The following is a 226,302-nucleotide window of genomic DNA, read 5'->3' as shown; positions in this document are numbered from 1 at the left end:
ATCGGTCTGATGGAAGCCGTTCGGGACGGACTTGGTGACGACTGCCTCGTCGGCCCGGGGGGCGACCGAGGCGTGGAGCGCGCCCGGCTCGGTGTCGACGCCGTAGCCTCCGTCCCGGACGTGGACGACGGGAGTGCCGGCCTCGCGGGCCCGGGCGAGGAGCCGGGAGGCGCAGGCCAGTGCCGGTTCCCAGCCGTCGAGTTCCATGACGCCGCCGGTGTAGGTGTTCTGGTAGTCGACCAGGACCAGGACCGCGTCCTCGAAGGTCGCGGGGGTCTCGTCGAAGCCGTTGAGCTGACGCAGGGTGGTGGTAGCCATAAGGGTGCCGTTCTCACGAGGGTGGGGGTGGCGCAGCCGACGCGGAGGCCACACCGACAACGCTAGGACGCGGCCCACGCGCGGGCAATGACGGCTGAACCGCAGATCCGGACATCGATCCGCGCAGGCCGGGGCCGGTGCGCGGGGTGTCGGCGCCGGCCCGGCCGGTCGTGTTCCGCACGGGCGTTTTTCAGACGCGTGGCGATCGTGTGACAGCAGGGGCCATGGACATGACGTGGGGTACCGGGCGTGAATACGGTCGAACGGAAGCCACTCCCCTACCCCTTGGAGTTCACGGTGCACCGCAAAGTCATCGCCCCGAGCGTGCTCGCCGCCTCCCTCCTGCTGGTGATCCCGGCGTCGGCGGCGAGTTCCGTTCCGGGCGCACCGGGTATCGGCGATCCCTACTACCCGGCCAGCGGAAACGGCGGATACGAGGTCTCCCACTACGACCTGCGCCTCCGGTACCAGCCGAAGACCGACCTGCTGGAGGGCACCGCCACCCTGCTCACCACCGCGAAGCAGGACCTGTCCCGCTTCAACCTCGACTTCGGTCTGGACGTCAGCGAGATCCGGGTCAACGGCGTCAGGGCGAAGTTCGCCAAGTCCGGCGTCTCGGAGCTGGAGGTCACCCCGGCCTCGCCGCTCCAGCGGGGCCGGCAGTCGAGCGTGGTCGTCAAGTACGCGGGCAAGCCCTCGGAGTTCAAGGTCGACGGCTGGTCGGCCTGGCAGCGCACCCCGGACGGTGGCGTCGCCGCGCAGGAGCCCGACGTGGCGGCCTGGTGGTTCCCGAGCAACGACCACCCCCTCGACAAGGCCACCTTCGACATCTCGGTGAACGTGCCCGACGGCACGCAGGCCATCAGCAACGGCGTGCTGCAGTCGCAGAGTTCGCGCCTGGGCTGGACCCGGTACAACTGGCGCTCGAACAAGCCGCAGGCCACGTACCTCGCCACCCTGGCCGTCGGCAAGTTCGACATCACCACCGACAAGACCGCGAGCGGGCTGCCGATCCTGAACGCCTACAGCCAGGACCTCGGCGACAACGCGGGCGCGGCGCGCGCCAGCGTGGAGCGGACCGGCGAGGTCACGGAGTGGCTGGAGGGGGTCTTCGGTCCGTACCCCTTCAACGCGCTCGGCGGGTACGTGCCCAACGTGCCCAGCGGGTTCGCGCTGGAGACGCAGACCCGGCCGTTCTACAGCCCCCGGCAGTTCGCGAACGGCGCGAACGTGTCCGTGGTCGTGCACGAGCTGGCCCACCAGTGGTACGGGGACAGCGTGTCCGTCGACGGCTGGAAGGACATCTGGATCAACGAGGGGTTCGCCCGTTACAGCCAGTGGCTGTGGTCGGAGAAGGAGGGCGAGGGCACCGCGCAGGAGCTCGCCGACTGGGCGTACGGGCTGCGGCCTGCCGAGGACCCGTTCTGGCAGGTCAAGCCGGGTGACCCGGGTCCGGAGAACCAGTTCCACGGAGCCGTCTACGACCGTGGGGCGATCGCCCTCCAGGCGCTGCGCAACCAGATCGGCGACGAGAAGTTCTTCCGGATCCTGAAGGGCTGGCCGACCGAGCGGGCCTACGGCAACGCCAAGGTCGGCGACTTCGTCGGCTACGCGGAGAAGGTCTCCGGCCAGCCGCTCGCGCAGCTCTTCGAGACCTGGCTGTACACCCCGGGCAAGCCGGCCGCCTCGGCGCTGAACCCGGTGTCGGCGGCGACCCTTCCGGGCGCCCGCACCCTGCGCGCGCCGGCCGCGAAGCCGGCGGGGGAGCCGAAGTCCTGGAAGAAGATCGCGGAGACGAACACGGTGCACGACCACTGACCCGGCGCCCTACGAAGCTGCGTGCCGTCGCCCCTCAGCGGGCGGCGGCCCGTACGCGCGCCCGGGCCGCGCGGGCGATCGGGAGGTAGCGCAGGCGCTCCGGCAGGAGGGGCACGAGGAGGCGTACGGCCGTGCTGAAACGGCGCAGGCGGCGCTCCTGGGCCGCGGTCCACTCCAGGCCGATGGCGGCGCGCGCCTCGGGCGGCATGTAGCCGGCGGTGACGAAGGCCCGGAAGTGCAGGAAGGCGGCCCGCAGGACGGGCCAGGTCAGGTGCAGCAGGAGCCGGACCGGCAGCGGGCCTCCGGCGGGGCGGGGCAGGGGCGCGTCGGTGGCGAGGAGTTCGCGGGCGACCTTGGTGGGCTCGATCTCCTCGGCCAGCATCCGGTGGTAGTACGGCCAGTACTCCTCGATGCTCTGCGGCATGTCCCGGTCGTGCAGACCGAGGATGCGGCCCACCTGGAGCCACTCCCGGTACAGCTGACGCTCCTGGGCCGGGGTGAAGGGGCGCAGCAGGTAGCGCCCGGCGTACAGGTAGACCGGGAAGCCGGTGGCGTGCACCCAGGCGTAGCAGGCCGGGTCGAGGGAGTGGTAGCGGCGCCCCCGGGTGTCGGTGCCCTGGATCTCCTTGTGCAGGCGGCGCACCCGGCGCCCCTCGGCCGCGGCGTCCGCCCCGCCGTACACCCACAGCTGGACGGAGCGCAGGGAGCGCTCGCCCCGGCCCCAGGGGTCGGTGCGGAAGACGGAGTGCTCGTCGACTCCGGCGCCGATGGCGGGGTGGGCGACCTGCATGGTGAAGGCGGCGGGCAGCATGAGCAGCGCGCGGACGTCTCCGGCGATGGTCCAGAGCACTCCCCCGGGCGGCGGGGGCTCGGGGTCGTTCCGCGTGCCGGCGGTGCGGCGCGCCGGCCCCGCCGGTGTCGCGGCCGGTGTCCGCGCCGGCGCCCCGTCCGATGTCCCCGACAGGGGGTGCTCCGTCGTGCCCATCCGTGTGCCCCCAGGGTGTCGAAACTGCCGTTCTCCCAGTATGCAGCGGGTTCGGCGGCTTCCGCCGGACCCTGTGGACGGTGCATCCTGCGGCCATGAACCTGTCCCCCTCGGCCGTGCTGGAGACCCTGGCCCCCTGGATGCTGGCCGGCACTGCCGTGACGCTGGCGCTGGTCTTCGCGGTGCTCGTGGCACTGTTCGCGGTGCCGTACTTCCTCCTGCGGTTCCGCCGGCATCGGGAGGACGCCCCCGGCGCCTCGGACACCTCCGGCGCCTCGGAGGCGGACGGTCTCGGCGGCTTCACCTGGACCTCCGCGCAGGACGACGACCCCCGGGCCGGCTGAGGACCCGGGCCCGGAACATCGAAGAAGTACGCCTGTGTCCAGAAACCCGTGTCACAGGTGTTACCGCGAAGTAACCCTGGCTGCTTGGATGGCGGAGCCGATCTTCCCCCACAGGAACGAGGGAGACCTCCATGCCCCAGATCCAGCCCCGCAGGACCCGTGCCGCCGCAGCGGCCGTCGCCGCGATCGCCGTCGGATCGCTCGCCCTGACGACGCTTCCGGCCGCCACCGCCGCCGAGAGCACCGCCGCGCCGCGGCTCAGCGTCCTGTCGTACAACGCGTTCCTGATGAGCAAGAGCCTGTACCCCAACTGGGGCCAGGACCACCGGGCCGCGGAGATCCCCAAGGCCTCCTGGTACAAGGGCCACGACGTGGTCGTGCTCCAGGAAGCCTTCGACAACGGCGCCTCGGACGCGCTGAAGGCCAACTCCGCGGCGCAGTACCCGTACCAGACCCCCGTCGTGGGCCGCAGCAAGAGCGGCTGGGACGCCACGGGCGGCGCGTACTCCTCCACCACCCCGGAGGACGGCGGCGTCACGATCGTCAGCAAGTGGCCGATCGTGCGCAAGGAGCAGGTGGTCTTCAAGGACGCCTGCGGCGCGGACTGGTGGTCCAACAAGGGCTTCGCCTACGTCGTGCTGGACGTGAACGGCGCCAAGGTCCACGTGGTCGGCACGCACGCCCAGTCCACCGACCCGGGCTGCGGCGCGGGCGAGGCGGCCGAGATGCGCGCCCGCCAGTTCCGGAACATCGACGCGTTCCTGGACGGCAAGAACATCCCGGCCAGCGAGCAGGTCATCGTGGCGGGCGACCTGAACGTCGACTCGCGCACCCCGGAGCTGGCCACCATGCTGGCCAATGCCGACCTGGCCGGCTCCGACACCCGCACGGGCCACACGTACTCCTTCGACACCGCGCTGAACTCGATAGCGAAGTACCGCTACCCGACGGACCCGCGCGAGGACCTGGACTACGTGCTCTACCGCAAGGGCAACGCCCGCCCGGCGAACTGGGAGAACAACGTGGTCCTGGAGCAGTCGGCGCCCTGGACGGTCTCCAGCTGGGGCACGTCCTACACCTACAACAACCTCAGCGACCACTACCCGCTGATCGGCCGCTGACCCGCCGGCGCTGATCCGCCACGCCGAAAGGGGGGTACCCGCCGCGATCCGGCGGGTACCCCCCTTTCCTCGGGCCTCAGCGGTCAAGCCGTCAGCCGTTCGCCTTCGACCGCTCCCACTCGCTCGCGTAGTCGTTGAAGATCGCCCGCAGGTGGTGGCCGATCTTCAGGTAGTCCAGGTCGTCGAGGTTCGCCAGGGAGACGCGCACCGACCACTGGGGGCCGTCGAAGCCGCCGCCGTTGAGGAGGACCACCGAGGTCTGCTCGGCGAGCCGGAACAGCGGGTCGACCGGCTCGTAGTTCTTCTCCAGGAAGTCCGCGAAGTCCTTGCCGTGGACCCGTTCCGCCTCGGCCAGCAGGTCGAGTTCGATGTAGTACCCGGCCCGCTTGTCGTCCTCGGAGATCTTCATCTGGGCGCCCTCCAGCAGCAGGTCGAGCCTGCGGTGGACGATCTGGCGGATGCGCTCCTTGTACGCCTGCCCCTCGTCCAGCATGTCGAAGAGCGAGAAGAGCACCATCATCGTCTGCTGCGGCAGCGAGAGGCCGGCCGTGTGGTTGAGGGCCACCGAGCGGGAGTCCGCGACGAGCCGGTCGATGAAGCGGATCTTCTCCGGCTCCAGGCTGAGGGTGCCGTACCGCTTGGCCAGGCGGTCCTTCTGGTCCTGGGGGAAGCCCGCGACCATCTCGTCGATGACGTTGTCGTCGTGCAGCCCGATGACGCCGAGCCGCCAGCCGGTGCAGCCGTAGTGCTTGGAGTACGAGTACACGAGCAGGGTGTTGCGGGGCAGGTCGGCGGCGATCGAGCGGAAGCCGGGCACGAAGGTGCCGTACACGTCGTCCGTGACGATCAGCAGGTTCGGGTTGGTGGTGGCGACGATGTCCTTGATCTGGTTCGCCACCCGGTCGCTCAGTGCGAGCGAGGGCGGGTTGGACGGGTTGACCAGGCAGACGAGCTTCACCGAGGCGTCGGCCAGCTTGGCGACCTCCTCCTGCGGGTAGCGCCATTGGCGCACGCCGGTCTCGGCGAAGAGGCTCGCGGAGACGTTGACCACCTCGAACTCGAAGGTGTCGAGCTCGGGGATCTCGATGTACGGGGTGAACACCGGGGTCATCAGGGCGATCTTGTCGCCCTTCTTCAGGATCCCGTTCTTCATCAGGGAGTCGAAGATGTAGCACATGGCGGCGGTGCCGCCCTCGGTCGCGAACAGCGACAGGTTGTTGCCCTCGGGCGGCTTCTTGCCGAACATCTCGTCGGCGACGTAGCCGCGCACGATCTGCTCCGCGTGGGTCAGCATCCGGTCCGGTACCGGGTAGTTGTCGCCGGTGATGGAGTCGGTCAGCTCGTGGACGAAGGCGTCCTTGTCGAACGGCCAGCGCGCGAGGGCGTACTGGACGCAGGCGGACAGCATCTCCACGCCCGGCAGGTCCGGGTGGCGCCGGGCCCAGGACTCGAACCGGTCCCCGATGCCCTTCTTCTCCGGCATCCCGCCGAGGTTGTCGGCGGTCCACACCCGCCGGGACTCCTCCAGCGCGAAGTAGCCCAGCGCGTAGAAGGCCTCGCGCGGCCCGGTGGCGATCCAGTTCGGGTTGCCGCGGCCCGCGTTGAGCATGGCGCGGGCGGTGGTGTCCTTCTGGCCCGGCTTGTCGGCCTGGGCGGCCGTGGCGAGCTGGATGAACTTGTCCTTCAGCTCGAACGGGCTGAGCTGCGCGAAGGACTGGATCTCCTCGCGGCTGAAGGTGGTCTCCGGCACGGTGGTTTCCTTAGGTTCGAGGGGGCTTTGCGTCGAGGGGTCGTTCAGAGCGGTCGTTCAGAGCCGTCGTTCAGAGCGGTCGTTCAGAGCGGTCGTTCAGTGGTTCAAGATGACGATGACGGCGCCCCAGATGGTCAGCAGCACGTTGCCGATCGCGTAGGGGATCGTGTAACCGAGCGTCGGCACCTGCGATTTGGACTGTTCGTTGACCGCGCCGATCGCCGCCGTGGTGGTCTGGCCGCCGGCCAGGACGCCCATCAGGATCGGGAAGCGGATCTTCTGGACGTGGTGGCCGACGAGGAAGCCGACCAGGAGCGGGATCAGCGTGGCGACGGCTCCGAAGAGCAGCAGTCCCCAGCCGGCGGTGGCCAGTCCGCTGGTGAAGCTGGGCCCGGCGTTGATGCCGACGACCGCGATGAACAGGCAGAGCCCGAGGGTGTCCATGAACCACTGCGCGCCGGGCGGGACGTTGCCGTACGTCGGGTACTTGCCGCGGATCCAGCCGAAGACCAGGCCCATGATGAGCGCGCCGCCCGAGGTGGACAGCGAGATCGGGACCCCGCCCGCGGTGAGCGCCGGGATGCCCAGGCAGCCGCCGAGGAAGATGCCCAGGCCCACCCAGATCATGTCGGTGGCGAAGCTGGTGGGCACCGGCTTGCCGATGGCCTTGCCGGCCGGGTCGACCAGCCGCTTCGGGCCGGACAGGATCAGGGTGTCGCCGCGCTCCAGCTGGGTGGCGAGCCGGTAGGGGAACTCCGTTCCCGAGCGGAAGAGCTTGTCGATGTAGACCCCGACCATGAAGGGCTCCGCGCGCAGTTCCGCGATGGTCTTGCCGAGCTGCTCCTTCTCCGAGGCGACCACGTGCAGCGTCTCGGTCTGGTAGCCGAGGAGTTCGACGTCGTCGGTCTCGGGGCCGATGTGAGTGCGGGCGTCGAAGTCGACCAGGGATCCGCGCAGCGCGCTGACGGCGACGACGTCGCCTTCGAGCAGCGTGGTCTGCTGGGTGTGGTCGAGGATCTTCCCGTCCCGGCGGACCCGGGTGAGGTAGATGCGGTGGCCCAGCGCCTTCTGCTGGTTCTCGAAGTCGTCGATGGTCCGCCCGACGAGATCGGGCCGCTGGATGGTGTAGGCCCGCAGGACGATCTCGTAATAGCCCTCGTGCAGGTCGGGGTTGTCGCTGGGTGCGTCCATCTCCTTGGCGATCTGGGCGCTCTCGGCCGCCAGGTTGCGCCGGTAGAGCCGGGGCAGGACGTTGGCCAGGAGCATCGCGCAGAGGATGGTGCCGAGCGGGTAGGTGACGGCGTAGCCGACGGCGACGAAGTCCTGCTGCTCCTTGATCTGATCGGGCGAGAGGCCCGGCAGGTTCCCGATGGCGTCCTGGGCCACGCCGATGACGGCGGACTGGGTGAGCGCGCCGCCCAGCAGACCGGCGCTGAGCCCCGGCCCGTAGCCGAGCATGACGACGAACCCCCAGGACACCAGCAGGCCCGTGACACAGACGATGACCGCGTTGAGGACCTGCGGCAGGCCGTCCTTCTTCAGACCGCGGAAGAACTGCGGGCCGACCTTGTAACCGAGCGCGAACAGGAACATCGTGAAGAAGAGGTTCTTCACGGTCCCGTCGATGGTGATCTTGAACTGGGCGCCGAAGACGAGTCCGACGATGAGGCAGCCGGTGACGGCGCCCAGCCCGATGGCCTTCCAGCGCAGCTTCCCGACGAGGAAGCCGAGCGCGACGGTGATGAAGACCAGCAGTTCGGGGTGTGGCTGGAAGACGTTCCTGTTCAGGAAATCGATCATGTGGGCGCCGTCCGGGTGGGGTTGGGGCGTGCGGAGGATGCCATCAGGCGCCGAGGATCCCGACGAGGATCGGTCCGGTGAGGGGGAGCAGGAAGTTGGACAGCGCGTAGGTGATCGTGTAGCCGAGCATCGGCACCGAGCTCTGCGCCACCTGCGTGACCGAGGTGATGGCCGGCGTGGAGCACTGCTGTCCGGCGATGGCGCCGATCAGCACCGGCTTCTCGATCTTCAGGAGCTTGCACCCGACGACCAGCGAGATCGTGGCCGGCACGAGGACCATGGCGATCCCGGCGAACGGCAGCAGGGCCCCGTACTCCTTGAGCAGCGGCCAGGCCTGCGGGCCCGAGGTCAGACCGGTGCAGGCGATGAAGACCGCGAGCCCCATGTCCTTGATGGTGGTGGCGGCTTGCGGCGGGAAGGCGCCGAAGGTCTGCCGGCGGGAGCGGAACCAGCCGAAGAGCAGACCCGAGATCAGGCAGCCGCCGCCGGTGCCGAGCGAGAGCGGGACCCCGCCGAAGCGGACCACGATCTGGCCGATGAGCGAGCCGACCGCGATGCCCAGACCGAGGTAGATGAAGTCGGTGGCGTCGTTCTTGGCCACCGTGCCGATCTTGTCCACGATCCGGTTCAGGCCCGAGCGGGCGCCCACGAGGGTGACGACGTCACCGCGCTGGACGACGGTGTCCGGGTTGGCGGGCAGGTGCTGCTCGCCGCGGAGCACGTCGGTCACGTACACGCCGCTGCGCGCGAACTCCGCGTGGGCGGCCCGGAGCTCGCCCAGCGATTTGCCGGAGGCCGACGGATCGGTCATGGCGACCTGCCGGGTGGCCAGCGGGGTGTCCACCCCCGGAATGCCGGGGGTCTCCGGGCCGATGGCCCGGCCCGCCGCGATGGCCTCGGAGCGCCGGCCGACGACGAGGACGAGGTCGGAGAGGACGAGTTCGAGGTCCGGGGCGGGCGTGAGGTCCTTGGAGCCGCGCCGGACGGCCTCCACGGTGACCCCGCCGCCGAAGGCCGCCTCCAGGTTCCCGACGGTGCGGCCGTCGGCGAGGGTGACCAGGTGGGTGCGCCCGACGAGGCCGGGCAGCGCCTCGCGCTCGTCGCTCTCCAGGCCGCCGGAGCCGCCGCCGCGCATCTTCTCCCACAGCGCGCGCGAGGCGTCCGCCAGGTTGATCCGGAGCAGCATCGGCATGATCTGGCTGGTGTAGATGACGATGGTGACCAGGCCGAAGAGGTAGCAGACCGTGTACGCGGTGGCCACGTGGCCCTGGTACGTGGAGATCTGCTCCGCGGTCAGGTCGGGGAGCTTGCCGATCGCCTCGGTGGCGGTGCCGACCACGGCGGATTCGGTGGCAGCGCCGGCGAGGATTCCGGAGGCGGTGCCGACGTCGAGGTCGAAGGCCTTGGCCAGCAGGTAGGCGAGGCCGAGCACGCTGACGAGCTCGATGAGGCAGAGCGCGAAGAAGCGCATGCTCTTGCGGTTGAGGTTGGCGAAGAACTGCGGTCCGGCCATGTAGCCGAGGGCGAAGATGAAGAGCGCGAAGAAGACCGTCTTCACGTCGGCGTCGATCTCGATCTGGGCCCAGGCGCCGAGCAGCAGCGACACGATCAGCGTGCCGCAGATGCCGCCGAGGGTGATCGGGCCGACGCGCAGCTTGCCGAGGAGGTAGCCGGCCGCGAGGCAGAGGAACAGGGCGAGTTCGGGGTGGTCTTGCAGCACACCCACGGGCGATCAGCCGCCCTTGCCGGGCGGAGTGGCGAATTCAGGGCATATGCACATTCCCTCACCCTTGCCCGGTAAACGATCTTCCGCTCACCGGGCAGGGCCGTTCGTGTGACGGACCTTTCTACGAAGCTTCGTACGGCTCCGAGTTCGGCTCCTCGGGCGCCTCCTCGTGCGCCTCCTCGTGCGGCTCCGCGTACAGCCCCTCGATCAGTTCCGCGTACTTCTCCCGGATCACCCGGCGGCGCAGCTTCAGCGACGGGGTCAGCTCCCCCGACTCCGGACCCCACTCCTCGGTCAGCAGCCGGTAGCGCTTGATCTGCTCGGTGCGGTTCAGCCGGGCGTTGGCCGCTTCGACGGCCCGGTCGATCTCCTCCCGTACGGCCGGGTGCGCGGCGAGCTCCGCCGGCGTGTCGGCCTCGATGCCGTGGGCCTCGGCCCACGCCGGGGCGAGTTCGGGGTCCAGGACGAGGAGGGCGACGAGGTAGGAGTGGCCGTCTCCGTGCACCAGCGCCTGCCCGATCAGCGGGTGTTCCTTGACGGTGTTCTCCACCAGGGCGGGCGAGACGTTCTTCCCGTTCGAGGTGATGATCAGTTCCTTCTTGCGGTCGGTCAGCCAGAGGAACCCCGCCTCGTCGAGCCGCCCGATGTCCCCCGTCGGGAACCAGCCCGCCCCGTCGCAGGCGCTCTCCACCGAGCCGTCCGGGAGGAGGTACCCGCCGAAGACCGTCTCCCCGCGCGTGAAGATCTCCCCGTCCTCGGCGATCCGCAGCTCCAGCCCCTGGATCGGGCGGCCGACGGAGCCCAGCCGGAAGCCGTCCGGGGTGTTGACCGTGCACACGCCGGAGGTCTCGGTGAGCCCCCACGCGTCCATGATCGTGATCCCCCAGCCCGCCCAGAAGCGCACCACGTCGATCGGCATCGGCGCGGTAGCACTGGCCGTCCAGACGAGGCGGTCCATCCCGGCCAGCTTCAGCAGCGGGTCCAGCACCCGTTCCTTGGCCCCGGCGTACGAGGCTTCGAGCCCGGCCGGGACCTCCTCGCCGCGCTCCCGGTGGCCCGCACGCTCCCGCGCCAGGTCGCCCGCGGCTTCGATGGCGCGGCGCTGCTCCTCGGGCAGCCGCCCGAGCACCGCCCGTACGGAGGCGGCCAGCTTCTCCCAGACCCGGGGCACCCCGAAGAACTGCACCGGATGCAGCTCGCGCACCGCGGCCGACACGGCGGCCGGGTCGGCGCACAGCCGGACGTGCGCGGCCCGCAGGAGCGGGAGGTAGATGCCGAGGATCCGCTCGGCGATGTGCGCGAAGGGCAGGTAGCACAGGTGCTCGGCGTGCTCGGGCAGCTCGATGTGCCGGTCGAGGCGGACGGACTGGAGCACGATGTTGCGGTGGGTCAGGCGGACCCCCTTGGGGTCGCCGGTGGTGCCCGAGGTGTAGACGACGGTGAGCGGGTCCTCGGGTCGGGACTCCCGCCAGGCCTTCTCGAAGGCTTCGGAGCGGTGCAGCCGGGCGCCGCCGGCGTACACCGACCCGTACGTCGAGTGCGGGCCCGCTTCGGGGGCCTCGGCCACGACGAGCCGTTCCAGCGGGGTCCCCGGGTCGGTCAGCAGCGGCTCCCACCGGGCCAGCTCCCGGGCCCCCTCGACGACGGCGAGCCGGGCCCGGCTGTGGCGGGCTATGTGGGCGATCTGCTCGGGCGCGGAGGTCCCGTACACGGTGACGGGGACGGCGCCGAGGTGGACCAGGGCGAGGTCGCTGAGCCAGTGCTCGGGGCGGTTGCCCATCATCAGCAGGACGTGTTCGCCGCGTTCGACGCCCAGGGAGGCGTAACCGGCGGCGAGGACGGCCACCTTGCGGCGGACGTCCGACCAGCTGAGGGTGGTCCAGCCGTCGCCCTCGCGCCAGGAGAGGGCGGGGAGGTCGCCGTGCTCGGCGGCGTTGCGCGCCAGCAGGGCGGGCAGGGTGAGCTCGTCGGGAGGTGCGGGAAGTCGCAGTTTCGTGGGCATGGGCAGCTCCTGGCCGTTTCACATCGTTGGTGCGACAGCAATACTGTTGAACACGAACGGTGGCGATGAGAACTGTGCCGTCCGGAGACGTGCTGATCAGAGAACGAGGCGGAGAGCCCATGACCACCCAAGCACCGGAGCCGGTGTCGCTGACCGTCGACGAACTGGCGGCCAGGGCGGGTGTGACCGTCCGCACCGTACGGTTCTACAGCACCCGCGGGCTTTTGCCCCCTCCCGTGATCGGACCCCGTCGCGTGGGCCGCTACGGCCCGGAGCACCTGTCCCGCCTGGCGCTCATCGAGGAGTTGCAGCACCAGGGCATGACCCTCTCCGCCATCGAGCGCTACCTCGACGCCCTGCCCGACGATCTGAGCGCGCACGATCTGGCCATCCACCGCGCCCTGGTGGCGACCTGGGCCCCGGACGCCGCGCTGGACTCCTCGCGCGCGGAGCTGGAGAAGCGGGCCGGGCGGAGCCTGACGGAGACCGACATCCGGCGGCTGACGGCCATGAACGTGCTGACGCCGACTCCGGAGGGCTTCCGGGTGGACGTGGGGCTGCTGCGGCTCGGGGTCGCGCTGCTCGACGTACCGATCGCCCACGAGACGATCCTGGTCGCGCGCGAGGTGCTGCTCGGGCACGCCCGGACGGCGGCGCACCAGCTGACCGCGCTGTTCCGGGACGAGGTGTGGGGGCCGTTCACGGAGGGCGAGAGCGATCCGGAGCGGGTGGAGTCGATGAAGGCGCTGTCCGCGCACATGCAGCCGATGGTGGTGCAGGCCCTGGTGACCGCCTTCCAGCGCTCGCTGAAGGAGGAATTGCGGGCGGCCTTCGTCTCGGAGCCGGTAGGTTCGGGCCATGGCGATGATCTACAAGACCACCATGAAGCCCGGTAAGACGGAGCTTCTGACTGCGTGGCTTCCGACGCGGCCGTGGTACGCGTCCACGGGACGCGCCCCCGAGCTCGACCGCTCGGGCGGGTTCCGGCTCGACGACCCGCAGGGTGAGGTCGGCATCGAGTTCATGGTGCTCACCGACCACTCGGGCGGCCGGGAAACCTCCTACCTCGTGCCGCTGACCTACCGCGGCGCCCCGCTCGACGGCGCCGGAGCCGCCCTGGTGGGCACCTCCGAGCACGGGGTGCTCGGCACCCGGTGGATCTACGACGGCGCCCACGACCCGGTGCTCGTGGGCCAGTTGCTCGCCCTCATCCAGGGCCGCGCCGTGGCGCAGGATCAGAGCGAGAGCGGTGTGAGCGACCCTTCGGTCACCGCCTGGTACGAGGGCCCCGAGCTCCCGGCGGTCCTCCCGCAGACCTGGCCGGAAGCCACCGACACCGCGCGGGGCACGGAGGTGCGCCTGCCGGACGGCACCCCGGTGCTCGGCCTGACGCGCGTCCTGCGCCCCGGGGATGCCGGGCCGGCGGACGCCTCCGGGGCCGTGGGCCGGCTCACCGCCGGCTGGACCACACTGGACGGCGCCTCGTACCGGGGCGTGTTCGCGCAGCTGCGTACCACCGGGCAGACCACCGCCCGTTCACGTGCGAAGAAAGGGACGTCGGCCCGCTGAACGAGGTTTCCTCGGGCTGGACGATCATCGAAGGCGGCGTCTGAGCCCGTAGCCGGCTACCGCACCACGCCACCGGGCGGACCACCGCCTGCGTGCGGTTCCGGGACGGGTCGCCCCGGAACCGCACGCAGCCGTTCGAACAGGTCAGTCCGTTCAGTCGGCGTACGTCTCTCCCCGCCCGGCCTTCTCCACCAGGGAGGCGGGCGGGGTGAAGCGCTCGCCGTACTTCTCGGCCAGCTCGCGGGCGCGGGCCACGAAGCCCGCCAGGCCGCCCTCGTAGCCGTTGATGTACTGGATCACGCCGCCGGTCCAGGCCGGGAAGCCGATGCCCATGATGGAACCGATGTTGGCGTCGGCGTACGAGGTCAGGACCCCCTCGTCGAAGCAGCGGACGGTGTCCAGCGCCTCGGAGAAGAGCATCCGCTCCTTCATGTCCTCAAAGGGCACGGTCTCGGACGGGATCTCCCCGCCGGGCTTCCCGAAGTGCTCCCGCAGCCCCGGCCAGATCCCGGCGCGCTTGCCGCTCTCGTCGTACGCGTAGAACCCGCCGCCGCCGCTACGCCCGGGGCGCCCGAACTCGTCGACCATCCGGTCGATGACGATGTCGGCCGGGTGCTGCGGCCAGTCCCGGCCCTCGGCCTCGAAGGCCTTGCGGGTCTCGTTGCGGATCTTGCGGGGCAGCGTGAGGGTCAGCTCGTCCATCAGGGACAGCACCTTGGCCGGGTACCCGGCCTGGGCCGCGGCCTGCTCGATGGAGGCGGGCTCGATGCCCTCGCCGACCATGGCGACGCCCTCGTTGATGAACTGGCCGATGACCCGCGAAGTGAAGAACCCGCGCGAGTCGTTGACCACGATCGGGGTCTTGTTGATCTGCCGTACGAGGTCGAAGGCGCGGGCGACGGCCTCGTCGCCGGTGCGCTCGCCCTTGATGATCTCGACCAGCGGCATCTTGTCCACGGGCGAGAAGAAGTGCAGTCCGATGAAGTCGGCGGGCCGCGAAACCCCTTCCGCGAGGCCCGTGATGGGCAGCGTGGAGGTGTTGGAGCAGAGCAGCGCGTCGGGCGTGAGGAACTCCTGGATCTCCTGGAACACCTTGTGCTTCAGGGCGGTGTCCTCGAAGACGGCCTCGATGACGGCGTCGCAGCCCGCAAGGTCGGCGGGCTCGGCCGTCGGGGTGATCCGGGCGAGCAGCTCGGCGCGCTTGGCCTCGGTCGTACGGCCCCGGGAGAGTGCCTTGTCGAGCAGCTTCTCGGAGTACGCCTTGCCCTTGGCGGCGGCCTCGGGGGTGACGTCCTTCAGCACCACCTCGATGCCGGCGCGGGCGCAGGAGTAGGCGATGCCCGCGCCCATCATGCCGGCGCCGAGGACGGCCACCTTGGTCACCTTGCGGGGCGCCACGTCCTGCGGGCGGCTGCGGCCGGCGTTGACGGCCTGGAGGTCGAAGAAGAACGCCTGGATCATGTTCTTGGCGGTCTGTCCGGTGACCAGCTCGGTGAAGTAGCGGGCCTCGATGGTCAGGGCCGTCTCGAAGTCCACCTGGGCGCCTTCGACGGCGCAGGCCAGGATGTTGCGCGGGGCCGGGTACGGGGCCCCGTTCAGCTGCTTCTTCACGTTGGCCGGGAAGGCCGGGAGGTTGGCGGCGAACCGCGGGTTGGACGGGGTACCGCCCGGAATCTTGTAGCCGGGGACGTCCCAGGGCTGCTTCGACTCCGGGTTCGCGTCGATGAAGGCGTGCGCCCTGGCGAGCATCTCCTCGGGCGTGGCGGCCAGTTCGTGCACCAGGCCGTTGTCCAGCGCGCGCTGGGGGCTGTACTGGGTCCCCTGGAGCAGCACCTTCAGCAGCGCGTCGGCGATGCCCATGAGGCGGACGGTGCGGGTGACGCCGCCGCCGGCCGGGAGCAGGCCGAGGGTGACCTCGGGCAGGCCGATCTTGGAGCCGGGGGCGTCGAGGGCCACGCGGTGGTGGGAGGCCAGGCAGATCTCGTAACCGCCGCCGAGGGCCGTGCCGTTGATGGCGGCGACCACGGGCTTGCCGAGGGTCTCGATGCGGCGCAGCGAGGCCTTGATGGCGGTGCCGGTGTCGAAGGCCAGCTGCGCGTGCTCGGGGCGGAGCCGGATCATGTCCTTGAGGTCGCCGCCCGCGAAGAAGGTCTTCTTGGCGGAGGTGAAGATGATGCCCCGGATGGAGTCCTTCTCGGCCTCGGCGCGCTCCGCGATCGCCGCGATCGAGTCCTTGAAGGCCTGGTTCATCGTGTTGGCGGACTGGTCGGGGTCGTCGAGGACCAGGGTGACGACGCCGGTCTCGTCCTGTTCCCAGCGGATCGTGGTGGACTCGCTCATGTTCGCAACTTCCGTGTCAGGGGTGGGATCAGGGATCAGGGATCAGGACGGGTTTCAGAGCCGCTCGACGATGGTGGCGACGCCCATGCCGCCGCCGACACAGAGGGTGACGAGGCCGTAGCGCTTGTCCTGGCGCTCCAGTTCGTCGACGACGGTGCCCAGGATCATCGCGCCGGTGGCGCCGAGCGGGTGGCCCAGCGCGATGGCGCCGCCGTTGACGTTGACCTTGTCCAGGGAGACGCCCATGTCCTTGACGAAGCGGAGCACGACGCCGGCGAAGGCCTCGTTGATCTCGATCAGGTCGATGTCGTCGATGGTCAGGCCGGCCTTGGCGAGGGCCTTGCGGGTGGCCGGGGCGGGGCCGGTGAGCATGATGGTGGGCTCGGAGCCGGAGACGGCGGCCGAGACGATCCGGGCCCGGGGCGTGAGGCCGTTTCGCTCCCCCGCCTCGCGGGAGCCGATCGCGACGAGGGAGGCACCGTCGACGATGCCGGAGGAGTTGCCCGCGTGGTGGACGTGGTCGATCTTCTCGACCCAGTGGTACTTCTGCAGCGCGACGGCGTCGAAGCCGCCGAGTTCGCCGATGTCCGCGAAGGAGGGCTTCAGCCGGGCGAGGGTGTCGGCGGTGGTGCCGGGGCGGACGAACTCGTCGTGGTCCAGGACCACCAGGCCGTTGCGGTCGGTGACCGGGACGACCGACTTGGCGAAGCGGCCGTCCTTGATGGCGGCGGCGGCCCGCTCCTGGGACAGGGCCGCGTATTCGTCCACGTCACGCCGGGAGAATCCCTCGATCGTGGCGATCAGGTCGGCGCCGATGCCCTGCGGGACGAAGTTGACGTCCCAGTTGGTCATAGGGTCGTTGAACCAGGCGCCGCCGTCCGAAGCCATCGGGACGCGGGACATCGACTCGACGCCGCCCGCGAGGACCAGGTCCTCCCAGCCGGAGCGGACCTTGGCGGCGGCCATGTTGACGGCTTCCAGGCCGGAGGCGCAGAAGCGGTTCTCCTGTACGCCGGCCACGGTGTCCGGGAGTCCGGCCGCGATGGCCGCGATCCGTGCGATGTCGGATCCCTGGTCGCCGACCGGGCCGACGACGCCGAGCACGATGTCGTCGATGGTGGCGGGGTCCAGGCCGGGGTTGCGCTCGCGCAGGGCGTGGATGAGGCCGACGACCAGGTCGATCGGCTTGGTGCCGTGCAGGGAGCCATTGGCCTTGCCGCGGCCGCGCGGCGTGCGGATCGCGTCGTATACGTACGCTTCGGTGCTCACTGGTCAAGCCTTTCGGGGGTGCGGAGGCAGGGGGAAGTCTGTGGGGGTCAGCCCAGCAGGGAACGGCCGATGATCTCCTTCATGATCTCGGTCGTACCGCCGTAGATGGTCTGGATGCGGCCGTCGACGAAGGCCCGCGCGACCCGGTACTCGGTCATGTATCCGTATCCGCCGTGCAGTTGCAGGCAGCGGTCGGCGACCCGCTTCTGGAGTTCGGTGGCCCACCACTTCGCCATCGAGGCGTGGACGTGGTCCAGTTCCCCGTTGGAGTGGTCGGTGATGCAGCGGTCGAGGAAGGTACGGGTGACCGCGCACTCGGTGGCCATCTCCGCGATCTCGAAGCGGATGTGCTGGAGCTTGGAGAGCGGCCGCCCGAAGGCCTCGCGCTCCTTCACGTACTGCGTGGTGATCTCCAGCAGGTACTCGGCGGCGGCGATGCCGGCCATCGCGATGCCCATCCGCTCCTGCGCGAGGTTGGTCATCAGGTGGACGAAGGCGCCGTTCAGCTCGCCGAGGAGGTTCTCCTTGGGGACGCGCACGTCGTTGAAGAAGAGCTCGGCGGTGTCCTGCGCCTTCTGGCCGATCTTGTCGAGGTTGCGGCCGCGCTCGAAGCCCTCGGTGCCGCGCTCCACGACGAGCAGCGACATCCCGTGCGCCCCGCCCTCGGGGGTGGTCTTGGCGACCACGATCACCAGGTCGGCGAGGATGCCGTTGGAGATGAAGGTCTTGGATCCGTTGAGCACCCAGTGGTCGCCCGCGTCCTCGGCGGTGGTCCGGATGCCCTGGAGGTCGGAGCCCGCGCCCGGCTCGGTCATCGCGATGGCGGTGATGATCTCGCCTGAGCAGAAGCCGGGCAGCCAGCGGCGCTTCTGCTCCTCGGTGGCCAGGGAGGTCAGGTAGGGCCCGATGATGTCGTTGTGCAGGCCGATGGCCAGTCCGGCGGCGCCCGCCCGGGTGAACTCCTCGGCGATCACGGCCGCGTAGCGGAAGTCGGTGTTCCCGCCGCCCCCGTACTCCTCCGGGACGGCCAGGCCCAGCAGCCCCTGCCGGCCGGCGGCCCGCCAGGCCTCGCGGCTGACGATCCCGTCCTTCTCCCACTGCTCGTAGTGCGGCAGCACCTCCTTGGCGAGGAAGGTGCGGACGGTCTCGCGGAACGCCTCGTGGTCGGCGTCGAAGAGCTGGCGTTTCATTTCAGGGGCCCCCTAGAGCCGATCTTTGCGGTTTCGACGAGCCGGGCCGGCCTGGATCTTCCGGGCCTCCTCGTCGTATCCGTAGGCGACGGCCAGGTCGTTGGAGAAGTTCTTGCCGACCGCGCCCATGCCGCCGACGTACAGGGCGATCTGCGGCTCAGCCCGGCCGTCTCCAGCTCCGCCGCCGCGTCGGCGGCGCGGCGCGGGTCAGCGGAGTGGTCGAGCATCATCGAGAGGTCCATCAGGCTTCGGACTCCTTGCCGAGCAGCGCCGGTACGCCCCAGTCGGCCGCCACGGACTCGGTGTGCGCGCCCGGCAGCGCGGGGCCGCTCACGGCGGCGGCCGGGGTCGCGGAGAAGCGGGGCGCGGGGGCCGGCTGGGTGATCCCGGCGGCCTCGACGAAGGTGCCGCGGGCCGCCAGGTGCGGGTGGTGCGGGGCCTCGCGCAGCGAGAGCACGGGCGCCACGCAGGCGTCGGTTCCCTCGAAGACGGCCGTCCACTCCTCACGGGTACGGGTCTTGAAGCGCGCGGCGACGGCCTCGCGGAGCTCGCCCCAGCGGGCCAGGTCCTTGCGGGCGGGGGCCTGGTCCTTGATGCCGAGGAGCTCCACGAAGGTGTCGTAGAACTGCTGCTCCAGCGCGCCGACCGCCATGTACCCGCCGTCGGAGGTCTCGTAGCTGCCGTAGAAGGGGCAGCCGCCGTCGAGCAGGTTGGCGCCGCGCCGGTCCTGCCAGCCGCCGGCCGCCATCATCCCGTGGATCATGGCGGTGAGGTGGGCGGTGCCGTCGACGATGGCCGCGTCGACGACCTGGCCCGTACCACCGGGGGTGCGGGCGTGCTGGAGGGCGGCGAGGACGCCGATGACGAGGTAGAGCGAGCCGCCCGCGTAGTCACCGACCAGGTTGGCGGGGACGGCCGGGGGTTCGCCCGGGTTGCCGATCATGCCGAGGGCGCCGGTGACGGCGATGTACGCGATGTCGTGCCCGGCGGTGTGGGCGAGCGGGCCGTCCTGGCCCCAGCCGGTCATCCGGCCGTAGACGAGCCGGGGGTTGCGGGCGTGGCAGTCGGCGGGGCCCACGCCGAGCCGTTCGGCGACTCCGGGACGGAGGCCCTCGATGAGCACGTCGGCACGCTCGACCAGGTCCAGCACGCGGGCCGGGCCGTCGGCGGACTTCAGGTCGACCAGGACGGAGCGCTTGTTCCGGTTGGTGATGTCGTAGGCCGGGTTCACGGCCAGCCCGCCGCCGCCGGGCCGGTCCACCCGCACCACGTCGGCGCCCAGGTCGGCGAGGACCATGGCGGCGAACGGGCCCGGCCCGATGCCCGCCAGCTCGACGACGCGCACGCCCGCGAGCGGGCCCGCGCCGCTCCCGGGCGCGCTCCCCGTCACGTTCCCTGTCACTGCCATCGAGCCCCCAGCATCCGGTGGCACCACTTCCGCCACTGTGTGACACAACTGATGTAACACCAGTGATGCTAGGAACCTGTTCCACTCAGCACAAGAGCAAGCGCTTAGCCGGTTCGCTCGTCGAGCTCCTTGAGGTCCCGCTTCAGCGCGACGGTCCGGTAGCTCTCCTCCACCCATTCGCACAGCACCTCGGCGGAGGGCGCCCCCTTCTCCCCCAGCGGCACGGAGACCCAGCCGGCCTTCCCCAGCCCGTATCCGGTCGGCTCCGCGCCGGGCGCGGTCATGGCGTGACCGTGCAGCGCCTCGTCCTTGAGCTTCACAGAGATCCCGGGCGACGGGCCGTCGGTGTTCCCGAGGAAGACGAAGATCTTCTTGTTGACCTTCACGACACAGTCCTCAGGACCCCAGGGGAACTCCTCCCGCGCCTGCGGCAGCCCCAGGGCGAACTCCCGGACCGCCTCCCACGTGCGCACCCCAGCCTTCACGCGAACCTCCACTCATCGCGGGCCGCACCCGCGCGCGCGGACCGTCCCTCCCCACGCTAGGCCGTCCCCTACGGATCCTGCCCGGCCCGCGCCGGTGCCGGGACGAGGGCCGTTACCGGGGTGCCGTCCACCGAGCGGCTGACACCCGCTAGCCTCAGCCACCACCGACACCGTCTGGGAGGCTCCCGATGAACGCAACTGTCCGCCGCGAACCGCGCACCGCGGAACGGGAGTACGACCTCGTGCTCTTCGGCGCGACCGGGTTCGTGGGGGCGCTGACCGCCGAGTACCTCGCGGCGCACGCCCCCGCGGACTGCCGCTGGGCCCTCGCCGGACGCGACCTCGCGAAGCTGGAGCGGCTGCGCGAGCGGCTGACGGCCCTCGACGCGCGCTGCGCGGACCTGCCGCTGCTGCGCGCGGACGCCCAGGACGCCGCGGCGACGCGCGAACTGGCCGCCTCCACCCGGGTGCTGGCCACGACCGTGGGGCCGTACGTCTGGTACGGGGCCCCGCTGGTGGCGGCCTGCGCCGCAGCGGGCACCGACTACCTGGACCTGACCGGCGAGCCGGAGTTCGTGGACCGGATGTACGTCGAGCACGACGCGCGGGCCCGCGAGAGCGGCGCCCGGATCGTGCACGCCTGCGGCTTCGACTCCATCCCGGCCGACCTCGGGGCGTACTTCACGGTCGGACAGCTGCCGGCCGGGGTCCCGCTGACCGTGGACGCGTTCCTGCGCTCCAACGCCCTCTTCTCGGGCGGCACCTTCACCACGGTGCTCACCGCGCTGGGCCGCGGCCCGCAGAACCTGGCCGCCGCCCGCGCGCGCCGGATGCACGAGCCCCGGCTGCTGGGCCGGCGGGTACGGGTCCCCCTGGGCGCACCGCGCTTCAGCCGGGAGACCGGCACCTGGGCCCTGCCGCTGCCCGTCCTGGACGTCCAGGTCGTGGCCCGTTCGGCCGCGGCGCTGGCGCGGTACGGCCCGGACTTCCGCTACCGGCACTACGCCTCCGTACGGCACCTGCCCGTCGCGGTGGGCGGTACGGCGGCGGTCGGCACGGTGGCCGCCCTCGCGCAGATCCCGCCGGTGCGCCAGTGGCTCGCGGACCGCTGGGAGCCGGGCCAGGGCCCGGACGCGGAGCGGCGGGCGCGCAGCTGGTTCAGCGTGCGGTTCGTGGGCGAGGGCGGCGGCCGCCGGGTCTTCACCGAGGTCTCGGGCGGCGACCCGGGGTACGGGGAGACCGCGAAGATGTTCGCGGAGTCCGCGCTCTGCCTCGCCTACGACGCCCTGCCCGAGCTCTCCGGCCAGCTGACCACCGCCGTGGCGATGGGCGACGCCCTGCTGGACCGGCTCCGGAAGGCGGGCATCCGCTTCCGGGTGGCGGCCTGCGACTGAGGCGTCGGCGCAGGCAGCCGCGGACCGCCGAGGCGGCCCTACGCGGTGGCTTCGCGCAGGGCCCGCCGGCACAGGGAGTCGGCGCGGCGGGTGGTCTCCGGGATTCGGAAGCGGGGGCTCAGGGCCAGGGCGTGCGCGCAGGCGTTGTCCAGGGAGACCCGGTGGCCCACCGATACGTACACGGGCTTGATCCCGTCCTGCGTGCGCAGCGCCCGCCCGACGATCTCGCCGTCGGGTGCGCGGAGCGGGGAGAGGTCCCCGCGCCGGGCGCCCGGTTCCTCGTAGGTGAAGGTGAACGGGTTCTTCGCGACCCCGATGGCGGGCAGCCCGGTGACCACCCCGAGGTGGCAGGCGAGCCCGAAGCGGCGCGGGTGGGCCAGCCCGTAGCCGTCGCAGACGACCAGGCCGGGCGTGACCGTCAGTGCCTCCAGCGCGGCGAGCACGGTGGGCAGTTCACGGAAGGCGAGCAGGCCGGGTACGTAGGGGAAGCTGACGCGGCCGACGGAGGTGGCCTCCTCGACGACCCGCAGGGTGGCGGCGTCGAGGACGACGGCCGCGGCCGCCACGAGGTCGCGTTCGTCGTCGTAGGCCACGTCCACACCTGCGATCAGCCCTTCGCCGGGCGGGGGTCCGGTTTCGGCCAGGACGACCCGGTCGCGCAGTTCGTCCTGTATCGCCTTGGCCTCGGCCTCGTCGGCGGGGCTCTTCGCACTCGTCATAGTGGTGCGAGAGTAGCCTGGCGATCATGTTCGTCATGGAGCTCACCTACACCGCGCCCGTCGAAGCCGTCGAAGAGGAGATGGACGCGCACATCGCCTGGCTGGACGGCTACTACGCCGCCGGCATCTTCCTCGCCTCGGGCCGCAAGGTCCCGCGCGACGGGGGCGTGATCCTGGCCGGCGGGATCTCCCGCGCGGAGATCGAGAAGATCGCGGCCGAGGACCCCTTCACGATGGCGGGCGTCTGCGCCTACCGCATCACCGAGTTCATCGCGACGAAGACGTCCGCGGACCTGGCGACGGTACGGGAGAGCCCGGCGGTGTAGCGGGGCGCGGACGGGTCGCCGGCGGGTGGTCCGAAGCGCGCTTTGGGCCTGTGGAGTGAGCGGGAACCGGCCGTACTGCGAGCGCTCCGGGACCTGCGGACAGGTCCCGGATGCCCGCGCCGCCCGTCACCCTGTGCGATCACACAGGCGTGTTCAGGCCATTCGGTGACACAGCTCACTCCAGGTCGCGTGCACGGATTCGCCGATTCGCGCGTCTATCCCGTTGCCGGGCCCCCACCCCGCGGTCCGGCACGAGATCCGCCGCAAGGGAGCGAGCCTTGATCACTGTCATCGAGCAGGCCGTGCAGGCCCGACTGGTCGCCACCGCGCCGAAGGTCGACACCGTACCGGTCACGTTCTGCTACGACCGGTCGGATCCCTTCGCCGTCCGGATGGCCTTCCCCGCTCCCGCGACGCTGGAGGGCATCGAGGTCTCGTGGACGTTCTCCCGCGAGCTGCTGGAGTCCGGGCTGCGCCGCCCCTCCGGCTGCGGGGACGTGCGCGTGCGCCCGTACGACGCCGAGCGGACCACCGTGGAGTTCCACGCCCCCGAGGGGGTCGCGATCGTGCTGATGGTGACGGCGGAGCTGCAGCGCTTCCTGGAGCGGGCCTCCACGATCGTGCCGCCCGGCCTGGAACACCTGTACCTCGACATGGACCAGAGCCTCGCCGAGCTGATGCGCGGCTCCCGCTGACCCGCTTAATTCGTTTGCCGGCGGCTCCGGCCGCCCCGTAGCTTCGTAGACGCCCCATCGCCGTCGAAACGGAGCAGGACGTTGTTCCTCTGAGGTCCGAGACACCGACCACCGCCCTCACCCGCGGTTCCCCGTGTCTCCCCCGCGTTGCACTCACCACTCACGCAACCTGGAGGCCTCCATGAGTCCTGCTCCCACTTTCATCACCTGCTCCGACCTGTCCTTCGACTGGCCCGACGGGACACCCGTCTTCGAGGGGTTCCAGTTGACCGTCGGCCCCGGCCGTACCGGCCTGATCGGGCGCAACGGCTGCGGGAAGTCCACCCTGCTGAAGCTCATCTCAGGAGAACTGACCCCGCGCGACGGCCAGTTGGCCGTATCCGGCACGGTCGGCCAGCTCCCGCAGACCGTCACCTTCGACACCGCCCTACGGGTCGACGAGGCCCTCGGCGTCCACACCGCACGGGCCGCCCTGCACGCCATCGAGGCGGGCGAGGCGACCGAGGCGAACTTCACGGCGGTCGGCGACGACTGGGACGTGGAGGAGCGGGCCCTCGCCACGCTCGACCAGCTCGGGCTCGGCCGTATCGGCCTGGACCGCACCATCGGCGAACTGTCGGGCGGGGAGTGCGTGTTGCTCCGGCTGGCGGCTCTGCTGCTGAGCCGTCCGGACGTCCTGCTGCTGGACGAGCCCACCAACAACCTCGACCTGCGGGCCCGGCGCCGGCTGTACGCGGCCGTCGAATCCTGGTCCGGGGTGATGCTCCTGGTCAGCCACGACCGGGAACTGCTGGACCGGGTCGACCAGATCGCCGACCTGCGCGAAGGCGAAATCCGCTGGTACGGCGGCAACTTCACGGACTACGAGGAGATGCTTGCGGCCGAGCAGGAGGCGGCCGAGCGGATGGTCCGGGTCGCGGAGGGCGACGTACAGCGCCAGAAGCGCGAGCTGGCACAGGCGCACGCCAAACTGGCCCGGCGCAAGCGGTACGGCCAGAAGATGTTCGACACCAAGCGCGAGCCGAAGATCGTCATGGGTGCCCGCAAGCGTGCGGCGCAGGAGTCGGCGGGCAAGCACCGCATCATGCACACCGAGAAGCTGGCGGAGGCCGAGGAACGCCTCGACCAGGCGGAGCTGGCGGTACGCGAAGACGCCGAGATCCGGATCAAACTGCCCGCCACCCAGGTCCCGCCGGGCCGCCGCGTGTTCACCCTGAGCGGGTTGCACCCGGCGCACGGCGCCGCGATCCCGGGCGAGTGGGAGCTTCGCGGTCCGGAGCGGATCGCACTGGTGGGGGCCAACGGCTCGGGCAAGACCACCCTGCTGCGCACGATCGCGGGGGAACTGGCCCCTTTGTCGGGGGAGTCGGTGACCCATGTCCCGGCCCGGTTCCTGCCGCAGCGGCTCGACGTACTGGACGACGAGCGCTCGGTCGTGGAGAACGTGGCGCGGTTCGCCCCGCACGCGACGAACAACCTGATCCGGGCGCGGCTCGCACACTTCCTGTTCCGGGGTGCGCGGGCGGACCGGCCGGCCGGCACGCTGTCGGGCGGCGAGCGGTTCCGGGCGACGCTGGCGGCGCTGCTGCTCGCGGAGCCGGCCCCGCAGCTGCTCATGCTGGACGAGCCGACGAACAACCTGGACCTGGGATCCGTACGGCAGTTGACCGATGCCCTGGATTCCTACGAAGGGGCGCTCGTGGTGGCGAGCCATGACGTGCCGTTCCTGGAATCGATCGGCGTCACGCGGTGGCTGCTGCTCGACGACGGGCTGCGGCCGACGACGGCCGAGGAGGTCCACCGGTCGCTGTGGACGGGTGACGAGTGACGGGCTACGAGTGACGGGGGACGCGCACGGGCGTCGGGCCCGGGCGGTCCGAACGGGCGGTCTGAACGGGTGGTCCGAAAGGGTGGTCCGAACGGAGGGCGTGCGCTAACGCGGCATGGGCAGTAACGCCCAGGACTTGGTGCCCCCCATCGGGGTGAGCACCGGGGTGAGCCCCCAGTCCCCGCCGCAGGATTCCACCACCGCCGCGAGCAGCCACATCCCGCGGCTGCGCCGGCGCCGGCACTCCTCGCTCGCCTCGGGCGAGGAGTGCGCCGGGTGCTGGTCGAAGACGACGATCCGCAGCGCGTCGAACTGCCAGCGGACTTTGAGCACCATCTCCTTGTCGGGCGTGAACCGGTGGGCGCAGGCCACGAGTTCGGAGGCGGCGAGGGCCGCGGTGTCGCACAGGTCGGCCAGTCCGTGCCGGTCGAGCAGGGACCGCAGGGCGCCACGGGCGCTGCCCGCACAGTGGGCGCCGCCCGGCAGGCCTATGGAGTAGCTCAGTTTCTCCGCCGCCGGCGGGGCCTGGCGGAACTCGTGGACCGACCGCAGGCCACGGAGAGTGCCCGTCATCGTGCTGCTCCAAGGTTCTGAGGTGCTGAATGCGTGGATGGCCGTGTGGTCATACAAGAGCTGGTGGTCGCCCCGTGTGAGACTTGCGCTACCGACCGTAGCGCAACGCGGTGCACAGTGCTACTACTTGTACGACCACTTGATGCTTTCTCATGGTATTTCCGGACTCGCGAGGCACTCCCGCATGCCCCCGACCGGAGGAGAGGGGACCCGTGCCACCGAGGAGTACGCCGACCGCGCGCCAGCAGCGCCTGGGCTCCGAGCTGCGCAAACTCCGCGAGCAGTCGGGCATGTCGGTTCAGCAGGCGGCGGCGCTCATGGGGGTGGACCGCACCCGGATCCCCAACATCGAATCCGGCCGGATCGCGATCGGCGCCGAGCGTGTCCGCACCCTCGCCTTCAACTACGACTGCCCCGACACGGGGCTGGTCGACCTGCTCGCCTCGATGGCCCAGGAGCGCGACAAGGGGTGGTGGGAGCAGCACCGGGGAATGCTGCCGCCCGCCCTCCTGGACATCTGCGAACTGGAGCACCACTCCGTCGCGTTGCACACCGCCGTGACCACGCACATACCGGGGCTGCTGCAGACCGAAGCGCACGCGCGGGCCGTCTTCGACACCGCCGACCCGCCCCTGCCCGAACCGGACCTGCAGGCGCGGCTCGCCCTGCGGATGCACCGCCAGCAGGTGTTCGCGCGCGAGGCACCGCCGTTGTACGAGGCGGTCGTGCACGAGGCGGCCCTGCGCATGCAGTTCGGCGGTCCGAAGGTGGCACGGGCGCAACTCGAACACATCCTGGAGCAGTCGGAGCGCGCGCGTACGACCGTGCGCGTGATTCCGTTCACCGCCGGCGGGTTCCCCGGCGCCGGCCAGTCCTTCACGTACGCGGCCGCCACGATCAGCGAGCTGGACACCGTACAGCTGGACAGTTCGCACGGCTCGATGTTGCTGGATTCGCAGATGAAGCTGCTCCGCTACCGGGGTCTGCTGGAGCGGCTGCGCTCCCTGGCGCTGCCGGCCCGCGACTCCCGCGATTTCATCCGCGCCATCGCACAGACCCTCTGACCGGGCCGAACGGCCGACCGGCTGACTGACCACCGAGCCGGATCCGACGAGGAGACGAGAGAACGACATGGGCACGACGACCACGACCGCGGCCACACCGGCGACCCCGTCGGCAACGGCCGGCATCGCCTGGGACGAGGCATTCTGCAGCGAGGGAGCGAACTGTTTCCGCTTCGGGCGGGACGCCGAGGGGAAGGCGTACATCGGAACCACCGAGTCCGCCGCCTACGTCACCGACTCGATCGACGCGCTCCGTGCGCTGATCTCGGCCGTCAAGGCGGGAGCCGCGGACCACCTACTCGCGTGACTTTGGCCCCTTCAAGCCACGCCACGCCCCCTTCAAACTGCGTAAATAACGGGATGTAACCGGACAGAGGTATCCCTGGGGCTTGGCTGGTCTTGATGTCGCGCTTAACCTACGACTCCGTAGGCTACGGAACCGTAGGTAATTCGCTTTGCACTCAGGAGTACCCGTGACGATCACCTCTCCCCACCTCGGCAGCTCGGAGGCGTGGACGGACGCCAAGCTGCTGTTCGCGCTGGAAGAGGTGGTCGAGAAGGAACTCAACCGCCATCTGACGGTCACCAAGGACTGGATGCCCCACGAGTACGTCCCGTGGAGCGACGGCCGGAACTTCCCCGGTTTCTTCGAGGACGGCGAAGCCTGGGACCCGGCGCAGTCGAAGGTCACCGAGATCGGCAAGATCGCGCTCGTCGTGAACCTGCTGACCGAGGACAACCTCCCCAGCTACCACCACGAGATCGCCTCCCTTTTCGGCCGCAACGGCGCCTGGGGCACGTGGGTGCACCGCTGGACCGCCGAGGAGGGCCGCCACGGCATCGTGATGCGCGACTACCTGCTGGCCTCGCGCGCCGTGGACCCGGACAAGCTCGAAGCATTCCGGATGCAGCACATGTCGGAGGGGTTCGAGTCCGACAACCGCCACTCGATGCTGCACTCCGTGGCGTACGTGGCCTTCCAGGAGCTCGCGACCCGCATCTCGCACCGCAACACCGGCCACCAGTCCGGTGACCCGGTCTGCGACCGCATGCTGGCCCGCATCGCGCAGGACGAGAACCTGCACATGATCTTCTACCGCAACCTGCTGGGCGCGGCCTTCGAGCTCGCCCCGGACCTGACGATGCAGGCCGTACGGGACGTCGTGGTCGACTTCCGGATGCCGGGACACGGCATGCCCGGCTTCGAGCGGATGGCCGCGCAGATGGCGATCGGCGGGGTCTACAACCTGCGGATCCACCACGACGACGTACTGAGCCCCGTGATCCGCTTCCTGAAGATCATGGACATCGACGGTCTCGGCCCGGACGGGCAGAAGGCCCAGGAGGAGCTCGGTCTCTTCATGAACGGCCTGGACTCCGAGGCCCGCAAGTTCGACGAGCGGCTGGCCGCGCGCGCGGCGCGCATCGCGGCCCGCAAGGCCTGATCCGGCCCCTGCGCCACGACCTGACCTGTTTCCGCTCGCTCGGGCGGGTGACGACGATTGCCCTGGCAGAGCCCCGCTCTGCCAGGGTTTCGCGTCATGACCGCCATGACGCCGCTCCAGGTCGAGATCGACCAGCTGGCCCGCCTCACCAACGCCCTGGACACCTCGCTGACCGCCCTGCGCGAGGCCCGGCGGGAGCTGGACCACGTACGGGCCGACCAGTTGGGCACGGCGGACCTCGACGCGGCGTGCGACGGCTTCCAGGAGAGATGGGGCCACGGCACCAAGGAGCTCGCCGGGCGGATCAAGGCCGTACGCGAAGGCGTGCGCCGTAGCGCCGCCGGGTACGCGGAGCTCGACGAGGCCATCCGCGCGGCCTTCCGGCAGGCGGCGACCGCCCGTGGCTGACTCCCCGGCCGCCGATTACTCCGCGCTCGGCTTCGACCCGGCCCCGGGGAGCCCGCCCGCGGTCCTGGCCCTGGCGAAGAAGCTCCGCTCCTCGGCGGACAGCCTCGCCGAGACCTCCCGCGTCGTCGACGCCCTGGTCTCCCACAGCTCGGCCTGGCAGGGCGAGGCCGCCACCGCCTTCCGCGCCTCGCTGTCGCGGGAGCTCCCCCGCCATCTGCACGCGGCCCACACCTCGCTGGCGGAGGCCGCGCGCCGGCTGGCCGACTGGCACGACACCCTGGCCGCCCACCGCGCCCTGGCCTCCCGCTACGCCTCCCAGGCCGCCGCGGCCACCACCGACGCGGCCCTCACCGACGCCCGCCGGATGGCCGGTGAGCTGGCCTCGGAGCACTCTGCGGCGGCCCGCCGGGTGGCGGACACGCTGACCGCGACGGCCGAGCGGCTGGCGCCGAAGGAGCCCGGGGTGCTGGAGTCGGTCTGGAACAAGATCGTCGACAATCCGGCGGACGCCCTCTCGAACGCGGCGGCCATTTTGGGAGCCGCCGGTGCGGCCGTCGCCCTCTTCTTCCCGCCGGCCGGGATGGCGGTCATGCTGGTCGCCGGCGGGCTCTCGCTGGCCGCCCTGACCGCGCACCTCGCGGATCCCGGCTTCCGCAAGCCGCTGGCCGAGGGTTTCACCCGGGGCAAGTTCGACGCCGCGTTCTGGAAGAACAGCGTGACGCTGCTCGGCGACGGCCTCGGCGCCGTCCCGGGCGTGGCCGCCGTCGCCTCGGGCGCGAGGGCCGGTACGGTCGCCGCCCGCGCGGCCATGGCGGTCCCGGAGGCCGGCGCCCTGGCGGGCGTCTCACCGGGCGCGGGGGCGTTCGCCCGCACGACGTGGAACACGGCGGACGAACTGCGGAAGGTGGAGAGCCCGCTCGCCTCGTGGGCCCTGCGGTCGTCGACTCCCGAGGTCAGGGAGCGGGTGGGGGTGGCCGTGGCCGGCACCGGAGCGGCCACGGCCGCCGCCGACTACACCGGCGACGACGAGACCGTCGACCGCGGGTCCACGGCGGTGGACGGCGCCCGTGTCGCCGTGGAGGACGGTCCGTCCACGGTCGCGAGGTCGGCCCGGCTCTGGACGCTGGTGCAGCCGTGACGAACCACTGCGTCCCACCGGTCTGGTTCCGGCTGCCGCCCGGGTTCCACGACATCGGCCCCGAGGACCGGGACGCCCTGGAGGAGGTCGCCGAAGCCCTGGGGAGCCTGGGCTCCAGCGACGGCGACAGGGACGGTGCGGGTGCGTCTGCCGGAACCGGAACCGGCGCGGGGTCGCAGCTCGGCCGGCTGATGGACTGCCTCGACGAACTCGCCGGTCAGCCCGGACTGCACCTGGTCCACACCTCGGTCGGCCTCCACCCCGAGGGTCCGGAGACGGTGTCCACCTCGCTGTTCTCCCTCGCCGTCCGGCGCACCGAAGACGCCGGCGCCGGGGCCGGCGTGGCACGGGTGGCCCTGGCCCTGGCCCGGTCCGCCTTCGGGAGCGGCGGGGCGCGCCGGTTCCTCGACCTGGCCTCGGGCCTCTCGTGCGCCCTGGTCTCCGGGCTCCTCCCCGTCTCCGGCACCGAACCGGGGCTGTTCCAGGCCAGGGCCGTCACGACGCATCCCGACGGACGCCACCTGCTGCTGCTCGACCTCACCAGCGCGGCCACCGAGCACGCCGATGCCTACACCGCCATCCTGGAGGCGGTCGCGCACACCATCGCCTTCGCCGATCCCGGGCCCCGGCCGCCCGGGCCGCCGGGTGGCGGCGCCGGGACCTCGCGGATCCTGGAGCTGCTGGGGTGACGCCGCCGCCCGGCCGGGGGCCGCGCGGGAAGGCCGACGGGCGGTCAGGGTCAGGGGCGTCGGCGCAGCGCCTGGCGTTCGGCTTCGGACAGGCCGCCCCAGACGCCGAAGCGTTCGTCGTTGGCCATGGCGTAGTCCAGGCAGGGCTTGCGGCCCTCGCAGGCCCCGCACAGCCGCTTCGCGTCGCGCAGTGAGGAGCCGGGCTCCGGGAAGAAGAAGCCCGGGCCCGTCTGCGCGCAGAGGGCGAGCTCGTACCAGGCCGGGACGGCGGTGACGGTATCGGTATCGGTGGTGTTCATCGACATGCCGCAGAGCCTGTCCGGGGGCGATGGACGTCCGATCAACGCCTGATCAACAGCCACAGAGTGAACGATCGTGCGTGCGATGACTTCGGTACCATGGCGGCATGGCAGACGGACGCGTGGAGCGCGGGAACCAGACGCGGCGGACGGTCCTGGAACGGACGATGAGCATCGCCTCGGTGGACGGCCTGGAAGGGCTGTCCCTGGGAAAGATCGCCACGGATCTGGGGCTGAGCAAGAGCGGCGTGTTCGCCCTCTTCGGTTCCAAGGAGGAGCTGCAGCTCGCCACCGTGCAGGCCGCCCGGTCCGTCTTCGTCGAGCAGGTCGTGCGGCCCGTACGGGACGAGCCCGCCGGGCTCGCCAAGGTGTGGCGGCTGTGCGAGAGCTGGCTCGACTACTCCGGCCGCCGCGTCTTCCCCGGCGGCTGCTTCTTCTACTCCGCCTCCGCCGAGTTCGATTCGCGTCCGGGGCCCGTCCACGACGAGATCGCCAAGATCCGCGGCGACTGGACGCGCTACATCGAGCGGCTGCTCGACGAGGCCCGGCTGACGGGCGGGTTCCGCGAGCCGGCCGGCGCCGAGGACGTGGAGCAGCTCGCCTTCGAGATCATGGCGATGATGGAGCTGGCCAACGCGCACTCCGTGCTGCACGAGGACACCACGGCCTACGACCGGGCCGCACGGGGCATCCTCTCCCGGCTGCGCGCGGCGACGGCCGCCCCGGAGGAACTCCCGGAGCGGCCGCCCGTATGCGCGTTCCCGGTCGCCGGCTTCTCCGCCGACGACGCCCCGGCCGTCAGCCTCCCGGCCGCGTCGGCTTCGCCGGACCGCTGAGCCACATCGAGCCGCCCACGACGGCCGCGCCCAGCGCGGCGACCGCGGTCAGCAGGAAGACTCCGCGCCAGTGGTCCCCCGTACCGGACCCGGTGAGCAGGGCCGCCGTGCCGGCGACGCCGAGCGCACCGCCGAGTTGGCGGGCCGTCATCAGCAGGCCGGTACCGGCCGCGAAGCGCTGCGGCGGGAGGCCGGCCGAGGCCGTCGTGGACAGCGCGGTCACCACGACCCCGATGCCGAGGCCGCCGAGGAGGCCTGCGGGCAGGAAGATCTGGGCGTACGAGGTGGACTCCCCGGCCCAGCCCCACAGCAGCAGGGCGTTGGCGGCGAAGAGCAGCGATCCGACGGTGACGGCGGCCCCTTGGAGGCGGGCGGGGACCCGGCGGCCGACGAAGAGTGCACCGGCCATGGCGAGGACGGCGCCCGGTGTGACGCCGAAGCCCGCTTGCAGGACGGAGTAGTTCCAGCGCTCGATGAGGTAGGACGGCCCGGTCAGCAGCCACGCGTACATGGCGGCGCCGAAGAGCAGGGCTCCGATGTTGGCGCGGGCGAACAGCGGGTCGCGCCACAGGTCCCGGTCGACGGCCGGGGCGGGATGGCTGCGCGAGCGGCGCAGGGCGAGGGTGCCCGCCAGGGCGCCGCCGATGACCAGGGCGAGCACCTTCGGGTCGGTCCAGCCCCACTCCGCGCCCTGGGAGAGCCCGGCCACCACTCCTGCGATGCCGAGGGCGAGGGCCGTCGTACCGACGGGGTCGGGGAGCCGGCGTCCGGTGCGGGGCTCGCGGGGGATGACGCGGGCGGCGGCCCAGCAGACGGCCAGGCCGAGCGGGACGTTGATGAGGAAGATCGCACGCCAGTCCCACCACTCGACGAGCACTCCGCCGATGCTCGGGCCGACGGCGGCGGCCAGTCCGCCCGCCGCCGACCAGGCGCCGAGGGCGGCGGCGCGGCGGGCGGGCGGCGTGTGGGCGAGTACGAGTCCCAGCGCGGCGGGGATCATCCCGGCGGCGGCCGCTCCCTGGAGGGCGCGGGCCAGGATGAGCAGCTCGGCGGTGGGGGCCGCGCTGGCGGCGAGCGAGGTCAGGGTGAAGGCGAGGGCCGAGCCGAGGAACAGGGCGCGGCGGCCCAGAGTGTCCGCGAGCCGGCCGGCCGCGGCGAGCAGGGCGGCGAACAGTACGGCGTAGGCGCTGACGACCCAGGTCAGGCGGGCCAGCGACACCTCGGGGAAGGCCCGGCGCAGGTCGGGGAAGGCGACGTTCACGACGGTGGCGTCGAGGAAGGCGAGGAAGGTGACGGCACTGGCCAGTGCAAGCACCCGCCCAGCCCCGGGTCCGCCCTCGGCCCGTTGCCACCCGGAATCGGGCGCGGCGGCTGGCTCGGGCACGGTGACCGGCTCTGGCACGGTGACCGGCTCGGGATGGGTGGAGGTCATCGGGTGGCTCCCATGGTCTCGGCCGGGCTCGCCGCACGGGTCTGCGACGGGGTCGTGCTCAGGAACTCGACGGTGGTCGCGATGACGTGTGGGTCGAGGAGGATGCGGCGGTGGCCCAGTCCGCTCGTCTCGATCAGACGGGCCCGCTCCCCGTAGGCCGCCGCGAGGGCGCGGGACTGGCCGGGCGCCGCGGTGTCATCGTCCACGTCGTGCACGAGCAGGATCTGCGAGGGGATCTCCTCGGGGTGGCGCCGCGCGTCGAAGCGGGGCCAGATGTCGGGCTCGGCCGGGAAGAGCCGCCGCTGGATGTGGCGCCGCAGGGCGTCCTCGACGGCCTGGTTCAGGCCCAGCATCGCGCGGAACCGCGCGGCGAGGAAGTCGAAGTCGGCGATGGCGCCGATGCCGACGATCCGGTCGGCCCGGATCCCGTCCCGCAGCGCGAAGAAGGTGGCCACCACCCCGAAGGAGTGGGCCAGGACGTCCGAGAACTCCCCGTACTGTGCGTGCAGTCGGCGGATGATCTCGCGCTGCCGCAGGATGGTGGTGGCCCGGCCGCCGGACGCGCCGTGACCGGGCGCGTCGAAGGAGACCACGGTCCGGCCCTCGGCCAGCAGTGCCTCGACGAACCCGGCGAAGCGCGAGGCCCGCGAGGTCCAGCCGTGCACGATGAGAACCGGCCGGTCGCCGTCGCCCCAGCGGTACGTGGTCACGGGTATCCCGTCCACGACGAGCCGGCCCGTCACGGCCCGGGCCATGACCTCCGCTTCGCCGGGTTTCACCTTCGGCCGGCCGAGCGGCCGCACGAACAGCGCGAACGCCACCCGCCCGACCGGGCCCGGGGCGATCCGGGCGGTGATGTTGAGGGTCGTGCTGAGGAGTGAAGCCATGGGGTGCATGCCCGGTTCTCCGGATCTCCTCAGAGTGGCCAGACTGCGCTGGCGGGTCAGGATGTTGAGGAGATATTAGCACGATCGTTCGTGTTTTTATTGGGAGAGAGGGCGTCGTCGGCGGAGAGGCCGGCGCGTCAGTCCTCGTGCTTCGCGCGGCTCGGCTGCACCCGCTTGGGCTCGCCCGGCATCTTCGGATAGTCCGGCGGGTACGGCATGTCGCCGAGGCCGTGGTCGTGTTCGTGACGGTCCGCCAGTTCCAGCGCCGCGTCCAGGGCGAAGGCGTGCTCGTCCATGTCCGCGTGCAGATCGCCCAGTTCCGCGAAGCGGGCCGGCATCGTCACGATGTCGAAGTCACGCGGCTCCGCTTGGTCCAGCTCGTCCCAGCGCAGCGGAGCGGAGACCGGGGCGTGCGGGCGCGGACGGATGGAGTAGGCCGAGGCGATGGTGCGATCACGCGCCGTCTGGTTGTAGTCGACGAAGATCCGCTCGCCGCGCTCCTCCTTCCACCAGGCGGTGGTGACCTTCCCCGGCATCCGGCGCTCCAGGTCCCGGCCGATCGCGATGGCGCACCGGCGGACCTCCGTGAAGGTCCAGCGCGGCGCGATCGGCACGAACACGTGCAGGCCCCGGCCGCCCGAGGTCTTGGGCCAGCCGCGCAGGCCCAACTCCTCCAGCAGTCCGCGCAGTTCGTGGGCGACCGCGACCGCGTGGTGGTAGTCGGTGCCCGGCTGCGGGTCCAGGTCGATGCGCAGCTCGTCGGGACGGTCGGTGTCGTCCCGACGGACCGGCCAGGGGTGGAAGGTGAGGCAGCCCAGGTTGGCGGCCCACAGGACGGCGGCCGGCTCGGTCGGGCAGATCTCGTCGGCGGTGCGGCCGCTCGGGAAGGCGATGTGGGCGGTGGGGATCCAGTCGGGCAGGTTCTTCGGGGCCCGCTTCTGAAAGAAGGACTCGCCCTCCACCCCGTCCGGGAACCGCTCCAGGGTCGTGGGCCGGTTGCGCAGGGCGCGGGTGATCCCGTCCGCCACCGCGAGGTAGTAGGCGGCCACGTCCCCCTTGGTGAGGCCGCGCTCCGGGAAGTACACCTTGTCCGGGCTGGACAGCCGGACGACCCGGCCGCCCGCCTCCAGCTCGATCGCTTTGCCCGCTGCACCCATGTGCGCCACGGTAGGCGGACCCGCGCGGCCCCGCACACCGAGCGCGCCCGGGCGTACCACCCCAGAATCGGAGACATGGATCTGCCGGTCATGCCACCCGTGAAGCCGATGCTCGCCAAATCCGTGTCCACGATCCCACCGGGCATGCAGTACGAGGCCAAGTGGGACGGCTTCCGCGCGATCGTCCACCGCGACGGGGACGAGATCGAGCTCGGCAGTCGCACTGGCAAGAGCCTGACCAGATACTTCCCCGAGCTGGTGGAGGCGCTGAAGGCCAATCTGCCCGACCGCTGCGTGGTCGACGGTGAGATCGTCCTCATCCAGGGCAGGCGGCTCGATTTCGACCGGCTCAGCGAGCGGATCCATCCCGCCGCCTCCCGCGTGAAACTGCTCGCCGAGACGACCCCGGCCTCGTTCGTGGCCTTCGATCTGCTCGCGCTGGGCGACGAGGCCCTCCTCGACACACCGCTCGCGGACCGCCGCGCCGCCCTGACCCGCATGCTCTCCACCGCTCGGCCCCCCGTCCACCTCGCGCCCGCGACCACCGACCCCGCACTCGCACGGGAGTGGTTCGAACGATTCGAAGGCGCCGGGCTCGACGGGGTCGTCGCCAAACCCCTCGATCTCCCCTACCGGCCCGATGCCCGCCTCATGTTCAAGATCAAGCACGAGCGTACGGCCGACGTCGTCATCGCGGGTTTCCGTTTCCACAAGAGCGGTCCGATTGTCGGATCGCTGCTCCTGGGGCTGTACGACTCCCACGGCACGCTCCAACACGTGGGCGTCTGCGCCGCCTTCCCGATGAAGCGCCGCGCCGAGCTGATCGACGAACTGGAACCACTCCGGATGCCCGACCCCGAGGGGCACCCGTGGGCCGCCTGGGCCGAGGAGTCCGCCCACGAGAGCGCCCGGCTGCCCGGGGCGCAGAGCCGCTGGACCGGAAAGAAGGACCTGTCCTGGGTACCGTTGCGCCCCGAGTGGGTCTGCGAGGTGGCGTACGACCACATGGAGGGCGACCGGTTCCGGCACACCGCGCAGTTCCGCCGCATGCGGCCGGACCGGGAACCGCGGAGCTGTACGTACGCCCAGCTGGAGGAGGTCGTCGGCTACGACCTCGCCGAGGTGCTGAGCACCAAGGACGTCTAGACACGGCTGGACACGGCCGGCTGACACCGCGTCGGCTATGCCGATGAAGTAGTCGTCCCAGCTGGACCGTTCAGTGCTGGATCTTCAATCTCGCCACTTACCCGATCTCAACGAGTACTCCGTGTGCAACTACGGGGGCACGGCCTAGCGTTCGCGCTCGCGTTGGCCGCGAAGGTCTACACCTTCCGCAAGGTCATCCGCGACACGCCGCCGGGCGACCGTGCGGCCATCATGGAGGCCCACAAGAACATGTGGCAGGTGCGGCGGCGCCGCTGACGCGGTTGGCCGGCCGGCCTGTTCCTCGGTGAACGGGTCGGCCGTTCACACCTCTGCTCGCCCTTGATGACGCGGTGGCCTCCCCTCCCAGGAGGGGAGGGACTTGGAAGCCGGGATCGAAGATCCACCTGATCTGCGATCAGAACGGGCTGCCGCTGTTCCTGGGCATCTCCGGCGCGTGGACAGCATCAGGCAGCAGACTCACCGAATGCCCAGGTGAGCGACCCAGTTCGACGGACGATTCGAGCGGGACATGAGGCGCGGATCTACGCTTCAGGCTCTTGCTCGGCCGTAGGTACCGACCCCAGATCTGGGCCTTGCGGTAGGGGCCGGCCCCGTCGCAGTCGTACTGCGGTGCGTCGAAGGTCACCCAGTACAGCAGCTCGCCGCTGAGCGACTGGGCATGTTCGTTGGGTTCGGGTGCACCCATGGCATCGATCGTTCCCGCAAACTCGACCGACCAAGGACCGTCCCAGTCCTGGTCGCGAACGACCGTGACCCGACTGCCCGGCGCCAGCGCACCCGTCGGCCATGCCTGGTTCAAGGGACGACCGGAGATGTGCTCTATCGCCTGGCGGTCGTCTACGTCCGCAGGAACAGGGCCGGAACTGACTGTCATGCCGCCCACTCTGCCCGCACCACTTCAGGAGTGCCAGAAGATAAAGAACAAGCTTAGAGGTTGTCTCGCGTGGCAGTTTCGCGAGCTTCTTGTATCAGGTTGGGGCGGCGGCCATGGCCGGGCCTCGGCTCTGCCCGTCGTTGCGGACCGTGTACGGGATCTTGAGACCACGAGCAGCCCATGGCAGGCTCATGCCGCATGATCGATGAATTCGCGAAAGCCAGCCTGCACGGGAGGCTGCGGCGGGACCGCAAGGCGCTGCTCTGGAAACTCGACGGCTTGTCCGAATACGACGCCCGCCGGCCTTTGACAGCGACCGGGACCAACCTCCTCGGCCTCGTCAAACACGTGGCCACCGTCGAGGCCAGGTACTTCGGAGAGGTCTTCGACCGCCCTTCCCCGGAAGCGCTGCCCCGGTGGCAGGACTCCAACGGCAGCGATCTGTGGGCGACCGAGGACGAGACCCGCGATCAGATCATCGGGTTCTACCGGCGCACGTGGGAACACTCGGACGCGACGATCAACGAGCTTCCCCTCGACGCCCCCGGCCACGTGCCGTGGTGGGCGGAGGACACGAACCTGTTCGCCATCATGGTCCATGTCCTCGGCGAGTCCATCCGGCATACCGGGCACGCCGATGTCCTGCGCGAGGGCCTCGACGGCCGGACCGGGTTGCGCGCCGAACTCGAGAAGCAGATCGACGAGGAAGCCCGTGCAGCCTACTGCGCGAAGATCGAGCAGGCCGCCAGGTCGGCCGCACCAATCAAGGCTTAGAGGTCTGTGACGAGCGGGCCGTGTTCACGGCAGTGGTGTACGCGCTGACCAGTGGCTATGCCTGGCGGCATCTGCCGACTCCGGTTCCGGCACGCCGCGCGGTTCCGCCGCATGCGGCCGGACCGGGAGCCGTGGAGCTATACGTACGCATAGTTGGAGGAGGGCGTCGGCTACGTCCTCGCCGAGGTGCCGGCGCCGGGGCCGGGGCCGGGGCCGGCCGGCTGATCCGCAGTCCGGGGCCGGACCGCGAGAAGCCCGCGTGGGAGGCCCCGGCCGAAACGCGTGCGGCCGTCCTGGACGTAAGGTCGCAGCCGGGCCGCACCCCGATCCACCAAAGGACGCTCATGAGTACAGGACCCGGCGAAAGCACCGGACGCGCCGTCCCCCGCCCCCACGCCGTCGTCGGAGTCGGTGTGGTCGTGGTCGGCCACGACGGCCGCGTGCTGCTCGGCCAGGCGCACGACGGGCGTTGGGAACTGCCCGGCGGCAAGGTCGACCCCGGGGAGGGCTTCGAGCAGGCCGCCGCCCGCGAACTGGCCGAGGAGACCGCGCTGCGGGCCGCCCCCGAGGACATCCGGATCGTTTCCATCCTGCTCGACGCCGACTCGGGCCTGACCCAGCTGACGGCCGCGGCCGTCACCTCGGCAGCCGAGGGCACCGCCACGGTCACCGAGCCGCACAAGATCGCCCGCTGGTCCTGGTTCGTCCCGGCCGAGATCCCGGCGGCCCTCTACGCCCCGTCCGCGGCGGCCCTGCGCGCCTGGCGGCCCGAACTCACCCGGGCCCTCCCGCACGTGTCCTCGTACGACTACCCCACGCACAGGCTCTAGGCGACCGTCGCCGCCGTTGCCGCGGTGACGGCGACCATCGCCAGCCGCATGTCGCGGATCGCGGTGCGGATGCTCTCGGCCGCCCACTGCCCGTCGGCCAACTCCGCCGTGCGCGCCACTATCTCCTTGCGCGGGGCTCCCGGGAAGGCCAGGGCCTGCAGGCCCGCCGCGTGGATCACCGCGACGAGGCTCGCGGTGCGCTCGTCCGGCTCCGCGCCGTCCTGGACCGCGGAGGCGAGCCGTTCGCGCAGTTCGCGCTCGACCGTGCCGTCGGCCTCCGGGTAGCGCCGCACCGGGAACACCCCGAGCGCCTTGCGCCGCTCCTCCACGACCACGCCGCGCCCGCTCAGCCGCTCCACGGCCGCGCCGATGGCCTTGGCCTGGTCCTTCGTCAGCCACTCGGTGACCCGGCGCCTGCTGCGGCCGCCCATCCAGGCCCGTATCGACTCGGCCCGGCCGTCGAGCAGTTCCTCCCCGGTGGGCGAGGTGTCCACCAGTTCCAGGTACTTGCCCGAGACCCGTACCCGCTCCGCGAGGACCAGTTCGAGCAGGAGGGCGCCCGCCACGGCCCAGCCGACCGACTGCCGCTGCTTCACCGACCCGGATTCGTCGTCCAGCGACAGCAGAGTGATCTCCTCCGCCAGTGTGATCCGCATGCCCGGCACCCCCGCACCCATAGAAATCGTGGAACCCGTCGAACCCTTCTCCCGGACAGACGTCCACGCCCGACCGGAAGTTCCCGGGCGCGCCCGCCCGCCCGCCCTACGGCCGCCCCGCCATCGCCCGCGGCGCGAAGTTCCCGTCGCCCAGGTCCTCCGCCAGCAGCCGTTTCGCGATCGCGTCCGCCGCGGCCCGCAGCTCCGCGCTGCGCGGACGGCCCCGGTCCTTCTCCAGCTGGTCGCCGAGCCACTGGGCCCACGCGGCCGAGATGACGCCCGCCTCCCGCTCCCCCGCCGGGGTCTGCGTGTAGAAGCCGTTCTGCCGCGTCATGTAGCCCTCGTCCACCATCCGTTCGAAGACCGGCAGCAGCACCTCCGGGGGCAGGTGCCGGCGCGAGGCGATGAGCCCCAGGCTCGCGTAGCCGACCGTGCGGGTCATCAGGTCCACCTGCATCACCGCCCACGCACCGGCCATGTCCAGCCGGGTGTCCGAGGAGTTCACGATCCCGCGGGCCGTCTCCGGCCCCATGCTCCGCACCAGCTTGCCGACCGCCAGTTCCAGCAGCTTCGCCGAGTCCCCGGAGGCCGTGGCGGGCGAGCCGAAGCCGTCGCCCATGTCCGTGGAGCCGGCCCGCGCACTGTCGCGCAGCTTGACCTGCTTGAGGAACAGCGCGACGACGAACCCGACCACCGCCACCGGCACGGTCCACAGGAACACCGTGTGCAGGGTCTCCGCGTACGCGTCGATGATCGGCCCGGCCGCTGCCGGATCGAGCCCGTGCACGCCCTGCGGGCTCTGCGCCGCGACGCCCAGCTGCTGCGGGTCCTGCCCGGTGGCGCGCGCCGCCTCCTCCACCCCCTTCGCCAGCGCGGGCTTCAGGGTGTTGGCGTAGATCGTGCCGAAGACGGCGGTCCCGAAGGCGCTGCCGAGGGTACGGAAGAAGGTGACGCCCGAGGTCGCGGTGCCGAGGTCGGCGTAGTCCACGGTGTTCTGTACGGCGATGGTCAGCACTTGCATGCACAGGCCGATGCCGGCGCCGAGGACGAACATGTAGAGGGATTCCAGCCAGGCGTTGGACTGCGGCCCCATCCGCGACAGCAGGTAGAGCCCGACGCCCATCACGGCGCAGCCGACGATCGGGAAGATCCGGTACTGCCCGGTCTTGCTCGTGACGTTGCCGCTGAAGACCGACGCGATCAGCAGGCCGATGACCAGCGGCAGCGTTCGTACTCCGGAGACGGTGGCCGAGTCCCCGTCCACGTACTGCAGGTACGTCGGCAGGAAGATCATCGCGCCGAGCATGGCGAAGCCGACGACGAAGCTGAGGACGGAGCAGACCGAGAAGACGGGGTTGCGGAACAGCCGCATCGGCAGCATCGGCTGCGCGGCACGCATCTCCACCAGGCAGAACAGCGCCAGCGCGACGACGCCGCCCACGAAGAGCCCGACGATGAGCGGCGAGCTCCAGGCGTACTCGTTCCCGCCCAGGCTCGTGGCCAGGATCAGCGCGCTCGCGCCGATCGCGACCATCGCGATGCCCAGGTAGTCGATGACGGGCTTGCCGACCGCGCGCACGGAGGGGATCGTCTTCGCCGCCGCCACCACGACCAGGATGGCGATCGGCACATTGACGTAGAACGCCCAGCGCCAGGTCAGGTGGTCGGTGAAGAGTCCGCCGAGCAGCGGGCCGATCACCGTCGCGACGCCGAAGACGGCGCCGATCGCGCCCTGGTACTTCCCGCGTTCGCGCAGCGGGACCACATCGGCGATGAGGGCCATCGCGGTGACCATCAGCCCGCCGGCGCCGATGCCCTGGAGGCCCCGCCACACGATGAGCAGGGTCATGTTGCTCGCGAGGCCGCACAGGAACGAACCGGTGATGAAGACGATGGCGGAGACCTGGAAGACCAGTTTCCGGCCGAAGAGGTCGCCGAACTTGCCGACGAGCACGGTCGCGACCGTCTCGGTGAGCAGGTACGAGGTCACGACCCAGGACATGTGGTCCCCGCCGCCGAGGTCCGCCACGATCGTGGGCAGCGCCGTGCCCACGATCGTCTGGTCCAGGGCCGCCAGCAGCACGCCGAGCATGATCGTGCCGAACACGATGTTGCGCGAGCGCCGGTCGAGGACCAGGGGTGCCGCGGCGGATATGGCGGGAGCTGCACCTTCGGCTGTGGTCACACCTCGCACTCTCACAGCGCCCCCGCCCGGCCGCATGCGGCGTTAGCCCATCCGGGCCGGGGCGCGACCGCCGTCCGCGCAGGTGGACGGGGTGTCGGACGCGAGGGAACGGGGCGCCGGGAGCAGGGGAACGGCGTGCCGGACGCAGGCGGACGGAGTGCCGGACGCAGCAGAACGGGCCCTCAGCGCAGGTAGCCCAGCCCCGGATGCTCCGCCGCGTACCCGGCCACCAGCCGCCGGGCCACCCCGACCGAGTCCACCAGCGGATGCAGCGCGAAGGCCTTGACGGCGTCCGCCCGCGATCCGCTCGCCGCCGCGGCGAGGACCTCCCGCTCGGCGGCCTTGACCGAGGTCACCAGGCCCACGGCGTGCAGCGGCAGCGGATCGACGGCGACCGGGTGGGCCCCGTTGGCGTCGACCAGGCAGGGCACCTCGATGACGGCCTCGGCGTCGAGCACCGACAGGGTCCCGCGGTTCTGGACATTCAGGATCAGGGTGGCGCGCTCGTCCCGGGCGATGGCGCGCATCAGGGCGAGGGCCACCTTCTCGTACCCGCCCGACTCCAGGTCGCTCTCCTCGCGCGCGCCGACGCCCGCGACCTCGCGGTTCTCGGCCATGTACGTGGCTTCGCGCTCGGCCCTGGTGCGGTCCCAGGCGGCCAGCGCCGCCCCGGGCGCCTGATCCGGCCGCCCGGCCTCGGCGTAGAAGCCCCGCTGCTGGTCGCGCAGGAACGCCCCGCGCGTCTGCTTGGCCTCCTGGTAGGCCCGTACCGTGTCGCGGTTGAAGTAGTAGTAGTGCAGGTACTCGTTCGGGATCGCCCCGAGCGAGCGCAGCCACTCGGCCCCGAACAGCCGGCCCTCCTCGAAGGATTCCAGCGCCTGCGCGTCGGCCAGCAGCCGCGGCAGTTCGTCGCGCCCGCCGATCCGCAGCCCGCGCACCCAGCCCAGGTGGTTGAGGCCGACGTAGTCGATCCAGGCGTCCTCGGGCCGGGCGCCGAGCAGCCGGGCGATCCGCCGCCCGAGCCCGACCGGCGAATCGCAGATGCCGATGACCCGGTCCCCGAGCTCCTCGGCCATGGCCTCCGTGACCACCCCGGCCGGATTGGTGAAGTTGATCACCCACGCCCCGGGGGCGGTACGGGCCACCCTGCGCGCGATCTCACGGGCCACCGGCACCGTCCGCAGGCCGTAGGCGATACCGCCCGCGCCCACCGTCTCCTGGCCCAGCACTCCCTCGGCCAGGGCGATCCGCTCGTCGGCGGCCCGCCCTTCGAGCCCTCCGACGCGAATGGCCGAAAACACGAAGTCGGCGCCGCGCAGGGCCTCGTCGAGATCGGTGGTGGCCGTCACGGCCGGGGCGTCCGCGATTCCGTCGGCCTGGTCCGCGAGCACCCGTGCCATGGCACGGAGCCGGCCGGAGTCCTCGTCGTACAGGGTCACGTGCGACACCCTGCCCTCGGCGTGATCGCCGAGCAGGGCTCCGTAGACGAGCGGTACCCGGAATCCGCCCCCGCCGAGGATCGTCAGCCGCACGCCCTTACCGCCTTTCGCAGTGCCACGTTTCGTGGCACCAGTCTCCCCCGCGGGATCACTCCACCGGCGACGGCACGGCCCTCAGCCGCGGCGGCTGGTGCTGCTGCGCCCCGGAACCGCCCGGCAGCGGACCCGTCGCCGCGCCCTGCGGCGTGGAGAGGACCAGCGTCATCCGGGTCAGCCCCATGCCGTCGAGCATCGGGCCGGATTCCGCCACCATCCGGCAGCGCACCACGCCCCAGCCCGGGTCCGGGTGGCGCACGGTGCGCACGGCACCGTCCTGCTCCGCGGCCTCGGCCCCGTGGGTCGTCAGCCAGTGCGGAACTCCGTACCGGTAGGCGGCCTCCATGAACGGGTCACGGGCCACCTCCTGACGGATGCTGCGCAGCCCCTCGTCGTCGGGGGCGGCGGCCAGCGCGGTCGCGAACCGGGCAAGCAGCGGTACGCACCAGGCCGGTTCGTGGTCCTCCAGCACGGCCGCGGCGTCCGGGTGGAACAGCACGAAGCGCAGGAAGTTGTCGTCTGGCAGTGCGGTCGGGTGCGGGCGCACCGACTGGAAGAGCCGGTCGAACGCCGAGTTGGTCAGGGCCACGTCCCAGCGGTGGTCCACGAGGAAACTCGGGTAGGGCACGGCTTCCATGAGGGCCGCGTAGTCACACAGGTAGTCGCGCTGCGCCGGATCGTCGGGCAGCCGGTTGTCCTCGGCCGCGCGCCAGGTGGGCGGCGGGTCCCGGTCGACCATGATCCGGAAGAGCCAGAAGCACTGCCGCTCGCTCATTTCCAGGGCTTCCGCCAGGGCGAGCAGTTTGCGGTCCGTCCACTCCTTGACCAGGCCGCGCTCCCAGTTCCCGTACGCGCGCACGCTGATGCGCAAACGCGCCGCCAGGTCCTCCTGGCTCAGCCCCAGTTCCTCCCGGCGCTGGCGCAAAATCTCCTTGCGTCGCTCCGACCGCACGGCGCCGCGTGCGGACTCCTCGCCCGCGGGGCGCTCCCCACCGATGTGGGCGAGCCCTTCGGACGGGCCCACCGCTGCGAGATGTGGCACCGAGAGCTCCCCCCATCTTTATTACGGTCTGGATCTTCATTTCCGTGTGGCGATCCTGCTACCGACTTCATTCGAGTGTCAACTATTGTGGCAATTCCAGCCTCCGGGCAGCTCGATCCCGCCACAGATGTGGCACGTTCTAGCCGTACGGACAGAGACCGGATAGATTCCTGGAGCCGACCACGTGCCCGTACCCCGACCTCGCGCGATCTAGGAGAACCACTGGTGACAGACGGCTTCCCGGCTCCCGTCGCGGTGGCCAACACGCTCCTGGCAGCCACCGTCACGCGAGTCGCAGAACTCGCGGGCAAGCTGGGCCGCGACCTGAACCAGGTCTTCGACCTGCGCCGCCTCTCCGAGGCTTCGGGCGTACCCGCGGACGTGGTGCGGAGCCTGCTGGACGGCAGGCCCGCCGGTGAGCCCGATCTCCAGACCCGGTTCCTCCAGCGCCTCGACCTGCTGCGGCGCACCCGCGTCAAGCCCAACGGCCGCCGCTACACGCAGCAGGAGATCGCCGACGGCGCCGCCATGTCGCGCCAGCAGGCCGGGGCCCTGATCAACGGGGACAGACGGCCGACCATGGAACACTGTGACGCGATCCAGCGGTTCTTCGGGGTGCACGCCGGATTCCTCACCGCCCACGACGCAGACGCGCTCACGGACGCCCTCCAGCGCACCGAGCAACAGCTGCTTCAGGACTTCGCGGGCCGCGCACGGGAAACCGCACCCGCCCCGGCCGCTTCGGCGGGGGATCCGCTGGCAAGACTTCTCCAGAACCACGGCGTACGGGGCATCGCCTGGAGAGCCGCCCAACTGCCCAGCGACAAGCACCGGGACAAGGTGACCGAATGGCTGGACATGCTTCTCGAAAGCGTCAAACCGAACGAATCCTGACCCAGTCGAAAGTCTGGGTCTGATCCTTGAGTCCTGATCCGGATCCGCGCCGACGGGGAGAACGGTGAGCATAGGCAGAGAGCAGCGGCGGTTGTGCGGGGAGCTGGTGGCAGGCATCAACCTGACCGCGCCCGTGGAGCCCGTGGACCTCTACGCCGCCCTCTGCGAGGGCATGAGCAAGCACCGCGGCCGCCGGGTGGAGTTCCGGATGGCCTCGTTCCCGCCGGGGACGGCCAGCGGCCTGTGGCTCGACATGGCGGACCGCGATCTGGTGGTCATCGAGGAACGCACCGCACCCGACCACCAACTGGTGATCCTCGGGCACGAGTTGTGGCACATGAAGGCCGGTCACTGCAGCCACCACGTCGACGGCGCCGCCGTCGCCGCGCGGCTGTTGTCGGACGAGGCCGACATCGGTGAGACCGTGCGCCGCGTCGCCGCGCGCACCCGCGCCGACGTCCAGGAGGAGACCGAAGCGGAGACCTTCGGCCTGCTGCTGGGCAGCCGGTGCCGCACCTGGCTGGCCGGATCGGCCAGCCACCGCGCACCGGCACAGCGGGACCAGCTGGCCGGCCGCATCGAGGCCGCGCTCGGATACCGGGGGCACAGGAACGACCAATGAAAGGCCAGGACTACTACACACCGGCAGCCGCGATGGCGATCGCACTCGCCTTCAAGCTGCCGACCTTGCGCAACAATTGGCGTGATCCGCTCCTGCGGTCGGTCTGTGCCCTGCTCACCCTGGCCAGCGCCGTGTTCACCTTCGCCGCCCCGCCCACGATCGCGGCGGTCAACCGCTGGACCGGCATACCCAACTTCTCCGCCCCGTTCGTCTACTGCCTGATCACCGCCTTCAGTGCCGCCTGCCTCGTGCTGATCGTCAACTGGCGCGGTGGTCCACCGGAGGAGACCCGGCGGGTCTCGCGCGCCTGGATCCTCGGCTACTCCGCCGTGATCGTGATGCTGATGGTGCTGTTCGCCCTCGGTGACAGCCCGGTCGAGCGGCTGCGGGACTTCGACACCTACTACGCCAACACCCCCTTCATCCGGGAGATGATCGCCCTCTACCTGGTGGCCCACAACGTGGCCGCCTTCGTGATGGTCGCGATGTGCTGGCGCTGGTCCCTGCAGGTGCGCGGCTGGCTCCGCGCCGGCCTCGTGATCATCGTCATCGGGTACGTCTTCAACCTCTGCTACGACGCCACCAAGATGACCGCAGTCGTGGCCCGCTGGACCGGCCACGACCTGGACTGGCTGAGCACCTCCGTGGCACCGCCCGTCGCCTCCATCGGAGCCAACGTCAGCGCCATCGGCTTCGTGCTCCCGCTGGTGTTCCAGCGGCTGTCCGACAGCTGGCAGTACTGGTCCACGTACCGGCGGCTGGGCACGCTCTGGCGCGAGGTGCGCAGCTGCGGCCCGCAGCCGGTCCCCGGCGTGCGGATGGCCTGGTGGTCCGCCGCGGAGTTGCGGATGATGCAACGGGAGTCGGACATCCACGACGGCTTCCTGCACCTCGGCCCGTACTTCAACCAGCGCCACCGGGACGACGCCCTCGAGCGGGCCCTCGGGACCGGCGCCGACGAGGACACCGCGCGGGCCGTCGCCGACGCGGCCATGGTCGCGGCCGCCGTGCGCGCCCGGGCGGCCGACCCCGAGGGGCGGGTCATCGGGGCCAGCGACGAGGGGGCCCCGCCGCCCGCCGACGGTCCCCGCGACCTCGTACGGATCTCGTGCGCACTGCGCAACTCCCGGGTGGTGGCCGAATGCCGACGGCAGTCGTCCCTGTCGGGGCGCTGATCAGCGGCGGCCCGGGCCGGTGATCAGCGCCCGGCGGCCAGGGGCAGGGACGGGAACAGGTCCTGGAACGGCGCCGCCGAGTCGATACCGTCCCGCCCGAAGGGCGCGTCGAAGCTCCACACCATGAAGAGCAGGAACACGATCAGCGCGCTGAACAGCCCCGCCAGCAGCAGCTCCCGCCCCGAACGCCGGATCTGCAGGGTGAAGATCAGCCCGACGGTGACCAGCCCGCCCGCGACCAGCCCCAGCCAGACCACCCCCGGCAGCGTGGACTCGTCGGTCTGCGTCCGCTCGTGGCGGGCGTCGTCGGCGGCCGCGATGTGGTCCAGCAGCGGCTGGTAGGCCTGCGCCTGCAGTTCGTTGCCCGGGCTCTGGTGGGTGACGCCGCTGCGCAGCTTGCCGAGCAGTTCGCCGCCCTCCGGCGACACCGGCGCCCCGGAGGTCAGCCGCGGCCAGTCCACGCTGACGGTGTGGGACACGTACGCGTTGACCTCGCCGCGGATCCGGTCGCGGACGGCGGCCGGGTAGACGTCGGCCCGCTGGGTGACCTCGTACAGGGACTGGGCCTCGCGGCGCACGCTGTCCTCGGCGGCGCCGCGCGCCTCCCAGACGCCCGCGATGGCCAGGCCGAGCACGATCGCGTAGACCACACCGACCATCATCACCATGTACTCGAGGACGTCGGGGGTTTCGCTGGTGTCCTCGTCGTCGGCGACCCGGCGGTGCCGGATCGCGGTGAAGGCGAGGACGAGGGCGCAGACGAGCGCCATGGCGATGGCCAGGACCAGCCATTCGGACACGAGGGTTCTCCGTAGGTCGAAACGAGCGGACTGAGCGGACTGAAGGTGGGGCGTGGCTAGCCGCGGCTCCTGGAACGGGGCCGCAGCGCGACGGCCGCGAGCACCGCCGGGGTCGTGACGACGACCATGAGCATCAGGGTGGACATGCCGTCCGGGCCGCGCCGCGCCAGGGCCGAGGAGTGGTACGGGCGCACGTGGAAGCGCCCCGCCGCCCCGGCCCCCGCTGCGACCCGGTGCGGAGCCACCGCTCCGCCCGGAGCCGCCTGCGTGACCCCGGGCGCCTGCGCCGCGGCCGCCCGCGGCTGCGCCACCGCGGGCCTTGCCTGCGCCGTCGGCCCGGGGACCGGCTCCGCCGCCGCGCCGGGCGGCGCGGGCGCGAGCGGCCCCAGCCCCGGATGGCGCACCGTCGGCCCGGCCGGGCCGGGCAGCAGCACCCGGGCGGTCGGCCGCACGGCCGGAGCCGGACTCGGCGTCGACGCCGAGGGCGGCGCCGCGGGGGGCCGTGGCTGCGACCCGGCCGGCACGCACAGGTCGACCCGGGCGCCGCGCCCGTGGCCGTCTCCGGCGACCGCCACGTGACCGTGCAGCGGGCAGAGCGCCGCCACCAGGCCGGCCCCGGCGAAGTACTGCCAAGCGGTCACCGCACGTTCTCCCGATTCAGCAGCAGGGATGAGGGCTACGCCTGAAGAAACGATCACGGCGGTGGTTCGACACGCCGCAGACGGGTCAGGATCCCCACTCGGGAGCCGCGGGCCACCCGCGCTCGCTCAGCCGATGGAAAGCGCCGGGCCGGTGACCATGAGGCCGAGGTCGTGGCCCGCGTAGGCGAAGAAGGCGAACAGGACGAGTCCGGCGCCGCCCAGCGCCACGTCCTTGAGGAACTGCGTCTGCTCCATCTGCTTCGACTGCGGGTCGGTCTCCTTCCAGAAGCCGTGCATCAGCAGGGCCACCGAGAAGCAGAAGCCGGCGAGCGCGAGCGCGCCGATGTCCGCCCAGAGGCCGACGGCGACGCTGATGGCACCCGCGACGATGACCAGCCCGGACAGCACCGTGGCCGGGGCCGCCAGCGGAACCCCGCGCGAGGCGGCGTAGCCGGCCATGTCCTGGGTCTTGGTCAGGTGCGCGAACCCGGATCCGGCGAAGAGGAGGACGAACAGCAGGCGTCCGATCAGCACGAGCACATCCATGGTGACCTCCGAAGAGCATCATTTGGACTTATATGCACCTTATGTTGCTTATGCACCAATGAACGAGCTCACCCGTCCGGCCTATTCCGCCACGGCGCGGCCCGCTCCCCCCGCTGATGATCGGAGAACCCGATCCCGCAGCTCAGCGGGGTCGCCCCGGGGAGTACAGGGACGGTGGCAGGTGGACGCGGACGGCTCGCAGACCCTCGAAGCACAGGTCGACGCCCTGATGGACGGCCTCCGGGCAGATCTGGAACGGCTCGCGTCGATCCCCTCGGTCGCCTTCCCCGGATACCCGCCGGAGCCGGTCCTGGAGGCGCACGACCTGATCGTCTCCCTGCTGCGCGAGGCGGGCGTCCCCACCATCGAGCGGATCGACCTCCCGGACACCGCCCCGGTCATCTATGGCGAGATCCCGCCCCCGCACCCGGACTCCCCGACCGTCCTGCTCTACGGGCACTACGACGTCCAGCCCGCCGGCAACCCGACCCTGTGGCGCTCCCCGCCCTTCGAGCCGACGCCCGTGGCCGGGGTCCCCGGCGCCCTGCGGGCGCGCGGGATCGCCGACGACAAGTCGAACGTGATCGCCCTCCTGGGCATGCTCCGGGTCTACGGCGGGCGCCCGCCCGTCGGGATCAAGCTGGTGATCGAGGGGCAGGAGGAGTACGGCAGCCCCTTCGACGACTACCCGCCCACCGATCCGGACCTGTTCGCCTGCGACGCGATGGTCATCGCCGACCTCGGCAACCTGCGGCCCGGCACCCCGACCCTGACCACCGGTCTGCGCGGGGCCTGCGAGGTCGTGGTGGAGGTACGCACCCTCAAGGAGGCGCGGCACAGCGGGGAGTTCGGCGGAGCCGCCCCCGACGCCCTGCTGGCGCTGCTCCGGGCGCTGGCCACCCTGCACGACGAGCACGGAGACGTGGCGGTGCCCGGGCTGCGCCGCGATCCCTGGGAGGGAACGACCTACACCGAGGCGGAGTTCCGCGAGCTGGCCTCCGTCCGGGACGGGCTGCCGCTGATCGGCACCGGCTCGCTCGGCGAGCGGCTGTGGAGCGGGCCCGCCGTCACCGTCATCGGGCTCGACGCCCCGGACGTGGCGGGCGCCGCCTCCGCCGTGGTCCCGTACGCGCGGGCCAAGCTGAACCTGCGCTTCCATCCGCTCCAGGACCCGAAGGAGGCCCGGAGCGCGCTCGTGAAGCACCTGCGCGCGCAGCGCCCCTTCGGGATCCCGCTCACCGTCACCCCCGGCGACACCGGCCCCGGCTTCGAGGCGCGGACGGGCGGGCCGGCGTACCGGGCGGCGCTGACCGCCCTGAAGGAGGCCTGGGGCACGCAGGCCTCGTACGTGGCCACGGGCGGCTCCATCCCGCTGGTGAACGGCCTCGCGCGGGCGGCTCCGGGGGCGGAGGTGCTGCTGTTCGGCGCTCAGGACAGCATGTGCAATCTGCACGCGCCGAACGAGCGGGTGCTGCTGTCGGAGGTGCGCAACACGGTGGTGGCGATGGCCGCCTTCGTCCGGGAGTACGCGGCGGACTTCGGCGCGGCCCGCTCCCCCGAAGCCCCCCGGGACCCCTCCGGAGGCGCCCGGTGACCACCGCGACCCCGCCGCCAGCCGCCCCGCCGCCGTCGGCCGCGCCGGCTCCCCCCTAGGGTCCGGCGCCCGCGCGGAAGTTCTCCTTCCCCAGCGCGCTGACCATCCTGGCCATCGTCACCGTGGCGATCTGGCTGCTGGGCCTTCCTCGTCCCGGCAGGCGAGTGCGACCGCAACGACAGCGGCGCCCCCGTCGCCGGCACCTACCACCGGGTCGAGGGCACCCAGAGCTTCACCGATCGCCTGAACGACCTGTTCCTCTCCCCCGTCAACGGGCTCTACGGGCTCCAGGACCCCAAGACCGGCCAGGTCGGGCCCACCTTCAGCGGTGATCTGTACGGCAGCGCGGGCGTGTTCCTCTTCGTGCTCGCCATCGGCGCCTTCATCACCGTCGTGTTCGCCACCGGGGCTCTCGACCGCGGCATCGCCCCTCGCCCACCGGCTGCGCGACCGCGGGGCGCTGCTGATCGCCGCCGTGATGGTGGTCTTCTCGATCCTGGGCACCGTGGAGGGCTTCGCCGAGGAGACCCTCGGGTTCTACGGCCTGCTGGTGCCGATGATGCTGGCCCTCGGCTACGACCGGCTGGTTGCCGTCGGCTCGCCTTCCTGATCCCCTCCACCTCCGGGCACGCCACGCTCACCATGCCGATCCTGGCCCCGCTCGCCGACTTCGCGGGCGTCTCCCGCGCGCTGATGGTGACGGCCTGGCAGTCGGCGAGCGGCTGGATGAACCTCTGGGTCCCCACCACCGCCGTCACCATCGGCGGTGTGGCACTGGCCAAGGTCGGCTACGACAAGTACCTGTGCTTCGTCTGGCCGTTGCTCGGCATCCTCTGCGTACTGATCTGCGGGTTCCTGGCCCTGGGCGCCGCGATGTGAGGGCCGGCCGAGCCCCCGGTCAGTTCCCGGTGTGGCGCGTACCGTCGAACTTGTACGGCCAGGACACCTCCGCCGCGACGGACACCTCACCGGTACCCGCCGGAACCTTGAGCACGGTCATCCCCAACTGGCTCTGGGTGTACGCCCCCCAGCGGATGCCCGTCGTGCCGGTCCAGCCGCTGTAGGCGAACTCCTGGTAGCGGCCCGGGCCCATGTCGACGGTAGTGGTCCGCAGCGTGAGGCACGCCACGAGCGCCCCGCCGTCACTCGTCCGCCAGAGGGGCCCGTAGGGGGTGCGGGTGGGCTCGGAGGCGGTCTTCAGCGAAGCCGGGTTCCCGAGCCGCTCCGGCAAGCTCTTCCTCGCGGCGGCCCGGTCGGCGGCGGCGCCGTCGATCCCCGCGCTCCAGGAGATCCCCTCGGTGTCCGGGCCCGACGCGCCGTCGACGTAGTCGTCATAGCGGCCGCAGACGGTGGCCGGGTCGGCGGCCAGCTTCGTGGCGTCCCCTCCGGTCACCGCCCGGCCGTCGGAACCCGTGGCGGGCTGGGGCAGGGCCGTGACCGACGGCGCGTACGTCTTGAAGGCCTGGCGCCAGACCCCGTCCGCGCCCTCGTGGTAGAGCGACCAGACCAGACTCGCCGACTTCTCCGTGGAGCCGACCATCGTGGACGTCGTCTCGTACGCTCCGAGGATCCAGCGGCCCTTGGCGTCCGGGCCGGATCCGGCCCACGCGTGCACGGCCGGTGAAGTCGCGGGCGAGTTCGTCGGCGCGGGCGGGGCTCCGGTCCCGTGCTTCTTTCCGTTGTCGGCGATGGCGAGCAACTCGTCCAACCACGGCCCTTCGGCGACCCCCTTGATCACCTCGGGGTCCGAAGCATCCGCCTCCGCCCGCTTGTTGGCCTCCTCGACGATGCCCCGCGCCTCGTCGGCCGTCAGCGGGCGCACCGAGGCCGCTGGAGCGGAGGTCGCCGGTCCACCGGGCGCCTTCGCGTCGGACTCCTGCCGGCAGCCGACGGCCGCGCACAGCAGCACCATCGTGGCGATGACCGGGACGGAACGCCTCATCGTGTCTCCCCCTGAGATCGAGTGCGAAGAACCGATCTTCCCTCAGGCACTGCCCCGGCCGAACGCCGCCCCCTGGCCGGGGGTACGCGTGAGGGGCGCGGCCCGCGTCAACGGGTCGCGCCCCTCACCGAGTCACAACTGCCTGCTCAGGCCTCCGGGTTGCCGCCGAAGCGCTCGCGGTACGACTCCAGGTCCTCTTCGGTGATCCGCGGGAAGAGCACCGCCGGAACCGTGAACGGGGTGCCCGCCGGCACCGCGTCGAGGGACGCGGCCTGCTCCGGGGTGACCCAGGTGGCCGTGTCGTCGGCGAGGTCGAACGAGGAGCGCATGGCGCGCGCCGAGGCCGGGATGAACGGCTCGGAGACCACCGAGTAGAGGTGGATGAGGTTCATCGCCGTGCGCAGGGTGAGCGCCGCGCCCTCCAGGTCGGTCTTGACCTCCGTCCAGGGGGCCTTCTCGTCGAGGTACGCGTTTCCGGCCGACCACAGGGCGCGCAGGGCGGCCGCGGCCTTGCGGTACTGGAGGGCATCCATGTGGCCCTCGTACTCGGCCAGCAGCTCGGCGATCTGCTCGCCCAGCTTGGCCTCGACCGCGCCGGCGGCGCTGCCGGCGGGGACCTCGTCGCCGAACTTCTTGCGGGAGAAGGTCAGTACGCGGTTCACGAAGTTGCCCAGCGTGCCGCCGAGGTCCTTGTTGACCGTGGCGGTGAAGTGCTCCCACGTGAAGGAGGAGTCGTCGGACTCGGGCGCGTTGGCGATGAGGAAGTAGCGCCAGAAGTCGGCCGGGAGGATCTCCAGCGCCTGGTCGGTGAAGACGCCGCGCTTCTGCGAGGTGGAGAACTTGCCGCCGTAGTACGTCAGCCAGTTGAAGGCCTTGACGTAGTCGACCATCTTCCACGGCTCGCGGACGCCGAGCTCGGTGGCGGGGAACATCACCGTGTGGAACGGGACGTTGTCCTTGGCCATGAACTGGGTGTAGCGGACGTCCTCGGCCTCGTACCACCAGGACTTGTAGTCGCGGTTCGCCGGGTCGGCGTCCGCCCACTCCTTGGTGGAGGCGATGTATTCGATCGGAGCGTCGAACCAGACGTAGAACACCTTGCCGTCGGCGGCCAGCTCGGGCCACGTGTCGGCGGGGACCGGGACGCCCCAGTCGAGGTCGCGCGTGATGGCGCGGTCGTGCAGGCCCTCGGTCAGCCACTTGCGGGCGATGGAGGACGCGAGCTGCGGCCACTCCTCCTCGTGCTCCGCGACCCAGGCCTCGACCTCGACCTGCAGCTTGGACTGGAGGAGGAAGAGGTGCTTGGTCTCGCGGACTTCCAGCTCGGTGGAGCCGGAGATCGCCGAGCGGGGCTCGATCAGGTCCGTGGGGTCCAGGACGCGGGTGCAGTTCTCGCACTGGTCGCCGCGGGCCTTGTCGTAGCCGCAGTGCGGGCAGGTGCCCTCGACGTAGCGGTCCGGCAGGAAGCGGCCGTCGACCGGCGAGTAGACCTGCCGGATCGCGCGCTCCTCGATGAAGCCGTTCTGCTGGAGCTGGCGCGCGAAGTGCTGGGTGATCTCGCGGTTCTGCTCCGAGGAGCTGCGGCCGAAGTAGTCGAAGGACAGCTCGAAGCCGTCGTAGACCGCCTTCTGGGCGTCGTGGGCCTGCGCGCAGAACTCGGCGACCGAGAGGCCGGCCGCCTTCGCGGCGAGCTCGGCGGGGGTGCCGTGCTCGTCGGTGGCGCAGATGTAGAGGACGTCGTGGCCGCGCTGGCGGAGGTACCGGGAGTACACATCCGCCGGAAGCATCGACCCGACCATGTTGCCCAGGTGCTTGATCCCGTTGATGTAGGGAAGCGCGCTGGTGATCAGGTGTCGAGCCATCCTCGGATGCTCCATTTCATATATGCCGGTACGACGTGACGTGCGGTTCATCGTATCGAACCGCCGAAACGCCACGCCCCGCATTTCTTCGGGGTGGACTGGGGGTACACCGCGGAACTGAGCGGTGCAAAGCAAAAGCGAGGACTGTGACCACTCCGTCACGGCCCTCGCGCTGCGGCCATGGTACAGCGGGCCGGGCAGCCCCCGGACCGCCGTCCACACCGGTGGGGACACCGCCCGTGGCGGCCGCGGACGGTGCTCCGTCGAGCGGCGCGGGCGCGGGGCGGCCCCGGCGGCGCGCCGTCAGTCGCGGCCGCCGCCCCGGGCGCCGTCGACGGCGGTGATCCGGACGCCGCTCGCGAGTCTGCCCGCGCAGTCTCCGCCGGCGCCGACGGCTCCGTCGGCTCCGGCGGCTCCGTCGGCTCCGGCGGCTCCGTCGGCTCCGGCGGCTCCGCCCGTTTGCGGCACCGCGGTCTCCTCGGTGACCCCGTCGGCGGAGACGGCCAGCGGTGTGGTGCCCTCCCCCGTCCGGAGCAGGTCGCGGGCGGTGGCCCGGGCGATCCACGGCGCGAGCAGGTACCGGGCCCGGCCCCCGTCCGTGCTCCCCTTCCCGTTGCGCGATGAGCGGCTCAGGGTCAGCGCGGCGGCGGTGGTCACGTTCGCCTCGTCGGTACGGGCGAACGCGAGGATGGTCACACGCCGTGCCCTCCGGAGGGGAACGAAACGGGCGCACAGGAGAACGGCATATGCGTTTGCGCTGGTTGAGCGCGCGTGCGATCGACATCGATCAGCACATGATCATCACCGAACGTAATCCCTCCAGCTTTCGTCTCTGCGCCCTCCGAGTGCGCCCGCGCTGATTTCCTTGCCCCGCACACGGGATGGGGTGGAGCGGTGAGCGATGGCAGCGGTCCGGAGGAGTCCGGTGGCGGGGCCGTGGGTCTGCCGAGCCGGCGACGGCGGCCGGCGCCCATGAGCCAGTGGGATTCGACGGCGCGCCTGTCGTACTGGGCCTTCCACGCCGACCGACGCCCGGCCTACATGCGGTTCGCGTACCTGCAGCTGGGCTCGGACGCGGCGGCCGAGGAGGCGGTCGACGCCGCCTTCGACTCGATCATGGGCGAATGGCTGCGGATGCTGCACATGGACCGGCTCGACGCCTACGCGTGGACCGTCCTCAAACAGCGGCTCATCGACCGCCAGTTCAGCCGCAGCCCCTGGCCGGAGCCGATGGACACCAGTGCCTTCGAAGCGGCGCTCAAGGAGGCCCACGCGGAAGCCGACCAGTACGAGGTGCTCACCGACACCATCCGCTTCTACTCCGCCGTCTCCCGGCTCGCCGAACGCCAGCGCGACGCCGTGCTGCTGCGGTACGGGCTCCAGTGCACCCCCGGCGAAGCCGCCGCGATCATGGGTGTCGACGAGGCCACGGTGCACTCGCAGCTCGGCCAGGCGCAGCGGCGCCTCGCCCGGCTGCTCGACACGTCGGCCGAGTCATGAGCCGCAACACGAGCCGCGGAACCCGTCGCGAGGACGGTGGGCTCCCGCGGTCCCTGGAGCAGTTCCTGGCCCGGGCGAGCGTCCGCGACCGCTATCCGCACTACGACCTGGGCGCGGCGGAGGCCCGGCTGCTGCGGAGCGCCGACACCGCGGCCCCGGCGCCGAAACCGTCCTCCGCCCCGGCGCCCCGGCGCGGCGGAACCCCCGCCCGGCGCCGCACGTTGGGCTGGAGCGACCCCTCGCGCGACCTCCCGCTGGACGCCGAGCGGGCAGGCCGCGACCTCAAGGCCGCCTGCCTGGTCTCCGTGTGCGGCGCGGGGGCCCGGGAGCGGCTCGACGCCTTCGAGAGCGGCGGCCACGCCGACCTGCCCGGCGCCGTGGTCTTCGGCTGCCTCCTGCACCTGGCCGGACTGCGCGAAGGGGCCCGGTTCTGGTGGCAGTTCGCCGCCGGGTCCGGGCGCAGCCGGACCACGCACGCCGCGTACTGCCTCTTCCTCGACCACTCGCGGCGCGGTGAGCACCACGACGCCCGGATCTGGGCCCGGGAGCTGGGCCGGCGCCGTTTCCGGCCGAGCGGGCGCCGGGAGCTCCGCGAGGTACGGCTGTGCGCGCAGGCGGCCGTCCTGCGCTACGTCGACCAGCTCGACGACCCCGACCTGGGCCCGGTGCCGCTGCCCAGGCCCGGGGTGTCCGGGGCGCTGGACGCCTTCCGGCCGCCGGCCGCTCCGCCGAGGCCTCCGCGGCCGCCGCGGCCGCCCCGGCTGGGGGCGGGACCGCTGCGCCACCCCGCGCTGACGGCGGCGGCCCGCGGGACCGTCGTCCAGCCCGGCGGGGGCGAGGCCCTGGCGGCGGCGCGGCGCGCCCTGGCCGTCGTACGGGTCCTGCAGCGGCGGCCGCTCGGCGTACGGTCCGGTCGGCTCGGGCGGGAGGCCGGTCTGGCCGAGGCGGAGCTCGGGCCGCTGCTGTCGATGCTCTGCGAGGAGGGGTACGCGTACCGGTCCGGCGTCGGGGTCTACGCCCCCGGCCCGGCCCTCGACCGGCTCGCGGCCCCGGGCGGCCGGGGCCTGGCGGGCCAGTTGCAGCGCACGCTGGCCCTGGCGCGGGACAGCGCGGGCGCGGCCGTGTACCTGAGCCGGTACGCGGAGGGCGAAGTCCGGATCACCCAGATGGCGGACGGGCCCGGCGCCCCGCCGGTGCGGGAGTGGGTGGACTTCCGGGACGCGGCGCACGCCAGCGCGGTGGGCAAGTGCCTGCTGAGCCAGCTCGACCACGACGGCCGCGCCGACCACGTGGCCCGGCACCGGCCCGCCCGGCTCACCGAGCGGACCATCACCGACAGCCGGGCCCTGTTCAGCGCGCTCGACGCGGTGGCCCCGGGGGCCCCCGTCTTCGACCTGCGCGAGTACGCCCCGGGCGTGGTGTGCGCGGCGGTGCCCCTCGCGCTCGGAGACGCGGCGGGCAGCCTCGCACTGTCGCTGCCCGGCGGGCACGCGCACCGGCTGGGCCGGGCCACCGAGGCGCTCCGGCTCAAGGCGGTTCCGGTGCTGCTGGCACTGCTGCTGGCGGGGGCGATCCCGCCGGACGGCGCGGACTCCCCGGAGGAGGAGGCGGGGGCAGAGGGGGCTGTCCGGACGGACGGGCCGGACGGGCCGGACGGGCCGGAACTCCAGGCGGAGCCGGAATCGCAGCCGATGCCGATGGCGATGCCGGTACCGGTCACGGCGGAGACCCTGCGCCAGCTGCGCAGCCTCTTCCGGACTCCGCTGACGCGGGCCACGACCGGGGCGGACGGGCCGCATCTGGTCAGCGACAGCTCCTCGGAGGCGGCGTACCTCTTCGACGCCCCCGACGGCGGCGGAGCTCCGGGCCTGGCGCTGCCGCGCACCTTCGCCCCGCTGGTGCCCGGCAGCCTGCGGACGGCCGACGGGCTCGACGGGCTGGTGGTGCTGCGCACCTGACCGGAACCGGCGGGAGGGAGAACGGGATCAGGGGGTGGCGGAGCCGGTCGGGCCGGGCACGAAGGTGGCCACGGCGGTGTCGAAGTGACGCTTGGCTTCGGCGAGTTCACCCACGGGGGCGGAGACCCAGATGTCGTACATCCGGCCGTTCTGGTCCCAGCAGAGGTCGTAGGTGTGCCGGGCTCCCTCGGCCGGGGTGAAACCGTTCCAGGTGAACTCCCACAGCGCGGCCGGAAGTTCGTGGTGGGTCGTGGAGACGACGGCGCCGGCGCGGTAGCCGGGGTTGGTGTCCGGGCCGTTGGCGTGGGCTTGCCTCATCACGCCGAGGGGGCCGCCGGGCACCGGCATCTTCACCCGGATTCCGATGCGGAAGGCCCCGTCCGGGGAGACGTAGAAGACCCGTTGGTCGTCGGTGGCCCGCTGGTACCCCTCGGGCACGGCGATGGCGAAGCCCTGCGGGTCGGCGAAGGTCCGGTACCCGGAGGGCGGCCCGCTCGGGGTCGCGGACGGGGTCGCGGACGGGGTCGCGGACGGGGTCGCGGAGCCGCCGGGAGCCGTCGGCGCACTCCGCGATCCGTGCCCCTGATCCTGCCCACCGAGCAGCGAGCGCAGCGGGTCGACGCCCACGGCCACCCCGGCCGCCACCAGCACGGCGACGGCGGCCGCGATCAGCCCGAGGCGCAGGCCCGGTCGGATGGCGACGCGCTGCCGGGCCGTCGGGCGCGGAGCCGCGTCCGGGGCCGTCAGCCCCTCGGACGCGGGGGCGGCCAGGGGCACGGAGGTCGGCGTCCCGTCGGCGGGTGGGGGCACACGGTCGGCGGGCGCGGGCCTGCGGTCGGCCGGCCCGGGCACGCGCTCGGCCGCCACGAGGCTGCCGTCGCCCGGCACGGGACTCCCGGCGCCCGGCACCGGAGTCCCGCCGGCCAGATACGCCGACAACAGCCGGTCCGCCTCTGCCGCCGCCATCCTCCGCTCCGGGTCGCGCTCCAGCAGGCCCCGGATGACCGGCAGGAGCGGCCCGGCCTGCGCGGGCGGGCGGATCTCCGCGGAGACGACGGCGTGCAGGACGCCGCCGAGCGAATCGCGGCGGAAGGGGGACTCCCCGGTCAGCGCGGTGCACATGAGCGTGCCGAGCGACCACAGGTCGGCGGCCGGCCCGGCCTCGGCTCCCCGCATCCGCTCGGGAGCGGTGTACTCGGGCGAGCCGACGAAGGCGCCCGTCTGACTGATGGTGGTGGCCCCGGAGAAGCGGGCGATGCCGAAGTCGGTGAGCACCACCCGGCCGGTCCCCGACTCCATGAGGACGTTGGCCGGTTTGACGTCGCGGTGCAGCACGCCCCGGCCGTGCGCGGCGGCCAGGGCGCCGAGCAGGGCGAGTGCGGTCCTGGCCGTCTCGATCGGGGTCAGGGTCTTCCCCGCGGAGATCAGGTCGGCGAGCGAACCGCCGTCGACCAGTTCCATGACGATGCAAGGGCGGCCGTCATGCTCAACGACGTCGTGAACCACGACGACATGGGGGTGCCGCACCTGCGCCACGGCACGTGCCTCGCGCAGCGCCCCCGCGGCCACACCGTCGCCGTCTCCCTCACCCGCGTGCAGTTCCTTGACGGCGACCGGGCGCCCGAGGAGTTCGTCGGTGGCCCGCCAGACGGTTCCCATCCCACCCCGGCCCAGCCGGCTTTCCAGGCGGTACCGCCCGGCCACCACGACACTGCCGCGCACCTCGTCCTGCGCCACCGCGCTCCCCCTCACCCGATCCCCGAGCCATGATGCCGTAGCCCGCTCTCCCGGCGGCCCGGGCGCCGCGCACTCTAGAATCGCGTCGGGCGGCACCGGCACAGCTCTACGGGGGGCACACGTGGAACCCACAGCCATCGGGCTCAAGTTGGCGACGGCCGTGATCGGCCCGCTCGTCAGGAAGTTCTTCGTCGCCGACGCCCCCGGGGCGGGGCTGGTCGACAAGCCGGTCCGGCTCTCCGGGTTCGTCTCGTTCAAGGGCGAGAAGCGCACCCTCACCGAGGCCGACGTACGCACCCTGGCCGCCACTCTCGTCCAGCAGGCCCTGAGCACGGGCGAACGCCGGATCCCGGCGGATGAACACGAGGCCGTCACCGACGCCCTCGCCGCGACCCTGCACGCCCTCGGCGACCTCACGATCACGGACGTCGACGCCGTCCGCCTCGGCCCGGAAGCCTTCGCCCGCGAACTGCGCCGCGCGGGCGACCACCCCGAGCGCCATCTCTCCGCGGACGCCACGCACTTCTACGAGGCCCTGCTCGGCGTCGCCGCCCTGCACATCCTGGAGTTCTTCACCCAGCGCAAGACCTTCATCGCTCACGCCCTGGTCGGCCAGACCCGGGCGGTCGACGAACTCACTTCAAAAACAGACGAGTTGATCCGCCGCACACCACTCCCCGACGCGGCGGACGCCGTGTTCGAGGCGACGTACCTGCCGTACGTGGCGAAGAAGTACTCCAAGCTCACCATCTACGGCATCGACCTGAGCAACTCGCCGACGCGCTGGCCGCTGGACGTGGCCTACCTCAGCCTGGAGGCGGCGCCCCTGGGGCGCGCGGAGATCTCCTGGGACGCCTACGAGACAGCGGACGACTTCCTCGCGGTGCAGCGGACCCTGGAACCGCAGCCCGCGGACCAAGCGCTGGCCCGCACCCCCCGCGTCCTCCTGAGGGGCGAGGCCGGTTCGGGCAAGACCACGCTCGTCCAGTGGCTGGCGGTCACCGCCGCTCAGCAGAACCGCCCGGACCGGCCCGCGTATCTCCGCGACCGAATCCCCTTCGTACTCCCCCTGCGCACGCTCACCCGCCACGGCGAACGGCTTCCGGCCCCCAAGGACTTCCTCGCCGCGATCGGCTGCCCCCTCGCCGGCTCCCAGCCCGCCGGATGGGAACACCGGGTGCTCACTGCCGGGCGGGGGCTGGTCCTCGTGGACGGCATCGACGAGATTCCGGATCCCGAGCGCGAGCGGACCCGCCGCTGGCTGCGGGATCTCATCGATACGTACGACGGCGACAACCGCTGGCTGGTCACCTCGCGCCCGTCGGCCGTCGGCCAGGACTGGCTCGCCGAGGAGGGGTTCAGCGAACTGGCTCTGTCCTCCATGGGCCCCGCCGGCACCGCCACCTTCATCAAGCGCTGGCACGCGGCCGCCCGCGGCGAGTCCGAGGAGGGGACCGAACTCGACACGTACCAGACGCAGCTCCTCACCGCCGTCCGAACGAAGGCTGACCTCGGACGCCTGGCCACCAACCCCCTGATGTGCGGGTTGATCTGCGCGCTCCACCGGGACCGGCGGGGCTATCTCCCGCACGGCCGGAAGGACTTGTACGAGGCTGCGCTGTCGATGCTGATCAGCCGCCGCGACCGCGAACGGGACATGCAGGTCCTCGACCTCAGGGAGGAGCCGCAGCTGGAGCTGCTCCAGCGCCTCGCGTACTGGCTGATCAAGAACGGCCGCACGGAGATGGACCGCTCCCAGGCCGAGGACATCATCGGCCGGGTCCTCCCCGCCGTCCCGGAGGCGGCTGCATTGGGTGACGCCGCGACCGTCTTCGAGCACTTCCTCCAGCGCAGTGGCCTGCTCCGCGAACCGGCCCCGGGAACGGTGGACTTCATCCACCGCACCTTCCAGGACTTCCTGGGCGCACGCGCGGCGGTGGAGGAGGGGGACTTCGGGCTGCTCGCCGCGCACGCGGCCGACGACCAGTGGGAGGACGTCATCCGCATGGCGGTCGCGCTGGCCCGGCCCCGCGAGCGGGTGACGCTCTTCGAGGACATGCTGAGCCTCGGCGACCGCACCGAGGACCAGCGCGTCTACCTGCTCGCCGCCGCCTGCCTGGAACACGCCACGACGCTGGACCCATCGGTCCGCGAGGCGGTGGAGGAACGCACCGCCAGGCTGATCCCGCCGGACGACGAGGATGAGGCCCGCGCACTGGCAGAAGTGGGTCCCCTGATCCTGGACCTGCTCCCCGGCCCGGGCGCCGTCGATGCACGGAGCGCGTACTACACGGTTGTCGCAGCCTCCTGGGTCGCGTCCGACGCCGCGCTGTCCTTCCTGGCCAGGTACGCCACCGAACCGGACCCCACGCTCGTGGTCCGAAGTCAGCTCGTGTGGGCTTGGTCTCGCTTCGACGCCGGCCGTTACGCGGAAGAGGTCATCGCACTGCTCGACCCTGACGGGCTGGACTACACCGTCACGTCCGATGAACAGCTGCACCACCTCGAACGACTGGGAGTGCGAGTCGACTCCCTGGACGTCCGGAGCACCGTGTCCACTCCCGCCCTGGTCTCCTTCCTCGCCCGGCGCACTCTGACGCACCTCAAGCTCAGGCATCACCCAGTCCAGGATCTGCGGTTCCTGGCCGGTCAGACGGGGCTCACCTCGTTCACGGCGGTCGACTGTCCGGCGCTCGTGGACCTCTCCCCCCTCAACGGACTCCCTCTTCGAACGCTGAACATCCAGAGCTCGACGGACATGGATCTGAGCAGCTTGGAGCAGCTACCGGATCTCCGGAGCCTCCGGATCACCGGTGGTTTCCTCCCACACTGGTCACCGACAGCCATCCACCCACCCGCACCCCTCCGGGGCCTTGCGGTCTCGGGCGAGGCAACCTCCGAACAAGGGCTCAGCGGGCTCACCCGCTTCACCGGACTCACCACACTCGACTTCGCGTCCTCCATCGCGTCGGCCGAGGATTGGCAGGTACTGTCCGGCCTCCCCGCTCTCGAGTCCCTCACCTTGGACTCGGCCTCCCTCAAGACCCTCCCCTCCCACGCGGTGCTGGCGCAGGTCACCGACCTCCACCTCTGGCACCGCAGTGATCCGCGCAGCGCACAGCAAGTGATCGATCGGCTGCCGCACGCCTTTCCCCACCTCGGCTCCTGCACGCTCTCTGTGGAAGTGGCCTTGGCAAGCGGCCTCGATGTGTCCTCCGTGGAGAGAATGCCCACCCACAGGAGGTTCCTGCTCGACACCCTCCCCTTGCAGCTTCACGAGATCAGAGCACTGACCTACGGGATCAACGACTGACCAGACCTTCGGTCAGTCCGGATCCGCCCGAGCGATCACCCTCCGGGTAAGGTGTCGAACCGTGGCTGATCGTCGAACGGCAATCATGGAAGGCGCCGCGCGGGTCATCGCCCGGCGCGGCGTCCGCGGCCTGCGCGTGGAGGAGCTCGCCGCCGAGGCGGGCGTGTCCACGGCGTTGATCTACTACCACTTCAAGGACCGCGCGGGGATCCTCCGCGCCACCCTGGAGTTCATCAACGACCGCGCCGGCCGGTACACCACGGATCGGGACCCCGCCGATCCGCCGCTCGATGCCCTGGGCGAGCTGGAGCAGACGCTCCTGCTGGAGTTCCAGGACGACCCCGCGGTACGGGAGAACAGCACGGCATGGGGAGAGCTGCGCGCCAGCGCGGTGTTCGACCCCGACCTGCGCGAAGACCTCGCCGGCGCCACCCGCGTGTGGATCCAGGAAGTGAGCGAGCTGCTCGGGCAGGTACGCCCCATGGCCGCAGCCGCCGCCCTCTCCGGTGCCGCCGAGCGGCTGACCGCCCTGGTGGAGGGGCTGAGCTCGCGCTGGCTCAGCGGCAGCCTGCCCCTGGCGCACGCCCGTGAGCTGATGGTGTCCTCCATCGCCGCCGAGCTGGACCGCCTCGCCCGCACCGCCTGAGCCGCAGCCTCGTAGGGCACCCCGGGCAGGCGCCCCGTCCCCCAGTGGGGATCACGCACGTCTCGCGTCTTGACTGAATTTTCAGTCAGTGACAGAGTTCTGGCCATGGCCGCTCTCGGCCCGCACCCCCTTGACCCGGAGGCTCCTCGATGCACGACTCCACCGACGACAGCCGCTCCCTCCTCGGGCGGTTCTTCGGCTCCGCCCCCTCCCGCAGGCGCGTCCTCGGAGCTGCCGGACTCGGAGCGGCGGGAGTCGCGCTCGGCACCGCGGCCGCCGCGACCCCGGGGGCGCTCCGGGCGCCGAGCGCGGCGGTGCAGCGCTGGCGGGTGGACCTCGACGACGTTCCCCACGCCCGCACCTGGATGTCCTGGCCCTCGCGCTCGTCCATCTGGGGCGGCCGCGCGCTGACCGGGGTCCAGGAGGACATCGCACTGATCGCGAAGACGATCGCGCGCTACGAGCCCGTCACCATGTGCGCGCCGGACGCGTACACGGCCGCCACCGCCCGCTCCTGGTGCGGCCCGGCCGTGACCGTGACCACCGCCATCGGCACCGACGACCTCTGGATGCGCGACATCGCACCGGTCTTCCGCCGTGACGGCCGCGGCGGGCTCGACGCGATCGGCCTGAACTTCAACGGCTGGGGCGACAAGCAGGCCCACTCCTACGACGCCCACGTCGCGGAGAGCATCGCCTACGAGCGCCATCTCCCCTTCAACAAGACGGACTTCGTCGGCGAGGGCGGGTCGATCGAGACCGACGGCGACGGGACCGTGATGGCCACGGAGAGCAGCCTCGTCAACAAGAACCGCAACCGGGGCTGGAGCCGGGCCGAGGTCGAGGACGCCGTCCTGCACGCGTACGGCGCCGACAAGATGATCTGGGTGCCCGGCATCAAGGGCAAGGACATCACCGACGACCACATCGACGTGACCTCGCGCTTCATCCGCCCCGGTGTGGTCATGGTCCAGGTGCCGCCGGCGGGCCGCGACGACGTCTGGGCGCGCGACGCCCGCGAGCAGTTCTCGATCCTCTCCGCGGCCACGGACGCCCGGGGCCGGCGGCTGACCGTCATCAAAGTCGACGGTCCCGACAAGGTGCGCTCGAAGAACCCCGAGTTCGTCGACTCGTACCTGAACTTCCACGTGGTCAACGGGGCGGTCATCACCGCCCAGTTCGGGGATTCCGCGAAGGACGCGGCGGCGAAGCGGGCCCTGGCGGCCGCCTTCCCCGGCCGCACCGTGGTCCAGCTCGACGTCGACCGGCTGATGGCCGGGGGCGGCGGCATCCACTGCTCCACGATGGCCGAACCGCGCCCGTAGACCGCCAGTGCCGGACCGCCAGTACCGGCACCAGTACCGGCACGAGAACCGGCACGAGAACCGGCACCAGTACCGGCACGAGTACCGGCACCGGCAGTACACCGGGGCGGCCCAGCCCCGCCCTTCACAGATGAGGCCGTATGCGACTGACACCGACCGAGCGGGACCGGCTGCTGATCTTCACGGCGGCGGAACTGGCCCGCGCCCGCCGCGCGCGCGGCGTGAAGCTCAACGTCCCCGAGGCAACCGCGCTGATCACCGACACGGTGTGCGAGGCGGCCCGGGACGGCCGCCGGCTGGCCGAGGCGATCGCGGCGGGCCGCCACGTCCTCAGTGCCGAAGAGGTGCTGCCCGGGGTCCCCGACGTGGTCACCTCGATCCAGGTCGAGGCCGTCTTCGACGACGGTACGAGGCTCTGCGTCATCGACGACCCCTTCCGGCAGGAGGGTTCGCTCGGGGCCGACGCCCCGGGCGCCGGCCTGCCCGGGGACGGCGAGGGCTACGGGCCCACCACGCCGACGGTGCGGGTCGCCGTACGGAACACGTCGAGCGTGCCCATCAGCGTCACCTCGCACTTCCACTTCTTCGAGTCGAACCCGCGCCTCGCCTTCGACCGCGCCGCCGCCTACGGCACCCGGCTCGCCGTTCCGGCGGGCTCCTCGGTCCGCTTCGACGTCGGGGCCACCGTCGTGGTGGAGCTGCTGCCCATCGGCGGGGCGCGCGTCGCCATCGGTTTCGCCGGTCTCGTCGACGGCCCGCTGGACGCGCCCGGCGCGCGCGAGGCCGCCCTGGCCAAGGCCCGGGACACGGGCTACCTCACCGCGTACGAGGAACAGGCGCCGGAAACCGAGCAGGACCACGACCACCAGCAGGAACAGGAGCAGGCATGAGCGGCAGCGTCTTCGACTCCGCGGGCTGCCACAGCCGCCCGGGCGCCGCCCCGGCGGACAGCATCGACCCGCACGACTACATGGCCGTCCACGGCCCCCGGGCGGGCGACCGGGTCCGGCTCGGCGACTCCGGGCTCATCGTCCGGGTGGAGTCCGACTCCCAGAAGCCCGGGGACGAGTTCCTGGCCGGCTTCGGCAAGACCGCCCGCGACGGACTGCACCTGAAGGCCGCCGCCGTCCGCGACACCTGCGACATCGTCATCAGCAACGCCCTGGTCATCGACGCCGTCCTCGGCATCCGCAAGACCAGCATCGGCATCCGCGAGGGGCGGATCCACGCCATAGGCCGGGCCGGCAACCCCGACACCCTCGAGGGGGTCGACGTCGTGGTCGGCACGGGGACGACCATCGTCTCCGGGGAAGGCATGATCGTCACGGCCGGCGCCATCGACACCCACGTTCACCTGCTCTCCCCACGGATCATGGAGGCTTCCCTGGCGTCCGGGGTCACCACGATCATCGGGCAGGAGTTCGGCCCGGTCTGGGCGGTCGGGGTCAACTCCCCGTGGGCGCTGAAGCACGCCTTCAACGCCTTCGACGCCTGGCCCGTCAACATCGGCTTCCTGGCCCGCGGTTCCTCCTCGGACCCGGCCCCGCTCATCGAGGCCCTCGCCGAAGGCGGCGCCTCCGGCTTCAAGGTCCACGAGGACATGGGCGCGCACACCCGCGCCCTGGACACCGCCCTGCGGGTCGCCGAGGAGCACGACGTACAAGTCGCCCTGCACACGGACGGGTTGAACGAGTGCCTGTCCGTCGAGGACACCCTGCGGGTGCTCGACGGCCGGACCATCCACGCCTTCCACATCGAAGGCTGCGGCGGCGGACACGTCCCCAACGTCCTGAAGATGGCCGGCGTGGAGAACGTCATCGGCTCCTCGACGAACCCCACCCTGCCCTTCGGCCGGGACGCGCTGGGCGAACACTTCGGCATGATCGTCTCGGCTCACGACCTCAAGGTCGACCTGCCCGGCGACGCCGCCATGGCCCGCGACCGGATCCGCGCCGGCACGATGGGCGCCGAGGACCTCCTGCACGACCTCGGGGTCATCGGCATCACCTCCTCCGACGCCCAGGGCATGGGCCGCGCGGGCGAGACCGTACGCCGCACCTTCGCCATGGCCGGGAAGATGAAGGCCGAGCTCGGCCCGCTGGACGGCGAGGGCTCCTACGGCACGGCGGAGAGCGGCGACGACAACGAGCGCGTGCTGCGCTACATGGCGAAGCTGACCATCAACCCGGCCATCGCCCACGGCCTCGCGCACGAGGTCGGCTCCATCGAGGTCGGCAAGCTCGCGGACCTGGTGATGTGGTGGCCGGAGTACTTCGGCGCCAAGCCCCAGCTGGTCCTGAAGGGCGGCTTCCCGGCGTACGGGGTCACCGGTGACCCCAACGCGTCGACCGACCGCTGCGAACCGCTGGTCCTGGGACCGCAGTTCGGCGCGTACGGGGCCACCGCGGCCGACATCTCCGTGGCGTTCGTCGCCGAAGCGGCCGTCCAGAACGGCGACATGATGCCCACCCGGCGCCGCCGCGTCGCGGTCCGCGGAACCCGGGGCATCGGGCCGAAGCACATGCTCCGCAACAGCCGTACCGGCAGCGTCGACGTCCATCCCGGCACGGGCCTGGTGTCCCTCGACGGGGAGCCGCTGGTCTCCGAGCCGGCCGACTCCATCTCGCTGGGCCGGCTCTACTTCCTCTGAGCCCGGCCCCTCGGACTCCCTCTGTGCCCGGCCCCCGGATTCCCTCTGCGCCCGGCCACCGGAGGCCCTCTAGGCCTCGTCCCCCGGGGCGTGCGGGCGGAAGTCCAGCATGCAGAACACCTTGTCGTAGCGGCGTTCGCCGACGGCGACGAAGCCGGGCAGCCGCCCGTACTCGGTGAAGCCCAGCGAGGCGTAGAGCCCGAGGGCCCGGGTGTTGTCGCCCCGCGCATCCAGCGTGAGGACCTCGATCCCGGCCCTGCGGGCGTCCTCGACGAGGGCGGCGCTCAGCGCCCGGCCGAGCCCGAGTCCGTGGGCCCCGGCGGCGACCGCGACCTTCTCCAGGTCCGCGTGCGGCCGGTGGGTCGGGCGGGCGTAGCGCTGCCAGTACCCGAGCCCGACGAGCCGGTCTCCGAGGTAGGCGCCGCGCAGGGCCGCGTCGCCGGTCCGTACGGCGTCCACGGCGCCGTCGAGCAGCTGCGCCACCTCGTGTGGCGCGGGCGGTTCGACCCAGCCCAGCGCGGCTCCCCCGGCCACCAGCTCGGCCAGGATCCGGTGCGCCGACGCGGCGAACCGGGCCGCCCGTTCCGGGTCGGACACCAGCTCCACGGCGTCTACGATCACCGCCCCTGCGGTCATACGGCCAGTTCCCCGTCGATCGCGTCGGCCATGAGCCGGCGTGCGTGATCCAGGGGCAGCGAGCCGCTCAGCCACCGGACGCTGAGGCCTTCGAGGAGGGCCGTCAGGCGTTCGGCGGCGGCCGCGTGCTCGGGGGCCGTGCCGGTGGGGCGGGCCTGGGCGAGCAGGTAGGAGATCTCGTGGACCCAGCTGTGCGTGGCCTTGGCCACGTCCTCGCGCAGGTCGGGATCGAATACGGCGCTGGCCCTCAGCTCACCCCAGGCGGTGCTGTTCTCCCTTACCTCCGGGGTTTCCTGGAGTTCGAGGAGCAGGGTCCGCTTCAGCTCGTCGCGGGGGTTCTCCGGATCGTCCGAGCCGTCCTCGCGTTCGGCCGTGTAGCGATCGGCGCGGTCGCTGATGAACTCCAGCGTGCGGCGCAGGATGCCGGCGCGGTCGGTGAAGTGGTAGTAGATCAGCGAGGTGGACACGCCCGCTTCGGCTGCTAGCTCCCCCACGCGGAGCCCGCGCACGCCGCGTCGCGCGATCACTCGCGTGGCGGCTCTGAGTATTTCCGTTCGACGGTCTGACACGAAGGGTCACTCTACCCGTCGACTCCGTCACCTGGGGCTTTTCCTGACCGTAACATCAGGCACCCGTTTCCGGCGGTAAAGCCGTGATCATGCCGATTCAGGGCCCCCTCCACAGCGCGTCCGATACGCGGTGTGACCAATTCCGCATCATCTTGGCCAGAACCATTGACTGAATTTTCAGTTCGGTGGAGGATGCGGACACCCCTGAGAACACTGACTGAATTTTCAAACAGGAGTGGATCATGACGACTTTCCGCATGCCGGCCGAGTGGACGGACCACGAGGGCTGCCTGATGGCGTGGCCGACCCGGCAGGAGCTGTGGGGCGACGTCTTCGACGAGGTCAAGACCGAGTACGCCCAGGTCGCAGCCGCGATCGCCGCCTTCGAGCCGGTCACCATGGTCGCGCTGCCCGGCAGCGGCGACGAGGCCCGCAGCCTGTGCGGTGAGGGCGTCGAGGTGATCGAGCTCCCGCTGGACGACTCCTGGTTCCGGGATTCCGGGCCGATCTTCGTGCTCGGTCAGGACGGCCGGCGGGCGGGCGTGGACTTCCGCTTCAACGCCTGGGGCGGCAAGCACTTCCCTTACGACACCGACGACAAGATCGCCGCGGCCCTGCTGGCGCACCTGGGCGTGGACCGCGTCGACTCCCGGATGATCCTCGAAGGCGGCGCGATCACGGTCGACGGCGAGGGCACGCTGATCACCACCGAGCAGTGCCTGCTGCACCCGAACCGCAACCCGGACATGACCAAGGAGGAGATCGAGGCCGAGCTGATCGCCCGCCTCGGTGTCACCAAGGTGATCTGGCTCCCCTACGGCGGTCTGCTGGACACCGAGACCGACGGGCACGTGGACGGCGTCTGCGCCTTCGTCGCCCCCGCCACCGTCGTCGTCCAGCTCCCGAGCGACCCGGCCCACCCCGACTACGAGCGCATGCGCGTCAACCGCGCCGTCCTGGAGGGGTCCACCGACGCCGCCGGCCGCCCCTTCACGATCATCGACCTGCCGCAGAGCAACCTCGTCGAGGTCGACGGCAAGGAGACCGAGGTCGGCTACCTCAACTTCTACATCGCCAACGGCGGGGTCGTCGTCCCGGTCGCCGGCACCTCCGAGGACGAGGGCGCGCTCGCCGTCATCGCGTCCGCGCTGCCCGGCCGCAAGGTCGTCGGAGTCCGCTCGCGCGTGATCGCGTACGGCGGTGGCGGCGTGCACTGCATCACCCAGCAGATCCCCGCGGCCCAGATCGTCGCGGCCCAGATCCCCGCGGCCGGCCGCACCGCCTGACCGGCTCGCCCCCTTCGCCGTGCCCGGGCCGGCGGCCCACACCCGAGCCTCCCCTCCTCGACCCGCTCGCCGCCCGCCCGTACCTCCCCGCCCCGCATGGAAGAGAGAGCACCGATGCCCAGATCCCTTCCCTGGTCCAGAGCCGCCAGGTCCTCCGCCAGCGCCTCCACCGGTAGCGCCCCCGCCGGCGCCCCCTCCGGCGCCCCCGCCACCGCTCGCGCCTCCGCCTCCCGCCGGTACGCGCTGCCCGTCGCCGCACTGGCCGCCCTCAGCCTGGTCACCGCCTGTTCCGGCCCGCCCAAGGGCGTGGGGAAGGACACGGCCTTCAAGCTGTCCGCCGGCACCCCCGCCGCCGCGGGTGAGCTCGACTCGTTCACCTGGGCCGTGTACGCGGAACCGCCGACGCTGGACTACATCTCGGCCTTCGACTACCCGGCGAACACGATCCTGTCGAACGTCTGCGAAAGCCTGATGCGGTGGACCCCGCAGCTCACGACGGCTCCGGGGCTGGCCGAGAAGGCCACCAACCCCAATGACCTGACCTGGGTCTACGACCTGCGCGCGGGCGTGCACTTCCACGACGGCGGCGTGATGACCGCCGACGACGTGGTCTACAGCCTGGGCCGTCAGATGGACCCGGAGAACGGGGCCGCCTGGAACAGCAACTTCTCCAACGTCGAGGCGATCACCAAGACCGGACCGCTCCAGGTGACGGTCAAGCTGAAGCAGCCCGACTCGCAGTTCCCCCAGTACATGGCGACCGCCGCGGGCGTCGTGGCCTCCAAGGCCGGGGTGGAGAAGGCGGGCGAGGACTACGGCACCACCGGCAGCCTGGACTGCACCGGCCCCTTCAAGCTGGGCACCTGGAACAAGGGCCAGTCGATCGAGCTGAAGCGCTTCGACGGCTACTGGGGCGCCAAGGCCAAGTCCGCGAAGGCCGTCTTCACCTTCCTCACCGACCCCAACGCCCGTACGAACGCCCTGCTGAGCGGCGAGGCCGACGGCGGCTACCTGATCCCGACCGAGAGCTACGACCGGCTGCGCGCGAGCGGCGCCGGCACGCTCTACTTCGGCGAGGGCCTCAGCACCGTCAACGTCAACGTGACGAGCATGAAGGGCGCGCTCGGCGACGTCCGCGTCCGCCGGGCCCTGTCCCTGGCCCTGGACCGCCGCGGCTTCGTCAAGGCGGGGCTGGGCGGCGCGGGCACCGTCACCAGCTCGCTCACCACCAAGGCGGTCTGGGCCGGCGCCCCCGCCGCCATCCGCGCGTCCGCCTTCGACAACCTGCCCTCCCCCGAGCAGAACCTCGATGCGGCCAAGCGGATGGTCGAGGAGGCCGGCGCCACCGGCAAGACGCTGACCATGGCCACCAGTTCGATCGGCCAGGACGTCTCGGTGCTGGCCACCGCGGTCCAGGACGCCGGCACCAGGATCGGCCTGAAGATCGAGCTGAAGACCATCGCCCCCAACGCGTTCACCTCGCTGTTCACCGACCCCGCGGCGCGCGAGGGCATCGACATGTTCCCGGAGACGTACTACGACTCCATCACCGACCCGATGGACATGCTGAGCAACTTCCAGACCGGGGCCTACCAGAACTACGCCGGCTACAGCGACGAGTCCTACGACGCGCTGACCGACAAGGCCCGGTCCGCGTACGACCCGGCCAAGCGCTTCTCGGCGGCCGCCGAACTCCAGAAGAAGGCCTCCGACCAGGTGCTGTGGATCCCGGTCGCCGAATGGCCGACCGCGGTCTTCCTGAACAAGCGGATCACCGGCGCCCCCACCACCATCTCCTACCTCTATTCCCCGTGGGCCGCCGGCGTCGGGGCGGCCGCGCGATGAGTTTCCTGCGCTTCGCCGTACGGCGGCTGGCCGAAATGGCCGCCACCCTGCTCGGCGCCTCCTTCGTGATCTTCGGCGCGCTGTACCTGGCTCCGGGCAATCCGGCGAGCTTCCTCCTGGGCGGCCGCTCGGCCTCCCCGGAGGCACTGCAGGCGATCAACGAGCACTACCACCTGGACGACCCCTTCGCCGTGCGGTACCTGAACTGGCTCGGCCAGGTGGTCCAGGGCGACTTCGGCCGCTCGATCACGTACCGCACGGACGTGTCGCGGCTGCTCGCGGACCGGCTGCCCGACACCCTGATGCTGATCTCGATGGCGCTCGTACTGGTCCTCGTGTTCGGGCTGCTCCTGGGCTGGATCGGCGCCGTCCGCGGCGGGGCCGCCGACTCCGCGATCCTGGTGACGACCACCGTCGCCATCGGCACCCCGTCGTTCGTCGCAGCGGTCCTGTTGCAGGGCCTGTTCGCCGTGAAGCTGGGCTGGTTCCCCACGGGCGGGGCCGGCGACGAGTTCGGGGGGATGCTCTGGCACCTGACCCTGCCCGCCGTCGCCCTGGCGCTCTACCTGATCGGCATGCTCGCCCGGGTCACCCGGGCCGCGATGCTCGAAGTCCTCGGCCAGGAGCACGTCACGGTCGCCCGCAGCCGGGGCGTCTCCGCGAGCCAGGTCGTCCGGCGGCACGTCTTTCGCAACGCACTGGGCACCGTGCTCACCACCGGCGGGCTCATCGTCTCCACCCTGCTGGTCTGCACCGTCCTGGTGGAGACCGCCTTCAGCGTGGGCGGCATCGGCCAGCTCCTCGAACTCTCCACCACCACCAAGGACTTCCCCACCGTGCAGGCCATCTCCCTCATCATGGTCGCGCTGTTCATGACGGTGAACCTCGTCGTCGACCTGCTCCATCCGCTGGTCGACCCCCGGGTCACCCTCGGCCCCGCGAAGAAGGCCTCGTGAGCTCCGTCCTGGTGCGCCGGCCGGGCCTCGCCCGGCTCCGGACCTCCCGCGCCCCCCTCTCCCTGTTCTGTACGGGCTTCGTCGCCCTCGTCGTCCTCGTCGCCGTGTTCGCCCCCTGGATCGCGCCCTACGATCCCAACTCCGTCGACCTGGCGGGCGCCCTCGCGGGCCCCTCCGCCGATCACCTCCTCGGCGTCGACGCCTCCGGGCGCGACACCTTCTCCCGGCTGGTCCTGGGCGCCCGTACCTCGCTCCTCGGCCCGCTCGGCGTGGTCGCCTTCTCCACCGTGGCCGGCGTGGCGATCGGCACCGCCGCCGCCTGGCGGGGCGGCTGGCTGGACTCGGTGCTCTCCCGCAGCACCGAGCTGGTCTTCGCCTTCCCCGGCATGCTGCTGGCCATCCTGATCGTCTCGGTCTACGGCGAGGGCCTGCTCGCCCCCGTCATCGCCCTGGCCATCGCCTACCTGCCCTACGTCAGCCGGCTGACCCGCTCCCTCGTGCTCGCCGAGCGCGCCCGGCCCTACGTGGAGGCGTACCGCGTGCAAGGACACTCGGGGGCGCAGATCTGCCTGCGCCACGTAGTGCCCGCCGTCATGCCCGTCGTCCTCGCGCAGTCCGCGATCAACTTCGGCTACGCCCTGATCGACCTGGCCGGCCTCGCCTTCCTCGGGCTGGGCGTACCGGCCCTGACCCCCGACTGGGGCCGCATGGTCTTCGACGGCAACGCCGCCATCCAGGCGGGCTACCCGCTCTCCGCGATCGTGCCGTGCGCGGCCATCGTGCTGACCGTGGTCGCCTTCAACGTCGTCGGCGAGGCCTGGGCCGACAAGGTAGCCAGGAGGGCCCGATGAGCACGCTGAACACCCTTGAGATCGAGGGACTGCGGCTGCACCTGCCGGGCGCCGTCCGGCCCGTCCTCGACGGCGTCGGGCTCACCGTCGGCCCCCGGGAGACCGTGGCGCTGGTCGGCGAGTCCGGCTCGGGCAAGAGCCTGACCTCGCGCAGCGTGCTGCGGCTGCTCCCCGAAGGGGCCCGCACGGAGGGCGAGGTGCGGGTGGCCGGGGACGACGTACTGACCATGACGCCCGGCCAGTTGCGGGTGCTGCGCACCAGCACGGCGGCCATGATCTTCCAGGACCCCCGGGCGGCGGTCAATCCGATGCGCCGCGTCGGCGACTTCCTCACCGAGAGCCTGCGGCTGAACGCCAAGGCGACCAAGGCGGTCGCCGAGGACCGGGCGGTGGCGATGCTGGAGGCCGTCGGCCTCACGGCGGACGCGCTGCGCAAGTACCCCGGGCAGCTGTCCGGCGGCATGCTGCAACGGGTCGTGATCGCGTCCGCGCTGATGGGCGATCCCGCCCTGATCCTCGCCGACGAACCCACCACGGCACTGGACGTCACCACGCAGGCCGAGGTGATCGGCCTCCTCGGTGATCTGCGCGAACGCTTCGGAACGGGGCTGCTGTTCGTCACCCACGACCTCGGCCTCGCCGCCGCGATCAGCGACCGGGTGTACGTGATGTACGCGGGCCGGATCGTGGAGACGGGCCCGGCCGGCGAGCTGTTCGCCCGGCCCCGGCACCCGTACACGGCCGCCCTGCTGAACTCCACCCCGCGCCTGGACGCGCCCCGCGGGCGGCTCTCGGCGATCGAGGGCCGGCCGCCGAGCCTGCGGGAGGAGCTGACCGGATGCCCCTTCGCGGCGCGCTGCGTGCTCGCGACCGACGTGTGCACGCGCGAGGCACCGGCCCTGCTCCCCGTCGTCGGGGAGCCGGCCCGGCTCGCCTCCTGCCACCACGGCGAGCTGATCGCCGAGCGGGAGCAGGAACGGGCACGGGCACGGGAGCAGGAGCAGGAGCAGGAACCGGCGGGGACGCAGCGGAAGGAACTCCACCCATGACAACCGCCACTGGCACGAGCGCCGACACCCCAACGGGTGCGCCCGGCACGACGAAGACCGTCCTGGAAGTCCTTGGCCTGCACCGGACCTACGGGAGCGTCCGGGCCGTGGACGACGTTTCGTTCCGGCTGGCCGAGGGCGGCTCCCTGGGCATCGTCGGCGAGTCCGGCTCCGGCAAGACGACCACGGCCCGCATCGTGGTGGGTCTGGAGCACGCGGACGAGGGCCGGGTGCTGATCCACGGCCGCGACCGGGGCGAGCACGCGCGCGGCAAGGCGCGCCGCCTCGCACGGGCCCGTGAGGTCCAGATGGTCTTCCAGGACCCCTTCTTGTCCCTGGACCCGCGCACCACCGTGGGCGCGGCCCTGCGGGAGACCCTCGCCCTGCACTTCCCCGGCACGGACCACGCGCACCGGATCACCGAACTGCTCGAGCAGGTCGGCCTCGGCTCCCGCGAGGCGGACGCGCTGCCCCGGCAGTTGTCGGGAGGACAGCGCCAGCGCGTCGCGATCGCCCGCGCGCTGGCGGTCGAGCCTGCCGTCCTCGTCCTCGACGAGGCGGTGGCCGCCCTGGACGTCTCGGTGCAGGCGCAGATCCTGAACCTGCTCTTCGACATCCGCGAACAGACCGGCATCGGCTACCTGTTCATCACCCACGACCTCGGCGTCGTGCGCTGCGTGACCGATGACGTGATCGTCATGCGGAGCGGCCGGATCGTCGAGTCGGGCCCGACGCAGCAGGTGCTCGCCGACCCCCAACACCCCTATACGCGCCTGCTCCTGGAGTCCGTTCCCCGCCCGGGGTGGGATCCCCGGAGCATCGCCGCCGCGCGCCGCGCGCTGTAGGGGGGCCGTGGGAGCGGCGGCTCCCACGGCCCGGCGGTTCATCACACATCCGCGTAGGACGAAACGGAGATCAGAGATGAACGAGCACGTCGCACGGAGACTCGACAGACGAGGGTTCCTGACGGCAGCGGGCGCCACCGCGGCCGGCGCCGCGCTGGCGGCCGTCGGCTGGCAGGCCTTCGCGGCCGTCCGTCCCTCGGCGGCGAACGCCGCCGCGGGCTTCGCCGTACCGATCGACACCGTCCGCCACACCCGGACGTGGATGGCGTGGCCCGACAGCTCCGCCATCTGGGGCCGCCGGCTCGCTGGCGTGCAGGCGAACATCGCGCTCATCGCGAGGACCATCGCGAAGTACGAGCCGGTGGTCATGTGCGCCAACTCCGCGAGCGTGTCGACGGCGAAGAGCGCCTGCGGTTCGGCGGTCACGGTCATCGGCTCGATCCCGGTGGACGACTGCTGGATGCGCGACAGCGGCCCGGTGTTCCGTACCAACGGGGCGGGCGCTCTGGACGCCGTCGGCCTGAACTTCAACGGCTGGGGCAACCAGCAGACGCACGCCAGGGACTCCCTGGTCGCCGGCCGGGTCGCCGCCTACGCCGGAGTGCCGTTCAGCACCGCGGGGTTCACCGGCGAGGGCGGCGCGGTGGAGGCGGACGGCGCCGGCACGCTCATGGCCACCCGCAGCTCCCTCATCAACCCGGACCGCAACCCCAACAAGACCCAGGCCCAGCTGGAGGCCGCCCTGTGCGCCGCCTTCGGCGCCTCGAAGGTCATCTGGTTCAAGGGCGTCCTCGGCCGGGACATCACCGACGACCACGTCGACGCCACGTCCCGGTTCCTCGCGGAGGGGGAGGGGATGGTGCAGATGCCGCTCGCGAGCGACACCGACGCCTGGTCGAACGACGCGCGCCAGCAGTACCAGATCCTTTCCACCAGCACGAACGCCCTGGGCCACCCGATCGCGGTCACCAAGCTCCAGGGCCCCGACTACAACAGGATCCGCTCCACCAGCCCCGACTTCGTCGCCTCCTACGTCAACTACTACGTGTGCAACGGCGCCGTCATCTCCTCGCAGTTCGGCCACTCCACCGCGGACGCCGCGGCCAAGCTCACCCTCCAGCGGGCCTTCCCGGGCCGGGTCGTCGAGCAGCTCAACACCGACAGCCTCGGCGCGGGCGGCGGCGGCATCCACTGCGTGACCCAGCAGCAGCCGGTCGCGTAACCGCTCCCCCCATGCGTCCGGCCCCCCGCTGTCCGCGGGGGGCCGGATCGTCCTACGGGTCTGCGACCCCTCGGCCCTCGGCCCTACGGGGCGACGTCGTCCCAGGCCATCGCGCTCATCCGCCAGCCCCCGGGCGTCCGGACGTACTGGGTGGTCTTGTGGCCGGAGCCCTCGAACCACACTCCGTCGAGGTATCCGGACTTGCGGTACTCGCTGAACCGGTGCGCGACCGAACCGAAGACCTCGGTCCGCTCGGCGACCTCCCATTCGCGGAACTCCGTCAGCGTCCCGTCGGTGAGGATCTTCTCCCGGGGCTCGATGAAGCCGTCGAGGTCGTAGATCACGGGCTCGGCCCCGACGTTCTTGATGATCATTCCCTGGGGGATGAACACCTCGCGGATGGCGCCCAGATCCGGCCGCCCGCCTCCGGCATTGGTGAACGCCCCGAGGAAGATGCTCATCAACCGGTCCAGCTCGGCCTTGACTTCGGACACGCGTACCCTCCCGAGGGCGAAGATTCCCGGCCGATCTTCGCTTACCCCCCGGCACCAGGGCAATGGCCCGGGCGGGCGTGCCGCGGGCGGGTGCCGCTCCCCTGTCTGCGTGGCTGGTGCACTCGATCCTCGACGAGGCCTTCGTCTGCAGGTCACCCGTTCCAGTGGAACCTTCCGCCTCCGACCCAACGGACCTCGCCCGGGTCGTCCAGGTCGTGGATCGTGATGCCGGCTGCCGCGGCGGTCAGGACCACGTCCGTCATGGACGTGGCGGTACTGGCCACCTGGCCGTCGATCTCCACGATGCGGAACGGCGGGTCCCCGGGATACACCCTGAGCACGGTGACCCGGGCCGAGGAAAGGTAGGGGAGCGCGCCTTCGGTCATGCGAACGTCGCCTCCATTCCACAGCCGGGCCGACGCTTGCAACGGTCTCATGCCACCCATACCCGAATGCCCGGGCGGAAAACCCGCGGGCCGCAACACCGGACGGACCCCGCTGAGTGCCGGACGACGCTGCCCGGTCCGGTGGACCGTGCGAGGCTGAGGCCATGAGGCTGAAAACATGAGCGCGGGGTCCGTCACCCGACTGGTGCTGCTGCGCCATGCCAAGTCCGCCTGGCCTGACGTCGCGGACCACGAGCGGCCGCTCGGCCCGCGGGGTCTGCGGGACGCGCCCGCGGCGGGCCGCTGGCTGCGCGACGCCGGCTGCGTCCCCGCGCTGGTCATCTGTTCCACCGCCCGGCGGGCCCGCGAGACCTGGGCACTGGCAGCCGGACAGCTCGGCGCCACGGTCCCCGTGCGCTTCGACGAGCGGGTGTACGCCGCCGAGCCGGAGGACCTGCTGGAGGTGGTGTCCGAGGTGCCGGAGGAGGTCAGAACGCTCCTGCTCGTCGGCCACAACCCGGGCCTGGAGGATCTGGCCCTCAGCCTCGCCCGGAAGGCCGCGGACGCCACGGAGGCCGGAGCGATCCACCGCCTGTCGGAGAAGTTCCCGACGTCCGCGATCGCGGTGCTCGCCTGCCCCGGTCCCTGGCAGGAGCTCGCGCCGGGCTCGGCCCGGCTCACCGACTTCGCCGTCCCCCGGGGTACCGCCCGCTGAACTCGAACGCCGCGCTCATCAGCCGGCCCCACAGGGGTGCCGACCTCTCCCGTGCGCTTGAGTTTCTGCCAGCACAGGTCCCCGGCCGCCGAACTGAGCGAGCTGCCGGCCCTCGCCGGGCAGTCTCCCCGCGTGGCCCGACACCGCGGACGGCTTCGAAGCCGCCCCGCCCCCAACACCCCACCTGACCAGCCCGAACACATCTGGCCCCCTGCGAACCGCAGGGGGCCAGATCACGTGCACGTACAACAACAGAGCCGGCCAAAGCGACGTTGCGTCACTTTGACCGGCTCCATTTGGTCGGTTGACCTCTGTGTCCGAGGGGGGACTTGAACCCCCACGCCCGATAAAGGGCACTAGCACCTCAAGCTAGCGCGTCTGCCATTCCGCCACCCGGACTAGGTGGTCGGCCCCGGTTTCCCGCGGCGACATGGACAACAATAGCAAAGGTTCGGCGGGGTTCCGACCAGGTATTTCGCCCGGCCCGAGTCCGACGCGCCGCGCTGACCTGCGGGCATGTCCGGGCCGGACACGCCGACCCTGCCGAGACGTCGCGTCTCGCGCCTTGGGGCCCAGGGCGGGCGTCGTGCCGTTCCGTCCTCCGGCGCGTCGCTCGCCGATCCATCAGCCCGCCGGGCGGGATCGGCGTACCTCTCAGGTCAGGACGCACGGCGGAGCGCCGCGGGCTCCCGGATGCTGATACCCGTTGGACAGTGGCGTTGCGAGGCGATCGGATGGGCGCCGCACGTTCGAGTCCAGGGGGAATCACGTATGGAATCCGAGCATCGCGTCAGCACGCTGGAGCTCTTCTTCGACCTCGTCTTCGTCTTCACCATCACCCAGCTGACGGTGCTGCTCGCGGACGACCTCACCCTCCGCGGCGCCGGGCGGGTACTGCTGATCTTCACCGTGCTGTTCTGGATGTACGGCGGCTACGCGTACCTGACCAATCAGGTGCCGCCCGACCGGCCCGTGCGCCGCTTGCTGATCCTGCTTGCCATGGGGGCGTTCCTGGTGTGCGCCCTGGCCGTGCCGACGGCCTTCGGGGACGGCGGGGTCGCCTTCGGGCTCGGCTACCTGGTCGTCGTGATCACGCACAGCGCGCTGTACAGCCAGGCCCACGGGCGCGGGGTGCTGTGGTTCGCCCTGCCGAACGCGCTGTCCGCCCTGTCGGTGACGGCCGCCGGGCTCTTCGACGGGGCGGCGGCCCTGGGCCTGTGGGCGCTGGCGCTGCTGTTCCAGTTCGTCACACCCGCCATCTCGCGGCGGGCAGCGGCCTCCGGGCCCGAAGCGGCCGCGGGGACGACGGTGGAGGACCAGCTCGGCGGGATCGGCGCCGCGCACTTCGTGGAACGGCACGGACTTCTGCTGATCATCGTCTTCGGCGAGTCGATCATCGCGGTCGGCATCGGTGTGGGCTCGCTGCCGCTGACCTTCGGGATCGTCGTCGGCGCGTTCCTGACGCTGGCCGTCGGGGCCGCGCTGTGGTGGATGTACTTCGTACGCGACGAGGGGCGCGCCGAGCACGTCTTCGCGGGCTGCCCGCCGGACCGGCGTTTCAAGCTGGCGCTGCGCGCGTACTACTACTGCTTCATCCCGATGCTGCTGGGCATCGCCGCCTTCTCGGCGGGCGTGAAGAAGAGCATCGGGCACCTGGGCGAGCAGCTGCCGGCCGGGCCGGCCCTCGCGCTCGCGGGCGGGGTCGCCTGCTATCTGGCCGGGGACGTCGCCTTCCGGCTGGTGCTGGGGATCCGGCCGGTACGGTTCCGCGCGCTCGCGGTGGTGCCCGTACTGGCGACCGCCGCGGCGGGCATGCGGATCAGCGCGGCCTGGGAGCTGACCGCGCTGGTCCTGGTGCTCGTGGCCGCGCTGGCGGCGGAGGCCCGCGGCGCCGTCCCCGTCGTGGGCCCGACCGCGGCCGGGCCCACGGCCGAGCCCGCGACGGGGACCGCCGCGGGCGCGGGACCGGGTGTTACGGGCAGCTGATGACCTGGCCGGCGTAGGAGAGGTTGCCGCCGAAGCCGAAGAGGAGGACGGGCGCCCCGGAGGGGATCTCGCCGCGCTCAACCAGCTTGGACAGGGCCATCGGGATGGAGGCGGCCGAGGTGTTGCCGGAGTCGACCACATCGCGGGCGACGACGGCGTTGACGGCGCCGATCTTCGCGGCGAGCGGCTCGATGATCCGCAGGTTCGCCTGGTGGAGGACGACCGCGGCCAGGTCCTCGGGGGTGATCCCGGCCTTCTCGCAGACCTTGCGGGCGAGCGGGGGGAGCTGGCTGGTGGTCCAGCGGTAGACGGACTGGCCCTCCTGGGCGAAGACCGGCGGCGAGCCCTCGATGCGGACCGCGTTTCCCATCGAGGGGACCGAGCCCCACAGGACCGGGCCGATGCCGGGCTCCTCGCAGGCCTCGACCACGGCCGCGCCGGCGCCGTCGCCGGTCAGGACACAGGTGGTGCGGTCGCTCCAGTCGGTGATCTCGGTCATCTTGTCGGCCCCGATGACCAGCGCCCGGGTGGCGGCGCCGGCCCGGATCGCGTGGTCGGCGGTGGCCAGGGCGTGGGTGAAGCCCGAGCAGACGACGTTGATGTCCATCACGGCGGGGCTGGAACCCATCCCGAGCTTGGCCGCGACGCGGGCGGCCATGTTGGGGGAACGGTCGATCGCGGTGGAGGTGGCGACGAGGACGAGGTCGATGTCGTCCGGGGTCAGACCGGCGCTCGCGAGGGCCTTGCCCGCGGCCTGGTAGGCCAGCTCGTCGACCGGCTCGTCGGGGCCGGCCACGTGCCGGGTCTTGATCCCGACGCGGGACCGGATCCACTCGTCGTTGGTGTCCACCATGGCGGCGAGGTCCTCGTTGGTGAGCACCTTCGAGGGTTGGTAGTGCCCTAGCGCCACCACGCGTGAACCGGTCATGGGCGGGGTCCCCCCTTGTAAGGCAGTCAGGATTTACCAGCTTTGCCTGCTACTGATGGGTACAGGGGCGCGTGACCCGACAGGATTCAGTGCCCGGACTTTGGAGCTTCCCGAGGGTCCTCCAGCCGGGGAAGGTGCCCGGAGCCGATCCTGGAGAATGGGTGTTCCAGGCGTACGGCAAGAACAGAACGGGTGGGCTGATCACATGGGACGGGTCACCGAACGCCGTCGCGTCGTCCGGATCCGGGGCGGCGTGGCGGGGGCCCGGGCGGACACGCTGGTGGCCGAAGAGCCGCTGGAGATACGGCTGAACGGCAAGCCGCTGGCCATCACGATGCGCACCCCGGGTGACGATTTCGCGCTGGCCGTGGGCTTCCTGGCCAGCGAGGGAGTGCTCGCCTCGGCCTCGGACGTCCGGGCCGTGACCTACTGCGAGGGCGCCGCCGAGGATGGAACGAACACCTACAACGTGGTGAACGTGCAGCTCGCCGCCGGAGTTCCGGTGCCGGACATCACGCTGGAGCGGAACGTCTACACCACCTCCTCCTGCGGCCTGTGCGGGAAGGCCAGCCTGGACGCGGTGCGCACCGCGACCCGGTTCCCGGGGCTCGCGGACGATCCCGTACGGGTGGGCGCGCGGGTCCTCGGGGAGCTGCCGGATCTGCTGCGCGCGGAGCAGAAGGTCTTCGAGCGCACGGGCGCCCTGCACGGCGCCGGGCTGTTCTCGGCGGGGGGCGAGCTGATCGACGTACGGGAGGACGTGGGGCGGCACAACGCGGTGGACAAGATCGTCGGCCGGGCGCTGCAAGCCGGGCGGCTGCCGCTGGCGGGTTCGGTGCTGCTGGTGTCGGGGCGGGCTTCCTTCGAGCTGGCGCAGAAGGCCGTGATGGCGGGCATCCCCGTGCTGGCGGCCGTGTCCGCTCCGTCCTCGCTCGCGGTGGACCTGGCGCTGGAGTCGGGGCTGACGCTGGTCGGGTTCCTGCGGGGCGGGGACATGAACATCTACGCGGGCGAGGAACGGATCGACCTGACGGCGTGAGCCGCGGCCCGGCGGGGCGCCGACGGGGCGGGGAGGGCGCCGAGGGGGTGGCGGGGGCCGTCGCGCGACCCCCGCCCCTGCCCCGCACGGGCTACTTGTCGGCCAGGTGCCCCGCGCCGGTGTGCTCGGTGCCCACCGGGGCCTTGATGATCTGGCTGTACTGGTTGTCCTTGGACGCGGGCTCGATCTTCTTCGCGGCAACGTGCGGGGTGCCCGCCGGGGCCTCGATCGTGTGGCTGTGGGATGAGCCGCCCTTGGCGGTGCCACCGCCGGTGTCCGCGGCGTGGGCGGCCCGCCGAGGGCGAGGGTGCCGATCAGCGCTTGCGGCGGCCGCGGCGGGAGGCGGGCTCGGCCGGCTTCGGATCCGGGGGGTCGATGCGGTGGAGATCGAGGGTCGCCGGGAGCGGAGTGGCCCCGGGGCCGCCCGATTCGGCCCAGGCGATGACCTCGTCGGTGGCGGTGTCGTCCAGGGCCCAGCCGAACCAGACCGCGCGGGCGCCCCGGCGGCGGGCCTCCGTGGTGGGCTGGACCACGATGACGTTGGCCTGCGCGCAGGGGCCGAGGCAGTCGCTCGTACGGACGGCCAGGCGCCCGCCGGAGGCCGCCGCGGCCTCGCGCAGCCGGGCGAGCTGTCCCGCGTGGTCGGTGCCGGGGTTCTTGCGGGGGTCGCCGCAGCAGCAGCCCCGGCAGACCACCAGGGTGCAGGGGCGCGGGGCGTGGGCGGAGAGCGGGCGTATCCAGGTCACCGCCGCACGTTACCGGGCCTGCGGGACCGGGTGTTGGGGGGTGGGCGAGACCTCCGCCACATGCCCGGCGGCGAGTTCGGGCCGCTCCGTGGCGTGCGTGGCCTGCGGGTTCTGCGTCGCGTGCGGGTCCTGCGTCGCGTGCGGGTCCTGCGGGTTCTGCGTGGCGTGCAGGTCCTGCGGGTCCCGCGCAGCCTGGGGGTCGCGCGCGCGGCGGCGGGCCAGTACCGCGCAGACCATCAGCTGCATCTGGTGGAAGAGCATCAGCGGCAGCACGGCGAGGCTCGCCTGGGCGCCGAACAGCACGCTGGCCATGGGGAGTCCGGCGGCCAGGCTCTTCTTCGACCCCGCGAACTGGATGGCGATCCGGTCCTCGCGGGTGAAGCCGAGGCGCTTGGCCCCGTACCAGGTGGCGGCCAGCATCACGGCGAGGATGACCGCCTCCACGGCCATCAGTCCGCCGAGGCGCGGGAGGCTGACCTGGCGCCAGATCCCGGCGACCATGCCCGCGCTGAAGGCGGTGTAGACGACGAGCAGGATCGAGCCGCGGTCGACGTAGCCGAGCACCTTCTTGTTCCGGACGAGGAAGCCGCCCACCCAGGGGCGCAGGGCCTGGCCGAGGAGGAAGGGCAGGAGCAGCTGGAGGACGATCTTCACCAGCGAGTCGGGGGAGAAGCCGCCCGCGCTGTTGCCGAGCAGGCCGGCCGCGAGGAGGGGGGTCAGGAAGATGCCGATGAGGCTGGAGAAGGATCCCGCGCAGATCGCGGCGGGGACGTTGCCGCGGGCGATCGAGGTGAAGGCGATGGAGGACTGGATGGTGGAGGGCACCAGGCAGAGGAAGAGCAGGCCGCTGTAGAGCGGCGGCGTGAGGACGCTGGGCACCAGGGCGTGCGCGGCGAGGCCCAGGAGGGGGAAGAGGAGGAAGGTCGAGGCGAGCACGGTGAGGTGCAGCCGCCAGTGGCGCATGCCGTCGAGGGCCTCGCGGGTGGAGAGCCGGGCGCCGTAGAGGAAGAAGAGCAGTGCCACCGCCGCGGTGGAGGCGGCCTCGGCCACGGAGGCGGCCGCGCCGCGGGCGGGCAGCAGGGCGGCGAGGCCGACGGTGGCGAGCAGACCCATGATGAACGGGTCCACGGGGAGCCGGGCGGGGAGGTGCGGGCGGCGCATGGGGATGCTCACTTGCTGAGGTCGGCGGGAGGGCGCGGGGCGGGTCGGGGGTCCCCTTCATCTTCGGCGGTGGGGCGGTGATCGGGAAAGCCGTACACCGCTCTCACTGTCATCACGGAACATGATGAGCGGGAGTAGGGTGGGCGGTGTGTACGACCCCGTTCAGCTGCGCACCTTCCTCACCGTCGCCCAGACCCTGAGCTTCACGCAGGCCGCGGCCCGGCTCGGCGTGCGCCAGTCCACGGTCAGCCAGCACGTGCGCCGGCTGGAGGAGGCCACGGGCCGGCCCCTCTTCCTGCGCGACACGCACAGCGTGGAACTCACCGAGGACGGCGAGGCCCTGCTCGGTTTCGCCCGCTCGATCCTCGAGGCGAACGAACGCGCGGCGGCCTACTTCGCGGGCACGCGGATCCGGGGCCGGCTGCGCTTCGGCGCCTCGGAGGACTTCGTGCTGACCCGGCTGCCGGAGATCCTGGAGGCCTTCCGGCACGAGCACCCCGAGGTGGAGCTGGAGCTGTCCGTGGAGCTGTCGGGGACCCTGCACGAGCGGCTGGACGCGGGGCGGCTGGACCTCGTACTCGCCAAGCGGCGCGGGGACGGCGACGAGCGGGGCCGGCTGGTGTGGCGGGACCGGATGGTGTGGATCGGGGCGGAGGGGCTGCGGGTGGACCCGGACCGGCCGGTGCCGCTGATCGTCTTCCCCCCGCCGGGGATCACGCGGGCGCGGGCGCTGGACGTCTTGCAGGCGGACGGGCGACCGTGGCGGATCGCCTGTACGAGCGGCAGCCTGAGCGGCCTGATCGCGGCGGCGCGGGCGGGGCTGGGCGTGATGGCCCATACGCGCGGACTGATCCCGCCGGGGCTGGTCCGGGTGGGCGGCCTGCCGGACCTCGGAACGGTGGAGTTCGCACTGCTGCGGGGTGCCCGCGGCTCCGCCGCGGCGGAGGCCCTGGCCGCGGCGATCCTGTCGGGGGCGGACCGCCTGACGCGGGCCGCGTAGGGCGGGGCCGGCACAACCGGGGCCGGGGCCGGGGCCGGGGCCTGGGCAGCCGGGGCCGGAGCCAGGGCAGCCGGAGCCGGACCAGGGGCGGAGCCCCGGGGGCATGCCCAGCCCGTCCGGCGCTTGAGGACCGGGTCCGGGCGGAGCACGGCTGGGGGTCCCCCCGGACGGAGTCTGGGGGGTGGTGGAAGGGCGGGTAGGCGACCGGCCCCGCAGGGTACGCGCCACGCGGGATCCCCGCGGTCGCGCCGCGACGCATCCGCCCCGCCCCGCCCCGCCCCCGCGACTGTCCTGGCCTGGCCTGGGAATCGGGCGTCCGCCGGGCCGAATGTGCCGCCGTTCGCGATGCCGTGCGTCTAGACGGCCTAGGGTCTCCGTACGCCAACCGCTCGCGGTCCGGCGGGAATTCGCACGGAACGAGCAGGGGGACGCGCATGAAGATCGCGGTACTGGGGACCGGTGAGGTCGGGCAGCGGCTGGCGGGGAAGCTGGTCTCGGTCGGGCACGAGGTCACGATGGGGTCGCGTACGGCGGACAACGCCGATGCCGCGCGGTGGGCTGCCGGGACGGGCGGCGGCCACGGGACCTTCGCCGAGGCCGCCGCCACCGCCGAGATCGTCTTCAACGCCACCGGCGGGCTGGTCTCGCTCGCCGTGCTGGAGGCCGCCGGGGCCGGCAACCTCCGGGGCAAGACCGTCGTAGACGTCTCCAACGCGCTGGACTTCTCCGACGGGTTCCCGCCGAAAGTGGTCACCCCGGACGGGCACAGCGTCGCCGAGCAGCTCCAGAAGGCCTTTCCCGAAGCGCGGATCGTCAAGACGCTCAACACCATGAACAACGCGGTGATGGTCGAGCCGAGCCGAGTGCCGGGCCACCACACCGTGTTCGTGAGCGGCGACGACGCCGGCGCCAAGGCCGAGACCACCGCGCTGCTGCGCTCCTTCGGCTGGGCGCCCGAGCAGATCACCGATCTCGGCGACCTGTCGAGCGCCCGCGCGACCGAAGCCCTGATGGCCTTGTGGCTGCGCCTCTACGGGGTGCTCGGCCCGGTGGACTTCAACCTGTCCGTGGTCACCGCCTAGGGCCTGTCGTCAAACTCCCGTCGTCGCCCGAAGGGCGCGGCAGACGGGAGTTTGACGACAGGCCCTAGGGCACGCCCCGGGCACACCCGGGGCACGCCGCTGGGGAGGTCTTGTGGAGGTCTTCCCTCCGTGATCACCGGCGGGTAGGCGTGGGATAGCGTCGCCGCGCCGTACGGAGAGGATCGGGCCTTGCAGGAGATCACCGTCCCACCGGTCGTCACGGGCTCACCCGTCGGCGGTCTGGCCGATGCCGTCTTCCTGCACGCGCGCGAGGACCCCGGCCGGGTCGTGCTCGGCCGCAAGTCGGGCGGGGTCTGGGGGGACGTGACCTCGGGCCAGCTGGCCTCCGAGGTGCTCGGGCTCGCCAAGGGGCTGCTGGCGCAGGGCATCCGCTTCGGGGACCGGGTCGCGATCATGTCCCGTACCCGGTACGAGTGGACGCTCTTCGACTTCGCCCTGTGGGCGATCGGCGCCCAGCCGGTCCCCGTCTATCCCTCGTCCTCCGCCGAGCAGGTGCACTGGATCCTCTACGACTCCGAGTGCACGGCCTGTGTGGTGGAGGACGAGGACCAGGCCATGACCGTCGGGTCGGTGATCGACCGCCTGCCGATGCTGCGCCGGCTGTGGCAGCTGGACGCGGGCGCCGTGGACGGGCTCGTCGAGGACGGACTCCAGGTCGCCGAGGACGTCGTGCACCGCCATCGGAGCGCCGTGACGCCCGACGCGACGGCCACGGTCATCTACACCTCGGGGACCACGGGCCGCCCCAAGGGCTGTGTGCTGACCCACGGCAATTTCATGTTCGAGGCCGACACGATGGTGACCCGCTGGGAGTCCGTCTTCCAGGCCGGGCCCGGTGAGCAGCCGTCCACCCTGCTGTTCCTGCCGCTCGCCCACGTCTTCGGGCGGATGGTGGAGGTGGCGGCCGTCCGCGCCCGGGTGAAGCTCGGGCACCAGCCGGTGCTGGCGGCGGCCGAACTGCTGCCGGACCTCGCCGCGTTCCGGCCGACGTTCGTGCTCGGAGTGCCGTACGTCTTCGAGAAGGTCTTCGCCGCCGCCCGCCGCAAGGCCGAGACCGAGGGCCGGACGGGGCCCTTCGACCGGGCGGTGGAGACGGCCGTACGGTACGCGGAGGCGCGCGAGGAGAAGGCCTTCGGCGTCGGGCCCGGGCCCTCGGCGAAGCTGCGCATGGAGCACCAGCTCTTCGAGAAGCTGGTGTACGGGAAGGTCCGCGAGGCGCTGGGCGGCCGGGTGCGGTACGCCATGTCGGGCGGCTCCGCGATGTCGCGCCGGCTGGGGCTGTTCTTCGACGGCGCCGGGGTGACGGTCTTCGAGGGCTACGGGCTCACCGAGTCCTGCGCGGCGGCCACCGCGAACCCGCCCGGGGCCACCAAGTACGGCACCGTCGGGCGGCCGATCCCCGGCGGTACGGTGCACATCGCCGAGGACGGGGAGATCTGGCTGTACGGCGCCCACGTCTTCTCCGGGTACCTGAACGACCCGCAGGCCACGGAGGCCGTCCTGCGGGACGGCTGGCTGGCGACGGGGGACCTTGGGCGTCTCGACGCGGACGGGTACCTCACGATCACGGGGCGCAAGAAGGAGATCCTGGTGACCTCCAACGGCAAGAGCGTCGCCCCGGCCGCCCTGGAGGAGCGGGTCCGCTCGCACCCGCTCGTCTCCCAGTGCGTCCTGGTGGGCAACGACCGGCCGTACATCGCGGCCCTGCTCACCCTGGACATGGAGGGGGTCGCGCACTGGATGGCGATGCGCGGCCGCCCCCGGCTACCGACGGCGGCGGAGCTGGTGCTCGACCCCGATCTGACGGCGGAGGTCCGGCGGTCGGTGGTGGCGGCCAACACCCTGGTCTCCCAGCCCGAGTCGATCCGCACGTTCCGCATCCTGGGCGAGCAGTTCACCGAGGAGCGGGGGCTGCTGACGCCCTCGCTGAAGCTGAAGCGGCGGGCCATAGAGAAGGCCTACGCGAAGGAGGTGGCGGCCCTCTACCAGTCCTGACGGGCGCGCAGCGCGATCACACCGACGGCCCGAACCGTTACCTGACGGACCGTCACTTTACCTGTCATTGATATTGACGATGCGTCAGGTCGCACACAGAATGCGGGGATTCCGACCGGAGGGGATCCACACATGTTGCGACCGATCCGCACCCTGGCCGCCGCGGCGGCAGCGCTCGCGCTCGTCTCCGCCTGCAACTCCGCCTCCAACAGCGCCTCCCCCGACAAGCCGGGAGCCACCGGCACCTCCCGCGGGGTGAGCGCCGACTCGATCAAGGTCGGCGGCATCGTGTCGATGACCAGCGCCAGCGGCTACAGCAAGAAGGCCACCGACCTCGGAGCGAAAGCCCGCTACGCGAGAGCCAACGCCGAGGGCGGGATCAACGGCCGCAAGATCGACTACATCGGCGCCGAGGACGATGGGCAGGACCCCGCCAAGAACCTGGCCGCGGCCCGCAAACTCGTCCAGCAGGACAAGGTCTTCGCGGTCTCCCCCATGAGCTCGGTCACCTTCAGCGGCGCCGACTTCCTGGAGCAGGAAAAGGTACCCACCTTCGGCTGGGGCACGCTGCCCTCCTTCTGCGGACCCAAGTACATCTACGGGTTCAACGGCTGCCTCGTCCCCACCCCCGGCGGCACCATCAACCAGACCTGGCCCGAAGGCATCGGCCAGGTCCTCGGCGGCGCCGCGGGCAAGTCGGTCGCGATCATCGCCAACGACAGCGACGCCGGAAAGTTCGGCGTGCGCACCTTCCAGCAGGGCTTCACCAGCGCCGGGTTCAAGGTCGCCTACGCCAAGGCCTCGGTGCCCGCCACCGCCGTGCCGAGCGACTGGTCGGCGTACGTCAAGGAGATCCTCGAGAGCAACGACGGCAAGGCCCCGGACGCGGTCGTCTCCGTCATGCAGACCCCCAACAACATCGGGCTGTTCACCTCGCTCAAGCGCAGCGGGTACAAGGGACTGCTCTCCGACCCGACCGACTACGACCCGGGTCTGCTCGCCAAGGACGCCACCAAGCAGGCCCTCGACGGCGTGCACGTCCTGCTGCAGTTCGAGCCGTTCGAGTCGACGAACCCGAAGATGGACCAGTTCAAGGCCGACATCAAGGCCGCGTCGGGCGGGCTGGAGGTGCCGCTCAACATGCACATGCTGACCGGGTACATGTCCGCCGACCTGTTCGTGTCCATCGCGCAGAAGGCCGGCAAGGACCTGACCGTCGAGTCCTTCCAGGCGGCCGCACAGGGCTTCTCCGACACCGACACCCTCGTCGGCAACCGCGCGGAGCCCAAGGGCCAGAAGGACAGCTTCGGCTGCGGGGCGCTCGTACAGCTGAAGAACGGCGCGTACGAAGTCTCCGTACCGTTCAAGTGCTACGAGTCCATCCCCTTCAAGTAGGGGTACGGGAAACGGAATGGGAGATCTGCTCGCCTTCGTACTGAGCGGTCTGGTGTCCGGCGCCCTGTACGCACTGCTGGCCACCGGGCTGGTGCTGTCGTACTCGGCGTCCGGGCTGTTCAACTTCGCGCACGGGGCCACCGCCTACCTGTGCGCGCTCACCTTCTACGAACTGCACTCCGGGCTCGGCTGGCCGGCCGTCCCGGCGGCGCTGCTGGTGGTCCTCGTCCTGGCCCCCGGGCTCGGGTGGGCGCTGGACCGGCTGATGTTCCGGCGGCTCGCGCAGGTCGGCGAGACGGCGCAGATCGTGGCCACCATCGGCCTGCTGGTGGCCCTGCCGGCGGCCGGCCTGTGGACGGTGGAGCTCCTGACGGATGCGGGAGCGCCGCTCAAGCCGGCGGAGAACCAGTTCGGCCTGCCGGGCGTGGGGCCGAGCCCCGCCACGCCCTGGCAGCTCACCGCCGACGTGGGCATCGACTCCGACCAGCTGATCACCTGGGTGGCCACGGCCCTGGTGGCGGTCGCCCTGTGGGTGCTGATGCGGCACACCCGGCTCGGGCTGCGGCTGCGGGCCGCCGTCGACAACCGCTCGCTCACCGAGCTGCGCGGGATCGACGCCGACCGGCTGTCCTCGGTGGCGTGGATGATCGCCTCCGGGCTGGCCGGGCTCGCGGGGGTACTGGCGACTCCGCTCCTGGGGCTGTCCGCGCACGATTTCACGCTGTTCCTCTTCGTGTCGGCCACCGCCGCCGTGATCGGGCGGTTCGCCTCCGTCCCGCTCGCCTTCGCGGGCGGGCTGGGGCTCGGGGTCCTGCAGAACCTGGTCGTCGGCTACGCGTCCTTCGCCGACTCCATCACCGGCTTCAGGACGGCCGTGCCCTTCCTGATCCTGTTCGGGGGGCTCCTGGTGCTCACCCGGCGGGCCCGGGCCGCCGGGACCGCCGCCGTGGACGTGGCCTCGCCGGACCATCTGGCCGGGGCCCCGTGGGTGCGGCGCTGGGGGGTGTGGGCCGCGGGCGCCGTACTACTGGCCACGGCCTTCTACACCGTGACCACCCCCTTCTGGAGCGGGCTCCTCGCCCAAGGGCTCGCGCTGGCCCTGGTGTTCATGTCCTTCACCGTGGTCACCGGACTCGGCGCGATGGTGTCCCTGGCCCAGGGCACCTTCGTGACCGGGGCCGCACTGGTGGCCGGATTGCTGATGAGCCGCGGGTGGCCGTTCTTCGCGGCGCTGGCGGTCGGCACGTGCGTGGCCGCCGTCCTGGGAGCCCTGGTCGCGCTGCCCGCGCTACGGCTCGGCGGGCGCTCCCTGGCACTGGCGACGCTGGCCCTGGCCTTCCTGGCGGACCAGGTGCTCTTCCAGATGGGGTGGCTGCGCAACGGGGACTCCGGTTGGTCGATCCCGCGCCCGGTCATCGGGCCGGTGGACCTCTCCGACGACCGGGCGCTGGGGGTGGCGCTGGTCCTCCTGGTCGCGGCGGTCGCCGCCGGGCTGAGCGCGCTGCGGGGCTCCCCCTCGGGCCGGGCGATGCTCGCCGTACGGTCGGCTCCCGCGGCCGCGATGGCCTCCGGGGTGTCCGTGCTGCGGACGAAGCTGCTGCTGTTCACGCTGTCGGCGGGGCTGGCCGGGTTCGGGGGCGTCATGTACGCCTCGTACAACACCCGCATCACCGCTACGGACTTCACCGCGATGACCGGGCTGGTGTGGCTGGCGGTGGTCGTCGCGGCGGGTGTGCGCAGGCCGCAGTACGCGGTGGTGGCGGGGCTGGTCTTCGCCGTCGCTCCGCGGATCATGGCGGACTACGTGACCGAGTCGGCGCACCTGCCGGTGATCCTGTTCGGGCTCGCGGGGTTGGCCTTGGCCAACGATCCCGACGGGTATTGCGCGGCGGTGCCGGTGCGGCTGGCGCGGCGGCGGGCCGTTGCCTCGGCCGGAGCCCACGTCTCGGCCGGGGCCGTGCCCGAGAGCGGGGCCGGTACCGAGGCCGTGCCCGCGGCCCGGGGTGGTGGCAAGGCCGAGGGCGGGGCCGGCGCCGTTCCCGCTGCCCGGGTCGGCGGCGGAGCCGGGGTTGGCCCTGCGGGGCTTTCCCCCACCCCGCCCCTTCCCGAAACCGGGCTCCGCCCGGACCCTTCGGGGGCTCCGCCCCCGGACCCCCGCTCCTCAAACGCCGGAGGCGCTGATCTGGTCGCCGGGGGCTGGGGCAGCGCCCCAGTTTCGGGAAGGGGCCGGGTGGGGGAACAGCCGCCCGCAGGGCGAGCACACGCAGCCGGGCCCGCGCTGGAGTTGCGCGGCGTCACCGCCGGGTACGACGGGGGGCTCGTGCTGCACGGGGTGGACCTCGTCGTGCGGCGCGGCGAGATCCTCGCCGTGCTCGGGCCCAACGGGGCCGGGAAGAGCACCGCCTGCCGGGTGGCGGCCGGAGCGCTGCCGGTCGTCGGCGGGACCGTCCACGTGGGCGGGCGGGACTCCACCCGCGACGGCGCCGTGGGCCGCTCCCGGGCGGGAGTGCTGCTCGCGCCCGAGGGCCGGGGCATCTTCCCCTCGCTCAGCATCGAGGAGAACCTCGCCCTCTACCTGAGGGACGCGGACGAACGGGACGCCGTCTACGACCGGTTCCCCCGGCTGCGCGAGCGGCGCACCGTCTCCGCCGGGTCGTTGTCCGGAGGAGAACAGCAAATGCTGGCCCTCGCACCGCTGTTGCAGCGCCCGCCCGGGGTACTGATCGCGGACGAGCCCTCCCTGGGGCTCGCCCCGCGCGTGGTGGACGAGGTGTACGGGCTGCTCATGGAGCTCCGCGCCGCGGGGACCGCGCTGCTGCTGGTGGAGGAGAAGGCGGCCGAGATCCTCGGGATCGCCGACACCGTCGCCTACCTCGCGCAGGGCCGGGTCTCCTGGTGCGGCCCGCGCTCCGAGGTGGAGGCGGACCGGCTGACCGAGGCCTACCTGGGGATGGCGACATGAGAGAGGACCCCTATGTGCTGGAGGCCCGCGGCGTCAGCGTCCGGTTCGGCGGGGTCAAGGCGCTGACGGGCGTGGACCTCGGGATCCGGGCCGGCGAGGTGTGCGGGCTGATCGGCCCGAACGGGGCCGGGAAGACCACCCTGTTCGACGTCCTGTCCGGGATCCGGCGGCCCGACCAGGGCCGGATGCTGCTCGACGGGGTGGACGTCACCCGGCGCTCCCCCGTCTGGCGGGCCCGGCACGGGATGCGCCGGACCTTCCAGCGCCAGCAGTTGTTCGGGCAGCTCAGCGTGGCCGACAACGTCCTCGTCGCGCAGGAGTGGCGGGGCGGGGGCGGCGGTCTCGCCGCAGATCTGGTCGCCTCGCCCACCCGGCGCCGCCGGGAGCGGGAGCGGCGGGAGCGGGCCGCGCGGGTACTGGCCGACTGCGGCATCGGCGCGCTCGGGGACTCGTACGCCGGCGGTCTGCCGGTGGGGCGGGCCCGGATGGTCGAGCTGGCCCGCGCCGTGGCCGACCCGCCCCGGGTCCTGCTCCTGGACGAGCCCGCGTCGGGCATGTCCGCGCCCGAACGCGAGCAGCTGGCGGCGGTCGTGCGCCGGCTCGCCGAGGAGGAGGGCTGCGCGGTGCTGCTCGTCGAGCACAACGTGGCCTTCGTGATGGACCTCTGCACCCGGGTGGTCGTCCTGGACCTGGGCAGCGTGCTCGCCGAGGGCACGGCCGCCGAGGTGCGGGCCAACGCGCTGGTCCGGGAGGCGTACCTGGGGGCGTAGCGCCGGGTGCCTGTTCCCGCCGTACGAATTTCACCCGTACGGCGGGAATAGGTCACACCGGGGGCCGGTTGTCGCCGGTCGTACGGGCATGCGTCCGCGCATCCGTACCGCCCGTCAGCACCCGCACCAGCGACGACCAGAGGGAACGACCGACGTGAATCAGGTCCCCGGCATCAAGCTCAACAACGGCACGCTCATGCCCCAGCTCGGCTACGGCGTCTGGCAGGTTCCGGACGCCGAGGCGGAGCAGGCCGTCCGGACGGCGCTGGAGGCGGGCTACCGCAGCATCGACACGGCCGCCATTTACGGCAACGAGGAGGGCACCGGCAAGGCCATCGCCTCCGCCGGGGTGCCGCGCGAGGAGCTCTTCGTCACCACCAAGCTGTGGAACGGGAAGTCCGAGACCTGGGGCCGGGACAACGTGCTGCGCGAGTTCGACACCTCGCTCGCCAAGCTGGGCCTCGACGAGATCGACCTGTACCTGATCCACTGGCCGCGCCCGATGCGCGACGACTTCCTGAGCATCTGGAAGACCTTCGAGGAGATCGCTCAGAGCGGTCGCGCCAAGGCCGTCGGCGTGTCCAACTTCCGCCCCGCCGACCTGGAGCGGCTCGGCGCCGAGAGCTCCCTGGTCCCGGCCGTGAACCAGATCGAGCTGCACCCGCTGCTCCCCCAGGCCGAGCTGCGCGCCCTGCACGCGCGCCTGGGGATCGCCACCGAGGCCTGGTCCCCGCTCGGCCAGGGCAAGGAGCTGCTCACCCTGCCCGCCATCACGGCGATCGCCACCAAGCACGGCCGCTCGGCCGCGCAGGTGGTCCTGCGCTGGCACCTCCAGCTGGGCAACGTCGTGATCCCCAAGTCCGTGACCCCGGCGCGGATCCGGGAGAACCTGGACGTCTTCGGCTTCGCGCTGGACGCCGAGGACATCGCCGCGCTGGACGCGCTCGGCGCGGGTGGGGCGGGCCGCCGGATCGGTCCCGACCCGGCAGAGTTCGACTACTGAGCCACCGATGAGTCAGACGAAGGCGCCCGACGGCGTGTACCTGATCCGCAATGCCGGGAGCGGGCTGCTGCTCCAGGTCGAGAGCGGCAACCGGGTCTGCGTCGGGCCGGACGGCGAGCCGGCCGCGGCCCGGCGGTGGGAGATCACCCCGGTGCACAGCGGCGGCGGGATCTTCCACCTGGTCAGCGTCCACAACGGCAAGCGGCTCGACGTCGCGAACGCGTCGACCGAGAGCGGCACCCGGGTCCAGGTGTGGAAGGCGAACGCCTTCGGGGCGCAGGAGTGGGTCGTGGAGGAGCACCTCGACGACCCCGGCGTGGTCTCGCTGATCGCCGCCATCAGCGGTCTGCCGCTGGAGGCGGACGGGGAGGGCCGGGCCCGGCAGTGCGAGGACACCGATTCCCCGGCGCAGTGGTGGCGCCTGGAGCCCGCCTGAGGCAGGGGCGGGGCGGGGGCGGGGCAGCAGCCCGTCGCCCCTGACCCCGCCCCGCCCGTCAGGCCCGTACGAAGCAGCGCAGCCGGTACGTCGGCTCCGCGCGCGGGGTGTCCGGTCCGGGCAGGAGTTCCAGCCGGTCGGCGAGCTCGCGCGGGGTGATGCCGCGCGGGTGGACCCGGGAGGCGTACCGCCCGGCGAGCAGCGCTTCGGCGGCCCCCCGCGGGGTGCGGCCCTGGCCGTGGCCGGTGAAGAGGGCTTCGCCGGCGGGGTACAGGCCCACCGCGGCGGCGTGGCCGGTGACGGCCTGGGCCGAGTCGGCGGGGGTGGCGGTGAGGTGCTCGGCGAGCACCGCGTCGATGTCGCTGCCCACGTCGTGGGCGGCGTCCTTGTCGACGGTGGTGACGAACACCCCGCCGGGCCGCAGCACCCGCCCCGCCTCGGCGATCACAGCGGCCACCAGGCCCGGTGACCGCAGCAGGTGCAGCAGCCAGACCGCGCTGACCGCGTCGAGCGAACCCGAGCGGAACGGGAGCCGCGTCCCGGAGGCGAGGACCACCGGGATCCCCCGGGAGCGCGCCATGGCGGCCATCCCGTACGAGGCGTCCGCGCCGAGGACGCGCAGCCCCGGGCGGGCGGCGGCGATGCGGGTGGTGACGATGCCCGTGCCGCAGCCGAGGTCGAGCAGGGTCACGGCGGCCGGCGGGAGCAGGCCGAGGACCGCCGCGGCGGCGGCCTCGGCGCGCGGGGCCCCGCCGCGGGTGGCGTCGTAGGCCTCCGCTTCGGCGTCGTAGTCGAGGAGCGGTCTCGGCGTGGGCACGTGCATGGGCATGGGCACGGGCATGGGCATGGGCATGGGTGGAGCTTTCGGCATCAGGCGGCGCCGTGGGAGGGGGCCAGGGATTCGACACGCTCGGCGAGGGTGAAGTCGGCGTCGGTGACGGCGTCTCCGGCATCGTGCGTGTTCACGGAGAGGCGGACGGTGTTGTAGCCGAGGGTGAGGTCGGAGTGGTGGTTCAACTCCTCCTGCACGGCGGCGATGTGGCCAACCAGCGCGCTCGCCGCGAAGTGGCTGCCCAGCCGGTAGGTGCGGATGATCCGATCGTCTTCGAAGGCCCAGCCGGGGAGTTCCCGCAACCGGTCCTCGATCTCCTTCTGCGAAAGCGGCTCTCTCGACATCCGCAGGCTCCTTCCCCGTAGACGACTGCCCGATTGACCTGACGTGGAGTCAAGGTTCCCACAGCTCGGGCCGTAGGGAAGGTTTCGCGCCATAGTGCGTGCGGGTGCTTCCGTGCCTTCCGTGACCACCGCGCCACGCCTAAGCTCCTGCGCCGGACGTGACTGTTACCGCCGGTAATAGCACCGGTAATACCAGCCGGTGACACCGCTGGGTGTCGACGGCATCGAGGGAGCATCATCGTGACGCGCACAGGGAATTCCAGGCGCACCTTCATCGCGGGGGCCGCCGCCACCGCGGGCGCCTTATCGGCGGCCGGGAGCCTCCCGGCCGAGGCCGCGACCGGACCCGCCACCTCCGATCCCGCCGCGGCGGCGAACGCGCGCCGCGTCGCCGTCCTCGGCGGCGGGGTCGCCGGCCTCACCGCCGCGCACGAACTGGCCGAACGCGGCTACGCCGTCACCGTGTACGAGCGTCGGGCGCTCGGCGGCAAGGCCCGCAGCATGGACGTCCCCGGCAGCGCCCGGGGCGGGCGCCGGCCGCTCCCCGCCGAGCACGGCTTCCGCTTCATCCCGGGGATTTACCACAACCTGCCGGACACCATGCGGCGCATCCCCTTCCCCGGCAACGCGAACGGCGTCTGGGACAACCTGGTCGCCCCCCGCGAGATGATGTTCGCCCGGGCGGCCGGCCGCGAGGACCTGCGGGCGCCCATCCCCTGGCCGGAGCACTCCCCCGCCGAGCTGACCCCCGACGAGCTGCGCCGGGCCCTGACCGGCATCCTCCAGACGCTGGTCCGCCTCCCCCTCCACGAGACGGCGTACTTCGTCGACCGCGCCCTGGTCTTCCTCACCAGCTGCGACGAGCGGCGCAACGGGCAGTGGGAGCGCACCCCGTGGTGGGAGTTCACCCGGGCCGCGCGGATGTCGAGCGAGTACCAGCGGATCCTCGCCATCGGCGTCACCCGCAACATCGTGGCCACCAAGGCCGAGGAAGCATCGACCCGTACCGTCGGCACGCTCGGCGAGGCCTTCGTCTTCAACCTGCTGGGCCGCGGCGCCGACGGCCCGCCGGACCGGATCTTGAACCTGCCCACCAACGAGGCGTGGATCGACCCGTGGGAGGCCCATCTGCGTTCGCTGGGCGTGGAGTTCAGGATCGGGTGGACGGTGCGCGAGGTCCGGTACGGGGACGGCCGGGTGAGCGGGGTCCTCATCGAGGACCCGGCCGGAGCCGTGCGGACCGTCACCGCCGACCACTACGTCAGCGCACTGCCCGTCGAACACGCCCGCCGCACCTGGAGCCCGGCGCTGCGCGCGGCCGATCCGATGCTCGGGCGGTGCGACCTGCTGCAGACGGACTGGATGACCGGCATCCAGTTCTACCTCACCGAGCGCGCACCCCTCGTCCATGGTCATCTCAACTGCATCGACTCGCCCTGGTCGTTGACGGCGATCCAGCAGGCCGAACACTGGCCGTCGCGGGACTTCCCCGCCGACTACGGGGACGGCGCGGCCGTGGACTGCCTGTCGGTGGACATCTCCGAGTGGGACAAGCCCGGGATCCTCTACGGGAAGACGGCCAAGCAGTGCACCCGCGAGGAGGTCGCCCGCGAGGTGTGGGCGCAGCTGAAGGCCTCACTCAACGACACCGGGAAGACCCTGCTGTCGGACGGAAAGCTGCACTCGTGGTTCCTGGACCCGGGGGTGGACGGGATCGGCACCCCCCATCCGACCAACCAGGACCAACTGCTGATCCACCCGACCGGGACCTTCCACAACCGGCCGAGCGCGGGCACCCGGATCCCGAACTTCTTCCTCAGCGGGGACTACGTGTCCGTCGACATCGACCTGGCGACGATGGAGGGGGCCAACGCCTCGGCCCGGGCGGCCGTCAACTCCCTTCTGGACAGGGATGGTTCACAGGCCACCCGGTGCACGGTCCGGTCGCTGTACCGGGCACCCGAGGTGGAGTCCGCCAAGCGGCACGACCTGTGGCGCTACCGTCTCGGTCTGCGGAACGTCTTCGACGTGGGGTGAGCGCGCTGCGATCTCCCGGCTGGGCTACCGTCGCGGTATGACGACTGCTGTGCCCTTGACGGTAGGCGCCCTGCTGCGCACCTGGCGGGAGCGGCGCGGGCTCAGCCAGTTGGAGCTGGCGGGCCGCGCCGACTCCTCCTCCCGGCACATCAGCTTCGTGGAGACGGGCCGGTCCCGGCCGAGCGAGGAGATGGTGCTGCGCCTCGCCGACCACCTGGAAGTCCCGGTACGGGACCGCAACGCCCTTCTGGTGGCGGCTGGTTACGCACCCCGGTACGCCCACACCCCGCTGGACGACCCCTCGATGGCCGTGCTGCGCGAGGGGCTGGAGCGGCTGCTGACCGGCTACGAACCGTATCCGGCGCTGGTGGTGGACGCCACGTACGACGTGGTGGCCGCCAACCGGGGCATCCTGATGCTGATGGAGGGCCTGCCGGAGCACCTGCTGTCCGGCCCCCTCAATGCGATGCGGCTGACCCTGCACCCGGAGGGCCTCGCCCCGCGGATCCGCAACTTCCGCGAGTGGCGCGGACACCTGCTGGCCCAGATGGAGCGGCAGATCGCGCTGGCCCGTTCGGCGCCGCTGCGCGCGCTCTACGAGGAGGTGGCGGCCTATCCGGTGCCCTCGGGGGCGCAGGGCCCCGGCGAGGACGGGCCGGACGGGCCGGACGGGATCGTCGCGTACCTCGCGCTCCCCCTGCGGATCGAGCACGACGGGCACCTGCTCTCCTTCGTGTCCTCCATCTCCACCTTCAACACCCCGATGGACGTGACGGTCGCCGAGCTGGCCATCGAGACCCTCCTGCCGGCCGACCCGGCGACGGTGAAGTACCTGCGGTCACTGGCGCCCTGAGCCTGCCCGCAGCGCGAGCTGCTGGAGGAGGGCGAAGGAGGCGACGGTGAGCGCCTGCGCCGGGATCCACACCGCCCCGGCGGTGGTGGGCGCGAACCAGACGACGAGGGCGACGAGGCTGAGCGCGGCCCAGGCGTAGTTGGCTTCGATGACGAACCGGACGGGGAAGACCGGGGGCTGCCGGCGCGAGGCCAGCAGGCCGACGCCCGCCCCGTAGAGCACCAGGAACACCCCGAGTCCCAGCAACAGCCCCTGTCCGACGCCGAGCAGCCGGCCGAGGGGCGCGGAGAAGGCGGCGTAGGCGAGCCCGTTGCCGGTGGTGACGACGGAGTCGAGGGCCAGGAACCGGCGCAGCGCGGTCCGGGGGACGGTGGTGCGGGCTACGGCGGTGAGCAGGGTTGCGGACATGGCGGATCAGCCTCCGTCGAGGGTCGAATGCGCTGGTGGAGTACGGATGTCCCGGGCCCGGAGCCGAGTGCGCGGCCCCGGAACCCGATGGCTCCACTGTGCCGCCGGAGCCCCTGCCGGGTCGATTACCTGTGAGGTCATGGGCGTACGGCCGTCCGGGGGTTCGCCGCGGGGCGCCGTCCCCACATTTTTTGAGCTGGACGGAAAGAAAGGTGGGGGTCCGCCCTGTTCTGCCACGGAACCGGGGGTTAGGCTTCACGCAGAGCAACCAGTTCGAACCTTCTCTCTACTGACGGAGAAACACCCGGTGCGAGCCGCCGACCGACCCGACCTCCGCGCGGTCCGGGCCCGTGTCGCGGCACTCGCCGAGCGGTGCGGCCGGGACCCGGCGCACGTGCTCGCCGTGGAGCGGCTCAGCCGGCTGTCCGGGGTCGAACCGGATCGCGTGCCCCGGATACTGGACGGCACCGCCGCCGAGCTGCCGCTGTGCGAGCGGGTGCACCGGCGTTTCCTGCGGCTGCGCGCCACCCGCCGCGACAAGCACGGCCGGGAGTGGCCGCTCGCCGCCATAGCCGAGGACTTCGACGCCCCCGGCGCCTCCCTCGGCCCGCTCAACGCGGGCACCGGACTGCCCCGGCTCGGCCACGCGGCCGGCGTGCAGCGGTTCTTCGGGGTGTACGCCGGCTTCCTGCTCGCCGACAGCAAGAGCGCGGTCGAACACGCCCTGGCCACGACCGGGTCCGGGCCCGGGCCCGGGGGCCGGCCGGAAGGCGCCGCGGACGACCTCGAACGCCTCTCGTACCTCACCGGCATCACTCCGCAGGACATCCGGCTCACGCTCGACGGCAGACCGCCCAGGCTCCCGCTGAAGGAACAGGTGCGCCGCCGCTTCGAGCACCTGCGCCACACCCGGCCCCGGGAGGACGGGCAGGCCCACTCCCTCTCCGCCATCGCCGGCTCCTTCGACGCCTCGGGCCAGTCGCTGACCCGCCTCACCCAGGGCGAGGGGCTCCCCAACCTCGCGGCGGCCGCCGGGATCCAGCGCTTCTACGGGGTCGAGAGCGGCTTCCTGCTGGCCGACGACACCGAGGCGCTGGCCTCCGCCCTCGCCGGGATCGAGCGCGAGCTGGAATCCGCGGAACGGCCCGCCGAGAACCCGATGCTCGCCGTGATGCGGGCGCACGACGTGCGCAGCATCGTGACCCGGGCGGGCCGGCTCTCCCCGGACGGCTGGAAGTCGCTGGCGAACCACCTGGACGATCTGCTGGCGCGGGAAGGGCAATGGGGCCACCCGGCCGCGCCCGCCCCGCGCGCCGCGCAGGACCGGGCGGCCGCCGGCCGGCCCGGCGGCGACGAGCACACCGACCATGCGGGAACCGCCGAGGGGGAAGCACGATGAGGATCACGCAGGCCATGCGCAGGCTCGGCGACGATCTGCGGGCGGCCGCCCGCCCGACCCCTCCCGCCGGGGCCGCCGAGATCATCGGGAGCCTCTGCACCGCCTACGGGCACGTCCGCGGCGGGCGCCGGGTCGAGTTCCGGTTCGCCACCTTCCCGCCCGACACCGCCAGCGGGCTGTGGCTCGGGCTGGAGGACCGCGACCTCCTCGTCATCGAGGAGCACACCCGGCCCGAGCACCAGCTCGTCATCGCCTGCCACGAGCTGTGGCACGTGCACGAGGGCGTGTGCGGCCGCCACGGGCCCGGCATGACCGTGGCCGCCCGGCTGACGGGCCCCCACGGGAGCCTCTGCGACCTGCTGGGCTCCGAGCAGGGACTGAGCTCCGTCGTCCGGCAGGCGGCCGCCCGTGCCGACCGCGAGGACCCGGCGGAGATCCGCGCGGAGACCTTCGGGCTGTACCTCGGCAAGATCCTCCAGGCATTCCTTCCGCCTCCCCGGGAAGAGCAGGTCCCCGAAGCCGTCGAACGGATCAAGAGCTCGTTCGGCTGGGGGCGTTGAGCGCGGTCCCGACGACCACACCCGGCGGCTGACCACCGCCTCCGCCGACGTCCTTCCTCCGCCGATGCGCTTTCGCACGGCCTTGACAGAGAGCACCACACGATGACTCACACTTCCCCGCCCTCCACCCCGCCGCGGCACGCCGTCGTCATCGGCGGCAGTCTGTCCGGCCTGCTCGCGGCGGCCGTCCTCGCCGAGCACGCGACGGTCACGATCATCGAAGCCGACACCCTGCCGGAGGGTCCCGAGCCGCGCCGCGGACTGCCCCAGGCCCGCCACACCCACCTGCTGTGGTCGGGCGGCGCACGCGCCATCGAGGAGATCCTGCCGGGCGTCACCGACGACTGGACGGCCGCCGGCGCCTTCCGCCGCAGCCTCCCCACCGATCTGGTCTCCAAGACCGCCCAGGGCTGGCTGCCGCGCCACGAGGAGATGCAGTTCAACATCTCCTGCAGCCGTGACCTCCTCGACTCGGTGGTCCGCTCGCGCGTCATCGGGCTGCCCGGGGTCACCACCCTGCAGCAGAGCCGGGTCCGTGGCCTGGAGGGCACCGCGGCCCGCATCACCGGGGTCCGGGCGGACACCCCCGACGAGGACAACCGCCTGATCGCCGCCGATCTCGTGGTCGACGCGAGCGGCCGCGGCTCCCGGGCCCGCAGCTGGCTGGAGGCGCTCGGCGTGAGCGGCCTCAAGGAGGCCGGAGTGGACTCCGGGCTCGTCTACGCGACCCGCATCTTCGAAGCCCCCGAGGGAGCCCACGCCCTGGGCTTCCCCATCATCAACGTCCAGTCCGACCCCCGGGTGCCCGTACCCGGCCAGACCGCGACGATCGTCCCCATCGAGAACGGCCGCTGGCAGGCCACCTTGTCCGGCACCCGCGGCGGCCAGCCCACCTCCGACCCGGAGGCCTTCATCCCGTTCGCCAGGGGGGTCCGCGACCCCATCGTCGGCGAGCTCCTCGAAGGCAAGAAGCCGCTCACCGACGTCGCCGTCACCCAGGGCACCGCCAACCGCCGGATCTTCTTCGAGAAGGCCGACCTCCCCGACGGCTTCTTCGCCGTCGGAGACTCGGTCGCCACCTTCAACCCGCTCTACGGCCAGGGCATGACGGTCGCGGCCCAGGGCTTGCTGGCCGTCCGTACGCTGCTGCGCGCGAAGGGCCTCTCCCACGCGGGCATCGGCCGCGAGGCGCAGCGGGCCATCGCCCCGCAGGTGGCCGTCGCCTGGGACCTCGCCACCTCGCAGGACATCCTGTACCCAGGCGCCACGGGCATGAAGCCGCGCCCCGGTGCCGGGCTGCTCAACGGGTACGTGGAGCGGCTGATGACCGGCGCCACCACCAAGGCCTCGCTCACCGCGGCCCTGCTCCAGGTCATCACCATGAACCGGGCGCCCACCTACTGGATCCGCCCCGGGGTGGTCTGGGAGGTGCTGCGCACATCGGACCGGGGCGCGCTGAAGGCCGCTCCCCTGACCGCCGCCGAGCGGACGGTGGCGGGCCTGGACCAGGACGGGCCGGCCGGCCCCGGCGGCCCCCTCGGACCCGTTGGACCGGTCGACCCCGTCGGCCGGGCACGATGACCGAAGGCCTCGTCCTCTACGTTCCGGGCGCGGTGATCGCCGCGGCGCTGATCGTCAAGGCGCCGACGTTGAGGCGGGGCTGGGACCAGCCCGTGGTGCGGGCCGTGTGCACCCTCCTCGCCGGGGGTTCGCTCGCGGTCTTCCTCTCGGCACCGCCGACGATCGTGGCCGTCAACCGGCTGACCGGCATCGTCAACTTCTCGGCTCCCCTGGTCTACAGCCTGCTCACGGCCTTCTCCGGCGCCTGTGTCGTGGTGATCCTGCACTGGAGCGGGACCCCGGCCCCGGCAGTGCGCAGGGCCACCCGGCTGACGGTGGCCGCGTACGGCACCCTGGTGGTGGCGATCGTGGCCCTGTTCGCCCTGGGCGAGGCTCCGGACGAGCGGCTGCGGGACCTGGACACGTACTACGCCAACACGCCGCTTCTGCGCGAGATGATCATCTGTTATCTGTCGGCGCAGACCGTGGGCAGCGCCGCGCTCACCATGCTGAGCCGGAAGTGGCTGCGCCGCCTGTCCCCCTCCGTGCGGCCGCTGCGCCCGCTCCGTACGGGACTTGCCCTGCTGATGCTGGGAGGCACCTTCAACCTGGCCTTCCTCGTGGCCAAGTGGACGGCGATGGGGGCGCGCTGGAGCGGCGGGGACATGGATCACCTGTCCACCTCCGTCGCCCCGCTGCTGGGTGCCACGGCGGCCCTGCTGGTGGGCACCGGGTTCCTGGTGCCGCTGGTGGGCGGTTCGGCGCCCTGGCAGGACTACTGCCGCTACCGGCGGCTGCGGCCGCTCTGGGCGGCGTTGCGCGGGTTCTCCCCGGGCGGGCTGCGGCCCGTGCCGCTGACCTGGTGGTCGCCGGTCGGCATCCGGCTGGTCCACCGCGAATCGGTGATCGACGACGGCATCCTGGCCCTCGCGTGCTGGTTCGACCCCGCCGTCCGCCAGGAGGCGTACGGGGCCGCGTGCGCTCAGGGCCGGTCCGAGGAGGAAGCCGCCCTGGTGGCGGACGCGGCCATGCTGGCGGCGGCCTGCCGCCGCCGGGAGGAGGCCGAGCGGGCGGAGGCCGGTCAGGAGACCGCCCCCACAGCCGCGGCCCACCCCGACTGCCCGGACCCGTACCGCCTGGACTCACGCTCGCTGACCGAGCTGGCCCACGCCTTCCAGACCTCCCCGATCGTGGCCGGGGCCCGCCACCGGGCCACGCGCGCCTGACTGCGGGCGGCCACCTGCGCCCGCCCCGGGTTCAGGCCGCCACCGCCACCGCCTCCCGGGCGGCGGCCGCCTCGCCCGTCAGGACCTTGAGCCGCTTGGTGAAGAAGACCATCACCGCACCCGCCGCGATCACCAGGGCGCCCTGCCACAGGAAGTTCCAGCTCTGGCCGATGACCGCGTCGAGCCGGGGCAGCTGCGCGCCGATCGCGTCTCCGGTGGCGGCGGCGAGGAACCAGACGCCCATCATCTGGTTGGTGAAGGCCCGCGGAGCGAGCTTCGTGGTGACCGAGAGGCCCACCGGGCTCAGGCACATCTCGCCCATCACCTGGATCACGTACACGCCCACCAGCCACATCAGCGAGACCTTGACCCCGCTGGAGGCGATGGCCGCGGCGCCCGACATGACCACGAACGAGGCGCCGGTCAGCAGCAGGGCCAGGCCGAACTTGAACGGGGTGCTCATGTGCTTGCCCCGGCGCACCCAGAAGGCGGCGAAGACGGGGGCCAGGATGATCACGAACAGCGAGGGCAGCGACTGGGTCCAGCTCGCCGGGATGTGCCAGCCGAGCAGGGACAGGTCGGTCTTCTGGGCGGCGAACAGGTTCAGCTCGTTGCCCATCTGGTCGTAGACCAGCCAGAACAGCGTGGCGGCCAGGAAGAGCCAGACGTAGGCCCGCAGCCGGGTCTTCTCGACGCGGTCGATCTTGGGGCTGCGGTACATCGAGAGCAGCACGCCCGCCGGGACCACCACGGCGACCACCGTCAGCACGAAGGTGATGTTGTCGATGCTCAGCGCGTGCGAGGCGGCCAGCAGGGTGATCAGTACGGCGGTGAAGACCAGGCCGTACGAGGAGGACGTGCGCACCTTGGCCCGCTCGGCGGGGGTGAGCCGGACCACGGGCTCCGCGCGCAGCTGCTCCGACAGGCGCCGGCCGCCGAGGACGTACTGGACCAGGCCGAGGGCCATGCCGACGGCGGCGGCGCCGAAGCCGAGGTGCCAGTTGACCTCCTCGCCGAGGTAGCCGACGACGAGCGGGGCGATGACGGCGCCGAGGTTGATGCCCATGTAGAAGATCGAGTACCCGGCGTCGCGCCGCTGGTTGTCAGCGGCGATCCGCTGATCCGTTGATCGCAACTTCGGCCGTGTCCTGGTGGCTGGGCCCTCGTTGTACGGGGCAGAACGGCCTGCCGCATGGAGGTGGGCCCATGAGAATCCGCCCCGTGCCCAGGAAGCGACGCGGGGTCCCCGCCCCGCCCGGGTCCACACCGGGCGGAAAGCGTCCGGCGGGGCGGCTGCTGTAGCCACCGAATCGCCGCGCCCAGCGGCGGCACAGGCGGCAGGCACCGCACACGATGAGCACCCGGCCGCATCCAGCGGCACGGGCACGCGGCAAACCGCAGGCGTCCACACCCTGCCCCAACACCACACGCCGCCTTCCCGGCAGACCTGAAAAGCCAGGCCCGCCCAGGAAACCTAAGCTCATCCGAGACGCTGAAACGCTCCCACAACTCGGCGAGGACGAGGGTGGCGCGCGCACCACGGATCGGTCCTTCGGCCCCTTACCGGAGGAAACGAAACGCCCCGGGCCCAAGGGCCCGGGGCGTTCGTCGTACCGGATCGGTGCCGGCGCGGGTCAGAGGTCCGCGAGGGCCAGGCCGGCCTGCGCGGCGGCGGCCTGGACGGTCTGCTCCAGCAGGACCGCGATGGTCATCGGGCCGACGCCGCCCGGTACCGGGGTGATCAGCGAGGCGCGGGCGGCGGCCGACTCGAAGTGGACGTCGCCGACGTTGCCCTCGTTGTAGCCGGCATCCAGGACCACGGCGCCCGGCTTGATGTCCTCGCCGCGGATGAACTCGGCCTTGCCGACGGCGGCGACCAGCACGTCCGCCTGGCGGACGATGGACGGCAGGTCCACGGTGCGGGAGTGGCAGTAGGTGACGGTGGCGTTCTGCTCCAGCAGCAGCATCCCGGCGGGCTTGCCCAGGATCGCGCTGCGGCCGACGACCACGGCGTGCTTGCCGGTCAGGTCCACGTCGTAGGCCTCCAGCAGGCGCATGATGCCGCCGGGGGTGCAGGAGACGAAGCCCGGCAGTCCGAAGCCCATGGCGGCGAAGGAGTGCATGGTGACCCCGTCGACGTCCTTGCCCGGGGCGATCGCCTCGAAGGCGGCGCGCTCGTCGATGTGGTGCGGGACGGGGTGCTGGAGCAGGATGCCGCTGATCTCCGGGTCCTCGGAGAGCGCGGACAGGGTGGCGACGAGCTCCTCGGTGGTCGTCGCGGCCGGCAGCTCCACGTGGCGGGAGGTGATCCCGGCCTTGGCACAGCGGTTCTGCTTCATGCGGACGTAGGTGACGGAAGCGGGGTCCTCGCCGACGAGCACGGTCGCCAGACAGGGCGCGGTGCCGGTGCGCTCGGTGATCTTCGCGGCGTACTCGGCGGTCCGCTCCGAGATGCGGCGGGCGAGGGCGGTGCCGTCCATCAGCACGGCGGTCCGCTCCGACTGGTCGCCGGGGGCTCCGGGGGCGGCCTGGGCGGCGGGGACGGCCGGGGTGGCGGAAACGGTCGGGGCAGTCGTCATGGGGTCTCCTGAGCGTCGCTGCGGGATCGCGGTTCGCCCAGGCGCGCGGCAGTCGACGTACGGGATACGGGAGTACGCCGGGCCGCTCCCCGGTGGTGATCCACCCGAACGCCAGTCACGGCCCGCCGCCCAGTGTAGGCGAACCCCCGAGGGGTCCGGTGTGGGCCCCGGCCCCGGCAATCCGGTGGATGACCGGGCCCGGACCTGGGACGATCGAGACATGACGCGCACTTTCGACCATCTCGTCGCGGAAGCGGAGTCCGTCTCCGTGGACGGCTGGGACTTCTCCTGGCTCGACGGCCGCGCCACCGAACAGCGCCCCTCCTGGGGCTACCAGGGCCTCCTGGCACGGCGCCTGGCGCAGGCCGGCTCCGCCCTGGACATCCAGACCGGCGGCGGGGAGGTGCTCGCCGGAGCCGGGCCCCTGCCCCGGCTGACGGTGGCCACCGAATCGTGGCCGCCGAACATCGACAAGGCGACAAGGCTGCTGAACCCGCTCGGCGCGGTGGTGGTCGCGGACTCCGACGAGCCGCCGCTGCCGTTCGGCGACGAGTCCTTCGAGTTCGTCGCCAGCCGGCATCCGGTCACGATCTGGTGGGAGGAGATCGCGCGGGTGCTGAAGCCCGGTGGCGCGTACCTCTCCCAGCAGGTCGGCCCGGCGAGCGTTTTCGAGCTCGTGGAGTACTTCCTGGGACCGCAGCCGCAGGAGGTCCGGCGGGCCCGGCACCCCGACGACGCGGTCGCCGAGGCCACGAAGGCGGGGCTGGAGGTGGTCGATCTGCGCTCCGAGCGGCTGCGGACGGAGTTCCACGACATCGGAGCCGTGATCTACTTTCTACGGAAGGTGATCTGGATGGTGCCGGGCTTCACGGTCGGGCAGCATCGGGAACGGTTGCGCGAGCTGCACGAACAGATCGAGCACGAAGGCCCGTTCGTCGCGCACACCGCCCGATTTCTCATCGAGGCCCGCAAAACGGGCTGACAAAACGGGCGGACGCGACCACCCGCGACCGGCTCCCCGGTCACAGCGTGGCGCAGGTCACTCAATTCAGCGCGTAACGAATCTACTCGGGCATGCGATGAACCGACAGGTGTCCTCGTGCGGCCCGGAATACAGACCCCCCTCGGGTCTGTTTCCCGAGTTCGCGCGATGATGTCCCGCCACCCCTTATCTGTTCGCAACGAGAGGCTCCTTGTGTCGCTCAGCCCGTCCCGTACGTTCCCCACGGAGATCGCCGAATCCGAGGCCCTGGTCGCGCTTGTCGAGCGTGGCCGCGAGCAGGGTCACATCAACGGTGATGACGTGCGCCAGGCCTTCGAGGCCGGCCGCATCCCGGTGGACCAGTGGAAGCGGGTCCTGCGCAGCCTGAACCAGGTCCTGGACGAGGAGGGCGTCGCGCTGCACGTCAGCGCCGCCCCCGCCACCAAGGCTCCCGCCAAGAAGGCGCGCAAGGCGGCCGCCGCCCCGGCGCGCGTCGCCAAGAAGGCCGCCGCCCCGCCGCGCCTCATCGGTGCGCGCAAGACGGCTGCCACCACCCCCGCCGCGGCGATATCCGACCCGTCGGCCTCCGGCACCGAGGAGGAGGTGGCGGCCGATGCCGCCGCCGCGCCGAAGAAGCGGACGGTCAAGAAGACCGCCGTGAAGAAGACCGCCGTGAAGAAGACGGCCGCCACGAAGAAGACCGCCAAGGACGGCGACGAGGCCGAGGCCCCCGTCGCCGAGGGCGAGGACTGGGCGGCCGAGGACCTGGACGAGGGCGACGAGAAGGAGACGCCCAAGACGGGCGGCAGCGCCGGCTTCGTCCTGTCCGACGACGACGAGGACGACGCCCCCGCCCAGACCGTCATGGTCGCCGGCGCCACCGCCGACCCCGTCAAGGACTACCTCAAGCTCATCGGCAAGGTGCCGCTGCTCAACGCCGAGCAGGAAGTCGAGCTCGCCAAGCGCATCGAGGCCGGTCTCTTCTCCGAGTACAAGCTCGAAGAGGAGGAGGACCACAAGCCCGCGTTCAAGCGCGAGCTGGAGATCCTCGTCGAGGACGGCCGCCGGGCCAAGAACCACCTGCTGGAGGCCAACCTCCGCCTCGTGGTCTCCCTCGCCAAGCGCTACACCGGCCGCGGCATGCTCTTCCTGGACCTGATCCAGGAGGGCAACGTCGGTCTGATCCGCGCCGTGGAGAAGTTCGACTACACCAAGGGCTTCAAGTTCTCCACGTACGCGACCTGGTGGATCCGGCAGGCGATCACGCGTGCCATGGCCGACCAGTCGCGCACCATCCGCATCCCCGTCCACATGGTCGAGATCATCAACAAGCTGGCCCGTGTCCAGCGCCAGATGCTCCAGGACCTCGGCCGGGAGCCCACTCCGGAGGAGCTGGGCAAGGAACTCGACATGACCCCCGAGAAGGTCATCGAGGTCCAGAAGTACGGCCGCGAGCCGATCTCCCTGCACACCCCGCTGGGTGAGGAGGGCGACAGCGAGTTCGGTGACCTCATCGAGGACTCCGAGGCGGTCGTGCCGGCCGACGCGGTCTCCTTCACCTTCCTCCAGGAGCAGCTCCAGTCCATCCTGGGCACGCTCTCGGAGCGCGAGGCGGGCGTGGTCTCCATGCGCTACGGCCTCAACGACGGCCAGCCGAAGACCCTCGACGAGATCGGCCGCGTGTACGGGGTCACCCGTGAGCGCATCCGCCAGATCGAGTCGAAGACCATGTCCAAGCTCCGTCACCCGTCGCGCTCGCAGGTGCTGCGCGACTACCTCGACTAAACCTTCAGGTCAGTCGGAAGACCGGCCCTCGGGGCGTGAACGGCAGGGAGGCACCCTGCGGGATCAGATAGGCGTGCTCGCGCCGGATCCGCAGGGTGTCGCACCCGCCGTCCGTGATCACGAGGACCGGCGCCCCGGGCGGGAAGTCCTCCGCCCGGTGCAGCAGGTCGATGCCCGGTTGCAGGACCGTGCCGCCCCGGCCGCGTACCCGGACCCGCCCGGCGATTTCGGTCGGTGGCAGATAGCCCGCGTCGTACGGCGCCGCGTCGCAGAACACGACGCGTGCCGCCGGCACGTCGCGGGCCTGCGCGTACGAGGCGATCGCGCCCAGCGCCTTGCCGAGCAGGGCGGCGTTCGTCGACCCCGAGGTGTCGAGGACCACCCCGAAGGTGCAGCGGGCCACCTCCTCGGGCGGGAAGTACCGGCCCGCGCGCGGGATGTCCGGGGTGGAGGCCTGGCGGCGGGCCGGGCGCGCGAAGGACCGTACGGCCAGGGGCCGCGGCACGTACTCGTCGAACCAGCGGGCGAGCGCCGCGTCCCAGGGCACGGGCGGGTGGGCCAGGGCCCGGATCTCCTGGATCAGCCCGGCGGGCAGCAGGCCGCGCTCCCCGTACGCGTGCAGGTCGAAGCCCTGGACGAGGCCGCGCCGGTAGAAGTCGTCCAGGTCCGTGTACGGGCAGCTCTCCGGGTGGGGCAGCGGCTCGCCCAGGATGTCCCCGCGGCCCTTGCCGCGCAGGGTGGCGAGGCGGCGCATGCGGCGCAGGTCGGTGGTGATCCGGTCGTAGACCTCCTCGACCGAGAGGTCCTTGAGCGCCGGGTCGTACAGCAGCCCCTCGGGCATCTCCCCGACGGCCATCTCCACGAGCCAGCCGTTGACCACGTAGTCGGCGGCCACGTTGTGCAGGTACGGGTCGCGGGCGCCGCGGCGCTCGCCGTGGCGCAGGGCGGCGTGCAGCATCTCGTGGGCCAGGATGAACCGCCACTCCCCGTCGGTGAAGGTGCGCAGCGGGTTGACGTAGATCTCGCCGGCGCTCGCGCTGACGGCGGCGATGTCGATGCCCTGGGCGCGGGCCAGCTCGGCGTCGGCGACGATCTTCAGCCCGGCGGCGAGGCCCCCGAGCAGCGGGTACGAGGAGACGAACCAGTTCAGGGCCCGGTCCCACGGGTGGAGGCGGACACGCTCCCCGGTGACCCGGTCGCGGCGGCCGCCGGCCACGTCCATGGCGGCCGAGACGCTGCGGGTCAGGGCGTGCGCGAAGGCGGTCTCCCAGTCGGGGACGGCGGTGTTCCACGCCCGCCAGGTCACCAGGACCTGGTCGGGGTGGTCTCCGGCGGTGCCGCAGTTCTCGCGGGCTGGGGGGATGCCGTCGCGGCGCCAGCGGGCGGCGAGCAGGTCCTCGTCGCCGCCGGGGTGCTCGGCGGGCAGGCGGTCCGGGGTCCAGCCGGGTGCGAAGCTCGCCAGGAAGCGGTTGACGACGGCGCAGCGCGCGGCCAGGTCGAAGCGGTCGGGCTGGGGGCGGTACTCGTCCTTGGCGGCGGGTACGTGTCCGAAGCCGAGGTGGAGCAGCGCGTGGGAGAGCGTCCAGGCCCATTCCTCGGGTGTGGCGCGCTTGGTGGGGTGGACGTGGACGGTGCCGTTGGAGTCGACGGCGGCCAGTCCCCCTGCGGGGGTGGCCGCGCACTTGGCCTGGCGGCAGATGGTGGCGGAGACGGCGGCGAGGGCGGGGTTCCGCTTGACCAGGGCGAGGCCCTCGGCGAAGGCCTGGGCGGCCGGGTCGGGTTTGGCGTTGCCGGTGTTCTTGTGGGTGGTGCGGGTCACCGGCGGGCCTCGACCAGGCGCGGCATGTCGCGGGCCGCTTCGACGAGGAACCAGGCGGGCAGCACGGGCAGGCCGTCGGCGTCGTCGGCGATCACGGTCTGGGCGACCTCGACGGAGATCTCGGCGAGCTGGACGAGGAGGGACTTGGCCCGGTAGGCGGTCTGCCGTACGGCGGGCGAGACGTGTTCGCGCTGTGCGGGCAGCTCCTTGACCAGGCGGCCGCGGAAGGCGTCGGCCAGGTAGTAGAGCAGGTCGCGGTCGGCGAGGCGGGTGGGCCAGTTCGCGTCACCCTTCATGATCGCCTCGATGCCGAAGGAGTGGCGGACGATCTTCGCATAGCCGCAGAAGGAGACGGCGTGCGCCGGGGTGAGGGTGCCGTGGGCGATCACCTTCAGGGTCGTCTCGTCCAGGTCCTGGCCGAAGGAGTGCAGGGCGTCGGAGAGCATGTGCCAGGAGCGGGGCGTGGAGAACGGCTCCTCCGTCTTGGGCGGCTGCGACCACAGGTGGTCGGGCCGGTCGGTGAGGTAGTCGGTGACCCAGGGGTGGATGCCGTGCTCGCCGGCCCAGACCAGCCAGTCCCCGGCGGAGGCGCTCAGGTGGACGTGAGTGAGCCGGTTGACGAGCGCGGAGGCGATGGGGCGGGCCAGGGCGTTGTCGGTGGCCCGGTTGCCCGCGCCGATGACGATGGAGCCCGCGGGCAGCTCGTAGGAGCCGATCCGGCGGTCGAGGATCAGCGAGTAGAAGGCCTTCTGGACGTCCGGGCTCGCGGCGTTGAGCTCGTCGAGGAACAGGCAGTACGGCTCCTCGCGGGCGATGGCCTCGGGCGGGCAGAACACGGAACGCCCGTCACGGATCTGCGGTACGCCGATCAGGTCCTCGGGCGCGAGCTGGGTACCGAGCAGGCTGACGCACTCCAGCCCCAGCGAATCGGCGAACCTCCGCACGAGCGAGGACTTGCCGATGCCGGGCGCCCCCCAGAGGAACACGGGCCGCACGGTGGCGAGCCCGAGGAGCAGTTCGGGGAGCTGGGCGGGGGTGACGGTGACGGCAGCCTGCACGGGCGGGGATGTCCTTAGGGGTACGGGTCCGGGTACGCGGTGCGCCCAGTGTGGGTGCACCGCGTGTCCCGGAGCATCCGGTTTTCCCCCGGGGCGTCCCTGCGGAACTCAGGCCGCGGAGTGCTCCAGCAGGTGCTTGAGCTTCTCCTCGCTGCGGGGCATCTCCTTGCGGACCATGGGCTTGACCGCGAGCGGGACGAGCGCCCTGCCCATGCCGTGGCCCTCGAAGTCGACGGCGATGGTCACGCGCGAGCGGGTGCCTCCGTCGAGGGGTTCGATGTGGCCCCGTACGTCCGGGCGGACCGGCCCGTCGAGGCCGTGAATGTGCCAGCTCCTCGGCGCGTCCACCTCGACGAACTCCATGGTCGTGGGGATCCTGCGCTTGCCGATCTGCCGGGTGACGACGACCTTCGAACCCACGTGGACGGGCAGGTCACCCATCGGCACGGCGGAGACGGCGCTGTCCTGCCACTCCGGCAGGTGCGTGGGGTCCGTCACGTAGGAGAAAACGTCCTCAGGCCTGCGGTCGATGTCGATGCTGTTGCTGATCGCGGACATGGCGACCCCTTAGAGCCCCCCTGGCTGTCTCCTTCCAAATTACGCCGCAGGTGATGCCGCCGCGCGGAGAGAGGACTCAGGCGGCCGGGGGCGGGCCCGTGCCCGGGGCCGGCGTCGCCGCGACCGTCGGGTGGACCGGGACCTGGGGCCCGTCCCCCTCGGTGAGCCAGCGGCGCAGGACCTCGTGGACCGCCTCCGCGCCCACCAGCTCCCCGTCCGGCCTGTACACCGGTTCGGAGAGCTCCACCGGCCACATCAGGAACGGGTGGCCCTGCTCCCCGCCCAGGCCGCCGTGCGAGCCGATCTGCTCCTCGAAGGCGTGCACCGTGCCCGTCTGCGGGTCGTAGGCCGAGTTCACCATCACGTCGGCCACGTGCGGGAAGGTGTCGGTCCGCCGCACCGCCCGGGCCGCGCCCGGTCCGAAGGGGGCCAGCAGCGCCTCCGCCGCGCCCGGCTCGTCCAGCCGCGCCTCGGCCCCGTCGGCCGCCAGGACGGTCCCGTCGACGAGCAGGAAGCCCACCCCGGGGTGGTTCGCCAGGGTGGAGAGCAGCGCCGGGTGCGCGCGCTCGATCCGCTCCCTCGACGCCCGGCCGGGCAGGTCCGTGAAGGAGATCAGCCCGAGGTTGCCCGAGGCCAGTACCACCGGGTCGGGACCCGACCCGGGTCGCACCTCCTCGTCCGTCTCCTCCACCGGCCGGTGCAGGGCGGCCCGTACGGCGGCCCGTGCCTCGGCGCCGCTGCGGGTACGGCCGGCCTTCCGGGACACGGGCAGCCCGCAGCCCGCGCGGACCAGGTCCTTCAGGGTGAGCCCGTACCGGGCGAGGAAGGTCTCCCCCGGGCTCTGGCCGTGGTCCGAGAGCAGCACGATCCGGTACTCCCGGGGCGCGTGCTCGGCGACCCGGGCGATGAGCGCGAGGCTGCGGTCGAGCCGGGCGAGCACCTGCTCGGTGTCCCGGGAGCGCGGGCCGGAGTGGTGGGCGACCTCGTCGTAGGCGACCAGGTCGGCGTAGACCGCGGCGCGCCCGGCCAGCATGTCGCCGATCACCGCGGCGACCACGACGTCGCGCTCCACCACCGTGGCGAAGGCCCGGATCAGCGGGTACAGCCCGCCGCGCGCGACCCGTGGCCGGTCCCCGCGCAGGCGGCCGCGCAGTGACTGGGTGATCTCGCGGGCCACCTCGGCGACGAAGGAGAGCGCCGTGCGGACCGCGTTGGCCGGGTCGGAGAAGTACGCGAAGTAGCCCGCGCGGGAGCGGTTGTGCGGGCCCCGCCGGGCGGAGACGGACAGGACGAGCGCCAGTTGGCCGGCACCGCCGCTGAAGAGGTTGCCGCGGCTGGCCCCGTCGAGGGTGAGCAGGCCCCCGTCCGCGGTGCGTTCGACGGCCCGCCGCTGGAGCTCGGCGGCGCTGGTGGGCCGGTTGCAGACCACCACCTCGCCGGTGTCCTTCTCGTACCAGCGGAAGGCCGGGACGTCGAAGTTGGAGCCGTGCAGGATGCCGAGCTGGCTGGCGCCGGTCTGGCTGGACCAGTCGGTGCGCCAGGAGGTGATGCGGTGGCTGCGGTCGAGCCAGTCGGCCACCGTCGGCATCAGGCCGCTGCCGGCCGCGCGGCGCAGCACCTCGTACCCGACCCCGTCGAGTTGCAGGAACACCATGGCGGGTGCGCGTTCGTCGGCCCCGGGCACGCCCTCGCGGCGCTGGCGGCGCCGGCGTCGGTCGGCGAGCCGGTAGAGCCGGCGCCGGTAGGCCTCGTCGTCCCGGACGGCGAGCGCGGTGGAGGTCGCGGAGGCGACGGCGGACATCACGGCGGCGACGACCACCGCCGTCTCGGGGTCCGCCTCGCCGCGGCCGGCCGGGATCAGGCTGAGCGCCAGCAGCAGCAGCGAGCCGTTGAGGAAGAAGACGAGCAGGCCGAGCACCAGGGCCGGCACGAGCAGCAGGGCGCGTACGAGAACCGGCCACACCAGCGCGCTCAGCAGACCGAACGCGCCGGCGCCGAGGGCGGCGGTCAGACCTATCTGCGTGATGCTGTCGCGGTCGCCTCCCGCGCCCGCCTGGAGCCTGAAGTCGGGGAGGATTCCGGCCAGGGCGAGCATCGTGAGGGTGGACACCGCCCAGACGATGACCACGCGCACCAGGGCGCCGCCCGCACTCCGCCACCGGCCTCGCAACACGCCCTACCCGCCTCACCACCGTGGCCCGTACCGCGCCGACGGGCCCCCGTCCCCACGGTGTCCAGGCTCGCACAGCGGCGCCCGCCCGGCCGGGTGACACGGGCGGCGGATGTGCGTACGGAGGGGCGCGGCGGCGCGCTGCCCCGGCGGGCGTCGGCGCGTCCGCCGGAGGCCGACGCGGGCCGGAGAGGGCTGCCGGGGGGCTACGTGCCGTCGTATCCGGCGGTCGGCATGGAGAGCCGGCGGTGCACCTCGGCCTTCATCGCGGAGGTGTAGCGCGGTTCGTCGAGACCGGCGGTTTCCAGCCGTACGCCGCGCCGTGCGCATTCCGCGGTGAACTCCCCCACGGAGCGCAGCGCGCGGGTCAGCACCCGGTGGTTGGCGGTGACGAACAGGTCGACGCGCCCGGCGTCGATGTCGTTCCACAGCCCGCAGTGGTCGGCGCGCAGTCCGTAGACGAACAGCTGGCGGGTCACGACGTAGCCCCGGTCGGCCGCCCAGCGGGCGCACAGCGCGTGCTGGCTCCGGGTGTCGACGGCGAAGGGATCCGTGTCCAGATCCTCCAGCGGGGCCAGGCTGGCGATCGCCGCCACGCGCAGCTCATCCATGCCGCCCGACCCTACTCCGATCCGCCGCCGGGGAGGAGAGGCCGGGGGGCGGCCTCTATGCCCGGTTTCCTGGTTCCGGGCGGTTTGGCGGGCAGCCTTTAGGCTCACGCAGTTCCTTGGGGATCCGTAGTGATCGTGTTGTGTTCTCGCCGTAGTGACCGTGCGGTGTGGGGTGTCGGATGTGGGTTCGTGGGTCGAATGGGTGACCTTTCGCGCGTGGTGTCGTTGATCGGATGACAGCGCTGGCGGCAGGGGAGGTGGGCGTTGAGTCGTAAGGTGTCGCTCGCCGCGGGTCAGGCCGCCCGGACTGCTTGTGCCCGTGGTGTGTTGCGGACGGGCGTGGACGAGAAGACTGGTGAGCTGTTGGCGGTCTCCGTGCTGGCGGATCGGGTCGGCTGGGCAGCCGATCTGGTGGCCGCCTTGGTCGCCGGGCTGCTGGCCGACCGGTGGAAGCCCGCCGATGTGGATGTGCTGGCCTCCGGGGAGGACGGCGGGGGCAGGAAGCTGCCGTCGAACGCGTGGATGGCTCTGCGTCGTCTGGGCTGGAGCGGCTCGCCGCCCGAAGGCATTCGGGTCAATGACCGGATCGTCCGCATGGCGCAGGAGCAGGCCGGACGCTTGCTGCGGTCGGCGAAGTGGCGCGCCGACCTGACCGCCGGCGTACTCAAGGTATGGCCCGCCGATCCCGGCAGGCGTACGCCTGAGGAGTGGGACGCGGTGCGTGAGGCCGTGCCGGGCGGCCGGGATCTGCCGTCCAGCGTCATCCACTCCCGCACCCGGCAGATCGTCTCGTTCGCCAGGAAGCGCGACCGGATGCCTACCGGTCTGTTCGAGATGGAGGCCGCGCCCACGGCAGCGCGGTTACTGCTGCTGTCGGCGTGTGACGGGCAGCAGGCCACCATCGAACGTCACGAGACCGAGCCGGGCCGTGCGCTGTTGCGTTTGCAGCTCCCCACCCGGGCCGACCCGCGTTCCCACCGGGACTGGACGTGGGTGTCCTGCCCCGTCACGCTGCCCGCGACGGTCCCGGCGGGCGCGGTGCTGCACCTGCCCACGCTGCGCCCGTACCAGGGTCGTGTCCGCGCCGATCTCGCCTACACCCACGTGGTGCCGAAGACGGCCCGCAGTGGGCACACGGTGGCGCTCGGTGTGGACTGGGGCCTGAACACCCTGCTGTCCACCGGGGCCGTCCGGCTGCACGAGGACGGGCGGATCACCACCCTCGGGGCCGGAGGAATGTTCCGGACGGCCGGAGTCCTCGCGAAACAGCACCGGCTGCGACGGCAGGGCGAGCACCTTCACTCCAAGGCCAGCCACTACAAGCGGCTCACCACCGGAGACGAACGTCACCCGCTGGCCGCCAAGCACACCATTCTGAGCGACGAGATCGCCCACGTCTCGGCGCGCCGGTCCAACCTCAACGACGCATTGGCGTGGGCGGCCGCCCGGTGGGCAGTGGACCAGGCCATCACGGCCGGGGCGACTGTCATCTATGTCGAGGACCTCCGCTCGATGGAAGCCCGTGGCATGGGCCGAACCCACAACACCCGGCTCTCCCAGCAGGTACGCGGGCAGATCGTGGACCGTATGCGGCACGTGGCCGCAGAGACGGGCATCGCCGTCGTCACCGTCCCCGCACGCAACACCTCCAAACACTGCCCCCAATGCCTCACCCCACTGCGGCACCGCGAAGCCCCCGACCGGCCCACCACACCCGGCTGGAAATGGGCCATCTGCCCCAAGCCCGACTGCCGTTGGCAGGGAGACCGCGACCAGGGCGCCTGGCAGCGCATCGCAGCACGCGGACTCTCCCACCAAACCAAAACCGTCACCGACCGCACCACAGGCGCGATGGCCATCCGCGCGGTCGTCGACACCCTCGAAGCGGGCGCGGTCATCACGCCGACCGCGCCGAAAACCAGCCGGGACCGGTCCAAGACCGGGCCCACCCGGCACAAGCAAACACGTCCGACGCCCAGGCGACGCCGGACACCCTCCCCCGTCGGGCCTTCGGCCCCGGCAGGCCAGCGTCCGGAGGGACACGCTCACACGGACCGGAGACGGCTGCCCCGCGCAGCCCACCGGCACCAGGACGTGACGACGATCAGCACACCCGCCACCAGCCGACACCGGCCACGAGGAGCGGCACTGGGCGCGGGATTCCACCTCCACGCCCACGCCACCCCTCCACGGTGGGAACACATCCGCGCACCAGACGCTATGTCTGGCACAGGATCACTAAGCTGATCAGAGACGCTCGGACGGGACCCGGTGACAGACGGGACCAGGGAGGGGATCAGGGGCCGGTGGACATCACTTGGTGGGGCCACGCCACGTGCACGGTCGAGGACTCCGGTGTCCGGCTGCTCACGGACCCGCTCTTCACGCGCCGGCTGGCGCACCTGCGGCGCCGTCGCGGGGCGGTGCCCCCGCCGGAGGCGGCGGTCGCCGACGCGGTGCTCGTCTCGCACCTGCACGCCGACCACCTGCACCTGCCCTCGCTGGCGCGCCTCGCGCGCGGGACCCGGCTGCTGGTGCCGCGCGGGGCGCCGGGGGCGGTGGCGGGGCTGGCGCGGATAGCCGGGGTGCGGGGGCTGGAGGTCACGGAGGTGGTGCCGGGCGACGCGGTGACCGTGGGGGACGGCGTACGGGTCCGGGCGGTCGGCGCGCGGCACGACGGGCGGCGGCTGCCGTTCGGCCCGCGGGTCGCTCCCGCGCTCGGGTACGTGATCGAGGGCTCGTCGCGGACCTACTTCGCCGGGGACACCGGCCTGTTCGCCTCGATGGCCGACGAGGTCGGACCGGTGGACGTGGCGCTGCTGCCGGTGGGCGGCTGGGGGCCCTATCTGGGTCCCGGGCACCTGGACGCGGCGGGTGCGGCGCGGGCGCTGGCCCTGCTGGCACCGGCGGCGGCGGTCCCGGTGCACTGGGGTACGTACTGGCCGATCGGGATGGACGCGGTCCGGCCGCACGAGTTCCACGCGCCGGGCGAGGAGTTCGTACGGTGTGCGCGGCGGGAGGCGCCGAAGGTGACGGTCCGGGTGCCCGCGCACGGTGAACGGGTGCGACTGCCGTGAGGGCCCTGTCCCTGCTCGCGGAGGCGGCCGCGCAGGTACCGCCGGAATCCACCCAGCAGGCGATCGGCTATCCGACCCTCTTCGTGCTGGTGGCACTGGGCGCGCTGGTGCCGGTGATCCCGACGGGCGCGCTGGTCAGCACGGCGGCGGTGGTGGCGTTCCACCAGGACTCGCTGCCCTTCGGGCTGTTGCTGGTGTTCGGGGTGTCCGCGCTGGCCGCCTTCGCCGGGGACCTGGCGCTGTACTGGCTGGGCCGGCGCGGGGTGCACTCGCGGAACGGATCGCGCTGGCTGGAAGCACTGCGCCGGCGGGCGACCCCGGAACGCCTCGCCCAGGCGCAGCGCAAGCTCGACGAGAACGGCGTACTGGTCCTGGTGGTCTCGCGCCTCCTCCCGGGCGGCCGCATCCCGGTGATGCTGGCCTGCCTCCTCGCGGAGCTCCCCCTGCGCCGGTTCGCCCGCGGCGACGGCCCCGCCTGCCTGGCCTGGGCGGCGACCTACGGCCTGATCGGCATCGTGGGCGGCTCCCTCTTCGCGGAGCCCTGGAAGGGCGTGGCCGTGGCGGTCGCCCTCACGGTGCTCATCAGCGCGGCCCCGACGGTGTGGCGCCGCATCCGCGGCTGACCTGGCCGGTCCCGGAACCCGTCTCCCGTGCGGCACCGTTGCCGGGGACCAGCCCCCGGACCCCCGCGCCTCAAACGCCGGCGGGGCTGGATTTCCCCGACCACCGGCGTTCACGTGCAGGCCGACGCGGGGCACTTTCAGCCGTCCGGCGTTTGAGGACCGGGGTCCGGGGCGGAGCCCCCTGGGGGTCCCCCCGGACGGAGTCTGGGGGATGGGTCCGGGCAGAGCCCGGGGAACGGGCGAAGGGTGGGTAGGGGAACTCCGCCCCGCGCAGCGGCACACCTGCGGCCAGCCACGGCTAGAAGGCCCGGGACGCCCCGATCGGGAGGTCCCACAGGTGCTCCCGGGGCAGGCCCGTACGGGCCCAGGCGGCACGCACCCGCTGAAGCGGCTCCATCACCGGCTCGGAGGACAGCACGAACGTGCCCCAGTGCATCGGAGCCATCCGCCGCGCCCCCAGGTCCAGACAGGCCCGCACCGCCTCCTCCGGGTCCGCGTGGACGTCCCGCAGCCACCACCGAGGGGCGTACGCCCCGATCGGGAGCAGCGCGAGGTCGATGCCCGGGTGCCGCCGCCCGATCTCGCCGAACCAGTGTCCGTAGCCCGTGTCCCCCGCGAAGTAGACCTTCTTCGGGGCGTCGCCCCGCCCCTCGGCGGCGCTGAGCATCCAGCCGCCCCACAGCGTCCGGCACGCGTCCATCAGCGACCGCTTCGACCAGTGGTGCGCCGGCACGAACTCGAACCGTACGCCGCCCAGTTCGGCCGACTCCCACCAGTCCAGTTCGGTGACCCGGGTGAACCCCCGCCGCCGGCACCAGCGCGCGAGGCCGGCCGGCACGAAGAGCGGCGTCGCGCGCGGGAGCCGTTTGAGGGTGGGGGCGTCGAGGTGGTCGTAGTGGTTGTGGCTGATCACCACGGCGTCGATCCGCGGCAGTTCCTCCCACCGCACCCCGACGGGGGTCATCCGGGCCGGGGTGCCGAGGATCCGCCGGGACCAGACGGGATCGGTCATTACGGTCAGTCCGCCGATCCGCAGGATCCAGCTGGCGTGCCCGGCCCAGGTCACGGACATCGTCCCGGCGGCCACGGCGGGCAGCGGGGCCGGCGCGTACGGCAGGTCCGGGATGCCGCGCAGCCCGTCGGGGCCGGGCCGGAAGGCGCCCTCGCGGGCGAGCCGGGCGAAGGCGCGCAGCCCCGGCAACGGGGTGGTCAGCCGGTCCGCGAACGAGCGCGGCCACAGCCGGTGTTCGCCGAGCGGCCGCGGCCGCGCGTGCCGGACGCCGACACCGGCGCCGACACCGGCGCCGACACCCGCCCGGGTGGCCGCCAGGGGGACGGCCGGGCCGGCCTCGGCCTCCGCCTCGGCCCGGGAAGCCGAGGGGGCGTCCGTCTGATCCCTCATCGAGAAGTCTCCGTTCGCCGGCGGCATGCGGTTTTTCCGGGCGGGTTCGCGGGCGGCCCTCAGTCGGACAGCCCGGCCAGGATCGACCGGAGCCGGGCCAGGGAGTCCCGTACGTGGGGCAGTGCGAGGGGGTCGGCCGCGGTGAGCGCCGCGAGCTGCTCCTCCGGGGTGGCTCCGAGCAGCGGTCCGGTCGACAGCCGGACCCGCGGGGCGACGGGCTCGTCCGCGAACCGCTGCCCGCCGGGCGTCGGCGCGCCGAGCCGACCGGCCAGCCAGTCCTCCAGTTCCATGGCGTCGCCGACCCCCTGCCGGGCGAGCCCCGCGCGCAGCGGCGTCAGATCGGCGTAGAGGTGGCGGCCGGCCTGCGGGGGCCGGGCCAGCGCCCCGGCGGCCAGCAGTTCCCGGTGCGCGGCGCGGGCCACCGCGCCGTGCAGGGCGGCGGCCGCGGCGGTGCGTCCCGCCACGGCGGGGGGCTCGTCGAGGGCGTGCGCGGCCGCCCCGGCGACCGGGCCCGCGACGAACCCGCCGGTGGCGGTGAGCACGTCCAGGGTGCGGGCCCGCAGCCAGGTGCCGTGCGGGGTGCCGGGGAAGCGGATGACGGCGGCGGGCCAGCCGGCGGGCAGCAGCGCGCCCGAGAGGTCCAGGAGCACGGCGGTGTCGTCCGGGAGCATCTCGGCGGGGCTGAGCACGACGAGCCTGTCGTGGGACAGGTCCCGGAGCCCGCCGGGGGCGGCCGTGCCCGGGCCTCCCGGGCGTCCGTGGACCGGCCGGTGGACGGTGTCGCGCCAGGTCTCGTCGCTGACGACGAACAGCCCGGCGGACTCGGCGGCCTCGCAGGCCTCCCGGAGCAGCTCGGGCGGCGGGACGGTCGCCGTCGGGTCGTCGGCCACGGACAGCAGCAGCACCCGCGGGTCGCCGCCCTCGGCGCGCACCCGGCGCACGGTCTCCAGCAGGGCGTACGGGTCGGGTACGCCGCCGCACTCGGCCGGGGTGGGCACGTGGTAGGCCCGCCGTCCCAGCAGCCGGACCTGCGGTGTCCACCAGGCGGGACACGGCCGGGGCAGCATGACGTCGCCGCCGTACGCGCCGAGCAGCGCCAGCAACAGGGCGGGCGCGCCGGGTCCGGCGGCCACGTGGTCGGGGTCGGTCGGCAGCCCGCGCCGCCCCCAGTGCCGGGCCGCGGCGGCCCGTACGGGCACTCCCCCGCCGGCCGGTTCGGGGGCCGAACGCCAGGCGGCCGCCGCGAGGACGGCCGTGAGCTCGGGCAGGACGGGCAGACCCGGCTGGGGTGCGGGCGGGCCGTAGCGGACCGGGCCACGGCCCTCGGCCATCGTGCGCTGGATCCCCGACACCGCGCGCCACCTCTCCCTGCCGTCCCCGCGCTCCCGACCATGCCTTTATACGGTTATTCGTCCACGATCGCCCGTTGTGGACCCCGGGGCCGCCGCCCGGGCCGACAACAGGGCCGACAGCAGGGCTGACCGCAGGGTCGACAGCGGGCCGACGCGCCCCGTCAGCCGCTCCTCCCCAGCAGCGCGAGCAGCCGGGTCTGCGCGTTCGCCCCGGCCGGGATCTCCAGCGGAGCCGCGTACATGCCGCTCGCGGCCAGTCCGTCGGCGTAGGGCATGACCTCCTTGAGGGAGAACTCGACCAGGCCGTCCGGCAGCCGGTCGTCCGCGCCGATGCCCCGCGCCAGGTCCCAGGTGTGGACGACGCAGTCGGCGGTCAGCTCCGAGCAGTACGCCGACCCGAGCGCGGGCCCGTACGAGAGCCGGACGGTGCGCTCCAGCGCCCCGGGGATCTCGAAGGCGGTGTGCGCGGCGGCCGAGGCCTCGTCCCAGGCGGCGGCCGGATCCGTGCCGAGGACATCGCCGTTGAAGGTGCTGCCGATGTCCTCGACGGTGCGGCCGTCGGTGACCAGGGGCGGTATCCACAGCTGTTCGGCGGTGACGTGGTTGACCAGGTCGCGCACGCTCCATTCGCTACAGGGCGTCGGCGCGTCCCACTGCGCGTCCGAGACCGCGTGGACGTACTGGCCGAAGAGCCGCAGCGCCTCGGCGTGCCGCTCCAGCAGCGGGTCCGGCATGGATGGCATGCATCTCACCGTCCTTTGTTCCCGGGGTGCCCCTGGGTTCCCCCGCAATCACTGTCCTCGCCCGCACCGCACCCCGCCACCCGCCCACCCAATCCCCTTGGTGCACACGGATGCTGTCCACATGTCAAAACGTATATCTCAGATGCCGAACTGATCCCTTACGGTGAATCCAACGCCTCGACAGCACTTCGACGACGAAGGAGCCATGTCCCATGAACGCCACCGATGCCACGGATGCCACGGATACCACTCACACGGCGACGGCCACGGAGCCCCCGCACGAGACCGCGGTCTACACCCACGGGCACCACGAGTCGGTGCTGCGCTCGCACCGCTGGCGCACCGCCCAGAACTCCGCCGCGTACCTGATCGGCGAGCTGCGCCCGGGGATGAGCGTCCTGGACGTGGGCTGCGGCCCGGGCACGATCACGGCGGACCTGGCGGAGCTGGTGGGGCCGCAGGGCCGGGTCACGGCGGTGGACGCGGCGCGGGACGTGGTCGACCAGGCCGCCGCGTACGCGAAGGAACGCGGCCTGACCGGCATCGAGTTCGCCACCGCCGACGTCCACGCGCTGGACTTCCCCGACGACTCCTTCGACGTGGTCCACGCCCACCAGGTGCTGCAGCACGTGGGCGATCCGGTGCAGGCGCTGCGCGAGATGCGCCGGGTGTGCCGGCCGGGCGGAATCGTCGCGGCGCGGGACGCGGACTACGCGGCGATGACGTGGTACCCCGCGACGCCGGGGCTGCAGCAGTGGCTGGACCTGTACCGGCGGGTGGCGCGCGCCAACGGCGGCGAGCCGGACGCCGGACGCCGCCTGCGCGCGTGGGCGCGGGCGGCGGGCTTCACGGACGTGACCTGCACGGCGACCTCGTGGTGCTACGCGACCGAGGAGGAGGCCGCATGGTGGTCGGCGCTGTGGGCGGACCGTACGACGGCCTCCGCCTACGCCGGGATCGCGACCGGCGGCGGACACGCGACGCAGGCACAGCTGGCGGCCGCCGCGGACGCCTGGCACACCTGGGGCGCGGAGCCGGACGCCTGGTTCTCGGTACTGAACGGCGAGATCATCTGCCGCGCCTGACCCCTTCAGGCCGCCAGGCGTACGGGGAGCAGTTCGGGCCGCTTGGCCGTACGGCCGTCTCCGGAGGAGCGCCCGCGCAGCCGTCGCCCGATCCAGGGCCCGGCGAAGCCCAGGGCCCACCGCAGCTCCCCGGCGACGCCCCGCAGGCCCGCCGGGGCGGCGGGCGGCGGGCCGGGCAGCGGGCGGGTCCACGCCTCGTCGCTGCCGGGCAGCCCCAGGGCGTGCGCGACCCCGGCGGCGATCATGGCGTGGCCGGAGGGCGCGGCGTGCAGCCGGTCCGCGCTCCACATCCGGGGGTCGGTGGAGGCCTCGTGGCGGGCGAAGTCTGCGACTGCCACCCCGTGCCGCTCCGCCGCCTGCCGTATCCGCTCGTTGAGCGCGATGACGCGCGGGGCGGCCCCCTTGGCGAGCGGGACGAGCTTCGCGATGTCGGGGAAGGTGACGGTGGCGACGCGGGCGCCCTGCGCGGTGAGCGCCGCGAACATCGCCTCCAGGTGCCCGGCGACCTCGTCGGCGTCGAAGCGGGGCCGCAGCACGTCGTTGACCCCGGCGACCACCGTGGCCAGGTCGGGGCGGAGCGCGAGGGCCGGCCCGAGCTGCCCCTCGCGGACGCCCGCCGCGAGGCGGCCCCGCACGGCCAGATTGGCGTAGAGCACGTCGGGCTCGTGCACCGCGATCAGCTCGGCGAGCCGGTCGGCGCACCCGCGCAGCCCGGTGCGGTCGTCCCCGTCGCCCACGCCCTCGCTCTGGCTGTCGCCGAGCGCCACGTACCGGGTCGGCCGTCGCTGCTCACTGCTCTCCACGGGATGCCCGCCTCTCGTTCAGAATGATCGTGGTGCGCTCGTACCAGGCCCGGTTGGCCCGCTCGAACTCCAGGCCGCGCAGGCACGTGAGGTAGGGGCCGATCCGTGCGCCGTGGCGCAGGAACTCCTCCTCCGTCCGCTCGCCGCGCATCGAGCGCAGCAGCTCCTCGAACAGCTCCGCCCTGGCCGTCGCGAAGGCGGTCCGCTCCGCGAGCTGCGCGATCAGCCCCTGCGTGTCGACGCACTCGGCCGCCTGGACCTTCACGAGCAGGTCGTCGCGGATGACGCAGGGTTTGGTCTCGGCTGCGGTGAAGCGCTCCAGCTCGGCCAGTCCGGCGTCGGTGACCTGGAACAGCCGCTTGTTCGGCCGGGTGTCCTGGACGACCTCGCGGCCCGCGATGAAGCCTTCCCGCTCCAGCCGGGCCAGCTCGGCGTAGAGCTGCTGGGGCAGGGCGTGCCAGAAGTTGGCCACACCCGTGCCGAAGGCCTTGGCCAGCTGGTAGCCGCTCAGCTCCTCGTCGAGCAGCGCCGCCAGTACGGCGTGGCGCAAAGCCATCGGTCGGTCTCCTCGGGATCGTGCGCGGCGGCGCCTCTTCGGGAACGCGTCTTCGGGAACGCGTCTTCGGGAACGTCTCTTCTCAAGGACGCCCAGGCCATGATAGTCAAGAAACTGACTAATCACATCGGTGACTATCAAGGAGTCCTCATGAGCACCGGCACGAGCACGGCCGACCGCTTCCGCGCCGCCGTCGACGTCAAGGACCTCGCCGCACTGGACGCCCTGTTCACCGAGGACGTGCGGCTCAACAGCCCCGTGAAGTCGAAGCCCTTCGAGGGCAAGGCGGCGGTGCTGGCCCTCTTCCGCGTCCTCCTTCGCACCTTCGAGGACTTCCGTTACGTCGGCCACTTCGAGGGCAGCGTCCAGTCCGGGGCGGACGCGTCCGACGGGCCGCAGGGACCGGCGACCGTGCTGCCGTTCCGGACCACCGTGAAGGACCGGCAGGTGCACGGCATCGACATGCTGCACCTCGCGCCCGGGGGCCTGATCAGCGAGATCACCGTGATGATCCGCCCCCAGACGGCGGTCCTGGCCGTCGGCGAGGCGGTCCTCGCCGGGCTGATCGCCGACGGCGTCATCGAGGCGGCCCCGGCAGCCGGCTGAGGCGTCCGCCGGGCGGACCTGCGGCGGCGGCCCAGTAGACTCGGTGCCCGTGGCGGATACCCAGTACGAAGACCTGTTGAAGCTGGTGCTCACCTCCGGGACGGCGAAGGCCGACCGGACGGGCACCGGCACCCGGAGTGTCTTCGGGCACCAACTGCGTTACGACCTGTCGCAGGGGTTTCCCCTGGTCACCACCAAGAAGGTGCACCTCAAGTCGATCGTGTACGAGCTGCTGTGGTTCCTGCGCGGCGAGTCGAACGTCGGCTGGCTGCGGGAGCACGGCGTGACGATCTGGGACGAGTGGGCCGACGAGAACGGCGACCTCGGGCCGGTCTACGGCGCCCAGTGGCGCTCCTGGCCCACCCCGGACGGCCTGCACATCGACCAGATCACCGAGGTCCTCGACACGCTGCGCCGCGACCCGGACTCCCGCCGGATGATCGTCTCGGCCTGGAACGTCTCCGAGCTGTCCAAGATGGCGCTCGCGCCGTGCCACGCCTTCTTCCAGTTCTACGTGGCCGACGGCAAGCTCTCCTGCCAGCTGTACCAGCGCAGCGCGGACCTGTTCCTCGGCGTGCCGTTCAACATCGCCAGCTACGCCCTGCTCACCCACATGGTGGCGCAGCAGGCCGGTCTGGAGCCGGGCGACTTCATCTGGACCGGCGGTGACTGCCACATCTACGACAACCACGTCGAGCAGGTGACCGAGCAGATCTCGCGCACCCCGTTCGAGTTCCCGGAGCTGGAGCTGCACCGGGCCGAGTCGCTCTTCGACTACGCCTACGGCGACGTGAAGATGGCCGGCTACCAGCACCACCCGGCCATCAAGGCTCCGGTCGCGGTATGAACCTCGGCATGGATGTCGGGCTGATCTGGGCGCAGAGCTCCGACGGCGTGATCGGCGCGGACAACGGGATTCCCTGGCGGCTGCCCGAGGACCTGGCCCACTTCAAGGCCACGACCCTCGGCCATCCGGTGGTGATGGGCCGCAAGACCTGGGATTCGCTGCCGGCGCGGTTCCGTCCGCTGTCCGGGCGGCGCAACATCGTGGTGACGCGTGATCCCGAGTGGGCCGCCGAGGGCGCGGAGCGGGCCGGGTCCATCCCCGCGGCCCTGGAGCTCGCGGCCGGGCAGTCCGAGCCAGCCACCCCCGCCGCCGCCGCGTGCTGGGTCATCGGCGGCGGAGAGGTCTACCGCGCCGCGCTGGCCCACGCCGTGATGCTCTCGGTGACCGAAGTCGACGCGTTGGTGGTCGGCGACACCCACGCCCCGGAGCTGGAACCCGCGTGGGCCGTCGCCGAGGACGGCGGCTGGCAGTCCTCGGTGACCGGCCTGCGCTACCGCATCCGCACCTACACCCGGTAGGCGAAGGCCCGCCCGTCTCCTACCCCGCCCGTCTTCTACCCCGCCCTCTCCTACCCCGGCGGGCGCATCCGGAAGTCGTACGCGGCCGGCAGCGGGCGGTCGGTGAGGGTGGCCCAGACCTCCGAGAGGGTCTCCTCGCCCTCGCGGAGGTCGGGCAGTTCGAAGCCCTCCTCGAAGACCCGCCGGGCCGCGCCCACATGGCCCTCCGCCGCGAGCAGCCGGGCCCCCGACAGCCGGAAGCGGCCCTGCTCGCGCAGGGCGGGGCGCAGCCGGTCCCACACCGAGCGGGCCTCCGGCAGCAGCCCCGCCGCCAGCAGGGACGCCAGCGCCTCCCGGCCCAGTGCCGATTCGGCGGCCAGCCAGCCCGTGCCGCCCCGGCTCTCCTGGGCCAGGTCCTCGAAGGCCTCGGTGTACCAGCGGGCCGCCCGGGCCGGATCGCCGGCCAGGTCGTCGGCGACGGCCAGGCACCTCAGCAGCGGCCACCGCGAGGGGGCCAGCGCCAGCCCGCGCTCCCAGCTCCGTACCGCCTGGGCGATGTCCCCGGCGTGCCACTGGGCGACCCCGAGGTGGTACTCGGTCAGCGGGTCGGCAGGGGCCGTCTCCAGCATGTCCCGCCAGTGCGGGGCGACCAGGCTCGGGCCGGGCGGGGCCACCCGGCGCGGGGCGGGGAAGACACCGGTGCGCCACAGCTCCAGCCAGGGGGTCTGGTCCTCGTCGAGGGTGTCCTCCGCGAAGGGGGTGCCGGGCAGTTTGTGGCCCCCGCACAGCACCTCCAGCGCGCCCCAGCCGGAGCCGGCCGCCAGCCGCTCCCCCGGTTCGGTGTCGGCGCACCCGCGCCACGCCTCGTACGCCGCGTCCACGGCGGGCCCGGGCAGGGCGGACTCCAGCGCCGTCCCGGCCGCCGCGCGGGCCACCGCCCAGTCGTCCCCGTGCACGGCCGCCGGGTCCGCGGACAGGGCTCCGTAGGCCTCCAGCCAGCTGAACTCCGCGCCCGCCTCCAGTCGTACGTGTTCCAGCTGGGTCCGGGCGAGCCCGGCCTGGATCTCCGCGTAGCCGGCCGTGCCGGGCTCGGTCAGCCACTCCTGCCAGCGCCGGCCGCCCTCGCCCGCGCCCCAGACGAAGAGCTTGCGGCCGCGCAGCCGGGCCGTGGAGGTCTGGACGAGTCCCCGCCCGTCGGCGTCGAGGGAGGCGATCCAGGGCCGGGTGCCGGCCTCCACCTCGTAGAAGAAGTCGGCGGGGTACGTGCTGCGCAGCGGGTACGTGCGGTCCGCGCCCTCCCAGCCGGGTACGGGGATGCGCCGCAGGGAGCGCTCGTACCCGAAGTGCCAGGCCTCGTCGGCCGGGGCCAGGACGCGGGTGCCGGTCTCCTCGGGCACGGCGATGTTGGACCACCAGTAGACGGGCGTGGGCCGCTCGTGCGGATTGCGCACGCGGACGCCGACGTAGAGGAACTCCGAGTCCTCGGGCAGCCACAGGTCCACTTGGAAGGGCAGGTCGCGCAGCCGCTCCCACTCCCAGAGCCGCACCATGACTCCGCCGTCGGGCGCCGGGACGAGCGCGGCGTGCAACGGGGCGCAGGACAGGGTGGTGTGGCCGGTGGCGCCGAGGTTCCACTCGATGCCGCCGGAGAACCAGGCGCCGTTCAGTGCGAAGTTCGCGGGCTGGAACACCGGGTTGCGGTAGAGCAGTTCGCGTCCGGTCGGGAGGTGGACGAGCGAATGGATCCGGCCGCCGAGGCCGGGTAGGACGGTGGCGCGCAGGTGCGCGTTCTCGATGACGATCGTCTCGAAGTCCCGCTCGGTGCGCTGCCGTTGGTAGCCGTCCCGGATCCGGACGGGCAGCAGCGAGCGCAGCGGCTCGTACCCGATCTGGCGTGCCATGTCGCGCGGCAGTCCCTCGCGCGACCGGTCGTCCAGCGTGTGCACCCCGTCGGACTCGCCGAGGGCGGGCAGTGGGTTCTCTGGGCCCAACGGGGCTGCGGGAAGAGTCAGTACGGAGCGGCGGACGGTGGTGGCCATGAGGGAAATGGAACACGCCACGGCCGCCGGTGCACAGGGATTCGGCGGATCACCACCGGTCAGGATTACGCAAAGCCTTTTGCCGTACGGGCCGGTGGCCGATCATGAAGGGCATGAGCGGTGGGAGCAGAAGAGGCGATTTCTTCCCCGGGGATGAGTCCGGGAACCGGTTCACCGGACCGGCGACCGGCGACGAGCGGCGGATGCTCGTCGGGATGCTGGGGGCCCAGCGCGCGACGCTGCGGCTCAAGTGCGCCGGTCTGGACGCGGAGTTGACGGCCCGGTCGGTGGAGCCGTCCACGCTCTCGCTGCTGGGCCTGGTCCGCCACCTCGCGGACGTGGAGCGCCGCTGGTTCCGGCGGGTACTGGCCGGGCTGGAGGCTCCGGCGCTGTTCTCCTCCCCGGCCGACCCCGACGGGGACTTCGACGGCGCGGTGTCCGCGCCCGGGGTGGCCGAGCGGGCCTGGGAGGCATGGCGTACCGAGGTGGAGTTCGCGGAGGGGTTCACCGAACGGGCGCCCGACCTGGAGGTCTCCGGGAAGGACGGCTGGCGGGGCGAGGTCTCGCTGCGCTGGGTGCTGATCCACATGATCGAGGAGTACGCACGGCACAACGGCCACGCGGACCTGCTGCGCGAGCGCATCGACGGCGCGATCGGGTTCTGAGCGGGGCAGACGGGCCGCCGGGGCGGGCGAATGCCGGGGGCGGACGAGGGCCGGGGGGAGCGGGCGAATGCCGGGCCGGGGCCCGGCCCGGTCCGGTCCGGTCCGAAGGACCGCCCTACGCGAACGCGCCCGCCACCAGGTCCGCGAGCAGGGCTCCGGCACGCCCCTCCGGGTCCAGGTCCGGGTCGTAGATGGTGACGTTGAGTCCGACGCAGCGCGGGGAGCTGATCAACACGCCCAGCAGTTCGGCGAGTTCGTCGGGGATCAGGCCGCCGGGGTCCGGGCTGTCGACGGCCGGCATCACGGAGGGGTCCAGTACGTCGGCGTCCAGGTGGACCCAGAACCCGGCGGTGGCCGGGGGCTGCAGCCCCGTCAGGGCGGTGCGGGCCACCGGCCCGGCGCCGCGGTCGCGGATCGCCCCGACCGTGGCGGCGAAGATCCCGGCGGCGCGCAGCTCCGGAAGGTCCGGATCCCCGTCGCGCAGTCCGAAAAGCCGTACGTCCTCGTCGCGCACGTAGGGCCCGAGGCCCTCCAGGTCCGCCAGGTCCGCCTGTCCGCGTCCCGTGGCGAGCGCCAGCTCCTCACCGCCGGCCGCTCCGACGAGCCCGTTGACGGCCTCGTTGCCGGGGTGGCGGAAGTCGGCGGAGCCGTCGATCGCGGCGATGCCGTACCGCCCGATGCGCCGCATGGCGAGGGAGGCGCCGAGCTGGATGGAGCAGTCGCCGCCGAGGACGACGGGGAACTCCCCGGAGCGCAGGTGGCCCTCGATCCGGTCGGCGAGGGCGACGGTGTACTCGGCGAGGGGCCCGGCGTGGAACACCCCGTCGCCCTCCTTCCAGTCGCCCCGGTCGTAGCGCGGCGGGACGACGACGCCGCCCTCGCGCGCGCCGAGGCGGGCCAGCAGGCCCTGTTCGCGCAGGGCCCCGGCCAGTTTGTACACACCGGGAACGGCGCCCGGGGCCGGGGGGCGGAGCCCGAGGTTGGACGGTGCGTCGAGGAGCACGAGGGTTCGCATGGACTCATCCTGTGCGATGCGGGGCCCCGGGAGGAGGCATTTCGGACGTGAGTGCCCAGCGTTCGTGGTCCCGCCAGGCGCCGTCGACGTGGAGGAAGTCCGGCGACAGCCCCTCCAGCCGGAAGCCGAGCCCTCGGACGAGGGCGATCGAGGCGGTGTTTCCCGGCTGGATATTGGCCTCCAGCCGGTGCAGTGCGAGCCCGTCCGCCGCGAAGGCGTGGCCGACGGCAAGGCCGAGGGCCTCCCGCATGAGCCCCCGGCCCGCCGCGTGCGCGAAGGCCCCGTACCCGAGCGCGCCGCAGCGGAAGGCACCGAGGACGATGTTGTTGACGTTCACGAAGCCGGCGATCGCGCCCGACTCCCGCTCGCACACGAGGAATCCGGCCCTGCTCGCCGCGGCGGCCCCGCTCGCGCCCGCGATCAGCGGGGCGGCGTACGCCTCGTAGGCCTCCTCGGTCGCGGGCGGCGACAGCCACGGGTGGTGGAGCTCCCGGCTCTCGCGCACCCGGGCGGTGAACTCTGCCGCGTCGGTGGGCCGGTAGGGCCGCAACCCGGTCCGGCCGGCCTCCGCGAGGTACTGGAGGGACGACATCGGCCCATCGTAGAAGGTGACCGCGCGTCGCTCGGAGCGGGCACGGCGTTCAGCACCAGTCCTGGGGCGGCTTCGCCGAGGGCAAGAACAACTCGTGCTGCGCCGGCTCAGCAAGCGCCGCATGGACAACCGACCCTGCGTTAATGGCATCGCCCCGGACCTGGGGCTGTGGCAGGCTCCCGATGTGATCATCACCCCGAACACCGAAGAGCTCCTCCTCGCGGCCGCGTACAACAACGCCGCGTGGTGCGCCGCCGTATGCCGCGACGGCGACTTCACCGCCCAGGCCTGGAGCAGCCCGCGCCCGACCCCGCTCTACTACCCGGACGCCGTGACCCTCACCCGGGACACCGACACGGCCGCCCTGCTCGCCGGGATCGACACCGCCGCGCCGCACGCCTCGGTCAAGGACAGCTTCGCCGTGCTCGACCTGGCTCCGGCCGGCTTCGAGATCCTCTTCGGCGCCGAGTGGATCCACCGCCCGGCGTCCGCTTCCGTGGCCGCCCCGGCCCTGGCGTGGAGCCGGATCTGTGGCCCCGCCGAGCTGGAGGCGTGGGAGACGGCCTGGGACGGCGAGGAGAGCACCGGCCTGTTCCACGCGGGGCTGCTCGACGGGGAGGCAGCAGGGTCCGGGGAGATCGCCTTCCTCGCGGGGCGGGACGGCGCGGGCCGGATCCTCGCCGGGGCCGCCGCCAACCGCACCGGCGAGGTGGTCGGCATCTCCAACGTGTTCACCGCCGACGGCACCCCGGACGACGAGGCCTGGGCGGGCGCGCTGTCCCTGACCGCCTCGCTCTGGCCCGGCCTGGCGCTCGTGGGCTATGAGTCCGGGGACGACCTCGGCACGGCGCTGCGCCACGGCTTCACGGCCATCGGCCCGCTCCGGGTCTGGGTCCACGCGGGCTGACCGCCGTCCCGGTCCGCCCCCCTGCCACGGAACGGACGGGACCGGCTACGGGGCCTACGAGCCCGAGCCCGCTACTTGCGCCGCCGGGTGAAGTAGGCCCCGCACAGTCCGCCCAGTACGGCCGCGATCAGGAGGGCGACGTACAGCGGCATCGTCACCTGCGGGATCAGCAGCCGGATCTTGGTGGAGCGGGTGTTCTCGAAGATGAACACCAGGGTGAGCACCGCGAGCGCGGCGATGCCGGCGCGGCCCGGGGTGATCGACCCGCGCGCCTTTCCGCGGTTCTTGGACGTGTGGGAGCTCATGGCCCCATCGTCCGTTCGCGGCGGCCCGGGAGCTCAGTCGGACAGGGCCAAACGGGGGATGTCCGCCCGCTCGAACCCGAACACCTGGGCGTACAGCGACAGCTCCGCCTCCAGCGCCCGGACCATCGTGTCCGCGCGCCGGAAGCCGTGCCCCTCGCCCTCGAAGGCGACGTACGCGTGCGGCACCGACCGCCCGCGCATCGCGGTCAGCAGCCGCTCCGCCTGTGCGGGCGGGCAGACCGGGTCGTCCAGGCCCTGGAGCAGGACGAACGGCGCGGTGATCCCGTCGGCGCGGGCCACCGGGGAGCGCTCGCGACTGAGCAGGGCCAGGGTCTGCGGAGGTCCGGCGAGGCCCTCGACGTAGCGGGACTCCAGGTCGTGGGTCTCCTCGGCGAAGCCGGCCAGGTCCAGGACCGGGTAGATGATCGCGGCGCACGCGTACAGCCCGGTGGCGGCCAGTGAGGCCGCCGCCGTCCAGCCGCCCGCGCTGCCGCCCCGGATCGCGAGCCGGTCCGGGTCGGCGGTGCCCTCGGTGGCCAGGGCCCGCGCCACGGCGGCGCAGTCCTCCACGTCGACGACGCCCCACTGTTCGCGCAGCCGTTCCCGGTAGGCGCGCCCGTAGCCCGTGGAGCCGCCGTAGTTGACCTCGACGACGCCGATGCCGCGCGAGGTGAAGTAGGCGATGTGCAGGTCGAGTACGGGCGGCACGTGGTCGGTGGGGCCGCCGTGTGCCCACACCACGTACGGGGGCAGCTCGTCGGCCCTGGCGCGCAGCACGGGGTGGTGCGGCGGGTAGACGTGGGCGTGGATCTCCCGGCCGCCCCGGCCGAAGAAGGTCCTGCTCTGCGGCTCCGGGTAGTAGGCGGGGTCCGCCCGGCCCGCGGCGTCGGCCCGGCCGACTCCGCCCACCCGGTCGGCTCTGCCCATCTGCCCGGCTCCGCCCACACGGTCGGCTGCGTCCGCCCCCTGCGTACCGTGGCCGCCCACCACCCGGGCGTGCCCGGTGGCCGTGTCCAGCTCCACCACCTCGTACGCACTGCGCGGGCTGGCCGCGACCCCGTAGACCCGGCTGCCGCTGACGGCGAGGGTGGGCTGCCAGGCCGTCCACGGCCCGGCGGCGTCGACCAGGTCCCCGCTCTCCGGGTCGAGCACGCCGAGCACCGAGGAGCCCCGGCCGTGCAGGACGGCGACCAGTCCGTCGGGGAGCGCCGCGATCCAGCGCAGGCCGGGCTTCCACAGCGCCCCGCCGAACTCCTCTTCCCGGGGGCAGAGGTTGACCACCTCACCCGTCTCCCGGTCCACCCGGTACGGGTTCCACCAGCCGCCCCGGTCGCTCACCGCGAGCAGGCTTCCGCCGGTGGTCCACTCGATCTGCGCGACGGCCTCCTCGGGTCCGCCGAGCACGGTACGGGCCTGCGCGAGCCGGCCGTCCGGGGTGACCTCGGCGAGCCGGAGCTCGGTGCCGTCCCAGGGCATCCGCGGGTGGTCCCACACCAGCCAGGCGGCCTGCCGCCCATCGGGAGAGAGCCGGGGACCGGTGCTGAACCGGTACCGGTCGTCGGTCAGCTCCCGCACCCGGGAGCGGTCTTGCGCGGCCGACCCGTCCAGCGGTACGGCGGCCAGCACCCGGCGCACATCCGTCGGCGCGGCTCCAGTGAACTCCTCCAGCACGCACCAGACTTCGCCCTCGCGCAGCACCGGGTCGGCCCAGCGCAGCCCGCCGCCGACCGCCGAGACGGGAGTCAGCGCCCGCGGGGCCGGGCTGCCGGGCGCGTCCGGCTCGTACGCGTACAGCCGCTGGTCGGCGTAGTGGACGAAGACCACCAGCGGTCCGCCCAGGGGCCGTTCGGCGCCCGCCCAGGGCAGGCCGCCGTACTCGGTGACCCGGCTGCGCACGTTCCACGGCGCGGGCAGCGCGCAGACCGCGGGCCCGCCGTCCGCGGGCCGGCGGACCAGGGCGCGGCGGCCGCCTTCGGCCGGCCGGGGCACCGTCCACCACACCTCGGCGCCGATCGCGCCGACGTACTCCGGCCTCCCGTCGAGGGAGGCGGCGAGCGCGGCGCCGATCGGCGAGGGCCAACTGCCGTAGGGGGCCGTGCCGTCGCCGCGCGGGGTCGTCGGCGGGGTCATCACAGGGCGCGCAGGGCGCGGTCGAGGACGCGGACCCCGAAGTGCAGGGCGTCGACGGGCACCCGCTCGTCCACTCCGTGGAAGAGGGACCAGTAGTCGAAGCCGGGCGGCAGCTTGAGCGGGGAGAAGCCGTAGCCGGTGATGCCGAGCCGGGAGAACTGCTTGGCGTCGGTGCCGCCCGCCATGCAGAAGGGCACCACGTGCCCCTCGGGGTCGAAGGCCTCGACGGACTCGCGCAGGATCCCGTACGTCCGCCCGTCCACGGGGGCTTCGAGCGCCACCTCCCGGTGGTGGAACTCCCAGCGCACGTCGGGCCCGGTGAGCTCGTCGAGGGTGGCGGCGAACTCGGCCTCGCCACCGGGCAGCATCCTGCCGTCCACGTACGCGGTGGCGGTGCCCGGGATGACGTTGAGCTTGTAACCGGCGCTGAGCATGGTCGGGTTGGCGCTGTTGCGGACGGTCGCCTCGACGAGGGCGCCGGCCGGGCCGAGCTTGTTGAGGATCTGGTCGAGCTGGAATCCGGGGGCGCGCGGGTCGACCGACATGCCCTGCAGGGCGGCGAGTTCGGTGATGCAGGCGGTGACGGTGTCGGTGAGGCGGACGGGCCAGTCGTACTCGCCGATGCGGGCGACCGCGGCGGCGAGCCGGCTGACCGCGTTGGCCCGGTTGGGCTTGGAGCCGTGTCCGGCGGTGCCGGTCGCGGTGAGCTTCAGCCAGGCGGTGCCGCGTTCGCCGGCGGCGATCGGATAGAGGGCCTGTCCGGGGCCGGCGTGCACGGTGAAGGCCCCGGATTCGCTGATGCCCTCGGTGCAGCCCTCGAAGAGTTCCGGGTGGTGGTCGGCGAGGAAGCCCGAGCCGTCGATCGCGCTGTCCTCCTCGTCGGCGGTGTAGGCGATCACGACGTCCCGCCGGGGTCTCACCCCGGCCCGCGCCCAGGCGCGTACGACGGCCAGCACCATCGCGTCCATGTTCTTCATGTCGACGGCGCCCCGGCCCCACACCACCCCGTCGCGGACCTCGCCGGAGAAGGGGTCCACGCTCCAGTCGGCGGCCTCGGCCGGGACCACGTCGAGGTGGCCGTGGACCAGGAGGGCGGGGGCGGTGGGGTCGGAGCCGGCGATCCGGGCCACCACGTTGGTGCGGCCCGGGGTGCGCTCCAGCAGCTCGGGCTCCAGGCCGATGTCCGCCAGCCGCTCGGCGACGTACTCGGCGGCCGGGCGCTCCCGGCAGTCGCCGCCGCCGCGGTTGGTCGTGTCGATGCGGATCAGGCCGGAGGTGAACTCGACGGCCTCGTCGAGCGCCACCCGGTCGACGGGGGTGCTGTCGACGGGGGCGTTGGCGCCCGGCTCGGACATGTCATCCATACTGCTCCTCCACCGCTGCCGAGACGATCGTGGTGACCGCCTTGAAGGTCCGGATCCCCTCGTACATCGTCCCGCTCGTGTAGCCGACCCTACGCTCACCCGCCCGCTCGACCCCGGGCACGACGGTGGCCGCCATCGCCAGGTGCTCGGCGTCGAACTCCACCTCCACCGTGAACGGTCCCCCCTGCACCGGCTCGTGGCGTACGGCGAGGGCCGCGGCCTCCTTGGCGGCGGCCCGGATGTCGGCGGCCGTACGGGCCGGGGTGCGGCAGACGGCGGCGTAGCGCGAGACGTGGTCCTTGACGGCGACGGTCACCGCCTCCGGGGCGTAGCCGGCGGCGTCGGCGCAGGTCAGGTCGTCTCCGGTGACGAGGACGACCGGGACCCCGTACTCGGCGACCACGTGCGCGTTGAGCAGGCCCTCGCTGGCGCGGGTCCCGTTGATCCAGACCCCGGTGATGGAGTTGGCGAGGTAGGTGTGGGCGAGCACGCCCTCGGCGCCGGCGCCCGTGTGGTAGCCGACGAAGGCGATGCCGTCGACGTCCCCGTGCTGGACGCCCTCGACCATGGAGAGGGATTTGTGGCGGCCGGTCAGCATCTCGACGCGCTCGTCGAGCTGCTCCAGCAGCAGGTTGCGCATGGTCCAGTGGGCCTCGTTGACGAGGACCTGGTCGGCGCCCGCGTCGTAGAACCCTAGGACGGCGGCGTTCACGTCGGAGGTGAACAGGGTCCGGCAGCGTTCCCACTGCGGGGTCCCGGGCAGCACGTCGGCGGGCCAGGTGACGCCGGTGGCGCCTTCCATGTCGGCGGAGATGAGGATCTTCATCGGGCCCCCGGGCGGTCGGTAGCGCTAGGTCGTCCACCCTAGCCGTCCGGCCCCCGCCGGGGCCCGGGGCACGCCCGGCCGCACGGGCGTCCGGGACCGGGGCGCGCAGCGCCCGGCGACGGGTGCGCGCCGCGCACCGGCCGGCCGGGCCGCGCCTACGGCCCCCGCCCGCCCCTCACCTCAGCCGCAGCCGCGTACGCGCGCCGCGATCCGCCCGAGAAGCTGCGCGGGTGCCAGCTCGCGCTTCACGGACAGCAGGTATGCGGCCGGGGAGGCGGCCAGCGCGTCCTGCTTCTGCCGGCGCGCGCCACGGGCGACCCCGGCGACGGCGAAGGCCGCGCCGAGTCCGGTGGCCACCACCGGGTTGCCGGAGAAGGTGCCGACCGCCAGCCCGAGGAGCGGGGGCAGCGTGAAGGCGACGTTGGCGGCGCTGAAGACCGTGTCGCCGTTCAGGGAGCTCACCGCCTGCTCCAGTTCGGCCAGCGGGATCCGGAACCGCCGGTCGACCTCCTGCTCCACGTAGCGGCGGGCGGCCTCGGGCAGCCGGATGTCCGCGAGGTCCTCCTTGAGGGCCTCGGCCGTGTCCGTGACGGCTTGGCCGAAGCGGTCGAACGCCGCCACGTGCGTCGTGCGCAGCTCGATGATCTTGCCGATGTCGATGCCGCGCAGGTCGGCGGGGAGCACGACGCGCACGGCGAGCATCCCCACGGCGTCGACGAGACCGCCGTCCGGCGCGTCCGGCGCCCCGGCCCCGGGGGCGGACTCGCCGTCGAGCAGCGCCCGCGCGATCCGCTCGGGGCCCCAGCCCTGCGAGGCGGTGTGCGAGGCCGTGTGGTCGGTGGTCGGCGCGTAGCCGCCGCGCCGAGCGAGCTCCTCGGTCAGCGCGCACTTGTACACCCAGGCCAGCTCCGGTGACATGGCGAGGAAATCCGCTGTGGCCACCCCGCGGAGTCGCGAGCGGAACGCACGGAGGGCGAGCCCGCAGTCCATCAATGCCTCGCGCAGCCGGGGGTCGACCTCGCCGCGGTAGACACCGGCCAGACCGAACGGCTGGGCCCGGCGCGGGGCCGGGTCGCGGGACAGGGTCGCCACACCGTTGCGATCGTCGCCGAAGCCGGAAAGGCCGTTCGAGCCCCCGCCGACGGGCAGGTCCCGCAGCTCCTCGAAGTTCGCGTGCCTCGCCCGCAGTTCGCCGAGGACGTCGGCGCCCCCGGCCAGCACCTCGAGGAAGTCCTCGGCCACGGCCCGCGCGGCCGCGTCCGGGTCGACGTCGTGGACGAACCCCGGCAGCCCCCGGCGAAGCCGCCTGACCATCGGCGAGTCCCTGACGGGGTACCCGGCCGGGACCACCCGGCCCAGGCTCGGCCAGTACAGCGCGGCGGCCTTGAGCCAGCTCTCGTCGCGGAAGTGGATGTACGGGTAGTACAGCCCGTTCTGTTGCAGCATCGGCCCCCCCGGGTCGCTGGTTTCACCCGATCCGGTGAGGCCGCTTCCCCGGCCTCACCCGGCAACAGTCCTGCTCAGCCCTTGACTTCGGCTGCCAGGTTGGCGAGGAGGGTGTCGTAGATGCGGGCCAGGCCCTTGGGCGCGAAGGTGCGCTCGAAGAAGCCGCCGATGCCGCCGGCGCCGTTCCACACGGTGGTGACGACGGCCTTGGACTTGCCCTCGCCCGCCGGGGTGACGGTCCAGGTGGTGACCATGGAGGAGTTGCGGTCCGTCTCCACGAGCTGGCCGTCGGTGGGCTCGGTGACCTCCAGCAGGCAGTCGCGGACCCGCTTGCTCGTGGCCTGGAGCTTCCAGTGGACCAGGGTGCCCTCGCCGTCGCCGCCCTCGCGCACCTCGTACTCGCTGAAGTGCTCGGGCAGCACCTTGCCCCGGGTCCCGGTGTAGTCGGCCAGCGCGTCGAACACGGTCTCCGCGTCCGCCCCGATGATGCGTTCCGTGGTGGCCTCGACCTGCGCCATGGCTTTCCTCCAGCAGTTGTGATCGCTCGTCACGGCGAAGCCAACCACCTCCGGGGCGGGCGCCCAAATCCGGGTCAGACGTGACAGCGCACGTACACGAGGAGGGTGTCGCCCGGCAGGCCCTCCAGGTAGCGCGCGGCGCCGTACCGGTAAGGCTCAGCGATCGACGGGGGGTGCGGGCAGGACTCCGGTCCGTCGCAGGCGCCGTGGACCGGCCCGTCCTCGCCGCACCACCAGCCGTCGAGGGTGAGTACGTAGGGGAAGTAGGGCAGGCACGCGGTCTCCTCGGCCACGAACTCCCGACGCCCGAGGCGCGCGACGGCGTGCGCGGAGCCTCCGTAGAGGATGGCGCTCAGGTCGTGGCCCTGGTGCGCGGCCTGCAGGGACGCCACGCCCTCGCGGTAGGCGAGGACCAGCGGCTGGGCGTCGAAGGCGGCGCGGGCTTCCACCTGCGCCCGCATCTCGATCCGGTACTCCTCGGGGTTCGACCAGGGCTGCGGGACCTCGCGCTCCGGCACGAACGGTGGGTGGAGCGGGACGAGCTCCTGCCACAGGTCCCAGGCCGCCCCGGCCTGGGCCGCCCCTTCGGCCCGGATCTCGGCGAGTGCCAGCGTCTCGCGCGGCCCGCCGGCGCACCGGCCGGGCAGGCTGGGCTCCGGGCCCTGGTGCACGAGCCGCGGGTCGCCCCCGTAGCCCGGCAGCAGCGCGAAGCCGCCTCCGTCTCGGCCGCCCCGGATGTACCACCCGTCCCAGACGTCGAGCTCCTCGGCCCGGCCGCGTTCCCGCCGGAAGGGGGCCATCACCTCGTCCAGCGCCTCTTCGAGCCTGCTCCGGGCCCCGCCCGGAAGGCACACCACGATCCCCATCCCTGCCATCCGGCGAACCTCTCACGCAGCCCCTCCGCGATCAAACGGGTATCCGCTCCGCACGATCATGGGAACGTTTGTTCTATTCTCGGTGCCGAGCTACCGAGGGAGGCGCACCATGCGCTGGGACAACCTGACCGAGGGCCCCACGGGCCCGGCCGCGCTCTTCGGAGCCGACTCCGTCGTCACCCGCACCTTCGACACCCCGGAATTCCGCGGGATCACCTTCCACGAGGTCCGGGCCCGGTCGATCGTCAACCGGGTCCCCGGCGCCTCCCGCATGCCGTTCGAGTGGACCGTGAACCCGTACCGGGGGTGCAGTCACGCCTGCGTGTACTGCTTCGCCCGCAAGACGCACGGCTACCTCGACCTCGACACCGGCATCGGCTTCGACTCCCAGATCGTCGTCAAGACCAATGCCCCCGAGCTCGTGCGCCGCGAGCTCGCCTCGCCCCGCTGGACCGGCGCGCACATCGCGATGGGCACCAACGTCGACTGTTATCAGCGGGCCGAAGGCCGGTACCGCCTCATGCCCGGGATCATCGAGGCGCTGCGGGAGCGGGCCAATCCCTTCTCCATCCTCACCAAGGGCACGCTGATCCTGCGCGACCTCCCCCTCATCCAGGAGGCCGCGGCCGTCGCCGACGTCGGGATCTCCGTCTCCGTCGGCTTCACCGACACCGCCCTGTGGCGCACGGTCGAACCCGGCACCCCCTCCCCCGCCGCCCGGCTGCAGGCCGTCCGCACCCTCACCGACGCCGGCATCGAGTGCGGGGTGCTGATGGCCCCGGTGATCCCCTTCCTCGGCGACTCCCCGGAGCAGCTGCGGGCCACCGTCCGGGCCGTCGCCGAGTCGGGCGCGACCTCCGTGACACCCCTGGTACTCCATCTGCGCCCCGGCGCGCGGGAGTGGTTCACGGCCTGGCTGGGCGAGCACCACCCCCACCTGGTCGAACGGTACGAGCGGATGTACGCGGGCGGCTCGTACGCGCCCACCTGGTACCAGCGGATGATCACCCGCCAAGTCCACGAGCTCGCCGCCGAATTCGGCATCGGACCCGGCGGACCCGGCGACCCCGGCCCGGCCCGGAGGATCGTCGTACCGGAGCGGCCGGGCGGGCCCGCGCCCGCGCCCGCGGCGACCCAGCTCAGCCTGCTCTGAGCACCCGTACGACCGTACGACCGACTGAGGGGTCATCACATCGGGCCAATCGGGGCCCCAATCCCCCCTTCCGAGCGCTGGTTCCGGGACGATTCCGCCCAGAACCCTCGGCTGGGAGGCCCCATGCTGTACCCGATGCTGCACCCGATGAAGAACAAGACCGGTCCCGCTCTGAGGCGCGCCGCCGTCCTGCTGGCGGTCTCCACCCTCGCCGCCGGCCTGGCGGGCCCGGTCACGGCCGCGGCCCCGGCAGCGGCCGCCCCGGCCGCCGAGGCCCTCACGTGGTCCAACTGCGCGACCTCCCGCTACCCGACGCTCCAGTGCGCCTCCCTCAAGGTCCCCCTCGACCACGACAGCCCGGCCGGACGGCAGATCTCCCTCGCCCTGACCCGGGTCCCCCACACGGCCGCCCGCTCCCAGGGACCGCTGCTGGTCAACCCCGGCGGGCCCGGCGGCAGCGGACGCACCCTGGCCGGGTTCGTCGCCTCCGCGCTGCCCAAGGAGGTCGCGGCGCAGTACGACGTGATCGGCTTCGACCCCCGGGGCGTGGGCAAGAGCGAGCCCGCCCTGGACTGCGGCGCGGGGCACTTCACCCCCGTACGGCCCGACTCCGTACCGCTGGACGAGGAGACCGAGCGGGCCAACCTCGAGCGGGTGAAGTCCTTCGCCGAGTCCTGCCAGACCAAGCACGCCGACGTCCTCCCGTACATCGGCACCGTGTCGGCGGCCCGTGACCTCGAAGTGCTCCGTACCGCCCTGCGCGCGGACAAGCTGAGCTACTTCGGCTACTCCTACGGCACCTACCTGGGCGCGGTGTACGCCAAGCTCCACCCCGGCCGCGTGCACCGCCTGGTCCTGGACTCCGTCGTCGACCCGACCGGGGTCTGGTACGAGGACAACCTCGCCCAGGACCAGGCCTTCGACTCCCGCCACAAGGCCTTCCTGGCCTGGGTGGCCCGGTACGACTCCACGTACCACCTCGGCACCGACCCGGCCGAGGTCGAGGCCCGCTGGTACGAGATGCGGACCGCGCTGCGCACGGCCCCGGCGGGCTCCAAGGTGGGCCCGGCGGAGCTGGAGGACACCTTCATGCCGGGCGGCTACTTCAACGGCTACTGGCCCCACCTCGCGACGGCCTTCGCCGCGTACGCGGTGGAGGGCGACCCGAAGCCGCTGGTCTCCGCGTACGAGAAGTTCGGCGCGGTGGAGCCCTCGGCGGGCAACAGCTACAGCGTGTACACGGCCGTGCAGTGCCGGGACTCGGCCTGGCCCCGGAACTGGAACCAGTGGCGCGCCGACATGTGGCGCACGCACGCCAAGGCGCCCTTCATGACCTGGAACAATGCCTGGTACAACGCACCGTGCGCGTTCTGGCCGGGCGAGCCGCTCCAGGCCCCGGACGTCACCAACACGGCGCTCCCGCAGGCGCTCCTCTTCCAGGCGACCGAGGACGCGGCGACCCCGTACGAGGGCGCGGTGAGCATGCGGCGCAAGCTCGCGGGCTCGGCGCTGGTGGTCGAGGAGGGCGGCGGCAACCACGGCATCGCCCTCAGCGGAAACAAGTGCCTCGACGAGAAGCTGTCCTCGTACCTGCTGACGGGCAAGGCCGCGGACGCGGTCTGCCCCGCCCAGCCGGCCCCCACCCCCATCCCGGCGACCCGCGCGGTCCCGCCGTCGGCGGGCGGCGCGGCGCTGCACGGCCTGCTGGGCTTCCGGGGCTAGGCCGTCTCTTTCGGATCATGCCGGTCAGGCCCGCGCGCAGAGGGCAGGATCATGCCCATGACCACCTCACAGAACAACCACCTCACCCGCGTCGCCGCCCCTGAGGGCGTGGCTCCGGGCACCGGCTACAGCCACGTCGTCTGGGGCACCGGGCGGTTCGTCGCCGTGTCCGGGCAGTGCGCCTTCGACGAGAAGGGCGAGGTGGTCGGCGAGGGCGACGCCGCCGCCCAGGCCCGGCAGGTGTTCGAGAACCTGCGCCAGTGCCTGGCCGCGGCCGGGGCCACCTTCGAGGACGTGGTGAAGCTGACGTACTTCGTCACGGACATCGCCCACCTCCCGGCGGTACGGGAGGCCCGTGACGAGGTGATCGCCCCGGACCGCCTCCCGGCCTCCTCGGCGGTCCAGGTGGCGGCGCTGTTCCGGCCCGAACTGCTGCTGGAGATCGAGGCCTTCGCGGTCGTCCAGGAGCGGACCGGGACCGGGTCGGGGGTCGAGGCGGAGTCCGAGTCCGGTTTCAGGACCGGTTCCGCAGCCGGGTTCGGGACCGGATTCAAGACCGGCTTCGCTAGCTGACGCCGAGCCCCCGCAGGGCCGCCGTCGCCGCCACCGCCAGCCGGGGGTGCGACTGCGCCCGGGTCAGGACCTCACGGGCGCGCTGGTCCGCCAGCGCGCCCAGCCCCTCCACACAGGCCAGGGCCACCCGCCAGTACGGGTCGTGCGGCGCGAGCAGCCGCGACAGGGTGCGGATCAGCGCCGGGGCGGACTCCGGGGCGCGCAGCGCCGCCAGCAGCCGGACGGGGTGCAGGGCGTAGGCCGTGCGCAGTTCGTTCGTGGCCAGCGCCGCCGCCGCGCGGGCGGTGCGCGGGTCCCCGAGGACGGCCAGCGCCTGCGCGGCCGCCTCGCAGCGCGGCGGGTCCCGGTGGTTGAGCAGCAGGACCAGTGACTCGAAGGCGCGCCGGTCACCGGCCAGCCCCAGCCGGTACGCGGCCAGCTCGCGGGCCCACAGGGGCAGCCCGGCAGAGGTCAGGGAGGCCGCCAGGCCGTCCGCGTCCGCCGCGAGCAGCGCCTCGTACTCCGGTGCCTGCGCGGCTTCCGCCCGCAGGCGCTCCAACACGTCGTTCACCCGGCCACCCTAGGTGGCCCCGGCGGCCGCCGCGCCGGGTTCCCCGACACGGGTGAGCGCCCCGCGCGCGGGCCTTCGAACAGCCGGTTGATCGATGATCGATGATCGGTACATTTGGGCGGTACAGGTCACATCTGCGCGCCCTGGCGGACCAGTTGGACACCGGCTACTGTCCCTACAACACGTACGGGGACGGCCTGGTGACGCAGCCTCCCCGCACCAGTCGGTTCTGCACGACTTCACGACACACGGCGCCCCCGGGACAGGGTTCCGCCGTTCTCGCCCGACGGGCTTCTCCGCCACGACCCCTTCCCTCGGGGATCCGGCGGCCCGCCCCGGGTTCCGCCGCACTACGGCATCCTCGCGCGCCGAGCGCCCCGCGCCGCGCGCCCCCCTCAGTCGTCACCCTCTTCCACTGGAGTCCCGCGATGGACCTTCCGTCCACGTCCGGTCAGCCCTCCCCCTCCTCCCAGCCCGTCCGTCCCGCCCTGCAGACCATCGCCGTCGTCGGTCTCGGCACGATGGGCTCCGGCATCGCCGAGGTCCTCGCCCGGGCCGGCCGCGAGGTCATCGGCATCGACGTCAGCGAGGCCGCCGCCCGCCCGGCCACCGCGGCCCTCGCGGCGTCCACCGCCCGCTCCGTGGCGCGGGAGCAGCTCACCGAGCAGGAGCGCGAGGCGGTGCTCGCCCGCTTCCGCACCTTCTCCGAGCTGGGCGCCGCCGCCGAGGCCGACCTCGTCATCGAGGTGGTCCCCGAGTCCTACGAGCTCAAGCAGCGGATCTTCCGCGAGCTCGACGCGATCGTCCGGCCCACCGCGATCCTGGCCACCGGCACCAACGCCCTGTCGGTGACGCGGATGGCCGCCGAGTCCCAGCGCCCGGAGCGCGTGGTCGGCCTGCACTTCTTCAACCCGGTCACGGCGATGAAGCTGGTCGAGGTCGTCTCCAGCGTGCTGACGGCCCCGCCGGCCGTCGAGGCGGTCACCACGCTGGCCCGCGAGCTCGGCAAGGAGCCCGTCGCGGTCGGCGACCGGCCGGGCTTCGTCGCCGACGGCCTGCTGTTCGGCTACCTCAATCAGGCCGCCGCCATGTACGAGGCGAAGTACGCCTCCCGCGAGGACATCGACGCGGCGATGAAGCTGGGCTGCGGCCTGCCGATGGGCCCGCTCGCCCTGCTCGACCTGATCGGCGTGGACACCGCCCGCACGGTCCTGGAGGCCATGTACACCTCCTCGGGCGACCGGCTGCACGCCCCGGCCCCGATCCTCGGCCACCTCGCCGAGGCGGGCCTGACCGGACAGAAGTCCGGGCGCGGCTTCTACACGTACGAGGCCCCGGGCAGCCAGGTCGTCGTCCGTGACCTGCAGACCCCGCCGGACGGGGAGCTGGTCCGGGCGAGCCGTCCGGTGAACTCGGTCGGCGTGGCCGGCTCGGGCACGATGGCGAGCGGGATCGCGCAGGTCTTCGCGCAGGCCGGTTTCCCCGTGGTGCTGGCGGCCCGCAGCCAGGACAAGGCGGACGCGGCGAAGGCCGCGATCGGCAAGTCGCTGGCCCGCGCGGTGGACCGGGGCCGGCTGACGGCCGAGGCCGCCGCCGCCACCGTGGGCCGTATCACGGCGGCGGGCTCGCTGGACGCCTTCGCCGACGTGGACCTGGCCGTGGAGGCCGTCGCCGAGGACCTGGAGGTGAAGCAGGAGCTGTTCCGGGCGCTGGACAAGGTCTGCAAGCCCGGCGCGGTGCTCGCCACGACCACCTCCTCGCTCCCGGTGATCGCGATCGCCCGCGCGACCTCGCGGCCCGAGGACGTGATCGGCATGCACTTCTTCAACCCGGCCCCGGCGATGAAGCTGGTCGAGGTGGTCCGGACCGTCCTGACCGCCGACGACGTGCACGCCACGGTCCGCGGGATCTGCGGTCAGGTGCGCAAGCACGCGGTGGACTGCGGGGACCGGGCCGGCTTCATCGTGAACGCGCTGCTGTTCCCGTACCTCAACAACGCGATCAAGATGGTCGAGCAGCACTACGCGGGCATCGACGACATCGACGCGGCGATGAAGCTGGGCGGCGGCTACCCGATGGGGCCCTTCGAGCTCCTCGACGTGGTCGGCCTGGACGTGTCGCTGGCCATCGAGCAGGTCCTGCACAAGGAGTTCCGCGACCCGGGCCTGGCCCCGTCCCCGCTGCTGGAGCACCTGGTCGCGGCGGGCTGCCTGGGCCGGAAGACCGGCCGCGGATTCCGTGAGTACGCCCCCCGCCGGTAATCCGCGGCAGGCGCAGGAGCCCCACGAGCAGGATGCGTGGGGAGGGCTACTCGGGTCCGCCGGACCCTCACGGCGGACGAACCCTCCCGAGGAGCACTGTGTGCCCAGTGCCGGCCCTCCCCCGCATCCATTCCCCTCCCACCCCCCTCGGGAGCGCTCTCCCGCACGAATGAAGTACTTTCGCTCTATGTCCCAGCCCGCCAAGACCTCACCCCGCGCCTCCGCGGTCTCCGATGCCACGGAGACCCCGGCCGGCACCAAGGCGGCCGCGCAGCGGCTCAAGATGCGCCGCGAGCTCGCGGCGGCCGCCATGGAGCTCTTCGCGAACAAGGGGTACGAGGCCACGACGGTCGACGAGATCGCCTCGGTGGCCGGGGTCGCGCGGCGGACCTTCTTCCGGCACTTCCGATCCAAGGAAGAGGCGATCTTCCCGGACCACGACGACACCCTGACCCGCGCCGAGGCCGTTCTCGACGTGGCCCCGGCGCACGAGCACCCGCTCGACACGGTCTGCCGGGGGATCAAGGAAGTCATGAAGATGTACGCCGCCTCGCCGGCGGTGTCGGTGGAGCGCTACCGGCTCACGCGCGAGGTGCCGGCGCTGCGGGAGCGGGAGATCGCCTCGGTGGCCCGCTACGAGCGGCTGTTCACCCGCTACCTGCTGGCCCATTTCGACGAGACCGACCACCACGACGGCAACGACGACCCGCTGCTGGCGGAGGTCGCCGCCTCGGCGGTGGTCACGGCCCACAACCACGTGCTGCGGCGCTGGCTGCGGGCGGGCGGTCAGGGCGACGTGGAGGCGCAGCTGGACCACGCCTTCTCGATCGTGCGCAAGACCTTCGGTTCCGGGATCGGCGCGGGGCGCACGCTGAGCTCGGCGCCGCAGCCGGAGCCCGCCGCCGCGCCGGCCTCGGTGCGTACGCAGGGCGAGGTACTGGTGGCGGTGGCCCGTACGGACGCTCCGCTGGACGAGGTCATGCGGACCATCGAAGAGGCGCTCAGAAACAAGTAGGCGACACACGCCTACGCGACACACGTCACAGCGGCCGCTCCCGTTCCGGGGGCGGCCGCTTTCGTTTGTCCGAGTTGCCCTACTCGCGGGTAACTCTGATCGATCATCGCTCATCGGTGCAGGTCAATCGGCAAATGAGAGAAAGTTTTGGCACGCGGTGCCTTGCTGAGTGACACGGGGTGCCATACGTTGAATCTCGTCCGGATGTCCCCGCGGTCCAGCCCACTCGGCACGGAACGCGCCCCGGATGCCTGCGTCACCAGGCCCCCGCACCGCCCCACCACAGGCAACGCGCAGCTCCACCCCAGCCGAATCGACGGCGCCCCACGCAGCACCACCCCACCGCTTCGCCGCACAGCAGCTCACCGCACCCCGTTTCCCTCAGCGCACCCTCATCAGCGCACGGCCGGAGGCAACACCGTGAAGGACATCCTGGACGCGATCCAGTCGCAGGCCGCGACGGCCGCCGACTTCGCGGCCCTGCCGCTCCCCGACTCGTACCGCGCGATCACCGTGCACAAGGACGAGACGGAGATGTTCGCCGGGCTCACCACCCGTGAGAAGGACCCCCGCAAGTCCCTGCACCTCGACGAGGTCCCGCTCCCCGAGCTGGGCCCGGGCGAGGCGCTGGTCGCCGTCATGGCGTCCTCGGTCAACTACAACTCCGTGTGGACCTCGATCTTCGAGCCGGTGTCCACCTTCAGCTTCCTGGAGCGCTACGGGCGCCTCTCGGAGCTCACCAAGCGCCACGACCTGCCGTACCACATCATCGGCTCGGACCTCGCGGGCGTCGTCCTGCGCACCGGCCCCGGCGTGAACGCCTGGAAGCCCGGCGACGAGGTCGTCGCGCACTGCCTCTCGGTCGAGCTGGAGTCCTCCGACGGCCACAACGACACGATGCTCGACCCCGAGCAGCGCATCTGGGGCTTCGAGACCAACTTCGGCGGCCTGGCGGAGATCGCACTCGTCAAGTCGAACCAGCTGATGCCCAAGCCCGACCACCTCAGCTGGGAGGAGGCCGCCTCCCCCGGCCTGGTCAACTCCACCGCGTACCGCCAGCTGGTCTCCCGCAACGGCGCCGGCATGAAGCAGGGCGACAACGTCCTGATCTGGGGCGCCAGCGGCGGGCTCGGCTCGTACGCCACCCAGTTCGCGCTGGCCGGCGGCGCCAACCCGATCTGCGTGGTCTCCTCCCCGGAGAAGGCCGACATCTGCCGGGCGATGGGCGCCACCGCGGTCATCGACCGCAACGCCGAGGGCTACAAGTTCTGGAAGGACGAGCACACCCAGGACCCGAAGGAGTGGAAGCGCCTCGGCAAGCGCATCCGCGAGCTCACCGGCGGGGAGGACGTGGACATCGTCTTCGAGCACCCGGGCCGCGAGACCTTCGGCGCCTCGGTCTACGTCACCCGCAAGGGCGGCACGATCGTCACCTGCGCCTCGACCTCGGGCTACAACCACGAGTACGACAACCGGTACCTGTGGATGTCCCTGAAGAAGATCGTCGGCTCGCACTTCGCGAACTACCGCGAGGCCTGGGAGGCCAACCGCCTGGTCGCCAAGGGCAAGATCCACCCCACCCTGTCACGGGTCTACTCCCTGGAGGAGACCGGCCAGGCCGCCTACGACGTCCACCGCAACCTCCACCAGGGCAAGGTCGGCGTGCTCTGCCTGGCCCCCGAGGAAGGCCTCGGCGTCAAGGACCACGAGATGCGCGCGACGCACCTCGACGCGATCAACCGCTTCCGCAACGTCTGAGACCGTTCAAAGGCCAAAGGGACAGCCTGAGATGACAGAGCGCCAGAAGGACCGTCCGTGGCTCATGCGGACGTACGCCGGCCACTCCACGGCCGAGGCGTCCAACGAGCTGTACCGCCGCAACCTCGCCAAGGGCCAGACCGGCCTGTCGGTCGCGTTCGACCTGCCGACGCAGACCGGCTACGACCCCGACCACATCCTCGCCCGCGGCGAGGTCGGCCGGGTCGGGGTCCCCGTCTCCCACCTGGGCGACATGCGGCGGCTGTTCCAGGACATCCCCCTGGAGCAGATGAACACCTCGATGACGATCAACGCCACCGCCATGTGGCTGCTGGCGCTCTACCAGGTGGCCGCCGAGGAGCAGGGCGCGGACATCGCCCAGCTCCAGGGCACCACCCAGAACGACATCGTCAAGGAGTACCTCTCGCGCGGGACGCACGTCTTCCCGCCCGGGCCCTCGCTCCGCCTGACGACGGACATGATCGCGTACACGGTCAACCACATCCCGAAGTGGAACCCGATCAACATCTGCAGCTACCACCTGCAGGAGGCCGGAGCCACCCCCGTCCAGGAGATCTCGTACGCGATGTCCACGGCCATCGCGGTCCTGGACTCGGTGCGCGACTCGGGCCAGGTCCCGCCGGAGCGGTTCGGCGAGGTCGTCGCCCGGATCTCCTTCTTCGTGAACGCGGGCGTCCGCTTCATCGAGGAGATGTGCAAGATGCGCGCCTTCGGCCGCATCTGGGACCAGGTCACCCGCGAGCGCTACGGCATCGAGAACGACAAGCAGCGCCGCTTCCGCTACGGCGTCCAGGTCAACTCCCTGGGCCTGACCGAGGCGCAGCCGGAGAACAACGTCCAGCGGATCGTGCTGGAGATGCTCGCCGTCACCCTCTCCAAGGACGCCCGCGCCCGCGCCGTGCAGCTGCCGGCCTGGAACGAGGCGCTGGGCCTGCCCCGGCCCTGGGACCAGCAGTGGTCGCTGCGCATCCAGCAGGTCCTGGCCCACGAGAGCGACCTGCTGGAGTACGAGGACATCTTCGCCGGCTCGCACGTGATCGAGGCCAAGGTCGAATCCCTGGTGGCCGAGTGCCTGGCCGAGATCGACCGGATCCAGGAGATGGGCGGCGCGATGGCGGCCGTCGAGTCCGGGTACCTCAAGGGCGAGCTGGTCTCCTCGCACGCCGCGCGGCGCGCCCGGATCGAGGACGGCCAGGACAAGATCGTCGGCGTCAACTGCTTCCAGCAGACCGAGGAGAACCCGCTCACCGCCGACCTGGACGGCGCCATCATGACGGTGGACGGCGCCCTGGAGGCGCAGACCGTCGAGCGCATCGGCCTCTGGAAGGCCGAGCGCCAGGAGTCCTCGGACCGGCAGGGCGGCGGCGACCCGTTCGTCTTCCCCACGGTCATGCAGGCCCTGGACCGGCTGAAGGAGGCCGCCGCCGGGGACGAGAACCTGATGGAGGCCACCCTGGAGTGCGCCCGCGCCGGTGTCACCACCGGCGAGTGGTCGAGCGCGCTGCGCGAGGTGTTCGGCGAGTTCCGGGCACCGACCGGAGTCTCCTCGGCCCCGGTGGCCGTGACCGCCGAGGAGGGGACCCCCATGGCCCTCGTCCGCGCGAAGGTCTCCCGTACCGCCGAGGACCTCGGCTCCGGCCGGCTGCGCCTGCTGGTCGGCAAGCCCGGCCTGGACGGGCACTCCAACGGCGCCGAGCAGATCGCCGTACGGGCCCGCGACGCCGGCTTCGAGGTGGTCTACCAGGGCATCCGGCTGACTCCCGAGGAGATTTCCTCGGCGGCCCTGGCCGAGGACGTGCACTGCGTGGGACTGTCCATCCTGTCCGGCTCCCACAGCGCGCTCGTCCCGGACGTTCTGGAACGGCTGCGCGCGGCGGGGGCGGGTGACATCCCCGTCGTACTCGGCGGCATCATTCCGAATGCCGACGCCGTGGCGCTCAAGGAGGCCGGGGTGGCGGCGGTCTTCACCCCAAAGGACTTCGGCATCACGGAGATCATCGGCCGTATCGTCGACGAGATCCGCAAGGCCAACAAGCTCCACCCGCTCGGCGACGCCGACGACACCGCTCTCACAGACATCACCGCAAGCACGGAGGTCCCCGCATGACCACGCCCTCTTCCCCGGTCAACCGGCTGCGGCCGCGCCGCTCCTGCCTGGCGGTGCCGGGTTCCAACCCCCGGTTCCTGGAGAAGGCCCAGGGCCTGCCGGCCGACCAGGTCTTCCTGGACCTGGAGGACGCCTGCGCCCCGCTCGCCAAGGAAGGCGCCCGCCACACCATCGTGGACGCGCTGAACAACGGCGACTGGACCGGCAAGACCCGCGTGGTCCGCGTCAACGACTGGACCACGCACTGGACGTACCGCGACGTCATCACGGTCGTCGAGGGCGCCGGACAGAACCTCGACTGCATCATGCTGCCGAAGGTCCAGGACGCCCAGCAGGTCGTGGCGCTCGACCTCCTGCTGACGCAGATCGAGAAGACGATGGGCTTCGAGGTCGGCAAGATCGGCATCGAGGCGCAGATCGAGAACGCCAAGGGCCTGGTGAACGTCGACGCGATCGCCGCCGCCTCGCCGCGGCTGGAGACCATCATCTTCGGGCCGGCCGACTTCATGGCCTCCATCAACATGAAGTCCCTGGTCGTGGGCATGCAGCCGCCCGGCTACGGCGCGGACGCCTACCACTACATCCTGATGCGGATCCTGATGGCGGCCCGCATGCACGACCTCCAGGCGATCGACGGCCCCTTCCTCCAGATCAAGAACGTCGACGGCTACCGCGAGGTCGCCGGGCGCGCGGCGGCCCTGGGCTTCGACGGCAAGTGGGTGCTGCACCCCGGCCAGGTCGACGCGGCCAACGAGGTCTTCTCCCCCTCCCAGGAGGACTACGACCACGCCGAGCTGATCCTCGACGCGTACGACTGGTGCACCTCCGAAGCGGGCGGCAAGAAGGGCTCGGCGATGCTCGGCGACGAGATGATCGACGAGGCCAGCCGCAAGATGGCCCTGGTCATCTCCGGCAAGGGCCGCGCCGCCGGCATGCAGCGCACCACCAAGTTCGAAATCCCGGAGGCGTAGCACCATGCAGTTCGGACGCACCTACGAAGAGTTCGAGATCGGCGCGGTCTACAAGCACTGGCCCGGAAAGACGGTCACCGAGTACGACGACCACCTCTTCTGCCTGCTGACCATGAACCACCACCCGCTCCACATGGACAGCAACTACGCGGAGAACACGACCGACTTCGGCAAGAACGTCGTCGTGGGCAACTACATCTACTCCCTGCTGCTGGGCATGTCCGTGCCGGACGTCTCCGGCAAGGCGATCGCCAACCTGGAGATCGAGTCGCTGCGCCACGTGGCGCCGACCTTCCACGGCGACACGATCTACGGCGAGACCACGGTCCTCGACAAGACCCCGTCGAAGTCGAAGAACGACCGCGGCATCGTCTACGTGGAGACCAAGGGCTACAAGCAGGACGGCACCCTCGTCTGCGTCTTCCGGCGCAAGGTGATGGTCCCGACCGAGACGTACATCAAGGAGCGCGGCGGCGAGCAGCCCGGCCGCCCCACGCTGAAGGAACAGGGGAAGTAGAACCATGAGCCGACTTGCCCAGACCGCCGGCCTGACGGACGACCAGAGGGACATCCTCAAGACCGTCCGGGAGTTCGTCGACAAGGAGATCATCCCGGTCGCGACCGAGCTGGAGCACCGGGACGAGTACCCGCAAGCGATCGTCGACGGCCTCAAGGAGCTCGGGCTCTTCGGCCTGATGATCCCGGAGGAGTACGGCGGCCTGGGTGAGTCGCTCCTCACCTACGCGCTGTGCGTCGAGGAGATCGCGCGCGGCTGGATGTCCGTCTCGGGCATCATCAACACCCACTTCATCGTGGCGTACATGCTCAAGCAGCACGGCACCCAGGAGCAGAAGGAGTACTTCCTTCCGCGGATGGCGCTGGGCGAGGTGCGCGGCGCGTTCTCGATGTCCGAGCCGGGGCTCGGCTCCGATGTGTCGGCCATCACCTCCAAGGCGGTGAAGGACGGCGACGAGTACGTCCTGAACGGCCAGAAGATGTGGCTGACGAACGGCGGCACGTCCACGCTGGTGGCCGTTCTGGTGCGCAGTGACGAAGGACACCCGGAGGGCACCGCCCCCCACAAGTCGATGACGACCTTCCTCGTGGAGAAGGAGGCCGGCTTCGGTGAGGTCCGGCCCGGCCTGACCATCCCGGGCAAGATCGACAAGATGGGCTACAAGGGCGTCGACACGACCGAGCTCATCATGGACGGACTGCGCATTCCGGCCAATCGGGTCCTGGGCGGGGAGACCGGCCGAGGGTTTTACCAAATGATGGACGGGGTCGAGGTCGGCCGCGTCAACGTGGCGGCCCGTGGTTGCGGCGTCGCACAGCGTGCGTTCGAGCTGGGTGTCTCGTACGCCCAGCAACGTCACACTTTCGGCAAGGCCATCGCCGAGCACCAGGCGATCCAGTTCAAGCTGGCCGAGATGGCTACCAAGGTCGAAGCCGCCCATGCGATGATGGTCAATGCAGCACGCAAAAAGGACTCCGGGGAACGAAACGACCTCGAAGCAGGGATGGCGAAGTACCTCGCCTCCGAGTACTGCAAGGAGGTGGTGGAGGACGCGTTCCGTATCCACGGTGGCTACGGCTTCTCGAAGGAGTACGAGATCGAGCGCCTCTACCGAGAGGCACCCATGCTGCTGATCGGTGAAGGTACCGCCGAGATCCAGAAAATGATCATCGGGCGACGCCTGCTCGAGGAGTACCGGCTCCAGGGCTGAAAGTCCCTTTTGCGGTAAATCATCCAGTGGTTTCCCGCGAAAGAGTCACTAGCAGTCACTGGCTCACGGTCATCGACTCGGCTTCTGGCTTGCCCAGTTGTTGCGTGCAACCGATAGCATTCCAGTAAAGCCGCCGTCCCGTCCCCCCGTTTGCGGCGCGGCATCACCCGCTACGAAGGTCATCCATGCCCCACAGCCAAACCTCTGCACCTCGCGTCGGCCTCCTCGGTGGACGCCTCGCGCGCGGAGCATCGCCGTGGCTTCTGCCGACCGTCGCCACCGCCGCCATCAGCCTCGTCCGGGCCCGCAAGTCCGGACGCTGGGCGGCAGTGGCCGTGCCCACCACCGCGCTCGCGGCGGGCATGCTGTGGTTCTTCCGCGACCCCGAGCGTGAGATCACGCAGGGTCGGGTCATCTCCCCCGCCGACGGTGTGGTGCAGAGCATCATGCCGTGGAAGGACGGGCGGACCCGCGTCGCGATCTTCATGAGCCCTCTGAACGTCCACGTCAACCGTGCGCCCCTCTCGGGCACGGTGACGTCCGTGGAGCACGTTCCCGGCGGATTCGTTCCGGCGTTCAACAAGGAGAGCGAGAACAACGAGCGCGTCGTCTGGCACTTCGACACCGAGCTCGGCGACATCGAGATGGTGCAGATCGCCGGCGCCGTCGCCCGTCGCATCGTCCCGTACCTGCCGGCCGGCACCAAGGTGGAGCAGGGCGAACGCATCGGACTGATCCGCTTCGGCTCGCGCGTCGACATCTACCTCCCCGAGGGCGTCGAGGTCGCGGTCGAGGTCGGACAGGCCACCACCGCGGGGGTGACCCGAATTGACCGTGACTGAACCTGAAACCCCGGCGACGCCGGCGACCGGATGGGTGCCCGAGGCGTCCGAGGAGGAGTCCGCCGAGGACGACATGCCGCTGTCACTGCGGCTGTCGATAGCGGACACCCTCACCCTCGGTAACGCGACGTGCGGATTCATGGCGGTGTACTTCACCACCACCGGAATCCTCATCCCGCACCTCACCGGCAGCGGCGAGTCGGGCATGGCCCGCAGCAGCGCGGCCACGGCCGTGATACTGATGCTGCTCGCCGCGGTCTTCGACCTCTTCGACGGCATCGTTGCGCGCAAGCTGCGCAGCTCGCCGATGGGCGCGGAGCTGGACAACCTGTCCGACCTGATCAGCTTCGGCCTGGCTCCGGCGTACTTCGTGCTCGTCTACGGCATGGTCGCCGATGACGCGGTGCAGAAGATGTCGGCGCTGGCGGCGATCGTCGTCCTGCTGGCCGTCGTCCTGCGCCTCGCGAGATTCAGCTGCGTGGCGATGAAGGACGGCATGTTCCAGGGCATGCCGAGCCCCTTCGGTGCGCTGACGGTCGTCTCCATCGTGCTGCTGGAGCTGCCGTTCATCCCGACCCTGCTGGCGATCGTCGGCGTGGCCTGGCTGATGGTGAGCCGGGTCGAGTACCCCAAGCCGCGGGGTGTCCTCGCGGTGGCGATGCTGAGCTGGATCGTCGCGGCGATGGGCCTGCTGGCCGCGTGGGCGTTCGACGCGCCGGGCGGCGGGCTGCTGCTCCAGACCGGCTGCGCGCTGCAGATCGCTCTGGCGGCGACCATCCCGCTGTTCGCGACGACCCGTCGCGCGAACACGTTCCGCCACAACCGCCGCGAGGCAAGGGCCACCCAGGCCCCGTAACCCCCGCCGCACGCACACAAGGGCCCCCGACCGCCACGAGGCAACCGGGGGCCCTTCTGCATGCCCGGGGGCTCCGCATGCCTGGGGGGCTCTGCAGGGCCGGGGCCCTTCCGCATACCCGGGGGGGGGCTCCGCAGGGCCTGGGCCCTTCCGCATGCCCGGGGGGCATGGCCTGGGCCCTTCCGCATACCCGGGGGGCTCCGCAGGGCCTGGGCCCTTCCGCATGCCCGGGGGGCATGGCCTGGGCCCTTCCGCTTGCCCGGGGGGTCTCGGCACGCCTGGGGCTCCTCCGCATGCCCGCGGCAGGGCGCCGGCACCGCTGCGCGGGGCCGCCTGCACACCTGCGCGGGCTCTGGAGCTCCAGTCGGGCCGCCTGTGCCACTGCGGTGGGGGGCTGGGTCCCCTACCCGCCCTTCCACCGTTCCCCGGGCTCCGCCCGGACCCCTGCCGCGTGCGGCGCCGTACCCCGGGGGCCAGCCCCCGGACCCCCGCGCCTCAAACGCCGGAGGGGCTGAAATTGCCTCGGAGGGGCTGGAATTGCCCTACGGGCAATCCAGCCCACGCCGAGCGAAATCCAGCCTCGCCGGCGTTTGAGGCGCGGGGTCTGGGACGGAGCCCCAGGGGGTCCGGGGCACAGCCCCGGGGAACGGGCGAAGGGCGGGTAGGGGACTCCGCCCCGCGCAACGGCAAGGGTCGCTGCGCTGACGTCGCCCCGCGTAAGCGGCAAGGGGTGCTGCGGGGGCTTCGCCCCGCGTAGCGGCAAGGGGTGCTGCCGAGACTTTGCCCCACGCAGCGGCAAGGGGTGCTGCCGAGACTTTGCCCCACGCAGCGGCAAGGGGTGCTGCCGAGACCTTGCCCCACGCAGCGGCAAGGGGTGCTGCCGAGACTTTGCCCCACGCAGCGGCAAGGGGTGCTGCGGGGGCTTCGCCCCGCGTAGCGGCGCGGCCGGGGGCGGGCTGCGGCGGAGGCGGACAGCCCCGCGCAGCGGTGATCCGGCGCCCGGACCAGAGCTGCGCGCATAGGCTTGGTGTCGGAAAACCGCCAGCCCGGGGCCCGGCCTGCCGGGAGGATGGGAGCCATGTACACCGACACCGAGCGTTGCGTGCGGGCCGTCCAGTCGAAGGACGCCCGCTTCGACGGCTGGTTCTTCACCGCCGTGAGGACCACCGGCATCTACTGCCGTCCCAGCTGCCCCGCCGTACCGCCCAAGGTCGAGAACATGACCTTCCTGCCCAGCGCCGCCGCCTGCCAGCAGGGCGGGTACCGGGCCTGCAAGCGGTGCCGGCCCGACACCTCCCCCGGGTCCCCCGAGTGGAACGCCCGCGCCGACGCCGTCGCCCGCGCCATGCGCCTCATCCAGGACGGGGTGGTCGACCGCGAGGGCGTCCCGGGGCTGGCCACCCGGCTGGGGTACTCCTCCCGCCAGGTGGAGCGCCAGCTGAATGCCGAGCTCGGCGCCGGACCCCTCGCCCTGGCCCGGGCCCAGCGCGCGCAGACCGCCCGGCTGCTGATCGAGACCTCCGCCCTCCCGATGGGCGACATCGCCTTCGCCGCCGGGTTCTCCTCCATCCGGACCTTCAACGACACCGTCCGCGAGGTCTTCGCCCTGGCCCCGAGCGAGCTGCGGGCCAAGGCGGCCGGCCGGGGGGCCGTCCTGGGGGCCGGGTCCGCCCAGGTGCCCGGCACCATCAGCCTGCGGCTCCCCTTCCGCGCCCCGCTCACCCCCGACAACCTCTTCGGCCACCTCGCCGCGACCGCCGTCCCCGGGGTCGAGGAGTGGCGGGCGGGCGCCTACCGCCGCACGCTGCGGCTCCCGTACGGCACCGGGGTCGTCGCCCTCACCCCGCAGCCCGACCACATCGGCTGCCGGCTCGCCCTCACCGACCTGCGCGACCTCACCATCGCCATCAGCCGGTGCCGGCGACTCCTGGACCTCGACGCGGACCCCGAGGCCGTCGACGAGCAGCTGCGCGCCGACCCGCTGCTGGCCCCGCTCGTGGCCAAGTCCCCCGGCCGCCGGGTGCCCCGTACCGTCGACGCGGAGGAGTTCGCCGTACGGGCGGTCCTGGGGCAGCAGGTGTCCACCGCGGCGGCCCGTACGCACGCGGCCCGCCTGGTACGCGCCCTCGGCGAGCCGGTCGCCGACCCCGACCCGGAGGGCGGGCTGACGCACCTGTTCCCGACCCCGCAGGCCCTGGCCGGGCTGGACCCGGAGTCCCTGGCCCTGCCGCGCAGCCGGCGGACCACCTTCACCACGCTCGTCTCGGCCCTGGCCGACGGCTCGCTCCCGCTCGGCATCGACAGCGACTGGGAGGCGGCCCGCGCACGGCTGGGGGCGCTGCCCGGCTTCGGGCCGTGGACCACCGAGATCATCGCGATGCGGGCCCTGGGCGACCCCGACGCCTTCATCCCGGCCGACCTCGGGATCCGGCGGGCCGCGAAAGGCCTCGGCCTGCCCTCCACGCCCGCGGCGCTGACGGCCCGCGCGGCGCGGTGGCGGCCCTGGCGCGCGTACGCCGTGCAGTACCTGTGGGCCACCGAGGACCACGCGATCAACGTCCTGCCCGTCTGACCTCCGAGGAGCACGAACCACCATGAGCAGCAGCACGAGCACCACCACCAAGCAGCACACCGTCGTGGACAGCCCCTACGGGCCGCTCACCCTCGTCGCCGCCGACGGCGTCCTGTGCGGCCTCTACATGACCGGGCAGCGCCACCGTCCGGCCGAGGAGGCCTTCGGGGAGCGCGTCGCGGCCGGTGAGGACCCCTTCCCGGAGGTGGTGCGGCAGCTGACCGCGTACTTCGCCGGGGAGCTCACCGCGTTCGACCTGCCGGTCCGGCTGGAGGGCACCGAGTTCCAGCGCAGCGTGTGGGAGCAGCTCGTACGGATCCCCTACGGGCAGACCTGGTCCTACGGGGAGCTGGCCGCCAAGCTCGGCAAGCCCAACGCCTCGCGCGCGGTGGGGCTGGCCAACGGGAAGAACCCGGTCGGCATCATCGTGCCGTGCCACCGCGTCATCGGGGCGTCCGGCTCCATGACAGGCTACGGCGGCGGCATCGACCGCAAGGTCCGCCTGCTGGCCTTCGAGTCCGGGGCCGAGCAGCTCTAAGTCGTCTAGATCGTCTGGGTCGTCTGGGCCGCCTGGGCCGTCTCCGGGAGCAGGCGGGTCCGCAAGAGGCCGAGCACCTGGTCCAGCGCCGCGCGGGTGGCCTGCCCGGGCTGGTCGACGAGGTGCTCGGTGAGCACGGAGTGCGGTGGCAGCACGGCTTCGGGGTTGGCGTCGTCGTCCTCCAGCTCGACGGCGACGAAGGCGTCACCGAGCTCGCGGCGCAGGAACGCGAAGCGGGCGTCGGGCGTGAGCCGGTCGCTCTTGAAGCGCAGCCCCAGCACCTGCAGGCCCTCGCGCTCGCAGCGTCCCCGGACGGTGGCGAGGTCCTCGGGGGAGATGTCGATGCCGTCCCGTCGGCGGGCGGTGATGCCCAGGGGGAGGGACGGCTGCGACAGGACGGGCACGAGGAGGTGCTCGTCGACGGCCATGGCGAGGGCGAAGCCGCCGGTCAGGCACATGCCGACGGCGCCCACGCCCGGGCCGCCGCAGCGCTGGTGTTCGTACGCGGACAGCGCGCGCAGCCAGCTCACGACGGGCGAACTCCGGCCGGTCGCCAGAACGGTGAACTCCCGGCTCACGCACACGTTCCAGCAGGTGGACGCGGTGTACAGCGCGCCCCGCAACAGGCCGTGGGCCGTGGGGTGGGGGTCGCGGCCGGGCGTGCCGAACAGCACCGGGAGCACGGCGGTGCAGCCCAGCACGGCCACCCGCTCGGCGAACTCCAGCACCTTCGGGGTGATCCCGGGAATCTCCGCGATCACGATCACCGCGGGCCCGCTGCCGCGGCGCAGGACGGGACGGGTGATGCCCCCGTGGGTGAACGCGTCGCGCTCGAAGCCCGACAGGTCATGGTCCGCCATGGACGACCGCCTCACTCATCGACCGTGGCGCACGCGAGGGACGACGCACGGCACCACCCTTCCGCTGACGGGAGGGACCGTACAACACCCGGACGGGGCAGGCCTACCCCGGAGTAACCAGCGGGCACCGGGACCGCGCATCCGCTTCCTTCCTGCCCGCCTACTGCCTGAGCGGCCGGCCGCGTACCCACCACCAGGCCGCCCGCGAGGTGCACGTCAGCCGTGCCACGTACTTCCGCCGCCTGAGGAGGGGGGGCTGGCGCTGCTGGCGGACCGGCGGCCGCTGCTGCTGCCGCTGCCGCTGCCGCTGCCGCTGCCGCTGCCGCTGCCGCTGCAGCAGTAGGCCGTACGGCCAGGCAAGATCCGAACGAGACGGCCTAGATGATCACCAGCGGGACCAGCAGCGCGAAGGCCGCGCCGGCCTCGACCGCGTATCCGTACAGCGACGGGTGCTGGACGGGGGCCGCGAGCAGGACCACGCTCTGCTGGGCGGCGGCCGCCCCCACCCATTCGGCGTCGGCGCCGAGGCCGCCCTGGTACCAGCCCTCGCAGGAGCCGGGGCCGGTGACGGCGAGGACGTCGTCCTCGCGGCGGTAGAAGGCCTGCCAGCCCTCGGCCGGCACGGACCAGGCCTCGAAGTCGGTGAACTGGGCCCAGCCGCCGTCACGGATCGCGCTGTCGAACATCCAGACCGGCACCCCGTCGGGGGTGACCTCGCCGCTCTCCTGCTGGTCGGTGGTGAAGTGGACCATGGGCAGGGCGTCGGGCCCGTCGGCGGTACTGGGCCAGGCGTACATCGTGATCATCTGCTGAATTCTGTCCTGCTCGGTGTAGGCACGGAATAACGAGCGGAAGGGCCGCGGAAAGGGCTACGAGGCCTGCGGCCGGCGCCCGTTCTCCAGCTCCACGGTGCCCTCGCCGGTCCCCAGGACCCGGCATGCCTCCACGGTGCGCAGGCCCAGGGATCCGAGCAGATGGTCCGTCAGCTCGGCCGGGTCCACCAGGCGCCACGAGATCAGCTCCTCCTCCTGGAGCTTGATGGAGGCGAGCTGAGCGGCATCGAGCACGCCGCCGTCGTAGAGGTAGGCGACGAGCGGGGGCCGGCCCGCGCCGAGCGACCAGTCGACGGCGAGCAGCCGGCCGAGCGGTACGTCGATGCCGATCTCCTCGGCGCTCTCCCGGCGGGCGGCCGTACGCGGGGACTCCCCCGTGTCCGACTCGATGGTGCCGCCCGGCAGGGCCCAGCCCTCCCGGTAGTTGGGCTCGACGAGGAGCACCCGCCCCTGTTCGTCCCGGAAGAGCGCGGCCGCGCCGGCCAGCACCCGGGGCAGGCTCGCGATGTAGGTGGCGAAGTCATCCGTGGTGGTCACGCCGCCACCCTACCCAGCCGCCCCGGGCCGCGGTGATCACGCTTCCGGGGTGGACCCTCGGCCGCTTCCACTGCCGGCGGCGCCGCCGGTGCCGTCCTCCCGGTCGCGGTTCCTCGACTCCGCGACGCGGCGCAGGCGGGGGTGGCGGGCCGGGCCCTGTTCGGTGATGGCGTCGCCGACCATGGCCTTGACCGCGTCCCGCAGTCCGTGCAGGGCGTGGTGGCGGACAGGGCCCGCGCCGGGGTCCTCCCGCAGCTCCTTCACCAGGGCCCAGCACAGGAGCAGCATCACGACCACGAACGGCAGAGCGACCAGGATGGTGGCCGTCTGGAGGGACTTCAGGCCGCCCGCGACGAGGAGTACGGCGGCCACTGAGGCCATCAGCACGCCCCAGGTGACCACGAGCCAGGTCGGCGGGTGCAGGGAGCCGCGGCTGGTGAGCGAGCCCATGACGAGGGAGGCGGAGTCGGCGCTGGTGACGAAGTACGTCATCACCAGGAGCATCGCGATCCACGAGGTGAGCGTGCCGAGCGGGAGCGCGTCGAGCATCGCGAAGAGCGAGGCCTCGGTGCCCTCCTTGGCCTTGGCGGCCATGTCGGCGACGCCGGTGGAGTCGAGGCGGATCGCGGTGCCGCCCATGACGCAGAACCAGACGACGGTGGCGCCGCTGGGCACCAGGAGCACGCCGACGAGGAACTCGCGGATGGTGCGGCCGCGCGAGATGCGGGCGATGAAGGTGCCGACGAAGGGCGCCCAGGAGAGCCACCAAGCCCAGTAGAAGATCGTCCACGCGCCGAGCCACTCGCTGTCGGTGAAGGCGCCCGTGCGGGTGGCCATCGGGAGCAGTTCGTGCAGGTAGCTGCCGACGCTCGCCGGGATCACGTCGAGGATGTAGACGGTCGGGCCGAGCACGAAGACGAAGGTCATCAGGGCCGCGGCGAGCACGATGTTGATCGTGCTGAGCCATTTGACGCCCTTGTGCAGGCCGGAGAAGGCGGAGAGCACGAAGGCGGCGGACAGGGATCCGATGATGATCAGCTCGACCGTGGTCGAGTCCTCGATCCCCGTCGTGATGTTGAGCCCCTTGGCGACCTGGAGGGCGCCGAGGCCGAGGCTGGTGGCGGTGCCGAAGACGGTCGCGAAGACGGCGAGCAGGTCGATGGCCTTGCCGGGCCGGCCGTTGGCCCGCTCCTCGCCCATGAGGGGGACGAAGGCGGAGCTGAGGCGGTTGCCGCGGCCCTTGCGGAAGGTCGCGTAGGCGAGGGCGAGGCCGGCGATGCCGTAGATCGCCCAGGGGGTGAGGGTCCAGTGGAAGAAGGAGTAGTCGAGCGAGGCGCGGGCGGCGTCGCCGGTGCCGGGGGCCGCGCCGGAGGCCGGGGGCGGGTTCAGGTAGTGGGTGAGCGGCTCGCCCACCCCGTAGAACATGAGCCCGATTCCCATGCCCGCGCTGAACATCATCGCGATCCACGCGAGGTTGGTGAACTCGGGCTCCGAGTCGTCCTTGCCGAGGCGGATCCGGCCGAAGCGGCTGATCGCGAGCACGACGCACATGACGAGGAACACATCGGCGGCGATCACGAAGAGCCACGCGAAGTTGCTCAGCACCCAGGCCAGCGCGCTGCTCGACGCCGAGTCGAAGGAACTCTTCCCGAGGGCCGCCCAGGCGACCACGGCCAGGACCGAGATCACTCCGATGATGACGACCGTACGGTCGGGCGTGCCGTCGGCGCCGCCGGCGCCGTCGACGGGGCCCGCCGACCCGCCACCTGGGGAATCCGGACGTGGCTGTTCCAGTGAATCCGTGCTCATGCGGCCACACTATGCAGGCGTATATCCGTATTTAGGGGCATGCCGCGCCGGGTGTGGCCCAGGCCACGCATGGGCATAGGAGGATCCTCCGGATAGGCTCATGGACGGCGCGACTGCACTGTTCGATAGCAAGGGATTAGCAAGGTGACGGACGGAGCAGTAACTGAGACCGCGCGCGTGCTCATCGCCGCGGACAAATTCAAGGGCTCGCTCACGGCCGTTCAGGTCGCGGAGCGGGTGACGGCCGGCCTTCGCAAGGCCGTACCGGGCGTGGAGATCGAGACCCTCCCCGTCGCGGACGGCGGCGACGGTACGGTCGCGGCCGCTGTGGCGGCCGGTTTCGAACGCCGGGAGGTACGGGTCACCGGACCGCTCGGTGACCAGGTCACGGCCGCTTTCGCCCTGCGCGAGGGCACCGCGGTGGTCGAGATGGCAGAGGCCTCCGGGCTCCAGCTGCTGCCGGCGGGTGTCTTCGCCCCGCTGACGGCGACCACCTACGGCTCCGGCGAACTGCTGAAGGCCGCACTCGACGCGGGAGCGCGCTCGATCGTCTTCGGTGTGGGCGGCAGCGCCACCACCGACGGCGGCGCGGGCATGCTGGCCGCGCTGGGCGCGGTGTTCCTGGATGCGAACGGTGAACCCGTCGGTCCGGGCGGCGGCGCGCTGGCCGGGCTGGCCTCGGCCGACCTGTCGGGCGTCGACCCCCGCATCAAGCAGATCGACTTCGTCCTGGCGAGCGACGTGGACAACCCGCTGACGGGTCCGAAGGGCGCTCCGGCGGTCTACGGCCCGCAGAAGGGGGCGTCGCCCGAGGACGTGGCGACGCTGGACGCGGCGCTGGCGCACTTCGCGGTGGTCCTGGAGAAGTCGATCGGCTCCCTGGCCGCCGAGGCGGCCCTTTCGCCCGGCGCGGGCGGAGCGGGCGGCATCGGCTACGGGGCGCTGCTGCTCGGCGCCTCGTTCCGTCCCGGCATCGAGCTGATGCTCGAGGTGCTCGGCTTCGCGCCGGCGCTGGAGCGGGCCACGCTGGTCATCACCGGTGAGGGTTCGCTGGACGAACAGACCCTCCACGGCAAGGCTCCGGCCGGTGTCGCGGCGGCGGCCCGTGCGGCGGGCAAGCCGGTCGTCGCGGTCTGCGGCCGTCTGCTGCTCTCGCAGGAGGCCCTTCAGGCGGCCGGGATCCAGCGGGCCTACCCGCTCACGGACCTCGAGCCCGACCCCGCGGTCAGCATCCCGAACGCGGGGCCGCTGCTGGAGCGGGTGGCGGAGAACATCGCGGCCGACGTCCTCTGACGAGGCGTCCGCCCCGTCCGGCGGCCCGGATCCCCTTCGGGGGGTCCGGGCCGCCGGCGTGTGCGGGGCCCGGCCTCGCCCCGACTGGCCGGCTCGGCCGAGGCCCGGGGGGATGTCCCCAACCCGCCCGCCCTTCCACCATCCCCCAGACTCCGTCCGGGGGGACCCCCAGCCGGGCTGCGCCCGGACCCCCCCTGGGGCTCCGCCCCAGACCCCGGTCCTCAAACGCCGGACGGCTTGAAAGACTCAACGCCGGACGGGCTGGAATTGCAGTGCCCGGTCCGGAAGTGCGCTACGCCTTGACCGCCGCGAGGAGTTGGGTGGTGGTGACGATCCGGGCGAAGTCGCCGCCCTGGAGGTTGACCGCGGTGGCGGTGGCGAGCTGGTCGGCCGTCAGGCGGGGTGCGTCCGGGCCGGGTCCGGCGGCCAGGTCGAAGGTGTGCGTGGCGTCGAGCGGCACGAGGACCTCGTAGCCCAGGTTCCCGGCCATCCGGGCCGTGGTCTCGACGCACATGTTCGTCTGGATGCCGGCGACGACGAGCTGTCCGATGCCCTGGGCGGTGAGCCAGTCGGCGAGGTCCGGGGCGCCGCAGAAGGAGGAGTTCACGGACTTGGTGACGTGCAGGGCGGCCCCGCCGGCCCGCTCGGCGACGAAGTCCTTGAAGGCGTACCCGGGCTGGTCCGGCGCGAGGACCGAGCCTGCGGTGCGGGAAGCGTGCTGCACGAGCACGACCGGGCGGCCCGTCTCCTGCCAGGCGTCCATCAGTGCGGCGATGTTCCCCTCGGCGGCCGGGTTGTTGCGCGGCCCCCAGAAGTCGGTTTCGTCGAAGCCCTGTTGGACGTCGATGACCAGAAGGCCGCTGTTGGCGGCGACCTCGATGCCGGTCGTGGTCGTGGTCGTCATCGTGGTCTCGGTCTCGTTCGTCATGGCTTCATCCTGGGCGCCCCCTCGCCCTCGGACCAGTACCTCCCGGCCCACGAACCGATGGGATCCTGCCACCGTGGCAGCCGCGGCCCCGTCGCGGTCCGGAGTCCGGCTCCGCCGCAGGTCGGGGCCCTCCCGGCGCCATCTGCCGGGGGCTCGCCCCTCCCCTTCGGCCGGGCCTCCGTGGCAGACTCACGGCCATGCACCGCGTCGCGATCGTCGCCCAGCCCGGCATCCGCGCTTTCGACCTGGCCGTCATCACCGAGGTCTGGGGGCCCGACCGCGGCCATCTCGGGGTACCGGCCTTCGAGCTGCGACGGTGCGCCCTCGACGCCGGCCCGATCCCGCTCCCCGGCGGGCTGTCCCTGGCCCCCGACCGCGGGCTCGACTGGCTCCCCGGCGCCGACCTCGTCGTGGTCCCCGCGCTGGAGCGGCCCGGTGACCGGACGCCCGAGCCGGTCCTCGCCGCCCTGCGGGACGTCCATGCCCGGGGCATCCCGGTGGCCGCCCTGTGCGCCGGCGCCTTCATCCTCGCCGAGGCCGGGCTGCTGGCGGGCCGCCGGGCCGTGACCCACTGGTCACTGGCCCCGGCGCTGGCCGGCCGGTATCCCGCCGTGCGCGTCGAGGAGGCCCCGCTCTACGTCGGGGACGAAGGGCTGTGGACCTCCGCCGGGGTCGCCTCCGGCATCGACCTCTGCCTGCACCTGGTCCGCGAGGCCCACGGCTCCGAGGCGGCCGCCGCCATCGCGCGTTCGATGGTGACCGGCCCCTTCCGGACCGGCGAGCACGCCCAGTACCTGGACCGCCCGACCCCGCTCGCCGACCGGACCGCCGAGGCGCTGGCCCTCGTACGGGAGCGGGCGCTCGGGCGGCTGCACGAGGCGCTGGACGTGGCCACCCTGGCCCGGTGGGCCGGGATGTCGCCGCGTTCCTTCGCCCGGCACTTCGCCGCCGCCACCGGCACCACCCCGCACAAATGGCTCCTGGGCCACCGTCTGGACGAAGCCCGCAAACTGCTGGAGCGCACCGATCATCCGGTCACCGAGGTGGCCCGGAGGGCTGGATTCGCCAGCGAGGTCACCTTCCGCCAGCACTTCACCTCGTACGTCGGCACGAGCCCCCGGGCCTACCGTGCGGCCGCTACCGCACCAGGACGCCCGGGACCTCCCCCAAACCCCGTCGACAGTGTTAGAAATGGCTCATGACCGGACGTTTTGGCCTAGCCAGGGGCTCTGAAGGAGCGCCCGAGGACAGGCCCCCGCCCGGAGACGGGTCCCCACCCGGAACCGGGCCCGGACGCTCCCGGCTGTTCGCGCACCTCTCGCTCGGCGCCCGCAGCGTCGCCGGCCAGGTCTTCGCCCTCCAGGCCGTCCTCGTGCTGGTGCTGATCACGGCCGCCGCCACGGCCCTGTTCTTCCAGGCCCGGTACGACAGCCAGCGCGACGCCCGCAACCGCTCCCTCGCCGCCGCCGAGGCCTTCGCGCACGCCCCCGGACTCCCGGCGGCCCTGGGGTCCCCCGATCCCACCGCCGTGCTCCAGCCGCTGGCCGAGGGCGCCCGCCGGGCCTCGGGCGTCGATTTCATCGCCGTCATGACCACCGACGGGGTCCGGTACACCGACTCCCGCCCCGAGCTGATCGGCCGGCGCGCCACCGGCGACCTCTCGCGCGCCGCCGCCGGACAGGCCTTCACCGAGACGTTCGAGGGCCAGCCGAGCGACGTGGTCCGCGCCGTGGCCCCCGTACGGGACTCCGCGGGGGCGGTGGTCGGCCTGGTCGCCACCGGCATCGAGGTCGAGAACGTCGGCGACGGGGTCGAGGGCCAGCTGCCCCTGCTCCTCGGCGCGGCCACCGGCGCCCTGCTCCTCGGCACCGGCGGCGCGGCCCTCGTCAGCCGCCGGCTGCGGCGTCAGACCCGGGGCCTCGGCGAGGCCGAGATGACCCGGATGAACGAACACCACGAAGCGGTTCTGCACGCCGTCCGCGAGGGCGTCCTGATCATCGACGCCGAAGGCCGGCTGCTGCTGGCCAACGACGAGGCCCGCCGCCTCCTGGACCTGCCCGCCGACGCGGAGCTGCGGCACGTGGGCGAGCTCGGCCTCGATCCGCCCACGGCCGCGCTGCTGGCCTCCGGGCGGGCCGCCACCGACGAGGTGCACCGGGCGGGCGACCGGCTCCTCGCCGTGAACGTACGCCCGACCAAGCCCCACGGGGGCCGCCCGTCCGGCACGGTGACCACCCTGCGCGACTCCACCGAGCTCGCCGCGCTCTCCGGCCGGGCCGCGGTCGCCCGCGACCGCCTCCAGCTGCTCTACGACGCCGGCGTGCGCATCGGGACCACCCTGGACGTGGTGCGCACCGCCGAGGAGCTCTCCGAGGTCGCGGTCCCGCGGTTCGCGGACTTCGTCACGGTCGAGCTGCTGGAGCCTGTGCTGCGCGGCGAGGAGCCCGGCGGCGGGGCGCACACCGAGATGCGCCGGGCCGCCATCAGCGGGATCCGCGTCGATTCCCCGCTGCAGCCGGTGGGCGACGTCATCCGCTTCGTGGTGCCGACCGCGCCGATGTCGGCGGCCCTGGAGGCCGGGCGGGCGGTCCTCGCGGCCGATCTGAACTGCGCCTTCGGCTGGCGGGCCCAGGACCACGACGGCACCCGGTTGGCCCTGGACTACGGGCTGCACTCGCTGATCTCCGTACCGCTCCAGGCCCGCGGGGTGGTCCTCGGCATGGCCAACTTCTGGCGGGCCGACACCCCCGAGGCCTTCGACGAGGAGGACCTGTCCTTCGCCGAGGAGCTGGCGGCGCGGGCCGCGGTCTCCATCGACAACGCCCGGCGCTTCACGCGCGAGCACGCGGTGGCGGTGACCCTCCAGCGCAGCCTGCTGCCGCGGGTGCTGCCCGATGTGAGCGCCGTGGACGTCGCCTTCCGGTACCTGCCCGCGAAGGCGGGGGTCGGCGGGGACTGGTTCGACGTGATCCCGCTGGCCGGGGCCCGGGTCGCGCTGGTCGTCGGCGACGTGGTGGGGCACGGGGTGCACGCCGCCGCCACCATGGGGCGGCTGAGGACCGCGGTGCACAACTTCTCCACGCTCGACATGCCGCCCGACGAGCTGCTGGGCCACCTCGACGAGCTGATCGACCGGATCGACCAGGACGAGTCCTCGGCCGACGAGGGCTCCGGGGAGGGCGAGTCCTCCGGCGTCACCGGCGCCACCTGCCTCTACGCCGTGTACGACCCGGTGTCCGGCCACTGCGCCATGGCCAGCGCCGGCCACCCCGGCCCGGCGCTGGTCGGGCCCGACGGCGAGGTGGAGTACCCCGAGCTGCCGATCGGTCTGCCGCTCGGCGTCGGCGGGATGCCCTTCGAGGCGGTGGAGCTGCAGCTGCCGGAGGCGAGCCGGCTCGTGCTGTTCACCGACGGGCTGCTGGAGGACCGCGACCGGGACTTCGACACCGGTCTCGCGCTGCTGACCGAGGCCCTGTCCCGGCCGGGCCGCAGCCCCGACCAGGCCTGTTCCGACGTACTGGCCTCACTGCTGTTCCCGGCGCCGAGCGATGACATCGCCCTGCTCATCGCCGACACCCGGCGGCTCCCGGCCGAGCAGATCGCGGAGTGGGAGGTGCTCCCGGACCCCTCGGACGTGTCCCGGGTCCGCCGCGCGGGTTCCGCGCAGCTCACCGCGTGGGGCCTGGGGGACGTCACCTTCACCGCCGAGCTCATCCTCAGCGAGCTGATCACCAACGCCATCCGCTACGGGACCCCGCCGATCCGGGTCCGGCTGCTCCGCGACCGCACCCTGATCTGCGAGGTCTCCGACGGCAGCAGCACCTCACCGCATCTGCGCTACGCGGCCACGACCGACGAGGGCGGGCGCGGCCTGTTCCTCGTGGCCCAGTACGCGGAGCGCTGGGGCACCCGCTACACGGACCGCGGCAAGGTGATCTGGGCGGAACTCCCCCTGACGGGCGCGCCGGAGCCGGCGCCCCCGGCCGTCGTGGACCTGGATGCCCTGGAGGACCTGGCCTGGTAGCGGGACGGGGCGGGTCCCCGACTCAGAGCCGGGCGGCCAGCCGGGCCTTCGCCTCCGGCCATTCGGCGGCCAGCAGGGAGAAGTACACGCTGTCGCGCCAGGTGCCGTCCGGGCGCCGGCGGTGGCGGCGCAGGACGCCCTCGCGCTGCGCTCCGAGGCGGGCGATCGCGGCCTGGGAGCGGGTGTTGAGGTGGTCCGTCTTGAGCTGGACCCGGCCCATGCCGAGGTCTTCGAAGGCGTGGGTGAGCAGGAGCAGCTTGCACTCGGTGTTGACGGCGCTGCGCCAGTACGCGCGCCCGTACCAGGTCCAGCCGATCTCCAGGCGTTCGTCGGCCGCGCTGATGTCCATGTACGTGGTCCAGCCGACGGCCCGGCCGCTCTCGAGGTGGATGACGGCGAAGGGAACGTACTCACCGCGCTCCGCGGCCTCCAGCACGGCATCGAGCTTGGTACCCAGCTCCTCCTGCGTCCGTGGCGCGGGGCCGCCCTGCCAGCGCCACACCTCCTCGTCTCCGCCGCCGGCCGCGTACAGGTCGGGGAGGTGGGTGCGGGCGAGCGGCTCCAGGCGGACGTGGCGGCCGGTGAGCGTGACGGGGGACGGCGACTTGGCAGACATGGGAGAAACGCTAACCCCTCATTGCGCTAGATACAAAATATCATTGCACTAGTGCGTTCATGGAGTCCGTGCCAGCAGCACCGCGACGTCGTCCTGCGGGGCCGCCGGGAGGAGGCTCGCCAGGATCGTGTCGCACAGGTCCTCCAGCGGCTCCCCCGCGCCCCTCAGGGCTCCCGCGAGGCCCGCCATCCCCTCGTCCAGGTCCCGGTCCCGGGACTCGATCAGGCCGTCCGTGTAGAGCACGAGCAGGCTGCCCGGCTCGAGCCGGACCTCCTCGGTGCGGAATTCCCGTCCGCCCGTGCCGAGCGGGGTTCCCGGCGGGCCGTCCAGGAAGGTCACGGCCCCGGCCGCCGTGACCACGGCCGGCGGCGGGTGGCCGGCGCGCGCGATGACGCACGCACCCGTCACCGGGTCGTGGACGGCGTAGACGCACGTGGCCATCTCGTCCTCGCCGAGGTCCGCCACCACGGCGTCCAGCGAGCGCAGCATCTGCTCCGGGGTCACCTGATGCCGCGCCAGGGTCCGTACGGCGGTCCGCAGTTGGCCCATGACCGCGGCCGCGTGGATGCCGTGGCCCATCACGTCGCCGATCACCAGGCCGGTCCGGCCGTCCGGCAGCTCGATCACGTCGAACCAGTCCCCGCCGACGTCGTGGTCGCTGGCCGGCAGGTAGCGGCCGGTCAGCTCCAGGCCGGCGACCTGGGGCAGCGCGTTGTTGGTGAGGCTGCGCTGCAGGGTCAGGGCCGCCGCGCGCTGGGTGGTGTACATCCGGGCGTTGTCGATGTTCAGGGCCGCCCGGGCCACCACCTCGTCGATCAGCACGCAGTCCTCGTGGTCGAAGGGCTCGCGCCCGCGCACCCGGGTCACCACGACCACCCCGAGCACCCGGCCGCGGGCCACCAGCGGGACCATCCGGGCGCAGCCGAGGGTGGCCAGGTAGGCGCGCAGCGCGGCCGCGCGCGGGTCCTTGATCAGGGCCGGGATGTCGGCCGTGTAGAGGTTCATGGCCTGGCCCTCGGTGATGACCTGCTCGTAGGCGGTGCCGGCCGGGATCTGGAAGGTCTGCCCGGCGGTGAGCTTGGCGGTGGGCGCGGCCGGGTCCGGAAAGAGGGAGGCCAGGCGGCGCAGCACGCCCCGGGTGGACGCCGCGGACGCGGCGGACTCGTCCGGGTCCAGTACGGCCTCCAGGAGCTGTACGTCGGCCGAGTCCGCGAGCTGCGGTACCAGCACCTCCACGATCTCCTGGGCCGTCTGCCCCAGGTCCAGCGTGGTGCCGATGCGGGTGCCGGCCTCGGATAGCAGGGCGAAGCGGCTGCGCGCCCGCTCCGCCTCCGCCTGGGCGCGCTGTCCCTCGGTGATGTCGATGAGGGAGGCGATCAGGCCGAGCCGCCGCCCGGAGCCGTCCAGCAGCGGGGCGTAGGAGCAGGACCAGGTCCGGTCGTGGTCGGGGTCGGCGGGGGTGCGGCCGGTGCGGCGGACGTCCACGACGGCGGAGCCGCACTCCAGCACCTTGCGCATGAGCCGTTCGAGCGCGGCGGCGTTGACCCCGGGCACGACCTCGGTGAGCCGTTTGCCGACGTGCTCGGCGGCGGACACCCCGTTCATCCGGGCGAGGGCGTCGTTGACGCGCAGGAAGCGCAGGTCCGGGCCGAGGGTGCCGAGGCCGATCGGCGACTGGGTGAACAGGCTCTGCAGCGCGGCGAGCGAATCGCGCATCCGCAGGACCTCGGAGGTCTCCACGGCGATGAGCATGGAACCGGTGCGCCCCTGCGGATCGGGGGAGGGCAGGATCCACATCTCCATCGCGACCTGGTGCCCGTCGCGGTGGCGCACGGGCAGGGTGCCGACGACGGTCTCCCCGGCCTGGACCCGGCGGGTCAGCTGGTCGGCGAGCTCGTGGTTGGCGTCGGGGACGAGCACGTCGGAGCCCGGCCGGCCGAGGATGTCCTCGGGGCGGTGGCCGAGCAGGTCCTGGGCGGCCAGCGACCACTCGACGACGAGCCCGTCGGCGTCCTCCCGCCACAGGGCGATCGGCAGCAGCTCGCTCAGTACGCCCGCGTACCCGACAGCAGCCACCGGCTGGTCCGGTACCTCGCTCGTCTCCTGGTACGTGTCCAATGCTCCGACCTCACCCCGGGGGGCCTGATTCCTACCGATTCACACTATCCGAGCCTTCGCCGACCGGCGCTGTGTCGCGACGGAATCCGGCTTCGGGTGGAGCCGGGGCAGGATCACGGTGACCCACGACAGGACGACGTAGCCACGGCAGGACGACGTGGAGGGGGCGGGCCGCACCCGGTCCGTACGCGGCCCGCCCCGGACTGCTACTCCCAGTCGTCCCAGGGCGGGTCGATGTCCTCGTCCTCGGGTCCGAAGAGCGACTCCTCCGTCCGCGGGGCCGGATTCGCCTGGGAGGGCACGGCGGCCCGGATGACCGCGGGCGGGGCGGCCGGGGCGGCCACAGCGGCCCGGGTGACCACCGCCGGGGCGGCTCCGGTCTCCGCATCCGCGGCTCCCGCACCCGGCTCGGGCCGCGCGCCGTCCAGGGTCTTCAGGATGCCCTCGGCGTACTTGGCGAGCTTCGCCTCGCCGACACCGCTGATCGTGCCCAGCTCCGCGACCGTCGCGGGCAGCCCGGTCGCGATCTCCCGCAGCGTCGCGTCGTGGAAGACGACGTACGCCGGCACGCCCTGCTCCCGCGCGGTCTCGGCGCGCCACGCGCGGAGGGACTCGAACACCGGCACGGCGGCCGCCGGCAGGTCGACCGGTACCCGGCCGCCCTTCCCGGAGCGCGATCCGCCGGACTCCCTGCGGGACGCACCGGCCGTCGGCGCCGTCTCCTTGCGCATCGGGACGCTTCGACGGCCGCCCAGCACCTCGCCGCTGGCCTCGGTCAGCACCAGCGTGCCGTAGTCGCCCTCCACCGCCAGCAGTCCGAGTGCCAGCAGCTGCCGGACGACCCCGCGCCATTCGTTCGTGCCCAGGTCCGCTCCGATGCCGAACACCGAGAGCCCGTCGTGGTCGAACTGGATGACCTTGGCCGTCTTCTTGCCCTGCAGGATGTCGATGATCTGGCCGGCGCCGAACTTCTGGCGCCGTTCCTTGGCGAGCCGCCACACCGTGGACAGCAGCTTCTGTGCCGCGACCGTCCCGTCCCAGGACTCGGCCGGCGTCAGGCAGGTGTCGCAGTTCCCGCAGTCCGGCGCACCGGTCTGCCCGAAGTACGCCAGCAGCCGCACCCGGCGGCAGCCGACCGTCTCGCACAGCGCGAGCATCGCCTCCAGGTGTCCGGCCAGCGCGCGGCGGTGTGCTTCGTCGCCCTCGGAGCCCTCGATCATCTTGCGCTGCTGCACCACGTCCTGGAGTCCGTACGCCAGCCAGGCCGTGGCGGGCTCACCGTCGCGGCCGGCGCGGCCGGTCTCCTGGTAGTAGCCCTCGACCGATTTGGGCAGGTCCAGGTGGGCCACGAAGCGCACGTCGGGCTTGTCGATGCCCATGCCGAACGCGATCGTGGCCACCACCACGACCCCGTCCTCCCGCAGGAACTTAGACTGGTTCGCCGCGCGCGTGCGGGAGTCCATGCCCGCGTGGTAGGGCACGGCGTCGATGCCCTGCTCGACCAGGGCGGCCGCCGTCTTCTCCACCGAGGCCCGCGAGAGGCAGTACACGACCCCGGCGTCCCCGGGGTGCTCGGTGCGGATCAGCTCCAGCAGTTGCTTGACCGGGTTGTTCTTCCCCACGATCCGGTACTGGATGTTCGGCCGGTCGAAGCCGGCCACGAAGTGGCGGGCCTCCTCCAGGCCGAGGCGCGCCGCGATCTCGGCGTGCGTGGCCTCGGTGGCGGTCGCGGTCAGCGCGATCCGCGGCACCTTCGGCCAGCGCTCGTGCAGCATGGACAGCGCGAGGTAGTCGGGCCGGAAGTCGTGGCCCCACTGGGCGACGCAGTGCGCCTCGTCGATGGCGAAGAGCGAGACGGTGCCCCGGTCGAGCAGCCGCTGCGTCCCTTCGGTGCGCAGCCGCTCGGGCGCCAGGTAGAGCAGGTCGAGCTCGCCGCCGAGGAAGGCCTGCTCGACCGCGCGCCGATCGTCGGACAGCTGCGTCGAATTGAGGAACCCGGCCCGCACCCCGAGCGCGTTGAGGGCGTCCACCTGGTCCTGCATCAGGGCGATCAGCGGGGAGATCACCACTCCGGTGCCCGCTCTGACCAGCGCCGGGATCTGGTAGCAGAGCGATTTGCCGCCGCCGGTCGGCATCAGCACCAGCGCGTCGCCGCCGCCGGCGACGTGCTCGATGATCTGCTGCTGCTCGCCGCGGAACGAGTCGTACCCGAAGACGCGGTGGAGCACCTGCTGGGCGTCGGGGATTTCGACGGCTGCTTCCGAAGGGGTCATCCCAGAAGCCTAGCGACCTCCTCGGACACATCCGCCCGGATCCCCTCGACCCTGTGGATATCCCGGAAGGACGCCACGGCCCCGCACGCGGCGGCGCGGCCGGGCACCACTGCGGCCCGACCGGTGACACAGTGGAAGATCTCCCGTATCTCCCGGCCTCCGAGAGGAACACGCGATGTGGCAGCCCGACGGGTGGGACGTGCGCGTCCGCCTCGGCGTCCTCACCCCGCACGCCGATGTCGGCCCCGAGTCCGAGCTGCGCGCCATGGCTCCGGCCGACGTGGGCCTGCACGCCGCCCGGGTGCCGTTCCGCGCGATGGGGCGCGGCGGCGCGATCGACCCCACCATTCCGCTCGCGCCCGTACGGGCCTTCGCCGAGCCCCCGCACGTGGACGATGCCGCCGAGCTGCTGGCGGCCGCCCCGGTGTCGGTGATCGCCTACGCCTTCACCAGCTCCGCCTACGTCATCGGCCCGCGCGGGGAGGGGTACATGCTGGACCGCCTGCGCGAGCGCACCCACGGACTGCCCGTGGTCGCCACCTGCGCCGCCACCGTCGAGGCGCTGCGGGCGCTGGAGGCCGGCCGGCTCGCCCTCGTGGACCCGCCGTGGTTCGACGAGACGCTGAGCGACCTGGGCCGGGGCTACTACGAGGACGCCGGCTTCGAGGTCCCGTACGCCGCCCCCTGCGGCCTCCCCAGCGGGCAGACCCTCATCGGGCCGCGGGCCCTGCACGACTGGGTGGCGGCGCACGTCCCCGACACGGCGGACGCGGTCGTCATCGGCGGCAACGGCTTCCGCGCCGTCGGGGCGATCGCGGCCCTGGAGGCCACCTTGGGCCGCCCGGTCCTGACCGCGAACCAGGCGCTCCTGTGGGCGGCCCTGCGCGCGGCGGCCACCCCGACCACCCCCGTCACGGCCTACGGCCGGCTCTTCTCGGTCGCCTAGGGCCTGTCGTCAAACTCCCGTCGTCGCCCGAAGGGCGGCCGCGCGGCGTCTGGTGCGTGCTCTCGGCGCGCCGGGCGAAAGTATGCGTACTGGACGTACTCGGGCTTTCGCCCGGTGCGGCGAGAGCGCGTGCCAGGCGTCGCGAGGCAGACGGGAGTTTGACGACAGGCCCTAGTGCTGTGGCCGGAAAGGTTTGCCGGGTCGCGGCGTTCGGTGCGGTGCATCGCAAGGCGGAGGACCGCGCCTCGTACTGGACGTACCGGCGTGGTCCGACAACGCAGCGAGGTGCCGTGCCGGGCGTCGCGACCCGGTGAACCTTTCGGATCTTGCCGGTCAGGCCCGGGCGACGACGAGCATCGAGACCCGGACCCGGCGCCGCACGGGTGCCCACCTGCGCCGGCGCAGGGCGGTCGGGTGCTCGCGGGGCCCGGTCATCCGCCGATCGGAGCGGAGGCACGGCCGAGGTGGCGGGCGACCTGGGAGGGGTGGGTCAGCTGGGGGTAGTGCCCGGCCCCTTCGATCTCGGCCACCGGGTGGCCGACGGCCTCGACCAGCGGGTCGGCCGAGCCCACGATGATCTGGACCGGGACGCTCACCCGGTCCAGCAGCGCCCGCGACCGCCCGCGCTCGGCGACGTCCGTACGGAGGGCCGTGGCCACCCGGCGCGCCACGCCGCGACGGCGCAGGTCCGCCGCGGCGCTCTCCACCGCCGCTCCCTCGGGGACACCGAGCGCCCGGGCCAGCCGTGCGGCGGACATGCGGCGCATCATCGGTACGGCCAGGACCGAGCGGGCGAGCCGGGGGGCGGGCGCCTGCAGGAACGCGGGGGACATCAGCACGAGACTGCTGATGCGGTCCGGATGATCGACGGCGAAGCGCAGCGCGGGGCCGCACGCCAGGGAGTGTGCGACCAGCACGGGGCGGGTCCGCACCGGGCTCAGCAGGTCGGCCAGCCACGCATCCACCGGCCGGTTCGTAGCGGCCGAGCGGCCCAGGCCCGGCAGGTCGGGGGCCAGGACCGGGCCGGGGAGATGGCCGGCAAGGGGTGCCCAGAGGTCTGCGTTCATCGGGAGTCCGTGCAGCAGGACGTGGTCGGGGCGGCGGCGCTCACCGCTCACCCAGGTACGGCTGCCCGCCACGGCGTGGAAGCCGTACGGGCTCAGCCAGGGCGATGCGGCACCGAAGCGAGCGGCCACCAGGTCGTCGGCCCACGTGCGCAGGACGTCGGCGACCGGAGGCATCTCCAGACCGGCGTTCGCGGCGAAGGCGCGGGCGGAGGCCGTCGGGTAGCGGTCGCAGGACAGGAATGCCAGCGTCTCGGGGTCGGCACCGGTCACCTTGCGCGGCAGGCGCCGCAGCAGACCGGCGGGGACGGTCCGGCGAGGTGCCCGCACGCCCGTGTGGCCGGCGATCGCAGCGATCAGCTCGGGCAGGAGCGGAGTGCTGTCGTCGAGCACCCAGTAGTGCTCACCCGCGGGTGATGCGGGGACCTCCGCGAGAAACCGCACGAAGTAGTCGATCGTGGTGATCGGCAGGAAGGTGTCGGGGCCTCCGGGCAGCGCGGGAAGCCGGCCGTTCCACAGGTCCGCGACGAGGGCGGCCAGGCCGATGTACTGGCCCGGCCCGATCACCGTGCTGGGGTTCACGATGGTCAGCGGGACCTCCAGTTCACGGGCTCGGGCGCGCACCGCGAGATCGCCCTCGACCTTCGACGCCTCGTACGCTCCCAGCCCGGCGTAGTCGGGGCGTCCCTCGGACCCGCTCACCCGGTACCCGCTGATGTGCACCAGCCGACGCAGCCCGGGGAGCGCGGCCGCCCATTCGAGCAAGTTGAGCGCCCCGGTGACGTTGACCGCCCGCGCCTCCTGCACACCGAGGCCGAAGGCGAAGCGACCGGCTGCGTTGTAGACGTCGCGCACCTCGGGCAGCCCTGAAAGCGGCTCCGTGATGTCGGCGGTGACGATTTCCAGCCCGCCGGTGTCGACGCCCCGGGAGGTCAGCCAGGGGGTGAGGGTGTCGTTGCGTACGGCTGCCGCCACCCGCTGCCCCCGCGTGAGCAGCTCGGCGACGAGCGAGCGGCCGATGAAGCCGGTCGCGCCGAAGACGATCGCGTCCATGAAAGCTCCTCAAATAGATCGGTCTACATATTTTTAGAGCAGAAAAGAAGCCCGCCGGTCACGGCGGGCCATGTCAGCCCAGCAGGGCGCCGATCTGACGGGAGACGCTGTCCAGCGGCCCCCTGCTGCGGTGCGCCCGGGCCAGCAGGAGCGCCCCCTCCACCAGGGCCAGGACGGTGACCGCGAGGTCGTCCGCGTCCGGACGGCCCACCAGCTGTGCGCGCAGGGCCGCCTGCCACGAGGTGTAGACATCCGAGCACGCCTCCTGCAGCGGGTCACTGGTGGCGGCCATCTCCAGCGCCACGGTGGCCACCGGGCACCCCTTGCGCCAGCCCGACTCCTCCAGCCGGTCACCCAGGTGCCGCAGGACCCCGTCGACGAACTCCGCCACCGACGGACTGGAGTCGGCCAGGCCCCCCAGGGCATCACCGATCATCCCCCCGGCCCGCCGGACGGACTCGCCGACCAACCGGTCCTTGCCGCCGGGAAAGTGGAAGTAGAGCGAGCCGCGGGGCGCGCCACTGGCCGCGATCACTTGGTTCAGCCCGGCACTGAAGTACCCCCCGGCCTCGACCAACTCCTGCGTCGCATCCAGCAGTCGGTCCCGCGTCTCGACGCCCTTCTGTCCCATGAGCGCCAGACTAGACCGATCTACATATTCCTTCAACCGCTCCCTCGTACGGGTCGGCCGCCTCGATGGGGGGCCGACCCGCTTCTCCTCGTCCGCCGCCGGACTACGACGCGTGGAGCTGCGCGGCGAACGCCTGGTACGCCTGCTCGTCGAAGAGGACGAACCTCACCTCTTCCACGGCCGTCTCGGCACCACGCACCGCCTCCACCGCGATGCGGGCGGCATCGTCCATCGGCCACCCGTACGCCCCGGTCGAGATGGCCGGGAAGGCGACTGTGCGCGCCCCCAGCTCGTCGGCGACCTTCAGGGACTCCACGTAGCACGAGGCCAACAGCGACGGATCGCTGCCGGAAACCTGATACACCGGGCCGACCGTGTGGATCACGTGCTCCGCCGGGAGCCGGCCGGCCGTGGTGGCGACGGCGCGGCCCGTCGGGAGGCCCTTGCCGTAGTGCGAGCGGCGCAGGTCCTCGCAGGCGGCCAGGATCTCCGGGCCGCCGCGCCGGTGGATCGCTCCGTCGACCCCGCCGCCGCCGAGCAGCGAGGAGTTCGCGGCATTGACGACGGCGTCGGCCTTCTCGGCGGTGATGTCGCCCTGGACGAGGGTGATACGAGGCATGAGCGTCCCTTCCGGTGCAGGTGGTGAGGCTATCGGGGGACCTCCGAGACCGCCTGCGCATAACGCCTGCACACAAGGCCTGCGCACAACGGCCACAGCGGCCCGTCGGACCGTTCCGGGCGATGGGCCGGCCGGGGGAAAGCGGACCGTGTCGGACGGCTGGGAGCGGGTTGTGATCACAGCCGTCCCTAGGTTTGCTGCGCGGCCGCGGCAACCGGCCGACGGGTCCCGGGGACCCCCGGATCCACGGTGTGCATACCCCACGGGAGCGAAACCTCCATGCCAATCCCCCTGCTCAGGACGGCCGCCCGGCTAGGCCTCTGCGTCGTCACTGCCATCGCCGTCTGTCCGCTGGTGCCGGCGTCCGCGGCGGCCGGCGGGTCACCTGACCTCGTGGTTCCACGGGACTATCCGACGATCCAGGCAGCGGTCGACGCCGCCGACCCCGGTGACCGGATCAGCGTCCGGCCGGGTGTCTACCGCGAGCAGGTGGTGATCGGCAAGAACGTGTCCATCACCGGGTCGGGCGACGGAAAGACGACGATCCAGGCCCCGCAGACGCTGACCCCCGGCGACGACGGCGCCAACTCGATCGTCGAGATCCACAACGGCGCGTCCGTCTCGCTGTCCAAGCTCGCCGTCAGCGGGCCGGGCTCCGGCACGTGCGACGACGGCGCGCTCGGCGCCGGCATCCGCGTGCTCGGGGGTGCCAGTCTCGACCTCGGCCACGCCGCCGTCACCCACATCACCGACACCCCGGCCGCGCCCTGCTTCCACAGCGCGAACGCCGTCCTCGTCGGGGACCTGCCGACCGGTACGGGCTCGGCGACCATCCACGACACGAAGATCACGGGCTACCAGGGCGCGGGGGTGGTCGTCCTGAACGAGGGGTCCACCGCCACGGTCGAGCGCAGCACCGTCACCGGGCACCCGACCCTGTCGACGGACGGCATCGAGTTCGTGGCGGGCGCGGTCGGCCGTGCCGTCCGGAACACCGTCAGCGACAACCAGTGCCGGGAACCCGATGCGGGCTGCGGCCCCGACTTCTTCAACGAGTTCCAGCACGCGGGCATCGTCGGCGACGCGCCGGGCACCGTCGTGGAGCACAACCGGATCGTCGGCAACCAGGTGGGGATCTACGTCGGAGGCGGTACGGGGCTCACCATTGGCAACAACGACCTCCGGCGGAACTCGTACGTCGGAATCGCCCTCCAGGACGGTTCGTTCACGCTCCGGAAGGACCGGATCACGGGTGGGTTGCACGGTGTCGCGGTCATCGCGTCTGCGGTCGACACGGACGCGGTGCTCGACGGCGTGAAGATCACGCAGACCTCGGGCGCGCCGGTCCAGACATTCGAGTGCTGCGGCTTCACCGCCACGGCGACCGTGAATCCGTAGCGGCTTCCCGCCCGAGCGCTTCCCGCCGGCTCCTGCCCTCCCGCTCCTACCCGCCCTTGCCGTCCGCCTCCTCCAGGCGGGCGGCAAGGCGGGTGAGGGCCGGCAGGGCCGCGCCGAGCGCCGCTCGGTCGGCGTCCGGCAGGGCCGTCAGCGCGTGCTCCAGGCGGCGTTCGTGGGCGCGCGTCCAGGCCGCCAGCCGCAGCCGGCCGGCGTCGGTGGCGCTGACGGCGGCGGCGCGCCGGTCCTGGCTGTCCACCCCGCGGCTGACCAGCCCGTTCATGGTGAGCTGGGCGATGAGACCGCTCACCGTGGACTGGGCGAGGCGCGTGCGGGCGGCGAGTTCGCTGACGCGGACCGGGGAGTGTTCGACGCAGACCTGGAGGAGTTCCACCTGGGCCATGGGGAGCTGTTCCCAGGGGTATTCCGTACGGATCGAGGCGCGCAACGCCCTGCGCAGGCGGGTGACGGCGGCGGTCAGCGCCCTGGCCTCGGGTGAGCCCCCGCCCGGCGGGGTGTCCGGAGCGTCCGGGGTATCCGGGGTGTCCGGAGCGTCCGCCGCGCGCGGCATGCGTGACATGCCGACCACGCTACTCGCGCTCCGCCGCGGCCGGGGCGGCTCCCGCGCCCCTCGCGGACCCCGTAACCGCCATGGCGACGGCCGCGGCCAGCAGGATCAGCACCGCGAGGTGTCCGCCGTCGCCTCCCGTGTGCAGGGCCAGGGTGACGAGGGCGACGCCGATCGCGGTACCGAGCCCGCGGGCCATGTTGATCAGGCCGCCGCCGGTGCCGGGAGCGTCCTTCGGCATCGCCCGCATCACGAGGGCGTTGTTGGCGGGGGCGAACAGGCCGAGCCCGAGGCCGAGTACGCCGAGCGCGCAGGCGAGCGGCGCGGGCGCGGGCGCCAGGAAGAACAGGGCGGCCAGGGCGCAGCCGGTCAGTGCCGATCCGTACAGGCAGCGCGCCCGGTCGCAGACGGCGGCGGGCAGGGCCCGGTCGCCGCCCACCGCGCCGAGCGCGAATCCGGCGGGCAGTGCGGTGAGGGCCGTTCCGGCGACGAGCACGCTGTGCCCGGACCCGAGGAGGAGTACGGGTACCAGCACCAGCGGGCCGAACAGGACGAGGTATCCGCACAGCGCCGCCGCGAGCCCGCCCCGGATCCCGGGGGTCCTCAGCAGCGCCGGGTCGAGCAGGGGTGCGGGGGCGCGCCGCTCCTGCCGTACGAGGGCGGCGGTGGCCCCGAGGGCGACCGCGCAGGCGGCCGGTCCGGTCCAGGCCGGCACGTGCAGGCCCGACAGGGAGCTGAGCGCGACGAGCAGGGCGGCGGTCGCGGTGGCGAGCCACAGGACTCCGGCCCGGTCGAAGCGCCGTGCGGGGGCCCGGTCGCGGGTGCGTGGGAGCAGGTAGTGCCCGGCGGCCAGGTCGATCAGCCCGACGGGCACGTTGATCCAGTACGTCCAGCGCCAGCCGAGCCCGGCCACGAGAGCGGCCCCGACGGTGGGGCCGAGGGCCAGCCCGACGGCCTGGGCGGCGGCCTGGACGCCGAGCGCGGTCCGCAGCCGTGCGGCGGGCGTTCCGGTCTTCACCAGGGCGACGCTGTTGGCCTGGAGCATGGCCGCGCCCACCGCCTGCACCACCCGGAATCCGATGAGGGCGATGAGGGTCGGGGCGAGGCCGCAGGCTGCCGAGGCCGCGGTGAAGAGCGCGAAGCCGTAGAGGTAGGAGAGTTTGCGGCCGTGGGCGTCGGAGAGCCGGCCCACGGGCACCAGCAGGGCCACGAGGGTGAGCAGGTAGGCCAGCGAGACCCATTCGACGCCCGCGAGGGGAACGCCGAACTCGGCCCGGACCCGGGAGTAGGTCATCGTCACGATGCTGGCGTCGAGCTGGCCCATGAAGGCCCCGAAGCACACGGTGGCGACCGCCAGCCGCCAGGCGCCGGGGCGCGAGCGCACCCAGCCGGGCCGGGCCCGTTCCCGTACGAGGAGGGCGGGGGTGAAGGGGAGGGACATGCGGGCTCCTTTCGTACCGGCCGTACCGAATCCCCCACACACAAATATTACATCGGATGCCGATATATCAGCCGCCGAAGAAAAGGCGGAAAGACCCGCCCTGCGGGGTCCATAAGGCCCGGACACCGCTTCCGCCACGGCCGGTCCCAGAATTCGCGACGGAATTCTTTACGGATTTTTCCGGCTTCACCAACGGGTTCCACGACACGGCGAACGCGGTGGCCACGGCCATCGCCACCGGAGCATTGCGGCCCAAGGTCGCCGTGGCCATGTCCGCGGTGAGCAATCTCGCCGGCGCGTTCGTTTCGGTGGCGGTCGCCAAGACGATCTCCGGGGGCATCATCGACAAGCACGCCGGAATACGTCCGCCGGTCATCCTCGCCGCCCTGGCGGGGGCCGTCCTGTGGAATCTGGCGACCTGGCTGCTCAGAATTCCCAGTAGTTCCTCGCACGCCCTCGTGGGCGGGCTGATGGGCGCCACCGTCGCCTCGGTGGGCGTCCAGGGAACGCGGTGAGGGCGCGGCGGGGCACGGACCCGGAGCCGGGCGTGGGGCGCGCGCCGGGCAGGTGCTCGCGGCCGCCCTCGTCTCCCTGGCGCACGGCACCGGCGACGGGCAGAAGACCATGGGCGTGATCACGCTGACGCTGGTCACGGCGGGCTCACTGCCCGCCGGGCCCGCACCCCCGCTGTGGGTGATCGTGGCCGCGGGGCTCGTCGCCGCCCTCGCCGTGCTGCTCACGGAGCAGGGCGCCTGGGGCCAGGACACCACGGCCGCCCTGCTGTTGTGCGCGACCCTCGCCTTCTGGGCCCGGTCCCGCCGTACGGCCGTCACCTCGCGGAGCGAAGCGCCGGAGACGGCCACCGCCTGAGCCCCGGCCCCGCAGGGCGTCCCGGCCACGCAAGGTGTGACGTAAGGTCCCGAAAGTGAAGGTATCCGGCAGCACGGTGCGAGCAGTGGGCGGGCTGCGGTCCCGGATGACCGCCGGCTTCGGCGATGGAAGCATGGTCCTGCGCGCAGTAATCTCGGCGGGACTCGCCTGGTGGATCGTCTCCGTGCTGCACTCCGAGTCGGCCTCGCTCGCCCCCGTCGGCGCCATCCTCGCCACGCAGACCACGCCCTTCGCCACCGCGCGCAAGAGCCTGCAGCGGGTGGCCGGCCCCCGGGTTCACCCGCCGCGCCGGTGAGGAACTGGCCCGCCTGAACCGGCAGATGGCCGCGCTGCTCACCGAGATCGCCCGGGGCCTGGCCGGGGACGACTGGTCCGCGCGCACCGGGGACTGGGTCCGGCGTGCCCGCTCCCTGTCCAAGGAGCTCGACACGGTGCGCCAGGCCGTCCGCGAGGCGGAGGACGCGATCCGCTGGCGGCCGCGCGGCCGGCTCGCGCGGCCCCGCCTGGACCGGCTCGCCGAAGCCACCCAGTGCCTCGACCACGTCGGCCACCAGGTCCGGGGGATCACCCGCGGCCTGTACAACCTGACCTTCCGCGAAGGCCGCCCGCCCGCCCTGCAGGGGGCGCAGCACGACGAGCACCTGCTGCCCCGTCGGGCGGACTCCCCCGCCGGGCTGGACGCCGTACTGGCCGCGCTCGCCGCGATGCTGGGCGACCTGGCCGGCGTACACCTGCGCGAGGACGCCCCGTCGCCCGAGGTGCGGGCCCGCCTGGCGGAGCTGCTCGGCGAGGCCGAGACCTGCTTCCTGCGGACCGCGCTGGCGCAGTCCCCCGGCTACGCGGACTGGCGGGTCCTGTGCACCGCCGGGATCCTGGAGGACGCCCGGAAGATGCTCCACGAACTCGACCCCTCGATCGGCCCCCACAAGGCCGCTTTCGGGTAGCCCGCCAAGCAGGTGCGGAGCGCGCCCTCAGGCGCCCTTCCGGCGCAGGTGGCGCCAGACGGCCTTGGCCGCGTTGTGGCCCGACATGCCGTGGACGCCGGGGCCGGGCGGGGTGGCCGAGGAGCACAGGAACACGGCCGGGTGGGCCGTGTTGTACGGGGACAGGGTGAGCTTGGGTCGCAGCAGGAGCTGGAGCCCGGAGGCGGCTCCGCAGGCGATGTCGCCGCCCACGTAGTTGGGGTTCCGGGCGGCGAGCTGCGGCGGTCCCGCCGTGGCCCGGGCGAGCACCAGGTCGCGGAACCCGGGCGCGAAGCGCTCCAGTTGGCGCTCGACGGCTTCGGTGAGGTCGCCGTCCCAGCCCGCCGGGACGTGCCCGTACACCCAGAAGGTGTGCTTGCCCTCGGGTGCCCGGCCGGGGTCCACCAGGCTGGGCTGGGCGGCGATGAGGAAGGGGGTGCGCGGGACGCGCCCGCCGGAGGCCAGTTGCAGGGCTGCGTCGATGTCGCGGGTGTGCGGACCGATCTGTACGGTGCCGGCCCGGCGCGGCTCCTCGGCGGTCCAGGGGACGGGGCCGTCCAGGGCGTAGTCCAGCTTGAACACGGAGGCCCCGTAGCGGTAGCCGTCGTAGACCCGGCCCAGGCGGGCGATGCGGGCCAGCGCCGTCGGGGAGGTGTCGAAGACGTACGCCCGGGCCGGCGGCAGGTCGTCGAGCCGCTTGACCTCGAACCCGGTGTGGACGGTTCCGCCGAGGTCGCGCAGGTACCCGGCGAGGGCGTCGGAGATCGACTGCGAGCCGCCGCGCGGCATCGGCCAGCCGTTCGCGTGGGCGGCGAGGGCGAAGACCAGGCCGACGGCGCTGGTCCCGATCCCGCCGAGCGGGGCGATGACGTGCGCCACGAGCCCGGCGAACAGGGCGCGGGCGCGGTCGTCGCGGAAGCGGCTCAGCAGCCAGGTGGAGGGCGGCAGCCCGGCCAGCCCGAAGCGGGCGAGGGTGAGCGGGTCGCGGGGCAGCGCGGTGTCCGGCAGCGACATGAAGTCCCGGGCGAGGGTGTCCCATTTGCCAAGGAACGGCTCGACCAGCCGCCGGTACGTCCCCGCGTCGCGGGGTCCGAAGGACGCGGCCGTCTCCGCGACGGAGCGGGAGAGCACGGCCGCCGTGCCGTCGTCGAAGGGGTGCGCCATGGGCAGTGGGGCGTGCAGCCACTCCAGCCCGTACCGCTTCAGCGGCATGGTGGAGAAGACCGGGGAACCGGCGCCGAGCGGGTGCACCGCCGAGCAGGGGTCGTGCCGGAAGCCGGGGAGGGTGAGCTCCTCGGTCCGGGCCCCGCCGCCGACGGTGTCCGCGGCTTCGAAGACGGCCACCGAGAAGCCGCGCCGGGCCAGTTCAACGGCGGCCGTCAGCCCGTTGGGCCCGGCCCCCACCACGACCGCATCGAGGATCGACGGCACTTGCGACTCCTTCGTCCGGCGACGCCACCGCACCCAGGGTATTGCGCCTGTCCATAGGCGGCTCCGCGATCCGCGCCGACTCCGTTCGCTCCGGGATGAGCGCCGGGCTCGGCCGTGAGCCCGGCTGTGGTGCCGGGCGCGGGCCCGGCCGCCGTCTCACTCGCCCCGCAGCAGCTCCCGGATGCGTACGGCCGTGGCCTCGTCCCGGCCTACCGCGAACGGCAGCGCGTTGTCCCGGTCCACCCGGAAGGGGACCCCGTCGACGGTGCTCTGGGAGCCGCCCGCCTCGGCGACCAGGAGCAGCCCGGCCGCGTGGTCCCAGGCCGAGGGCCAGTTGAAGGCCAGCCCGTCCATCTCTCCCCGGGCCACCTTCAGGTATTCCAGGCCCGCCGAACCGCACGCGCGGGAGGCCACACCGGGGACGTCGAGGCGCGCCAGGATCCGGCGCTCCTCCTCGGTGGTGTAGAGCGGGTGCGCGGTCGCGACCCGCAGCTCGGCGCCGGGCTGCGGCGAGCCGCTCAGGATCCGCTCGCCGTTGACGTACGCGCCCTGCCCGCGCACGGCGGTGGCCATCTCCTCCAGCGCCGGGGCGAAGGTCCAGGAGGCGAGGAGCTCCCCGCGGTGCGCGAGCGCGACCAGGGTGCAGAACTCCGCGTCCCCGTGCACGAACTGCCGGGTCCCGTCGACGGGGTCCACGATCCACACCGGGGCGTCGGCGCGCAGCGCCCCGTACACCCCGGGGTCGGCGTGCACCGCTTCCTCGCCCACCACCGCCGAGCCCGGCAGCAGCCGGGTCAGGGCGGCCGTGAGGTACTCCTCGGCCATGCGGTCGGCGTCGGTCACCAGGTCGTGCGGGCCGCTCTTCTGGTCCACCTCGTGGTCGGCGAGCTGGCGGAATCTCGGCATGATCTCGATCGCCGCCGCCTTGCGAACGGCTTCGTCGACGTCGGACAGGTTCCGGGCGAGGAATTCATCGATCATGCCTCCATCACATCACGCCCGGCTGACAATCCCCACCGCCGGACCCGGCGGGCGCCCGGCCCCCGGGTGGACCGCGGGTGAACGCGCCGCCGGGCGGGCGGCAGCGCCGGGAGGCACCGGGAGACACGAGGAGGGGTACGGCGAGCCACGCGGAGGAACGGGTCGGCAACGGCCGGTGAGGACCGGAACCGGTCCACCTCCTGGTGGGCTCCGACCGCCCGTGCTACACCGGCCGGGCCCGGCCCTCCCCTCCCCCACACCACCGTCTGGGAGCCCCTCATGCGCCGCCCGTACCGCCCCTCCCGCCCCTTCTTCTCCCGCCCCTTCCTCCCCCTCCGCCGCGCCGGGGCCCTGCTCGCGACCGCCGCCACCGCCGCGGCCGCGCTCGTGCTCTCCGCGCCCGCCGCCCCCGTGGGCGCCGCGTCCGTCCTGCCCTCGCTGCCGGCGCCCAATGCCGCCGGGCTGACCCTGCGGACCTGGTCGGTGGCCGCGGGGCAGAGCGAACGCATGGGCGACGCCTCCGTGACCACCTCCGCGGTCTTCGCCGCGCACGGCGGCACCCCGTCGATCGATCCGGTCCAGGTGCCGGTGCGGGTACGGATCCTGCTGCCGGAGGACTACCAGCGGGACCCGGCGCACGCCTACCCCGTGCTGTACCTGCTGCACGGCGGCTCGGGCGACGTGGAGCAGTGGTCGAAGACCGACGAGGGCAACGTCACGGCGAACCTGAAGGACTCCGCGTTCAAGGGCATCGTCGTGATGCCGGAGGGCGGCAAGGCCGGGTGGTACAGCGACTGGCCCGGGCACACGGACGGCTTCTTCGCCCCGCAGTGGGAGACCTTCCACGTCCAACAGCTGGTCCCGTGGATCGACGCCAACTTCAACACCGTACGGGCGGCCTCCGGGCGGGCGATCGCGGGCGTCTCGATGGGCGGCTACGGCGCCCTGCGCTACGCCGGCCGCCACCCGGAGCTGTTCTCCGCCGTCGGCGCCTTCTCGCCCGGCACGGACATCTACGACCCGGGCGCGCAGAGCATCATCACCAACTCCACCTGGCAGGTGGGGGCTTCGATCCTGTGGACGGGCCTGTTCGACGGCAAGTTCCGGGTCACCGGCGACACCCCGTACCGGATGGCCACGGTCTTCGGCCCGCCGAGCACCTGGCCCGGGCAGAACCCGGTCAACCTGGCGCTCGACGGCAAGTACGCCCCGTACGGCGGGAAGATGGCCCTGTACGCCGGCGGTACGGGCGGCACGGGTGAGACGGAGATCGGCGCGATGACCGCGGCGCTCCACCAGGACCTGAAGGACCGCGCCGTCACCCACCGCTACTGCCGGGGCGCGGGCGACCACGCGTGGCCCTACTGGGGCCCGGAGCTCAAGGACTTCGTGGCCTACGCCTACGGCCCCGCCACGGCGCCTGCGGCCCCCTGCCCCAACGGCTGGGGGCCGCAGACCCCTTAGCGGAGCGCCCGGCTGCGGTGCGGTGCGGTGTGCTCAGCCCGTGAGGAAGGCGCCTTCGCGGCAAGCGCGGCAGACGAAGACGTAGCCCAGCTGCCCGCCGAGGTTCATCGCGGTCCGCGCGGAGATCCCTTCCTCCAGATGTGCCGCGAATTCCGTCGTGCCGGCGCAAGAGGGGCACGCGGGAAGGCGGTCGTCCTCAAGGTAGGAGGGGCTGCCTCCGAGTGACCCGAGCACTTCGCGTTGCTTCCCGAACCGTTCTTCGGGTTCCCGCTTCCATCCCGAGCGGGCGAGGTCGTACGCGTCAGGTGCGAGTTCGTCGTGGCTGTCGTTGTCCTCTTCGGGGTCGAGCGTCACGACGTGGGTGCGGATGGCCGAGGTGGCGGGCAGGAGCGTCAGTCCCGTCTCGGGCACGGCTACCGGCTGCAGTTCCTCCCTGGGAAACAGGTAGACCCGGTTCGCGCCGGACGTCGCGTCCCAGAATTCACATGCGCCGGGGTCGTTCTGACACACGAACACCGACAGGACGCCCTCCTCGACGGGGAGATGGGCGAAGAACTGCAGCGGCCCCCCGCAGCAGTCGCCGCACAGGGGCCACGTGAATCCCGCAGGAGCCAGCGGCACGCCCCCGGTACGCGGGACGTCGGAGTCGGCCGGCGCGGTGCCGTCGTAGATCATCAGAGTCGTCTGCATGGCGAGAGGCTACGGGCCGGGCCGGCCATGAACGGTCCGGGCAGGTCACGTAGTTGAAGCTGCGAGTATCACAGTTCGGACACCGCCTCCCATGAGCCCCCATGTGCCCATACGGTGACCTGATTCGCACCAATCCTGTGGGGGTCCCGCATGTCCAACCAGTTCCCGCCGCCCGGTCAGCAACCCGGCCAGCAGCCCCAGCCCGGATACGGGTACCCGCAGTCTGAGCCGTCTCAGCAGCCCGGCTGGGGCTACCCGCCCCCTCCCCAGCAGCCGAAGAAGAACAGCACCGGAAAGATCGTCGGGTTCTCGTGCCTCGGCATCGTCGGCCTCCTCGTGCTCATCGGCATCATCGGGGCGGCGCTCGGCGGCGAGAGCAACCCCAAGGCGGGGAAGGAAACCGCCTCCCAGGCACCGGCTCCGGTCGCGTCGTCCGCGCCGGCGAAGGCCCCGGAGGCCGCGCCGTCGGCGAAGCCGGAGAAGAAGTCGCCGGTCGTGGTGGTCGCGAAGAACACGAAGTTCGAGAAGAGCATCCTCGCGGACGGCAGCAACTACACGAGCGTGTCGGTGACGGTCACCAACAACAGCTCGAAGGCGATCAACGTGAACCCGCTGTACTTCACGATCACCGACGCCAACGGCACCAAGCACGTGTCCGAACTCGCGGCTGACGAGAACCAGATCGACACCGTCGAGCTGGCGCCGGGCGAGAACATCACCGGCACGATCACCGGCAAGGGTGCTTTCACGGCGAAGACCGTGACGTACACCGACGGGCTGATCGGCGACAGCGTACGCGCGAGCGTGTCCTGACCGTTCCGCCTGCTGCTGCGCCCCGCCTCCCGGCCGTACGAGGGGTGGGGCGCAGCTGTGTCCGGGGGCGAGACCAGCGCGCGCCAGGGGTAGTGCCGGCCCCGGGCGATCCGCTCAGCGCGCCCCCGCGCCGAGCTCCTCCAGGAGCGAGCGGCCCGCCGTGCGGTGCTCGGCGGCCGCGGCCGGGTCCGTGTCGTCGAGCAGGACCGCGATGCCCTCGTGGGCCAGCGCCTCCTCGTGCCGGCAGCCGAGCCCGGGGGCCAGCTCCAGCGTCTGCCGGTGCAGGCGCAGGGCCTCCTCGGGCAGTCCCGCGAGCCGGCAGGTCTCGGCGTAGCCGCCCAGGAAGCGGACCTTCCAGTGCTCCTCGAACAGCTCGTCCAGCAGCGCGAACGCCTCCCGGTGGCTGGCCAGGGCCTCCTCGTACCGGCCCATCCGGCGCAGCCCGACGCCCAGGCAGTTGAGGGACCACGCCTCGTTGTTCACGTGCCCGTCCTCGCGGGCCAGCGCCAGCGCCCGGTGCAGGTGCTCCGACGCCTCCTCGGGCGCCTCCGCGGCGATGGCCACGCCGAGGGTGATGCGGGCCGTCAGGGTGGGCGGCCACGCGGGGTCCGGGTGGGATAGGTCGAGCACCTCCCGGGCCCGCCGCGCCGCCTCCTCGCGGTCTCCCAGCTGGAGCAGCGCCCAGGCCTCCGAGGCGGCCGCGTGGGCCTCGCCCGCCGGGAGGCCGGCTTCCCCGTACAGCTTCCCGGCCAGCCGGAAGAGTTCGAGCGGCTCCTCGGCGCTCGCCCGGTCCCAGCTCAGATAGCCCCGGCGCAGGGCCAGTTCGGCTTCCGAGCGGGTGTCCCCGGTCTGTGCCACCCGCAGTCCGGCCGCCTCGTACGCGGCTGCGGCCTCGGCCATCCGGCCCGCGTTGTAGCGGGCGAATCCCAGGTCGCTGTAGGCCTCGGCCAGGCGCAGCGGATCTCCCAGGCGTTCGGCGGCGGCCAGTGAGCGCTCGAAGAGGTGGTTGAGGTGGGTCGTACCGCAGCGCCGGGCGAAGTACGCGCGCAGGAAGCGCGGCAGCTCGCACACGTGCGCGTCCGCACCGACGGCGACCGCCGTCTCGAAGGCGGCGATCATCGTCTCGTACTCCGAGGTGAGCCAGGAGCAGGCCTCGTTCTTGTCGGCGAACCGCGGCAGGGCTGCCGGAGGCCTGCCCGCGGTGGGCGGCCGTCCGGGCGAGAGCACCGGAATCGCGGCGTCGGCCGCGGCCGCCGCGTGCACGAAGTAGTCGAGGAAGCGTCCCAGTGCGCGCTCCCGCTCGGCCTCGGAGTCCTGATGCGCGCAGGCGCCGCGCGCATGCTGGTGCACCAGGTCGTGGAGCCGGTAGCGGCCCGCCGTCGGCTGCTGGACCAGGTGCGCGTCGACCAGGTCCTCCAGGATCTCCCGGGCGCCGTGCAGCGTCACGTCCGCCAGCGCCGCGGCCGCGTACGCGTCGAAGGAGCCGCCGGGCAGCATGCCCAGCATCCGGAACAACCGGGCCTGGGCCCGGTCCAGTTGACGTACGGACATGGCGAAGGCGGTGTCGAACTCGCTCGCGCCCTCCGCCAGTCGCTCCACGAGGATGCCCACCGTCCAGCCCGGCCGGTGCCGCAGCCGGGCCGCGGCCAGCCGCAGGGCCAGCGGGAGGTGGCCGCACAGCCGCAGTACCTCGGCGGCGGACTCCGGCTCGCGGGCCAGCCGGCCGTCGGGGCCGCCGGAGTCGCCGCTGGCCCGGGCCAGCAGCTCCGCGCTCTCCCGCGGGCTGAGCACGTCCAGCGACACCGGGGGCACCTCGTCCAGGCCCATCAGCCGGTTGCGGCTCGTGATCAGGACGACCGAGTCGCCGGCGCCGGGCAGCAGCGGGCGGACCTGGTCCGCGTCGGCCGCGTTGTCGACGACCACGACGGCCCGCCGGCCGGCCAGTTCCGCGCGCCAGCAGGCCGCGAGCTGTTCGAGGCCCTCCTGCGGGACCCTCTCGGACGGCACGTCGAGCGCCCCGAGCAGCATCCGCAGCGCGGAGTCGGGATCGAGGGGGTCCCGGCCCTCGGTGAATCCGTGCAGGTCCACATAGAGCTGGGCGTCCGGGTAGTCCGCGGCGAGCCGGTGCGCGGCGTGCACCGCCAGGCAGGTCTTGCCGACGCCCGCCATGCCGTCGACGGCGACGCCCCGATGACTGTCGACGGCGGCGAGCACGGCGGCGAGTGGGGCCTCGCGTCCGGTGAAGTCGGCCGCGTCGCGCGGCAGATCGTTACGGGGCCTCGGCTGGGCCTGGCGGCTGGCCTTCGGGGGCGCCGGCAGCGGGTTGGCGGACCCCAGCTCCCAGAGGGGGCGCAGCGGGCGCGGATCGCGTTTGACCAGTTGACAGAGGGCGACCACCGCGGACCAGGGCGGCACGGTCTGGCCGCTGAGGTAGCGCGAGAGGGAGGAGGAGCTCAGTCCCGCGTCCCTCGCGAGGGCCCGTACCCCGAGCCCGGACAGCTCCTGGAGCAGCCTCAGCCGTGCGGCCAGCTCGTCCTGCGGGTCGGCTTTGGCCGTCCGCCGTTCCATGTCCACGGTTCCCCCCGTATTCCCGTCCCGCCGCGCCCGAATTATCCCGGGCTGCATAACCGCTGGTCAAGGATGTTCCGCCTGTCCCAGGGTGTCCCACCGCCATCGCCGCGGCGGGCCGGTGCGGCTGTTATGGAGTCACACCCCGAGGGGGGAACGCAAACCGCGAAAGACCGAAGACCGAAAGACCGGAAGACCGGCAGCGCAGCAGCCCGGAGACCCGGAACCCAGACGAGGAGCACACCGAGATGCAGTCCCGCATGCAGAACCCCGCCGTCGTCCTGTCCGACGCGATGCAGCCCATCCAGGACATCTTCAAGTCCGTGCACTCCGGTGGAGTGGACGAGCAGATCCTGGAGCTGGTGCACCTGCGGGTGAGCCAGATCAACAGCTGCAGCGCCTGCGTGGACGGCGGTGCCAAGTCGGCCCGCAAGGCCGGCGTGAGCGAGGAGCGGCTCGCCACGGTCGCCGCCTGGCGCGAGACCCCGTACTTCACCGAAGAGCAGCGGGCGGCCCTGCTGCTCGCCGAGGCCGCGACCCGGCTGGCCGACCGTCCCGACGCGGTGAGCGACGAGATCTGGGACACGGCAGCCACCTACTTCGACGAGAAGCAGCTGGCCGCGATCGTCCTGATGATCGGTGTCACCAACATGTTCAACCGGCTCAACGCCACGACCCGCCAGATCGCCGGTGCGTGGGGATAACGGGCGAGGCGCGATGAAGGAGCGATGCACCAAGGAGCTGAGGGCGTCGGCGCGCCGCGGATCGCGCGCCGACGGGGCGGCGAAGGGGGAAGTCGCTTGGTCGAGAAGATCGCCATACTCGTGAGGAACGCGGCACGCTGACACCCAGCACCGCTCTGGACGAGGAGAACGATCGATCGTGCTCAAGCCCCGTGTCCTCACGATCGGTTCGAAGCCCCCGCCCGCTGCGCAGTCGCCGTCGGCCGCGTCGACGGCCGCGCCGACGGCCGTCTGGCTGGTCGACACCGACGAGCAGGACGGTGCTGCGGCCCGGCTGGCCCCGGAGGTCCTGGACCCGGCCGAGCACCGGCGGGCGGCCGCCTTCATACGCGATGAGGACCGGCGCCGCTACGTGGCCTCCCACGTGGCGCTGCGGCTGCTGCTCGGCTCATGGCTGGACCTCGCCCCGGGCCGGGTACGGATCACCCGCGCGCCCTGCCCCTCGTGCGGCGGCCCCCACGGGCGTCCGGTGTCCGAGGACGGGCCCGTCCACTTCTCCCTGTCGCACAGCGACCGGCTCGCGCTGGTCGCGCTGGGCCCGGTGCCGGTGGGAGCCGACGTGGAGAGGCTGCTCCCGGCATCGGCCGTACCCGAGCTTGCCGGGCAGCTGCACCCGCGGGAGGCCGCGGAGCTGGAGGCCCTGGACCCGGCGGAACGCCCCGAGGCCTTCGGCCGCGTCTGGGTCCGCAAGGAGGCGTACCTCAAGGGCCTGGGCATCGGCCTCTCCCGGGGCCTCGCCCTCGACTACGTCGGCACCGGCGACACCCCGGCGAACGGCTTGCCGGGCTGGTCCCTGACGAACGTGGCCGTCCCCCCGGGCTTCACCGCCGCCGTGGCCGTGACAGCGGTCCGCCCGTCGTCGCTGGAGTAGACGCGGGGTACGAGGCTGCGCCAGGAGCCGCCTGCCCTTGCTCGCCACCGCGAGTCAGCTGAACGACGGGATGATCGTGGAGCCGTACGCGTCGATGGTCGCTTCCCGGGCGTCGTGCATGTCGTAGAGGGCGAACTGGTCGACGCCGAGGGCCTGTAGGGCGCGGAGCTTCTCGATGTGGGCCTCGGCCGGCCCCAGCAGGCAGAAGCGGTCGACGATCTCGTCGGGGACGAAGTCGGTGGACGGGTTCCCGGCACGGCCGTGGTGGCTGTAGTCGTAGCCGTGGCGGGATTTGATGTACTCGGTCAGCTCCTCTGGAACCATCGAGGAGTGCTCGCCGTAGCGGGAGACGAGATCGGCGACGTGGTTGCCGACCATGCCGCCGAACCAGCGGCACTGGTCGCGGGCGTGCGCGAGGTCGTCGCCGACGTACGCGGGGGCGGCCACGCAGATGGTGATCGAGCCGGGGTCGCGGCCGGCCTCCACCGCGGCCTGGCGGACCGCCTTGATCATCCACTCGGTGAGGTAGGGGTCGGCGAGCTGGAGGATGAAGCCGTCCGCCTTCTGTCCGGCGAGCACCAGCGCCTTGGGCCCGTAGGCGGCCATCCACACGGGCAGCTTCCCGTCCGTGATCCAGGGGATCCGGATCGGATTGCCGTCCACGACCGCCTCCCGGCCCTCCGCGAGGTCGCGGATGACGTCGATGGCCTCACCGAGCCTGGCGAGCGTGTTCGGGGCGCGCCCGGCGACCCGCATCGCGGAGTCGCCGCGCCCGATGCCGCACACCGTGCGGTTGCCGTACATGTCGTTCAGCGTCGCGAAGGTGGAGGCGGTCACCTCCCAGGTGCGGGTGCCCGGATTGGTGACCATCGGACCCACGTGCATGCGCTGGGTGTTGGCCAGGATCTGGCTGTAGATGACGAAGGGTTCCTGCCACAGCACGGCGGAGTCGAAGGTCCAGCCGTAGCGGAAGCCGTTGCGTTCGGCACGCTTCATGAGGCTGATGACCTGGGAGGCCGGCGGATCGGTCTGGAGGACGAGGCCAAAGTCCATGTGTGGACTCTCCTTACAAGTACTGGCAGGTGGAGCGGTGGACGAAGGCCCCGTGACCGGCCCGGCCGGTGTATTCGCGTCGGTCGATGACGAGTTCGCCCCGGGAAAGGACCGTGTCGACGCGTCCGGTGATCCGCTTGCCCTCGTACGCCGAGTAGTCCACGTTCATGTGGTGCGTCTCGGCGGAGATGACCTGCTCGGCGTGCGGATCGTAGAGCACGATGTCGGCGTCACAGCCCGGCGCGATGGTCCCCTTCTGCGGGTAGAGGCCGAACATCCGGGCCGGGGTCGCGCACGCGATCTCGATCCAGCGGCGGCGGCTGATGTGCCCGTCCAGGACCGCCTGGTGGAGGAGGTCCATGCGGTTCTCCACTCCGGGGAGACCGTTCGGGATCTTCGAGAAGTCGCCGCGGCCGAGCTCCTTCTGCCCGCGGAAGCAGAAGGGGCAGTGGTCGGTGGACACCACCTGGAGGTCGTTCGTGCGCAGGCCCCGCCACAGGGCGGCCTGATGCTCGCGCGGGCGCAGCGGGGTCGAGCAGACGTACTTGGCGCCCTGGAAGTCGGGCTCTTCGAGATTGTCGGTGGACAGGAACAGGTACTGCGGACAGGTCTCCCCGAACACCGGCAGGCCCTTGTCCCGGGCCGCCGCCAGCTCGGCCACGGCTTCCTCCGCCGAGACGTGCACCACGTACAGCGGGGAGCCGGCGACCCGGGCGAGCTGGATGGCGCGGTGGGTGGCCTCGGCTTCGAGGAGGACCTTGCGGACCTCGCCGTGGTGGCGGGGATCGGTCTCCCCACGCGCCAGGGCCTGTTCGACGAGCACGTCGATCGCGATGCCGTTCTCCGCGTGCATCATGATCAGCCCGCCGTTGCCCGAGGCCCGCTGCATCGCGCGCAGGATCTGCCCGTCGTCGCTGTAGAAGACCCCGGGGTACGCCATGAACAGCTTGAAGGAGGTGACCCCCTCCCCCACCAGGTGGTCCATCTCCTTCAGGGTCCGCTCGTTGACGTCCGAGAGGATCATGTGGAAGGCGTAGTCGACGGCGCACTGGCCGTCGGCCTTGTCGTACCAGGTGTCGAGGCCCTCGCGCAGGGTGTGCCCCGGCGTCTGGACGGCGAAGTCCACGATGGTGGTGGTGCCGCCCCAGGCGGCGGCCCGGGTGCCGGTCTCGAAGGTGTCGGAGGCCGCCGTGCCGCCGAAGGGCAGCTCCATGTGGGTGTGTGCGTCGACTCCGCCGGGGATGACGTACTTCCCGCTCGCGTCGATCGTCCGGTCCGCCGTCCAGGTTTCGGCGGCCGTCGTGCCGTGTGCCGCGAGGGCGGCGACCCGGCCGTCCTCGATCAGCACGTCGGCGTGGAGCTCGTCGGCGGCCGTGATGACGAGGCCGCCGCGGATCAGGGTGCGGGTGCTCATGTACGTCTCCCCCGGTGTCAGTTGAGGCTTCTGAGGGCCTCGGCGAGGATCTCGGCGCCCTCTTCCGCCTCGGCGACGGTGAGGGAGAGCGGCGGCGCGATGCGCAGCACGCTGGTGTTGTGGCCGCCGCCCTTGCCGAGCAGCAGGCCGCCGGCGCGGGCGGCCTCCAGTACGGCGGCGGCCGCGTCCGGGTCGGCCTGGTCGGTGCCGGGTTTCGTCAGCTCCAGGCCGGCCATCAGGCCCCGGCCGCGTACCTCCCGTACGGCGGGCGCGGTCGCGGCGATGGCCCGCAGCCGCTCCAGCAGGAGGCCGCCGACGCGGCGGGCGTTGCCCTGGAGGTCGTGTTCGAGGAGGTAGGCGAGGTTGGCGACGCCGGCGGCCATGGTGACCGGCGAACCGCCGAAGGTGGAGATGGAGTTGGAGTCGAGGCAGTTCATCACCTCGGCGCGGGCCACGACTCCGCCGATGGACATGCCGTTGCCGATGCCCTTGGCGAAGGTGATGATGTCCGGCGGGCCGTTCTGGGCGTGGGCCTGCCAGCCCCAGAAGTGGTCGCCGGTACGGCCCCAGCCGGTCTGCACCTCGTCGCTGATCCAGAGGATGCCGTGCCGGTCGAGGACCTCGCGGAAGGACCCGTAGAGCCCGTCGGGAGGGGAGGTGAACCCGCCCACGCCCTGGATCGGCTCGGCGATGAGCGCCGCGACCCCGCCCCGGGCCTGGCCCAGTACGTCTTCCAGGTCGGCGACGGCCGCGGCGGTGAAGGCGGTGTCGTCGAGGTGGGCGAAGGGGCCGCGGGTGCGGACCGCGCCGTGCACGTAGTACGTCTGGAGCGGCGAGAGGCTGGTCGGGGACCAGCCGCGGTTGCCGGTGATCGAGACGGTGGAGAAGGACCGGCCGTGGTAGCTGTTGCGCATCGCCAGGATCTGGTTGGAGCGGCGGTACGTCGTCGCGAGCAGCAGGGCGGTGTCGTTGGCCTCGGTGCCGGAGGTGGTGAAGAAGACCCGGGCGTCGGGGATGCCGGACAACGCCGAGACGCGCTCGGCCAGTTCGATCATCGGGCGGTTGAGGTACAGGGTGGAGGAGTGGATGATCCGCCCGGCCTGTTCGGAGACGGCCTTGGTGACCTCGGGCAGGGCGTGGGCGGTCATCGTGGTGAGGATGCCGCCGAAGAAGTCCAGGTAGCGGTTGCCGTCGGCGTCCCAGACGTGGCGGCCCTCGCCGTGGGTGAGCTCGATGGGGTGCTTGTAGTAGAGCGCGAGCCAGTCGGGCATAACGGAGCGGTGCCGGCTGTGCAGGGGGATCGGGTTGGTCACGGCTGTACGAGTCCTCCGTAGGCGTCGGGGCGGCGGTCGCGGTAGAAGGCCCACTGGTCGCGGACCTCCTTGATGAGGTCGAAGTCGAGGTCGCGGACGAGGAGTTCCTCCTCCTTGTCGCTGGCGACATCGCCGACGAACTGGCCGCGCGGGTCGACGAAGTAGCTGGTGCCGTAGAAGTCGTTGTCGCCGTACTCCTCCTGGCCGACGCGGTTGATGGCGGCGACGAAGTACTCGTTGGCCACGGCGGAGGCGGGCTGCTCCAGCTGCCACAGGTACCCGGAGAGGCCGCGGGAGGTGGCGGACGGGTTGTAGACCAACTGGGCTCCGGCGAGGCCCAGTTCGCGCCAGCCCTCCGGGAAGTGCCGGTCGTAGCAGATGTAGACGCCGACCCGGCCGACGGCGGTGTCGAAGACGGGGAAGCCGAGGTTGCCCGGGCGGAAGTAGTACTTCTCCCAGAAGCCCTTGACCTGGGGGATGTGGTGCTTGCGGTACTTGCCGAGGTAGCTGCCGTCGGCGTCGATGACCGCGGCGGTGTTGTAGTAGAAGCCCTCGGACTCCAGCTCGAAGACCGGTACGACGATCACCATGCCGGTCTCCCGGGCGAGGGCCCGCATCCGCTGGACGGTGGGCCCGTCGGGGACGGACTCGGCCCAGCGGTAGTGCTCGGGCTCCTGGACCTGGCAGAAGTAGGGGGCGTTGAAGACTTCCTGGAAGCCGATGATCTGCGCACCCTGGGCGGCGGCCCGGCGGGCGTGCTCCTCGTGTTTGGCGATCATCGACTCGGTGTCTCCGGTCCAGGTGGCCTGGACGAGTGCGGCGCGGACGACTTGGGCCATGAGCTGCTCCTCGCGACGGGTACGCCGGCTTCTACGCACGTAGAGGTGTACGACGGCTGCGCGTAGGGAGTTGAAGGTAGGCCTCGGCCAGGCCCGGGGCAAGACCGCCTTGCGCGGTTGGAGTAGTCGATCAGCAAACGCAGGAGTTACGCCGGCACGTGGTCGTTTCCGGTCAGGCGACGGGCAGATTTGCGACTCGAAGGGCGTGCAACAGGTCACGGTGATGAGCCCCCGAGAGGGCTTCCGCGGCCCGGAGCAGCCGGGGCGCGAACCACCGGGGGTCCCGGCGGGCGAGCCGGGCGGACTCCTCGGCGGTGCGGACCCGGACGAAGGCGGCGAGCAGCGCGTCGGCCTCGGGGGCGTGGCCGGCCTCCGCGAGCACGAGGGCCGCCTCGGCGATCTCGGCGGCCGGGCGGGCCGCGCCCTGGCGCAGCAGGGCGTCGCGGTCGGCCGGCCCGAGCACGGCCGCGGCCGCGGCGAACCGGGCGGGCGGCAGCGAGGCCGCCTCCCACAGCAGGGTGGCCCAGTCCGCGGCCAGCCCGGCCCGCCGCAGCTCCTCCCCCAGCCGGACCAGCCGCTCGGCGGGCCCGGCGGCGGCCTCACAGAGCAGCACGTGCGCCTCCCCGCTCCGCCCCTGCCCCCGCAAGGCGGCGAGCCCCTCCACGAAGTCACCGGAGGCCCCGGCCCACGCGGCGGGCGCGCCGTGCGGGCCGTGCGGGCCTTGCGGGCCTTGCGGGCCTTGCGGGCCGCCGTCGGGGTGCCAGCCCGTGCGCCCGGACCCGGCGTGGCCGCCCTGGCCCGGCGCGGCGAACGCCTGCGCGGGGCCCGGCCCTTCGGAGCCCGGGCGGCCTGGCTCGTGCCGGGCTCCCCGCGTCGCGCCCGGCTGCCCGGCACCGCCAGCCGCGGCGTCCTGTTCCGGCGCCGGATCCTCCGCCGGTGCGGGCTCGGCCGCAGGGCGGGCGGGCAGCCCGAAGCGGGCGCCGCGCAGGGGCGTGGCGGACGACGGCGGCTGCCCGGGGGGCATCGTGACGGCCCGGGCTTCGGGCGCGGCCGCGCCCGCGTACCGGGCCCCGCCGCTGCGCCGCGCACCGCGCAGCCACCGCCCCTCGGCCCGCCCGACCGGCTCCCCCGCCGCTTCCGGCACCGGGCCCGAGATCGCGTCCGACGGCGCGCCCGAGGTAGCGCCCGTGGTTGCGCCCGAGGTCGCGCCCGAAGCCGTGTTCTGGGCGACATCCGCGGGCGCCTCGGCCCACGCCGCATCCCGGGACCCCGCCGGCGCGCCCTCCCGCACCCCTTCCCGCGGACCCGGCCACACCGCGGCGGGCACCGCGCCCGGCGACGTCGCGGTGCGCTGCGCGGGCACTCCGTTCAGGGGCTCCGGCCGCGCCGGCGCCGGGTACCCGGCCCCCCAGGCGGGGGCCGGGGTCACCGCCTCCAGGCGGGTCGTCAGGTCCTCGTGGCGGGCGGTCGCGCGGGCGGCGTCGTCACGGGTCCAGGAGAGTTCCCGGGACAGGGCCTGCGCCTGCGCCGGGTCCGGCGCTTCCGCGAGCCGCGCCGACAGCGCGCCCAGGGCCGCCAGGGCCCGGGCCCGCTGCTCGGCGGCCGAAGCGAGCAGCGTGCGCAGTTCCTCGGCCCCGCCCGGCAGCCGGTCCCAGACGCCGACGGCCGCGGCCCGCAGTCCGGCCGCGTACTGCGTCTCCCGCGCGAGCGCCCCCGGGCCCGCCGATGCCGCCAAGTCCCCCAGCAGAGACTCCAGTACGTCCCACGGAGGCATCGCGGCTCCGTCCAGGCAGGCCCGCATTCCCTCCGGGTCCCGCCGCAGGAACTCCCCGTACCAGCCTGCCCCGGGATCTAGTCGCTGCGTCAATCCCCGCATGTATCCGGAGAGTTGGCCGATCACCTGCGAAGTCGCGGTCTCCATCCCCGCATTGGATCCCACCCGTGTTACGGGCGGGCTACAGGAGTCTCAAAGCTTGACGGCGGGCGGGTCAAGCGTGACCGCGATCGCGGTGTGCGGGCGCTCGCGCCGGACCACGGCGGCCGGCACGTCCAGCATCCAGAACTGCCAGGTGTACTTGCGCGTCATCAGCTTCCGCACCCGCTTGAGCCCCGCCGCGTCCAGCACCCGCGCCTCACCCTCGGCGGCCACGGCCCCGTCGGCCACCCGTCCGCGTACGTCGCAGGCCACGACCGTGACCCGCCCGTTGTTGCGGATCCGCTTCACCTTCCACGCGTCGTTGCGCGTCCACACGTACAGCTCGCCGCCGTCCACCACCGCCCACACCGGCGTGGCCACCGCCGTGCCGTCCTTGCGGAAGGTGGTGAGACTGACGTACCTCGCTCGGCCCAGGTCCTCGATCTTCATGCGCCCGACCCTACGTCGCCCGTCAACGAGAGGTGACAGCCCGCTCCAACAGGGCGCGCAGCAGGCCCTGCTCCTCCGGGGCGAGCCCGGACACCGGTGAGTCCACGGAGAGGAGATCGAGGAGCCGGGCGCGCAGGGCGGTGCCCTCGGGCGTGAGGACGAGCTGCCTGGCGCGGCGGTCGGTGGGGTGCGGGTGCCGCTCGATCAGGCGCTGCTTCTCCAGCTTGTCGACGACGAAGGTGGCGTTGGAGGGCTCGCAGCTCATGCGCTCGGCGAGTTCCCGCATGGTCATCGGTCCGCTCATCTCCCGCAGCGCGGTCGCCTGGGAGGCGGTCAGGCCCAGGGTGGTGGCGCGCTCGCGCACGTGCTCGGCGATCCGGTGGGCCAGTCCGTCCACCAGCCCGCACAGCTGGCGCTCGGCGATGGCCTGGAGCTCGGGAGGCGTGGTCATGGCGCCAGTTTAACAAATGGCTCAAGCCAGAATATTTACAGCTTGAATGATTCGAACTTGATGCTTATGGTTGGCCTCGCCACCCCGGCAGGACCGGCCGGCGGCGGCCTGACGACCATGCACAAGGGAGCCCTCATGCCCGAATTGACGACGGCGCGCGACGAACGACTGAACCGGCCCGCGGGCATCCGCTCGCTGTGGCTGGGCGACACGAAGGTCTCCTACGTGCCGGACGGCGACGTGCGGCTGCGGCCGCTGCCGCTGCTCCCGGACACCACCGACGAGGTGTGGACCGCCCACCCGGAGTACCTGGACGCCGCGGGGCACCTCGTGGCGAGCGTCGGCGGCCTGCTGGTGGAGCACGGCGGCCGCGCACTGCTGATCGACGCGGGCTTCGGCCCGCAGACGCTCCGGGCCCCGGACGGCCCCGTCGGCGTGATCCACGGAGGCGCGCTCCCCGGCAGCCTGGCCGCACTCGGCCTCACCCCCGGGGACATCGAAGCGGTGGCCTTCACCCACCTCCACTCCGATCACATCGGCTGGGCCATCCACCCTTCCCCCGACTCCCCCGACTCCCCCGACTCCCCCGACAACGGGTTGCCCCTCTTCCCCCGCGCCGAGTACCTGATCGCCGGGCCCGAGTGGGACCGGCTCGACCTCCTGGCGGCCGAGGGCACGACCGAGCGGGTCGCCGCCCTCGCGCCGCGCGTGCGCACGCTTGACGACGGGGAGGAGATCTTCCCCGGGGTACGCGTGCGGATCACCCCCGGCCACACCGTCGGGCACGCCGAGTACGTCATCACCGGGGGCGGCCGGCGCCTGATCGCCTTCGGCGACGCCGTGCATTCGCCGATCCAGATCGACCACCCCGACTGGTCCTCGGCCTTCGACCACGACCTCGCCCGGACGGCCGTCCACCGCCGCCGGCTCGTCGCCGAACTGGCGGAGCCCGGCACCATCGGCTTCGGCGTCCACTTCGCCGACGTGGTCTTCGGCCACGTCCGGCAGGACGGCGACGGCCCGGCCTGGCACCCCGTGGACGCCTGAGAACGACCGCGCCCGAGAACGCGCCCGAGACGACCGCGCCTCAGGCCGCCGGCGCCGCCTCCCCGTGGGTGAGGGTCTCCCACGCCACGAACAGGTCGTCCGTCCCGGCCGGGCGCGTCTTCTCGACCAGCTCGCGGGTGTACGGGAGTTTCGCGCCCGTCCGCACCGCGTAGTGCTGGAGCGCCACTTCCAGGTCCGGGCCCATCGTGCGCTCCAGCTTGCCGCCGCACAGCCAGCCGGGGGCCTCTTCCCCCAGCTGATACTTCGAGTGGAACGCCAGTGCCGCCCGGAGCCGCTCGCTCTGCTCCCCGTACAGGTCGACGCCCTGGTGCCAGGCCGTCTCCGCGATGTGCGCGGACGCCGCGAGCGCGTAACCGACGTGCATGAGGTTGCGGCAGGTCTCCTGGCCGACGCCGTCGGCGTACGTCGTCTGGCCGAACCAGTACGCCGCGACCTCGGCCGGGGAGTCGATGCCGGTGCGCGGCGGGGCCAGCGGGTGCACACCGTCCCGCTTGAGGTAGAAGTACGCCGGGACGCGCTCCCGGAACCGCTCCAGGGATTCCCGGAAGACGGCCCGGTCCTCCAGGAAGACGGAGATGCTCAAGGCGGCGTCGGTCATGGCCAGCTCCCAGTTGCCGTTGTACGCGGGCACCTGCGCGCGGACGGCGGGGAGGTAGGCGGTGCGCAGCATCTCCTTGAAGCGGTCGACCCGAGCGGTTCCCCAGCCCGGGTAGCCGGCGTGGACGATCTCGGCGGCGCGCGCCCAGGTGGAGCCGGACCAGGCCGCCTGGAGTCCGGCGTTGCCCTCGGCGTGACGTTTCATCACGGCCGACCAGCCGTCCATGATCTGCACGGCCTTGCGGGCGTGGGCGGCCTTGCCGTTCACCGACCACAGCAGGGCGTGGGTGTAGGCGGCGATCGCGTCCTGCCGTTCGTCCAGGCAGGACCGGGGCCCCGAGTTGAAGGGGCAGGGCACCACGTCGGCCGGGTGGGCCTGGTAGTCGAGGGAGGCGTAGCGGCTCTTCAGGAGCGCCTGGTACGCCGAGTTCCACGGCTCCTTGCCGGCCGCGACCATCTGCTGCGCGTGCTGGAGCCGGGTGTGACTGACGACGACGCCCGGGTGGCGGAAGACCACGTCGCCCGGGTCCTTGGCGTGGGCCCGGCCCTCGGGGGCCGCGCACGCCGCGAGCAGCAGGCCGCCCGCGAGGAGGGCGCCCAGGAGTCCGAGGCCGAGTCGCTTGGATGCGGATGCGTTCATGTCTGACACGCCTTCACGCTTGCCCCGCGCTCCGGCGCTCCCACCGCCGATTGAGCCGTTCGGCCGCCGGGCCCCGCCCTAACGGCACGCCGAAAGGCGGGCCCGGCGGCCGAACGGCCGCGGCCCGCCCGCTGTCCCCGGCCTCACACGGGCACGAGGGCGCAGCGCCGCATCACGTCGTCCAGGGAGAGCCCCAGGGCTCCGGCGAGGGCGGCGACGGTGAAGAAGGCCGGGGTCGGAGCCCTGCCGGTCTCGATCTTGCGGAGGGTTTCGGCGGAGAGCCCGGCGCTGGCCGCGACCTCGACCATGCTGCGGCCGCCGCGGGCCGTGCGCAACAGGGCGCCCAGCCGCTCGCCGCGCTCGCGCTCTTCAGGGGTGAGAGGGGTACGGACCATGACGTCATCCTACCCCGGAGCCCAATAAGTATCCCGTTACAGTTATACCGGTATAGTTATTGGCATGGTGGAACTGAAGACAGAACGATCGATCGACCAGATGCGCGCCGCCGGCCGCGTCGTCGCGCACGCCCTCGCCGCCGTCCGGGACCGGGCCGCCGTCGGGGTCTCCCTGCTGGAGCTCGACCTGGCCGCGCGCGAGGTGCTCCGCGAGGCCGGCGCGAGCTCCCCCTTCCTCGGCTACCGGCCCCGGTTCGCGCCGGTCCCCTTCCCCGCCGTCATCTGCGCCTCCGTCAACGACGCGATCGTGCACGGCATCCCCGACGACTACCGGCTGCGCGACGGCGACCTGGTCAGCATCGACTGCGGCGCGAAACTGGGCGGCTGGGTCGGCGACGCGGCCGTCAGCTTCACCGTGGGCCTGGCCCGCCCCGCCGACCTGCGGCTCATCTCGACCTCCGAGGCGGCCCTCGCGGCGGGCATCGCCGCCGCCCGGCCCGGCAACCGCGTCGGCGACATCGCCCACGCCATCGGCAGCGTCTGCCGCGCCGCCGGGTACGGCATCCCCGACGGCTTCGGCGGCCACGGCGTCGGACGTTCCATGCACGAGGAGCCGGGCGTGCCCAACGAGGGCCCGGCGGGGCAGGGTACGAAGCTGCGCGCCGGCATGGTGATCGCCATCGAGCCGATGCTGATCGCGGGCGGTACGGACGACTACGCCTGCGACGCCGACGGCTGGACCCTGCGGACCGTCGACGGCAGCCGCGCCGCGCACTCCGAGCACACGGTCGCGATCACCGCCGCCGGCCCGAGGATCCTCACCGCTCTGTAAGCGCTACCGCTCTGTAAGGGCTACCGCTCCGTAAGGGCTACCCCTTCCCGCTCGGGTGCACGACCATCGCCGAGCCGCCGCCCCGCCGGGTCGTCTCCGCCGCGGCCAGCCACCGCCCGTCGGGCAGCCGCTGGACCGCGGTGGCCGCGCCGATCTCCGGGTTCTGCCGGAAGCCCTGGCCGAGGGCCTCCAGCTCGGCCCGGACCGGGCTGTTCCACAGACCCGGCTCCAGCTCGGTGGTGGTCTGGTTGCGCTGGCTGGCCCGCGGCGCGGCGATGGCCTCGACCAGCGGCAGCCCCCGGTCCAGGTGCCCGGTCAGGGTCTGGAGCACCGTGGTGATGATGGTCGCCCCGCCCGGGGAGCCCAGCGCCAGCACCGGGCGTCCGTCCTCCAGCACGATGGTCGGGGACATCGACGAGCGCGGCCGCTTGCCCGGGCCCGGCAGGTTGGGGTCGGGGACGCCGGACGCCGCCGGGGCGAAGGAGAAGTCGGTCAGCTCGTTGTTGAGCAGGAAGCCGCGCCCCGGGACGGTGATGGCGCTGCCGCCGGTCGACTCGATGGTCAGCGTGTAGGAGACCACGTTGCCCCAGCGGTCGGCGACGGTCAGGTGCGTGGTGTTCTCCCCCTCGAAGGTGGTCGGGGCGGCCTGCCCGGAGCCGCCGCAGGCGACCGGGTGGCGCGGATCGCCCGGAGCGAGCGGGCTGGTCAGCGCCTTGGCCGGGTCGATGAGGCAGCCGCGCGTGTCCGCGTAACTCTGCGAGAGCAGCTCCTTCGTGGGGACGTCCTCGGCGGCCGGGTCGCCGACCCAGCGGCCCCGGTCGGCGAAGGAGATCCGGGAGGACTCGATGAAGCGGTGCAGGTACTGGGCTTCGGTGAGCGAGCCGAGGTCGGTGCGCTCCAGGATGTTCAGCGCCTCGCCGACGGTGGTGCCGCCGGAGGAGGACGGGGCCATGCTGTACACGTCCAGGCCGCGGTAGCCGACCCGGGTCGGGTCCTGCCGCTTGGTCGCGTACCCGCGCAGGTCCCCGGTGGTCAGATCGCCGGAGCGGACCACGCGGGTGGCGGCCGGGTCCACCGGGGGCGTGCGCACGGCCCGGACGATGTCCTCGGCCAGCGGGCCCCGGTAGAGCGCGCCCGCGCCCTTGCGGGCGAGCTCGGCGTAGGTGGCGGCCAGGTCGGGGTTCTTGAAGGTGGAGCCGACCACCGGGAGGGCGCCGCCGGGCAGGAAGAGCTTCCTCGTGTCGGGGAAGTCCCTGAACCGCGCCTCGTTGAGCGCGGTCTGGGCCCGGAAGGTGGAGTCCACGGCGAAGCCCTCGCGTGCCAGCTTCTCGGCGGGCTTGAGGAGTTGGCCGAGCGGACGGGTGCCCCAGGACTCCAGCGCGCTCTGCCAGGTCGCCGGGGTACCGGGGACTCCGACGCCGCGGCCGCTGGTCTGGCCCTCGGCGAAGGGGATGGGCACACCGTTCTCCTGGAACAGCGCGGCGGTGGCCGTCGCCGGGGCGGTCTCGCGGCCGTCGATGGTGCGCACCCTGCCGGACCGGGCGTCGTAGTACACGAAGTAGCCGCCCCCGCCGATGCCGGCGGAGTACGGCTCGGTGACCCCGAGCGCGGCGGCCGTCGCCACGGCGGCGTCCACGGCGTTGCCTCCGGAGCGCAGGACGGCGATGCCGGCCGCGCTGGCGTCGGCGTCGACGCTGGCGACGGCCCCGCCGTAGCCGGTGGCGACCGGGACCTTCGGCGGGGTGACGGTCTGCGACGGCGGGGCGTCCGCCCCGGTCGAGACGAGCGCCCCGGCGAGCGCGACGAGCGCTAACTGACGTGCGGCGGGACCACGCATTCGGTTCCTCCAGTCGACTGCCTGTCAGACCTTGGAGCGGCAGCGTAACTTCCTTGCACCCACCGCGTCATGAAGGCGGCGTGACGACTACGATCCGCCGCATGAATGACGACGTCCGCAACATCGTGCTCGGGGTGATAGCCACCGCATGCAGCGGCGGGTTCGGCTGGTTCACCCGGACCTACCTGTGGCGCCGTGCACTGCGCCGCAAGCAGGCCTTCTTCGGCCTCCCGACCGGTTCCGACTGTCTGTTCGTGGTCAACCGGCACATGAGCGGCAGCGAGGGGTCGGTGAACCGCAAGGACGCCTTCGCCCTGCTGGAGATCGCCGGCCTGATCAAGGACTGCGGGGCGAACCTGCAGATCGTGACCCACGACGGGGCCCGCCAGGGCTTCGGCGAGCGCGCCGAGTTCTGCGTCGGCGGACCCGTCTCCAACGCCCGGACGGCGGCCCACCTGACCTCCATGCTGCCGGGAGTCCACTTCGACGACAGCCGTGAGCGCTCTCCGGAGCGGGGCGCGCTCACCCTCGGCGGGGAGAAGTACCGTTGGCAGGAGGGCCTGGTCGAGCACGTCCTGCTCGCCCGGCTGACGGCGGGCGCGGGGACGCGGCCGGTGTTCCTCATGTCGGGGCAGACCGCCAACAGCAATCACGCCGCGGCCCGTTACCTCTCCAAACACCACACGTCGCTGGCCCGCACCTACGGCCAGGACTCCTTCTGCATCCTGCTGAAGGTGATCAACTCCGACGCCTACGGCCCCGACGTGACGGAACTGGTCGCCGACGTCACCCGGCAGGCCCGGACACCCGCAGCGGCAGCCGTGTGATCCCGTTGATGAAGTTCGACACCAACCGGCGCGGCGGGCCCGCCAGTTCCGGTACCGGCATGGCGGCGGCCCACTCCTCGTAGAGGACGCGGAGCTGGAGCCGGGCGAAGTGCGCGCCGAGGCACACGTGCGGGCCGTCGCCGAAGGAGACGTGCGGGTTGGGGGCGCGGCCGAGGTCGAGGCGGCCCGGGTCGGTGAAGACGCGCTCGTCGTGGTTGGCGGAGGCGTGGAACACCACCACCTTGTCGCCGGCCCGGATCCGCTGTCCGGCGAGCTCGGTGTCGGCGGCGGCGGTGCGACGGAAGCTCAGCACCGGCGGGTGGACGCGCAGGAGCTCCTCGACGGCCCGGTCCAAGGGGGCCCGGCCGTCGGCGAGTCCGGCGTAGGCGTCCGGGTCGAGGGCCAGGGCGAGCAGGCCGCCGGGCGCGGCGCTGCGCACGGTGTCGTTGCCCGCGACGGTGAGCAGGAAGAAGAACATCTCCAGCTCCGCGTCATCAAGTCCGGCGAGCGCGAGGGTGGTCATCACGTCGTCGCCGGGGTGGGCCCTTTTGTGGGCGGCCAGTTCACGGGCGTACGCGAACATCTCCCCGAGCAGCGCCGGCGAGCGCGGGTTCAGCGGCTTCCCGTCCGGGCCGGTCAGCGGGGCCGGAGCGTCCTCGGGATCCTGGTATCCGATGATCCGTACGGTCCACTCCAGCAGCAGCCCCCGGTCGGCGGCCGGGACGCCCAGCAGGTCGGTGAGGTTCAGCAGCGCGTACTCGTCGGTGACGGTGCGCACCACGTCGGCGGCCCCGTCCTCGGCGCCGTCGCGGGCGGCGCGCAGCAGCGTACGGGCGCGGCCCCGGACCCGGGCGGCGAAGGCGTCGACGCGGGCCGGGGTGAAGGCGCGGGCCACGGTCCGGCGCAGGGTCCCGTGCTCGGGGGGATCCTGGTTGAGCATGGTGCGCCGCAGGAAGGGCAGGTCGGCCGGGTCCGGGTCACGGATCTGGGTGGCGCCCAGGTGCGAGGAGTACGTGCGGTGGTCGCGCAGGACCCGGACCACGTCGGCGTGCCGGGTGACGGCCCAGAAGCCGGGGCCGGCGGGCCAGCCGAGCACCTGCGGCTCGCTCTGCCAGGCCACCGGCCGGTGGTCGCGCAGCAGCCGGTAGCGCTCGTACGGGACGCCTTCGGCGTACAGGCGCGGGTCGAAGACGTCGGGGGCCGGTCCTTGGTCCATGCGCCACACGGTGGCGGGGAGCGGTCCGGCCCGCAAGACGCCCCGCGGGGGCGGGCCCCGGGTCGGCCGTTCCACGCGCCCCGGCCGGGTCTCAGCGCTGCGGCCCGACCTCGCACACGGCGCTCCGCTCCTTGCCGTCGGAGCCGATGAGGAGGATCCCGGGGGCCGGACTGGTGCGCACCGAGGCGAGGGCCGTGCACGCCAGTTGGCGCCGGGCCGGTCCTGACAGCGGCTCGACCGGGACGGGCAGCACGACGCGCAGCGTCTTCCCGTCGCCGTCGGACCTGACGGCCGGCCGGGCAACGCCCATGCGGTCCCAGTGCTTCGTGTCCGGCACCGGGATCTCGGTGGTCAGACCGGCCTCCCGCGCGGCCTCGCCCGGCCCCTCCAGCAGCATCCCGATCGTGAAGCCGACGTCCGGCCGCTGGCCCTGGTCGGAGACCGGCACCGGGACGAGCGCACCGTCGGGCGCGATGAAGTACAGCAGGCCCGGGTCCGGCGCGGTGGCCAGTTTCACGGTCCCGGCGCTGCCGCTCTCGACGACCCCGGTGGTGGCGATGCCGCATCCGGTGGCGAGCAGCAGCGGGACGGTCAGTGCGGCGGCGGCCGCGGCCCTGCGCACCCGGGTCATACGCGGGCCTCCAGCGGCATGTCGAGGGTGAAGAGCGCGCCGCCGCCGGGGCCGTTGGCGGCGTGCAGGGTGCCGCCGTGCAGGCGGACGTTCTCCAGGGTGATGGCGAGGCCCAGACCGCTGCCCGTGGAGCGGGTGCGGGCCGCGTCGGCCTTGAAGAAGCGGTCGAAGATGTGCGGCAGCACTTCGGGGGCGATGCCGGGCCCGCTGTCGGCGACCTCGACGATCAGCCGCTCGCCCTCGGGCCGGGTCTCGGTGCGGACGCCGACGCGGACCGGAGCCCCGCCGTGCTTGAGGGCGTTGCCCACGAGGTTGGCGAGGACCACGTCGAAGCGGCGCGGGTCGAGCCGGGCGCGGACGTCCGGGGGCAGGTCGGTGCTGACCCGCCCGTCGGTCCAGTGGCGGCGTTCCAGGGTCTTGGTGACGGTCTCGGCGACGTCGACCTCGTCGAGGTTGAGCTCGGCGGCGCGGGCGTCGAAGCGGGAGATCTCCATGAGGTCCTCGACGAGCACCGCGAGTTTCCCGGTCTCGGCGCTGATCAGGCGCAGCGCCTTGGCGGTGTCGGCGTCGAGCTCCTCGGCGCCCTCGTCGAGGACTTCGGTGACGGCGAGCATCCCGGCGAGCGGGGTGCGCAGTTCGTGGGAGACGTCGGCGGCGAAGCGGCGGGCGCGGGCCTCGGCCTCCCGGAGTTCGCTGACGGAATGCTCGAGGGCGCGGGCCGTCTCGTTGAAGGTGCGGGCGAGTCCGGCGAGTTCGTCGGCTCCGCGCACCTCGATGCGGGTGTCGAGCCGGCCTCGGCCCAGCCGCTGGGCGGCCCTGCGCATGTCCCGTACGGGCCTCAGGACGCTGCGCGCCGCGAGCAGGGCGGGGATCACGGATATCGCCAGGCCCGGTACGGCGCCCATTCTGGCGGCGGCGACCAGGGCCTCCACGGTGGTCTGCTCGGTGTCCAGGGGCACGACCGCGTAGAAGACGGCGCCGGTGCTCTCGTAGACCTCGTTGTACTTGAAGACGGCGGGCATGCCGACGACGAGGGAGAGGTTGCCGCTGCGGTCCTCCGTGCGCTGGAAGGCCCCGTGCGGATGGGCGCTCACCTGGCTGCGGAGCTGTTCGCTGACGGAAGGGGAGACGGACGCGCCGCCCTGGTTCGAGGAGGCGCGGAGCTTTCCGTACTCCCCGTAGACGATCCAGGGGTGCGGCTGGCCGCGCTTGCCCAGTTCCGCGACGAGCCGCTGGAGTTCCGCCTGCCCCATGGGCAGTTGGGTGTACTGGGAGTCGACCAGGTCGCGCAGGGTGCTGACGGCGGTGTCCTGGCTCTGCTTGAGGATCGCGTTGCGGGCCTGCTGGTAGGTGAGCGCGGCCGTGCTCACCGCGCAGATGGCGGCGACCAGCAGGAAGGCGGCGATCAGCCGGGTGCGCAGGCCCAGCGGTGCGAAACGTTTCATGCGCGCCGCTTACAGCGGGCCGAAGCGGTAGCCGAAGCCGCGCACGGTCTGTATGTAGCGGGGGGCGCCGTCGGGGTCCTCGATCTTGTGGCGCAGGCGGCGTACGCAGGCGTCCACCAGCCGGGCGTCGGCGTGGTAGCTGTGGTCCCACACGTATTCGAGGAGCTGCTGGCGGGAGAAGACCTGCTCGGGCGAGGCCGACAGGTGCAGCAGGAGCTTGATCTCGCTGGGGGCCAGGGGGAGGCGCTCGCCGTTCTTGGCGACGGTGAGACCGGCGCGGTCGACGGCCAGCTCTCCGTGGAACTCCACGTCGGGGCGGCCGCCCGCGGGCTCGCTGAGGCGGCGCAGCACGGCCTTGATGCGGGCTTCGATGACCTCGGTGCGGGCGGGCTTGACGATGTAGTCGTCGGCTCCGGCCTCCAGGCCGACGACTATGTCGAAGTCGTCCCCGCGCGCGGTGAGCATGATGATCGGTACCTGGCTGTTCTCGCGGATCCTGCGGCAGACCTGGACGCCGTTGATGCCGGGCAGCATGAGGTCGAGCAGGACGAGCTCGGGGTGGAAGCTCGCCATGAGTTCGAGTCCGGCCTCGCCGGTCTCGGCGGCGCTCACGTCGTGGCCCCTGCGGCGCAGGCCGAGGCCCACGCCCTCCCGGATGGAAGGGTCGTCCTCGATCAGCAGTACGCGTGGCATCGGGTCAGTATTCCAGGGTCGTCGATCGGTCCCCTCCCGCTTTCGGCCGAGATGGACGTCCGGCAGCGGGTCCGGCCGGGGACGATGGACACGTCCTAGCGGCCGGTCCTGCGTCGTACGGAGTCCAGCAGGTCGGTGATCTCCGTGAGCCGCAGGGGGCGGGCGAGGAGTAGGACGACGAGGACGATCACCGCGGTTCCCGCCGCGACCCCGGCGAAGTTCCCGAGGGGCCCTTCGATGTTTCCGAACCGGTCGGCGGAGCGCGCGGCCGCGTACCCGGCGACGGCCGCCGGAGTGCAGGCGGCGAGGAGCCGCAGGTGGGTCCGTACGGCGGTGTTCTTGCGCTGGGTACGGGTCCCCGTGCGCGGCCCGAGCCGCCGGGACAGGACGTACGCGGTGCCGGCCGCGCCCGCGGTGAAGGCGATCGAGCAGGCCGAGGCCATGCCGGTGACGGCCCAGCGCGGCGGCAGCAGCTGGTATGCGGCGACCGAGAGCCCGGCGTTGAGGGCGGCGATGGAGAGGTTGAGGAAGAAGGGGGTCCGCGTGTCGGAGAGGGCGTAGAAGCCGCGGGAGAGCACGTACTGCGCGGAGTAGGCGATCAGGCCGGGTGCGAAGGCCGCGAGCATGCCGGCCATGACGGCGACGTCGGCGGGGCCGGTGCGCCCGTACTCGAAGACGCTGCCGATCACCCAGGGGGCGAGGGCGGCGAAGAGCGCGGCGGCGGGGACGACCAGGGCCGCGCTGGAGCGCAGCGCGTAGGAGACGTCCTTGCGTACGGCCCCGAGGTCGCCGTCGGCGGCGGCGGAGCTCATCCGGGGCATGAGGGCGGTGACGAGGGAGACGGTGATGATGCCCTGCGGGACCATCCACAGCAGGTAGGCGTTGCTGTAGGCGGTGTAGCCGGCGCCGCCCGCGAGGCCGGCGTCCACGGCGCGCTGCCCGGTGGCGGTGGAGAGCCGGGTGACGACCCAGTAGGCGATCTGGTTGGTCAGGACGAGCAGGACGAGCCAGCCCGCATTGCGCAGCGGGCGGGCCAGTCCGCTGCCGCGCCAGTCGAAGCGGGGGCGCCAGCGGAAGCGGGCGGCGCGCAGCGAGGGGATCAGGCCGAGGGCCTGGAGGACGATGCCCGCGGTGGTGCCGATGCCCAGCAGCCGGGTCTCGGAGGCGCTCAGGCCGTCCGTCGCGCCGTGGGAGACGTAGAGGAAGAGCCCGAACACGGCGATGACGACGAGGTTGTTGAGGACCGGGGTCCACATCATCGCGCCGAACCGGCCGCGGGCGTTCAGCACCTGCCCGAGCAGGGTGAACAGCCCGTAGAAGAGGATCTGCGGGAGGCAGTAGCGGGCCAGGGCCACGGTGGTGGACTCCTGGCCGCCGCTGTAGCCGGTGTACGCCGAGACGATGAGCGGGGCGGCCAGTACGGCGGTGGCGGTGAGGACCAGCAGCGCGGCCGTGCAGACGGTGAGCAGCCGGTCGGTGTAGGCGGCGCCGCCGTCCTCGTGCTCCTTGGCGGCGCGGACCAGCTCGGGGACGAAGACCGCGTTGAGGGCGCCGCCGATGAGCAGGATGTACAGGATGTTCGGGACGGTGTTGGCGACGGCGTAGCCGTCGCCGAGCAGGGTGGTGCCCAGCGCGGCGCCGATCACGGCGGAGCGGACGAAGCCGGTGGCGCGGGAGACGATCGAGCCGGCGGCCATGAGCGCGCCGCTGCGCAGCACCGAGGTCTTCTTCGGTGCCGCGCGGTCGGTGCGGGGCTCTGTCGCGGCCCCGGCGGCGGTGTCCACCGCGGCTGCGGCGGCGGTGTCCTGCGCGGCCGGGGTGCCGGCCGCTCTGGGGTCTGCGAGGGTCACCGGCGGGCCATGTACGCCTGGAACGCCTTGTAGAGGGCCGTGTTGGCGTATCCGTCCATGGAGGTCTCCCACTCGCCGAGGGTTTCGACGACCTGTCCGCCGGTGCCGAGCTTCCAGCGCAGCAGCCCGAAGGAGCGTTCGTCGGGGTCGAGGGTGGAGGGTACCCCGCGCATGTCGTATTCGTCCGCTCCGAGCGCATGTGCGTCACACATCATGCGCCACTGCAGGGCGTTGCTGGGGCGGACTTCGCGGCGGTGGTCGGCAGAGGCGCCGGTCTGGTACCAGACCCGGCTGCCGGCCACGATCATGGTGTGCGCGGCGAGGATCTCGCCCTGGTGAACGCCCAGGTAGAGGCGCATGCGGCCGGGCGCCTCGGCGTTCAGGACCTCGTACTGCTGCTGGTAGTACGCCTGCGAGCGGCCGAGCCTGAAGCCGTCGCGCTCCTCGGTGATGCGCAGCAGCCGGTAGAACTCGGGGAGCTCCGCGGCCGTGCCGACGACCGTCTCGACCCCCGCCTTCGTGGCCTTGCGCACATTGCGCCGCCACTCCTGGTTCAGGCCCGACCACAGGTCGTCGACGGAGCGGCCGGCGAGCGGTACGCGAAAGACGTGGCGCGGCTGGGCGTCGCCGTCGTCCTCGCCGCCGCAGCGCTTCCAGCCCCGGGTGCGCAGCCGGTCGGCGAGCGCGGCTCCGACCGGGTCCACCTCGGTGGCGAGCACGTCGGAGATCTGCCGGCCGGGTCCGGTGCCCGCCTTGGCGGTCGCCGCGTCCCAGCGGCGGTAGGCGGGGGTGGGCCCGATGCGCACGGCGAAGGCGCCGGAGGCCTTGAGGTGGTTCTTCAGGGGGGTCAGCCAGCGGTCGATGTCGGGGTCGGCCCAGTCGGCGACGGGCCCCTCGGGGAGGTAGGCGAAGTATTTGCGGGTGCCCGGGAACTGACGGTAGAGAACGAGTCCGGCACCCTCCATTTCACCGCCGGGGTAGTGCCATCCGACCCTTTCCGATCGCCAAAGGTCCTTTACGTTGCCCCAGGACGGGTACTGGAGAAAGCTGGCCCGACCGTGCTTCAAAAGGAATGCCTGATATTCCGGAACGGACAGCGAGCGCACGGTGAGCTCCTTGTCCAGGCTTCGGGTCCGGTGCTGCTGAGTCGGAGTCACGAGCAGTGCGCACATGGCTGACCGGCCTTCCTGTACGTCCGAATCGGTGGATGCACAGGACTCTCACAGCTGTCCATGACGGCCGTGCGCGGCGATTGTGACCGGACGATGACCGTATTGCTGCGGTCCATGTCACAAGGGAAATCCTGATCTTTTCCGCATCTCCTGCAACCTAGAGTCGTTCCGTTCGCATCTTCTCTTGTGGACGATCATTACTTCGGAGGGGTTTTCGTTGAGCCGCACACGCCGGGTCTTCTCTGTACGCAGCCGCACCGCCGTGGCGGCCGGCACCGCTTTGCTGGCCGCTTCGCTGGCCGCCTGCGGGGGCGGCGCCGCTTCGGGCGGCGCCGCCAAGGCGGAGGTGAAGCAGAAACCGGACATGGCGGTCTCGGTGAACCTCACCGGTGACCAGGTCGCGGCGGGGAAGCCGGTGACCGTGACGATCGCCGAGGGCAAGCTCGCTGCGGTGAAGGTGACGGACGCCAAGGGCGGCGAACTGGCCGGGCAGATATCCGCCGACGGCAAGACCTGGACCTCGCAGGGCAATGCCCTGCCCTCGGCCGACTACAAGGTCGAGGCCCAGAACACGGACAGCCAGAGCGCCACGACGACGTTCAAGACCTCGGCTCCCGACAAGGTGAACAAGGTCTCGATCAACATCCCCAAGGGCAGCACCGTGGGCGTGGCCATGCCGGTCTCGATCGTCTTCGACAACCCGGTGAAGGACAAGGCCGCGGTCGAGAAGCAGTTGAAGGTCACCACCTCGAACAGCACCGAGGGTTCCTGGGGCTGGATCACGGACTACTCGGGCAAGGACCGGGTGGACTGGCGGCCCAAGGAGTACTGGAAGTCCGGCACCGACGTGAAGGTCCAGATGAGCCTGAACGGCGTCGACTCCGGCCCCGGCGGCGGGATGTTCGTCAAGGACTACGTCACCGAGTTCAAGATCGGCAAGGACCGCCGGGTGAAGGTGGACCTCGACACGAAGAAGATGACGGTCTCCGAGAACGGCCAGGCCGTCGCCACCGTCCCGATCTCGGCGGGCACTCCCGGCGGCAAGAAGGCCTCCTGGGACGGGAAGATGGTGATGATGGCCAAGGAGGGCACCATCCGGATGGACTCCCAGACGGTGGGCCTGGGCGACTCCTACGACAAGATGGTCGACTACTCGATCCGGCTGACCTGGTCCGGCATGTACGCGCACGCCGCCCCCTGGAACACCGCCAACTTCGGCCGCGCCAACACCAGTTCCGGCTGCGTGGGCATGTCGGACGAGAACGCCAAGGCGTTCTTCGCGGCGTCCCAGGCCGGCGACCCGTTCGAGGTCGTGGGGCAGGGCTCCAAGGGCAATCCGGACGTCGGCAACGGCTACGGCGAGTGGAACCTCAGCTGGGCGCAGTGGCAGGCCAAGAGCGCCGCGGCCACAACCCCGCAGGTCGGCTGAGCGCGGCGGGGCGACATCCCCCCTCCCCTTTGCGGAGTTGACCATCATTCAATCGTTACCGGCACGTAACTTACTCACGGGTTACTTCCGGTAAGCCCCTCCCGTTACCGTCGGGTCACTTTGACACCCCCGGCACACGCGAGGAGCGATCGATGGTCCGTACCCTCCGCACCACCAGCACCGCGACTGCCATGGCAGCCGTACTGGCAGCAGCCGCCCTGGGCCTGGCCCCCCATCAGGCCCAGGCGGCTGTGGCCCGTACGACCACCGCCGTCTCAGAAGCCTCGTCGGCGATCACCTTCCACGACATCCCCGGCTCCGGCGGCATCACCCTCAAGGGCAACGTCTTCACCCCGGCGGGCGCCGGGGCCGGCGCGAAGTACCCGCTGATCGTGCTCCCGACCAGTTGGGGCCTGCCCCAGATCGAATACATCGCCCAGGCCAAGAAGCTCGCCGACTCCGGTTACGTGGTGGTCAGTTACACCTCCCGCGGCTTCTGGCTCTCCGGCGGCGAGATCGAGACCGCCGGCCCGGCGGACATCGCCGACGTCTCCGCCGTCATCGACTGGGCGCTCGCGAACACCCCGGCCGACGCCGCGCACATCGGCACCGGCGGGGTCTCGTACGGCGCGGGCATCAGCCTGCTGGCCTCCGCGAGCGATCCGCGCATCAAGGCCGTGGTCGCGCTCAGCGGCTGGGCCGACCTCATCGAGTCCATCTACTCCGGCCGCACCCAGCACCTCCAGGCGGCCGCCCTGCTCGGCGGCGCCGGCTTCCTCACCGGGCGCCCCGGACCCGAACTCCAGCAGATCCTCGGCGACTTCCTCGGCTCGAAGCTGGACCGGGAGCCGCAGATGATCGAGTGGGGCAAGAAGCGCTCCGCCGCCGAGAAGGTGGACGCGATCAACGCCAACGGCGCCGCGATCATGCTCGGCAACGCCTGGGGCGACACCATCTTCCCGCCCAACCAGTACGCGAAGTTCTTCGAGAGGCTCACCGGCCCCAAGCGCCTGGAGTTCCGCCCCGGCGACCACGCCACCGCGGAGGTCACCGGGCTCTTCGGGCTGCCCAACGACACCTGGACCAACGCCCACCGCTGGTTCGACCGCTATCTCAAGGGCACGGCCAACGGGGTCGACACCGAGGCCCCGGTGCAGATCAAGCCCCGCAGCGACGGCGGCTACGAGGGCTACGCCGACTGGAAGTCGGTCGGCGACGGCGGCGCCGAGAAGCTGATGCTCTCCGACAGCGAGCACCTCTTCACCGGCATCGACTCGGGCGCCAACGGCGGGATCGTCATGCTCTCCAGCCTGCTCGACCAGATCGCCCAGGCCCCGCCCATCGCCTCCATCCCGCTGCTCCCCCGCGCCTTCGCCGCCGTCTGGCAGTCCCCGCGCTACGCGCAGGAGCGCCGCGTCCGGGGCACGGTCAGAGTGCACACCACCGTCACGGCCTCGAAGTCCGACGGCACCTTCGTCGCGTACCTCTACGACGTGGGCCCGCTCGGCATCGGCAAGCTGATCAGCAATGCCCCGTACACCTTCCACGGGAAGCCGGCCGGCCAGTCCTTCGGCGTGGACCTGGAGCTCTTCTCCACCGCCTACGACGTCCCGGCGGGGCACCGCCTCGCGGTCGTCGTCGACACCGTCGACCCGCTGTACATCGAGCACAACCCGACTGGCGGGCAGCTGACCTTCTCCTCGCCGAGCACCGATCCCTCGTACGTCTCGGTGCCGCTGCGCGAGCAGTGATCCACGGCTGCTGCCGGGCCGGGTGTGGCTCTGGGGGGTACGCCCTCCGGGTCAGATCCCGGCCGGCAGCGCCGTTCCCGGGTCGGCGGTGTCGATGTCGATGTCGACCGCCTTCGTCTTGGGGCTGCGCCGCTCGCGCCGGGCCACCCAGGTGGCGAACCAGGACAGGAGCATGCACATCCCGATGTAGATCGGCGAGATGATCATCACGACGGGGATGAAGGGCAGGTCGTAGTCGAGGTTGGAGGCGATCAGCTTGCCCGCGTGCAGGAACTCCTCGTAGGTGATCAGGTAGCCGAGCGAGGTGTCCTTCAGCGCGACCACCAGCTGGCTGATGATCGTGGGCAGCATCGCCCGGACCCCCTGCGGGGCAAGGACGTAGGACATCACCTGGGTCTTGCGCATGCCCAGGGCGTACGCGGCTTCGCGCTGGCCCTTCTCGACCGAGTTGATGCCCGTCCGGAAGACCTCGGCCAGCACCGAGCCGTTGTACAGGGTGAGTCCGGCGACCAGCGCGGGCAGCGGCTGGACCTTCAGCGCGACGAAGATGAAGAAGATCATCACCAGCACCGGCATGGCCCGGAAGAACTCCACGCACAGCGTGGACAGCCAGCGCACCGGCCGGTGGACCGAGAGCCGGCCCGTCGCGAGCACCGCGCCGAGCGCGAGCGAGAGCACCGAGGCGTAGGCGAAGGCCTTGAGGGTGTTCCCCAGGCCCCTGAGCAGTAGTTCCTGGATGCCCTTGTAGGTGAAGGGGCTCCACTTGGCGGCGGTGAACTGGTCGGTGTCGAAGAGCAGGTAGAGCAGCCAGCCGAGCAGCCCGAGGATGACGGCCGTCGAGGCGATCCCGTAGAAGAAGTGGCGGCGCTGGGCGCGCGGGCCCGGCAGATCGTAGAGGGCGGTGGACTCCAGGTCACCGTGGAGCGCGTGCGCGGTCATCGGGCGACTCCGTAGCGCTTTTCGAGCACGTTGAACAGCGCGCTGATGGACAGGGTGATGATCAGGTAGCCCACCGCGATCCAGACGAAGGTCCAGATGATGCTGTAGCCCAGCTCGTTGAGGGTCTTGTACGTGCCCAGCAGCTCGGTGACGCTGAAGGCCCCGGCGATCGCCGAGTTCTTGGCGAGGGCGATCAGCGTGGAGCCGATGGGCGGGATGACGGACCGGAAGGCCTGCGGGAGCACGACGGTGCCCAGGGTCTGGCCGAAGGACATGCCGAGGCTGCGGGCGGCCTCGCCCTGGCCCTTGGGCACGGTGTTGATGCCCGAGCGCAGGACCTCGCAGATGAAGGCCGAGGTGTAGCAGCCCAGGGCCAGCACCGCGAAGAGCTCGAAGGGCAGGACCAGGCCGAAGCGCGGCAGGCCCAGCAGGACGGCGAAGAACAGCAGGGTGAGCGGGGTGTTGCGCAGGATGGTCACCCAGACGGTGCCGAAGACCCGGAAGGAGCCGACGGGGGCGACGCGGAAGGAGGCCATCAGGAAGCCGAGGACCAGGGCCAGGAGGGAGGCGTAGACCGTGAGTTCCACGGTGCCGAGGAAGCCCTTCCCGTAGAGCGAGAAGTTTTCGGTGAGTACGTCCATGGCGGTGCGCTCTCCCCTCAGCTCGCCGGGTAGCGGTCGATGGCGGGCGGTGTAGGCGCCGGCTGGCCCGAGAGGCCGAGCGTGGCCTCGTAGGCCTTCTTCCAGTTGCCGTTCTTCTCGTTCGCGGCGAGTGCGTCGTCGAGGGCGAACCGCAGGGCGTTGTCGGAGCGCGGGACGCCGACGCCGTAGGGCTCCTCGGAGAAGGGCTTGCCGACCACCTTGAGCTCCTCGGGGACCTTGGCGGCGTAGCCGAGGAGGATGGAGTCGTCGGTGGAGACGGCGTCGACCTGGTAGGTCAGCAGGTTGTCCACGCAGACCGAGTACGTGTCGTAGGCGACGAGGACGGCCCGCGGGAACTCCTTCTGGAGCCGCTGGTAAGGGGTGGAGCCGGCGGCCGAGCAGACCTTCTTGCCGTCGAGGTCCTCGGGGCCCTTGATCTCCGTCTCCCCCCTCCGCACGAGCAGGGACTGCCCGGCGAGGAAGTAGGGGCCCGCGAAGCCGACCTGCTTCTTGCGGTTGTCGTTGATCGTGTAGGTGCCGACGTAGTAGTCGATCTGTCCGTTCTGCAGGGCGGTCTCGCGGTTGGCGGAGGCGATGGTCTTGAACTCCACGGTCTTGGGGTCGAAGCCGAGCGAGGCGGACATCATCTTGGCGATCTCGATGTCGAAGCCGGAGTAGCGGCCGCTCGCGGGGTCCTTCTCCCCCATGTACGGCTGGTCCTCCTTGGCGCCGACCACGAGGTGGCCGCGCCGCTTGGCCTTCTCCCAGGTCGGGGAGTCCGGCAGCTGGAAGCCGGTCGCCACCTGGTAGACGGGCAGGTCCTCGGGCTGCGGGCCCTTGACCGGCGGGCTGCCGGACTTGCCGCAGCCGGCGAGGGCGCCCAGCAGGACGAGGGTGGCGGCGAGGGCCGGCAGGACCCGGGCGCGCGGGGCTTTCGCCCGGGGACGCGGGGCCCGCACCGGGGTACGCGCGACTTTCGTCGGACGCTGTCTCATCGGGCCGCCCCTCAGTGCTTGAGGATCTTGGAGAGGAAGTCCTTGGCCCGGTCGCTCTCGGGGGCGGTGAAGAAGGCCTCCGGGGTCCGGTCCTCGACGATCTTCCCGTCGGCCATGAACACGACGCGGTTGGCGGCGGAGCGGGCGAAGCCCATCTCGTGGGTGACCACCACCATGGTCATGCCCTCCGCGGCGAGCTGCTGCATGACCTCCAGCACCTCGTTGATCATCTCCGGGTCGAGCGCGGAGGTGGGCTCGTCGAAGAGGAGGGCTTTGGGGTTCATGGCGAGCGCGCGCGCGATGGCCACGCGCTGCTGCTGGCCGCCGGAGAGCTGGGCGGGGAACTTCTCGGCCTGGTTCGCGAGGCCGACCCGCTCCAGCAGCTCGCGGGAGCGCTTGTCCGCCTCCTCCTTCTTGCGCTTCCTGACCTTGATCTGGGCGAGGGAGACGTTGGCGAGGACCGTCTTGTGCGCGAAGAGGTTGAAGGACTGGAAGACCATCCCCACATCCGCGCGGAGCGCGGCGAGCTCCTTGCCCTCGGCCGGCAGCGGCTTGCCGTCGAGCGTGATCGTGCCCGACTCGATGGTCTCCAGTCGGTTGATCGCCCGGCACAGGGTCGATTTCCCGGAGCCGGAGGGGCCGATGACCACCACCACCTCCCCGCGGCCGACGGTGAGGTTGATGCCCTGGAGGACGTGCAGTTGTCCGAAGTGCTTGTTGACGTCCCGCAGCTCGATCAACGGATCGACGGCCATACGCTGCCCTGCCCACTTGTCGGTGTGTCGAGGTCAGCGCAAACTATCCAGCCGCGGAAGGGCACTTCACCGCGACACGCCTAAAAGCCGCATAAAGGCCCACGAGGTCAGCCTTCCGTGGCAGCTCAGCCTTCCGAGGCTTCGGCGTAGGCCTGGCTGAGCTCGGGGGATCCCGTCATCGCCCAGGACACCCCCGACTCGACCACGTTCAGCTCGCGGCCCGAGGCCAGCCGGATCATCGGCTGGCCGTTGGGCCACACCTGCCAGGCGGCGCCCGGAACGGAGCGGACGATCACGGTCCCGAGGTAGAAGCCCGCGTCGTTGCCCAGCCACGGAGTGATCTCCGGATCCCACCGCCAGCGCGGCATCAGCTGGTCGATGTCCTCCAACGAGCGCGGGCTCTGGTCGAGTTCGAGCCCGGCCCTGCGCGCGTGGGCGCGCAGCATCTCACATTCCGCGAACATCTCGTTGATGCCCTCGGGATCGTCCGCGAGGGCCGCGGCGAGTCCCGCACCCGGTTCCGTTTCGTGTCGGTTGATCCAGTTGGCCAGGAAAGGGATGTTCATGGGGCCAGCCTGACACCCGGATCCGCGACCGGCCATAGGACGCGCCTGAGGATCAAGGGCCGTGGGGACAATCCGCGGGGGCGGCGCCGGCATCCGCGGGCACAATCCGGGTGCGCCGGATGATCACCGTCGGGGAGACTGCCGAGATGAACCCCCAAGCCCCGGCCACCCCCCGGGAACGGGCCCTTCACCACGTCGCCGGGCTGTCGTCCGGCGATCCCGTGGATCCGGCCCTGCGCGTGAGCGTCAACTTCCACCCGGACCGGCAGGTGCGCGGCAGGCCGATCCTGGACGCCCTGGCACGGGAGGGCACCTACAGCTCACAGTTCGTCACGGGCGTGAGCAACGGCGGTCTGACCGCCCACCCCGGCGGTGACCGGTGGCGCTGGGAGAGCAGGATCTTCGCCAAGGCCTACGACGAAGCGCCCGCCCACGAGCGGCCCGTCTACGGGGCCCTGAACTTCCGCCGCAAGCCGGCCGGCGGTGCACCGCGCTTCGGGTCCGCCCACTTCCGGCTGACCTCCGGGGCACTGGAACGGACCACGTTCTGCTATCCCGACAGCTTTCTCGAACCCTCGGACTTCGGTGTCGCGGCCCGCATGCCGCTGATCGCACTGGCCGAGGCCGACGGCCAGGACGACCTGGACGACTACGTCGAGGCCCAGGTGCACGGACCGGTCGAGCTGGACCGTGACGTGGAGGCGCTGGTCCTGGACCCGTGTTACCGCGGCACGGCGGTGGAGGCCGCGGCTCTTCGCCTGCCCTGTCCGCTGGAGTGGCACGGCGGGTTCGAACTCTCCGTCGGGGAGCTGCGGCTGCACCCCGACTACCGCGGACAGGAGTACGTGGACCTGGGCGCGGCCATCGCGGCCGGCGGCCGGCTCGATCCCCGGATCATCGGGGAGGCCCTGCTCGCCGGCCGCCACGACGAACAGGCCCTCAAGCGAGTGTGGCACTGCCTCGCCCGCTTCGGGGCTCCCGCCGGGCGGGGTGAGGCCGCGCGGGCCAGGCAAGATCCGAAGGAGACGGCCTAGACCTCCAGGTCGACGACGACCGGTGCGTGGTCGGAGGCGCCCTTGCCCTTGCGCTCCTCGCGGTCCACGTAGGAGTCGGTGACGGCCTTGGCGAAGGCCGCGTTCCCGTAGACCAGGTCGATGCGCATGCCCCTGTTCTTGGGGAAGGCCAGCATCCGGTAGTCCCAGAAGGTGTACGGCCGGTCGTACTTGAGCGCGCGCGGGAAGACGTCGGCGAGGCCGGCGGTCCGCAGCGCCTCCAGGGCGGCCCGCTCGGCCGGGGTGACGTGGGTGAGGCCCTCGAAGACCGCCGGGTCGTACACGTCGTCGTCGGTCGGGGCCACATTGAAGTCGCCGAGCACCGCGAACGGGCGCTCCCCCGCCGCGTCCTGGGCAATGGCGACGGACAGCGCCCGGAACCAGTCCAGCTTGTAGCCGTAGTGGTCGTGCTCGACCTCGCGCCCGTTGGGCACGTACACCGACCAGACGCGCACGCCGCCGCAGGTGGCGGAGATGGCGCGCGGCTCCTGGACCCCCTCGTAGTCGGGCCCGTCGGGCAGCCCCACGACCACGTCCTCCAGGCCCACCTTGGAGAGCAGGGCCACGCCGTTCCACCTGCCGGTGGCGTTGACGGCCGACTCGTAGCCCAGCGCGCGCAGCTCCTCGTACGGGAACTGCTCCGCGGAGCACTTGGTCTCCTGGATGCACACGACATCCGCGGCGGAGCTCTCCAGCCAGGCCAGCAGGCGCGGCAGCCGGGCGGTGATCGAGTTGACGTTGAACGTGGCGATACGCATGCCGTCCAACCTACCGCCCGGCACCGACAGTCACAGGTCGGCCGTGTCCCCCGGGGTGAGCCGGCCGTACTCGGCGCCGCCGAGGTTGCCGATCTGGTGGGCGTAGATCGGTAGCACGAGGTCGGTCAGACCGGCGTCGTGGATGGCGAGGGTCTGGCGCGGCTTGACCTCGCGGACGTAGTCGATCACTTCGGCGATCTTGTTCCAGGGTGCGTGCACCGGGAGCATGAGGGTCTCGACGGGTGTCGCGGGCACGGTCAGCGCGTCCCCCGGATGGAAGACGGAAGCGTCCACCAGGTAGCCGACATTGGTGATCCGCGGGATGTCCGGATGGATCACGGCGTGCAGCTCGCCGTGCACCTGGACGTCGAAGCCGGCCGCGGTGAAGGTGTCCCCGTGGCCCACGGTGTGGACGCGGCCCGGGTAGGCGGGGGCGAGCTTCTCCGCGACGCTGCGCAGGGTCCACAGCCCCGCCGCCGGGTTCGCGTCGAGGGCGGCGCGCAGCCGGCCCTCCTCGAAGTGGTCGGGGTGCTCGTGGGTGACGAGCAGGGCGTCGGCGCCGAGGCCGGCGTCCGCTTCGCTGAAGGCGCCCGGGTCGATGACGAGCACGAGCCCGTCCTTCTCCAGCTGGACGCAGGAGTGCAGCCGCTTGGTGAGCTTCATGATCGAAGGCTAGCGGCGCGGCGGGCCCGGCAGGGCGGGAAGGCGGAGCCGGCCGGATTCGAACCGGCGTCCTCGCGATGTTGGAGACCGCGCGCGACGACCTCTGCGCTACGGCTCCGCCCCCGGCCGCACTCTATCCGCGGGGCCGCGACGCGGGCCGGGCAAGATCCGAAAGGGACGGCCTACGGCACCGTCGTGGAGACCACGTACACCTTGGCGACGCGGGGGTCCGTGAGGTCGACGGTGATGTCCCGGGTGGGCCGTGGGTCGTCCGCTTCGAGGGTGGTGCCGACCCACTTGTTCTCGGGCGTCCAGGTCCAGCCGGCGACGGAGGTGTCGTGCCCGGAGATCGACGGCCCGGGGGTCAGCGCCTCGCGGCTGGTGCCGACGGAGGACAGGAAGGCGTCCAGGTCGCTCGGGACCACCGCGAACTGCGCGTACAGGCGGCTGGTGCGCCAGTTGTTGGTCTCCAGGAACCCGACGCGCCAGGCCTCCGGCGGGATCGGCACCTCGTAGATGCCGCGCTGCACCTTGGACGGCCAGCCGGGGCGCACCGTGGCGGCGCCGACCTTGGAGGCCTTGTCGCGGCCGCTCTGGCGGCTCTGCTGAGCGGAGACCGCGAGGTAGCCCGCCGGGACGCCGACCAGCAGCAGGATGATGATCGCGGTGATCCAGCGGCGGCGCACCACGTGCTTGCGGTCCTCGGCGGGGATCGGCGCGCCGGGCTGCTCGTCGGGCTGCTCGTCGGGGGAAGGCGCCTGGCGGGGCAGGGAGGGCGGGGTCAATGCTGTTCCTGGTCCTCGGGGCCGGTGGCGGTGTCGCGCCGGCCGAACTGCGCGTAGCGCTCGTACCGCTCGACGCGCCGGCGCGTGGCGCGGCGGAAGCGGCGGGCGACGAGCCGGGAGAGGTCGGCGGCGCCGACCATGCCGGCCTCGGGGCCGAGCTGGGCCTTGGCGATGCGGGCCTCGGGGCGGTAGCCGCGGCCGGTGAGGTGGCGGCGGAAGGCGTCGCGGGCGGGGCCGATCAGCAGGTCGTCGGCGGCGCTGACGCCGCCCCCGATGACGAAGCAGGAGGGGTCGAGGGCGGCCGCGAGGTTGGCGATGCCGACGCCGAGCCACTGGCCGATGTCCTGGAGCAGCTCGACGCACATGGCGTCGCCCTCGCGGGCCAGCTCGGTGATGAGCGGCCCGGTGATCTCGTGGACGTTGCCGCCGACCCGGGCGATGAGGTTGTACGCGACCGGGGAGTCGGCGGCGGCCAGCTCGCGGGCCTCGCGGACCAGGGCGTTGCCGGAGCTGTACTGCTCCCAGCAGCCGCGGTTGCCGCAGGGGCACCGGTGGCCCCCGGGGACCACCTGCATGTGGCCGAACTCGCCGGCGACCCCGTAGCGGCCGCGCTTGACCTGGCCGCCTTCGAGGATGGCCCCGCCGATCCCGGTGCCCAGGGTGATCATGACGAGGTGGTCCTCGCCGCGGCCGGCGCCGAAGCGCCACTCGGCCCAGGCGGCGGTGTTGGCATCGTTGTCCACCATGACCGGGACCGCGAGCCGGGACTGGAGCGCGTCGCGCAGCGGTTCGTCGCGCCATGCCAGGTGCGGGGCGAACAGGACCCGGGAGCGGTCGGCGTCGACCCAGCCGGCGGCGCCGATGCCCACGGCGTGCACGTCGTGCCGGTCGGAGAGGTCGAGGACCAGCTCGACGATGGTGTCCTCGACCACCTTGGGGCTCTTGGACTTGTCCGGGGTCTCGGTCCGGATCTTCTCCAGGATGACCCCGTCGGCGTCGACGACCCCGGCCATCACCTTGGTGCCGCCGATGTCGATGCCGACGGTCGGAACGCGCGGTGCGGTCAGGTGCGACCTGCGCTCACGGGTCCCGATGGTCCGCAGCACGGTGCCCCGCGCCGCCCCCCGGTGGGCGAGCGTGAAGTCCCGGTACGTGCTCATCGAGTCGTGTCGTCCCTCATGGTGCGGCGGGGCCCGGAGGGGGGCCGGATGCCTGGTCGGATGGAGTGGCCGGTGGGAAGGCGGGTGCGCTGTCAGGTCCTGATTCTGCCACTCGCTCCAGTTCGTGGCTCAGTTCGTCGAGCTCGGATCCACCCGCCATCTGCCGGGTGAGCTCGTCCAGGGTGATCGAGTCGCGGGTGTGGCTGCCCGCCATGGTGCCGCGCTTGAGCAGCACGAACCGGTCCCCGACCAGGTGGGCGTGGTGGGGATTGTGCGTGATCAGGACCACGCCGAGGCCTGCGTCACGGGCCGCGGCCACGTATTTGAGGACCACCCCGGACTGTTTGACCCCGAGGGCGGCCGTGGGCTCGTCGAGTACGAGGACCTTCGCGCCGAAGTGGACGGCGCGGGCGATGGCCACGCACTGCCGCTCGCCGCCGGACAGGGTGCCGATGGGCTGGTCCACGTCCCGCAGGTCGATGCCCATGCGCAGCAGCTCGGCGCGGGTGGTCCGGCGCATGAGCTCCACGTCGAGGCGGCGGAAGGGGCCGCGGCCCTTGGTGGGCTCGGAGCCGAGGAAGAAGTTGCGCCAGACGGGCATGAGCGGGACCACGGCGAGGTCCTGGTAGACGGTGGCGATGCCGCGGTCGAGGGCGGCGCGCGGGTTGGCGAGCACGGTCTCCTCGCCCTCGATCTCGAAGGTGCCGGCGTCGTGCCGGTGCAGCCCCGCGATGATCTTGATGAGGGTGGATTTGCCGGCGCCGTTGTCGCCGAGGACGCAGGTGATCTCGCCGGCCGAGACCTCCAGGGAGACGTCCTGGAGGGCGCGGATGTTGCCGTAGTACTTGCTGACCTCGGTCAGCTTCACCAGGGCGGGGGCGCCGGCCGGGGATGCTTCGGTTCCGGTGTCGGTCATCGTCACTTCGCCTCCGCCCGCTTGCGGACCCATGCGTTGAGCAGCGTGGCCAGCAGGAGCATCGCGCCGAGGAAGAACTTGAACCAGTCCGGGTTCCACTGGGCGTACACGATGCCGTTGCTGGTCATGCCGAAGATGAAGGCGCCCACGGCGGAGCCGATGGCCGAGCCGTAGCCGCCGGTCATCAGACAGCCGCCGATGACGGCCGCGATGATGTAGAGGAATTCGTTGCCCACGCCCTCGCCCGACTGGACCACGTCGAACGAGAAGAGGATGTGCTGCCCGGAGATCCAGGCGCACAGCGCGACGCCCATGTACAGGCCGATGCGGGTCTTCACGACCGGCACGCCGGTCGCGCGGGCCGCGTCCGCGCCGCCGCCGACGGCGAAGATCCAGTTCCCGGCGCGGGTGCGCAGCAGGATCCAGGTGGCCACGGCGACCAGGAGCAGCC

202 protein-coding genes, 2 tRNA genes, 3 pseudogenes and 1 riboswitch (2 of these 208 only partly in view) are annotated in these 226,302 nt (G+C 72.3%); of the genes and pseudogenes, 99 read left to right on the top strand and 108 right to left on the bottom strand.

The features are described 5' to 3' along the window. On the bottom strand, positions 1-318 hold the 5' portion of the coding sequence (locus AC3IYI_RS33350; RefSeq protein ID WP_489407172.1) for a cysteine hydrolase family protein. Its footprint begins 258 nt before the window's first position; the window shows 318 of its 576 coding nt (coding positions 1-318); its start codon is at positions 316-318; its stop codon lies beyond the left edge, outside the window. A gap of 297 nt (positions 319-615) precedes the next feature. Between AC3IYI_RS33350 and AC3IYI_RS33345 the strand changes: the two genes are divergently transcribed. Then, a complete protein-coding gene (locus AC3IYI_RS33345; RefSeq protein WP_489407171.1) occupies positions 616-2,136 on the top strand; it encodes a M1 family metallopeptidase in 1,521 nt (506 codons plus the stop codon). Between the two features lie 34 nt (positions 2,137-2,170). Here AC3IYI_RS33345 and AC3IYI_RS33340 read toward each other — a convergent pair whose 3' ends face one another. Next, positions 2,171-3,121 carry an oxygenase MpaB family protein gene (locus AC3IYI_RS33340; RefSeq protein ID WP_489407170.1) on the bottom strand — a complete coding sequence of 317 codons (951 nt, stop codon included), beginning with the start codon at positions 3,119-3,121 and terminating at the stop codon, positions 2,171-2,173. 95 nt (positions 3,122-3,216) lie between these two features. On the opposite strand from AC3IYI_RS33340, the gene AC3IYI_RS33335 reads away from it, so the two are divergent. Next, positions 3,217-3,465, top strand: a complete 249-nt coding sequence (locus tag AC3IYI_RS33335) for a hypothetical protein (RefSeq protein ID WP_489407169.1) — start codon at positions 3,217-3,219, stop codon at positions 3,463-3,465. A gap of 131 nt (positions 3,466-3,596) precedes the next feature. Continuing rightward, on the top strand, positions 3,597-4,586 hold the full coding sequence (gene sph, locus AC3IYI_RS33330) for a sphingomyelin phosphodiesterase (RefSeq protein ID WP_489407168.1): 990 nt from the start codon (positions 3,597-3,599) through the stop codon (positions 4,584-4,586). 91 nt (positions 4,587-4,677) lie between these two features. Here sph and AC3IYI_RS33325 read toward each other — a convergent pair whose 3' ends face one another. From AC3IYI_RS33325 to AC3IYI_RS33310, 4 genes are all read right to left on the bottom strand, one after another. Then, positions 4,678-6,336, bottom strand: a complete 1,659-nt coding sequence (locus AC3IYI_RS33325) for a bifunctional aspartate transaminase/aspartate 4-decarboxylase (RefSeq protein ID WP_489407167.1) — start codon at positions 6,334-6,336, stop codon at positions 4,678-4,680. A 96-nt stretch (positions 6,337-6,432) separates the two neighbouring features. Then, a complete protein-coding gene (aspT, locus tag AC3IYI_RS33320; protein WP_489407166.1) occupies positions 6,433-8,136 on the bottom strand; it encodes an aspartate-alanine antiporter in 1,704 nt (567 codons plus the stop codon). Positions 8,137-8,179: 43 nt separating this feature from the next. Further along, complete coding sequence (aspT, locus tag AC3IYI_RS33315) at positions 8,180-9,862, bottom strand: aspartate-alanine antiporter (protein ID WP_489407165.1); 1,683 nt, start codon at positions 9,860-9,862, stop codon at positions 8,180-8,182. Between the two features lie 121 nt (positions 9,863-9,983). Further along, positions 9,984-11,864, bottom strand: coding sequence for an AMP-dependent synthetase/ligase (locus AC3IYI_RS33310; RefSeq protein ID WP_489407164.1), 1,881 nt, complete (start codon positions 11,862-11,864; stop codon positions 9,984-9,986). A gap of 119 nt (positions 11,865-11,983) precedes the next feature. Between AC3IYI_RS33310 and AC3IYI_RS33305 the strand changes: the two genes are divergently transcribed. Together AC3IYI_RS33305 and AC3IYI_RS33300 are read left to right on the top strand one after the other, a co-directional pair. Then, a complete protein-coding gene (locus AC3IYI_RS33305) occupies positions 11,984-12,760 on the top strand; it encodes a MerR family transcriptional regulator (protein ID WP_489407163.1) in 777 nt (258 codons plus the stop codon). After that, positions 12,723-13,433 carry a maltokinase N-terminal cap-like domain-containing protein gene (locus AC3IYI_RS33300; RefSeq protein ID WP_489407162.1) on the top strand — a complete coding sequence of 237 codons (711 nt, stop codon included), beginning with the start codon at positions 12,723-12,725 and terminating at the stop codon, positions 13,431-13,433. Before AC3IYI_RS33305 ends, AC3IYI_RS33300 begins: the two co-directional genes overlap by 38 nt. 153 nt (positions 13,434-13,586) lie before the next feature. On the opposite strand, the gene AC3IYI_RS33295 is transcribed toward AC3IYI_RS33300, so the two are convergent. From AC3IYI_RS33295 to AC3IYI_RS33275, 5 genes are all read right to left on the bottom strand, one after another. Then, a complete protein-coding gene (locus AC3IYI_RS33295; protein WP_489407161.1) occupies positions 13,587-15,773 on the bottom strand; it encodes a 3-hydroxyacyl-CoA dehydrogenase NAD-binding domain-containing protein in 2,187 nt (728 codons plus the stop codon). A 54-nt stretch (positions 15,774-15,827) separates the two neighbouring features. Then, a complete protein-coding gene (locus AC3IYI_RS33290) occupies positions 15,828-17,042 on the bottom strand; it encodes an acetyl-CoA C-acetyltransferase (protein WP_489407160.1) in 1,215 nt (404 codons plus the stop codon). A 47-nt stretch (positions 17,043-17,089) separates the two neighbouring features. Further along, a complete protein-coding gene (locus AC3IYI_RS33285) occupies positions 17,090-18,232 on the bottom strand; it encodes an acyl-CoA dehydrogenase family protein (protein WP_489407159.1) in 1,143 nt (380 codons plus the stop codon). Positions 18,233-18,473: 241 nt separating this feature from the next. Beyond that, complete coding sequence (locus AC3IYI_RS33280; RefSeq protein ID WP_489407158.1) at positions 18,474-19,640, bottom strand: CaiB/BaiF CoA transferase family protein; 1,167 nt, start codon at positions 19,638-19,640, stop codon at positions 18,474-18,476. 104 nt (positions 19,641-19,744) lie between these two features. Next, positions 19,745-20,137: an MmcQ/YjbR family DNA-binding protein gene (locus AC3IYI_RS33275; RefSeq protein ID WP_489407157.1), complete on the bottom strand. Its 393-nt coding sequence runs from the start codon at positions 20,135-20,137 to the stop codon at positions 19,745-19,747. A 176-nt stretch (positions 20,138-20,313) separates the two neighbouring features. On the opposite strand from AC3IYI_RS33275, the gene AC3IYI_RS33270 reads away from it, so the two are divergent. Beyond that, positions 20,314-21,519, top strand: a complete 1,206-nt coding sequence (locus tag AC3IYI_RS33270) for a saccharopine dehydrogenase family protein (protein WP_489407156.1) — start codon at positions 20,314-20,316, stop codon at positions 21,517-21,519. 38 nt (positions 21,520-21,557) lie between these two features. Here the strand turns inward: AC3IYI_RS33270 and AC3IYI_RS33265 are convergent, their stop codons facing one another. Beyond that, complete coding sequence (locus AC3IYI_RS33265; RefSeq protein WP_489407155.1) at positions 21,558-22,238, bottom strand: endonuclease V; 681 nt, start codon at positions 22,236-22,238, stop codon at positions 21,558-21,560. Between the two features lie 26 nt (positions 22,239-22,264). On the opposite strand from AC3IYI_RS33265, the gene AC3IYI_RS33260 reads away from it, so the two are divergent. From AC3IYI_RS33260 to AC3IYI_RS33250, 3 genes are all read left to right on the top strand, one after another. Next, a complete protein-coding gene (locus tag AC3IYI_RS33260) occupies positions 22,265-22,564 on the top strand; it encodes a YciI family protein (RefSeq protein WP_489407154.1) in 300 nt (99 codons plus the stop codon). Positions 22,565-22,842: 278 nt separating this feature from the next. Next, positions 22,843-23,259 (top strand): spore wall synthesis regulator SsgD, encoded by a 417-nt coding sequence (gene ssgD, locus AC3IYI_RS33255; RefSeq protein WP_489407153.1) that lies wholly within the window; start codon positions 22,843-22,845, stop codon positions 23,257-23,259. A 181-nt stretch (positions 23,260-23,440) separates the two neighbouring features. Beyond that, positions 23,441-25,087, top strand: a complete 1,647-nt coding sequence (locus AC3IYI_RS33250) for an ABC-F family ATP-binding cassette domain-containing protein (RefSeq protein ID WP_489407152.1) — start codon at positions 23,441-23,443, stop codon at positions 25,085-25,087. Positions 25,088-25,192: 105 nt separating this feature from the next. On the opposite strand, the gene AC3IYI_RS33245 is transcribed toward AC3IYI_RS33250, so the two are convergent. Continuing rightward, on the bottom strand, positions 25,193-25,660 hold the full coding sequence (locus tag AC3IYI_RS33245; protein ID WP_489407151.1) for an ATP-binding protein: 468 nt from the start codon (positions 25,658-25,660) through the stop codon (positions 25,193-25,195). Between the two features lie 212 nt (positions 25,661-25,872). Here AC3IYI_RS33245 and AC3IYI_RS33240 point away from each other — a divergent pair, with 212 nt between their 5' ends. The 6 genes from AC3IYI_RS33240 (at position 25,873) to AC3IYI_RS33215 (ending at position 30,404) form a co-directional block, all read left to right on the top strand. Further along, on the top strand, positions 25,873-26,724 hold the full coding sequence (locus AC3IYI_RS33240; RefSeq protein ID WP_243338965.1) for a helix-turn-helix domain-containing protein: 852 nt from the start codon (positions 25,873-25,875) through the stop codon (positions 26,722-26,724). A 67-nt stretch (positions 26,725-26,791) separates the two neighbouring features. Further along, the gene (locus AC3IYI_RS33235) at positions 26,792-27,031 is read left to right on the top strand and encodes a hypothetical protein (protein ID WP_489407150.1); all 240 of its coding nucleotides are present in this window, start codon (positions 26,792-26,794) and stop codon (positions 27,029-27,031) included. A 166-nt stretch (positions 27,032-27,197) separates the two neighbouring features. After that, positions 27,198-28,169 (top strand): acyl-ACP desaturase, encoded by a 972-nt coding sequence (locus tag AC3IYI_RS33230; protein WP_489407149.1) that lies wholly within the window; start codon positions 27,198-27,200, stop codon positions 28,167-28,169. Positions 28,170-28,265: 96 nt separating this feature from the next. Next, positions 28,266-28,577 (top strand): DUF6317 family protein, encoded by a 312-nt coding sequence (locus AC3IYI_RS33225; protein WP_489407148.1) that lies wholly within the window; start codon positions 28,266-28,268, stop codon positions 28,575-28,577. Continuing rightward, the gene (locus AC3IYI_RS33220; protein WP_489407147.1) at positions 28,570-29,715 is read left to right on the top strand and encodes a hypothetical protein; all 1,146 of its coding nucleotides are present in this window, start codon (positions 28,570-28,572) and stop codon (positions 29,713-29,715) included. The genes AC3IYI_RS33225 and AC3IYI_RS33220 overlap by 8 nt, the downstream gene beginning before the upstream one ends. Continuing rightward, positions 29,712-30,404, top strand: coding sequence for a hypothetical protein (locus tag AC3IYI_RS33215; RefSeq protein ID WP_489407146.1), 693 nt, complete (start codon positions 29,712-29,714; stop codon positions 30,402-30,404). Before AC3IYI_RS33220 ends, AC3IYI_RS33215 begins: the two co-directional genes overlap by 4 nt. Positions 30,405-30,454: 50 nt before the next feature. Here the strand turns inward: AC3IYI_RS33215 and AC3IYI_RS33210 are convergent, their stop codons facing one another. Further along, the gene (locus tag AC3IYI_RS33210; protein ID WP_266903214.1) at positions 30,455-30,709 is read right to left on the bottom strand and encodes a WhiB family transcriptional regulator; all 255 of its coding nucleotides are present in this window, start codon (positions 30,707-30,709) and stop codon (positions 30,455-30,457) included. A 101-nt stretch (positions 30,710-30,810) separates the two neighbouring features. On the opposite strand from AC3IYI_RS33210, the gene AC3IYI_RS33205 reads away from it, so the two are divergent. Beyond that, positions 30,811-31,539 (top strand): TetR/AcrR family transcriptional regulator, encoded by a 729-nt coding sequence (locus AC3IYI_RS33205; RefSeq protein WP_489407145.1) that lies wholly within the window; start codon positions 30,811-30,813, stop codon positions 31,537-31,539. Here the strand turns inward: AC3IYI_RS33205 and AC3IYI_RS33200 are convergent. The 3 genes from AC3IYI_RS33200 to ligD all read right to left on the bottom strand — a co-directional run bounded on the left by AC3IYI_RS33200 (position 31,502) and on the right by ligD (position 35,015). Further along, complete coding sequence (locus tag AC3IYI_RS33200) at positions 31,502-32,971, bottom strand: DHA2 family efflux MFS transporter permease subunit (protein ID WP_489407144.1); 1,470 nt, start codon at positions 32,969-32,971, stop codon at positions 31,502-31,504. The two genes, AC3IYI_RS33205 and AC3IYI_RS33200, sit on opposite strands and share 38 nt — an antisense overlap. Next, positions 32,968-33,858: an alpha/beta hydrolase gene (locus AC3IYI_RS33195; protein ID WP_489407143.1), complete on the bottom strand. Its 891-nt coding sequence runs from the start codon at positions 33,856-33,858 to the stop codon at positions 32,968-32,970. The genes AC3IYI_RS33200 and AC3IYI_RS33195 overlap by 4 nt, the downstream gene beginning before the upstream one ends. 137 nt (positions 33,859-33,995) lie before the next feature. Continuing rightward, complete coding sequence (ligD, locus tag AC3IYI_RS33190) at positions 33,996-35,015, bottom strand: non-homologous end-joining DNA ligase (RefSeq protein ID WP_489407142.1); 1,020 nt, start codon at positions 35,013-35,015, stop codon at positions 33,996-33,998. Positions 35,016-35,090: 75 nt separating this feature from the next. On the opposite strand from ligD, the gene AC3IYI_RS33185 reads away from it, so the two are divergent. Next, positions 35,091-36,161, top strand: coding sequence for an ATP-dependent DNA ligase (locus AC3IYI_RS33185; protein ID WP_489407141.1), 1,071 nt, complete (start codon positions 35,091-35,093; stop codon positions 36,159-36,161). 123 nt (positions 36,162-36,284) lie between these two features. Next, on the top strand, positions 36,285-36,437 hold the full coding sequence (locus AC3IYI_RS33180) for a hypothetical protein (RefSeq protein ID WP_489407140.1): 153 nt from the start codon (positions 36,285-36,287) through the stop codon (positions 36,435-36,437). A gap of 139 nt (positions 36,438-36,576) precedes the next feature. Here the strand turns inward: AC3IYI_RS33180 and AC3IYI_RS33175 are convergent, their stop codons facing one another. Next, complete coding sequence (locus AC3IYI_RS33175; protein ID WP_489407139.1) at positions 36,577-37,056, bottom strand: hypothetical protein; 480 nt, start codon at positions 37,054-37,056, stop codon at positions 36,577-36,579. Between the two features lie 198 nt (positions 37,057-37,254). Between AC3IYI_RS33175 and AC3IYI_RS33170 the strand changes: the two genes are divergently transcribed. Continuing rightward, complete coding sequence (locus AC3IYI_RS33170; RefSeq protein ID WP_489407138.1) at positions 37,255-37,830, top strand: DinB family protein; 576 nt, start codon at positions 37,255-37,257, stop codon at positions 37,828-37,830. Between the two features lie 344 nt (positions 37,831-38,174). Continuing rightward, positions 38,175-38,660 (top strand): NUDIX domain-containing protein, encoded by a 486-nt coding sequence (locus AC3IYI_RS33165; protein ID WP_489407137.1) that lies wholly within the window; start codon positions 38,175-38,177, stop codon positions 38,658-38,660. On the opposite strand, the gene AC3IYI_RS33160 is transcribed toward AC3IYI_RS33165, so the two are convergent. From AC3IYI_RS33160 to AC3IYI_RS33145, 4 genes are all read right to left on the bottom strand, one after another. Then, a complete protein-coding gene (locus AC3IYI_RS33160; RefSeq protein WP_489407136.1) occupies positions 38,657-39,316 on the bottom strand; it encodes a GOLPH3/VPS74 family protein in 660 nt (219 codons plus the stop codon). The two genes, AC3IYI_RS33165 and AC3IYI_RS33160, sit on opposite strands and share 4 nt — an antisense overlap. Before the next feature lie 106 nt (positions 39,317-39,422). After that, complete coding sequence (locus tag AC3IYI_RS33155; protein WP_489407135.1) at positions 39,423-41,501, bottom strand: MDR family MFS transporter; 2,079 nt, start codon at positions 41,499-41,501, stop codon at positions 39,423-39,425. A 182-nt stretch (positions 41,502-41,683) separates the two neighbouring features. After that, positions 41,684-43,033, bottom strand: a complete 1,350-nt coding sequence (locus tag AC3IYI_RS33150) for a 6-phospho-beta-glucosidase (RefSeq protein WP_489407134.1) — start codon at positions 43,031-43,033, stop codon at positions 41,684-41,686. 55 nt (positions 43,034-43,088) lie between these two features. Then, a complete protein-coding gene (locus AC3IYI_RS33145; protein WP_489407133.1) occupies positions 43,089-44,078 on the bottom strand; it encodes a helix-turn-helix domain-containing protein in 990 nt (329 codons plus the stop codon). Positions 44,079-44,303: 225 nt separating this feature from the next. On the opposite strand from AC3IYI_RS33145, the gene AC3IYI_RS33140 reads away from it, so the two are divergent. From AC3IYI_RS33140 to AC3IYI_RS33130, 3 genes are all read left to right on the top strand, one after another. Beyond that, a complete protein-coding gene (locus AC3IYI_RS33140) occupies positions 44,304-44,972 on the top strand; it encodes a helix-turn-helix domain-containing protein (RefSeq protein ID WP_243338946.1) in 669 nt (222 codons plus the stop codon). A gap of 64 nt (positions 44,973-45,036) precedes the next feature. Beyond that, positions 45,037-45,594 (top strand): toxin-antitoxin system, toxin component, encoded by a 558-nt coding sequence (locus tag AC3IYI_RS33135; protein ID WP_489407132.1) that lies wholly within the window; start codon positions 45,037-45,039, stop codon positions 45,592-45,594. After that, positions 45,591-46,769, top strand: coding sequence for an MAB_1171c family putative transporter (locus AC3IYI_RS33130; RefSeq protein WP_489407131.1), 1,179 nt, complete (start codon positions 45,591-45,593; stop codon positions 46,767-46,769). The genes AC3IYI_RS33135 and AC3IYI_RS33130 overlap by 4 nt, the downstream gene beginning before the upstream one ends. A 23-nt stretch (positions 46,770-46,792) precedes the next feature. Here the strand turns inward: AC3IYI_RS33130 and AC3IYI_RS33125 are convergent, their stop codons facing one another. The 3 genes from AC3IYI_RS33125 to AC3IYI_RS33115 all read right to left on the bottom strand — a co-directional run bounded on the left by AC3IYI_RS33125 (position 46,793) and on the right by AC3IYI_RS33115 (position 48,756). Continuing rightward, entirely contained in the window at positions 46,793-47,569 is a 777-nt protein-coding gene (locus AC3IYI_RS33125) for a bestrophin-like domain (protein ID WP_489407130.1), read from the bottom strand. A 56-nt stretch (positions 47,570-47,625) separates the two neighbouring features. Then, positions 47,626-48,210 carry a hypothetical protein gene (locus tag AC3IYI_RS33120; RefSeq protein WP_489407129.1) on the bottom strand — a complete coding sequence of 195 codons (585 nt, stop codon included), beginning with the start codon at positions 48,208-48,210 and terminating at the stop codon, positions 47,626-47,628. Between the two features lie 126 nt (positions 48,211-48,336). Beyond that, entirely contained in the window at positions 48,337-48,756 is a 420-nt protein-coding gene (locus AC3IYI_RS33115; RefSeq protein ID WP_489407128.1) for a DoxX family protein, read from the bottom strand. Positions 48,757-48,937: 181 nt separating this feature from the next. Between AC3IYI_RS33115 and AC3IYI_RS33110 the strand changes: the two genes are divergently transcribed. Continuing rightward, positions 48,938-50,350, top strand: coding sequence for a M20/M25/M40 family metallo-hydrolase (locus AC3IYI_RS33110; protein WP_489407127.1), 1,413 nt, complete (start codon positions 48,938-48,940; stop codon positions 50,348-50,350). 98 nt (positions 50,351-50,448) lie between these two features. Continuing rightward, positions 50,449-51,229 (top strand): annotated as a pseudogene (locus AC3IYI_RS33105) (hypothetical protein). Between the two features lie 19 nt (positions 51,230-51,248). On the opposite strand, the gene AC3IYI_RS33100 reads toward AC3IYI_RS33105, so the two are convergent. From AC3IYI_RS33100 to AC3IYI_RS33090, 3 genes are all read right to left on the bottom strand, one after another. Beyond that, entirely contained in the window at positions 51,249-52,292 is a 1,044-nt protein-coding gene (locus tag AC3IYI_RS33100) for a DUF8094 domain-containing protein (protein ID WP_489407126.1), read from the bottom strand. Between the two features lie 146 nt (positions 52,293-52,438). After that, entirely contained in the window at positions 52,439-54,154 is a 1,716-nt protein-coding gene (gene metG, locus AC3IYI_RS33095) for a methionine--tRNA ligase (RefSeq protein WP_489407125.1), read from the bottom strand. 303 nt (positions 54,155-54,457) lie between these two features. Continuing rightward, positions 54,458-54,850 carry a hypothetical protein gene (locus tag AC3IYI_RS33090; RefSeq protein WP_489407124.1) on the bottom strand — a complete coding sequence of 131 codons (393 nt, stop codon included), beginning with the start codon at positions 54,848-54,850 and terminating at the stop codon, positions 54,458-54,460. A gap of 198 nt (positions 54,851-55,048) precedes the next feature. Between AC3IYI_RS33090 and AC3IYI_RS33085 the strand changes: the two genes are divergently transcribed. Both AC3IYI_RS33085 and AC3IYI_RS33080 read left to right on the top strand, forming a co-directional pair. Continuing rightward, positions 55,049-55,654, top strand: coding sequence for an RNA polymerase sigma factor (locus tag AC3IYI_RS33085; RefSeq protein ID WP_489407123.1), 606 nt, complete (start codon positions 55,049-55,051; stop codon positions 55,652-55,654). Positions 55,655-56,496: 842 nt separating this feature from the next. After that, positions 56,497-57,216, top strand: a pseudogene (locus tag AC3IYI_RS33080) (IclR family transcriptional regulator domain-containing protein); the annotation flags it as partial. 423 nt (positions 57,217-57,639) lie between these two features. Here the strand turns inward: AC3IYI_RS33080 and AC3IYI_RS33075 are convergent. Next, complete coding sequence (locus AC3IYI_RS33075) at positions 57,640-59,271, bottom strand: serine/threonine-protein kinase (protein ID WP_489411762.1); 1,632 nt, start codon at positions 59,269-59,271, stop codon at positions 57,640-57,642. A 199-nt stretch (positions 59,272-59,470) separates the two neighbouring features. Between AC3IYI_RS33075 and AC3IYI_RS33070 the strand changes: the two genes are divergently transcribed. The 5 genes from AC3IYI_RS33070 (at position 59,471) to AC3IYI_RS33050 (ending at position 67,283) form a co-directional block, all read left to right on the top strand. After that, complete coding sequence (locus tag AC3IYI_RS33070; RefSeq protein WP_489407122.1) at positions 59,471-62,662, top strand: NACHT domain-containing protein; 3,192 nt, start codon at positions 59,471-59,473, stop codon at positions 62,660-62,662. 61 nt (positions 62,663-62,723) lie between these two features. Continuing rightward, a complete protein-coding gene (locus AC3IYI_RS33065; RefSeq protein ID WP_489407121.1) occupies positions 62,724-63,308 on the top strand; it encodes a TetR/AcrR family transcriptional regulator in 585 nt (194 codons plus the stop codon). Positions 63,309-63,457: 149 nt separating this feature from the next. Then, on the top strand, positions 63,458-64,633 hold the full coding sequence (locus AC3IYI_RS33060) for an agmatine deiminase family protein (protein WP_489407120.1): 1,176 nt from the start codon (positions 63,458-63,460) through the stop codon (positions 64,631-64,633). Positions 64,634-64,773: 140 nt separating this feature from the next. Further along, positions 64,774-65,523: an urease subunit gamma gene (locus AC3IYI_RS33055; RefSeq protein WP_489407119.1), complete on the top strand. Its 750-nt coding sequence runs from the start codon at positions 64,774-64,776 to the stop codon at positions 65,521-65,523. 80 nt (positions 65,524-65,603) lie between these two features. After that, positions 65,604-67,283: an urease subunit alpha gene (locus tag AC3IYI_RS33050; protein ID WP_489411761.1), complete on the top strand. Its 1,680-nt coding sequence runs from the start codon at positions 65,604-65,606 to the stop codon at positions 67,281-67,283. Positions 67,284-67,352: 69 nt separating this feature from the next. Here the strand turns inward: AC3IYI_RS33050 and AC3IYI_RS33045 are convergent, their stop codons facing one another. Both AC3IYI_RS33045 and AC3IYI_RS33040 read right to left on the bottom strand, forming a co-directional pair. Next, a complete protein-coding gene (locus tag AC3IYI_RS33045; RefSeq protein WP_489407118.1) occupies positions 67,353-67,919 on the bottom strand; it encodes a GNAT family N-acetyltransferase in 567 nt (188 codons plus the stop codon). Further along, positions 67,916-68,488 carry a TetR/AcrR family transcriptional regulator gene (locus AC3IYI_RS33040; protein WP_489407117.1) on the bottom strand — a complete coding sequence of 191 codons (573 nt, stop codon included), beginning with the start codon at positions 68,486-68,488 and terminating at the stop codon, positions 67,916-67,918. The genes AC3IYI_RS33045 and AC3IYI_RS33040 overlap by 4 nt, the downstream gene beginning before the upstream one ends. A gap of 242 nt (positions 68,489-68,730) precedes the next feature. Here AC3IYI_RS33040 and AC3IYI_RS33035 point away from each other — a divergent pair, with 242 nt between their 5' ends. The 7 genes from AC3IYI_RS33035 to AC3IYI_RS33005 all read left to right on the top strand — a co-directional run bounded on the left by AC3IYI_RS33035 (position 68,731) and on the right by AC3IYI_RS33005 (position 76,542). Further along, positions 68,731-69,774 carry an agmatine deiminase family protein gene (locus tag AC3IYI_RS33035; RefSeq protein ID WP_489407116.1) on the top strand — a complete coding sequence of 348 codons (1,044 nt, stop codon included), beginning with the start codon at positions 68,731-68,733 and terminating at the stop codon, positions 69,772-69,774. A 114-nt stretch (positions 69,775-69,888) separates the two neighbouring features. Next, a complete protein-coding gene (locus AC3IYI_RS33030; RefSeq protein WP_489407115.1) occupies positions 69,889-71,619 on the top strand; it encodes an ABC transporter substrate-binding protein in 1,731 nt (576 codons plus the stop codon). Then, positions 71,616-72,575 carry an ABC transporter permease gene (locus tag AC3IYI_RS33025; protein ID WP_489407114.1) on the top strand — a complete coding sequence of 320 codons (960 nt, stop codon included), beginning with the start codon at positions 71,616-71,618 and terminating at the stop codon, positions 72,573-72,575. Before AC3IYI_RS33030 ends, AC3IYI_RS33025 begins: the two co-directional genes overlap by 4 nt. Further along, positions 72,572-73,426, top strand: a complete 855-nt coding sequence (locus AC3IYI_RS33020) for an ABC transporter permease (RefSeq protein ID WP_489407113.1) — start codon at positions 72,572-72,574, stop codon at positions 73,424-73,426. The genes AC3IYI_RS33025 and AC3IYI_RS33020 overlap by 4 nt, the downstream gene beginning before the upstream one ends. Next, positions 73,423-74,475: an ABC transporter ATP-binding protein gene (locus tag AC3IYI_RS33015; RefSeq protein WP_489407112.1), complete on the top strand. Its 1,053-nt coding sequence runs from the start codon at positions 73,423-73,425 to the stop codon at positions 74,473-74,475. Before AC3IYI_RS33020 ends, AC3IYI_RS33015 begins: the two co-directional genes overlap by 4 nt. After that, positions 74,472-75,320: an ABC transporter ATP-binding protein gene (locus AC3IYI_RS33010; RefSeq protein WP_489407111.1), complete on the top strand. Its 849-nt coding sequence runs from the start codon at positions 74,472-74,474 to the stop codon at positions 75,318-75,320. Before AC3IYI_RS33015 ends, AC3IYI_RS33010 begins: the two co-directional genes overlap by 4 nt. Before the next feature lie 76 nt (positions 75,321-75,396). Next, positions 75,397-76,542 carry an agmatine deiminase family protein gene (locus AC3IYI_RS33005; RefSeq protein ID WP_489407110.1) on the top strand — a complete coding sequence of 382 codons (1,146 nt, stop codon included), beginning with the start codon at positions 75,397-75,399 and terminating at the stop codon, positions 76,540-76,542. 83 nt (positions 76,543-76,625) lie between these two features. Here the strand turns inward: AC3IYI_RS33005 and AC3IYI_RS33000 are convergent, their stop codons facing one another. Together AC3IYI_RS33000 and AC3IYI_RS32995 are read right to left on the bottom strand one after the other, a co-directional pair. Next, positions 76,626-77,036, bottom strand: coding sequence for a DUF4440 domain-containing protein (locus AC3IYI_RS33000; protein WP_489407109.1), 411 nt, complete (start codon positions 77,034-77,036; stop codon positions 76,626-76,628). 152 nt (positions 77,037-77,188) lie between these two features. After that, entirely contained in the window at positions 77,189-77,422 is a 234-nt protein-coding gene (locus AC3IYI_RS32995; RefSeq protein WP_489407108.1) for a hypothetical protein, read from the bottom strand. 178 nt (positions 77,423-77,600) lie between these two features. Between AC3IYI_RS32995 and AC3IYI_RS32990 the strand changes: the two genes are divergently transcribed. After that, on the top strand, positions 77,601-78,137 hold the full coding sequence (locus tag AC3IYI_RS32990; protein WP_489407107.1) for a SixA phosphatase family protein: 537 nt from the start codon (positions 77,601-77,603) through the stop codon (positions 78,135-78,137). Between the two features lie 314 nt (positions 78,138-78,451). On the opposite strand, the gene AC3IYI_RS32985 is transcribed toward AC3IYI_RS32990, so the two are convergent. Continuing rightward, positions 78,452-78,536 (bottom strand) — tRNA-Leu (locus AC3IYI_RS32985). 372 nt (positions 78,537-78,908) lie between these two features. Between AC3IYI_RS32985 and AC3IYI_RS32980 the strand changes: the two genes are divergently transcribed. Beyond that, on the top strand, positions 78,909-80,123 hold the full coding sequence (locus AC3IYI_RS32980) for a low temperature requirement protein A (protein ID WP_489407106.1): 1,215 nt from the start codon (positions 78,909-78,911) through the stop codon (positions 80,121-80,123). Here AC3IYI_RS32980 and AC3IYI_RS32975 read toward each other — a convergent pair. After that, entirely contained in the window at positions 80,110-81,051 is a 942-nt protein-coding gene (locus AC3IYI_RS32975; RefSeq protein WP_489407105.1) for a beta-ketoacyl-ACP synthase III, read from the bottom strand. The two genes, AC3IYI_RS32980 and AC3IYI_RS32975, sit on opposite strands and share 14 nt — an antisense overlap. 205 nt (positions 81,052-81,256) lie before the next feature. On the opposite strand from AC3IYI_RS32975, the gene fdhD reads away from it, so the two are divergent. After that, positions 81,257-82,090 carry a formate dehydrogenase accessory sulfurtransferase FdhD gene (gene fdhD / locus AC3IYI_RS32970; RefSeq protein WP_385376626.1) on the top strand — a complete coding sequence of 278 codons (834 nt, stop codon included), beginning with the start codon at positions 81,257-81,259 and terminating at the stop codon, positions 82,088-82,090. A 314-nt stretch (positions 82,091-82,404) separates the two neighbouring features. On the opposite strand, the gene AC3IYI_RS32965 is transcribed toward fdhD, so the two are convergent. Next, complete coding sequence (locus tag AC3IYI_RS32965; protein ID WP_489407104.1) at positions 82,405-82,836, bottom strand: (2Fe-2S) ferredoxin domain-containing protein; 432 nt, start codon at positions 82,834-82,836, stop codon at positions 82,405-82,407. 9 nt (positions 82,837-82,845) lie between these two features. Beyond that, positions 82,846-83,997, bottom strand: coding sequence for a bile acid:sodium symporter family protein (locus AC3IYI_RS32960; protein WP_489411760.1), 1,152 nt, complete (start codon positions 83,995-83,997; stop codon positions 82,846-82,848). Between the two features lie 148 nt (positions 83,998-84,145). On the opposite strand from AC3IYI_RS32960, the gene AC3IYI_RS32955 reads away from it, so the two are divergent. From AC3IYI_RS32955 to AC3IYI_RS32920, 8 genes are all read left to right on the top strand, one after another. Next, positions 84,146-84,997, top strand: coding sequence for a LysR substrate-binding domain-containing protein (locus tag AC3IYI_RS32955; RefSeq protein WP_489407103.1), 852 nt, complete (start codon positions 84,146-84,148; stop codon positions 84,995-84,997). Between the two features lie 434 nt (positions 84,998-85,431). Then, positions 85,432-86,079 carry an NADPH-dependent F420 reductase gene (locus tag AC3IYI_RS32950; RefSeq protein WP_489407102.1) on the top strand — a complete coding sequence of 216 codons (648 nt, stop codon included), beginning with the start codon at positions 85,432-85,434 and terminating at the stop codon, positions 86,077-86,079. A 189-nt stretch (positions 86,080-86,268) separates the two neighbouring features. Next, positions 86,269-88,095, top strand: a complete 1,827-nt coding sequence (locus tag AC3IYI_RS32945) for an AMP-dependent synthetase/ligase (RefSeq protein ID WP_489407101.1) — start codon at positions 86,269-86,271, stop codon at positions 88,093-88,095. A 132-nt stretch (positions 88,096-88,227) separates the two neighbouring features. After that, positions 88,228-89,490: an ABC transporter substrate-binding protein gene (locus AC3IYI_RS32940; protein WP_489407100.1), complete on the top strand. Its 1,263-nt coding sequence runs from the start codon at positions 88,228-88,230 to the stop codon at positions 89,488-89,490. 16 nt (positions 89,491-89,506) lie between these two features. Beyond that, a complete protein-coding gene (locus tag AC3IYI_RS32935) occupies positions 89,507-92,452 on the top strand; it encodes an ABC transporter permease subunit (protein WP_489407099.1) in 2,946 nt (981 codons plus the stop codon). Then, the gene (locus AC3IYI_RS32930) at positions 92,449-93,222 is read left to right on the top strand and encodes an ABC transporter ATP-binding protein (RefSeq protein WP_489407098.1); all 774 of its coding nucleotides are present in this window, start codon (positions 92,449-92,451) and stop codon (positions 93,220-93,222) included. The genes AC3IYI_RS32935 and AC3IYI_RS32930 overlap by 4 nt, the downstream gene beginning before the upstream one ends. A 154-nt stretch (positions 93,223-93,376) precedes the next feature. Then, complete coding sequence (locus AC3IYI_RS32925) at positions 93,377-94,225, top strand: aldo/keto reductase (protein ID WP_489407097.1); 849 nt, start codon at positions 93,377-93,379, stop codon at positions 94,223-94,225. A 7-nt stretch (positions 94,226-94,232) separates the two neighbouring features. Then, positions 94,233-94,661 (top strand): RICIN domain-containing protein, encoded by a 429-nt coding sequence (locus AC3IYI_RS32920; protein ID WP_489407096.1) that lies wholly within the window; start codon positions 94,233-94,235, stop codon positions 94,659-94,661. Between the two features lie 58 nt (positions 94,662-94,719). Here AC3IYI_RS32920 and AC3IYI_RS32915 read toward each other — a convergent pair whose 3' ends face one another. Beyond that, positions 94,720-95,514, bottom strand: a complete 795-nt coding sequence (locus tag AC3IYI_RS32915) for a class I SAM-dependent methyltransferase (RefSeq protein WP_489407095.1) — start codon at positions 95,512-95,514, stop codon at positions 94,720-94,722. 17 nt (positions 95,515-95,531) lie between these two features. Next, positions 95,532-95,837 (bottom strand): 4a-hydroxytetrahydrobiopterin dehydratase, encoded by a 306-nt coding sequence (locus AC3IYI_RS32910; protein WP_489407094.1) that lies wholly within the window; start codon positions 95,835-95,837, stop codon positions 95,532-95,534. 240 nt (positions 95,838-96,077) lie between these two features. On the opposite strand from AC3IYI_RS32910, the gene AC3IYI_RS32905 reads away from it, so the two are divergent. Beyond that, positions 96,078-97,874, top strand: a complete 1,797-nt coding sequence (locus AC3IYI_RS32905; RefSeq protein WP_489407093.1) for a hydroxysqualene dehydroxylase — start codon at positions 96,078-96,080, stop codon at positions 97,872-97,874. Between the two features lie 37 nt (positions 97,875-97,911). Next, positions 97,912-98,727 carry a helix-turn-helix domain-containing protein gene (locus tag AC3IYI_RS32900; RefSeq protein WP_489407092.1) on the top strand — a complete coding sequence of 272 codons (816 nt, stop codon included), beginning with the start codon at positions 97,912-97,914 and terminating at the stop codon, positions 98,725-98,727. Here the strand turns inward: AC3IYI_RS32900 and AC3IYI_RS32895 are convergent. Further along, on the bottom strand, positions 98,713-99,135 hold the full coding sequence (locus tag AC3IYI_RS32895; RefSeq protein WP_489407091.1) for a hypothetical protein: 423 nt from the start codon (positions 99,133-99,135) through the stop codon (positions 98,713-98,715). The genes AC3IYI_RS32900 and AC3IYI_RS32895 overlap by 15 nt on opposite strands. Positions 99,136-99,442: 307 nt before the next feature. On the opposite strand from AC3IYI_RS32895, the gene AC3IYI_RS32890 reads away from it, so the two are divergent. From AC3IYI_RS32890 to AC3IYI_RS32875, 4 genes are all read left to right on the top strand, one after another. After that, positions 99,443-100,534 carry a hypothetical protein gene (locus AC3IYI_RS32890; protein WP_489407090.1) on the top strand — a complete coding sequence of 364 codons (1,092 nt, stop codon included), beginning with the start codon at positions 99,443-99,445 and terminating at the stop codon, positions 100,532-100,534. Next, entirely contained in the window at positions 100,531-101,094 is a 564-nt protein-coding gene (locus AC3IYI_RS32885) for a toxin-antitoxin system, toxin component (RefSeq protein WP_489407089.1), read from the top strand. Before AC3IYI_RS32890 ends, AC3IYI_RS32885 begins: the two co-directional genes overlap by 4 nt. Positions 101,095-101,196: 102 nt before the next feature. After that, positions 101,197-102,675: an NAD(P)/FAD-dependent oxidoreductase gene (locus tag AC3IYI_RS32880; RefSeq protein ID WP_489407088.1), complete on the top strand. Its 1,479-nt coding sequence runs from the start codon at positions 101,197-101,199 to the stop codon at positions 102,673-102,675. Further along, the gene (locus AC3IYI_RS32875) at positions 102,672-103,880 is read left to right on the top strand and encodes an MAB_1171c family putative transporter (RefSeq protein ID WP_489407087.1); all 1,209 of its coding nucleotides are present in this window, start codon (positions 102,672-102,674) and stop codon (positions 103,878-103,880) included. The genes AC3IYI_RS32880 and AC3IYI_RS32875 overlap by 4 nt, the downstream gene beginning before the upstream one ends. Before the next feature lie 31 nt (positions 103,881-103,911). Here the strand turns inward: AC3IYI_RS32875 and AC3IYI_RS32870 are convergent, their stop codons facing one another. Together AC3IYI_RS32870 and AC3IYI_RS32865 are read right to left on the bottom strand one after the other, a co-directional pair. Then, a complete protein-coding gene (locus tag AC3IYI_RS32870) occupies positions 103,912-105,015 on the bottom strand; it encodes a peptide MFS transporter (RefSeq protein WP_489407086.1) in 1,104 nt (367 codons plus the stop codon). A gap of 499 nt (positions 105,016-105,514) precedes the next feature. Further along, positions 105,515-106,360 carry a bifunctional 5,10-methylenetetrahydrofolate dehydrogenase/5,10-methenyltetrahydrofolate cyclohydrolase gene (locus AC3IYI_RS32865; RefSeq protein WP_489411759.1) on the bottom strand — a complete coding sequence of 282 codons (846 nt, stop codon included), beginning with the start codon at positions 106,358-106,360 and terminating at the stop codon, positions 105,515-105,517. 127 nt (positions 106,361-106,487) lie between these two features. Next, positions 106,488-106,588, bottom strand: a riboswitch (ZMP/ZTP riboswitch). A gap of 91 nt (positions 106,589-106,679) precedes the next feature. Between AC3IYI_RS32865 and AC3IYI_RS32860 the strand changes: the two genes are divergently transcribed. After that, positions 106,680-107,441, top strand: a complete 762-nt coding sequence (locus AC3IYI_RS32860) for a class I SAM-dependent methyltransferase (protein WP_489407085.1) — start codon at positions 106,680-106,682, stop codon at positions 107,439-107,441. Positions 107,442-107,654: 213 nt separating this feature from the next. Continuing rightward, a complete protein-coding gene (locus AC3IYI_RS32855; RefSeq protein ID WP_489407084.1) occupies positions 107,655-109,226 on the top strand; it encodes an RNA polymerase sigma factor in 1,572 nt (523 codons plus the stop codon). A 4-nt stretch (positions 109,227-109,230) separates the two neighbouring features. On the opposite strand, the gene AC3IYI_RS32850 is transcribed toward AC3IYI_RS32855, so the two are convergent. The 5 genes from AC3IYI_RS32850 to AC3IYI_RS32830 all read right to left on the bottom strand — a co-directional run bounded on the left by AC3IYI_RS32850 (position 109,231) and on the right by AC3IYI_RS32830 (position 115,442). Beyond that, positions 109,231-111,045, bottom strand: a complete 1,815-nt coding sequence (locus AC3IYI_RS32850; protein WP_489407083.1) for a vWA domain-containing protein — start codon at positions 111,043-111,045, stop codon at positions 109,231-109,233. Next, positions 111,042-112,103 carry an ATP-binding protein gene (locus AC3IYI_RS32845; RefSeq protein ID WP_489407082.1) on the bottom strand — a complete coding sequence of 354 codons (1,062 nt, stop codon included), beginning with the start codon at positions 112,101-112,103 and terminating at the stop codon, positions 111,042-111,044. The genes AC3IYI_RS32850 and AC3IYI_RS32845 overlap by 4 nt, the downstream gene beginning before the upstream one ends. 108 nt (positions 112,104-112,211) lie before the next feature. Further along, entirely contained in the window at positions 112,212-112,661 is a 450-nt protein-coding gene (locus tag AC3IYI_RS32840) for an SRPBCC family protein (protein WP_489407081.1), read from the bottom strand. A gap of 76 nt (positions 112,662-112,737) precedes the next feature. Continuing rightward, on the bottom strand, positions 112,738-114,834 hold the full coding sequence (locus AC3IYI_RS32835) for a phage holin family protein (protein WP_489407080.1): 2,097 nt from the start codon (positions 114,832-114,834) through the stop codon (positions 112,738-112,740). Between the two features lie 203 nt (positions 114,835-115,037). Continuing rightward, entirely contained in the window at positions 115,038-115,442 is a 405-nt protein-coding gene (locus AC3IYI_RS32830; protein WP_243341689.1) for a hypothetical protein, read from the bottom strand. Positions 115,443-115,781: 339 nt separating this feature from the next. On the opposite strand from AC3IYI_RS32830, the gene AC3IYI_RS32825 reads away from it, so the two are divergent. Genes AC3IYI_RS32825 through AC3IYI_RS32815 form a run of 3 tightly spaced genes read left to right on the top strand, consistent with a single transcriptional unit; the run spans position 115,782 to position 119,142 of the window. Beyond that, on the top strand, positions 115,782-117,689 hold the full coding sequence (locus AC3IYI_RS32825; protein WP_489407079.1) for a zinc ribbon domain-containing protein: 1,908 nt from the start codon (positions 115,782-115,784) through the stop codon (positions 117,687-117,689). Positions 117,690-117,748: 59 nt separating this feature from the next. Beyond that, the gene (locus tag AC3IYI_RS32820; protein ID WP_489407078.1) at positions 117,749-118,519 is read left to right on the top strand and encodes an MBL fold metallo-hydrolase; all 771 of its coding nucleotides are present in this window, start codon (positions 117,749-117,751) and stop codon (positions 118,517-118,519) included. Next, the gene (locus AC3IYI_RS32815; protein WP_489407077.1) at positions 118,516-119,142 is read left to right on the top strand and encodes a DedA family protein; all 627 of its coding nucleotides are present in this window, start codon (positions 118,516-118,518) and stop codon (positions 119,140-119,142) included. The genes AC3IYI_RS32820 and AC3IYI_RS32815 overlap by 4 nt, the downstream gene beginning before the upstream one ends. Before the next feature lie 298 nt (positions 119,143-119,440). Here AC3IYI_RS32815 and AC3IYI_RS32810 read toward each other — a convergent pair whose 3' ends face one another. The 3 genes from AC3IYI_RS32810 to AC3IYI_RS32800 all read right to left on the bottom strand — a co-directional run bounded on the left by AC3IYI_RS32810 (position 119,441) and on the right by AC3IYI_RS32800 (position 122,630). Next, on the bottom strand, positions 119,441-120,544 hold the full coding sequence (locus AC3IYI_RS32810; protein ID WP_489407076.1) for an MBL fold metallo-hydrolase: 1,104 nt from the start codon (positions 120,542-120,544) through the stop codon (positions 119,441-119,443). Between the two features lie 59 nt (positions 120,545-120,603). Next, positions 120,604-121,875, bottom strand: coding sequence for an aminotransferase class I/II-fold pyridoxal phosphate-dependent enzyme (locus AC3IYI_RS32805; protein ID WP_489411758.1), 1,272 nt, complete (start codon positions 121,873-121,875; stop codon positions 120,604-120,606). Between the two features lie 182 nt (positions 121,876-122,057). Further along, entirely contained in the window at positions 122,058-122,630 is a 573-nt protein-coding gene (locus AC3IYI_RS32800; RefSeq protein ID WP_489411757.1) for a TIGR03086 family metal-binding protein, read from the bottom strand. A gap of 221 nt (positions 122,631-122,851) precedes the next feature. On the opposite strand from AC3IYI_RS32800, the gene AC3IYI_RS32795 reads away from it, so the two are divergent. Beyond that, positions 122,852-123,724 carry a class I SAM-dependent methyltransferase gene (locus tag AC3IYI_RS32795; RefSeq protein WP_489407075.1) on the top strand — a complete coding sequence of 291 codons (873 nt, stop codon included), beginning with the start codon at positions 122,852-122,854 and terminating at the stop codon, positions 123,722-123,724. A gap of 5 nt (positions 123,725-123,729) precedes the next feature. Here AC3IYI_RS32795 and AC3IYI_RS32790 read toward each other — a convergent pair whose 3' ends face one another. Together AC3IYI_RS32790 and AC3IYI_RS32785 are read right to left on the bottom strand one after the other, a co-directional pair. Beyond that, positions 123,730-124,527 carry an SGNH/GDSL hydrolase family protein gene (locus AC3IYI_RS32790; RefSeq protein ID WP_489407074.1) on the bottom strand — a complete coding sequence of 266 codons (798 nt, stop codon included), beginning with the start codon at positions 124,525-124,527 and terminating at the stop codon, positions 123,730-123,732. Then, positions 124,514-125,083 (bottom strand): PadR family transcriptional regulator, encoded by a 570-nt coding sequence (locus tag AC3IYI_RS32785; protein WP_489407073.1) that lies wholly within the window; start codon positions 125,081-125,083, stop codon positions 124,514-124,516. The genes AC3IYI_RS32790 and AC3IYI_RS32785 overlap by 14 nt, the downstream gene beginning before the upstream one ends. Positions 125,084-125,233: 150 nt before the next feature. Between AC3IYI_RS32785 and AC3IYI_RS32780 the strand changes: the two genes are divergently transcribed. Genes AC3IYI_RS32780 through AC3IYI_RS32770 form a run of 3 tightly spaced genes read left to right on the top strand, consistent with a single transcriptional unit; the run spans position 125,234 to position 127,054 of the window. Further along, positions 125,234-125,689 carry a nuclear transport factor 2 family protein gene (locus AC3IYI_RS32780; protein WP_489407072.1) on the top strand — a complete coding sequence of 152 codons (456 nt, stop codon included), beginning with the start codon at positions 125,234-125,236 and terminating at the stop codon, positions 125,687-125,689. A 49-nt stretch (positions 125,690-125,738) separates the two neighbouring features. Beyond that, on the top strand, positions 125,739-126,536 hold the full coding sequence (locus AC3IYI_RS32775) for a thymidylate synthase (protein ID WP_489407071.1): 798 nt from the start codon (positions 125,739-125,741) through the stop codon (positions 126,534-126,536). 8 nt (positions 126,537-126,544) lie between these two features. After that, positions 126,545-127,054, top strand: coding sequence for a dihydrofolate reductase (locus tag AC3IYI_RS32770; protein ID WP_489411756.1), 510 nt, complete (start codon positions 126,545-126,547; stop codon positions 127,052-127,054). Between the two features lie 50 nt (positions 127,055-127,104). On the opposite strand, the gene AC3IYI_RS32765 is transcribed toward AC3IYI_RS32770, so the two are convergent. After that, on the bottom strand, positions 127,105-129,072 hold the full coding sequence (locus tag AC3IYI_RS32765) for a DUF5107 domain-containing protein (RefSeq protein ID WP_489407070.1): 1,968 nt from the start codon (positions 129,070-129,072) through the stop codon (positions 127,105-127,107). A 113-nt stretch (positions 129,073-129,185) separates the two neighbouring features. Between AC3IYI_RS32765 and AC3IYI_RS32760 the strand changes: the two genes are divergently transcribed. After that, positions 129,186-129,737, top strand: coding sequence for a DinB family protein (locus AC3IYI_RS32760; RefSeq protein ID WP_489407069.1), 552 nt, complete (start codon positions 129,186-129,188; stop codon positions 129,735-129,737). Positions 129,738-129,852: 115 nt separating this feature from the next. Here the strand turns inward: AC3IYI_RS32760 and AC3IYI_RS32755 are convergent, their stop codons facing one another. Continuing rightward, a complete protein-coding gene (locus tag AC3IYI_RS32755; protein WP_489407068.1) occupies positions 129,853-130,752 on the bottom strand; it encodes an arginase family protein in 900 nt (299 codons plus the stop codon). A gap of 4 nt (positions 130,753-130,756) precedes the next feature. Next, a complete protein-coding gene (locus tag AC3IYI_RS32750) occupies positions 130,757-131,344 on the bottom strand; it encodes a GNAT family N-acetyltransferase (RefSeq protein ID WP_489407067.1) in 588 nt (195 codons plus the stop codon). Positions 131,345-131,465: 121 nt separating this feature from the next. On the opposite strand from AC3IYI_RS32750, the gene AC3IYI_RS32745 reads away from it, so the two are divergent. Then, complete coding sequence (locus tag AC3IYI_RS32745) at positions 131,466-132,251, top strand: hypothetical protein (RefSeq protein WP_489407066.1); 786 nt, start codon at positions 131,466-131,468, stop codon at positions 132,249-132,251. Positions 132,252-132,322: 71 nt separating this feature from the next. Here AC3IYI_RS32745 and AC3IYI_RS32740 read toward each other — a convergent pair whose 3' ends face one another. The 7 genes from AC3IYI_RS32740 to AC3IYI_RS32710 all read right to left on the bottom strand — a co-directional run bounded on the left by AC3IYI_RS32740 (position 132,323) and on the right by AC3IYI_RS32710 (position 139,715). Beyond that, positions 132,323-132,556 (bottom strand): LapA family protein, encoded by a 234-nt coding sequence (locus AC3IYI_RS32740; RefSeq protein WP_489407065.1) that lies wholly within the window; start codon positions 132,554-132,556, stop codon positions 132,323-132,325. Positions 132,557-132,589: 33 nt separating this feature from the next. Further along, entirely contained in the window at positions 132,590-134,686 is a 2,097-nt protein-coding gene (locus AC3IYI_RS32735) for a S9 family peptidase (RefSeq protein ID WP_489407064.1), read from the bottom strand. Next, positions 134,686-136,041 carry a M20/M25/M40 family metallo-hydrolase gene (locus tag AC3IYI_RS32730; protein ID WP_489411755.1) on the bottom strand — a complete coding sequence of 452 codons (1,356 nt, stop codon included), beginning with the start codon at positions 136,039-136,041 and terminating at the stop codon, positions 134,686-134,688. The genes AC3IYI_RS32735 and AC3IYI_RS32730 overlap by 1 nt, the downstream gene beginning before the upstream one ends. Before the next feature lies 1 nt (position 136,042). Further along, complete coding sequence (locus AC3IYI_RS32725; protein ID WP_489407063.1) at positions 136,043-136,876, bottom strand: M55 family metallopeptidase; 834 nt, start codon at positions 136,874-136,876, stop codon at positions 136,043-136,045. A gap of 180 nt (positions 136,877-137,056) precedes the next feature. Beyond that, positions 137,057-138,322, bottom strand: a complete 1,266-nt coding sequence (locus AC3IYI_RS32720; RefSeq protein WP_489407062.1) for a DUF6236 family protein — start codon at positions 138,320-138,322, stop codon at positions 137,057-137,059. Positions 138,323-138,396: 74 nt separating this feature from the next. After that, a complete protein-coding gene (locus AC3IYI_RS32715) occupies positions 138,397-138,840 on the bottom strand; it encodes an SRPBCC family protein (protein ID WP_489407061.1) in 444 nt (147 codons plus the stop codon). A 74-nt stretch (positions 138,841-138,914) separates the two neighbouring features. Beyond that, entirely contained in the window at positions 138,915-139,715 is an 801-nt protein-coding gene (locus AC3IYI_RS32710) for a hypothetical protein (RefSeq protein WP_489407060.1), read from the bottom strand. 109 nt (positions 139,716-139,824) lie between these two features. Between AC3IYI_RS32710 and AC3IYI_RS32705 the strand changes: the two genes are divergently transcribed. The 3 genes from AC3IYI_RS32705 to AC3IYI_RS32695 all read left to right on the top strand — a co-directional run bounded on the left by AC3IYI_RS32705 (position 139,825) and on the right by AC3IYI_RS32695 (position 143,163). Then, positions 139,825-140,868 (top strand): Rv2578c family radical SAM protein, encoded by a 1,044-nt coding sequence (locus tag AC3IYI_RS32705; protein WP_489407059.1) that lies wholly within the window; start codon positions 139,825-139,827, stop codon positions 140,866-140,868. A gap of 123 nt (positions 140,869-140,991) precedes the next feature. Beyond that, positions 140,992-142,590, top strand: coding sequence for an alpha/beta hydrolase (locus AC3IYI_RS32700; RefSeq protein ID WP_489407058.1), 1,599 nt, complete (start codon positions 140,992-140,994; stop codon positions 142,588-142,590). 57 nt (positions 142,591-142,647) lie between these two features. Continuing rightward, positions 142,648-143,163: a RidA family protein gene (locus AC3IYI_RS32695; RefSeq protein WP_489407057.1), complete on the top strand. Its 516-nt coding sequence runs from the start codon at positions 142,648-142,650 to the stop codon at positions 143,161-143,163. On the opposite strand, the gene AC3IYI_RS32690 is transcribed toward AC3IYI_RS32695, so the two are convergent. Then, the gene (locus AC3IYI_RS32690) at positions 143,156-143,713 is read right to left on the bottom strand and encodes a HEAT repeat domain-containing protein (protein ID WP_489407056.1); all 558 of its coding nucleotides are present in this window, start codon (positions 143,711-143,713) and stop codon (positions 143,156-143,158) included. The two genes, AC3IYI_RS32695 and AC3IYI_RS32690, sit on opposite strands and share 8 nt — an antisense overlap. 428 nt (positions 143,714-144,141) lie before the next feature. On the opposite strand from AC3IYI_RS32690, the gene AC3IYI_RS32685 reads away from it, so the two are divergent. From AC3IYI_RS32685 to AC3IYI_RS32635, 11 genes are all read left to right on the top strand, one after another. Then, positions 144,142-145,974, top strand: a complete 1,833-nt coding sequence (locus AC3IYI_RS32685) for a 3-hydroxyacyl-CoA dehydrogenase family protein (RefSeq protein WP_489407055.1) — start codon at positions 144,142-144,144, stop codon at positions 145,972-145,974. A 187-nt stretch (positions 145,975-146,161) separates the two neighbouring features. Continuing rightward, a complete protein-coding gene (locus tag AC3IYI_RS32680; protein ID WP_489407054.1) occupies positions 146,162-146,989 on the top strand; it encodes a TetR family transcriptional regulator in 828 nt (275 codons plus the stop codon). A 420-nt stretch (positions 146,990-147,409) separates the two neighbouring features. Next, positions 147,410-148,747 (top strand): crotonyl-CoA carboxylase/reductase, encoded by a 1,338-nt coding sequence (ccrA, locus tag AC3IYI_RS32675; protein WP_489407053.1) that lies wholly within the window; start codon positions 147,410-147,412, stop codon positions 148,745-148,747. A 31-nt stretch (positions 148,748-148,778) separates the two neighbouring features. Then, on the top strand, positions 148,779-150,875 hold the full coding sequence (locus tag AC3IYI_RS32670; protein ID WP_489407052.1) for a protein meaA: 2,097 nt from the start codon (positions 148,779-148,781) through the stop codon (positions 150,873-150,875). After that, positions 150,872-151,846, top strand: a complete 975-nt coding sequence (locus tag AC3IYI_RS32665) for an HpcH/HpaI aldolase/citrate lyase family protein (RefSeq protein ID WP_266903377.1) — start codon at positions 150,872-150,874, stop codon at positions 151,844-151,846. The genes AC3IYI_RS32670 and AC3IYI_RS32665 overlap by 4 nt, the downstream gene beginning before the upstream one ends. Before the next feature lie 4 nt (positions 151,847-151,850). Next, the gene (locus AC3IYI_RS32660; RefSeq protein WP_053681718.1) at positions 151,851-152,363 is read left to right on the top strand and encodes a MaoC family dehydratase; all 513 of its coding nucleotides are present in this window, start codon (positions 151,851-151,853) and stop codon (positions 152,361-152,363) included. Positions 152,364-152,367: 4 nt separating this feature from the next. Further along, positions 152,368-153,573 carry an acyl-CoA dehydrogenase family protein gene (locus tag AC3IYI_RS32655; RefSeq protein ID WP_243341650.1) on the top strand — a complete coding sequence of 402 codons (1,206 nt, stop codon included), beginning with the start codon at positions 152,368-152,370 and terminating at the stop codon, positions 153,571-153,573. 185 nt (positions 153,574-153,758) lie between these two features. Further along, positions 153,759-154,415: a phosphatidylserine decarboxylase gene (locus AC3IYI_RS32650; RefSeq protein ID WP_489407051.1), complete on the top strand. Its 657-nt coding sequence runs from the start codon at positions 153,759-153,761 to the stop codon at positions 154,413-154,415. 34 nt (positions 154,416-154,449) lie between these two features. Beyond that, entirely contained in the window at positions 154,450-155,271 is an 822-nt protein-coding gene (gene pssA, locus AC3IYI_RS32645; RefSeq protein WP_243341691.1) for a CDP-diacylglycerol--serine O-phosphatidyltransferase, read from the top strand. Between the two features lie 1,078 nt (positions 155,272-156,349). Continuing rightward, positions 156,350-157,843, top strand: a complete 1,494-nt coding sequence (locus AC3IYI_RS32640) for an AlkA N-terminal domain-containing protein (RefSeq protein WP_489407050.1) — start codon at positions 156,350-156,352, stop codon at positions 157,841-157,843. 22 nt (positions 157,844-157,865) lie between these two features. Further along, the gene (locus tag AC3IYI_RS32635; protein WP_489407049.1) at positions 157,866-158,381 is read left to right on the top strand and encodes a methylated-DNA--[protein]-cysteine S-methyltransferase; all 516 of its coding nucleotides are present in this window, start codon (positions 157,866-157,868) and stop codon (positions 158,379-158,381) included. Positions 158,382-158,386: 5 nt separating this feature from the next. Here AC3IYI_RS32635 and AC3IYI_RS32630 read toward each other — a convergent pair whose 3' ends face one another. From AC3IYI_RS32630 to AC3IYI_RS32615, 4 genes are all read right to left on the bottom strand, one after another. Beyond that, positions 158,387-159,241 carry a dienelactone hydrolase family protein gene (locus AC3IYI_RS32630; protein ID WP_489407048.1) on the bottom strand — a complete coding sequence of 285 codons (855 nt, stop codon included), beginning with the start codon at positions 159,239-159,241 and terminating at the stop codon, positions 158,387-158,389. Positions 159,242-159,618: 377 nt separating this feature from the next. Further along, positions 159,619-160,047 carry a hypothetical protein gene (locus AC3IYI_RS32625; RefSeq protein WP_489407047.1) on the bottom strand — a complete coding sequence of 143 codons (429 nt, stop codon included), beginning with the start codon at positions 160,045-160,047 and terminating at the stop codon, positions 159,619-159,621. 63 nt (positions 160,048-160,110) lie between these two features. Continuing rightward, positions 160,111-160,611 (bottom strand): NUDIX domain-containing protein, encoded by a 501-nt coding sequence (locus AC3IYI_RS32620; protein WP_489407046.1) that lies wholly within the window; start codon positions 160,609-160,611, stop codon positions 160,111-160,113. A 36-nt stretch (positions 160,612-160,647) separates the two neighbouring features. Further along, on the bottom strand, positions 160,648-162,420 hold the full coding sequence (locus AC3IYI_RS32615; protein ID WP_489407045.1) for a BCCT family transporter: 1,773 nt from the start codon (positions 162,418-162,420) through the stop codon (positions 160,648-160,650). 144 nt (positions 162,421-162,564) lie between these two features. On the opposite strand from AC3IYI_RS32615, the gene AC3IYI_RS32610 reads away from it, so the two are divergent. Beyond that, on the top strand, positions 162,565-163,713 hold the full coding sequence (locus AC3IYI_RS32610; protein WP_489407044.1) for a glycerate kinase: 1,149 nt from the start codon (positions 162,565-162,567) through the stop codon (positions 163,711-163,713). Positions 163,714-164,005: 292 nt separating this feature from the next. Here the strand turns inward: AC3IYI_RS32610 and AC3IYI_RS32605 are convergent, their stop codons facing one another. Then, the gene (locus tag AC3IYI_RS32605; protein WP_489407043.1) at positions 164,006-164,641 is read right to left on the bottom strand and encodes a cysteine hydrolase family protein; all 636 of its coding nucleotides are present in this window, start codon (positions 164,639-164,641) and stop codon (positions 164,006-164,008) included. 197 nt (positions 164,642-164,838) lie between these two features. Between AC3IYI_RS32605 and AC3IYI_RS32600 the strand changes: the two genes are divergently transcribed. Both AC3IYI_RS32600 and AC3IYI_RS32595 read left to right on the top strand, forming a co-directional pair. Next, entirely contained in the window at positions 164,839-165,843 is a 1,005-nt protein-coding gene (locus AC3IYI_RS32600) for a GlxA family transcriptional regulator (protein WP_489407042.1), read from the top strand. Continuing rightward, positions 165,840-168,665 (top strand): SpoIIE family protein phosphatase, encoded by a 2,826-nt coding sequence (locus tag AC3IYI_RS32595; RefSeq protein ID WP_489407041.1) that lies wholly within the window; start codon positions 165,840-165,842, stop codon positions 168,663-168,665. Before AC3IYI_RS32600 ends, AC3IYI_RS32595 begins: the two co-directional genes overlap by 4 nt. A gap of 22 nt (positions 168,666-168,687) precedes the next feature. Here AC3IYI_RS32595 and AC3IYI_RS32590 read toward each other — a convergent pair whose 3' ends face one another. The 3 genes from AC3IYI_RS32590 to recQ form a co-directional block, all read right to left on the bottom strand. Further along, positions 168,688-169,281 (bottom strand): GNAT family N-acetyltransferase, encoded by a 594-nt coding sequence (locus tag AC3IYI_RS32590; RefSeq protein ID WP_489407040.1) that lies wholly within the window; start codon positions 169,279-169,281, stop codon positions 168,688-168,690. Positions 169,282-169,338: 57 nt separating this feature from the next. Further along, the gene (locus AC3IYI_RS32585; protein WP_489407039.1) at positions 169,339-171,399 is read right to left on the bottom strand and encodes a SpoIIE family protein phosphatase; all 2,061 of its coding nucleotides are present in this window, start codon (positions 171,397-171,399) and stop codon (positions 169,339-169,341) included. Positions 171,400-171,605: 206 nt separating this feature from the next. Then, on the bottom strand, positions 171,606-173,672 hold the full coding sequence (gene recQ / locus AC3IYI_RS32580; RefSeq protein ID WP_489407038.1) for a DNA helicase RecQ: 2,067 nt from the start codon (positions 173,670-173,672) through the stop codon (positions 171,606-171,608). Positions 173,673-173,847: 175 nt separating this feature from the next. On the opposite strand from recQ, the gene AC3IYI_RS32575 reads away from it, so the two are divergent. After that, on the top strand, positions 173,848-174,618 hold the full coding sequence (locus tag AC3IYI_RS32575) for a maleate cis-trans isomerase family protein (protein WP_489407037.1): 771 nt from the start codon (positions 173,848-173,850) through the stop codon (positions 174,616-174,618). Positions 174,619-175,049: 431 nt separating this feature from the next. Here the strand turns inward: AC3IYI_RS32575 and AC3IYI_RS32570 are convergent, their stop codons facing one another. The 3 genes from AC3IYI_RS32570 to AC3IYI_RS32560 form a co-directional block, all read right to left on the bottom strand. Beyond that, a complete protein-coding gene (locus AC3IYI_RS32570; protein WP_489407036.1) occupies positions 175,050-176,735 on the bottom strand; it encodes an alpha/beta fold hydrolase in 1,686 nt (561 codons plus the stop codon). A gap of 73 nt (positions 176,736-176,808) precedes the next feature. Beyond that, positions 176,809-177,366, bottom strand: coding sequence for a TetR/AcrR family transcriptional regulator (locus tag AC3IYI_RS32565; protein WP_489407035.1), 558 nt, complete (start codon positions 177,364-177,366; stop codon positions 176,809-176,811). Between the two features lie 103 nt (positions 177,367-177,469). Beyond that, on the bottom strand, positions 177,470-177,985 hold the full coding sequence (locus tag AC3IYI_RS32560; protein ID WP_489407034.1) for an O-acetyl-ADP-ribose deacetylase: 516 nt from the start codon (positions 177,983-177,985) through the stop codon (positions 177,470-177,472). A gap of 279 nt (positions 177,986-178,264) precedes the next feature. Between AC3IYI_RS32560 and AC3IYI_RS32555 the strand changes: the two genes are divergently transcribed. Beyond that, on the top strand, positions 178,265-179,383 hold the full coding sequence (locus tag AC3IYI_RS32555; protein ID WP_489407033.1) for a right-handed parallel beta-helix repeat-containing protein: 1,119 nt from the start codon (positions 178,265-178,267) through the stop codon (positions 179,381-179,383). Between the two features lie 46 nt (positions 179,384-179,429). On the opposite strand, the gene AC3IYI_RS32550 is transcribed toward AC3IYI_RS32555, so the two are convergent. Together AC3IYI_RS32550 and AC3IYI_RS32545 are read right to left on the bottom strand one after the other, a co-directional pair. Continuing rightward, positions 179,430-179,960 carry a MarR family winged helix-turn-helix transcriptional regulator gene (locus AC3IYI_RS32550; RefSeq protein WP_489407032.1) on the bottom strand — a complete coding sequence of 177 codons (531 nt, stop codon included), beginning with the start codon at positions 179,958-179,960 and terminating at the stop codon, positions 179,430-179,432. A gap of 10 nt (positions 179,961-179,970) precedes the next feature. Continuing rightward, positions 179,971-181,389 carry an MFS transporter gene (locus AC3IYI_RS32545; RefSeq protein ID WP_489407031.1) on the bottom strand — a complete coding sequence of 473 codons (1,419 nt, stop codon included), beginning with the start codon at positions 181,387-181,389 and terminating at the stop codon, positions 179,971-179,973. Positions 181,390-181,607: 218 nt separating this feature from the next. Here AC3IYI_RS32545 and AC3IYI_RS32540 point away from each other — a divergent pair. From AC3IYI_RS32540 to AC3IYI_RS32530, 3 genes and pseudogenes are all read left to right on the top strand, one after another. Beyond that, positions 181,608-182,145 (top strand): annotated as a pseudogene (locus AC3IYI_RS32540) (inorganic phosphate transporter); the annotation flags it as partial. Between the two features lie 169 nt (positions 182,146-182,314). Continuing rightward, a complete protein-coding gene (locus tag AC3IYI_RS32535; RefSeq protein ID WP_489407030.1) occupies positions 182,315-182,575 on the top strand; it encodes a hypothetical protein in 261 nt (86 codons plus the stop codon). A gap of 25 nt (positions 182,576-182,600) precedes the next feature. Then, positions 182,601-183,224 carry a hypothetical protein gene (locus tag AC3IYI_RS32530; RefSeq protein WP_489407029.1) on the top strand — a complete coding sequence of 208 codons (624 nt, stop codon included), beginning with the start codon at positions 182,601-182,603 and terminating at the stop codon, positions 183,222-183,224. A 27-nt stretch (positions 183,225-183,251) separates the two neighbouring features. Here the strand turns inward: AC3IYI_RS32530 and AC3IYI_RS32525 are convergent, their stop codons facing one another. Next, complete coding sequence (locus AC3IYI_RS32525; protein ID WP_489407028.1) at positions 183,252-184,673, bottom strand: phytoene desaturase family protein; 1,422 nt, start codon at positions 184,671-184,673, stop codon at positions 183,252-183,254. A gap of 156 nt (positions 184,674-184,829) precedes the next feature. Then, positions 184,830-185,654 (bottom strand): inositol monophosphatase family protein, encoded by an 825-nt coding sequence (locus AC3IYI_RS32520; protein ID WP_489407027.1) that lies wholly within the window; start codon positions 185,652-185,654, stop codon positions 184,830-184,832. 279 nt (positions 185,655-185,933) lie between these two features. Here AC3IYI_RS32520 and AC3IYI_RS32515 point away from each other — a divergent pair, with 279 nt between their 5' ends. After that, complete coding sequence (locus AC3IYI_RS32515; protein WP_489407026.1) at positions 185,934-187,118, top strand: alpha/beta hydrolase; 1,185 nt, start codon at positions 185,934-185,936, stop codon at positions 187,116-187,118. Positions 187,119-187,151: 33 nt separating this feature from the next. On the opposite strand, the gene AC3IYI_RS32510 is transcribed toward AC3IYI_RS32515, so the two are convergent. Beyond that, complete coding sequence (locus AC3IYI_RS32510) at positions 187,152-187,808, bottom strand: YwqG family protein (RefSeq protein ID WP_489407025.1); 657 nt, start codon at positions 187,806-187,808, stop codon at positions 187,152-187,154. A 150-nt stretch (positions 187,809-187,958) separates the two neighbouring features. Between AC3IYI_RS32510 and AC3IYI_RS32505 the strand changes: the two genes are divergently transcribed. Then, positions 187,959-188,621 (top strand): DUF4352 domain-containing protein, encoded by a 663-nt coding sequence (locus tag AC3IYI_RS32505; RefSeq protein WP_489407024.1) that lies wholly within the window; start codon positions 187,959-187,961, stop codon positions 188,619-188,621. Positions 188,622-188,735: 114 nt separating this feature from the next. Here AC3IYI_RS32505 and AC3IYI_RS32500 read toward each other — a convergent pair whose 3' ends face one another. Next, the gene (locus AC3IYI_RS32500; RefSeq protein WP_489407023.1) at positions 188,736-191,189 is read right to left on the bottom strand and encodes a helix-turn-helix domain-containing protein; all 2,454 of its coding nucleotides are present in this window, start codon (positions 191,187-191,189) and stop codon (positions 188,736-188,738) included. A 248-nt stretch (positions 191,190-191,437) separates the two neighbouring features. Between AC3IYI_RS32500 and AC3IYI_RS32495 the strand changes: the two genes are divergently transcribed. Both AC3IYI_RS32495 and AC3IYI_RS32490 read left to right on the top strand, forming a co-directional pair. Continuing rightward, entirely contained in the window at positions 191,438-191,893 is a 456-nt protein-coding gene (locus tag AC3IYI_RS32495; protein ID WP_489407022.1) for a carboxymuconolactone decarboxylase family protein, read from the top strand. Between the two features lie 178 nt (positions 191,894-192,071). Further along, positions 192,072-192,803 carry a 4'-phosphopantetheinyl transferase family protein gene (locus AC3IYI_RS32490; RefSeq protein ID WP_489407021.1) on the top strand — a complete coding sequence of 244 codons (732 nt, stop codon included), beginning with the start codon at positions 192,072-192,074 and terminating at the stop codon, positions 192,801-192,803. Between the two features lie 54 nt (positions 192,804-192,857). On the opposite strand, the gene AC3IYI_RS32485 is transcribed toward AC3IYI_RS32490, so the two are convergent. The 7 genes from AC3IYI_RS32485 to AC3IYI_RS32455 all read right to left on the bottom strand — a co-directional run bounded on the left by AC3IYI_RS32485 (position 192,858) and on the right by AC3IYI_RS32455 (position 200,238). Further along, on the bottom strand, positions 192,858-193,856 hold the full coding sequence (locus AC3IYI_RS32485; protein ID WP_489407020.1) for a TIGR03842 family LLM class F420-dependent oxidoreductase: 999 nt from the start codon (positions 193,854-193,856) through the stop codon (positions 192,858-192,860). A 13-nt stretch (positions 193,857-193,869) separates the two neighbouring features. Then, a complete protein-coding gene (gene hydA, locus AC3IYI_RS32480) occupies positions 193,870-195,270 on the bottom strand; it encodes a dihydropyrimidinase (RefSeq protein ID WP_489407019.1) in 1,401 nt (466 codons plus the stop codon). Between the two features lie 17 nt (positions 195,271-195,287). Then, positions 195,288-196,541, bottom strand: coding sequence for an aspartate aminotransferase family protein (locus AC3IYI_RS32475; RefSeq protein WP_489411754.1), 1,254 nt, complete (start codon positions 196,539-196,541; stop codon positions 195,288-195,290). Positions 196,542-196,579: 38 nt separating this feature from the next. Further along, positions 196,580-197,422: a nitrilase-related carbon-nitrogen hydrolase gene (locus tag AC3IYI_RS32470; protein WP_489407018.1), complete on the bottom strand. Its 843-nt coding sequence runs from the start codon at positions 197,420-197,422 to the stop codon at positions 196,580-196,582. A gap of 172 nt (positions 197,423-197,594) precedes the next feature. Then, a complete protein-coding gene (locus AC3IYI_RS32465; RefSeq protein ID WP_489407017.1) occupies positions 197,595-199,343 on the bottom strand; it encodes a hypothetical protein in 1,749 nt (582 codons plus the stop codon). Between the two features lie 45 nt (positions 199,344-199,388). Beyond that, entirely contained in the window at positions 199,389-199,787 is a 399-nt protein-coding gene (locus AC3IYI_RS32460; protein WP_489407016.1) for a PPOX class F420-dependent oxidoreductase, read from the bottom strand. A gap of 22 nt (positions 199,788-199,809) precedes the next feature. Continuing rightward, a complete protein-coding gene (locus AC3IYI_RS32455; RefSeq protein WP_489407015.1) occupies positions 199,810-200,238 on the bottom strand; it encodes a MarR family winged helix-turn-helix transcriptional regulator in 429 nt (142 codons plus the stop codon). A 135-nt stretch (positions 200,239-200,373) separates the two neighbouring features. Here AC3IYI_RS32455 and AC3IYI_RS32450 point away from each other — a divergent pair, with 135 nt between their 5' ends. Next, a complete protein-coding gene (locus tag AC3IYI_RS32450; RefSeq protein WP_489407014.1) occupies positions 200,374-201,285 on the top strand; it encodes an MBL fold metallo-hydrolase in 912 nt (303 codons plus the stop codon). Positions 201,286-201,325: 40 nt separating this feature from the next. Here AC3IYI_RS32450 and AC3IYI_RS32445 read toward each other — a convergent pair whose 3' ends face one another. Both AC3IYI_RS32445 and AC3IYI_RS32440 read right to left on the bottom strand, forming a co-directional pair. Continuing rightward, positions 201,326-202,543: an alginate lyase family protein gene (locus AC3IYI_RS32445; RefSeq protein WP_489407013.1), complete on the bottom strand. Its 1,218-nt coding sequence runs from the start codon at positions 202,541-202,543 to the stop codon at positions 201,326-201,328. A gap of 143 nt (positions 202,544-202,686) precedes the next feature. Beyond that, on the bottom strand, positions 202,687-202,938 hold the full coding sequence (locus AC3IYI_RS32440; RefSeq protein ID WP_214956306.1) for a helix-turn-helix domain-containing protein: 252 nt from the start codon (positions 202,936-202,938) through the stop codon (positions 202,687-202,689). A gap of 64 nt (positions 202,939-203,002) precedes the next feature. On the opposite strand from AC3IYI_RS32440, the gene map reads away from it, so the two are divergent. Then, a complete protein-coding gene (map, locus tag AC3IYI_RS32435) occupies positions 203,003-203,770 on the top strand; it encodes a type I methionyl aminopeptidase (RefSeq protein WP_489407012.1) in 768 nt (255 codons plus the stop codon). Between the two features lie 37 nt (positions 203,771-203,807). Here map and ggt read toward each other — a convergent pair whose 3' ends face one another. Further along, on the bottom strand, positions 203,808-205,607 hold the full coding sequence (ggt, locus tag AC3IYI_RS32430; protein ID WP_489407011.1) for a gamma-glutamyltransferase: 1,800 nt from the start codon (positions 205,605-205,607) through the stop codon (positions 203,808-203,810). A 101-nt stretch (positions 205,608-205,708) separates the two neighbouring features. Between ggt and AC3IYI_RS32425 the strand changes: the two genes are divergently transcribed. After that, entirely contained in the window at positions 205,709-206,434 is a 726-nt protein-coding gene (locus AC3IYI_RS32425) for a hypothetical protein (protein WP_489407010.1), read from the top strand. Here the strand turns inward: AC3IYI_RS32425 and AC3IYI_RS32420 are convergent. From AC3IYI_RS32420 to AC3IYI_RS32395, 6 genes are all read right to left on the bottom strand, one after another. Beyond that, complete coding sequence (locus tag AC3IYI_RS32420) at positions 206,394-207,650, bottom strand: cytochrome P450 (RefSeq protein ID WP_489407009.1); 1,257 nt, start codon at positions 207,648-207,650, stop codon at positions 206,394-206,396. The genes AC3IYI_RS32425 and AC3IYI_RS32420 overlap by 41 nt on opposite strands. A 91-nt stretch (positions 207,651-207,741) precedes the next feature. After that, on the bottom strand, positions 207,742-208,281 hold the full coding sequence (locus tag AC3IYI_RS32415; RefSeq protein WP_489407008.1) for a hypothetical protein: 540 nt from the start codon (positions 208,279-208,281) through the stop codon (positions 207,742-207,744). Beyond that, complete coding sequence (locus tag AC3IYI_RS32410) at positions 208,278-209,726, bottom strand: ATP-binding protein (protein ID WP_489407007.1); 1,449 nt, start codon at positions 209,724-209,726, stop codon at positions 208,278-208,280. The genes AC3IYI_RS32415 and AC3IYI_RS32410 overlap by 4 nt, the downstream gene beginning before the upstream one ends. 9 nt (positions 209,727-209,735) lie before the next feature. After that, complete coding sequence (locus AC3IYI_RS32405; protein WP_489407006.1) at positions 209,736-210,419, bottom strand: response regulator; 684 nt, start codon at positions 210,417-210,419, stop codon at positions 209,736-209,738. A 95-nt stretch (positions 210,420-210,514) separates the two neighbouring features. Further along, complete coding sequence (gene murJ, locus AC3IYI_RS32400) at positions 210,515-212,203, bottom strand: murein biosynthesis integral membrane protein MurJ (RefSeq protein WP_489411753.1); 1,689 nt, start codon at positions 212,201-212,203, stop codon at positions 210,515-210,517. Positions 212,204-212,265: 62 nt separating this feature from the next. Continuing rightward, on the bottom strand, positions 212,266-213,441 hold the full coding sequence (locus AC3IYI_RS32395; RefSeq protein WP_489407005.1) for a lipid II:glycine glycyltransferase FemX: 1,176 nt from the start codon (positions 213,439-213,441) through the stop codon (positions 212,266-212,268). A gap of 217 nt (positions 213,442-213,658) precedes the next feature. Here AC3IYI_RS32395 and AC3IYI_RS32390 point away from each other — a divergent pair, with 217 nt between their 5' ends. Continuing rightward, complete coding sequence (locus AC3IYI_RS32390) at positions 213,659-214,870, top strand: L,D-transpeptidase (RefSeq protein WP_489407004.1); 1,212 nt, start codon at positions 213,659-213,661, stop codon at positions 214,868-214,870. A gap of 152 nt (positions 214,871-215,022) precedes the next feature. Continuing rightward, complete coding sequence (locus tag AC3IYI_RS32385; protein ID WP_489407003.1) at positions 215,023-216,621, top strand: CocE/NonD family hydrolase; 1,599 nt, start codon at positions 215,023-215,025, stop codon at positions 216,619-216,621. Between the two features lie 51 nt (positions 216,622-216,672). Here AC3IYI_RS32385 and AC3IYI_RS32380 read toward each other — a convergent pair whose 3' ends face one another. The 5 genes from AC3IYI_RS32380 to AC3IYI_RS32360 form a co-directional block, all read right to left on the bottom strand. Continuing rightward, a complete protein-coding gene (locus AC3IYI_RS32380; RefSeq protein WP_489407002.1) occupies positions 216,673-217,560 on the bottom strand; it encodes an amino acid ABC transporter permease in 888 nt (295 codons plus the stop codon). Continuing rightward, positions 217,557-218,201: an amino acid ABC transporter permease gene (locus AC3IYI_RS32375; protein WP_489407001.1), complete on the bottom strand. Its 645-nt coding sequence runs from the start codon at positions 218,199-218,201 to the stop codon at positions 217,557-217,559. The genes AC3IYI_RS32380 and AC3IYI_RS32375 overlap by 4 nt, the downstream gene beginning before the upstream one ends. A gap of 17 nt (positions 218,202-218,218) precedes the next feature. Next, positions 218,219-219,196, bottom strand: coding sequence for a glutamate ABC transporter substrate-binding protein (locus AC3IYI_RS32370; RefSeq protein WP_489407000.1), 978 nt, complete (start codon positions 219,194-219,196; stop codon positions 218,219-218,221). A gap of 11 nt (positions 219,197-219,207) precedes the next feature. Beyond that, positions 219,208-219,951 carry an amino acid ABC transporter ATP-binding protein gene (locus AC3IYI_RS32365; RefSeq protein WP_489406999.1) on the bottom strand — a complete coding sequence of 248 codons (744 nt, stop codon included), beginning with the start codon at positions 219,949-219,951 and terminating at the stop codon, positions 219,208-219,210. Positions 219,952-220,076: 125 nt separating this feature from the next. Next, entirely contained in the window at positions 220,077-220,517 is a 441-nt protein-coding gene (locus AC3IYI_RS32360) for a DUF6278 family protein (protein ID WP_489406998.1), read from the bottom strand. Between the two features lie 146 nt (positions 220,518-220,663). Between AC3IYI_RS32360 and AC3IYI_RS32355 the strand changes: the two genes are divergently transcribed. Further along, positions 220,664-221,551 carry a DUF3626 domain-containing protein gene (locus AC3IYI_RS32355; RefSeq protein ID WP_489406997.1) on the top strand — a complete coding sequence of 296 codons (888 nt, stop codon included), beginning with the start codon at positions 220,664-220,666 and terminating at the stop codon, positions 221,549-221,551. Here the strand turns inward: AC3IYI_RS32355 and AC3IYI_RS32350 are convergent. The 7 genes from AC3IYI_RS32350 to AC3IYI_RS32320 all read right to left on the bottom strand — a co-directional run. Further along, positions 221,548-222,327, bottom strand: coding sequence for an exodeoxyribonuclease III (locus AC3IYI_RS32350; protein ID WP_489406996.1), 780 nt, complete (start codon positions 222,325-222,327; stop codon positions 221,548-221,550). The two genes, AC3IYI_RS32355 and AC3IYI_RS32350, sit on opposite strands and share 4 nt — an antisense overlap. Positions 222,328-222,357: 30 nt before the next feature. Further along, positions 222,358-222,990 (bottom strand): MBL fold metallo-hydrolase, encoded by a 633-nt coding sequence (locus tag AC3IYI_RS32345; protein ID WP_489406995.1) that lies wholly within the window; start codon positions 222,988-222,990, stop codon positions 222,358-222,360. A gap of 43 nt (positions 222,991-223,033) precedes the next feature. Continuing rightward, a tRNA-Trp gene (locus AC3IYI_RS32340) sits at positions 223,034-223,108 on the bottom strand. Between the two features lie 64 nt (positions 223,109-223,172). After that, positions 223,173-223,775 (bottom strand): hypothetical protein, encoded by a 603-nt coding sequence (locus AC3IYI_RS32335; RefSeq protein ID WP_489406994.1) that lies wholly within the window; start codon positions 223,773-223,775, stop codon positions 223,173-223,175. Further along, positions 223,772-224,935 (bottom strand): ROK family glucokinase, encoded by a 1,164-nt coding sequence (locus AC3IYI_RS32330; protein ID WP_489406993.1) that lies wholly within the window; start codon positions 224,933-224,935, stop codon positions 223,772-223,774. Before AC3IYI_RS32330 ends, AC3IYI_RS32335 begins: the two co-directional genes overlap by 4 nt. Positions 224,936-224,951: 16 nt before the next feature. Further along, complete coding sequence (locus tag AC3IYI_RS32325) at positions 224,952-225,851, bottom strand: ATP-binding cassette domain-containing protein (protein WP_489406992.1); 900 nt, start codon at positions 225,849-225,851, stop codon at positions 224,952-224,954. A 2-nt stretch (positions 225,852-225,853) separates the two neighbouring features. After that, on the bottom strand, positions 225,854-226,302 hold the final stretch of the coding sequence (locus tag AC3IYI_RS32320) for an ABC transporter permease (protein ID WP_489406991.1). Its footprint extends 607 nt past the window's final position; 449 of the gene's 1,056 nt are visible here — the last part of the coding sequence; its start codon lies beyond the right edge, outside the window — the gene reads right to left on this strand; the stop codon is at positions 225,854-225,856.

This window comes from Streptomyces sp. GL_148 (assembly GCF_057834205.1).
The sequence above is the reverse complement of the archived record's forward strand: the minus strand, read 5'-3'. Positions and strand labels throughout refer to the sequence as shown.

Coding starts and splice junctions, on each gene's coding strand:
- AC3IYI_RS33340 (WP_489407170.1), bottom strand. CDS start 3,121: ATGGGCACGACGGAGCACCCCCTGTCGGGGACATCGGACGGGGCGCCG.
- AC3IYI_RS33335 (WP_489407169.1), top strand. CDS start 3,217: ATGAACCTGTCCCCCTCGGCCGTGCTGGAGACCCTGGCCCCCTGGATG.
- sph (WP_489407168.1), top strand. CDS start 3,597: ATGCCCCAGATCCAGCCCCGCAGGACCCGTGCCGCCGCAGCGGCCGTC.
- aspT (WP_489407166.1), bottom strand. CDS start 8,136: ATGATCGATTTCCTGAACAGGAACGTCTTCCAGCCACACCCCGAACTG.
- AC3IYI_RS33310 (WP_489407164.1), bottom strand. CDS start 11,864: ATGCCCACGAAACTGCGACTTCCCGCACCTCCCGACGAGCTCACCCTG.
- AC3IYI_RS33305 (WP_489407163.1), top strand. CDS start 11,984: ATGACCACCCAAGCACCGGAGCCGGTGTCGCTGACCGTCGACGAACTG.
- AC3IYI_RS33300 (WP_489407162.1), top strand. CDS start 12,723: ATGGCGATGATCTACAAGACCACCATGAAGCCCGGTAAGACGGAGCTT.
- AC3IYI_RS33295 (WP_489407161.1), bottom strand. CDS start 15,773: ATGAGCGAGTCCACCACGATCCGCTGGGAACAGGACGAGACCGGCGTC.
- AC3IYI_RS33285 (WP_489407159.1), bottom strand. CDS start 18,232: ATGAAACGCCAGCTCTTCGACGCCGACCACGAGGCGTTCCGCGAGACC.
- AC3IYI_RS33280 (WP_489407158.1), bottom strand. CDS start 19,640: ATGGCAGTGACAGGGAACGTGACGGGGAGCGCGCCCGGGAGCGGCGCG.
- AC3IYI_RS33270 (WP_489407156.1), top strand. CDS start 20,314: ATGAACGCAACTGTCCGCCGCGAACCGCGCACCGCGGAACGGGAGTAC.
- AC3IYI_RS33265 (WP_489407155.1), bottom strand. CDS start 22,238: ATGACGAGTGCGAAGAGCCCCGCCGACGAGGCCGAGGCCAAGGCGATA.
- AC3IYI_RS33260 (WP_489407154.1), top strand. CDS start 22,265: ATGTTCGTCATGGAGCTCACCTACACCGCGCCCGTCGAAGCCGTCGAA.
- AC3IYI_RS33250 (WP_489407152.1), top strand. CDS start 23,441: ATGAGTCCTGCTCCCACTTTCATCACCTGCTCCGACCTGTCCTTCGAC.
- AC3IYI_RS33245 (WP_489407151.1), bottom strand. CDS start 25,660: ATGACGGGCACTCTCCGTGGCCTGCGGTCGGTCCACGAGTTCCGCCAG.
- AC3IYI_RS33235 (WP_489407150.1), top strand. CDS start 26,792: ATGGGCACGACGACCACGACCGCGGCCACACCGGCGACCCCGTCGGCA.
- AC3IYI_RS33225 (WP_489407148.1), top strand. CDS start 28,266: ATGACCGCCATGACGCCGCTCCAGGTCGAGATCGACCAGCTGGCCCGC.
- AC3IYI_RS33210 (WP_266903214.1), bottom strand. CDS start 30,709: ATGTCGATGAACACCACCGATACCGATACCGTCACCGCCGTCCCGGCC.
- AC3IYI_RS33205 (WP_489407145.1), top strand. CDS start 30,811: ATGGCAGACGGACGCGTGGAGCGCGGGAACCAGACGCGGCGGACGGTC.
- AC3IYI_RS33200 (WP_489407144.1), bottom strand. CDS start 32,971: ATGACCTCCACCCATCCCGAGCCGGTCACCGTGCCAGAGCCGGTCACC.
- AC3IYI_RS33195 (WP_489407143.1), bottom strand. CDS start 33,858: ATGGCTTCACTCCTCAGCACGACCCTCAACATCACCGCCCGGATCGCC.
- ligD (WP_489407142.1), bottom strand. CDS start 35,015: ATGGGTGCAGCGGGCAAAGCGATCGAGCTGGAGGCGGGCGGCCGGGTC.
- AC3IYI_RS33185 (WP_489407141.1), top strand. CDS start 35,091: ATGGATCTGCCGGTCATGCCACCCGTGAAGCCGATGCTCGCCAAATCC.
- AC3IYI_RS33175 (WP_489407139.1), bottom strand. CDS start 37,056: ATGACAGTCAGTTCCGGCCCTGTTCCTGCGGACGTAGACGACCGCCAG.
- AC3IYI_RS33170 (WP_489407138.1), top strand. CDS start 37,255: ATGATCGATGAATTCGCGAAAGCCAGCCTGCACGGGAGGCTGCGGCGG.
- AC3IYI_RS33165 (WP_489407137.1), top strand. CDS start 38,175: ATGAGTACAGGACCCGGCGAAAGCACCGGACGCGCCGTCCCCCGCCCC.
- AC3IYI_RS33160 (WP_489407136.1), bottom strand. CDS start 39,316: ATGCGGATCACACTGGCGGAGGAGATCACTCTGCTGTCGCTGGACGAC.
- AC3IYI_RS33130 (WP_489407131.1), top strand. CDS start 45,591: ATGAAAGGCCAGGACTACTACACACCGGCAGCCGCGATGGCGATCGCA.
- AC3IYI_RS33115 (WP_489407128.1), bottom strand. CDS start 48,756: ATGGATGTGCTCGTGCTGATCGGACGCCTGCTGTTCGTCCTCCTCTTC.
- AC3IYI_RS33100 (WP_489407126.1), bottom strand. CDS start 52,292: ATGAGGCGTTCCGTCCCGGTCATCGCCACGATGGTGCTGCTGTGCGCG.
- metG (WP_489407125.1), bottom strand. CDS start 54,154: ATGGCTCGACACCTGATCACCAGCGCGCTTCCCTACATCAACGGGATC.
- AC3IYI_RS33075 (WP_489411762.1), bottom strand. CDS start 59,271: ATGGGAACCGTCTGGCGGGCCACCGACGAACTCCTCGGGCGCCCGGTC.
- AC3IYI_RS33060 (WP_489407120.1), top strand. CDS start 63,458: ATGCACGACTCCACCGACGACAGCCGCTCCCTCCTCGGGCGGTTCTTC.
- AC3IYI_RS33055 (WP_489407119.1), top strand. CDS start 64,774: ATGCGACTGACACCGACCGAGCGGGACCGGCTGCTGATCTTCACGGCG.
- AC3IYI_RS33050 (WP_489411761.1), top strand. CDS start 65,604: ATGGCCGTCCACGGCCCCCGGGCGGGCGACCGGGTCCGGCTCGGCGAC.
- AC3IYI_RS33045 (WP_489407118.1), bottom strand. CDS start 67,919: ATGACCGCAGGGGCGGTGATCGTAGACGCCGTGGAGCTGGTGTCCGAC.
- AC3IYI_RS33035 (WP_489407116.1), top strand. CDS start 68,731: ATGACGACTTTCCGCATGCCGGCCGAGTGGACGGACCACGAGGGCTGC.
- AC3IYI_RS33030 (WP_489407115.1), top strand. CDS start 69,889: ATGCCCAGATCCCTTCCCTGGTCCAGAGCCGCCAGGTCCTCCGCCAGC.
- AC3IYI_RS33025 (WP_489407114.1), top strand. CDS start 71,616: ATGAGTTTCCTGCGCTTCGCCGTACGGCGGCTGGCCGAAATGGCCGCC.
- AC3IYI_RS33015 (WP_489407112.1), top strand. CDS start 73,423: ATGAGCACGCTGAACACCCTTGAGATCGAGGGACTGCGGCTGCACCTG.
- AC3IYI_RS33010 (WP_489407111.1), top strand. CDS start 74,472: ATGACAACCGCCACTGGCACGAGCGCCGACACCCCAACGGGTGCGCCC.
- AC3IYI_RS33005 (WP_489407110.1), top strand. CDS start 75,397: ATGAACGAGCACGTCGCACGGAGACTCGACAGACGAGGGTTCCTGACG.
- AC3IYI_RS32995 (WP_489407108.1), bottom strand. CDS start 77,422: ATGACCGAAGGCGCGCTCCCCTACCTTTCCTCGGCCCGGGTCACCGTG.
- AC3IYI_RS32990 (WP_489407107.1), top strand. CDS start 77,601: ATGAGCGCGGGGTCCGTCACCCGACTGGTGCTGCTGCGCCATGCCAAG.
- AC3IYI_RS32980 (WP_489407106.1), top strand. CDS start 78,909: ATGGAATCCGAGCATCGCGTCAGCACGCTGGAGCTCTTCTTCGACCTC.
- AC3IYI_RS32975 (WP_489407105.1), bottom strand. CDS start 81,051: ATGACCGGTTCACGCGTGGTGGCGCTAGGGCACTACCAACCCTCGAAG.
- fdhD (WP_385376626.1), top strand. CDS start 81,257: ATGGGACGGGTCACCGAACGCCGTCGCGTCGTCCGGATCCGGGGCGGC.
- AC3IYI_RS32960 (WP_489411760.1), bottom strand. CDS start 83,997: ATGCGCCGCCCGCACCTCCCCGCCCGGCTCCCCGTGGACCCGTTCATC.
- AC3IYI_RS32950 (WP_489407102.1), top strand. CDS start 85,432: ATGAAGATCGCGGTACTGGGGACCGGTGAGGTCGGGCAGCGGCTGGCG.
- AC3IYI_RS32940 (WP_489407100.1), top strand. CDS start 88,228: ATGTTGCGACCGATCCGCACCCTGGCCGCCGCGGCGGCAGCGCTCGCG.
- AC3IYI_RS32935 (WP_489407099.1), top strand. CDS start 89,507: ATGGGAGATCTGCTCGCCTTCGTACTGAGCGGTCTGGTGTCCGGCGCC.
- AC3IYI_RS32930 (WP_489407098.1), top strand. CDS start 92,449: ATGAGAGAGGACCCCTATGTGCTGGAGGCCCGCGGCGTCAGCGTCCGG.
- AC3IYI_RS32920 (WP_489407096.1), top strand. CDS start 94,233: ATGAGTCAGACGAAGGCGCCCGACGGCGTGTACCTGATCCGCAATGCC.
- AC3IYI_RS32915 (WP_489407095.1), bottom strand. CDS start 95,514: ATGCCCATGCCCATGCCCGTGCCCATGCCCATGCACGTGCCCACGCCG.
- AC3IYI_RS32910 (WP_489407094.1), bottom strand. CDS start 95,837: ATGTCGAGAGAGCCGCTTTCGCAGAAGGAGATCGAGGACCGGTTGCGG.
- AC3IYI_RS32900 (WP_489407092.1), top strand. CDS start 97,912: ATGACGACTGCTGTGCCCTTGACGGTAGGCGCCCTGCTGCGCACCTGG.
- AC3IYI_RS32895 (WP_489407091.1), bottom strand. CDS start 99,135: ATGTCCGCAACCCTGCTCACCGCCGTAGCCCGCACCACCGTCCCCCGG.
- AC3IYI_RS32885 (WP_489407089.1), top strand. CDS start 100,531: ATGAGGATCACGCAGGCCATGCGCAGGCTCGGCGACGATCTGCGGGCG.
- AC3IYI_RS32880 (WP_489407088.1), top strand. CDS start 101,197: ATGACTCACACTTCCCCGCCCTCCACCCCGCCGCGGCACGCCGTCGTC.
- AC3IYI_RS32875 (WP_489407087.1), top strand. CDS start 102,672: ATGACCGAAGGCCTCGTCCTCTACGTTCCGGGCGCGGTGATCGCCGCG.
- AC3IYI_RS32865 (WP_489411759.1), bottom strand. CDS start 106,360: ATGGACGGCACCGCCCTCGCCCGCCGCATCTCGGAGCGGACCGCCGAG.
- AC3IYI_RS32860 (WP_489407085.1), top strand. CDS start 106,680: ATGACGCGCACTTTCGACCATCTCGTCGCGGAAGCGGAGTCCGTCTCC.
- AC3IYI_RS32840 (WP_489407081.1), bottom strand. CDS start 112,661: ATGTCCGCGATCAGCAACAGCATCGACATCGACCGCAGGCCTGAGGAC.
- AC3IYI_RS32830 (WP_243341689.1), bottom strand. CDS start 115,442: ATGGATGAGCTGCGCGTGGCGGCGATCGCCAGCCTGGCCCCGCTGGAG.
- AC3IYI_RS32810 (WP_489407076.1), bottom strand. CDS start 120,544: ATGAGGGATCAGACGGACGCCCCCTCGGCTTCCCGGGCCGAGGCGGAG.
- AC3IYI_RS32805 (WP_489411758.1), bottom strand. CDS start 121,875: ATGGCCGAGGGCCGTGGCCCGGTCCGCTACGGCCCGCCCGCACCCCAG.
- AC3IYI_RS32800 (WP_489411757.1), bottom strand. CDS start 122,630: ATGCCGGACCCGCTGCTGGAGCGGCACGCCGAGGCGCTGCGGCTCTTC.
- AC3IYI_RS32795 (WP_489407075.1), top strand. CDS start 122,852: ATGAACGCCACCGATGCCACGGATGCCACGGATACCACTCACACGGCG.
- AC3IYI_RS32785 (WP_489407073.1), bottom strand. CDS start 125,083: ATGGCTTTGCGCCACGCCGTACTGGCGGCGCTGCTCGACGAGGAGCTG.
- AC3IYI_RS32780 (WP_489407072.1), top strand. CDS start 125,234: ATGAGCACCGGCACGAGCACGGCCGACCGCTTCCGCGCCGCCGTCGAC.
- AC3IYI_RS32770 (WP_489411756.1), top strand. CDS start 126,545: ATGGATGTCGGGCTGATCTGGGCGCAGAGCTCCGACGGCGTGATCGGC.
- AC3IYI_RS32765 (WP_489407070.1), bottom strand. CDS start 129,072: ATGGCCACCACCGTCCGCCGCTCCGTACTGACTCTTCCCGCAGCCCCG.
- AC3IYI_RS32760 (WP_489407069.1), top strand. CDS start 129,186: ATGAGCGGTGGGAGCAGAAGAGGCGATTTCTTCCCCGGGGATGAGTCC.
- AC3IYI_RS32755 (WP_489407068.1), bottom strand. CDS start 130,752: ATGCGAACCCTCGTGCTCCTCGACGCACCGTCCAACCTCGGGCTCCGC.
- AC3IYI_RS32750 (WP_489407067.1), bottom strand. CDS start 131,344: ATGTCGTCCCTCCAGTACCTCGCGGAGGCCGGCCGGACCGGGTTGCGG.
- AC3IYI_RS32745 (WP_489407066.1), top strand. CDS start 131,466: ATGGACAACCGACCCTGCGTTAATGGCATCGCCCCGGACCTGGGGCTG.
- AC3IYI_RS32740 (WP_489407065.1), bottom strand. CDS start 132,556: ATGAGCTCCCACACGTCCAAGAACCGCGGAAAGGCGCGCGGGTCGATC.
- AC3IYI_RS32735 (WP_489407064.1), bottom strand. CDS start 134,686: ATGACCCCGCCGACGACCCCGCGCGGCGACGGCACGGCCCCCTACGGC.
- AC3IYI_RS32730 (WP_489411755.1), bottom strand. CDS start 136,041: ATGTCCGAGCCGGGCGCCAACGCCCCCGTCGACAGCACCCCCGTCGAC.
- AC3IYI_RS32725 (WP_489407063.1), bottom strand. CDS start 136,876: ATGAAGATCCTCATCTCCGCCGACATGGAAGGCGCCACCGGCGTCACC.
- AC3IYI_RS32720 (WP_489407062.1), bottom strand. CDS start 138,322: ATGCTGCAACAGAACGGGCTGTACTACCCGTACATCCACTTCCGCGAC.
- AC3IYI_RS32715 (WP_489407061.1), bottom strand. CDS start 138,840: ATGGCGCAGGTCGAGGCCACCACGGAACGCATCATCGGGGCGGACGCG.
- AC3IYI_RS32710 (WP_489407060.1), bottom strand. CDS start 139,715: ATGGCAGGGATGGGGATCGTGGTGTGCCTTCCGGGCGGGGCCCGGAGC.
- AC3IYI_RS32705 (WP_489407059.1), top strand. CDS start 139,825: ATGCGCTGGGACAACCTGACCGAGGGCCCCACGGGCCCGGCCGCGCTC.
- AC3IYI_RS32700 (WP_489407058.1), top strand. CDS start 140,992: ATGCTGTACCCGATGCTGCACCCGATGAAGAACAAGACCGGTCCCGCT.
- AC3IYI_RS32695 (WP_489407057.1), top strand. CDS start 142,648: ATGACCACCTCACAGAACAACCACCTCACCCGCGTCGCCGCCCCTGAG.
- AC3IYI_RS32685 (WP_489407055.1), top strand. CDS start 144,142: ATGGACCTTCCGTCCACGTCCGGTCAGCCCTCCCCCTCCTCCCAGCCC.
- AC3IYI_RS32680 (WP_489407054.1), top strand. CDS start 146,162: ATGTCCCAGCCCGCCAAGACCTCACCCCGCGCCTCCGCGGTCTCCGAT.
- AC3IYI_RS32670 (WP_489407052.1), top strand. CDS start 148,779: ATGACAGAGCGCCAGAAGGACCGTCCGTGGCTCATGCGGACGTACGCC.
- AC3IYI_RS32665 (WP_266903377.1), top strand. CDS start 150,872: ATGACCACGCCCTCTTCCCCGGTCAACCGGCTGCGGCCGCGCCGCTCC.
- AC3IYI_RS32660 (WP_053681718.1), top strand. CDS start 151,851: ATGCAGTTCGGACGCACCTACGAAGAGTTCGAGATCGGCGCGGTCTAC.
- AC3IYI_RS32655 (WP_243341650.1), top strand. CDS start 152,368: ATGAGCCGACTTGCCCAGACCGCCGGCCTGACGGACGACCAGAGGGAC.
- AC3IYI_RS32650 (WP_489407051.1), top strand. CDS start 153,759: ATGCCCCACAGCCAAACCTCTGCACCTCGCGTCGGCCTCCTCGGTGGA.
- AC3IYI_RS32640 (WP_489407050.1), top strand. CDS start 156,350: ATGTACACCGACACCGAGCGTTGCGTGCGGGCCGTCCAGTCGAAGGAC.
- AC3IYI_RS32635 (WP_489407049.1), top strand. CDS start 157,866: ATGAGCAGCAGCACGAGCACCACCACCAAGCAGCACACCGTCGTGGAC.
- AC3IYI_RS32630 (WP_489407048.1), bottom strand. CDS start 159,241: ATGGCGGACCATGACCTGTCGGGCTTCGAGCGCGACGCGTTCACCCAC.
- AC3IYI_RS32625 (WP_489407047.1), bottom strand. CDS start 160,047: ATGATCACGATGTACGCCTGGCCCAGTACCGCCGACGGGCCCGACGCC.
- AC3IYI_RS32615 (WP_489407045.1), bottom strand. CDS start 162,420: ATGAGCACGGATTCACTGGAACAGCCACGTCCGGATTCCCCAGGTGGC.
- AC3IYI_RS32605 (WP_489407043.1), bottom strand. CDS start 164,641: ATGACGAACGAGACCGAGACCACGATGACGACCACGACCACGACCGGC.
- AC3IYI_RS32600 (WP_489407042.1), top strand. CDS start 164,839: ATGCACCGCGTCGCGATCGTCGCCCAGCCCGGCATCCGCGCTTTCGAC.
- AC3IYI_RS32595 (WP_489407041.1), top strand. CDS start 165,840: ATGACCGGACGTTTTGGCCTAGCCAGGGGCTCTGAAGGAGCGCCCGAG.
- AC3IYI_RS32590 (WP_489407040.1), bottom strand. CDS start 169,281: ATGTCTGCCAAGTCGCCGTCCCCCGTCACGCTCACCGGCCGCCACGTC.
- recQ (WP_489407038.1), bottom strand. CDS start 173,672: ATGACCCCTTCGGAAGCAGCCGTCGAAATCCCCGACGCCCAGCAGGTG.
- AC3IYI_RS32575 (WP_489407037.1), top strand. CDS start 173,848: ATGTGGCAGCCCGACGGGTGGGACGTGCGCGTCCGCCTCGGCGTCCTC.
- AC3IYI_RS32570 (WP_489407036.1), bottom strand. CDS start 176,735: ATGGACGCGATCGTCTTCGGCGCGACCGGCTTCATCGGCCGCTCGCTC.
- AC3IYI_RS32565 (WP_489407035.1), bottom strand. CDS start 177,366: ATGGGACAGAAGGGCGTCGAGACGCGGGACCGACTGCTGGATGCGACG.
- AC3IYI_RS32560 (WP_489407034.1), bottom strand. CDS start 177,985: ATGCCTCGTATCACCCTCGTCCAGGGCGACATCACCGCCGAGAAGGCC.
- AC3IYI_RS32555 (WP_489407033.1), top strand. CDS start 178,265: ATGCCAATCCCCCTGCTCAGGACGGCCGCCCGGCTAGGCCTCTGCGTC.
- AC3IYI_RS32550 (WP_489407032.1), bottom strand. CDS start 179,960: ATGTCACGCATGCCGCGCGCGGCGGACGCTCCGGACACCCCGGATACC.
- AC3IYI_RS32545 (WP_489407031.1), bottom strand. CDS start 181,389: ATGTCCCTCCCCTTCACCCCCGCCCTCCTCGTACGGGAACGGGCCCGG.
- AC3IYI_RS32530 (WP_489407029.1), top strand. CDS start 182,601: ATGGCCGCGCTGCTCACCGAGATCGCCCGGGGCCTGGCCGGGGACGAC.
- AC3IYI_RS32520 (WP_489407027.1), bottom strand. CDS start 185,654: ATGATCGATGAATTCCTCGCCCGGAACCTGTCCGACGTCGACGAAGCC.
- AC3IYI_RS32515 (WP_489407026.1), top strand. CDS start 185,934: ATGCGCCGCCCGTACCGCCCCTCCCGCCCCTTCTTCTCCCGCCCCTTC.
- AC3IYI_RS32510 (WP_489407025.1), bottom strand. CDS start 187,808: ATGCAGACGACTCTGATGATCTACGACGGCACCGCGCCGGCCGACTCC.
- AC3IYI_RS32505 (WP_489407024.1), top strand. CDS start 187,959: ATGTCCAACCAGTTCCCGCCGCCCGGTCAGCAACCCGGCCAGCAGCCC.
- AC3IYI_RS32500 (WP_489407023.1), bottom strand. CDS start 191,189: ATGGAACGGCGGACGGCCAAAGCCGACCCGCAGGACGAGCTGGCCGCA.
- AC3IYI_RS32495 (WP_489407022.1), top strand. CDS start 191,438: ATGCAGTCCCGCATGCAGAACCCCGCCGTCGTCCTGTCCGACGCGATG.
- AC3IYI_RS32485 (WP_489407020.1), bottom strand. CDS start 193,856: ATGGACTTTGGCCTCGTCCTCCAGACCGATCCGCCGGCCTCCCAGGTC.
- hydA (WP_489407019.1), bottom strand. CDS start 195,270: ATGAGCACCCGCACCCTGATCCGCGGCGGCCTCGTCATCACGGCCGCC.
- AC3IYI_RS32475 (WP_489411754.1), bottom strand. CDS start 196,541: ATGCCCGACTGGCTCGCGCTCTACTACAAGCACCCCATCGAGCTCACC.
- AC3IYI_RS32470 (WP_489407018.1), bottom strand. CDS start 197,422: ATGGCCCAAGTCGTCCGCGCCGCACTCGTCCAGGCCACCTGGACCGGA.
- AC3IYI_RS32465 (WP_489407017.1), bottom strand. CDS start 199,343: ATGGAGACCGCGACTTCGCAGGTGATCGGCCAACTCTCCGGATACATG.
- AC3IYI_RS32460 (WP_489407016.1), bottom strand. CDS start 199,787: ATGAAGATCGAGGACCTGGGCCGAGCGAGGTACGTCAGTCTCACCACC.
- AC3IYI_RS32455 (WP_489407015.1), bottom strand. CDS start 200,238: ATGACCACGCCTCCCGAGCTCCAGGCCATCGCCGAGCGCCAGCTGTGC.
- AC3IYI_RS32450 (WP_489407014.1), top strand. CDS start 200,374: ATGCCCGAATTGACGACGGCGCGCGACGAACGACTGAACCGGCCCGCG.
- AC3IYI_RS32445 (WP_489407013.1), bottom strand. CDS start 202,543: ATGAACGCATCCGCATCCAAGCGACTCGGCCTCGGACTCCTGGGCGCC.
- AC3IYI_RS32440 (WP_214956306.1), bottom strand. CDS start 202,938: ATGGTCCGTACCCCTCTCACCCCTGAAGAGCGCGAGCGCGGCGAGCGG.
- map (WP_489407012.1), top strand. CDS start 203,003: ATGGTGGAACTGAAGACAGAACGATCGATCGACCAGATGCGCGCCGCC.
- ggt (WP_489407011.1), bottom strand. CDS start 205,607: ATGCGTGGTCCCGCCGCACGTCAGTTAGCGCTCGTCGCGCTCGCCGGG.
- AC3IYI_RS32425 (WP_489407010.1), top strand. CDS start 205,709: ATGAATGACGACGTCCGCAACATCGTGCTCGGGGTGATAGCCACCGCA.
- AC3IYI_RS32420 (WP_489407009.1), bottom strand. CDS start 207,650: ATGGACCAAGGACCGGCCCCCGACGTCTTCGACCCGCGCCTGTACGCC.
- AC3IYI_RS32415 (WP_489407008.1), bottom strand. CDS start 208,281: ATGACCCGGGTGCGCAGGGCCGCGGCCGCCGCCGCACTGACCGTCCCG.
- AC3IYI_RS32410 (WP_489407007.1), bottom strand. CDS start 209,726: ATGAAACGTTTCGCACCGCTGGGCCTGCGCACCCGGCTGATCGCCGCC.
- AC3IYI_RS32405 (WP_489407006.1), bottom strand. CDS start 210,419: ATGCCACGCGTACTGCTGATCGAGGACGACCCTTCCATCCGGGAGGGC.
- AC3IYI_RS32395 (WP_489407005.1), bottom strand. CDS start 213,441: ATGTGCGCACTGCTCGTGACTCCGACTCAGCAGCACCGGACCCGAAGC.
- AC3IYI_RS32385 (WP_489407003.1), top strand. CDS start 215,023: ATGGTCCGTACCCTCCGCACCACCAGCACCGCGACTGCCATGGCAGCC.
- AC3IYI_RS32380 (WP_489407002.1), bottom strand. CDS start 217,560: ATGACCGCGCACGCGCTCCACGGTGACCTGGAGTCCACCGCCCTCTAC.
- AC3IYI_RS32375 (WP_489407001.1), bottom strand. CDS start 218,201: ATGGACGTACTCACCGAAAACTTCTCGCTCTACGGGAAGGGCTTCCTC.
- AC3IYI_RS32370 (WP_489407000.1), bottom strand. CDS start 219,196: ATGAGACAGCGTCCGACGAAAGTCGCGCGTACCCCGGTGCGGGCCCCG.
- AC3IYI_RS32365 (WP_489406999.1), bottom strand. CDS start 219,951: ATGGCCGTCGATCCGTTGATCGAGCTGCGGGACGTCAACAAGCACTTC.
- AC3IYI_RS32360 (WP_489406998.1), bottom strand. CDS start 220,517: ATGAACATCCCTTTCCTGGCCAACTGGATCAACCGACACGAAACGGAA.
- AC3IYI_RS32355 (WP_489406997.1), top strand. CDS start 220,664: ATGAACCCCCAAGCCCCGGCCACCCCCCGGGAACGGGCCCTTCACCAC.
- AC3IYI_RS32350 (WP_489406996.1), bottom strand. CDS start 222,327: ATGCGTATCGCCACGTTCAACGTCAACTCGATCACCGCCCGGCTGCCG.
- AC3IYI_RS32345 (WP_489406995.1), bottom strand. CDS start 222,990: ATGAAGCTCACCAAGCGGCTGCACTCCTGCGTCCAGCTGGAGAAGGAC.
- AC3IYI_RS32330 (WP_489406993.1), bottom strand. CDS start 224,935: ATGAGCACGTACCGGGACTTCACGCTCGCCCACCGGGGGGCGGCGCGG.
- AC3IYI_RS32325 (WP_489406992.1), bottom strand. CDS start 225,851: ATGACCGACACCGGAACCGAAGCATCCCCGGCCGGCGCCCCCGCCCTG.